Annotated in this window: 216 protein-coding genes, 3 tRNA genes and 1 pseudogene (2 of these 220 running past the window's edge); 90 read left to right on the top strand and 130 right to left on the bottom strand. The window is 63.4% G+C overall.

What is annotated here, in order from left to right:
* The 8 genes from BGK68_RS15120 to BGK68_RS15085 form a co-directional block, all read right to left on the bottom strand.
* Positions 1-28, bottom strand: the start of a protein-coding gene (locus BGK68_RS15120) for an NADH-quinone oxidoreductase subunit C (protein ID WP_039876418.1). The gene continues 569 nt to the left of window position 1, outside the view; the window shows 28 of its 597 coding nt (coding positions 1-28); the start codon lies at positions 26-28; its stop codon lies off the left edge, out of view.
* A gap of 9 nt (positions 29-37) precedes the next feature.
* Positions 38-514 (bottom strand): NuoB/complex I 20 kDa subunit family protein, encoded by a 477-nt coding sequence (locus tag BGK68_RS15115; protein WP_006712940.1) that lies wholly within the window; start codon positions 512-514, stop codon positions 38-40.
* A 3-nt stretch (positions 515-517) separates the two neighbouring features.
* Positions 518-877: an NADH-quinone oxidoreductase subunit A gene (locus BGK68_RS15110; protein ID WP_006712939.1), complete on the bottom strand. Its 360-nt coding sequence runs from the start codon at positions 875-877 to the stop codon at positions 518-520.
* A 119-nt stretch (positions 878-996) separates the two neighbouring features.
* Positions 997-1,081: transfer RNA gene (locus tag BGK68_RS15105), tRNA-Leu, on the bottom strand.
* Positions 1,082-1,190: 109 nt separating this feature from the next.
* Positions 1,191-1,565: a preprotein translocase subunit SecG gene (secG, locus tag BGK68_RS15100; RefSeq protein WP_075257778.1), complete on the bottom strand. Its 375-nt coding sequence runs from the start codon at positions 1,563-1,565 to the stop codon at positions 1,191-1,193.
* Positions 1,566-1,665: 100 nt separating this feature from the next.
* Entirely contained in the window at positions 1,666-2,415 is a 750-nt protein-coding gene (gene tpiA / locus BGK68_RS15095) for a triose-phosphate isomerase (RefSeq protein ID WP_075257777.1), read from the bottom strand.
* Between the two features lie 111 nt (positions 2,416-2,526).
* Complete coding sequence (locus tag BGK68_RS15090; protein WP_013233773.1) at positions 2,527-3,504, bottom strand: NAD(P)H-quinone oxidoreductase; 978 nt, start codon at positions 3,502-3,504, stop codon at positions 2,527-2,529.
* A gap of 36 nt (positions 3,505-3,540) precedes the next feature.
* Positions 3,541-4,053, bottom strand: a complete 513-nt coding sequence (locus BGK68_RS15085) for a winged helix DNA-binding protein (protein WP_013233772.1) — start codon at positions 4,051-4,053, stop codon at positions 3,541-3,543.
* Between the two features lie 256 nt (positions 4,054-4,309).
* Between BGK68_RS15085 and pxpB the strand changes: the two genes are divergently transcribed.
* The 6 genes from pxpB (at position 4,310) to BGK68_RS15055 (ending at position 9,795) form a co-directional block, all read left to right on the top strand.
* A complete protein-coding gene (pxpB, locus tag BGK68_RS15080) occupies positions 4,310-4,960 on the top strand; it encodes a 5-oxoprolinase subunit PxpB (RefSeq protein ID WP_075257776.1) in 651 nt (216 codons plus the stop codon).
* Positions 4,957-5,991: a 5-oxoprolinase subunit C family protein gene (locus BGK68_RS15075; RefSeq protein ID WP_075257775.1), complete on the top strand. Its 1,035-nt coding sequence runs from the start codon at positions 4,957-4,959 to the stop codon at positions 5,989-5,991. The genes pxpB and BGK68_RS15075 overlap by 4 nt, the downstream gene beginning before the upstream one ends.
* A 9-nt stretch (positions 5,992-6,000) precedes the next feature.
* Positions 6,001-6,741, top strand: a complete 741-nt coding sequence (gene pxpA, locus BGK68_RS15070) for a 5-oxoprolinase subunit PxpA (protein WP_075257774.1) — start codon at positions 6,001-6,003, stop codon at positions 6,739-6,741.
* Between the two features lie 269 nt (positions 6,742-7,010).
* Positions 7,011-7,736: a DUF969 domain-containing protein gene (locus BGK68_RS15065; protein ID WP_013233768.1), complete on the top strand. Its 726-nt coding sequence runs from the start codon at positions 7,011-7,013 to the stop codon at positions 7,734-7,736.
* A complete protein-coding gene (locus BGK68_RS15060) occupies positions 7,733-8,719 on the top strand; it encodes a DUF979 domain-containing protein (RefSeq protein WP_075257773.1) in 987 nt (328 codons plus the stop codon). Before BGK68_RS15065 ends, BGK68_RS15060 begins: the two co-directional genes overlap by 4 nt.
* A gap of 71 nt (positions 8,720-8,790) precedes the next feature.
* Positions 8,791-9,795: a DUF2891 domain-containing protein gene (locus BGK68_RS15055; protein ID WP_075257772.1), complete on the top strand. Its 1,005-nt coding sequence runs from the start codon at positions 8,791-8,793 to the stop codon at positions 9,793-9,795.
* Between the two features lie 84 nt (positions 9,796-9,879).
* On the opposite strand, the gene BGK68_RS15050 is transcribed toward BGK68_RS15055, so the two are convergent.
* The 3 genes from BGK68_RS15050 to rpsO all read right to left on the bottom strand — a co-directional run bounded on the left by BGK68_RS15050 (position 9,880) and on the right by rpsO (position 14,259).
* Entirely contained in the window at positions 9,880-11,172 is a 1,293-nt protein-coding gene (locus BGK68_RS15050) for an NAD(P)/FAD-dependent oxidoreductase (protein ID WP_075257771.1), read from the bottom strand.
* 342 nt (positions 11,173-11,514) lie between these two features.
* Positions 11,515-13,653 (bottom strand): polyribonucleotide nucleotidyltransferase, encoded by a 2,139-nt coding sequence (gene pnp, locus BGK68_RS15045; protein ID WP_075257770.1) that lies wholly within the window; start codon positions 13,651-13,653, stop codon positions 11,515-11,517.
* A gap of 336 nt (positions 13,654-13,989) precedes the next feature.
* On the bottom strand, positions 13,990-14,259 hold the full coding sequence (gene rpsO, locus BGK68_RS15040; protein ID WP_006712917.1) for a 30S ribosomal protein S15: 270 nt from the start codon (positions 14,257-14,259) through the stop codon (positions 13,990-13,992).
* A 209-nt stretch (positions 14,260-14,468) separates the two neighbouring features.
* Here rpsO and BGK68_RS15035 point away from each other — a divergent pair, with 209 nt between their 5' ends.
* The gene (locus tag BGK68_RS15035) at positions 14,469-15,002 is read left to right on the top strand and encodes a hypothetical protein (RefSeq protein ID WP_075257769.1); all 534 of its coding nucleotides are present in this window, start codon (positions 14,469-14,471) and stop codon (positions 15,000-15,002) included.
* Between the two features lie 84 nt (positions 15,003-15,086).
* Here the strand turns inward: BGK68_RS15035 and BGK68_RS15030 are convergent, their stop codons facing one another.
* The 4 genes from BGK68_RS15030 to BGK68_RS15015 form a co-directional block, all read right to left on the bottom strand.
* On the bottom strand, positions 15,087-16,439 hold the full coding sequence (locus BGK68_RS15030; protein ID WP_075257768.1) for a GntP family permease: 1,353 nt from the start codon (positions 16,437-16,439) through the stop codon (positions 15,087-15,089).
* Positions 16,440-16,601: 162 nt separating this feature from the next.
* Positions 16,602-16,985, bottom strand: a complete 384-nt coding sequence (locus BGK68_RS15025; protein WP_006712914.1) for a RidA family protein — start codon at positions 16,983-16,985, stop codon at positions 16,602-16,604.
* A 62-nt stretch (positions 16,986-17,047) separates the two neighbouring features.
* Complete coding sequence (locus tag BGK68_RS15020) at positions 17,048-18,538, bottom strand: N-acyl-D-amino-acid deacylase family protein (RefSeq protein ID WP_075257767.1); 1,491 nt, start codon at positions 18,536-18,538, stop codon at positions 17,048-17,050.
* Position 18,539: 1 nt separating this feature from the next.
* Entirely contained in the window at positions 18,540-19,424 is an 885-nt protein-coding gene (locus BGK68_RS15015) for a MurR/RpiR family transcriptional regulator (RefSeq protein WP_013233760.1), read from the bottom strand.
* A gap of 168 nt (positions 19,425-19,592) precedes the next feature.
* Between BGK68_RS15015 and BGK68_RS15010 the strand changes: the two genes are divergently transcribed.
* Together BGK68_RS15010 and BGK68_RS15005 are read left to right on the top strand one after the other, a co-directional pair.
* Positions 19,593-20,885: an amino acid deaminase gene (locus BGK68_RS15010; RefSeq protein ID WP_075257766.1), complete on the top strand. Its 1,293-nt coding sequence runs from the start codon at positions 19,593-19,595 to the stop codon at positions 20,883-20,885.
* 19 nt (positions 20,886-20,904) lie between these two features.
* Positions 20,905-21,831, top strand: a complete 927-nt coding sequence (locus tag BGK68_RS15005) for a sugar kinase (RefSeq protein WP_075257765.1) — start codon at positions 20,905-20,907, stop codon at positions 21,829-21,831.
* A 2-nt stretch (positions 21,832-21,833) separates the two neighbouring features.
* Here the strand turns inward: BGK68_RS15005 and BGK68_RS15000 are convergent, their stop codons facing one another.
* Complete coding sequence (locus tag BGK68_RS15000) at positions 21,834-23,180, bottom strand: tetratricopeptide repeat protein (protein ID WP_233149317.1); 1,347 nt, start codon at positions 23,178-23,180, stop codon at positions 21,834-21,836.
* Positions 23,181-23,392: 212 nt separating this feature from the next.
* Positions 23,393-24,913: an aminotransferase-like domain-containing protein gene (locus BGK68_RS14995; protein ID WP_075257764.1), complete on the bottom strand. Its 1,521-nt coding sequence runs from the start codon at positions 24,911-24,913 to the stop codon at positions 23,393-23,395.
* Positions 24,914-25,087: 174 nt separating this feature from the next.
* On the opposite strand from BGK68_RS14995, the gene BGK68_RS14990 reads away from it, so the two are divergent.
* The 3 genes from BGK68_RS14990 (at position 25,088) to BGK68_RS14980 (ending at position 27,850) form a co-directional block, all read left to right on the top strand.
* Positions 25,088-25,456: a hypothetical protein gene (locus BGK68_RS14990; protein WP_075257763.1), complete on the top strand. Its 369-nt coding sequence runs from the start codon at positions 25,088-25,090 to the stop codon at positions 25,454-25,456.
* A 169-nt stretch (positions 25,457-25,625) separates the two neighbouring features.
* Positions 25,626-27,134 carry a sensor domain-containing diguanylate cyclase gene (locus tag BGK68_RS14985; protein WP_075257762.1) on the top strand — a complete coding sequence of 503 codons (1,509 nt, stop codon included), beginning with the start codon at positions 25,626-25,628 and terminating at the stop codon, positions 27,132-27,134.
* Positions 27,134-27,850, top strand: a complete 717-nt coding sequence (locus BGK68_RS14980) for an alpha/beta hydrolase family protein (protein WP_083657821.1) — start codon at positions 27,134-27,136, stop codon at positions 27,848-27,850. The genes BGK68_RS14985 and BGK68_RS14980 overlap by 1 nt, the downstream gene beginning before the upstream one ends.
* Before the next feature lie 29 nt (positions 27,851-27,879).
* On the opposite strand, the gene BGK68_RS14975 is transcribed toward BGK68_RS14980, so the two are convergent.
* From BGK68_RS14975 to BGK68_RS14940, 8 genes are all read right to left on the bottom strand, one after another.
* On the bottom strand, positions 27,880-28,371 hold the full coding sequence (locus tag BGK68_RS14975; RefSeq protein WP_233149316.1) for a type 1 periplasmic-binding domain-containing protein: 492 nt from the start codon (positions 28,369-28,371) through the stop codon (positions 27,880-27,882).
* Positions 28,372-28,538: 167 nt separating this feature from the next.
* Positions 28,539-29,399: a CDP-diacylglycerol--serine O-phosphatidyltransferase gene (pssA, locus tag BGK68_RS14970; protein WP_069373667.1), complete on the bottom strand. Its 861-nt coding sequence runs from the start codon at positions 29,397-29,399 to the stop codon at positions 28,539-28,541.
* Positions 29,400-29,482: 83 nt separating this feature from the next.
* Positions 29,483-30,127, bottom strand: coding sequence for a phosphatidylserine decarboxylase (locus tag BGK68_RS14965; protein WP_075257761.1), 645 nt, complete (start codon positions 30,125-30,127; stop codon positions 29,483-29,485).
* Positions 30,128-30,304: 177 nt separating this feature from the next.
* Complete coding sequence (locus tag BGK68_RS14960; RefSeq protein WP_075257760.1) at positions 30,305-30,835, bottom strand: vesicle formation protein; 531 nt, start codon at positions 30,833-30,835, stop codon at positions 30,305-30,307.
* A gap of 121 nt (positions 30,836-30,956) precedes the next feature.
* Positions 30,957-31,751, bottom strand: coding sequence for an SIMPL domain-containing protein (locus BGK68_RS14955; RefSeq protein WP_075257759.1), 795 nt, complete (start codon positions 31,749-31,751; stop codon positions 30,957-30,959).
* 222 nt (positions 31,752-31,973) lie between these two features.
* Positions 31,974-32,990: a ketol-acid reductoisomerase gene (gene ilvC / locus BGK68_RS14950; RefSeq protein WP_034334512.1), complete on the bottom strand. Its 1,017-nt coding sequence runs from the start codon at positions 32,988-32,990 to the stop codon at positions 31,974-31,976.
* A gap of 77 nt (positions 32,991-33,067) precedes the next feature.
* Positions 33,068-33,559: an acetolactate synthase small subunit gene (gene ilvN, locus BGK68_RS14945; RefSeq protein WP_008327594.1), complete on the bottom strand. Its 492-nt coding sequence runs from the start codon at positions 33,557-33,559 to the stop codon at positions 33,068-33,070.
* Position 33,560: 1 nt separating this feature from the next.
* Positions 33,561-35,279, bottom strand: a complete 1,719-nt coding sequence (locus BGK68_RS14940) for an acetolactate synthase 3 catalytic subunit (protein WP_075257758.1) — start codon at positions 35,277-35,279, stop codon at positions 33,561-33,563.
* A 546-nt stretch (positions 35,280-35,825) separates the two neighbouring features.
* Here BGK68_RS14940 and BGK68_RS14935 point away from each other — a divergent pair.
* The 5 genes from BGK68_RS14935 (at position 35,826) to BGK68_RS14915 (ending at position 39,443) form a co-directional block, all read left to right on the top strand.
* Positions 35,826-36,404 carry an RNA polymerase sigma factor gene (locus tag BGK68_RS14935; RefSeq protein WP_013233746.1) on the top strand — a complete coding sequence of 193 codons (579 nt, stop codon included), beginning with the start codon at positions 35,826-35,828 and terminating at the stop codon, positions 36,402-36,404.
* Positions 36,401-36,811, top strand: a complete 411-nt coding sequence (locus BGK68_RS14930; RefSeq protein WP_075257757.1) for a DUF3619 family protein — start codon at positions 36,401-36,403, stop codon at positions 36,809-36,811. Before BGK68_RS14935 ends, BGK68_RS14930 begins: the two co-directional genes overlap by 4 nt.
* 4 nt (positions 36,812-36,815) lie before the next feature.
* On the top strand, positions 36,816-37,670 hold the full coding sequence (locus BGK68_RS14925) for a DUF3106 domain-containing protein (protein ID WP_075257756.1): 855 nt from the start codon (positions 36,816-36,818) through the stop codon (positions 37,668-37,670).
* Between the two features lie 241 nt (positions 37,671-37,911).
* Positions 37,912-38,418: an RDD family protein gene (locus BGK68_RS14920; RefSeq protein WP_075257755.1), complete on the top strand. Its 507-nt coding sequence runs from the start codon at positions 37,912-37,914 to the stop codon at positions 38,416-38,418.
* Positions 38,419-38,513: 95 nt separating this feature from the next.
* Positions 38,514-39,443 carry an alpha/beta fold hydrolase gene (locus BGK68_RS14915; RefSeq protein WP_075257754.1) on the top strand — a complete coding sequence of 310 codons (930 nt, stop codon included), beginning with the start codon at positions 38,514-38,516 and terminating at the stop codon, positions 39,441-39,443.
* Between the two features lie 100 nt (positions 39,444-39,543).
* On the opposite strand, the gene BGK68_RS14910 is transcribed toward BGK68_RS14915, so the two are convergent.
* Positions 39,544-39,891, bottom strand: a complete 348-nt coding sequence (locus BGK68_RS14910) for a hypothetical protein (protein WP_083657820.1) — start codon at positions 39,889-39,891, stop codon at positions 39,544-39,546.
* A gap of 118 nt (positions 39,892-40,009) precedes the next feature.
* Entirely contained in the window at positions 40,010-40,855 is an 846-nt protein-coding gene (locus BGK68_RS14905) for a ferritin-like domain-containing protein (protein ID WP_075257753.1), read from the bottom strand.
* Between the two features lie 136 nt (positions 40,856-40,991).
* Here BGK68_RS14905 and BGK68_RS14900 point away from each other — a divergent pair, with 136 nt between their 5' ends.
* The 4 genes from BGK68_RS14900 to BGK68_RS14885 all read left to right on the top strand — a co-directional run bounded on the left by BGK68_RS14900 (position 40,992) and on the right by BGK68_RS14885 (position 43,089).
* Positions 40,992-41,516, top strand: coding sequence for a gamma carbonic anhydrase family protein (locus BGK68_RS14900; RefSeq protein ID WP_075257752.1), 525 nt, complete (start codon positions 40,992-40,994; stop codon positions 41,514-41,516).
* A 20-nt stretch (positions 41,517-41,536) separates the two neighbouring features.
* Entirely contained in the window at positions 41,537-42,466 is a 930-nt protein-coding gene (gene hslO, locus BGK68_RS14895) for an Hsp33 family molecular chaperone HslO (protein WP_075257751.1), read from the top strand.
* Between the two features lie 104 nt (positions 42,467-42,570).
* Positions 42,571-42,771 (top strand): hypothetical protein, encoded by a 201-nt coding sequence (locus BGK68_RS14890; protein ID WP_075257750.1) that lies wholly within the window; start codon positions 42,571-42,573, stop codon positions 42,769-42,771.
* 9 nt (positions 42,772-42,780) lie between these two features.
* Positions 42,781-43,089: a type II toxin-antitoxin system RelE/ParE family toxin gene (locus tag BGK68_RS14885; RefSeq protein WP_233149315.1), complete on the top strand. Its 309-nt coding sequence runs from the start codon at positions 42,781-42,783 to the stop codon at positions 43,087-43,089.
* Positions 43,090-43,097: 8 nt separating this feature from the next.
* On the opposite strand, the gene BGK68_RS14880 is transcribed toward BGK68_RS14885, so the two are convergent.
* Together BGK68_RS14880 and BGK68_RS14875 are read right to left on the bottom strand one after the other, a co-directional pair.
* Positions 43,098-43,820 (bottom strand): pseudouridine synthase, encoded by a 723-nt coding sequence (locus BGK68_RS14880; RefSeq protein ID WP_075257748.1) that lies wholly within the window; start codon positions 43,818-43,820, stop codon positions 43,098-43,100.
* Position 43,821: 1 nt separating this feature from the next.
* Positions 43,822-44,649 carry an RNA methyltransferase gene (locus BGK68_RS14875; protein ID WP_075257747.1) on the bottom strand — a complete coding sequence of 276 codons (828 nt, stop codon included), beginning with the start codon at positions 44,647-44,649 and terminating at the stop codon, positions 43,822-43,824.
* Between the two features lie 310 nt (positions 44,650-44,959).
* Between BGK68_RS14875 and BGK68_RS14865 the strand changes: the two genes are divergently transcribed.
* The 5 genes from BGK68_RS14865 (at position 44,960) to BGK68_RS14845 (ending at position 49,397) form a co-directional block, all read left to right on the top strand.
* Positions 44,960-45,757, top strand: coding sequence for an inositol monophosphatase family protein (locus BGK68_RS14865; RefSeq protein WP_034334500.1), 798 nt, complete (start codon positions 44,960-44,962; stop codon positions 45,755-45,757).
* 99 nt (positions 45,758-45,856) lie between these two features.
* Positions 45,857-46,396 carry a VOC family protein gene (locus BGK68_RS14860; RefSeq protein ID WP_083657819.1) on the top strand — a complete coding sequence of 180 codons (540 nt, stop codon included), beginning with the start codon at positions 45,857-45,859 and terminating at the stop codon, positions 46,394-46,396.
* A gap of 8 nt (positions 46,397-46,404) precedes the next feature.
* Positions 46,405-47,160, top strand: a complete 756-nt coding sequence (locus BGK68_RS14855) for an alpha/beta fold hydrolase (RefSeq protein ID WP_075257746.1) — start codon at positions 46,405-46,407, stop codon at positions 47,158-47,160.
* Positions 47,161-47,327: 167 nt separating this feature from the next.
* Positions 47,328-48,881, top strand: a complete 1,554-nt coding sequence (locus BGK68_RS14850; RefSeq protein WP_075257745.1) for a DEAD/DEAH box helicase — start codon at positions 47,328-47,330, stop codon at positions 48,879-48,881.
* 30 nt (positions 48,882-48,911) lie between these two features.
* Positions 48,912-49,397 carry a GNAT family N-acetyltransferase gene (locus tag BGK68_RS14845; RefSeq protein WP_075257744.1) on the top strand — a complete coding sequence of 162 codons (486 nt, stop codon included), beginning with the start codon at positions 48,912-48,914 and terminating at the stop codon, positions 49,395-49,397.
* Positions 49,398-49,468: 71 nt separating this feature from the next.
* Here the strand turns inward: BGK68_RS14845 and speB are convergent, their stop codons facing one another.
* Positions 49,469-50,422 (bottom strand): agmatinase, encoded by a 954-nt coding sequence (gene speB / locus BGK68_RS14840; protein WP_075257743.1) that lies wholly within the window; start codon positions 50,420-50,422, stop codon positions 49,469-49,471.
* Between the two features lie 139 nt (positions 50,423-50,561).
* Here speB and BGK68_RS14835 point away from each other — a divergent pair, with 139 nt between their 5' ends.
* Entirely contained in the window at positions 50,562-51,455 is an 894-nt protein-coding gene (locus BGK68_RS14835) for a LysR family transcriptional regulator (protein ID WP_075257742.1), read from the top strand.
* A gap of 63 nt (positions 51,456-51,518) precedes the next feature.
* Here BGK68_RS14835 and BGK68_RS14830 read toward each other — a convergent pair whose 3' ends face one another.
* The 7 genes from BGK68_RS14830 to BGK68_RS14800 all read right to left on the bottom strand — a co-directional run bounded on the left by BGK68_RS14830 (position 51,519) and on the right by BGK68_RS14800 (position 58,049).
* Complete coding sequence (locus tag BGK68_RS14830; RefSeq protein ID WP_075257741.1) at positions 51,519-52,652, bottom strand: ABC transporter ATP-binding protein; 1,134 nt, start codon at positions 52,650-52,652, stop codon at positions 51,519-51,521.
* Entirely contained in the window at positions 52,649-53,299 is a 651-nt protein-coding gene (locus BGK68_RS14825) for an ABC transporter permease (protein ID WP_075257740.1), read from the bottom strand. The genes BGK68_RS14830 and BGK68_RS14825 overlap by 4 nt, the downstream gene beginning before the upstream one ends.
* Positions 53,300-53,309: 10 nt before the next feature.
* Positions 53,310-54,230 (bottom strand): glycine betaine ABC transporter substrate-binding protein, encoded by a 921-nt coding sequence (locus BGK68_RS14820; RefSeq protein ID WP_075257739.1) that lies wholly within the window; start codon positions 54,228-54,230, stop codon positions 53,310-53,312.
* A gap of 77 nt (positions 54,231-54,307) precedes the next feature.
* Positions 54,308-55,021, bottom strand: coding sequence for an ABC transporter permease (locus BGK68_RS14815; RefSeq protein ID WP_075257738.1), 714 nt, complete (start codon positions 55,019-55,021; stop codon positions 54,308-54,310).
* 582 nt (positions 55,022-55,603) lie between these two features.
* Complete coding sequence (locus BGK68_RS14810) at positions 55,604-56,302, bottom strand: DUF4197 domain-containing protein (protein WP_075257737.1); 699 nt, start codon at positions 56,300-56,302, stop codon at positions 55,604-55,606.
* 59 nt (positions 56,303-56,361) lie between these two features.
* Positions 56,362-57,753, bottom strand: a complete 1,392-nt coding sequence (locus BGK68_RS14805; protein WP_407645694.1) for an MFS transporter — start codon at positions 57,751-57,753, stop codon at positions 56,362-56,364.
* Positions 57,754-57,875: 122 nt separating this feature from the next.
* On the bottom strand, positions 57,876-58,049 hold the full coding sequence (locus BGK68_RS14800) for a DUF1289 domain-containing protein (protein WP_075257736.1): 174 nt from the start codon (positions 58,047-58,049) through the stop codon (positions 57,876-57,878).
* Between the two features lie 541 nt (positions 58,050-58,590).
* Between BGK68_RS14800 and BGK68_RS14795 the strand changes: the two genes are divergently transcribed.
* A complete protein-coding gene (locus BGK68_RS14795; RefSeq protein ID WP_324617641.1) occupies positions 58,591-59,265 on the top strand; it encodes a GAF domain-containing protein in 675 nt (224 codons plus the stop codon).
* Positions 59,266-59,289: 24 nt separating this feature from the next.
* Here the strand turns inward: BGK68_RS14795 and BGK68_RS14790 are convergent, their stop codons facing one another.
* The 4 genes from BGK68_RS14790 to BGK68_RS14775 form a co-directional block, all read right to left on the bottom strand.
* The gene (locus BGK68_RS14790; protein WP_075257734.1) at positions 59,290-61,086 is read right to left on the bottom strand and encodes a sensor domain-containing phosphodiesterase; all 1,797 of its coding nucleotides are present in this window, start codon (positions 61,084-61,086) and stop codon (positions 59,290-59,292) included.
* A gap of 4 nt (positions 61,087-61,090) precedes the next feature.
* Positions 61,091-62,659: a methyl-accepting chemotaxis protein gene (locus tag BGK68_RS14785; RefSeq protein WP_075257733.1), complete on the bottom strand. Its 1,569-nt coding sequence runs from the start codon at positions 62,657-62,659 to the stop codon at positions 61,091-61,093.
* Between the two features lie 291 nt (positions 62,660-62,950).
* A complete protein-coding gene (locus BGK68_RS14780) occupies positions 62,951-63,205 on the bottom strand; it encodes an EAL domain-containing protein (protein ID WP_075257732.1) in 255 nt (84 codons plus the stop codon).
* Between the two features lie 166 nt (positions 63,206-63,371).
* Complete coding sequence (locus BGK68_RS14775; RefSeq protein ID WP_075257731.1) at positions 63,372-65,303, bottom strand: methyl-accepting chemotaxis protein; 1,932 nt, start codon at positions 65,301-65,303, stop codon at positions 63,372-63,374.
* Positions 65,304-65,800: 497 nt separating this feature from the next.
* On the opposite strand from BGK68_RS14775, the gene BGK68_RS14770 reads away from it, so the two are divergent.
* The 4 genes from BGK68_RS14770 to BGK68_RS14755 all read left to right on the top strand — a co-directional run bounded on the left by BGK68_RS14770 (position 65,801) and on the right by BGK68_RS14755 (position 68,565).
* Positions 65,801-66,205, top strand: a complete 405-nt coding sequence (locus BGK68_RS14770; protein WP_075257730.1) for a response regulator — start codon at positions 65,801-65,803, stop codon at positions 66,203-66,205.
* Between the two features lie 260 nt (positions 66,206-66,465).
* Positions 66,466-66,828, top strand: a complete 363-nt coding sequence (locus BGK68_RS14765; RefSeq protein ID WP_075257729.1) for a hypothetical protein — start codon at positions 66,466-66,468, stop codon at positions 66,826-66,828.
* A 44-nt stretch (positions 66,829-66,872) separates the two neighbouring features.
* Entirely contained in the window at positions 66,873-67,184 is a 312-nt protein-coding gene (locus tag BGK68_RS14760) for a hypothetical protein (protein ID WP_143433061.1), read from the top strand.
* A gap of 670 nt (positions 67,185-67,854) precedes the next feature.
* On the top strand, positions 67,855-68,565 hold the full coding sequence (locus tag BGK68_RS14755) for a GAF domain-containing protein (protein ID WP_075257727.1): 711 nt from the start codon (positions 67,855-67,857) through the stop codon (positions 68,563-68,565).
* A 31-nt stretch (positions 68,566-68,596) separates the two neighbouring features.
* On the opposite strand, the gene BGK68_RS14750 is transcribed toward BGK68_RS14755, so the two are convergent.
* The 6 genes from BGK68_RS14750 to BGK68_RS14725 form a co-directional block, all read right to left on the bottom strand.
* Positions 68,597-68,851 (bottom strand): hypothetical protein, encoded by a 255-nt coding sequence (locus BGK68_RS14750; RefSeq protein ID WP_041310479.1) that lies wholly within the window; start codon positions 68,849-68,851, stop codon positions 68,597-68,599.
* 102 nt (positions 68,852-68,953) lie between these two features.
* Positions 68,954-69,358 carry a hypothetical protein gene (locus BGK68_RS14745; protein ID WP_075257726.1) on the bottom strand — a complete coding sequence of 135 codons (405 nt, stop codon included), beginning with the start codon at positions 69,356-69,358 and terminating at the stop codon, positions 68,954-68,956.
* Positions 69,359-69,622: 264 nt separating this feature from the next.
* Positions 69,623-70,801, bottom strand: coding sequence for an aminotransferase class I/II-fold pyridoxal phosphate-dependent enzyme (locus BGK68_RS14740; RefSeq protein ID WP_143433060.1), 1,179 nt, complete (start codon positions 70,799-70,801; stop codon positions 69,623-69,625).
* 218 nt (positions 70,802-71,019) lie between these two features.
* Entirely contained in the window at positions 71,020-71,463 is a 444-nt protein-coding gene (locus BGK68_RS14735) for a GAF domain-containing protein (protein ID WP_083657816.1), read from the bottom strand.
* A gap of 685 nt (positions 71,464-72,148) precedes the next feature.
* Entirely contained in the window at positions 72,149-73,477 is a 1,329-nt protein-coding gene (locus BGK68_RS14730) for a hemolysin family protein (protein WP_075257724.1), read from the bottom strand.
* 135 nt (positions 73,478-73,612) lie between these two features.
* Positions 73,613-74,284, bottom strand: coding sequence for a glutathione S-transferase family protein (locus BGK68_RS14725; RefSeq protein WP_075257723.1), 672 nt, complete (start codon positions 74,282-74,284; stop codon positions 73,613-73,615).
* Between the two features lie 58 nt (positions 74,285-74,342).
* Here BGK68_RS14725 and BGK68_RS14720 point away from each other — a divergent pair, with 58 nt between their 5' ends.
* The gene (locus BGK68_RS14720) at positions 74,343-75,785 is read left to right on the top strand and encodes an aminotransferase-like domain-containing protein (protein WP_013233699.1); all 1,443 of its coding nucleotides are present in this window, start codon (positions 74,343-74,345) and stop codon (positions 75,783-75,785) included.
* A 168-nt stretch (positions 75,786-75,953) separates the two neighbouring features.
* Here the strand turns inward: BGK68_RS14720 and BGK68_RS14715 are convergent, their stop codons facing one another.
* From BGK68_RS14715 to BGK68_RS14705, 3 genes are all read right to left on the bottom strand, one after another.
* Positions 75,954-76,238: a helix-turn-helix domain-containing protein gene (locus BGK68_RS14715; protein ID WP_083657815.1), complete on the bottom strand. Its 285-nt coding sequence runs from the start codon at positions 76,236-76,238 to the stop codon at positions 75,954-75,956.
* 12 nt (positions 76,239-76,250) lie between these two features.
* Entirely contained in the window at positions 76,251-78,578 is a 2,328-nt protein-coding gene (locus BGK68_RS14710; protein WP_075257721.1) for an FdhF/YdeP family oxidoreductase, read from the bottom strand.
* Between the two features lie 177 nt (positions 78,579-78,755).
* Positions 78,756-79,244 carry an Lrp/AsnC ligand binding domain-containing protein gene (locus BGK68_RS14705; RefSeq protein ID WP_006464533.1) on the bottom strand — a complete coding sequence of 163 codons (489 nt, stop codon included), beginning with the start codon at positions 79,242-79,244 and terminating at the stop codon, positions 78,756-78,758.
* Positions 79,245-79,425: 181 nt separating this feature from the next.
* Here BGK68_RS14705 and BGK68_RS14700 point away from each other — a divergent pair, with 181 nt between their 5' ends.
* Entirely contained in the window at positions 79,426-80,727 is a 1,302-nt protein-coding gene (locus tag BGK68_RS14700; RefSeq protein ID WP_075257720.1) for a D-amino acid dehydrogenase, read from the top strand.
* Between the two features lie 294 nt (positions 80,728-81,021).
* On the opposite strand, the gene BGK68_RS14695 is transcribed toward BGK68_RS14700, so the two are convergent.
* On the bottom strand, positions 81,022-81,846 hold the full coding sequence (locus tag BGK68_RS14695; RefSeq protein ID WP_075257719.1) for an AraC family transcriptional regulator: 825 nt from the start codon (positions 81,844-81,846) through the stop codon (positions 81,022-81,024).
* A 112-nt stretch (positions 81,847-81,958) separates the two neighbouring features.
* Here BGK68_RS14695 and BGK68_RS14690 point away from each other — a divergent pair, with 112 nt between their 5' ends.
* Complete coding sequence (locus BGK68_RS14690; RefSeq protein WP_075257718.1) at positions 81,959-82,873, top strand: DMT family transporter; 915 nt, start codon at positions 81,959-81,961, stop codon at positions 82,871-82,873.
* On the opposite strand, the gene alkB is transcribed toward BGK68_RS14690, so the two are convergent.
* From alkB to BGK68_RS14670, 4 genes are all read right to left on the bottom strand, one after another.
* On the bottom strand, positions 82,843-83,496 hold the full coding sequence (alkB, locus tag BGK68_RS14685) for a DNA oxidative demethylase AlkB (protein WP_075257717.1): 654 nt from the start codon (positions 83,494-83,496) through the stop codon (positions 82,843-82,845). The two genes, BGK68_RS14690 and alkB, sit on opposite strands and share 31 nt — an antisense overlap.
* Positions 83,493-84,401, bottom strand: a complete 909-nt coding sequence (locus BGK68_RS14680) for an alpha/beta hydrolase (RefSeq protein WP_075257716.1) — start codon at positions 84,399-84,401, stop codon at positions 83,493-83,495. The genes alkB and BGK68_RS14680 overlap by 4 nt, the downstream gene beginning before the upstream one ends.
* Positions 84,402-84,454: 53 nt before the next feature.
* Entirely contained in the window at positions 84,455-85,546 is a 1,092-nt protein-coding gene (gene ada, locus BGK68_RS14675) for a bifunctional DNA-binding transcriptional regulator/O6-methylguanine-DNA methyltransferase Ada (protein ID WP_075257715.1), read from the bottom strand.
* Positions 85,547-85,637: 91 nt separating this feature from the next.
* Positions 85,638-86,156 (bottom strand): Lrp/AsnC family transcriptional regulator, encoded by a 519-nt coding sequence (locus BGK68_RS14670; protein WP_013233690.1) that lies wholly within the window; start codon positions 86,154-86,156, stop codon positions 85,638-85,640.
* A gap of 148 nt (positions 86,157-86,304) precedes the next feature.
* Here BGK68_RS14670 and hppD point away from each other — a divergent pair, with 148 nt between their 5' ends.
* Positions 86,305-87,399 (top strand): 4-hydroxyphenylpyruvate dioxygenase, encoded by a 1,095-nt coding sequence (hppD, locus tag BGK68_RS14665; protein ID WP_075257714.1) that lies wholly within the window; start codon positions 86,305-86,307, stop codon positions 87,397-87,399.
* A 157-nt stretch (positions 87,400-87,556) separates the two neighbouring features.
* A complete protein-coding gene (locus BGK68_RS14660) occupies positions 87,557-87,901 on the top strand; it encodes a FlxA-like family protein (RefSeq protein ID WP_075257713.1) in 345 nt (114 codons plus the stop codon).
* A 182-nt stretch (positions 87,902-88,083) separates the two neighbouring features.
* Here BGK68_RS14660 and BGK68_RS14655 read toward each other — a convergent pair whose 3' ends face one another.
* The 9 genes from BGK68_RS14655 to BGK68_RS14615 form a co-directional block, all read right to left on the bottom strand.
* A complete protein-coding gene (locus BGK68_RS14655; RefSeq protein ID WP_075259839.1) occupies positions 88,084-88,923 on the bottom strand; it encodes an ABC transporter substrate-binding protein in 840 nt (279 codons plus the stop codon).
* A gap of 166 nt (positions 88,924-89,089) precedes the next feature.
* Positions 89,090-90,451, bottom strand: a complete 1,362-nt coding sequence (locus tag BGK68_RS14650; RefSeq protein WP_075257712.1) for a cytochrome c — start codon at positions 90,449-90,451, stop codon at positions 89,090-89,092.
* On the bottom strand, positions 90,444-92,048 hold the full coding sequence (locus BGK68_RS14645; RefSeq protein WP_075257711.1) for a GMC family oxidoreductase: 1,605 nt from the start codon (positions 92,046-92,048) through the stop codon (positions 90,444-90,446). The genes BGK68_RS14650 and BGK68_RS14645 overlap by 8 nt, the downstream gene beginning before the upstream one ends.
* Before the next feature lie 18 nt (positions 92,049-92,066).
* Positions 92,067-92,570 carry a sugar dehydrogenase complex small subunit gene (locus tag BGK68_RS14640; protein WP_075257710.1) on the bottom strand — a complete coding sequence of 168 codons (504 nt, stop codon included), beginning with the start codon at positions 92,568-92,570 and terminating at the stop codon, positions 92,067-92,069.
* A 210-nt stretch (positions 92,571-92,780) separates the two neighbouring features.
* Positions 92,781-93,485, bottom strand: coding sequence for an ABC transporter ATP-binding protein (locus BGK68_RS14635; protein ID WP_075257709.1), 705 nt, complete (start codon positions 93,483-93,485; stop codon positions 92,781-92,783).
* Entirely contained in the window at positions 93,485-94,261 is a 777-nt protein-coding gene (gene livG, locus BGK68_RS14630; RefSeq protein WP_069373627.1) for a high-affinity branched-chain amino acid ABC transporter ATP-binding protein LivG, read from the bottom strand. The genes BGK68_RS14635 and livG overlap by 1 nt, the downstream gene beginning before the upstream one ends.
* Entirely contained in the window at positions 94,258-95,484 is a 1,227-nt protein-coding gene (locus tag BGK68_RS14625) for a high-affinity branched-chain amino acid ABC transporter permease LivM (protein ID WP_075257708.1), read from the bottom strand. Before BGK68_RS14625 ends, livG begins: the two co-directional genes overlap by 4 nt.
* 52 nt (positions 95,485-95,536) lie before the next feature.
* Positions 95,537-96,463 carry a high-affinity branched-chain amino acid ABC transporter permease LivH gene (gene livH, locus BGK68_RS14620; protein WP_013233676.1) on the bottom strand — a complete coding sequence of 309 codons (927 nt, stop codon included), beginning with the start codon at positions 96,461-96,463 and terminating at the stop codon, positions 95,537-95,539.
* A gap of 98 nt (positions 96,464-96,561) precedes the next feature.
* The gene (locus tag BGK68_RS14615) at positions 96,562-97,683 is read right to left on the bottom strand and encodes a branched-chain amino acid ABC transporter substrate-binding protein (RefSeq protein WP_075257707.1); all 1,122 of its coding nucleotides are present in this window, start codon (positions 97,681-97,683) and stop codon (positions 96,562-96,564) included.
* A 431-nt stretch (positions 97,684-98,114) separates the two neighbouring features.
* On the opposite strand from BGK68_RS14615, the gene BGK68_RS14610 reads away from it, so the two are divergent.
* Positions 98,115-98,909, top strand: a complete 795-nt coding sequence (locus BGK68_RS14610) for a phosphodiester glycosidase family protein (protein ID WP_075259838.1) — start codon at positions 98,115-98,117, stop codon at positions 98,907-98,909.
* A gap of 315 nt (positions 98,910-99,224) precedes the next feature.
* On the opposite strand, the gene BGK68_RS14605 is transcribed toward BGK68_RS14610, so the two are convergent.
* On the bottom strand, positions 99,225-99,497 hold the full coding sequence (locus BGK68_RS14605; RefSeq protein ID WP_075257706.1) for a hypothetical protein: 273 nt from the start codon (positions 99,495-99,497) through the stop codon (positions 99,225-99,227).
* Between the two features lie 198 nt (positions 99,498-99,695).
* Between BGK68_RS14605 and BGK68_RS14600 the strand changes: the two genes are divergently transcribed.
* Entirely contained in the window at positions 99,696-100,538 is an 843-nt protein-coding gene (locus BGK68_RS14600; protein ID WP_075257705.1) for a M15 family metallopeptidase, read from the top strand.
* Between the two features lie 139 nt (positions 100,539-100,677).
* Complete coding sequence (locus tag BGK68_RS14595; RefSeq protein ID WP_075257704.1) at positions 100,678-100,860, top strand: hypothetical protein; 183 nt, start codon at positions 100,678-100,680, stop codon at positions 100,858-100,860.
* Between the two features lie 76 nt (positions 100,861-100,936).
* Here the strand turns inward: BGK68_RS14595 and BGK68_RS14590 are convergent, their stop codons facing one another.
* From BGK68_RS14590 to BGK68_RS14530, 13 genes are all read right to left on the bottom strand, one after another.
* Entirely contained in the window at positions 100,937-101,872 is a 936-nt protein-coding gene (locus tag BGK68_RS14590; protein WP_075257703.1) for a CysB family HTH-type transcriptional regulator, read from the bottom strand.
* A complete protein-coding gene (locus BGK68_RS14585) occupies positions 101,869-102,948 on the bottom strand; it encodes a sulfate/molybdate ABC transporter ATP-binding protein (protein WP_075257702.1) in 1,080 nt (359 codons plus the stop codon). The genes BGK68_RS14590 and BGK68_RS14585 overlap by 4 nt, the downstream gene beginning before the upstream one ends.
* A 9-nt stretch (positions 102,949-102,957) precedes the next feature.
* Entirely contained in the window at positions 102,958-103,857 is a 900-nt protein-coding gene (gene cysW / locus BGK68_RS14580) for a sulfate ABC transporter permease subunit CysW (protein ID WP_013233669.1), read from the bottom strand.
* 1 nt (position 103,858) lies between these two features.
* Positions 103,859-104,749, bottom strand: coding sequence for a sulfate ABC transporter permease subunit CysT (gene cysT / locus BGK68_RS14575; protein ID WP_075257701.1), 891 nt, complete (start codon positions 104,747-104,749; stop codon positions 103,859-103,861).
* A 162-nt stretch (positions 104,750-104,911) separates the two neighbouring features.
* A complete protein-coding gene (locus BGK68_RS14570) occupies positions 104,912-105,490 on the bottom strand; it encodes an RBBP9/YdeN family alpha/beta hydrolase (RefSeq protein ID WP_075257700.1) in 579 nt (192 codons plus the stop codon).
* 39 nt (positions 105,491-105,529) lie between these two features.
* Complete coding sequence (locus BGK68_RS14565) at positions 105,530-106,357, bottom strand: EAL domain-containing protein (RefSeq protein WP_075257699.1); 828 nt, start codon at positions 106,355-106,357, stop codon at positions 105,530-105,532.
* A 60-nt stretch (positions 106,358-106,417) separates the two neighbouring features.
* Positions 106,418-106,633, bottom strand: coding sequence for a TOBE domain-containing protein (locus BGK68_RS14560; protein WP_006464491.1), 216 nt, complete (start codon positions 106,631-106,633; stop codon positions 106,418-106,420).
* Between the two features lie 63 nt (positions 106,634-106,696).
* Complete coding sequence (locus tag BGK68_RS14555; protein ID WP_075257698.1) at positions 106,697-107,530, bottom strand: ATP-binding cassette domain-containing protein; 834 nt, start codon at positions 107,528-107,530, stop codon at positions 106,697-106,699.
* Between the two features lie 30 nt (positions 107,531-107,560).
* A complete protein-coding gene (ssuC, locus tag BGK68_RS14550; RefSeq protein ID WP_075257697.1) occupies positions 107,561-108,400 on the bottom strand; it encodes an aliphatic sulfonate ABC transporter permease SsuC in 840 nt (279 codons plus the stop codon).
* A 7-nt stretch (positions 108,401-108,407) separates the two neighbouring features.
* Entirely contained in the window at positions 108,408-109,574 is a 1,167-nt protein-coding gene (gene ssuD / locus BGK68_RS14545) for an FMNH2-dependent alkanesulfonate monooxygenase (protein ID WP_013233663.1), read from the bottom strand.
* 21 nt (positions 109,575-109,595) lie between these two features.
* Entirely contained in the window at positions 109,596-110,579 is a 984-nt protein-coding gene (locus BGK68_RS14540) for a sulfonate ABC transporter substrate-binding protein (RefSeq protein ID WP_075257696.1), read from the bottom strand.
* 109 nt (positions 110,580-110,688) lie between these two features.
* Entirely contained in the window at positions 110,689-111,285 is a 597-nt protein-coding gene (gene ssuE / locus BGK68_RS14535) for an NADPH-dependent FMN reductase (RefSeq protein WP_013233661.1), read from the bottom strand.
* 69 nt (positions 111,286-111,354) lie between these two features.
* Positions 111,355-112,368, bottom strand: coding sequence for a sulfate ABC transporter substrate-binding protein (locus BGK68_RS14530; protein ID WP_075257695.1), 1,014 nt, complete (start codon positions 112,366-112,368; stop codon positions 111,355-111,357).
* Between the two features lie 274 nt (positions 112,369-112,642).
* Here BGK68_RS14530 and BGK68_RS14525 point away from each other — a divergent pair, with 274 nt between their 5' ends.
* The gene (locus BGK68_RS14525) at positions 112,643-113,428 is read left to right on the top strand and encodes an IclR family transcriptional regulator (protein WP_075257694.1); all 786 of its coding nucleotides are present in this window, start codon (positions 112,643-112,645) and stop codon (positions 113,426-113,428) included.
* A gap of 394 nt (positions 113,429-113,822) precedes the next feature.
* Here the strand turns inward: BGK68_RS14525 and pbpG are convergent, their stop codons facing one another.
* The gene (pbpG, locus tag BGK68_RS14520; protein ID WP_075257693.1) at positions 113,823-114,923 is read right to left on the bottom strand and encodes a D-alanyl-D-alanine endopeptidase; all 1,101 of its coding nucleotides are present in this window, start codon (positions 114,921-114,923) and stop codon (positions 113,823-113,825) included.
* A 431-nt stretch (positions 114,924-115,354) separates the two neighbouring features.
* Positions 115,355-116,116, bottom strand: a complete 762-nt coding sequence (locus BGK68_RS14515) for a class I SAM-dependent methyltransferase (RefSeq protein ID WP_075257692.1) — start codon at positions 116,114-116,116, stop codon at positions 115,355-115,357.
* Between the two features lie 131 nt (positions 116,117-116,247).
* Between BGK68_RS14515 and BGK68_RS14510 the strand changes: the two genes are divergently transcribed.
* A complete protein-coding gene (locus BGK68_RS14510) occupies positions 116,248-117,048 on the top strand; it encodes a helix-turn-helix transcriptional regulator (RefSeq protein ID WP_075257691.1) in 801 nt (266 codons plus the stop codon).
* Positions 117,049-117,077: 29 nt separating this feature from the next.
* Here the strand turns inward: BGK68_RS14510 and BGK68_RS14505 are convergent, their stop codons facing one another.
* Both BGK68_RS14505 and BGK68_RS14500 read right to left on the bottom strand, forming a co-directional pair.
* Positions 117,078-117,977, bottom strand: coding sequence for a DMT family transporter (locus BGK68_RS14505; protein ID WP_075257690.1), 900 nt, complete (start codon positions 117,975-117,977; stop codon positions 117,078-117,080).
* Positions 117,974-118,864 carry a histone deacetylase family protein gene (locus BGK68_RS14500; protein WP_233149452.1) on the bottom strand — a complete coding sequence of 297 codons (891 nt, stop codon included), beginning with the start codon at positions 118,862-118,864 and terminating at the stop codon, positions 117,974-117,976. The genes BGK68_RS14505 and BGK68_RS14500 overlap by 4 nt, the downstream gene beginning before the upstream one ends.
* A 438-nt stretch (positions 118,865-119,302) precedes the next feature.
* Here BGK68_RS14500 and BGK68_RS14495 point away from each other — a divergent pair, with 438 nt between their 5' ends.
* Positions 119,303-119,866: a phasin family protein gene (locus BGK68_RS14495; protein ID WP_075257688.1), complete on the top strand. Its 564-nt coding sequence runs from the start codon at positions 119,303-119,305 to the stop codon at positions 119,864-119,866.
* 107 nt (positions 119,867-119,973) lie between these two features.
* Here BGK68_RS14495 and BGK68_RS14490 read toward each other — a convergent pair whose 3' ends face one another.
* The 5 genes from BGK68_RS14490 to BGK68_RS14470 all read right to left on the bottom strand — a co-directional run bounded on the left by BGK68_RS14490 (position 119,974) and on the right by BGK68_RS14470 (position 124,650).
* Positions 119,974-120,780 (bottom strand): competence/damage-inducible protein A, encoded by an 807-nt coding sequence (locus tag BGK68_RS14490; RefSeq protein WP_075257687.1) that lies wholly within the window; start codon positions 120,778-120,780, stop codon positions 119,974-119,976.
* A gap of 110 nt (positions 120,781-120,890) precedes the next feature.
* A complete protein-coding gene (locus BGK68_RS14485; RefSeq protein ID WP_075257686.1) occupies positions 120,891-121,736 on the bottom strand; it encodes an EI24 domain-containing protein in 846 nt (281 codons plus the stop codon).
* The gene (locus BGK68_RS14480) at positions 121,736-122,722 is read right to left on the bottom strand and encodes a sterol desaturase family protein (RefSeq protein ID WP_075257685.1); all 987 of its coding nucleotides are present in this window, start codon (positions 122,720-122,722) and stop codon (positions 121,736-121,738) included. The genes BGK68_RS14485 and BGK68_RS14480 overlap by 1 nt, the downstream gene beginning before the upstream one ends.
* Before the next feature lie 102 nt (positions 122,723-122,824).
* A complete protein-coding gene (locus BGK68_RS14475; protein WP_075257684.1) occupies positions 122,825-123,646 on the bottom strand; it encodes a polysaccharide deacetylase family protein in 822 nt (273 codons plus the stop codon).
* A gap of 20 nt (positions 123,647-123,666) precedes the next feature.
* Entirely contained in the window at positions 123,667-124,650 is a 984-nt protein-coding gene (locus BGK68_RS14470; RefSeq protein ID WP_075257683.1) for a YVTN family beta-propeller repeat protein, read from the bottom strand.
* A 309-nt stretch (positions 124,651-124,959) separates the two neighbouring features.
* On the opposite strand from BGK68_RS14470, the gene BGK68_RS14465 reads away from it, so the two are divergent.
* Together BGK68_RS14465 and BGK68_RS14460 are read left to right on the top strand one after the other, a co-directional pair.
* A complete protein-coding gene (locus tag BGK68_RS14465) occupies positions 124,960-125,316 on the top strand; it encodes an FKBP-type peptidyl-prolyl cis-trans isomerase (protein WP_013233647.1) in 357 nt (118 codons plus the stop codon).
* Between the two features lie 18 nt (positions 125,317-125,334).
* The gene (locus tag BGK68_RS14460; protein ID WP_013233646.1) at positions 125,335-125,592 is read left to right on the top strand and encodes an acyl-CoA-binding protein; all 258 of its coding nucleotides are present in this window, start codon (positions 125,335-125,337) and stop codon (positions 125,590-125,592) included.
* Positions 125,593-125,728: 136 nt separating this feature from the next.
* Here the strand turns inward: BGK68_RS14460 and BGK68_RS14455 are convergent, their stop codons facing one another.
* The 4 genes from BGK68_RS14455 to BGK68_RS14440 all read right to left on the bottom strand — a co-directional run bounded on the left by BGK68_RS14455 (position 125,729) and on the right by BGK68_RS14440 (position 130,935).
* Complete coding sequence (locus tag BGK68_RS14455) at positions 125,729-126,709, bottom strand: 2-hydroxyacid dehydrogenase (protein ID WP_075257682.1); 981 nt, start codon at positions 126,707-126,709, stop codon at positions 125,729-125,731.
* A gap of 82 nt (positions 126,710-126,791) precedes the next feature.
* Entirely contained in the window at positions 126,792-128,201 is a 1,410-nt protein-coding gene (locus BGK68_RS14450) for a sodium:proton antiporter (protein ID WP_407645729.1), read from the bottom strand.
* A gap of 153 nt (positions 128,202-128,354) precedes the next feature.
* Positions 128,355-129,530 carry a nicotinate phosphoribosyltransferase gene (gene pncB, locus BGK68_RS14445; RefSeq protein ID WP_075259837.1) on the bottom strand — a complete coding sequence of 392 codons (1,176 nt, stop codon included), beginning with the start codon at positions 129,528-129,530 and terminating at the stop codon, positions 128,355-128,357.
* Between the two features lie 157 nt (positions 129,531-129,687).
* On the bottom strand, positions 129,688-130,935 hold the full coding sequence (locus tag BGK68_RS14440) for an ABC transporter substrate-binding protein (protein WP_407645691.1): 1,248 nt from the start codon (positions 130,933-130,935) through the stop codon (positions 129,688-129,690).
* Between the two features lie 388 nt (positions 130,936-131,323).
* On the opposite strand from BGK68_RS14440, the gene fdxA reads away from it, so the two are divergent.
* From fdxA to nth, 5 genes are all read left to right on the top strand, one after another.
* Positions 131,324-131,647 (top strand): ferredoxin FdxA, encoded by a 324-nt coding sequence (gene fdxA / locus BGK68_RS14430; RefSeq protein WP_013233640.1) that lies wholly within the window; start codon positions 131,324-131,326, stop codon positions 131,645-131,647.
* Between the two features lie 290 nt (positions 131,648-131,937).
* The gene (locus BGK68_RS14425; protein WP_075257679.1) at positions 131,938-133,011 is read left to right on the top strand and encodes an NAD(P)/FAD-dependent oxidoreductase; all 1,074 of its coding nucleotides are present in this window, start codon (positions 131,938-131,940) and stop codon (positions 133,009-133,011) included.
* A 293-nt stretch (positions 133,012-133,304) separates the two neighbouring features.
* A complete protein-coding gene (locus tag BGK68_RS14420; protein WP_075257678.1) occupies positions 133,305-134,540 on the top strand; it encodes a polyhydroxyalkanoate depolymerase in 1,236 nt (411 codons plus the stop codon).
* 131 nt (positions 134,541-134,671) lie between these two features.
* Positions 134,672-135,394 carry an electron transport complex subunit RsxB gene (gene rsxB, locus BGK68_RS14415; protein ID WP_075257677.1) on the top strand — a complete coding sequence of 241 codons (723 nt, stop codon included), beginning with the start codon at positions 134,672-134,674 and terminating at the stop codon, positions 135,392-135,394.
* Entirely contained in the window at positions 135,391-136,041 is a 651-nt protein-coding gene (gene nth, locus BGK68_RS14410) for an endonuclease III (RefSeq protein ID WP_075257676.1), read from the top strand. Before rsxB ends, nth begins: the two co-directional genes overlap by 4 nt.
* 9 nt (positions 136,042-136,050) lie before the next feature.
* Here the strand turns inward: nth and BGK68_RS14405 are convergent, their stop codons facing one another.
* Positions 136,051-137,235: a branched-chain amino acid ABC transporter substrate-binding protein gene (locus tag BGK68_RS14405; RefSeq protein WP_075257675.1), complete on the bottom strand. Its 1,185-nt coding sequence runs from the start codon at positions 137,233-137,235 to the stop codon at positions 136,051-136,053.
* A 208-nt stretch (positions 137,236-137,443) separates the two neighbouring features.
* On the opposite strand from BGK68_RS14405, the gene BGK68_RS14400 reads away from it, so the two are divergent.
* Positions 137,444-137,875 carry a DUF1841 family protein gene (locus BGK68_RS14400; RefSeq protein WP_013233632.1) on the top strand — a complete coding sequence of 144 codons (432 nt, stop codon included), beginning with the start codon at positions 137,444-137,446 and terminating at the stop codon, positions 137,873-137,875.
* Positions 137,876-137,946: 71 nt separating this feature from the next.
* Here the strand turns inward: BGK68_RS14400 and BGK68_RS14395 are convergent, their stop codons facing one another.
* The 3 genes from BGK68_RS14395 to BGK68_RS14385 all read right to left on the bottom strand — a co-directional run bounded on the left by BGK68_RS14395 (position 137,947) and on the right by BGK68_RS14385 (position 141,249).
* Positions 137,947-138,300, bottom strand: coding sequence for a c-type cytochrome (locus BGK68_RS14395; RefSeq protein WP_075257674.1), 354 nt, complete (start codon positions 138,298-138,300; stop codon positions 137,947-137,949).
* 14 nt (positions 138,301-138,314) lie between these two features.
* On the bottom strand, positions 138,315-138,635 hold the full coding sequence (locus BGK68_RS14390) for a c-type cytochrome (RefSeq protein ID WP_075257673.1): 321 nt from the start codon (positions 138,633-138,635) through the stop codon (positions 138,315-138,317).
* Between the two features lie 376 nt (positions 138,636-139,011).
* Complete coding sequence (locus BGK68_RS14385; RefSeq protein WP_075259835.1) at positions 139,012-141,249, bottom strand: site-specific recombinase; 2,238 nt, start codon at positions 141,247-141,249, stop codon at positions 139,012-139,014.
* A gap of 198 nt (positions 141,250-141,447) precedes the next feature.
* On the opposite strand from BGK68_RS14385, the gene BGK68_RS14380 reads away from it, so the two are divergent.
* Genes BGK68_RS14380 through BGK68_RS14370 form a run of 3 tightly spaced genes read left to right on the top strand, consistent with a single transcriptional unit; the run spans position 141,448 to position 144,117 of the window.
* On the top strand, positions 141,448-142,323 hold the full coding sequence (locus BGK68_RS14380) for an AAA family ATPase (RefSeq protein ID WP_075257672.1): 876 nt from the start codon (positions 141,448-141,450) through the stop codon (positions 142,321-142,323).
* A gap of 26 nt (positions 142,324-142,349) precedes the next feature.
* The gene (locus BGK68_RS14375; protein WP_075257671.1) at positions 142,350-142,937 is read left to right on the top strand and encodes a GNAT family N-acetyltransferase; all 588 of its coding nucleotides are present in this window, start codon (positions 142,350-142,352) and stop codon (positions 142,935-142,937) included.
* 10 nt (positions 142,938-142,947) lie between these two features.
* A complete protein-coding gene (locus tag BGK68_RS14370; RefSeq protein ID WP_075257670.1) occupies positions 142,948-144,117 on the top strand; it encodes a vWA domain-containing protein in 1,170 nt (389 codons plus the stop codon).
* A 154-nt stretch (positions 144,118-144,271) separates the two neighbouring features.
* Here BGK68_RS14370 and BGK68_RS14365 read toward each other — a convergent pair whose 3' ends face one another.
* Positions 144,272-144,472, bottom strand: a complete 201-nt coding sequence (locus BGK68_RS14365; RefSeq protein ID WP_013233623.1) for a heavy-metal-associated domain-containing protein — start codon at positions 144,470-144,472, stop codon at positions 144,272-144,274.
* A 178-nt stretch (positions 144,473-144,650) separates the two neighbouring features.
* On the opposite strand from BGK68_RS14365, the gene BGK68_RS14360 reads away from it, so the two are divergent.
* The 3 genes from BGK68_RS14360 to BGK68_RS14350 all read left to right on the top strand — a co-directional run bounded on the left by BGK68_RS14360 (position 144,651) and on the right by BGK68_RS14350 (position 148,357).
* The gene (locus BGK68_RS14360; RefSeq protein WP_075257669.1) at positions 144,651-146,894 is read left to right on the top strand and encodes a heavy metal translocating P-type ATPase; all 2,244 of its coding nucleotides are present in this window, start codon (positions 144,651-144,653) and stop codon (positions 146,892-146,894) included.
* Positions 146,895-146,898: 4 nt separating this feature from the next.
* Complete coding sequence (gene cueR, locus BGK68_RS14355; protein ID WP_075257668.1) at positions 146,899-147,324, top strand: Cu(I)-responsive transcriptional regulator; 426 nt, start codon at positions 146,899-146,901, stop codon at positions 147,322-147,324.
* Between the two features lie 130 nt (positions 147,325-147,454).
* Positions 147,455-148,357 carry an alpha/beta fold hydrolase gene (locus BGK68_RS14350; protein WP_075257667.1) on the top strand — a complete coding sequence of 301 codons (903 nt, stop codon included), beginning with the start codon at positions 147,455-147,457 and terminating at the stop codon, positions 148,355-148,357.
* 15 nt (positions 148,358-148,372) lie between these two features.
* Here the strand turns inward: BGK68_RS14350 and cadR are convergent, their stop codons facing one another.
* A complete protein-coding gene (gene cadR / locus BGK68_RS14345; RefSeq protein ID WP_069373605.1) occupies positions 148,373-148,825 on the bottom strand; it encodes a Cd(II)/Pb(II)-responsive transcriptional regulator in 453 nt (150 codons plus the stop codon).
* A gap of 81 nt (positions 148,826-148,906) precedes the next feature.
* Here cadR and BGK68_RS14340 point away from each other — a divergent pair, with 81 nt between their 5' ends.
* From BGK68_RS14340 to BGK68_RS14315, 6 genes are all read left to right on the top strand, one after another.
* On the top strand, positions 148,907-151,219 hold the full coding sequence (locus tag BGK68_RS14340) for a heavy metal translocating P-type ATPase (RefSeq protein ID WP_075257666.1): 2,313 nt from the start codon (positions 148,907-148,909) through the stop codon (positions 151,217-151,219).
* A gap of 52 nt (positions 151,220-151,271) precedes the next feature.
* A complete protein-coding gene (locus BGK68_RS14335; RefSeq protein WP_075257665.1) occupies positions 151,272-151,712 on the top strand; it encodes a hypothetical protein in 441 nt (146 codons plus the stop codon).
* A gap of 92 nt (positions 151,713-151,804) precedes the next feature.
* Positions 151,805-153,190 carry a TolC family protein gene (locus BGK68_RS14330; protein ID WP_075257664.1) on the top strand — a complete coding sequence of 462 codons (1,386 nt, stop codon included), beginning with the start codon at positions 151,805-151,807 and terminating at the stop codon, positions 153,188-153,190.
* Positions 153,187-154,575, top strand: coding sequence for a multicopper oxidase family protein (locus BGK68_RS14325; RefSeq protein WP_075257663.1), 1,389 nt, complete (start codon positions 153,187-153,189; stop codon positions 154,573-154,575). The genes BGK68_RS14330 and BGK68_RS14325 overlap by 4 nt, the downstream gene beginning before the upstream one ends.
* Before the next feature lie 41 nt (positions 154,576-154,616).
* Positions 154,617-154,907: a copper-binding protein gene (locus BGK68_RS14320; protein WP_075257662.1), complete on the top strand. Its 291-nt coding sequence runs from the start codon at positions 154,617-154,619 to the stop codon at positions 154,905-154,907.
* 146 nt (positions 154,908-155,053) lie between these two features.
* Positions 155,054-156,691, top strand: a complete 1,638-nt coding sequence (locus BGK68_RS14315; RefSeq protein ID WP_075257661.1) for a fatty acid--CoA ligase — start codon at positions 155,054-155,056, stop codon at positions 156,689-156,691.
* 940 nt (positions 156,692-157,631) lie between these two features.
* Here the strand turns inward: BGK68_RS14315 and purU are convergent.
* Both purU and BGK68_RS14305 read right to left on the bottom strand, forming a co-directional pair.
* Entirely contained in the window at positions 157,632-158,501 is an 870-nt protein-coding gene (purU, locus tag BGK68_RS14310) for a formyltetrahydrofolate deformylase (RefSeq protein WP_075257660.1), read from the bottom strand.
* Between the two features lie 300 nt (positions 158,502-158,801).
* Positions 158,802-159,338 (bottom strand): bactofilin family protein, encoded by a 537-nt coding sequence (locus BGK68_RS14305; RefSeq protein WP_075257659.1) that lies wholly within the window; start codon positions 159,336-159,338, stop codon positions 158,802-158,804.
* 875 nt (positions 159,339-160,213) lie between these two features.
* On the opposite strand from BGK68_RS14305, the gene BGK68_RS14300 reads away from it, so the two are divergent.
* The 4 genes from BGK68_RS14300 (at position 160,214) to BGK68_RS14285 (ending at position 164,989) form a co-directional block, all read left to right on the top strand.
* On the top strand, positions 160,214-160,936 hold the full coding sequence (locus tag BGK68_RS14300) for a Pr6Pr family membrane protein (protein ID WP_075257658.1): 723 nt from the start codon (positions 160,214-160,216) through the stop codon (positions 160,934-160,936).
* Positions 160,937-161,251: 315 nt separating this feature from the next.
* Positions 161,252-162,964, top strand: a complete 1,713-nt coding sequence (locus BGK68_RS14295) for an acid phosphatase (RefSeq protein ID WP_075257657.1) — start codon at positions 161,252-161,254, stop codon at positions 162,962-162,964.
* A gap of 256 nt (positions 162,965-163,220) precedes the next feature.
* Complete coding sequence (locus BGK68_RS14290) at positions 163,221-164,408, top strand: AAA family ATPase (RefSeq protein WP_075257656.1); 1,188 nt, start codon at positions 163,221-163,223, stop codon at positions 164,406-164,408.
* The gene (locus BGK68_RS14285; protein ID WP_075257655.1) at positions 164,405-164,989 is read left to right on the top strand and encodes a DUF4276 family protein; all 585 of its coding nucleotides are present in this window, start codon (positions 164,405-164,407) and stop codon (positions 164,987-164,989) included. The genes BGK68_RS14290 and BGK68_RS14285 overlap by 4 nt, the downstream gene beginning before the upstream one ends.
* A gap of 15 nt (positions 164,990-165,004) precedes the next feature.
* Here the strand turns inward: BGK68_RS14285 and BGK68_RS14280 are convergent, their stop codons facing one another.
* Entirely contained in the window at positions 165,005-166,015 is a 1,011-nt protein-coding gene (locus BGK68_RS14280) for a sulfonate ABC transporter substrate-binding protein (protein WP_075257654.1), read from the bottom strand.
* Between the two features lie 257 nt (positions 166,016-166,272).
* Here BGK68_RS14280 and BGK68_RS14275 point away from each other — a divergent pair, with 257 nt between their 5' ends.
* The gene (locus tag BGK68_RS14275; protein ID WP_075257653.1) at positions 166,273-167,991 is read left to right on the top strand and encodes a chloride channel protein; all 1,719 of its coding nucleotides are present in this window, start codon (positions 166,273-166,275) and stop codon (positions 167,989-167,991) included.
* Positions 167,992-168,011: 20 nt separating this feature from the next.
* On the opposite strand, the gene BGK68_RS14270 is transcribed toward BGK68_RS14275, so the two are convergent.
* Complete coding sequence (locus tag BGK68_RS14270; protein ID WP_075257652.1) at positions 168,012-168,383, bottom strand: hypothetical protein; 372 nt, start codon at positions 168,381-168,383, stop codon at positions 168,012-168,014.
* 547 nt (positions 168,384-168,930) lie between these two features.
* Between BGK68_RS14270 and epsC the strand changes: the two genes are divergently transcribed.
* Positions 168,931-169,866 carry a serine O-acetyltransferase EpsC gene (gene epsC, locus BGK68_RS14265; protein WP_083657813.1) on the top strand — a complete coding sequence of 312 codons (936 nt, stop codon included), beginning with the start codon at positions 168,931-168,933 and terminating at the stop codon, positions 169,864-169,866.
* Positions 169,867-169,878: 12 nt separating this feature from the next.
* Here epsC and BGK68_RS28020 read toward each other — a convergent pair whose 3' ends face one another.
* Complete coding sequence (locus BGK68_RS28020; protein ID WP_197516784.1) at positions 169,879-170,034, bottom strand: hypothetical protein; 156 nt, start codon at positions 170,032-170,034, stop codon at positions 169,879-169,881.
* Positions 170,035-170,163: 129 nt separating this feature from the next.
* Complete coding sequence (locus tag BGK68_RS14260; protein ID WP_075257651.1) at positions 170,164-171,315, bottom strand: MFS transporter; 1,152 nt, start codon at positions 171,313-171,315, stop codon at positions 170,164-170,166.
* Positions 171,316-171,391: 76 nt separating this feature from the next.
* Between BGK68_RS14260 and BGK68_RS14255 the strand changes: the two genes are divergently transcribed.
* Positions 171,392-172,294, top strand: a complete 903-nt coding sequence (locus tag BGK68_RS14255) for a LysR substrate-binding domain-containing protein (RefSeq protein WP_075257650.1) — start codon at positions 171,392-171,394, stop codon at positions 172,292-172,294.
* Positions 172,295-173,313: 1,019 nt separating this feature from the next.
* Entirely contained in the window at positions 173,314-174,441 is a 1,128-nt protein-coding gene (gene ssuD, locus BGK68_RS14250) for an FMNH2-dependent alkanesulfonate monooxygenase (RefSeq protein WP_075257649.1), read from the top strand.
* A gap of 13 nt (positions 174,442-174,454) precedes the next feature.
* On the opposite strand, the gene BGK68_RS14245 is transcribed toward ssuD (BGK68_RS14250), so the two are convergent.
* The 11 genes from BGK68_RS14245 to BGK68_RS14195 form a co-directional block, all read right to left on the bottom strand.
* Complete coding sequence (locus BGK68_RS14245) at positions 174,455-174,832, bottom strand: glycine cleavage system protein H (RefSeq protein WP_075257648.1); 378 nt, start codon at positions 174,830-174,832, stop codon at positions 174,455-174,457.
* 57 nt (positions 174,833-174,889) lie between these two features.
* Positions 174,890-175,495, bottom strand: coding sequence for a peroxidase-related enzyme (locus BGK68_RS14240; protein WP_075257647.1), 606 nt, complete (start codon positions 175,493-175,495; stop codon positions 174,890-174,892).
* A gap of 10 nt (positions 175,496-175,505) precedes the next feature.
* Positions 175,506-176,027, bottom strand: coding sequence for a CMD domain protein (locus BGK68_RS14235; RefSeq protein ID WP_013233584.1), 522 nt, complete (start codon positions 176,025-176,027; stop codon positions 175,506-175,508).
* The gene (locus BGK68_RS14230) at positions 176,024-177,355 is read right to left on the bottom strand and encodes an acyl-CoA thioesterase/BAAT N-terminal domain-containing protein (protein WP_075257646.1); all 1,332 of its coding nucleotides are present in this window, start codon (positions 177,353-177,355) and stop codon (positions 176,024-176,026) included. Before BGK68_RS14230 ends, BGK68_RS14235 begins: the two co-directional genes overlap by 4 nt.
* 4 nt (positions 177,356-177,359) lie before the next feature.
* Entirely contained in the window at positions 177,360-178,946 is a 1,587-nt protein-coding gene (locus tag BGK68_RS14225) for an ABC transporter substrate-binding protein (protein WP_083657812.1), read from the bottom strand.
* A gap of 244 nt (positions 178,947-179,190) precedes the next feature.
* Entirely contained in the window at positions 179,191-180,198 is a 1,008-nt protein-coding gene (locus BGK68_RS14220; protein WP_075257645.1) for an ABC transporter ATP-binding protein, read from the bottom strand.
* Positions 180,191-181,183, bottom strand: coding sequence for an ABC transporter ATP-binding protein (locus BGK68_RS14215; protein WP_075257644.1), 993 nt, complete (start codon positions 181,181-181,183; stop codon positions 180,191-180,193). Before BGK68_RS14215 ends, BGK68_RS14220 begins: the two co-directional genes overlap by 8 nt.
* A complete protein-coding gene (locus tag BGK68_RS14210; protein ID WP_075257643.1) occupies positions 181,180-182,142 on the bottom strand; it encodes an ABC transporter permease in 963 nt (320 codons plus the stop codon). Before BGK68_RS14210 ends, BGK68_RS14215 begins: the two co-directional genes overlap by 4 nt.
* On the bottom strand, positions 182,139-183,113 hold the full coding sequence (locus BGK68_RS14205) for an ABC transporter permease (RefSeq protein ID WP_075257642.1): 975 nt from the start codon (positions 183,111-183,113) through the stop codon (positions 182,139-182,141). The genes BGK68_RS14210 and BGK68_RS14205 overlap by 4 nt, the downstream gene beginning before the upstream one ends.
* Positions 183,110-184,591, bottom strand: a complete 1,482-nt coding sequence (locus BGK68_RS14200) for an NAD(P)-binding domain-containing protein (RefSeq protein ID WP_075257641.1) — start codon at positions 184,589-184,591, stop codon at positions 183,110-183,112. The genes BGK68_RS14205 and BGK68_RS14200 overlap by 4 nt, the downstream gene beginning before the upstream one ends.
* Positions 184,592-184,729: 138 nt before the next feature.
* On the bottom strand, positions 184,730-185,668 hold the full coding sequence (locus BGK68_RS14195) for a LysR family transcriptional regulator (RefSeq protein ID WP_075257640.1): 939 nt from the start codon (positions 185,666-185,668) through the stop codon (positions 184,730-184,732).
* Between the two features lie 280 nt (positions 185,669-185,948).
* Here BGK68_RS14195 and BGK68_RS14190 point away from each other — a divergent pair, with 280 nt between their 5' ends.
* From BGK68_RS14190 to BGK68_RS14175, 4 genes and pseudogenes are all read left to right on the top strand, one after another.
* Positions 185,949-187,166 (top strand): aminotransferase class V-fold PLP-dependent enzyme, encoded by a 1,218-nt coding sequence (locus BGK68_RS14190; protein ID WP_075257639.1) that lies wholly within the window; start codon positions 185,949-185,951, stop codon positions 187,164-187,166.
* Positions 187,167-187,322: 156 nt separating this feature from the next.
* A pseudogene (locus tag BGK68_RS14185) lies at positions 187,323-188,333 on the top strand (methionine ABC transporter ATP-binding protein).
* A complete protein-coding gene (locus BGK68_RS14180) occupies positions 188,330-189,019 on the top strand; it encodes a methionine ABC transporter permease (protein ID WP_075257638.1) in 690 nt (229 codons plus the stop codon). Before BGK68_RS14185 ends, BGK68_RS14180 begins: the two are co-directional and overlap by 4 nt.
* A 101-nt stretch (positions 189,020-189,120) precedes the next feature.
* Entirely contained in the window at positions 189,121-189,912 is a 792-nt protein-coding gene (locus tag BGK68_RS14175; RefSeq protein WP_075257637.1) for a MetQ/NlpA family ABC transporter substrate-binding protein, read from the top strand.
* Positions 189,913-190,105: 193 nt separating this feature from the next.
* On the opposite strand, the gene BGK68_RS14170 is transcribed toward BGK68_RS14175, so the two are convergent.
* The gene (locus tag BGK68_RS14170) at positions 190,106-190,903 is read right to left on the bottom strand and encodes a transporter substrate-binding domain-containing protein (RefSeq protein WP_075257636.1); all 798 of its coding nucleotides are present in this window, start codon (positions 190,901-190,903) and stop codon (positions 190,106-190,108) included.
* A 661-nt stretch (positions 190,904-191,564) separates the two neighbouring features.
* On the opposite strand from BGK68_RS14170, the gene BGK68_RS14165 reads away from it, so the two are divergent.
* On the top strand, positions 191,565-191,783 hold the full coding sequence (locus tag BGK68_RS14165) for a hypothetical protein (protein WP_075257635.1): 219 nt from the start codon (positions 191,565-191,567) through the stop codon (positions 191,781-191,783).
* Between the two features lie 197 nt (positions 191,784-191,980).
* On the opposite strand, the gene BGK68_RS14160 is transcribed toward BGK68_RS14165, so the two are convergent.
* A complete protein-coding gene (locus BGK68_RS14160; RefSeq protein ID WP_075257634.1) occupies positions 191,981-193,552 on the bottom strand; it encodes a methyl-accepting chemotaxis protein in 1,572 nt (523 codons plus the stop codon).
* Between the two features lie 450 nt (positions 193,553-194,002).
* On the opposite strand from BGK68_RS14160, the gene BGK68_RS27510 reads away from it, so the two are divergent.
* The 3 genes from BGK68_RS27510 (at position 194,003) to BGK68_RS14150 (ending at position 195,050) form a co-directional block, all read left to right on the top strand.
* A complete protein-coding gene (locus BGK68_RS27510) occupies positions 194,003-194,236 on the top strand; it encodes a hypothetical protein (RefSeq protein ID WP_143433058.1) in 234 nt (77 codons plus the stop codon).
* A 166-nt stretch (positions 194,237-194,402) separates the two neighbouring features.
* Positions 194,403-194,804, top strand: a complete 402-nt coding sequence (locus tag BGK68_RS14155) for a response regulator (protein WP_075257633.1) — start codon at positions 194,403-194,405, stop codon at positions 194,802-194,804.
* 15 nt (positions 194,805-194,819) lie between these two features.
* Positions 194,820-195,050 (top strand): hypothetical protein, encoded by a 231-nt coding sequence (locus BGK68_RS14150; protein WP_075257632.1) that lies wholly within the window; start codon positions 194,820-194,822, stop codon positions 195,048-195,050.
* 103 nt (positions 195,051-195,153) lie between these two features.
* Here the strand turns inward: BGK68_RS14150 and BGK68_RS14145 are convergent, their stop codons facing one another.
* Positions 195,154-196,797, bottom strand: a complete 1,644-nt coding sequence (locus BGK68_RS14145) for an FAD-dependent oxidoreductase (RefSeq protein ID WP_075257631.1) — start codon at positions 196,795-196,797, stop codon at positions 195,154-195,156.
* A 63-nt stretch (positions 196,798-196,860) separates the two neighbouring features.
* Positions 196,861-197,406 carry a VOC family protein gene (locus BGK68_RS14140; protein ID WP_041311648.1) on the bottom strand — a complete coding sequence of 182 codons (546 nt, stop codon included), beginning with the start codon at positions 197,404-197,406 and terminating at the stop codon, positions 196,861-196,863.
* Positions 197,407-197,582: 176 nt separating this feature from the next.
* Between BGK68_RS14140 and BGK68_RS14135 the strand changes: the two genes are divergently transcribed.
* Positions 197,583-198,017 carry a MarR family winged helix-turn-helix transcriptional regulator gene (locus BGK68_RS14135; protein WP_075257630.1) on the top strand — a complete coding sequence of 145 codons (435 nt, stop codon included), beginning with the start codon at positions 197,583-197,585 and terminating at the stop codon, positions 198,015-198,017.
* Positions 198,018-198,130: 113 nt separating this feature from the next.
* Positions 198,131-198,388, top strand: a complete 258-nt coding sequence (locus BGK68_RS14130) for a hypothetical protein (RefSeq protein WP_075257629.1) — start codon at positions 198,131-198,133, stop codon at positions 198,386-198,388.
* A 469-nt stretch (positions 198,389-198,857) separates the two neighbouring features.
* On the opposite strand, the gene BGK68_RS14125 is transcribed toward BGK68_RS14130, so the two are convergent.
* Both BGK68_RS14125 and acs read right to left on the bottom strand, forming a co-directional pair.
* Positions 198,858-198,948 (bottom strand) — tRNA-Ser (locus tag BGK68_RS14125).
* Between the two features lie 180 nt (positions 198,949-199,128).
* Positions 199,129-201,111, bottom strand: a complete 1,983-nt coding sequence (gene acs / locus BGK68_RS14120) for an acetate--CoA ligase (RefSeq protein ID WP_075257628.1) — start codon at positions 201,109-201,111, stop codon at positions 199,129-199,131.
* Positions 201,112-201,498: 387 nt separating this feature from the next.
* Between acs and BGK68_RS14115 the strand changes: the two genes are divergently transcribed.
* From BGK68_RS14115 to BGK68_RS14100, 4 genes are all read left to right on the top strand, one after another.
* The gene (locus BGK68_RS14115) at positions 201,499-202,140 is read left to right on the top strand and encodes a YqhA family protein (RefSeq protein WP_075257627.1); all 642 of its coding nucleotides are present in this window, start codon (positions 201,499-201,501) and stop codon (positions 202,138-202,140) included.
* A 39-nt stretch (positions 202,141-202,179) separates the two neighbouring features.
* Positions 202,180-203,721 (top strand): fumarate hydratase, encoded by a 1,542-nt coding sequence (locus tag BGK68_RS14110; RefSeq protein WP_075257626.1) that lies wholly within the window; start codon positions 202,180-202,182, stop codon positions 203,719-203,721.
* 36 nt (positions 203,722-203,757) lie between these two features.
* Complete coding sequence (murI, locus tag BGK68_RS14105; RefSeq protein ID WP_075257625.1) at positions 203,758-204,651, top strand: glutamate racemase; 894 nt, start codon at positions 203,758-203,760, stop codon at positions 204,649-204,651.
* A gap of 128 nt (positions 204,652-204,779) precedes the next feature.
* Positions 204,780-204,855, top strand: a tRNA-His gene (locus tag BGK68_RS14100).
* Between the two features lie 160 nt (positions 204,856-205,015).
* Here BGK68_RS14100 and gstA read toward each other — a convergent pair.
* Positions 205,016-205,645 (bottom strand): glutathione transferase GstA, encoded by a 630-nt coding sequence (gene gstA, locus BGK68_RS14095; protein WP_075257624.1) that lies wholly within the window; start codon positions 205,643-205,645, stop codon positions 205,016-205,018.
* Between the two features lie 187 nt (positions 205,646-205,832).
* On the opposite strand from gstA, the gene BGK68_RS14090 reads away from it, so the two are divergent.
* On the top strand, positions 205,833-206,171 hold the full coding sequence (locus BGK68_RS14090) for a winged helix-turn-helix transcriptional regulator (protein WP_075257623.1): 339 nt from the start codon (positions 205,833-205,835) through the stop codon (positions 206,169-206,171).
* Between the two features lie 203 nt (positions 206,172-206,374).
* Here BGK68_RS14090 and BGK68_RS14085 read toward each other — a convergent pair whose 3' ends face one another.
* Positions 206,375-207,040 carry a response regulator transcription factor gene (locus BGK68_RS14085; protein ID WP_075257622.1) on the bottom strand — a complete coding sequence of 222 codons (666 nt, stop codon included), beginning with the start codon at positions 207,038-207,040 and terminating at the stop codon, positions 206,375-206,377.
* A 366-nt stretch (positions 207,041-207,406) separates the two neighbouring features.
* Positions 207,407-208,216, bottom strand: a complete 810-nt coding sequence (locus BGK68_RS14080) for a ferredoxin--NADP reductase (RefSeq protein ID WP_083657811.1) — start codon at positions 208,214-208,216, stop codon at positions 207,407-207,409.
* A 281-nt stretch (positions 208,217-208,497) separates the two neighbouring features.
* Here BGK68_RS14080 and BGK68_RS14075 point away from each other — a divergent pair, with 281 nt between their 5' ends.
* From BGK68_RS14075 to BGK68_RS14060, 4 genes are all read left to right on the top strand, one after another.
* Complete coding sequence (locus BGK68_RS14075) at positions 208,498-210,264, top strand: autotransporter assembly complex protein TamA (RefSeq protein WP_075257621.1); 1,767 nt, start codon at positions 208,498-208,500, stop codon at positions 210,262-210,264.
* A 94-nt stretch (positions 210,265-210,358) separates the two neighbouring features.
* Positions 210,359-214,399, top strand: coding sequence for a translocation/assembly module TamB domain-containing protein (locus BGK68_RS14070; RefSeq protein WP_075257620.1), 4,041 nt, complete (start codon positions 210,359-210,361; stop codon positions 214,397-214,399).
* 134 nt (positions 214,400-214,533) lie between these two features.
* Positions 214,534-216,159: a diguanylate cyclase gene (locus BGK68_RS14065; RefSeq protein WP_143433056.1), complete on the top strand. Its 1,626-nt coding sequence runs from the start codon at positions 214,534-214,536 to the stop codon at positions 216,157-216,159.
* A gap of 3 nt (positions 216,160-216,162) precedes the next feature.
* Entirely contained in the window at positions 216,163-216,519 is a 357-nt protein-coding gene (locus BGK68_RS14060) for a hypothetical protein (protein ID WP_075257618.1), read from the top strand.
* 11 nt (positions 216,520-216,530) lie between these two features.
* On the opposite strand, the gene BGK68_RS14055 is transcribed toward BGK68_RS14060, so the two are convergent.
* The 7 genes from BGK68_RS14055 to BGK68_RS14025 all read right to left on the bottom strand — a co-directional run.
* Entirely contained in the window at positions 216,531-218,006 is a 1,476-nt protein-coding gene (locus BGK68_RS14055) for an ABC transporter ATP-binding protein (protein WP_075257617.1), read from the bottom strand.
* Positions 218,003-218,839 (bottom strand): ABC transporter permease, encoded by an 837-nt coding sequence (locus tag BGK68_RS14050; protein WP_075257616.1) that lies wholly within the window; start codon positions 218,837-218,839, stop codon positions 218,003-218,005. The genes BGK68_RS14055 and BGK68_RS14050 overlap by 4 nt, the downstream gene beginning before the upstream one ends.
* Complete coding sequence (locus tag BGK68_RS14045) at positions 218,836-219,810, bottom strand: ABC transporter permease (RefSeq protein ID WP_075257615.1); 975 nt, start codon at positions 219,808-219,810, stop codon at positions 218,836-218,838. Before BGK68_RS14045 ends, BGK68_RS14050 begins: the two co-directional genes overlap by 4 nt.
* Entirely contained in the window at positions 219,801-221,417 is a 1,617-nt protein-coding gene (locus BGK68_RS14040) for an ABC transporter substrate-binding protein (RefSeq protein ID WP_143433054.1), read from the bottom strand. Before BGK68_RS14040 ends, BGK68_RS14045 begins: the two co-directional genes overlap by 10 nt.
* 2 nt (positions 221,418-221,419) lie before the next feature.
* Positions 221,420-223,537 (bottom strand): TonB-dependent siderophore receptor, encoded by a 2,118-nt coding sequence (locus BGK68_RS14035; protein WP_075257614.1) that lies wholly within the window; start codon positions 223,535-223,537, stop codon positions 221,420-221,422.
* Positions 223,538-223,795: 258 nt separating this feature from the next.
* Positions 223,796-224,782 (bottom strand): magnesium and cobalt transport protein CorA, encoded by a 987-nt coding sequence (locus tag BGK68_RS14030; RefSeq protein WP_075257613.1) that lies wholly within the window; start codon positions 224,780-224,782, stop codon positions 223,796-223,798.
* Between the two features lie 38 nt (positions 224,783-224,820).
* Positions 224,821-224,896 carry the end of a DMT family transporter gene (locus BGK68_RS14025; RefSeq protein ID WP_198937206.1) on the bottom strand. Its footprint extends 821 nt past the window's final position, so the window shows 76 of its 897 coding nt (coding positions 822-897); the start codon falls outside the window, past its right edge — the gene reads right to left on this strand; the stop codon is at positions 224,821-224,823.

Below are 224,896 nucleotides of genomic sequence, written 5' to 3'. Positions count from 1 at the left end.
CTTCGAGAGTTTCCAATTTTGTCGTCATACTGCCCTCTTAGCGCGCGATGGTGTTGGTGCGCTTGATCTTGTTCTGCAGCTGGATCACGCCATACAGCAGCGCTTCCGCCGTCGGCGGGCAACCCGGCACATACACGTCGACCGGCACGATGCGATCGCAGCCACGCACCACCGAATACGAATAGTGGTAATAGCCGCCGCCATTGGCACAGGAGCCCATGGAGATGACCCAGCGCGGTTCCGGCATCTGGTCATAGACCTTGCGCAGCGCCGGCGCCATCTTGTTGCACAGGGTGCCGGCCACGATCATCAGGTCGGACTGGCGCGGCGACGGACGGAACACCGCACCGAAGCGATCCAGGTCGTAACGCGAAGCACCGACGTGCATCATCTCAACTGCGCAGCAGGCCAGACCGAAGGTCATGGGCCACAGGGATCCGGTACGGGTCCAGTTGATTACCTTATCCAGCGAGGTGGTAACAAACCCCTCATTCAATACGCCTTCAATAGACATGGCTTACTCCCAATCCAGGGCACCCTTTTTCCAGATGTACCAAAATCCGACAACAAATTCAGCGATGAAGACCATCATCGTGACGAAACCTTGCCAGCCCAGCTCACGCATGGACACGCCCCAAGGGAAGAAGAAGGCGGTTTCCAGATCAAACAGGATGAACAGGATGGCGATCAGGTAGTAGCGCACATCGAACTTCATGCGCGCATCTTCGAATGCCTCAAAGCCGCATTCGTAAGGAGAAGTTTTTTGAGCGTCCGGCTTGTGCGGACCAAGAAGACGACCGAGGAGCTGGGGAGCGACACCGACACCGATGCCAACAAGAATAAACAGGAGGACTGGGAAGTAATTTTCGAGGTTCACGATTGGCCGCTATGCGTTGGTTTATCGATGGGAATGATTCTCAATATCAATCAGAAACTTCCTCGACAAAAAGCCAGCTCAGGCACGAAGACCTTCGCTGGCTTTTCATTTCATTTCTATGGTGCCGACGACGAGACTCGAACTCGTACAGCTTTCGCCACTACCCCCTCAAGATAGCGTGTCTACCAATTTCACCACGTCGGCCTGAGACTGCTATTGTACCTTCATTTGTTACTCTTGTTCAATGCACAATCAGCTAAAAAGAAAGATTCTTATCGTTTTATTCTTCGATTATTTCAGATTCAGCAAAGGCTTATTTCGGAATCTGATTGGACTGGTCGCCAGGCTTGCCAGCTTCGGCCGGTGCAGCGGGCGCAGCCGGGGCAGCTTGTTGAGCCGGAACGGCAGGCGCCTGCAGATTATCCATCACGCCGCCGCTTTGCGAAACATGGTGGTTGCCGATAAAAGCCAGACCCAGGGTCGCCGCGAAGAAAATGGCGGCAGCCACAGCAGTTGACTTGGACAGGAAGTTGGACGAGCCGGTCGCACCAAAGAGGCTGCCGGACGCGCCAGAACCGAAAGCCGCACCCATGTCGGCGCCCTTACCGTGCTGCAACAGCACCAGACCGATGATTGCCAGCGCCGCCAGCACCTGAACTACCACTACCACCAAAGACAAAGTATTCATTTGAACCAATCCACTCTTGATATTTCGACTGCCCGCCGCGGAGTATCTCCCGCGCGGCTGACAAACCCCTTACTTGAAACCTGAACCGCCTGCCTGAAACTCAGGTCGCTGCGTTGATGATCGCCAGGAAATCCGCCGCCTTCAACGCCGCACCACCGATGAGACCCCCATCGATGTCGCCCATGGCCAGCAACTGCTGGGCATTATCGGGCTTCATGCTGCCGCCGTACAGGATGCGCACCTTGGCAGCAGCTTCCGCGCTCTTGGCACCCAGACGCGCGCGCAACATCGCATGCACTTCCTGCGCCATCTCGGGCGTAGCGGTCTTGCCGGTGCCGATTGCCCAGACCGGCTCATAAGCCACGACGATGCGGGCAGCTTCTTCCACGCTCAGCGCAGCCAGCACAGCATCGAGCTGACCACCCACGACGGCATTGGTCTGGCCGGCTTCACGCTGCTCCAGCGTCTCGCCCACACACACCAGCGGCACCAGAGCGGCCTTGAGCGCAGCCACCGTCTTGGCCGCCACCGCTGCATCAGACTCGCCATGATAGGCGCGACGCTCGGAGTGACCCAGGATGACGTACTGCACCCCGAATTCCTGCAACATGGACGCCGACACCTCGCCGGTATAGGCGCCCGAAGCATGGGCGGACATGTCCTGCGCGCCCAGTCCCACCGGCGAACCGGCCACAGCCGCCTGCACCTGCGCCAGGTAAGGCGCCGGCACGCATACTGCAACATCGCAAGCCTGGGCCGCGAGACCTTCCTTGATGCCGGCCACCAGGGCAGCATTGGCAGCCAGGCTGCCATTCATTTTCCAGTTACCGGCTACAAGTTTGCGACGCATAGGCTATGTTCGTTGAATTCGGTTTCGATTTGGATAACCCCATATTGTAGCCGCTTGCCATCCACACGGTCAAACCAGAGCGACCGGCTAGCGCCCAGCCGCCCTGCCGGCTCACAGCTCCAGCATGATCTTGCCGATGTGGGTGCTGCCTTCCATCATGGCGTGCGCCTGTGCAGCCTGCTCCAGGGGGAAGCGATGATGGATCACCGGCCGGATCTTGCCGGCCTCAATCAGGGGCCAGACATGTTCACGCAGCTTGGCCGCAATGGCGGCCTTGAAGGCCACGGGACGCGGACGCAAGGTCGAGCCCGTAATGGTCAGGCGACGGCGCATCACCTGCCCCATGTCCAGCTGTCCCTTGGCCCCGCCCAGTTGGGCGATGAAGACCAGGCGACCATCGTCGGCCAGGGCCTTGATCTCGCGCGGCAAATAGTCACCGCCCACCATGTCGAGGATCACATCCACGCCACGGCCGCCGGTCAATTCCTTGACCACGGCCTCGAAATCCTCGGTCTTGTAGTTGATGGCGCGCTCAGCCCCCAACTCTTCACAGGCGCGGCACTTCTCGGCGCTGCCGGCGGTGGCGAACACGCGATGACCCAGGGCGCGGGCGATCTGGATGGCCGTCACGCCAATGCCGGACGAACCACCCTGCACCAGCAGGGTTTCTTCACCCGACAGCTGTCCGCGGTCAAACACATTGCTCCACACCGTGAAGTAGTTTTCCGGCAGGGCCGCCGCCTCCAGCGCGCTCAAGCCCTTGGGCACAGGCAGGCACTGGGCCAGCGGCGCGGCGCAGAATTCCGCATAACCGCCACCCTGCACCAGCGCACAGACCAGGTCGCCCAGCTTGAAACCACTGTCGCCCAGGTCGCCCGCCACGATCTCGCCCGCCACTTCCAGGCCCGGCAGGTCGGAGGCGCCTGGCGGGACCGGATAGTTGCCGGTCCGCTGGAACACGTCCGGGCGATTCACGCCCGCCGCATGGACCTTGATGAGTACCTCACCCGCCTTGAGCTCCGGCACGGGCCGTTCACAGGCCTGCAATACCTCGGGGCCGCCGAATTCCTTGATCTCGATTGCGCGCATGTGTCCTATCCTTCATTGAATGGAGTGTGATGGGTCTCAAAGCGAGGCCGCCGCCCGTGCTGCCGTGTCATACAAGCCGGAGGCATTGCGCAGCAACTGCGCAGCCTCGCCGATGGCCTGGTTGGGAATGCCGCTCTCAGCCTGCACCTCGATGAGGCAGCGCTCGCGTACCTCCCGGTACTTCATGCACAGCGCCTGCCCGGCCGGGGTGGTCGAGAACAGCAGTTCCTTGCCCGCCTTCTCGCTCTTGACGTAGCCGGCCTTGACCAACTTCTTCAAGGCATAGGTGACCACGTGGGTGTCCTCGACGTTCAATACGAAACAGATATCGGCCAGTTTTTTCTTGCGGTCACGGTGATTGACGTGATGCAACAGCGACACCTCGATGGCCGTCATGTCCTTGGCGCCAGCAGCGGCCATGCAGCGCACCATCCAGCGGTTGAAGGCATTGCTGGCCATGATGAGCGCATATTCGAGCTCGGACAGCTCGGCGCTGCGTTCTGACACCAGGTGCTGGGACGACACGATCTTGGTCGGTCGCGGGGCCATGACCACATCTTGCGCATCAGGCTGGACGGGGCTGGACGTCTCGTTGTTCTCTTGGCTCATGGGAAGCGGATAAGTCAGGGCGACGGAATGGCAACACTATAACGTAAAGACCAAATAAATAATTTATCGACATATTGTTTATATTTTCTTTGGAATGTAATATCCGCAAAAAAGCAGGGCATCACCAGACGCACCTTGACCCCGTCGGCGGCATCGGCGGGTTCTCAACAAAAATCAACGGCGAGGCAAGAGACACATGCAGCCACAGCTCCACCCCTTGGGCGATCGCGCACTGCTATGCAGTTTGCCGCCCCCCGCCACCCTGCCCCAGCAGCAGCGCATCTGGGCGCTGGCCGAACTGGCCGGCCAATGGGAAGAAGTCAGCGAAGTCGTGCCCGGCATGAACAACCTGACGCTCATCACCAGACGCCCCGTGGCCGACCTGGACATCCTGGCGCAACGCATCCAGACGGCCTGGCCCAAGCTCAGCGGCGAACGCAGCGTCGGGCGCACGGTCGAGATCCCGGTGGTCTACGGCGGTAGCGCCGGCCCCGACCTCGACAATGTGGCGCGCCATACCGGCCTGTCGACAGAGGAAGTGATTACCCGTCACAGCAATGCCGAGTACGTGGTCTACTTCCTGGGCTTCCTGCCCGGCTTCGCCTACATGGGCGGGCTCGACGCCAGCCTGGCGACACCGCGCCACACTACGCCGCGCGTGAGCATCCCGGCCGGATCGGTCGGCATCGGCGGCGAACAGACCGGCATCTATCCCATGGCCTCGCCCGGCGGCTGGCAGCTCATCGGCCGCACCACCCTGCAACTGTTCGCCCCTTCCCAGGAACCGCCCACGCTGCTGCGTCCCGGCGACCGTGTACGCTTTACCGTGGAGCGCGTGGCCTCATGATCGACATCATCCAACCCGGCATGCTGGCCTCGGTGCAGGACATGGGCCGCTATGGCCATCGCCGCCTGGGCATCCATCCCGGCGGCGCGCTCAATACCCTGGCCCTGGCCAGCGCCAACCTGCTGGTCGGCAATCCAGTCGATGCGGCAGGGTTGGAAATCACCATGGGCGTGGCCGAGCTGCGCTTCACCCGCGCCACTCGCATCGCCCTGGGTGGCGACGACATCGGCGCCACGCTCGATGGCAAGCCCATCGCCGCATGCTGGAGCATTCCGGTTGCCGCTGGCAGCATCCTCAAACTGAGCCTGACCGCCGCCGATTCGCCCGAGCAGGCGCCGCGTCACAGCATGCGCACCTACCTGGCCGTGGCTGGCGGCATCGATGTGCCGCTGGTGCTGGGTTCACGCAGTACCGATCTCAAGGCCGGTTTCGGCGGTCATCAGGGACGCGCCCTCAAGCGCGGCGACAAGCTGCCCATCGGCGATGCACAAGCCGCTACCGCCGCCGTCCACGGCCCCGCCTTCGGGGTACGTTCACCACGCTGGAGCGGCCTGGCCCTGCGCGCCGACGAACATAGCCAGCACGTCACCTTGCGCGTGTTGCCCGGTCCCGAATTCGACCAGTTCAGCAAGAGCGCGCGCGACGCGCTCTGGTCCGCTACCTGGCGCGTCACGCCCAACAGCAACCGCATGGGCTATCGCCTCGAAGGTCCGGAACTCAAGCGCAAGCAAGGCCGCGACATGCTGTCGCACGGCGTGGTGCCGGGCGTGATCCAGGTGCCGCCCTCGGGCCAGCCCATCATCCTGATGGGCGACGCGCAGACCACCGGCGGCTATCCCAAGATCGGCGTGATCATCGGCGCTGACCTGTGGAAGCTGGCGCAAGCGCCGCTGAACGCCACGCTACGACTGGAACCCTGCGAGATGGCCGATGCCCTGGCCGCCGCCGAAGAACAGCAACGCTACCTCGACTCCATCCGCGCCACGGTCGCCGCATTGGACTGGTCGCGGGCCACGCTCTACAAGAAATAAGGGAACGCCATGCATATCGATCTCAATGCCGACCTCGGCGAAGGCTGCGACACCGACGAACAACTGCTGACCCTGGTCAGCTCCGCCAACATCGCCTGCGGCTGGCATGCAGGCGACGCCAACACCATGCGCCGCAGCGTGCGCTGGGCGATCCAGAATCACGTGGCCATCGGCGCGCACCCCAGCTTCCCCGACCGCGAAAACTTCGGCCGCAGCGCCATGCAATTGCCGCCCGAAGAAATCTTCAGCGGCATGCTCTATCAGCTCGGCGCGCTCGAGGCCATCGTGCGCGCCGAAGGCGGCCGCATGACGCACGTCAAGCCGCACGGCGCACTCTACAACCAGGCCGCCAAGGATGCCGTCCTGGCCAACGCCATCTGCGCCGCCATCCGCACCTTCAATCCCGAGCTGAGCCTGTATGGCCTGGCCGGCAGCGAACTGATCGCCGCCGCCCGCCACGCCGATCTCAATGCGGTGGAAGAAGTCTTCGCCGATCGCGCCTATGAAGCCGACGGCAGCCTGGTGGCGCGCAGCAAGCCGGGCGCCATGATCGACAACGATGCCGACGCCATCGCCCAGACCCTGATGCTGGTCAAGCAAAAGAAGGTCAAGGCCATCGACGGCAGCATCGTCGAAGTCAATGCACAGACCGTATGCCTGCACGGAGATGGCGCGCATGCACTGGATTTTGCGCGCCAGATTCGGGCGCGCCTGCACGAAGAGCGCATCGCGGTGCGCGCGGCGGCGTGAGACGGTGTGAGATGTCTTACGCAGCGTCGCACCATGCGGGAATGTGCCCAGCACGACAGGATTCAAGGTAGTCACAAGCGGTAGTTCTGTTCCAACCACAAGAAGAAAAGTCGCCAGTACGAGGCCCGCGAGGTCGCAGGAAAAGTCACGTCCCTACATTACAGTGATTGCCGCAAAGCCAGACCGGGCGCGGCTTTGCGCGATGCAGTTGGCACGGACCTTGCACTAGGACGATAGGATCTTTTCCACATTCACATAGGGAGTTTTTCATGGAGAGTACGACACTGCTGCCCCTGATCGGGATACCGATCGTCGTGGCCGGTTTTGCCTTGCGTTTCAATCCGCTGCTGGTGGTCACGGTCGCGGGCCTCACCACCGGCCTGTCGGTGGGCATGGATTTCGGCATGCTGCTGGAAACCTTCGGCGAGAAGTTCGTCAACAGCCGTTCGCTGGCGACCTTCCTGCTGATCCTGCCCATCATCGGCCTGTTGGAACATTACGGTCTGAAGGAGCGTGCCCAGGCCTGGATCTCCAGCATCGCCAGCGCCACCTCGGCGCGTATCCTGATGCTCTACTTCATCCTGCGTGAAGGCACGGCCGCCCTGGGCCTGATCTACCTCGGTGGCCAGGCGCAGACCGTGCGTCCGCTGCTGGCGCCGATGGCTGAGGGGGCTGCAGTGAACGCCTATGGCGAAGACCTGCCGCAACACATCCGCGACAAGATCAAGGCGCATGCTGCGGCCTGCGACAACATCGCGGTCTTCTTCGGCGAGGATATCTTCATCGCCTTTGGCGCGGTGCTGCTGATGGACGCCTTCCTGAAGGAAAACGGCATCACCAATATCGAGCCGCTGCACATCGGCCTGTGGGCCATCCCCACTGCACTGTCGGCGCTGGTGATCCACATGTTCCGTCTGACCCGCCTCGACGCTTCCATCCGCCGCGATGTCGATGCGTGGAAGGCCACCCAATCCGCTGCCAAGGTGTCCGCATGAATACGCTCATCTCGATCAATCGCATCTACTACCTCATCGGCATCATCGTCATGATGCTGACCGTCATGACCCTGCGCGACAAGGGCAACCCCAAGCGCTTCACCACGGCGCTGTTCTGGTTCCTCTTCGGCGCGGTCTTCCTGTTCGGTGACCTGCTGGTGGAAAACCTCGGCAAGTCCGTGGCCCACCGCATCATCGGCGGCACCGTCATCATCATCTCCCTGATCGCCGGCACCGGCATGCTCTCCATGGGCAGCTATGCCACCTCCACCCAGGAGGAGCGCGTGGCTTCGTCCAGGAAACTGGGCAACTGGCTGTTCTTCCCCGCAGTGTTGATCCCGGTGATCACGGTGGCCTGTACCGTACTGCTCAAGGGTGTTTCGGTAGGCGGCGTGACGCTGCTGGACCAGAAGCAGCTCACGCTGGCGGCTCTGTGCGTGGCCTGCGTGTGTGCGCTCATCGCTGGTTGCGTGCTGACCCGTGGCACGCCGCTGCAAGCGGTGCGCCAGTCGCGCCGCCTGGTGGATTCCATCGGCTGGGCCGCCATCCTGCCGCTGATGCTGGCCATGCTGGGTGGCGTCTTCGTGGCGGCCAAGACCGGTACGTCGGTACAGCAGGTGGTGAGCCTGTTCGTCAATCCCGACAACCGTTTCCTGGTGGTGGTGATCTACTGCGTGGGCATGGCGCTGTTCACCATGGTGATGGGTAACGCCTTCGCCGCCTTCCCGGTGATGAGCGCGGGCATCGCCCTGCCCTTCCTGATCCTGGGCCATCACGCTGACCCCGCACCGCTGGTGGCCATCGGCATGTACTCCGGTTATTGCGGCACGCTGATGACGCCGATGGCGGCCAACTACAACATCGTGCCGGCGGCGCTGCTGGAACTGAAGAACAAGTACCAGGTCATCAAGGTGCAGATCCCCACCGCGCTGACGCTGCTGACGGTGAACGTGTTCCTGATGTACTTCCTCGCCTTCCGCTGATCTTGTCGGAAGGCCGGACCTGGCCGCAGACGATGCCGGCCAGGTCGCCCACATTGCCTCAAGGAGTCCCCATGCAACTCACACTGGAACGGGCTGAAGAGTTTGCCCGCATGCCGCTGGCCTATCTGCGCCAGGAATATCCGAATCACATCATGCACGTGCTCAATGACGCCGGGGATGTGCTCTCTCCGCGCGCCATGCATCCGGTGTTCTATGGCTGCTATGACTGGCACTCGGCCGTGCATGGCTTCTGGCTGTTGCTGCGCTGCGTGCGGCGCTATCCTGAGCTGCCTGCACGCCCTGACATCGAAGCCATTTTCGATGAGCACTTTACGCCCGAACTGATGGAGCGCGAGACCGATTATTTCCGCGTCGGTGGCCGGGCCTCATTCGAACGTCCCTATGGCTTCGGCTGGATACTCGCACTGGACCAGGAACTGGCGCAATCCACGCTGCCGCGTGCTGCTAGCTGGCGCGCCGCGATGCAGCCACTGACGCTGGAGATCCGCCGCCGCTTGCTGGAGTACCTGTCCAAGCTAAGCTATCCGATCCGGGTTGGCACGCACTACAACACCGCCTTCGCCCTGGCGCTGTCGCTGGATCAGGCGCGCCATGTCAAGGATGTCGAACTGGAACAGGTCATCCTGGCCAGCGCACAGCGCTACTACGGCAAGGACACCGACTATCCCGCCCACTATGAACCCGGCGGCGACGAGTACATCTCTGGCGCGCTCACCGAGGCACTACTGATGAGCAAGGTCCTGTCGGCGCAAGCCTTCGCCGCCTGGTTCGACCAGTATCTACCGCGTATGGCAGAGATCGAGCAGATCATGCAGCCGGCCCTCGTCTCCGACCCGACCAATCCCAAGATCGCCCACCTGGACGGCCTGAACCTCTCGCGCGCCTGGTGCTTGAAGACCGTGCTGCGCCACCTGCCCGCGGGCCACGCCGCACGCAGCGCCATCGAGGCTGCCATCCAGCGCCACATCGCCGCCTCCATCGACCAGGTCGTCGGCAGCCACTACAGCGGCGGCCACTGGCTGGCCAGCTTCGCCATGCTGGCGCTGGAAGACTGAGCCACACGCGCCCCTGCAAGAAAGAAGAAAGCCCTCGCTTCCGTCACCGGGAACGAGGGCTTTCTGCTGATGGGGCGGGAATGCCTACTCTGCCACTTCCTTGCGCAAGGCCGACTGCTCTGCCTGCGTCGGCATGGTCGCCGAGATCACCCGCGCACTGCGCTTGAAGGTGAAATACGCCCAGGCCCAGTCCGCCATCACCATGATGCGATTGCGGAAGCCGATCAGGAAATACACGTGCACAAACAGCCAGAACAACCAGGCCGGATAGCCCGAGAACTTGAGCTTGCCCACCATGGCGATGGCCGCCTTGCGGCCGATCGTGGCCAGTGAGCCATAGTCCTGGTAGACAAAGGTCTCCGGCGTCTGGCCGGCAATGCGATGCTTGATGTTGCGTGCAGCCACGCGACCCATCTGCTTGGCCGCCGGCGACACGCCCGGCACCGGCTTGCCCTCCGACTGCGCCGCCGCCAGGTCGCCGATGACATAGACATCATCATGCCCGGCGATATTGAGCTCAGGCGACACCGGCACACGACCCGCACGGTCCAACTCCACGCCCAGCGTCTTGCCCAGCGGCGAAGCCGCCACACCGGCCGACCAGATCACGGTGCGGGTGGACAAGGTCTGTTCGCCATCGAAGTTGGTATAACGCACGCAGGTCTCATCGATATGCACCACGCGGCTGCCGGTACGCACGTCCACGCCCAGCTTCTGCAACTGCTCGCGCGCCTTGTCGGAGAGGTCGGGCGGATAGGCGCCCAGGATGCGGTCCGATCCTTCGATGAGCACCACCCGCGCCGAATGCGGATCGATGTTGCGGAATTCGCCGGCCAGGGTGTGGCGGGCGATCTCTACCAGCGTGCCGGCCATTTCCACGCCGGTCGCACCGCCGCCGATGACGGTAAAGGTCAGCCATTCCTGGCGGCGCCGCGCATCGCTCTCGCGCTCGGCGCGCTCGAAGGCCATCAGGATGCGCTTGCGGATCTCGAAGGCGTCTTCCAGGGTCTTCAGGCCCGGTGCCAGGCTGCTCCACTCATCGCGCCCGAAATAGCTGTGGGTGGAACCGGCGGCCACGATGAGGTGGTCGTAGGCAATCGTGCTGCCGTCTTCGAGCTGCACTGTCTTGGCGGCGGTGTCGATGCCCGTCACGGCGGCCATCAAGGTGGTCAGGTTGCGCTGATGCGCCAGGATGGCGCGGATCGGTGCGCTGATGGCCGGAGCCGACAGCCCTGCCGTGGCCACCTGGTAGAGCAGCGGCTGGAACAGGTGGTGGTTGCTGCGATCGATCATGGTGATGCGCACCTCGGCATTGGCCAGTTCGCGCGCGGCGGCCAGGCCGCCGAATCCACAACCGATGATGACTACGTGGGGCATTGCCTTCCTTTCAAAAGTAACCTGTTGTTCTGTCCACGCAAACCCGTCCCTCTGACGTGGCCGGGTTGCGCAGCTGTCCCCTACTCTCTATTCGGATATGCCTGCATGGCAGTATCGCCCGCGCCTCCCCTGATGAGCGCGGCATACCGGGACATTGATGTCCCTCAATGCAGACCGACAGAATCGCATACTTTTGGTTCGAAAGCACTTGGGCAGATTGTCCCCCGCCCTTGATCGCTGACCTCCACAAAAAAATCCCCCGGCCTTGCGGCACGGGGGATTTCCTTGTTACCTGGTCAGACCTGCCGGGGCAAGCTCATCAGCTACCCACGGCAGAAGGTCTTACTGGGCTTCTTGCGGAGCAGCAGCTTCGCCACCCTCTTCAGCCTGGGCAGCCTTCATCGACAGCTTCAGACGGCCACGGTCGTCGGTTTCCAGAACCTTGACGCGCACTTGCTGGCCTTCCTTGAGGTAGTCGGCCACAGCGTTGACGCGCTCGTTGGCGATCTGGCTGATGTGCAGCAGGCCATCCTTGCCCGGCAGGACCTGAACGATGGCGCCGAAGTCCAGCAGCTTCAGCACGGTGCCTTCGTAGACCTTGCCCACTTCCACGGAAGCGGTCAGCTCTTCGATGCGGCGCTTGGCTTCCTGGCCAGCCGAGGCATCCACGGAGGCGATGGTGACCACGCCTTCGTCGCTGATGTCGATCTGGGTGCCGGTTTCTTCGGTCAGCGCGCGAATGACGGCGCCGCCCTTGCCGATCACGTCACGGATCTTTTCCGGATTGATCTTGATGGTGATCAGGCGCGGAGCGAAGTCGGACAGTTCGGCACGGCCAGCCGGCACGGCTTCCTGCATCTTGCCCAGGATGTGGTGGCGGCCTTCCTTGGCCTGCTCCAGCGCGACCTGCATGATTTCCTTGGTAATGCCCTGGATCTTGATGTCCATCTGCAGGGCGGTGATGCCATTGGCAGTACCGGCCACCTTGAAGTCCATGTCGCCCAGGTGATCTTCATCGCCCAGAATGTCGGTCAGCACGGCGAACTTGTTGCCTTCCTTGATCAGGCCCATGGCGATGCCGGCCACGTGGGCCTTCATCGGCACACCGGCGTCCATCAATGCCAGGCAGCCGCCGCACACGGAGGCCATCGAGGAGGAACCGTTGGACTCGGTGATTTCCGAGACCAGGCGCACCGAGTAGCTGAACTCGTCAGCGGCCGGCAGCGCGGCGATCAGCGCGCGCTTGGCCAGACGGCCGTGGCCGATTTCGCGGCGCTTCGGGGTGCCCACGCGACCGGTTTCGCCGGTGGCGAACGGAGGCATGTTGTAGTGGAGCATGAAGCGATCGGAGTATTCGCCCAAGAGGCCGTCGATCTTCTGTTCGTCGCGTGCGGTACCCAGGGTCGCGATGACCAGGGCTTGCGTTTCGCCACGGGTGAACAGGGCCGAACCGTGGGTACGCGGCAGCACGCCGGTACGGATCGAGATCGGACGCACGGTGCGGGTGTCGCGACCGTCGATGCGAGGTTCGCCTTCCAGGATCTGCGAGCGCACGATCTTGGCTTCCAGATCGAACAGAATCGAACCGACTTCGGCAGAATCAGCGGCCACACCGTTGTTGGCAGCGGCTTCAGCGATCAGGGCTTCGTTGACCTGAGCGGTGACGGCCTTGAGCTTTTCGGTACGGGCTTGCTTGTCCTTGGTCTGGTAGGCTTCGCGCAGCGGGCCTTCGGCCAGTTGCGACACGCGTGCGATCAGGGCTTCGTTCTTGGCCGGGGCGGTCCACTGGACTTCCGGCTTGCCGCCTTCGCGCACCAGCGCGTGGATGGCTTCGATGACGGCCTTGGACTGGTCGTGACCGAACACGACGGCGCCCAGCATGACTTCTTCGGACAGTTGGTCGGCTTCCGATTCCACCATCAGCACGGCGGTTTCGGTACCGGCCACCACCAGGTCCAGCTGCGAGGACTTGAGCTGCGAAGTGGTCGGGTTCAGGACGTACTGGCCGTCGATGTAACCCACGCGGGCTGCGCCCACCGGGCCATTGAAGGGGATGCCGGCCAGCGACAGGGCGGCCGAGGCGCCGATCATGGCGGGGATGTCCGGATCGATTTCAGGGTTCACCGACAGCACGTGGATGATCACCTGCACTTCGTTGAGGTAGCCTTCCGGGAACAGCGGGCGGATCGGGCGATCGATCAGGCGCGAGGTCAGGGTTTCCTTTTCGGAAGGCTTGCCTTCACGCTTGAAGAAACCGCCGGGGATGCGGCCGGCTGCATAGGTCTTCTCGATGTAGTCGACCGTCAGCGGGAAGAAGTCCTGGCCGGGCTTGGCTTCCTTGCGGGCCACCACGGTGGCCAGGATGACGGTGTCTTCCACCGACACCACCACGGCGCCAGAAGCCTGGCGAGCGATTTCGCCGGTTTCCAGGGTCACTTGATGCTGACCGTACTGGAAGGTCTTGGTTACTTTATTGAACACGGTATTTCCTTTCTTTTATGGAGCCTGCCCCGACTGTGTCCGCGGTGCACGACTTCCTTTTGCCGACAGATTTTCAGGCGCTGTCGTTCACCTCACCACAGTGGCCGGCGAAACCGGTCACTCACGACGAACGCGGCATTGATCACACAAACAGCCTGCCGCGATGAAACGATGATGCATTCCTGCCCCGAGGGAGGGCGTTTTGCGATGCTACTTGCCCCGGCTTATGCCTGAGCTTGCGGAATCGCAAAAAACAAAATGCCCGCGTCAACGAGTGACGCAGGCATTTCGTGGTGGTCCGGGGCGCAAACCCCGGGACCCAGACGCGGAGTCAAATTACTTGCGCAGACCGAGTTTCTCGATCAGGGCGCGGTAACGGTCAGCGTCCTTGTTCTTCAGGTAGGACAGCAGGCTCTTGCGACGGTTGACCATCTTGATCAGGCCACGACGGGAGTGGTGATCCTTGACGTGGGCCTTGAAGTGGCCGTTCAGGTCGTTGATGCGTGCGGTCAGCAGAGCGACTTGCACTTCCGGAGAACCGGTGTCGTTCGTGCCGCGGGCGTTTTCGGAGATAATGGCAGCCTTGGCTGCTTTTTCGATGGACATTGCGTTTACCTTTCACAAGCGGTGTGCGGAGCGTCGGAACTTGCCTGCCCTGCATACCGTGAACAAAAAATGAGAATCCGGTCAAACCGACCGGACGCGAAATTATATAGCAAAAAGTCATTCTCACCAACATTGACCGACGCCCGCGTGCCGTCAGGCCACGCCGCAGTCCGATGATGATGAAGTGACAATCTGATCAGGAGTCTCGCATGCCCTCTTTCGTCCCCCTCTTCCAACGCGCCCGCCCGCGCCTGGCGGCCGCGCTGCTGGCCCTCTCGGCGCTGTCCACACTGTCGGGCTGCGCCTCGCTGCTGCAGCCGCCGGTGCAGCCGGGCGAACCTGAAGACCAGGTCGTGGCTCGCCTGGGACCGCCGACCAATGTGTATCCCGATGGCAACGTGCGTGTCTTCGAATACGGCGCCGGCGCCTTTGGCCAGTATCAGTACATGGCCCGCATCGGCCCCGACCATCGCCTCATTTCCTATGAGCAAGTCTGGACCATCGAGAATTTCCGCGCCATCCGCCCCAAGCAGGACACCAAGCTCGACGTCCTGCGCCGCGTCGGTCGCCCCACCGAGGTGACGCGCTACGCCCGCATCCCCTTCGAAGCCTGGAACTACGGCTACAAGGAAAGCGGCGTCTGGAATTCGATGATGACGGTCTATTTCACCGACCAGGGCATCGTGGAGAAAGTCGAGAACGGTCCTGATCCGCGCTACGACGATTCGCGCTTCCGCTTCTGACCACCGTCGCAGCAAGTAAAAAAGGGCCGCCCGGAGCAATCCGGACGGCCCTTGGCCTTTCTTGTGTCAACCGCGTTCAGCGCATCAGACCACAGTCGCCAGCGCCAGCGTGAACAGCAGCGCCAGTACCGAGACCAGGGTTTCCATCACGGTCCAGGTCTTGAAGGTCTGCGGCACGGTCATGTTGAAGTATTCCTTGACCAGCCAGAAGCCGCCGTCATTGACGTGCGACAGGATCAACGAACCCGCGCCAGTGGCCAGCACCATCAGCTCCGGACGCACGCCACCAACGGTGGAGACGATGGGTGCGACGATGCCGCAGGCGGTCGTCATGGCCACCGTGGCCGAACCGGTCGCCACGCGGATCAGCGCGGCCACGAACCAGCCCAGGATGAGCGGCGACAGATGGGCGTCTGTGGCGATGCCCACGATGGCCTTGGAGACGCCGCCATCCATCAGGATGCGACCAAAGCCGGCGCCGGCGCCCACCACCAGCGTGATGCTGGCAATCGGGGCCAGGCATTCGTTGGTGAATTTGAGGATCTGGTCGGCACCAAAGCCACGGGCGCGGCCAAAGGTCCAGAAGCTCACCAGGGTGGCGATCAAGAGCGCAATCACCGAATTGCCGATCAGCCGCAGGAAGTCATTGGCGAAGGTCTTGGGTGCGAAGAACAGGTCGGCCCAGCTACCGATCAACATCAGCGCCACCGGCAGCAGGATGGTGAAGAGCGTAATGCCGAAGCCCGGCAGCTCACGATCCTTCTTGCCCTCATCGACGAACTGCGAAATCAGCGGATTGTCCGGATTGGGGATGACCACCTTGGAGATCAGCTTGCCGAAGATGGGGCCGGCGATGATGGCCGTGGGAATACCGACGATGAGCGCATACAGGATGGTGCGACCGATATCGGCGCTATACGCGGTCACCGCCAGCAGCGCTGCCGGGTGCGGCGGAATCAGACCGTGCACCACCGACAGGCCCGCCACCATGGGAATGCCCACCAGCACCATGTTGGTCCCGGTACGCTTGGCGACGTTGAAGGCAATCGGCACCAGCAGCACGAAACCGACTTCGAAGAACACCGGCAGACCGACAATGAAGGCCACCACCATCATGGCCCAATGCACGTTCTTCTCGCCGAAGGCCTTGATCATGGTGTTGGCGATGCGCTCTGCCCCGCCGGACTCGGCCATCATCTTGCCCAGCATGGTGCCCAAACCCACCACCAGCGCGATATGGCCCAGGGCGTTGCCCACACCCGTCTCGAAGGCCTTGACGATGTTACCCATCGGCATGCCCACGGCCAGGCCCAGCACCAGCGACACCACGATCAATACGATGAATGGATTCATCTTGAACTTGGCGATCAGCACGATCAGTGCGATCACCGCTACCAGCGCGTACACCAGTAGCGCACTTCCTTGTACTGCCTCCATCTGCTTCTCCTCTTCCGATGATCAAAGACACCCGCTGGCGCACGACACCCCTGCCAGCAAACAATTAATTCTCTAAATCATTTACGCGTTTGCTCGGGATACTTGGCGATCCCTTGAAAAAATGGCGACGCATCCAACGTCGCCATCGCTTTTCCCGGACCCTCAGCGCTTGAACGCCACGCAGTCGACTTCGACCTTGCAGTCCACCACCATGCTCGAGACCACGCAGGCGCGTGCCGGCGGATTGGCGCCGAAGTATTCCTTGAAGACCTTGTTGAAGGACTGGAAGTCACGCGCATCATCGAGCCACACACCGCAGCGCACCACGTGCTCGGGGCCGTAGCCGGCTTCCTTCAGGATGGCCAGCACGTTCTGGATGGCCTTGTGCGATTGCGCCACGATGCCGCCATCGATCACTTCGCCGTTTTCCATCGCCACTTGGCCCGAGACGTATAGCCAGCCGTCGGCGGCCACTGCACGGGCAAACGGCAGATGCTGACCACCCGTACCGCTGCCACCTTCCACACCAAATCGTTGAATGCTCATTGCTACTCCTTGTTGTTTGTTGAAGCTTCCTGAAAACCTGAAAATCCGGAAAGACGAAAAACTCAGGCTGACGTTTTCTGCACCGTGCGCGCCAGGAAGCGCCCTGCGCGCGCGGCGGTAGCCTTCTTGTCCTGACCGCGATAGGCCAGTTCGCCATTGACCCACACCGCCTCGATGCCATGCGCCGGCTGCATGGGATCGGTAAAGCTGGCTGCATCACGCACGGCCTCGGCGTCGAACAGCACCAGGTCGGCGTGATAGCCCACCCGTACGAAACCGCGCAGATCCAGCCCGAAACGCTGGGCCGACAGGCCCGTCATCTTGTGCACCGCCGTGGCCAGCGAGAACAGCTTCTGCTCGCGGCTGTAGTAACCCAGCACGCGCGGGAAAGCGCCCCACAGGCGCGGATGCGGCAAGGGATCGTTGGGTAGGCCATCGGAGCCCACCACAGTGGCGGGATGCGAGAGGATGCGATTGACGTCGTCGTCGGACATGCAGTGATACACCGCCCCCGCCGGCATCAAGCGAGCCGCGGCCGCGTGCAAGTCGACATCCCATTCGGCGGCGATCTGTTTCAACATCTTGCCGCCCTGCTCAGGATGCGGCTCAGACCAGGTGACCTGGATGTCGTAGTCGTCCGTGACCTGCTTCAAGTCCAGGGTGGAGGAACTGGCCGTATAGGGATAGCAGTCGCAGCCCACGTGCTGATGGCGCGCCGCCATCTCCAGCGCACGCAAGACCTCGCTGCTGCGGCCCCAGTTCTCCACGCCCGCGCACTTCAGGTGCGAGATCACCACCGGAACACGTGCATGCTTGCCGATGCGGAAGGCTTCTTCCATCGCATCGAGGATGTCGGCAAATTCGCTGCGCAGGTGGGTGGCATACAGGCCGCCGAACTCGGCCAGCGGCTCGGCCAGGGCCAGCACTTCCTCGGTGGGCGCATTGATGGCATTGCCATAGGCCAGCCCGGTGGACAGGCCCAGCGCGCCATGCTCCAGCGCCTCGCGCAATTGCGCCCGCATGCCGGCGATTTCGCCCTCGGTGGCGGCGCGATCGAGACGGTCCATGTGATTGTTGCGCAGGGCCGTGTGGCCGACCAAGGCCGCCACGTTGATGGCGGGTCGCGCCGCATTGACGGCCTCGACATAGCTGGCGAAGCTCGGATAGTGGAAGGCCTCGCGCTTGCCCAGCAGGTTCATCGGGTCCGGTGGCTCGCCCTTGAGCGTGACCGGCGCAGCGCTGATGCCGCAGTTGCCGACCACCACCGTGGTCACGCCCTGCGAGAGCTTGGGGAACATCTCGGGGGTGCGGATGACGTTGGTGTCATCGTGCGTATGGACGTCGATGAAGCCCGGCGAGAGCACGCGACCACTGGCATCGATCTCTTGCGCGGCCTGCCAGTCGTCGAGCTTGCCGATGGCGGCGACGCGTCCTTTGTGTACGGCCACATCGGCCGCCACGGGCTCGGCCCCGGAACCATCAATGACCAGGGCATGGCGGATCAGGATATCGCAGCGGCGTTCGCCGTCTGCGGCATGGGTGGTGGATAGCATGTCAGTCTCCCAGCGGCTGGTGCAGGTCGCCGCCGCCCCGGTGCGCGTCGAGCACGTACTTGAGGCGGCGCAGGCGTTCCTGGCTGCTTTCCTTGTGCAGCAGGGCCAGTTCCAGCACCAGCATGTCCAGCGTCGCCATCATGGCGTAGCGCGACGAGGACGGTTTGAAAATCAGGTCGGTTTCCAGCGTCTTGATGGGCAGCAGCACGTCGGCCAGCTTCGCCAGCGGCGAGCCCAGCGCAGTGATGGCGATGAGCTTGACGCCGTATTCGCGCGCCACTTCGCAACTGGCCAGCAGCTCAGGCACGCTGCCAGTGGTGGAGAAGACCAGCAGGACGTCGTCCTTGTCCAGGGTGGCGGCCACCATCTTCTGCAGCACGGCATCGTGGTAGCTGGCCACCGGACGGCCCAGCCGCACCAGGCGATAGCGCGCCTCGTCGGACATCATGGTCGAACCCCCGCCCATGCCGAAGCAGTAGATCATGCGCGCGCCCAGCAGCAGATGCGCGGCCTGCATCAGCATGTCCGCATTGAGCATGGCGCGGTTGAGCTCCAGCACCGCGTGGATGTCGCGGTAGACCACGTCGGCCAATTCCGGCGGCTGTTCCGACGGCACGGTCTTTGCTCCGTCGAAGAAGCGCTGCCCCACCGCCACCGCCTGCGCCAGCAGGAACTTGAATTCACGCACGTCGCGGCAACCCATGGCCTTGGCAAAGCGCGTCACGCTGGCCACTGACACGCCCGCCTTGTCGGCCAGCTCGCCGATGCTGGCGCTGGCGGCGGCGTGCAGATCGCCCAGGATGGCTTCCGCCACCTTCTGTTCGGCCAGGCGCAAGGTGCTGCTGCGCTCGGTGATGCGGGAAATGATGTCCAATGTCTGCGCCATGGGAAGATGAACTCTCTGCAAGGAGGCAAGAAAGGCCAGGCAGGAAAGGCCGAGCTGCGCAGCCCACCAGGAACTGCGAAACAATTTATGTTATTTACTAACACGACGTAAACATAGTAAATTCAAGGCTATTGTTACGTCAATCCTAAATAAACAGGAATCAATGCGATGAATGATACAAACTACCAAGGCGCTTACGAGGCGGGCATCATCGATCCACTCAACAAGGGGCTGGGTCCCTTGCCGCAAGCGCTGCCGCCGGGTCAGGCCGGCACCGTGCGCTGGAACCTGCTCAACGAAGACATCAGTTTGCCGGCGGCGGTTCTGTATGAAGAAAAGATCGCGCACAACCTGAAGTGGATGCAGGAATTCGTCGGCCAATACCAGCTGAAGCTGGCCCCGCACGGCAAGACCACCATGGCGCCCAAGCTGTTTGCGCGCCAGCTCGACACTGGCGCCTGGGGCATCACCCTGGCTACCGCCCACCAGACGCTGGCCGGCTACCACCATGGCGTGCGTCGCGTGATCATGGCCAACCAGCTGGTGGGCAAGCGCAACATGGCCATCATTTCCGAGCTGCTGGCCGATCCCTCCTTCGAGTTCTTCTGCCTGGTCGATTCGGCCGCGCTGGTCGATCAGCTCGGCCGTTTCTTTGCCGAACGCAAGCAGACCCTGAACGTGCTGCTGGAACTGGGTCCGACCGGCGGACGCACCGGCGTGCGCGATGAAGCCCAACAGCAGGCCGTGCTGGAGGCGATCTCGCGCTGGGACAGCATCGCCCTGGCTGGCGTGGAAGTCTATGAAGGCGTGCTCAAGGAAGAGGTCGATATCCGCCGCTTCCTGCAGCGCGCCGTGGCTTGCCTGCAAGACCTGGCCGCGCAAGGCCAGCTGGCGCGCCGGCTGGCGCGCGGACCGGCGGTGCTCACCGGCGCCGGCTCGGCCTGGTACGACGTGGTGGCCGAGGAGTTCGGCCAGGCCGATATCGGCGCGGCGTTGGATGTGGTGCTGCGTCCGGGCTGCTACCTGACCCATGACGTGGGCATCTATCGCGCTGCGCAGGCGCAGATCCAGGTGCGCAATCCGGTGGCGCACAGCATGCGCAGCCAGTTGCAGCCGGCGCTGCAACTGTGGGCCTATGTGCAATCCATTCCCGAGGCCGACAAGGCCATCATTGCCCTGGGCAAGCGCGACGCCGCCTTTGATGCCGGCCTGCCGATGCCGGTCTCACGCTTCCGCCCCGGCCGCGATACCGGCCCGCAGGCCACGCCGGCGCACTGGGAAGTGACCGGCATGATGGACCAGCACGCCTACCTGAAGATCGCCGCGGGTGACGATATCGAGGTGGGCGACATGATCGCCTTCGACATCTCCCATCCCTGCCTGACCTTCGACAAGTGGCGTCACCTGGTGGTGGTCGACGCGCGCTTCGATGTGACCGACATCGTGCAGACCTTCTTCTGAGCTGGGAGGGGCAACGGACATGAGCAAAACCATCCTCGCCTATGGCGAAGCCATGGTGGAATTCAACCAGCGCATCGATGCGCCGCGCCAGTTCCTGCAGGGCTATGGCGGCGACACGTCCAACTTCGCCATCGCAGCGGCCCGCCAGGGGGCGGCCTCGGCCTACCTCAGTGCGGTCGGCGACGACCACTTCGGGCAGGACCTGCTGGCGCTATGGCAGCGTGAAGAGGTAGACGTGCGCCATGTCGCCATCGCTCCCGGCGGCAGCACCGGCATCTACTTCGTCACCCACGATGCCGCCGGCCACCACTTCCACTACCGCCGCGCCGGCTCGGCCGCCAGCACTTTCCAGGCCAAGGCGCTGCCGCTGGAGGCCATCGCCGCCGCTGGCGCGTTGCACCTCTCGGGGATCAGCCTGGCTATCAGCGAATCGGCCTGCGAGGCAGGGCTGGCCGCCATGGCGCACGCCCGCGCCAGCGGCGCGACCACGTCGCTCGATACCAACCTGCGACTGCGCCTGTGGCCGCTGGAACGCGCCCGCGCCCGGATGGAAGAGGCGTTCCGGCTGTGCGACATCTGCCTGCCGAGCTGGGAAGACGTCTCGCTGCTGACGGGGCTGGAAGACCGGGACGCCATCGTCGATCGCTTGCTGTCGTATGGCGTGAAGCTGGTGGCCTTCAAGCTGGGCAAGGAAGGCTGCTATGTCGCCACTTCCGACCAGCGCCGCATGGTCGCGCCCTACCCCGTCGACGCCCTGGACGCCACCGGTGCGGGCGATTGCTTCGGCGGCGCCTTCATGGCCGAGCTGATGGCCGGCCGCGATGCTTTCGCGGCGGCGCGCTATGCCAATGTGGCCGCAGCCTTGTCGACCACCGGCTATGGCGCGGTAGAGCCCATCCCCAGGCGCGCCCAGGTCGAGGCTGTACTGGCGAAGACGAGCGGATGAACTCAGGCGCGGCGGGCCACGAACAGCATGCCCGCCACCGGCTGACGCACTTCTTCGCGCAGGACCTGGTCGCTGTCGTGCAGCAGCGTGAATCCATGCGCCTGCAGCAAGCCGCGCACATAGTCGCGTCCATGACGGTAACGGCCACTGGCGTGCAGGGCGTGGCCTTGGGGGGCGACATCGGCCCCGGTGAGCGCTTCCACCGTGAAGACGAAATGGCCGCCGCTGCGCAAGGCTAGCGCCACCGCCTGCATGACCGGCGCCAGATCGCCGAAGTAGATCATGGTGTCGGCCGCGGTGACCAGGTCGCAAGACTGCGGATGGGTCGCGAGGTAGTGGCCGATCTCGGCCTTTTCCAGGCGTGCATAGTGGCCCGTCGCGGCGGCCTTCTCCAGCATCTTTCCAGCCAGGTCCACGCCCACCAGATGATGCGAATAAGGGGCGACCTGCGCCCCGCACAGTCCGGTGCCGCAGCCGATATCGACGGCAGCGAACTGGTGCGCCGGCGGCGCGATCAGCGCCAGTCCTTCGGCGATGAGGCGCGGGCCGCGATAGCCCAGGCTCTGCAGCAGGTTGGCTTCGAAGGTCTCGGCATAGCGATCGAAGTGCGATTCGATGTAGCGGTCCGAGGCACGCGGCGGCACGTCGGCCTGCGAACAGGCCGCCAGCATGTGGGCGGCGATGGGATTGTCCGGCTCTTCCCGCAGCCAGGCGCGGTAGGCCCCGGCGGCCTCGGGCAGGCGGCCGAGGAAGTAGAAGGAAATGCCCAGCATCTCCCAGGATTTTCCTTCCAGCGGCGGCAGCACGTAAGCTCGGCATTGATAGTGCGACGCCTGCATCTTGTCGCCTGCGGCTTCATGGATGCCGCCCAGGTGCAACAACGAGGGCGCGAAATCAGGATCGATCTGCAAGGCCCGCTCGAAGGCGCTGATGGCGTCCTGCCGCTTGTCCTGCTGCAGCAGCACGGCACCCAGGTTGTTCCAGATCGTGTGGTCGTCCGGCCGCAAGGCCAGCGCATCGGCGTAGGCCTGCTCGGCCAGGGCCGGCTGCTGCAGGGCGAACAGCACATTGCCGCGATCGTTGTGCCAGTCGGCGTTGTCCGGCTCCAGGGCGCTGGCCAGCTCCAGCTTGTCCAGGGCCTCGTCATGCTGTCCGTCCTGGTGCAACCAGATGCCGTAGTAATGCAAGGCCAGCGGATGGATGGGATCCGCTTCCAGCACCGCTTCATAGATGACGCAGGCCTGGTCGAGCCGCCCGGCCATGTGGGCGTCGATGGCCTGGCGCAGCAGGGCCTCGTAATGCGCGCCGGCAGGCGCTGGGTCGTGCGTATGCGGCGACGGCAAGGACATGGCCGGGTCTCCAGGGACAGGTGGGATGTGTCAGGCGGGCGCAATCCGGGCCGCGTCGCCACAAGCGCGCCGCCTCTTTACATATTCTTTACAAGTGTGAAGGAGAAGGAGATTTCAGGCAATGCCTGATTCTCTTGCCACAACGTCTGATCACCCAAGAAAAAGGTCGCCCGCAGGCGACCCCGGCGACCCTTGAACACGGTCCGAGCGCATCAAGCGTCGGCCAGGTGGTGAACCAGTCCCCCCAGGCGGCGCAGCGCCTGGTCCAGTTCGCGGTTGAAGGGATGGCCGCAACAGATGCGCACGAAATGGCCGTAGCGGCTGGAGTTGGAAAAGATCGCGCCCGGCGAGACACCCACGCCCTCGGCCAGCGCGCGCTCGAACAATTGCTGGGAACAGACCTGCACCGGCAGCTCCACCCAGAGTCCGACCCCGCCGTTGGGCAGGTTCAGGCGCGTACCTTCGGGGAAATACGCAGCGATGGACTCAGCCATGCGCTCGCGCTGCTGCTTGAGCATCTGGCGCAGACGGCGCAGGTGGCGGTCATAGGCCGGGCTGGCGATGAAGTCGGCGGCGGTGACCTGGGTCCACTCTTCATTGGCGCGGGTGTGGGTGAACTTGAGCATCTTGACGCGCTCGTGCCAGCGTCCGCCATTCATCCAGCCCAGGCGCATGCCGGGGGCCAGCACCTTGTTGAGCGAGGCGCAGTAGATGACATTGCCGTTGCGGTCGCGACTCTTGAGACTGGAGGGTGTCACGCTGCCATCGGCCAGCTCGGTGTAGGCGTCGTCTTCGATGAGGGGCAGCTTCAACTGGTCGCACAGGCGCACCAGCTGATCCTTGTGGTCCTCGGGCATGATGCAGCCCAGCGGGTTCTGCAGGTTAGGCACCACCACCACCGCCTTGATGTTGCCGTAGGTGCGCACGGCCAGCTCGAGCGCCTCGACCGAGATCCCGGTATGCGGGCTGGTGGGAATTTCCAGCGCCTTCATGCCCAGGTTTTCCAGCGCCTGCAAGAGCCCGAAGTAAGTGGGCGACTCCACGGCGATGGTGTCGCCCGGCCCGGCCACGGCGCGCAGCGCCAGGTTCAGGGCTTCGATGCAGCCATGGGTGACCACCACTTCCTCGGTATCGATGCGCATGCCGGCATTGAGCGCGCGGCGCGCCACGGCCTGGCGGAAGGTGGCGTTGCCATTGTGCGGCATGGCGCTGGTGAGCAGCTCGGGGCGCTCACGCAGGGCGCGCATGGCGGCCTGCTTGAGGGTTTCGACCGCATACAGCTGGGGCGCACAGGTCATTCCCGACAGATCGATGTGCGGTGCGCCCGCCTGGCGCAAGGCGATGTACTTGGAAACGCGTTCATGGATGCCGACGAACTGCCCGGCATCGATGGCCAAGAGGCTCTTGGGCTCCTGCACCGGCCGGATGGCGGAACGGCGCGGCTGCCGCACGAAATAGCCGGAGCGAGGACGCGCCTCCAGCCAGCCGCCCTCTTCCATGTGCCGCAGGGTCTGCAGCGCCGTCGACAGGCTCACCTGATGCTGACGCATCAGGTCGCGCACCGATGGCATGCGGTCACCCGCTACCAGGGTGCCGGCCTGGATGGCGCTCTGGTAGTGATCGGCCAGGCGGCGATACAAGGGCTGGCGGCCAGACTCGGGCGCAGTGGGAAGCAGAGGCGCAGGCGGGCTGGGCGCATCGGGCAGATCGGCAATAAGCAGGCTGGTATCCATAACAGCAATCATGTTCTCCGGCAAACGACCGGAACAGATACAGAGTATTCGAAAAGCTGCGATAACAGATCGGAAAATCACCTCCTGTTACGTTGCAGCATGAATTTTCCTGTGCCTGTTGCCATCCCGCCAGCCTGCCTAGACTGCAAGCGTACCCACTGACGGAGAAAGCACATGCATACCCCCTGGCACCCCCCTCTTCCCGAACTGCAGGCCAGCCCGCGCCACCTGCGCCTGGCGCGCGGCCAGACCCTGCAAGTATGGCTGGCCGCCGGCAGCCAGCTGATCAGCCAGGCCAACGCCATGCGCGTGACCGAATCGGCGCAATGGCAGATGGAGCGACTGGTGAACCGGCGCAGTAGGTTGGCCGATGGCGAGCGGCTGGTGCTGGCCCACGATGGCTGGATCGAAATCCATGCGGCCGAGGGCGGCGAGCTGCTTTGCTTCACTCCGGTGCAGCGGCCCTGGCATCACCCCTTGCTGGCGCTGTGGCGCTGGCTGGCGGCGCAGCGGCCCAAGGTGGCCAAGAGCGTGCGGCGCTGAAGAAGAGCAGGCCCAGGGCGAGATGGAAGTTAACATAAAATCAAGCAAGAGCCTGCATTTCCCGTCTTTGATCAATCATTTTTGGCAAAACGATCAAAACGGGCAGGCAAGTCCTGCCGAGCTTGACGTAAAACCATTACACTTGGTTATCAGCAAAAGACGAAGTGTTATGCAGAACGATCACCCCCTCGCAAGCGCCGGCCCAGCTTCCCGTCCCGGCAACCACGCCCTGTCCGAACAGGAAACCTTCGATCTGACCCCTGTCTCCCTTTGGAAAGAGGATTACAGCGGCCTCAAGCGCCTCTTCGACCAGTGGCGCGCCGAGGGCGTGACGGATCTGCGCAGCTATCTGCGGCAGGATCATGCACGCGCCCATGCCTGCGCGATGCAGATCCGCGTGGTCGATGTCAATCGCCGCACGCTCGAATGGTATGAGGCGCGTGACCTGGAGCATCTGGTGGCCAACCTGGACAAGGTGTTCCGGGACGACATGCTGGAAACCTTCATCGACGAGATGGCGCAGCTGTGGGAGGGCCGCAGCCACTTCTCCAGCTATACCGTGAACTACACGCTGGGCGGCAAGCGACTGGACATCCAGCTGTCGGGCCGCATCATGCCGGGCAGCGAAGAGAGCTGGGAATACGTGCTGCTGGCCATCGAAAACGTCACCGAACGCGAAACTGCGCGCAAGAAACTCTCCCGCAGCGAGAACTATGCCCGGGGCCTGTTCGAGTACTCCCCCATCTCGCTGTGGGTGGAAGACTTCAGCCAGGTCAAGCGCCTCTTCAACGACCTGCACCGCATCGGCATCACCGATTTCCGCACCTTCACCGACGTGCATCCGGAGTTCGTGGAGCGCTGCATGCAAGAGATCCGCGTCATCGATGTGAATCTCCAGACGCTGTCCATGTTCTGCGCCCCCGACAAGGCCACGCTGCTCTCGCGCCTGTCCGATGTGTTCCGCGACGACATGCGCCAGCACTTCAACGAACAGTTGATCGAACTGTGGAACGGCAACCTGCTGCACCAGCGCGAGGTGGTCAACTACGCGCTCAATGGCGAGACGCTGCACGTCCATCTGCAATTCTCGGTCTTCCCCGGCCATGAAGAGCACTGGGACCTGGTGCTGGTGGCGCTGACCGACATCACCGCGCGCAAGAAGGCCGAAGCCTATCTGGAGTTCCTTGGCAAGCACGATGAACTGACCAAGCTGCACAATCGCGCCTACATGGTCGATGAACTCAACCGCCTGGAGCGCAAGGGCCCCTTCCCGGTCAGCGTGATCGTGGCCGACCTCAACGGCCTGAAGGACATCAATGACGAACTCGGCCATGCGGCTGGCGACGCCCTGTTGCGCCGCGTGGGCGAAGTGCTGGACAAGGCAGTGGAGCGCCCTTGCAGCGTGTCGCGCACGGGTGGCGACGAATTCGCCATCCTGCTGCCGGCCACCGACGAGCGCGGCTGCGTACTGCTCATGGAGCAAATCCAGAAGCTGCTGGAGGTCAACAACCAGTATTACTCCGGGGTGCCGCTGAGCCTGTCCATGGGCGCGGCCACGGCGCTGCCGGGCGAGCGCCTGGAACAGGTGGTGCAACGCGCCGACAGCCTGATGTATGAAGCCAAGCGCCAGTATTACGCGACCTCGCCCACGGTGGAACGCCGTCACCTGCCCGATTGATGAGCACCCTGCCCGACGGCTGGATGGCCCAGCCACGCGCGCTCGCGGTGGGCGCCGAAACGCTGGCCGCCGATCTGCTTCACAGCCCGGCCGGTGGCGCGGTGCAGACGCTCGTGCTGCATGGCGCCGGCCAGAGTGACCGCCAGCGCCTGGGGCCTTTGCGCCAGACGCTGGCGCTGCGCGGATGCGCCAGCGCCGCCATCGACTTTTCCGGGCATGGACAAAGCAGCGCCCGCCAGCCGAACTCCCTCGCCAAACGCCTGGCAGAAGCCCAGGCCGCCCTGGATGCCTTGACCGTTGCGCCACGCACCGTAGTGGGCGTGAGCATGAGCGGCGAGATCGCCCTTCGCCTGGCCTGCCGCCCCGAAAACCGGATCGCCCATGTGGTCACGCTGGTGGGTGCGCTCTATGACGGCGCGGCCTTCGAGCTGCCCTTCGGCCCAGCCTTCAGCGCGGCCTTGCGCCGCCCTGGCAGTTGGCGCGACGCCACGGTATTGACCCTGATCCGCCGCTACCCGGGCCGCCTCACCCTCATCCGCGCCAGCGAGGATGCGGTCATTCCCTCTGAAGTCGCCGAACTCATCCGTGAACATGCCGTGGCGGCCAGCGCCTGCCGCATCATCGATCTGCCGGGCGTGGATCATCGGGTCAGCGAACGCAGCCAGCACGACGCCCTCCTGCGCGAGCGGCTGGCCGATCTGATCCTGGAGCAGTAATCGCTGGACCGCGCAGCCCGGATGCAGGCTCAGGCGGTGGTGGAGATGAGACCGCCGACGATACCCTGGTTGACGATATCTTCGACGATGGCGCCGGTCAGGTCGGGATTGGACTTGAGCAGCAGCGAGAGCTGCGAGGACAGGGCCTGGCCGCTGAACTGCCCCGAACCGTCATAGACGCCATCGTTGGAAGACGGGATGACGATGCTGCCGAGGATGCCCTGGTAATACGACTGGGTAGCCTGGTTCTGCGACAGGTCAGGGGAAGTGCCATCAGCCGAACCGGCGCCGACAATGGCATCGAACAATCCGGCCGCGTTGTAGGTCAGCGCCCCATTGCCGGACGAAGCGCCGCCCAGGCTGACCACCACCGAGGCCTGCGCGGACAGCTCCACCGCCTGCGCGACGGCGGCCGGATCGTTGACCGCCTTGACCGCACCGCTGCCCGCGCTGGCACTGTTGCCAGGCAGGCCATAGGGGTCGAGGTTGCCCAGCGGGATTGAGGAGGTGTCAATGGCCATGTTCATGCCGTCCATGCGCAAGATGCAGGAAAAACATTCAGTTCATCAGGGATTCTAGGCAACTCCCGCCGGATCGGCAAGCCACGCCTACCTCTCTACCCCGCCAAAATGACAACACCCGGCGCGCAGGCCGGGTGCGGTATCAGCCAGGCGCCAGCGCGCCAGACTCAGTGCGGCTCCTCGCCATGCTCGTCCTTGGTCTGCACGATACTGACCGGCTTGCCCTTGAGGCGGCGCCAGAGATAGACGCCATAGCCGGACAGGCCATACAGCACGAACAGCCCGAACAGCACCTTGGACGGATCGCTGGAAATGAGCACCAGCGCCACTACCACCAGCAGTGCCGCAATGAAGGGCACCGGCTTGCGGAAGTTGACATCCTTGAAGCTGTAGAACGGCACGTTGGTGACCATGGTGATGCCGGCGTAGAGGGTGATGACCCAGGCGTACCAGCTCAGGTCGGTGCCGGCAAAGCGCAGGTCATCCATCAACCAGACGAAGCCCGCCACCAGGGCGGCCGCGGCCGGGCTGGGCAAGCCCTGGAAGTAGCGCTTGTCGACCACGGCGATATTGGTGTTGAAGCGCGCCAGGCGCAGCGCACCGCCGGCGCAATAGACAAAGGCGGCCAGCCAGCCCAGCTTGCCCATGCCGCGCAGCGACCATTCATACACCACCAGCGCAGGCGCGGCGCCGAAGGAAACCATGTCCGACAGGCTGTCGTACTGCGCGCCGAATTCGCTCTGGGTGTTGGTCATGCGGGCCACGCGGCCGTCCAGGCTGTCCAGCACCATGGCCACGAAGATGGCGATGGAGGCATAGTCGAACTTGAGGTTCATCGCCATCACGATGGCGTAGAAACCGCAGAACAGGGCTGCGGTAGTAAAGGCGTTGGGCAACAGGTAGATGCCGCGCGACCGGCGCCGCACCACCACTTGCCCGCTCTCGTCCAGTTGCGCCGCCTTGGGCTTGCGCAGGGATTTGGGGAAGGGAATGCCGGTCTTGGCCTTGCGTCTTCTGAGTGTTGGCATCGATATCCAGTAATGGTTGTGCAGGAAACCCTGTGCCAGCCTCATCCGTGGCGTACTTTCCGGAGGAGGCTGTCAGGATGTGATCAGAGTTCGGCCAGAATGGTTTCGGTCGCCGAGACCTTTTCGCCCACGGTGACCTTGGGGATGGCCGTCAGCGGCAGGTACACGTCCACGCGCGAACCGAAGCGGATGAAACCGTAGCGCTGGCCGCGCGCCAGCGTATCGCCGGCCTTGACGTAGCACAGGATGCGGCGGGCGATCAGGCCGGCCACCTGCACGCAGGTCACGCTGTGACCGCTGGTGGTGGTGATGGCCAGGGCGTTGCGCTCGTTTTCCAGCGAGGCCTTGTCGAGGTCGGCATTGACGAACTTGCCGGGGAAGTACTGCACCTTCTCGATCTTGCCATCCACCGGAGCACGGTTGGAGTGGACATTGAAGACGTTCATGAAGACGCTGATCTTCAGGGCTTCGCGGTCGGTGTAGGGATCATGGGCGCGGGCCACCACGACGATGCGGCCATCGGCGGGCGACAGCACGGCATTGGCGGCTTGCGGGATCACGCGCGGCGGGTCACGGAAGAACTGCAGCACGAACAGCGCGATGATCCACAGCGGGAAGGACCAGGCGCCGCAGAAATAGGTTGCCAGCGCTGCCACGACCACGGCGATGGTCAGGAAGGGCCAGCCTTCGCGGGCGATAATGGGGTGGGGATAGTGGTTATTGTTCAATGTTGCTCCAATGATCGCGCAGTGCTCGCGGAAAGTTCAAAAGTAAAAGCGTGCCCATTTTAGTCCAGCGCCCGTTAAATGCAATGAAATGCGCCGCCATCCGGCCGGTGGCGGTGCATCCCGGGTCATCGAGAACAATTTTTCGAGCATCGGGCCAGGGCATTGCCCAGCGCCGGCTCAGCGTGGTCGCTGGCGGGAGAAGCTCAGCTTCAGTTCGTTGCGCGCCAGGCCCTGCGGACCGGTCAGCTGCATCTGTCCGATCAGGATCGTCACTTCGGCATCGGCATAGTCCAGGCCAGTGACTTCGGTGATCTGGCGCAAGTCGCCCTGGCGGCGCTCCTGGGGCTCGTCGGCGATGATGCCCGGCGGCTCCTTGGCCAGCGGTGCGCAAGCCTTCACATCGTTGACCAGGCGCTGGTAGGCGCGGCCCATGTCAGCCGGTGTTGGATAGCGCCAGATGCAGGTGTAGACCGAGGAATTGTCAGCGATGGCGCAACTCTGGGCGCCATCCAGCATGAAGTTGGAGAGATAGATCGGACCGCGCTTATCGTCCTTCATGACGGAATCGGGACCGTCTTTCTTCCAACCGTCGAAGCGGGATTGCGACTGCTGGTGGATGGCGCGCAGGTCGGCGCAGATGTCGGCATGCGCCGTGCTGGCCACCAGTGCAGTGAAGAGCGCCAGGAGCAGCTTGGTGAAGGTCCGCATGATGAGATGATCTTCTTGAAACGGAAAGGGAGGCCGATTATAGCCTCCCTCCCCTGCCAACCCGAGCGGGTTGACGATTCTTGATATGAACTGTCCGACGCGAACAGTCCGGTGTGTTCGCTTACTTGAAGCGCACCTTGCCCACCAGGCGCATATTCACGGTGGATTCACCCGGCTCGAAGCTGGGCTCGGCCACCGTCGTGCTTTCCTGGACCATGTCGGCACGCATGGCCTTGGCCATCATCGGGGCGGGGGCCGGCGCAGCGTAGTTGCCGGAACCTTCAAAGTCCACGGTCTCGATCACGGCATCCGACGGAGCTCGATGCATGGCATTGGCGATGAAGCCGATGCGCTCTTCCAGATTGCGGTAGGTGGCATTGACCAAGGTGGCGTCCAGCTTCTTGGCGGCCGCCGGGCTCAGGCCGAATTGCAGGCCGTTCAGGCTCATCAGGGCCTGGGCCGAGGAGACGGTCTTGGGCAGTGCCGCCAGGTTCTCGGTGGTCATCTCCAGATACTGGCCGACGCGCCATCCCACCACCTGGCGTGCCTTGGCCGGCTGGCGGGGCTGTTGCGGCGTGACTTGCGGCGGTTCGGCATAGACCGCGTAAGTGTAATACCCGTAGCTCTTCAGGGCGGATTGCGGGTCCTGGCGCTTGAGCAGCTCGATGCCCTGCTTCATCTTCTGGTTCACACGGGAGGCGGCAGCGGCCTTGTCCTTGTCCTGCTCTTCGACTTGCAAGGTGACGCGTGCTTGGTCGTTGGGCACGCTGATCTCGCCATTGGCTGGCACCACGACCATGGTGCCGGTGGTCGGGACCGGGGCCGGCGTGGTGATGGCCGTCTGTGCCTGCGCCTGGGCGGCGATACAGGCAGTGGCCAGGACGGCGCCCAGCATCAGTTTGCGGGAAGGTGTCATAAGGGATCCTCTTTATTCTTGGTCAGTGACGGGGGTGATCATAGCTTCATATCGGAAGCATCCACCCGGCACTTCGACGACCGGCGTCAGGGATTGGTTCTTGGCCAAGTGCAACAAGGCGTAACACAATGACAATTCAAACGCCCTCGCCTTGTCCGCGGACGAAAAAAAACGCCACGGCGAACCGTGGCGTTTTCCTGGACTGCTGCCGGCGGGGGCAGATCAGTTCTTGGTCTGATCAACCAGCTTGTTAGCCTTGATCCAGGGCATCATGGCGCGCAGCTTCTCGCCCACGATTTCGATCTGGTGTTCGGCGTTGATACGACGACGCGACATCAGGGTCGGTGCACCGGCCTTGTTTTCCAGGATGAAGCTCTTGGCGTATTCGCCGGTCTGGATGTCTTCCAGGACCTTCTTCATGGCAGCCTTGCTCTCGGCGTTGATCACGCGCGGGCCGGTCACGTACTCGCCGTATTCGGCATTGTTGGAGATCGAGTAGTTCATGTTGGCGATGCCGCCTTCATAGATCAGGTCAACGATGAGCTTCAGTTCGTGCAGGCACTCGAAGTAGGCCATTTCCGGCGCGTAGCCAGCTTCGACCAGGGTTTCGAAACCGGCCTTGATCAGTTCCACGGTACCGCCGCAGAGCACGGCTTGTTCGCCGAAGAGGTCGGTTTCGGTTTCTTCGCGGAAGTTGGTTTCGATGATGCCGGCACGGCCGCCGCCGTTGGCGGTCGCGTACGACAGGGCCAGGTCACGGGCGCTGCCGGACTTGTCCTGGTGCACGGCGATCAGGTGCGGCACGCCGCCACCCTGGCTGTAGGTCGAACGCACGGTGTGGCCGGGGGCCTTGGGGGCGATCATGATGATGTCCAGGTCAGCGCGCGGCACGACTTGGCCATAGTGGATGTTGAAGCCGTGGGCGAAGGCGACGGTGGCACCTTGCTTGGCGAACGGTGCGACGTTTTCAGCATAGACCTGGCCGATGTTTTCGTCCGGCAGCAGGATCATGATGACGTCGGCATCCTTGACCGCGTCGTTGACTTCGGCGACCTTCAGGCCAGCCTGTTCAGCCTTGTTCCACGAAGCGCCACCCTTGCGCAGGCCAACAGTCACCTTGACGCCGGAATCCTTCAGGTTCAGGGCGTGAGCGTGGCCTTGCGAACCGTAACCGATGATGGTCACGTTCTTGTTCTTGATCAGGGACAGGTCTGCGTCTTTGTCGTAGAAAACTTTCATGATTTTTTCCTATGTTCCGAGTAACTCGAATTTGAATGTATGTATATGTGTGTGATGCGTACTGCTGGCGCGGTCGATCAGATCTTCAGGATCCGTTCGCCGCGGCCGATGCCGGAGCCGCCGGTACGGACCGTTTCCAGGATCGCGGTGCGATCCAGGGCGTCGATGAAGGCGTCCAGCTTGCTCTTGGCGCCGGTCAGCTCGATCGTGTAGGTCTTCTCGGTGACGTCGATGATGCGGCCGCGGAAGATATCCGCAGTGCGCTTCATCTCTTCCCGTTCCTTGCCCACTGCGCGCACCTTGATCAGCATCAGTTCGCGCTCGATGTGCGCGCCTTCGGTCAGATCGACGACCTTCACCACCTCGATCAGGCGGTTCAGGTGTTTGGTGATCTGTTCGATCACATCATCCGAACCCGAGGTCACAATGGTCATGCGCGACAGGGTCGAATCTTCGGTGGGTGCAACGGTGAGCGTTTCGATGTTGTAGCCGCGTGCGGAGAACAGGCCCACGACACGGGACAATGCGCCGGCTTCGTTTTCCAGCAGCACAGAAATGATATGGCGCATGTTAGAGATCCTCCGAACCCAGCAACATTTCAGTCAAACCCTTGCCCGCCTTGACCATGGGCCAGACGTTCTCGGTTTGATCCGTGATGAAGTTCATGAAGACCAGCCTGTCTTTCATGGCGAAGGCTTCGCGCAGCGCGCCGTCGACATCGCCCGGTTTCTCGATTTTCATGCCGACGTGGCCGTAGGACTCCGCCAGCTTGTTGAAGTCCGGCAGCGAATCCATGTACGACTCGGAATAGCGCGAACCGTAGTCGATCTGCTGCCACTGACGCACCATGCCCAGGAAGCGGTTGTTCAGGAGGATGATCTTGGGGGTCAGGTGATACTGTTTGCAGGTCGCCAGTTCCTGGATGCACATCTGGATCGAAGCTTCGCCGGTGATGCAGGCCACGGTCGCATCAGGGTTGGCCATCTGCACGCCCATGGCGTACGGCAGGCCCACGCCCATGGTGCCCAGGCCGCCGGAATTGATCCAGCGGCGCGGCTTGTCGAAACCATAGTACTGCGCGGCCCACATCTGATGCTGGCCGACGTCGGAGGTGATGAAGGCATCACCCTTGGTCACTTCCCACACCTTCTGCACCACGGATTGCGGCTTGATGAATTCTTCCGAGGTGGCGAACTTGAGACAATCGCGCTTGCGCCATTCATTGATCTGCTTCCACCAGGCATCCAGCGCCGCGCCGTTCTGGCGGGTCTCGGCCGCATCCAGCTGCGAGAGCAGCTCCTGCAGCACGTCCTTGACGTTGCCCACGATGGGGATGTCGACCTTGACGCGCTTGGAAATCGACGAGGGGTCGATATCGATATGGATGATCTTGCGGGCATGCGAGGCGAAGTGCTTCGGATTGCCGATCACGCGGTCATCGAAGCGCGCGCCGATGGCGATCAACACATCGCAGTGCTGCATGGCCATGTTGGCTTCGTAGGTGCCGTGCATGCCGGGCATGCCCACGAACTTGTCGCTGGACGAACGATAGGCGCCCAGGCCCATCAGGGTGTTGGTACAGGGATAGCCCAGGCGATCGACCAGCTTGTTCAACTCAGGCGCGGCGTTGGCCAGGATGATGCCGCCCCCGGTATAGATCATCGGACGCTCGGCCGACAGCAGCAGCTGCAGCGCCTTGCGGATCTGGCCCGAGTGACCCTTGTCGACCGGCTTGTAGGAACGCATTTCCACCGCCTTCGGATACTCGTAGGCGCAGGTATGCATGGTGATGTCCTTCGGGATATCGACCAGGACCGGGCCGGGACGGCCGGTGGTGGCGATGAAGAAGGCTTTCTTGACGGTTTCCGCCAGGTCCTTCACATCCTTCACGAGGAAGTTGTGCTTGACGCAGGGGCGGGTGATACCGACGGTGTCGCACTCCTGGAACGCGTCCTGGCCGATGGCGGTCGACGGCACCTGGCCGGAGATCACCACCATGGGGATCGAATCCATGTAGGCCGTTGCCAGGCCGGTAACGGCATTGGTCACGCCAGGGCCGGAGGTGACGATGGCCACGCCGACCTTCTGCGAGCTGCGCGAATACGCGTCAGCTGCATGCACGGCGGCCTGTTCGTGACGAACCAGGATGTGCTGGAATTTGTCTTGCTTGAAGATTGCGTCGTAGATATAGAGGACGGCGCCACCAGGATAGCCGAAGACGTGTTCAACACCCTCTTCAGCCAGGCAGCGGACGAGTATATCCGCGCCGGTGAGTTGCTCAGCACTCATGCTGCTTCCTTTCAAGGTCCATTGGAAATTGATCGGATGTTCTCTCCTGACGGAACCGTATCGATCGTCTTGCCGGCAGCATCCCTTTATTGTGCGGTCACGCCGTTTCTGCGCCCCAACCGTAGTGGAGTTCGAAACGCCGCTCAACGCGACTCGTTCAGCCTTGGTACAAGATCGACTGCTACTGATTCCTCGCGCTTGTGGCACGGGTTAGAACAAACAAGCTTTAAACCTATAAAGCGTTTCCTCGAACCGGCACGACCTTATGTGAAGCACCGGCAAGGAACAAAAACGCCCCAGATGTGGGAGGCGGGAAACAGGACAGTAATGCGTTGCATCATTTTGGTCAAGCGAAATCAGGCCCGGCGCCATGCTTCACTCGCATTTGGACCAAGGCGTAGGGATAAACTGCACGACAAAGAGGGCCATTTTTGCTAGGATTCGGTCTGCTTTTTGACGTTTTGTTGCATTTTCCGCATCCCTACCGGCCAGACTGAGCGATTTTACCCGTTCTTGGCCAGCGACCCATCCGGCACACCGTATTGCATGGCAACTGACAAAGAACTCTCCGATTTTCTTGAAAGTGTCGAACGCCGCGCCTTCAAACAGGCGGTGTATGCCGTACGCAAGGATGAGGCCGCGTTGGACATCGTCCAGGATGCGATGATCAAGCTGGCCGAGAAATACGGCGACAAACCGGTGGATGAGTTGCCGATGCTGTTCCAGCGCATCCTGCAAAACACCATCCATGATTTCTTCCGCCGTGAAAAGGTGCGCAACACCTGGGTGAGCCTGTTCTCCAGCTTCGGCGGCAACGGCGGCGATGGCGAGGGCGGCGAGGACTTCGACCTGCTCGAAAGCCTCGAATCGGAAGACGGCTCGGAGGCCGCCGAATCCAGCGCCGACAAGGTCGAGCGCCAGCAGACCCTGAACCTCATCGATGCCGAGATACAAAAACTGCCCACACGTCAACGGGAAGCATTCTTGATGCGTTATTGGCAGGACATGGACGTGGCGGAAACAGCCGCCGCCATGGGTTGCTCCGAAGGCAGCGTCAAAACCCATTGCTCCCGCGCAACTCACGCGCTGGCTCAAGCTCTAAGAGCCAAAGGAATCTCATTATGAACAACAAGGAAATGCAATTCGCCTACAAGGTGAAGTTGGCGCTGGACGCCAACCTCGATAACTTGTCCGACGACACCCTGCAAAGCCTGGCCGCCGCCCGCCGGGTGGCGCTGGCGCGCAAGAAGCAGACGCCCATGACCGTACGCGTGGAACAACCGGTGCTGGCCGGCGCCTTGGGCAGCGCCGGCGGCATGCTCTCGCCGAAGTCCTCCTGGCTGGGTCGCCTGGGTGTGGCCGCGCCGCTGCTGGCGGGCATCATCCTCTTCGCCGGTCTCTACCAGCACGAGAACGCCAAGCGCGTCTCCTACCTGGCCGACATCGACGCGGCCGTGCTCTCTGACGAACTGCCGCTGTCGGCCTACCTGGACCACGGCTTCAATGCCTATCTGGCTGAAAAGGAACAATAAGACGATGCGCAAGACCACCGGCACTTCCGTGAAAGCCCCTGCCCGCCTCTCGCGCATCGCGCTGGCGCTCGCAGTGCTGGCCGGTGGCTTGAGCTGCGCGTGGACGGTGGCGCAGAACGCTCCGGCGGAACCGGCTGCCCCGACGGCTGCGGCCGCCGCCCCGGCTGCTGCCCCGGCCCCGGCCACGTCAGCCCCCCCCGCCGCTACCGTCACGCCTCCCGCTGCGGCAACCGCGCATCCGCCCGCCAAGCCCGGCGTCAAGAGCGCTGCGCGCAAATCCGACAACCAGTTGGCCTGGACCAACCTGTCCGCCGCCCAGCGCCAGGCGCTGGAACCGCTGACCACGGAATGGCCGCGCATGAGCGAGCTGCAGAAAGAAAAGTGGCTGGAGATCGGCAAGCGCTACGCCCGCATGAAGCCGGAAGAACAGCAGCGCCTGCATGAGCGCATGCGCGACTGGGTCAAGCTGACCCCGGCCGAGCGTAGCGCCGCCCGCACCAACTACGCCCGCGCCAAGAAGCTGGACGCGGAAGAAAAGCACGAGCAATGGGCCAAGTACCAGCAACTGTCCGAAGAGCAGAAGAAGAAACTCTCCGAAGCCAAGCTGCCCAAGCGCGTGGCCAAGCTGCCCACCTCGCCTTCTGCGGCCGCGCCCACCATCCAGTTGCCCGCTGAAGCACTGGACCGGCCGCTGCCGGTCGTGCCGGCGCCGACGCCAGCCATTGCACCCGTAGCGCCGTCACTGGTGCCGGGCTCGCAAGCTGCACCCCAACCGGCCATGGCGCCGCTGGCCACGACTGCAGCCTTGGCCGTACCCGCAGCAGCACCTGCGGCGGCAACGGTGGCCGAGAGCCAGTAAGCCCCGCACTCTCCTCCGACGCGCAAGCCAATCGCCAGCGCAGTCCGCTCTTGCGCACCAGCCCCTGCAGATTTCCTGCCTTCTCCATCCGCCATTGCCCACCGTATTGCGCTGGCTCAACTGACGCCATAGGCAATCCCCGCTGATTGCTTTACCATCTGCGGGCCCGCTCAGGCGGACGTGGCGCCGCCTGAGCGGGCCACCGCGACTACCTCTACTCTCTGCTCCCTTTGACGCCACCATGCCGGACCTGACCACGCCCTCGCTGCGCCGCCGCCTCAGCAGCATGCTCTACGAATCGATGCTGCTGTTTGGCGTCCTGTTTATCTCGGGCTGGCTGTTCTCGACGCTGCTGCAGCAACGCCATGCCCTGTATCTGCGCCATGGGCTGGAAATGTGGCTCTTCCTGGTACTGGCCTTGTATTTCATCTGGTTCTGGACCCATGGCGGCCAGACCCTGGCCATGAAGACCTGGCGTTTCCGCGTGGTGGACCAGCAAGGTGCGGCACTGGGCCTGTGGCGTGCCGCCTGGCGCTTCCTGCTGGCCTGGCTGTGGGTCTTGCCGGGCCTGGCGCTGGCGGCGGCCGTGCATGGCCAGCAATGGACGCTGGTGCTGATCCCGGCCGGCAATATCGTGCTCTGGGCATTGACCGCAAGGCTGGACAAGGACGGTCAATTCCTCCATGACCGCCTGGCCGGCACCCGCCTGGTCGATGTCACCGCCATGCCCGCCACGGCAAAGTCATGAAGCGGACATGAGCCCGGCGCGGGGCTCTGCTATGCTCTCGGGCGAACGCATGCTGCGGCATGTCCGACCCACTGATCGCCCGGCCCTCATCCCGCATGATTTCACGCATCTCCAGAACCCTGCTCCTGATCCAGTTCGGCATTGCGATCCTGTTCTACTTCCTGCTGCGGCATTTCGACTGGCCCATGCTGCCCGCGGCGCTGGGCGGCATCCTCTTCGTACTGCTGCTGCGCGCGCAGATCACCGCCAACAGCTTCTTCCTGACCTGGCCCTATCGCGGTCGCACCTCCAATCCCGTGGAGATCAGTTGGCTGCAGATTGCCACCCTGTTCGTGCGCGAATTCCGCGCCACCATGCTGTGCTCATCCTGGGCCATGCCCTTCCTGCGCTTCGACCAGTTCACCTACCCCGACACCACCTCGCTGCCGGTCCTGCTGATCCATGGCTACGGCTGCAACAGCGGCTACTGGCGCTGGATGAGCCTGGAACTGCGGGAAGCCCATATCACCCACTACGCGCTCGATATGGAGCCGGTCTTCGGCAGCATCGATGAATACGCACCGCTGGTCCACGCCGCCGTGCAGCGCGTGCTGGCCGAGACCGGGCAGAAGAAGCTCGTCATCGTCGCCCACAGCATGGGCGGACTGGCCGCCCGGGCCTACCTGCGCGACCATGGATGCGATCGGGTGGCCCGCGTGATCACACTGGGCTCGCCTCACCACGGCACGGCCATCGCCAACTTCGGCATCGGCATCAATTGCGGAGAAATGAACTGGCTGGGCCGCTACGAGGAAGGCCGCAGCAGCGAATGGCTGCAGAAGCTGGCCGCCACCGAAGAGGCGGACGCCTTGTCGCACATCGTCTCGATCTATTCGCATCACGACAACATCGTCTCGCCGCAAAGTTCATCCCATCTTGCTGGCGCCTGGAACATCCCGGTCATTGGCATCGGCCACGTGGCGCTGGCGCTGGAACCGGCGATCCAGAAGCTGGTGATCGACCTGATCCACAACGCCCGGGAATAAGGACACCAGGAGGCCCAGGGGCCAGAATGCACAATGCCGTCCGGCGGGCGCGGGACGGCATTGCGGCAGGTAGCCGGTGCAACACGGGGCTGCGCCGGAATTACTTCTTGGAGGCGTCCTGGATCTTCTGGCCAGCCTCTTCCATCTTCTCGCCAGTCTTCTGGGCCAGGTCCTTGGCGCCTTCCTTGGTCTTTTCGTAGGCTTCCTTGGCGTCAGCCTTGGCCTTGTCCAGCGCATTGTCCAGCTTGGAGCCGGATTGCTCGCTCTGGTCCTTGGCCTGTCCAGTCACCTCGTCGAGCTTCTTGCCCGCATCCTGGACGGCGCCGTCGATCTTCTTGCCCAGCACTTCAGCCGGACCCGGTTCTTCCTTCTTCTGGCAAGCCGCCAGCAAGGAAATGGCGGCCACGCTCATCACTACGCCAGCCAACAGTTTGGACATCTTGTTCATGTTGTCATCCTTTCCATAAAAGCGATTCCGGGCATCGGAATTCGTGGTGAAGATAGCACAGCAGTCGGCCTCGCCTCGCCAGCAACAAAATTGGTTACACAAGTTGCAAAGCTGGCCACTAGCGGGAAATGTCGGTGAACATCAGCATTTCCTCGTCGGAAAAACCGGCAGCCCGGCGAGCGTCCAGATTAAAGGGACCGCGCAAAGGCGGAGCCTTGTGGCGCTGGCACAACTGGGCGAAGGTCGCCACCGGATCCAGCTGACGTTGCTCGCACAGCCAATTGAACCAGCGATTGCCGATCAGCACGTGGCCGACCTCGTCGCGCATGATGATGTCCAGGATCTCGGCCGCGGCCAGGTCACCCGCCTGCTCCAGCTTGGCGCGCACCGGCGGGGCCGCATCCAGGCCGCGCGCCTCCAGCGTACGCGGCACCAAGGCGATGCGCGCCAGCACGTCACCCTTGGTCGATTCGGCCATGTCCCAGAGCGCGTTGTGGGCGGTGAAATCGCCGTAGGCATGGCCCAGCGTGGTCAGGTGATCGGCCAGCAAGCTGAAGTGATAGGCTTCCTCGTCGGCCACCTGCAACCAGTCGGCATAGAAATCGCGCGGCATGCCGGCAAAGCGCCAGACCGCATCCAGCGCCAGGTTGATGGCATTGAATTCGATATGCGCCAGCGCATGGATCAGCGCGGCCCTGCCCTCGGGCGTGCCCATGGAACGATGCTTCACCTGCAACGGAGACACCAGTTCCGGCCGCTCTGGCCGACCGGGAATGCCGCTGCCCGGTTCGGTGGCCGCCAGATCCTCCGTTTCCAGCGGCAAACGCCCCTGCTGCCAGGCGGCGCGCAGGGTGCGCACGGCGCTGCACTTGGCGGCGGGGCGCGTTTCTTTCAGGCAAGACAATGCACCGCTACGCAGGCCGGTGAATGAAAAGACTTCATCTGGGGACGAGACGTGATCCAAGGAACTGACTTTCAGGGAAGGTAAAATACGCGGTTGAGGACGCCGGCTTTGTCTCCATATGATGACAAAGCTCCGCAAAGACAAGGCGGCAAGGCATCAGCTACCGACCAGCAGGCAACGAGGAGACAATTTTATTATGGCGATCTACCAATTGGAGCAAGACATCCCCGAGATCCACGACACCGCCTTCGTGGCCGAGTCGTCCACGGTGGTGGGCAAGGTGAAGATGGAAGCGCATTCCAGCGTCTGGTTCAACGTGGCCATCCGTGGCGACAATGAACTCATCACCATTGGTGAAAACAGCAATGTGCAGGAAGGCGCTGTGCTGCATACCGACGTGGGCTATCCGATGGTGATCGGCAGGAACGTCACCGTGGGACACCAGGCCATGCTGCATGGCTGCACCATCGGCGAGGGCGCCCTGATCGGCATCCAGGCGGTCGTACTCAATGGCGCCAAGATCGGCAAGAACTGCCTGGTCGGCGCCGGCGCGCTGGTGACCGAGGGCAAGGAGTTTCCCGACAACTCCCTGATCATCGGCGCCCCCGCCAAGGCAGTTCGCCAGTTGAGTGAAGAAGATATCGCGCGCATGCGGGCCGGCACCGACAGCTATGTCCAGCGCGCGCAACAGTTCAAGGCCAAGCTCAAGCGCATCGCCTGAGCCGCCAAGCAAAGGAAACAATGAAAGACACGCTGCAAAAATTCCTGGTCGACAACGCGCCCGTACGGGGCGAGCTGGTCGAGATTTCCGACACCTGGCGTCAGGTGCAAGCGCGCCGTGACTATCCGGTCGCGGTACGCACGCTGCTGGGCGAGATGCTGGCCGCCTCGGCCCTGCTGTCGGCCAACCTGAAGTTCAACGGCATGATCGTCATGCAGATCCATGGCGACGGTCCGGTCAAGCTGCTGGTGGTCGAATGCGACTCCGAGCTGCAACTGCGCGCCACCGCCAAGCTGGCCGACGGCGCCGAGATCGCTGACGATGCGACGCTGACCGACCTGGTCAATGCCGCTGGCCATGGCCGCTTCGTCATCACCCTCGACCCCAAGGACAAGCTGCCCGGCCAGCAGGCCTACCAGGGCGTGGTCCCGCTGGATGGCGAGAGCGTGGCCACCGTGATCGAGAACTACATGCTGCGTTCCGAGCAGCTCGATACCAAGCTATGGCTGGCGGCAAACGAAAACGTCTCGCGCGGCCTGCTGCTGCAGAAGCTGCCCTCCATTGGCGGCACGGCCGCCCCGACCGCCAAGCCAGAAGGCGAGCTGGAAGACTGGAATCACATGGTCATGCTGGGCGATACCCTGAAGCGCGAAGAACTGCTTTCCACTGATATCTCCACGCTGATGCATCGCCTGTTCTGGGAACAGACCATCCGCGTCTTCGACCCGGTGCATCCGCAATTCCACTGCTCCTGCTCGCGCGAGAAGGTCGGCAACATGTTGAAGATGCTGGGCCAGGAAGAAGTGGCCGAAGCCCTGTCGCAGATGGAAAAGCTGGCCATCGACTGCGATTTCTGCGGGCAGCGCTATGAGTTCGATGCGGTGGACTGCGCGCAGTTGTTCGTGGCCGATGTGGGTGGCGCGAATAAGGCTGGTGACGCGCGACACTGAGACAGGACAAGGGGAGCACGGAAGGATTTCGGGAAAAACGGAAATTAAAACGTTCCAGCAACACCCGGAGGAAATAGGGCAAAACCCAGGTCTATAATCGCCGAATGACTTCCTGCACCCTCCCCCTCGCCGACAAATACCCTCTGGCCCGCGGCGCCAGCCCGTCTGCCATCGGCCCGCAGACTGAAGAAGAGCAAGGCCTTCAGGCGTTGATCGAGGAGGGCTTGCAAGCGGGGCCGTCGATCGACATCGCCATTGACGACCTCGCCAGTCAGCTGCGCGAGCGCATCCGCAACAGAGCATGACCGTTGCGCATGCGGATCGAGCTATCCCCGGTCGCGCAGCGCGACATCCTTGATATCACCGATTACTACGTCGAATTTTCGCCTGCCCTGGCGGAGCGCTTCGCCGAGGAACTTACCATCACCTTGCAAGGGCTCGCCCTGCAACCCGCCATGGGCTCACGGCGCTATGCCCACTTGCTGCCAGATCGCTCGCTGCGGATGTGGCAGCTGGATCACTTCCCCTACCTTCTCTTCTATCGCACGCAGGCGGAAACGCTGAGCCTGCTACGCGTGCTGCACGAACGCCGCGCCCTGTCGGCGAAGGCTCTCAAACACTGAGCCTGGGCTTACTCCGCGTCCGGCACCAGCAAGGCCATCTGCTCTGCATCCAGATAAGTCCACTCCCCCTCTTCCAGTTCCAGCGTCGCCAGTTGCAAGCCACCGATGGCAGTGCGCCGCAAGGCGCTGCAATGATTGCCGGCCGCCGCCAGCATGCGCTTGACCTGGTGATACTTGCCCTGCTCCAGCACGATTTCCAGCAGGTTCTCGCCCAGTTGGCGGCAACGGGTCGCGGCCAGCGGCGCCGGTTCGTCATGCAACTGCACGCCCGCCTTCAGTTGCGCGATCAGGGCCTCGGTCACCGGCTCGGCGGTGGTGGCCGCATACACCTTGGGCACGTGGCGTTTGGGCGAGGATTGCGCATGGATGAAGGCGCCATCGTCGGACATGAGCAGCAAGCCGGTCGTGTCATGATCCAGCCGCCCCACCGGCTGCACGTCGCGCCAGGTGAACTGTTCGGGCAGCAGCGTAAGCACGCCCGGATGATGGCTGGGCTTGCGCGAGCATTCGATGTTTTGCGGCTTGTTGATGGCGATGTAGACGTGCTCGCGGTATTCCCACTCTTCCTCGAAGATGGTCAGCACCAGGCCCTTCGTGTCGGGCGTGGCGCGGTAGTCGTCCACCACTTCACCGTTGATGACGACTTCGCCATCCTCGATCAACTCGCGGCAATATTTGCGCGAACCGAAACCCTGCGATTGCAGGATGCGGTCCAGGGTCAGCTTGGCCATGTCAGCCTTCTCCTTGTTCGTTTTGTTCTCGCCTGCCGGCCTTGGCCTGCTTCGGTTCCAGAATCTGGCGGGCGATGCCGCGCAGGATGTTGACCTCTTCGGTCTCCAGCTGGGCGCGTGAAAACATGCGCTTCAGACGCGGCATCAGTTTCTTGGGATTGCCGGGATTGAGGAAGTCGATGGCCACCAGCGCCTGCTCCAGGTGCGCAAACATGCCTTCGATCTCAGCCACGCTGGCGCTCTGCCCATGGAAACCCACCTCGCCTGGCGCGCGCGCATCTCCGCTGGTCTGCATGGGTCCGCCCTGCACTTCCAGCTCGGTCATGCGGCATTCATAGGCCAGCACCTGCACCGCCTGCGACAGGTTCAGCGAGGAATAGTCGGGATTGGCCGGGATGTTGAGCAAGGCATTGCACTTCTGCACCACCTCATTGGGCAGGCCGAAGCGCTCATTGCCGAACAGCAGCGCGGCGTTCAGCCCGGTATCGTGCGACAGCTGCCCCGCCAGCTCGCGCGGCGAGACCACCGGCGGCGAGAATTCACGCAGGCGGGCGCTGACGGCGGCGGCGAAGTTGCATCCCTGCAACGCTTCTTCCACGCTGCCGACGATGCGTGCATTTTGCAACACATCCAGCGCACCGCTGGCGAAGGCAATGGCTTCATCTTCCTTCACCGCGTCCGGAAAGCGCGGATTGACCAGCACCAGCTCCGAAAAGCCCATGGTCTTGATGGCCCGTGCGGCCGAGCCGATGTTGCCGGGACTGCTGGTATTGACCAGCACGAAACGCAAACGGCTGAAAAGAGATTGTCCTGACACTTGCTTGTTCATTTAAAATAGCGGGATTCGCGCCCCAGGATCGGATATTGGCAAAACGTCAATATTGCTGCAGCAACGTCAACCCAGGTCCACCACGTTGATGAACACTGCAGCCCCCTGGACTGCCTGGCAAACCCGCAAGCATAACAGCCGCGGGCGGCGCAACGCTCATTAATTTCATCGTCGCACTGGTTTGACTGCCGGGTCCGCCTGGCCAGCCTGTTCCGCAAGCTTCACGCGGAAGGCCGGCCCGTCGGGCATGGCGACGATGAGCAACGCAGCCATCGTCATCGATGGCCGCAATTTTAACGGAACCATCGGAATGATCATCCCACCCATGCTCAATACGGCGATCAAGGCAGCCCGCCGCGCCGCTACCATCATCAACCGCGCGTCCTTCGACGTGTCGCTGCTGAAAGTGTCGAAGAAGTCGCACAACGATTTCGTCACCGAGGTGGACAAGGCGGCCGAGGATGCCATCATCGACGTGCTCAAGAACGCCTACCCCGACCACGCCATCCTGGCCGAGGAATCGGGTGCCTCCGACAACCTGCACGATGAAAACGAGAACGTCTGGATCATCGATCCGCTGGACGGCACCACCAACTTCATCCATGGCTTCCCGCAATATTGCGTCTCGATCGCCCTGCAACAGCGCGGCATCATCACGCAGGCCGTGGTCTACGACCCCACCCGCAACGACCTCTTCACCGCCTCCAAGGGCGCAGGCGCCTACCTGAACGAAAAGCGCATCCGCGTGGGCAAGCGCGACAAGATCGCCGACGCCTTGATCGGCACCGGCTTCCCCTTCCGTGACCTGGACGGCCTGAACGAATACGTCAAGATGTTCAAGGTCATGACCGAGCACAGCGCCGGCCTGCGCCGCCCGGGCGCCGCCGCCCTGGACCTGGCCTATGTGGCCGCTGGCCGCCTGGACGGCTTCTTCGAAAAGGGCTTGAAGCCCTGGGACATCGCCGCCGGCTCGCTGCTGGTGACCGAAGCGGGCGGTATCGTGGGCACCTTCAAGGGCGACTCCGACTACCTCTACAAGGGCGACGTCATTGCCGGCAGCCCCAAGATCTTCGCGCAACAGGTCAACCTGCTCTCCGAATTCGCCTGATCCTGCGCTGCTGACGGGCAACGCTCCCGGTCATCCTCCCTGCGGTGGCACTGGCATTGCTGCTATAGTGCCGCTACCGGCGATGACCGAGGAGACGACATGCCCATCCCGCCCAACGCGGCTACGCCGCAGCCCCAGCCTAGTGCCTCGGCGACCGCCTGCGCACTGCCTGCCGGCTACCATAGCGTCACCCCCTACCTGATCGTCCATGCCTCGGCCGAGGCTATCGCTTTCTACCAGCGCGCCTTCGGTGCGGTCGAGATCATGCGGCTGGATGGTCCCCACGGAAAGATCTGGCATGCCGAACTCCAGATCGGCGACGCCCGCATCATGCTGGCTGGCGAACATCCCGAACTCGGCTTTTTCAGCCCCCAGACGCTGGGCGGAGCAGGCGTGAGCCTGTTGATCTACGTGGCCGACGTCGATGCCGTCTTCAACCAGGCGCTGGCCGCCGGCGCAGTCCAGTTGCGGCCGGTGCAACACCAGTTCTATGGCGACCGCTCAGGCACCCTGCGCGACCCTTTCGGCCACGTCTGGTCCATCGCCACCCACATCGAAGACCTCAGCACCGAGGAAATCTGCGCCCGCTCCCGCGAGCTGCTGGCGCGCCGCTGCAAGAAGCAGTCCGACACCCCCTGAGGATAGCCATGCCCTTTGCCATCAGCGACCAGCGCAAGATCCACTACCAGGTCGAGGGCGAGGGCCCGCCGCTACTGCTGCACCATGGTTTCACCAGCAGCCTGGAAGCCTGGCGCTTCTTCGGCTTCACCGACGTGCTGCGGCAGCACTACCGGGTCATCAGCTTCGATGCCCTGGGCCATGGCCAGAGTGACAAGCCGCACGACAGCGCAGCCTACAGCCAGCGCCAGCGCTGCCGCGACGCCCTGGCCGTGCTGGATGCCGCGCAGGTCGAGCGCGCCCACTTCTTCGGCTACTCGCTGGGTGGCTGGGTCGGCTACGGCCTGGTGCGGCAGGCGCCAGAACGCCTGCGCAGCCTCATCCTGGGGGCGGCGCATCCCTATGAAGACCGCAGTTGGGAAGTGTTCCATGGCATCGACGGCACTGATCCGGAAGCCTTCATCGCCGCCTTCGAGGACTTGCTGGATGAAGCCATCTCGCCCCAGGTGAAGATGCTCATCCGTGGCAACGACCTGGTGGCCCTGGCCGCCGCTGCCCAGCAGGCGCGCCCTTCGCAGGAAGAGCTGCTGACCCGGATGGAGATGCCCTGCCTGTTCTTCTGCGGCGACGCCGACGCCCGCCACGCTGCGGTGGAGCGTACCGCCGCCCGGCTGGCGCGCGCCAAATTCGTCAGCCTGCCCGGTGTGACGCACTTTGGCGGCCTCATGCAGAGTGCACTGGTGTTGCCGCCGGTGCTGGACTTCCTGGGCCGCCAGCCCGGATGAGCTTGGCAAAAACGGAAAATAAATCACGTCTGTACCAGGCGGCGCTGTTATACTGCGGCCAGCGCGGCGTATAGCCAGTCAAGTCCGCGCCCTCCTCAAGTTCCAACCCGTTTGCCTGCGACTGGCGCCCGTACGGGACCACAGGCCAAACCCAATTTCAGAGTCTCATGTCATTTTCCGCGCTCGGCTTGTCCGACGAAATCGTTCGTGCCGTTTCCGAACAAGGCTATACCTCCCCTACTCCGATCCAGGCCCAGGCCGTCCCCGCAGTGCTCTCCGGCGGTGACCTGCTGGCCGGCGCCCAGACCGGCACCGGCAAGACCGCAGGCTTCACCCTGCCGCTGCTGCAGCGCCTCTCGGCCATGCCGCGCCAGAAGATCAACGGCCACCTGCCCATCCGTGCGCTGATCCTGGCCCCCACCCGCGAGCTGGCGGCCCAGGTCGAAGAAAGCGTGCGCCAGTACGGCAAGTACCTGCCGCTGACCTCCGCCTGCATCTTCGGCGGCGTTGGCATCAATCCGCAGATCACGCTGTTGAAGCGCGGCGTGGACATCCTGGTGGCCACCCCCGGCCGCCTGCTGGACCACATGCAGCAAGGCACCGTGAACCTGCAGCACATCCAGATCCTGGTGCTGGACGAAGCCGACCGCATGCTGGACATGGGCTTCATCCGCGACATCCGCAAGGTGCTTGCTGCCCTGCCGCCCAAGCGCCAGAACCTGCTGTTCTCGGCCACCTTCGCTGACGAGATCAAGAAGCTGGCCGACAGCCTCCTGAACAACCCGGCCCTGATCGAAGTGGCGCGCCGCAACTCCACCGTGGAAGTGATCGCCCAGAAGATCCACCCGGTCGACCGCGACAAGAAGCACCCCATGCTGGCGCACCTGATCAAGACCCACCAGTGGAAGCAGGTGCTGGTCTTCACCCGCACCAAGCACGGCGCCAACAAGCTGGTCGAACAACTGGCCCGCGACGGCATCACCGCCATGGCCATCCACGGCAACAAGAGCCAGTCGGCCCGCACCAAGGCTCTGGCTGAATTCAAGGACGGCAAGCTGACCGCCCTGATCGCCACCGACATCGCCGCCCGCGGCATCGACATCGACCAACTGCCGCACGTGGTCAACTATGACCTGCCCAATGTGCCGGAAGACTACGTCCACCGCATCGGCCGCACTGGCCGCGCCGGCGCCACCGGTGAAGCTGTGTCGCTGGTCTGCGTGGATGAACGCGACCTGCTGCACGACATCGAGCGCTTCATCAAGCGCGAGATCCCGGTGGAAGTGATCGCCGGCTTCGAACCCGACCCGACCGCCAAGCCGCAACCGATCCAGCTGCGCAGCGGCCAGGGCCGTCACCAGAACGGTGGCGGACGCGGTGGCCAGCGCAGCGCCCCGCGCAAACCTGCTGCCAATGGCAACGGCAATGCCGCGGCTGCAAAGCCGGCCAAGCCTGCCAACGGTGGCAATGGCAGCCAGCCTGCCAAGCCGCGCCCAGCGGCCAATGGCAATGCCGGACGCGGTCAGGGTCATGGCCAGGGCGCACGCAGTGGCAACGCAGGCGGCAACGGCAACAATGGCGGCAACGGTGGCAACAACGCCAACCGCGCCCCCAAGCCGGCCCATGCCAACAGCCAGCCGCGCAACCCCGGTCAGCCCCGCCAGGGCGGTCCGCGCCCGTCGGCGCTGACCCATGGCGGCCACCGCGCAGCGGGCAAGTAAGGCGTTCATCTTCATCAGCAAAGGGGCAACATGGGTGTTTCCGTCATCAAGGCCGATCTCGGCAACGCCGCCCACGCGGCAGCATTGTTCGAGACGCTGAACGCCTACGCTTCCGACGCCATGGGCGGCGGCAAGCAGCTCTCCGACTACGTGCGCGAGAACCTGGCAGCCGAACTGAAGAAACGTCCCACCGCCCATGTCTTCCTGGCCTTCGATGGCGAGACACCGGCCGGCCTGGCCACCTGCATCGAAGGTTTTTCCACCTTCGCCTGCAAGCCCCTGCTGAACGTGCATGACCTGGCCGTGATGCCAGCCTATCGCGGCCAGGGCCTCGCCAAGCAGCTCCTGGCTGCGGTCGAGGAAGAGGCGCGCAAGCTGGGCTGCTGCAAGCTCACGCTGGAGGTATTGGAAGGCAATGCCGTAGCGCGCTCGCTGTATCGCGCCTGCGGCTTCGAAGGCTATGAGTTGAAGGCCGAGACCGGCAAGGCCATGTTTATGCACAAGCCATTGGTCTGAAAAGACTGCCTGCCTGAAAAAAACGCCCGCATCGGTTGATGCGGGCGTTTTTCGTTTTGCAGCCTGCTCCTTCAGGTCCGGTATGTCACGCCCGGCAGGATGCACAACATTTCATAGGCCAGATTGGCCGCCACCAGTGCGGTGGTCCCGGCCTGGTCATAGGGTGGCGAAACCTCGACCACATCGGCCGAAACGATATCGAGTCCCTTGCAGCCACGGATGATCTCCAGCCCCTGCTGCACCGTCAGCCCACCGATTTCCGGGGTGCCGGTGCCGGGCGCAAAGGCGGGGTCCAAGCCGTCGATATCAAAGGTCAGGTAGACCGGGCCATCGCCCATCTGCGCGCGCACCTCCTCCATCAACGGCGCCAGCGAACGATGCCAGCATTCTTCGGCCTGCACCACGCGAAAGCCCTGGGCGCGGCACCAGTCGAAGTCATCGGCGTGATAGCCGGTACCGCGCAGGCCGATCTGCACCACCCGCTTGGGGTCCAGCAAGCCTTCCTCGAAGGCGCGACGGAAGGGTGTACCGTGGGCGATCTTCTCGCCATTCATGGTGTCGTTGACGTCGGCGTGGGCATCCACATGGATCAACCCGACCGGCCCGCGATGACGCGCCATGGCCCGCAGGATGGGTAAGGTCAGCGTGTGGTCGCCGCCCAGGCTGATGGTCTTGCAGCCGGTGGCATAGATACGGTCATAGGCCTCTTCGATCATGCGCACCGAATCCAGCAGGCTGTACGGATTCAAGGCCACGTCGCCCAGGTCAGCCACCTTCAGCGAATCGAAAGGCGCGGCGCGGGTGGCCATGTTGTAGGGGCGCAGCAGCACGGATTCGGTGCGGATCTGGCGCGGCCCGAAGCGCGTACCGGAACGGTTGGAGGTACCGATGTCCAGCGGCACGCCGACAAAGCCCACATCCAGCCCGGCCGGGTCTTCCACATGCGGCAATCGCATCATGGTGGCGATACCGCCGAAACGGGGCATCACATTGCCCCCGAGAGGTTGGTAGAGTGCATGTTCCATCGATATTCATCCTTGCAGTTCGGCTGAGATGGGATCGATTCTAGCGAGGCTTTCAGCGGTGAAATATAGTGATATTGCATCGCTTACATCGATTTTTATCAATGTAAAATCAGCGGAAACGTTCCTCCCCTCTGCCGTCATGCTCACCAACATCTTCGATCTGGACCTGCGCCTGATCCGCGTCTTCCTGGCCGTGGTCGATTCGCACGGGGTCTCGGCTGCCCAGGCCCGGCTCAACGTGGGCCAGTCCACCATCAGCGCACAGTTGAATTCGCTGGAGACCCGTCTGGGGTATCGCCTCTGCGAGCGCGGTCGGGCCGGCTTCAGGCTGACCGCCAAGGGAGAGAAGTTCGCCGACGCGGCGCGGCGCATGATGGATGCACTCGACGAATTCGGCATGCAGGCGCGCAACCTCGACAAGCGCCTGGTCGGCACGCTCTGCATCGGCCTGATGGGCCATACACCGACGCAGCACAACCACCGTCTGGCCGAGGTGATCCGCCGCTTCCGTCAGCGCGACGAGGCCGTGCGACTGGAACTGCTGGTGCGTACGCCCGGTGAGCTGGAAGAAATGCTCCTCAATGGCGCCGTCCAGGTCGCCATCGGTTATTTCTGGCGGCGCGTGACGGCCTTGCACTACACCCCGCTGATGCTGGAGCGCCAGGTGGCCTATTGCGCCCCACCCCATCCGCTCTTCGACCAGCCCGGCGCGATCGAGCCGGAGCAGGCCGCAGACCACGCCTGGGCCTGGCGCGACTATCCGGTGCCGCCCGAACACCTGCCGCTGCAGCAGCGCAACATCATGGCCGTGACCGGCAACATGGAAGCCATGTCCATCCTCATCCTCTCCGGCCAGCACCTGGGCTATCTGCCCGAGGAGATGGGCCGCCAGTACGAGGCGCGCGGCCAGATGCGGGCGCTGAACCGGGCCAAGCTTTCCTATGACGTGGGCATCAGCGTGGTGACCCATCGTAGCCGCGCCAGGGAGCCCATCGTGGCGGCCTTCCTGGACGATCTCAAGCTTGCGCAATAAAAAAGGGCAATGCATACGCATTGCCCTGCTGTGGCTTCACATCGGCTTGCCGATGGTGAATGATCAAGCCGCCATCGCCATCCCGCGCGACTTGCCCGAGCTGAGATAGCTGGCAATGGAATCCTGCGTGACTTCACCCACGTAACTGCCGTCGTTGGCGATGACCGGCATCCAGCTGGTGCTGTGCTTGTACATCTTGGAGAGCACCACGCGCAGGTTCTCATCCGGATCGGCATTCATGGTGAAGGGACGCACCTTGTCCTCGGCCACGCCGGTGCTGCCGCGCACATCACGGCGGGTGAGATAACCCAGCGCACGGTTGTCGGCATCGATGATGGTCAGATAGCGCGAATCCTGGTCATCCATCAGCGCCAGGGCCTGGTCGCAGGAGACATCCGGCTGCGCAGTAGCCGGCGTGGTCGCGGCCTCGCCAGCGCGCACCAGCAGCAGACGCTTCAAGGTGTGATCCTGGCCCACGAAGGCGCTGACGAAATCATCCTTGGGACGGGCCAGCAAGGTATCCGGATTATCGAACTGCACCAGCTTGCCGGCGCGGAAGACGGCCACCTTGTCGCCCAGCTTGATGGCTTCGTCGATGTCGTGGCTGACCATGATGACGGTCTTGTTCAGCTGGCGCTGCATCTGGAAGAACTCGTTCTGGATCGATTCGCGATTGATCGGATCGACCGCGCCGAAGGGTTCGTCCATCAGCAGTACCGGCGCGTCTGCAGCGAGCGCGCGGATGACGCCGATACGCTGCTGCTGGCCGCCGGACAGTTCTCGCGGATAGCGCTTCAAGAACTTCTTCGGGTCCAGCGCCACCATGGCCATGAGCTCGGTGGCGCGCTCCTGGCAGCGCTTCTTGTCCCAGCCCAACAGGCGCGGGACGATGGTGATGTTTTCTTCGATGGTCATGTTGGGGAACAGACCGATCTGCTGGATCACATAGCCGATATGGCGGCGCAGTTCCACTTCATCGATGCCCGAGGTGTCCTGGCCATCCAACAGCACGCGGCCGGAAGTCGGGTTGATGAGGCGATTGATCATCTTCAGGGTGGTGGTCTTGCCGCATCCGGAGGGGCCGAGGAAGACGCAGATCTCGCCTTCGGCCACCTTCAGGCTCACGGCATCCACCGCCTTGACCTGAGTGCCGTCCTTTTGGGTGTAGGTCTTGCTCAGTTGGTCCAGTTCGATCATTTTTGTACTCCTTTCGGTGTCAGGATTTTCTGCAGACGTTGCAGCAGGGTGTCCGCGATGATGGCCAGCACGCTGATCATCACCGCGCCCACCACGAGTTTTTGCATATTGCTCTGGCTGATGGCATGCAGGATCAGCACGCCCAGGCCGCCAGCGCCGATGATGGCCGCAATGGCCATGACGCCGATGTTCATCACCACGGCCGTACGCACGCCGCCCAGGATCACCGGCACGGCCAGCGGCAGGTCCACCATGCGCAGGCGCTGCCAGAAGGTCATGCCGATGCCGATGCCGGCTTCCTTGATGCCGGCTTCGATGTTCTCCAGCGCCAGATAGGTGTTGCGCATGATCGGCAACAGCGAATACAGGAACACGGCGGTAATGGCCGGCAAGGGGCCGATGCCGGCGCCGAACTTCGAGAATAGCGGAATCATCAGGCCGAACAGGGCAATCGAGGGCAGCGTCAGCACGATGGTGGCCAGGCCCATGAGCGGGCCGGCCAGCCAGCGCACGCGCACGACCAAGATGCCCAGCGGCACGCCGATGGCGATGGCCAGGCTCACCGCAATGCCCACCAGTTTCAGGTGCTGCAGCGTCAGTTCAAGGATGTTGGGCCAGTCCGATTGCAGGTATTGGAAGATGTTCATGGTCCCCTCCTCAGATCAGGCCGGCTTGCTTGAGGAAGTCGGCGGCCACCTTGGCGACCGGCTCCTGGTCGATGTCGACGCGCTTGTTCAACTCCGTCATGGTCGCCGTGTCGATCTTGGCGGCCAGTTCGTTGAGTTGTTCGGCCAGCTTGGGATGCTTGTCCAGGATCTCTTGGTGCACCACCGGGGTGGCCTTGTAGGCGGCGAAGTAGCCCTTGTCGTCGTCCAGCAGTTGCAGGTCGAAGCCCTTGATGCGGCCATCCGAAGCGTAGGTCAGGCCGACGAACAATTGTTCATTCTTCAGCGCCGTGTAGACCAGGCCAGGATCCATCTGCTTGACCTCGCTGCGATCGAGCTTGAAGCCATACAGCTGCTGCATCGGCCCCAGGCCGTCAGGACGCGAGGCGAACTCGTAGTCCACGCCCATGAGATGAGGCTGGCCGCCTTGCTTGTCATCTTCGTTGATGCGGTTGGCCAGGTCTTGCAGCGAGTGGATGTTGTACTTGTCGGCCAGTGCGCGTGGCATGGCGAAGGCGTAGGTATTGTTCAGCTCGGACTGGTTCAGCCAGGTCAGGCCGCGCGGTGCGTCCAGTTCCTTGACCTTCTGGTAGATCTGGTCGGGGTCGAGCTTGTCCTCGATGTGGTTGTAGACGATCAGGGCGGTACCGGTGTAGTCCCAAACGATGTCGAGCTGGCCGCTTTCGAGCGCCGAGCGCATCAGGGTGGTGCCCAGGCCGTTCTTCAATTCGGTGTCATAGCCCTTGGCGCGCAGGTACTGGGCGGTCATGTCCGAGAGCAGCAATTGCTCGGTGAAGTTCTTGCCGCCGATGACCAGGTGCTGCGCCTGAGCGCGAGCCGGGGCCGCGCCGAACAGGGCCAGGCCCAGCGCCAGGGCGCACAGGGCATAGGTTGCGATGGTCTTCTTTGTCATACTTTCCTCTCTACCGCTATGCCGTGGATGAAGTCGGCGTGCGGTCGTTCTTGTGATGGAAATGGAATGCGCGGGAATCAGGTACGCAGCCCGCGACGGACCAGGTAGAAACCCGACAGCGCCGTCACCAGTGCGTCCAGCACCAGCGCCAGCAGCGCCGTGGCCGCCGCGCCCAGCAGCAGCTGGCCGTGGTTGTTCAGGTAGATGCCGGGGAAGATCAATCCCCCCAGGCTCTCGCCGCCGATGAGCATCGACAGCGGCGCCGTACCCACATTGATTGCCAGCGCCGTACGTACGCCGCCGACGATGATGGGCAGCGCATTGGGCAATTCCACCCGCAGCAGGACCTGGTGCGGCTTCATGCCGATGCCGCGGGCCGCCTCTTTCATCGCTGCCGGCACGTTCTTCAAGCCCTCGTAGGTATTGCGCACGATGGGCAGCAGCGAGGCCAGCCACAGCGCCAGGATGGTGGGACCATTGCCGATGCCGAAGAAGGCCAGCGCCAGCGCCAGCACGGCGATGGAGGGGATGGTGTTGCCGATGTTGAAGATCTGGATGAATTTCTCTGCACTGCGCTGCGCGCCCGGACGGGACAGCGCAATACCGGCCGGAACACCGGTGGCCAGCGCCAGCAGCATGGAAGTGAAGACCAGTTCCAGATGCTTGCCGGTGTAGTAGACCAGGTCACCGCGATACTTCTGGATGACATCCGGACCGATCCACCAGATCAGGCCTGCAAGGACCAGCGCAAAACCGAACGCGCCGGCGAAGACGTGACGAACACGTGTCATGTTACCCCCTGTTGGTATAGCCGGCACGACATGACGCCGCGACGACGGGTTTCTAGGATCAAGTTTTACGGGGTTCGCTGCCCACCTGGGCGTATCGTTTGGATGCGAACCGAAAGCTGCAAAGGCAGCGATGAAACCGAAGCGATGAAGCCAGCTTCGGCATAGTGCATACCGGACAGGGATGGGAACGGGTCACCGTGGAGAACGGGAGGGCGTTCACGCTGCCAGCCGGAAATTTGGACAACCCGCACAAGCGCGGATCGGACACTGCTGAGAGTCGTTGTTGAACAAGTAATGTCGCGAAGACAAACGATAGTTTAATGCAATCGCTTAATACTGTCCAGCAATGTAGCAATCTAAATCGATAACTTACAGATCTGAAGCACTTTTAAAAGTTCCCAACGGTGCTCAAAGTGTATCTAAAAGCGGTCATTGTGAAAACCGCCAGCGCGGCGCTATCCCTTACCCCATGCGGCTCCGGCCGAGATTTACCGTCGAGCAACAGGCGCAAAAAAAATCGCCGGCCCATGCCAGGACCGACGATTTTTTCAGAAGGCGGAGTGCGCCAGAACGGAGCAGCTGTCAGCGCATGGCACCAAAGACCTTGCCGATGATGGCGCTGCCGCTGCCCACCGGGTCCTTGCGGATCGCCTTTTCCTCTTCGCCGATCATGAGGAAGAGGCCATCCAGGGCGCGCTGGGTCACATAGCCTTCCACCGTGCTCTGCTCGCTGCTGACCAGGCCGGTCTTGCTGGCCTGCCCCATCACGGCGTTATAGCGGGCCGACAGGCCGTTCTTGTCGGTGATCTGCCTGACGATGGGCAGGAACTTCACGGCCAGCTCCGCCGAGGTCTTCTGGCGGAAGAAATCGGTCACCGAGGTGTCGCCCCCTGCCAGGATGTTCTTGGCATCGGTCACCGACATCGATTTGACGGCGTTGACCAGCAGCGGCTTGGCCAGCGGCACGGCGGCCTCGGCGGCGTGGTTCATGTCGGCCACCAGGCCATCGACCTGGCCGCCCATGCCGGTCATGCGCAGGATGGGCATGGCCTGCTCCAGCGCGCCGGGCAGGTGGATCTTGACCTTGTCGTTGTTGAGGAAGCCGTTCTGCCGGCCCAGGTTGGCCACGGCACTGCTGGCGCCCTTCTCCAGCGCGGCCTTCAGGCCGGCGGTAGCGTCCTGGTTGCTGAGGTCGGACAGCGAAAAGGCGAAAGCGCCGCAGGAGGCCAGCAAGAAGCTGGCCGCCACCATGCGGCGCAGGGAAGAAACAGGGAAGGACATAGCGAACTCCATCGTTGCAGGATGCCGGGATGATAACAGCCCGGCCCTGCCCCGCCGCCTCATTTGCCGCGCGAGAGCTCCAGCCCGGCGTTATGCGGCAGCTTGCCGCTGATGGGCACCGACGCCACCGAGAACAGTCCGATGACGAGGAAGGCCGGCCAGAAGTCGGCCTCGACGATGGTGGCGTGGCCCTGCAGGTGATTCGACAGTTGCAGCACGATACCAGCCACGGTTACGCCCAGGCCCAGCGACAGCTGCTGGATGACGCTGGCCAGGCTGGTGACACGGCCGGCGTCGCGATTGTCGATGTCGGCATAGGCGATCGAATTGAGGCAGGTGAACTGCAGCGCCGGGAAGACCCCGCCCATGAGCACAATGGATACGATCAGCAGATAAGGCGTATGGATGCTGAAGATCCCATAGGCCGCCAGCGCGATACCGGCAAAGACCGCGTTGACCATCAGCACCGTGCGAAAGCCATAGCGGCGCAACACCCGCCCAGCCAACAGACGGATGAAGAGCGAACCGAAGGCCGAGGCGCAGGTGATGCTGCCGGCCTGGAACGCAGTCATCCCCAGGCCTTCCTGCAGGGCCAGCGGCAGCAGGAACGGCACCGCGCCGAGGCCAATGCGAAAGAGCGAACCGCCCACCACGCTGGCGTGCAGCGTGGGGATGCGCAAGAGGCGAAAGTCCAGCAGCGGGAACTCGATCTGGGTGGAGTGCCGGTAGTACATCACCAGCGCAATGGCGCCGATGGAGCACATGGCCACCGGCGTGGCGCCATCGACCAGATGGCTGCCAAAGAGCGACAGGCCCAGCATGATCATGGCCGCGCCCACCGAGGTGAGCACAAAACCCTTCACGTCCAGCGGAGCGGGATTGTCTTCCTTGAAGTTCTGGATGAAGCGGCGCGCCAGGTACAGGCCCAGGAAGCAGAACGGGATATTGATCAGGAACACCCAGCGCCAGTGAAAATAGGTAGTGATGAAACCGCCCAGCAGCGGCCCCACCACCGGCCCCAGCAAGGCCGGCAAGGTGAGGTAGCTGACCGCCTTCACCAGTTCGGACTTGTCCACCGAGCGGGCAATGATGACGCGCCCCACCGGCACCATCATCGCCCCGCCTATGCCCTGCAGGAAGCGCGCGGCCACGAAGGTCACCAGCGAACCCGAGACTGCGCAGAGGATGGAGCCAGTCATGAAGACGATCATGGCCGCACTGAAGACCTTGCGCGCGCCGAGCTTGTCGGCCATCCAGCCCGAGATCGGGATGAACACGCCCAGCGCCGCCACATAGGCGGTCATGGCCAGCTTGAGGGTGATCGGATCTTGATGGAGATCGCGTGCCAGCGCGGGCAGCGAAGTGGCCAGCACGGTGGCGTCCATGTTTTCCATGAACAGCGCACAGCCGACGATGAGCGGAATGAGCAGCGAAGGTCGCACGGTAGGCAACAGATGGCGCAATGAAGGAAATGAAGAAAATGAAGAAGGAGGTTCTGCGACCTCCTGGGGCCTCACAGTGTATACCAGTTGGACTTTTCTTGCGGGCAAGCCCCGGACAACCCTGCCCGCCCTCACTTCTTCAGCGCCTTGAGCCGCTTGGCAGCCAGCCGCACCGTTTCCCACTGGTCGCGCCGCTTCATGCCCTTCCATTCCTTGATTTCATCCCGGGTGCGCCCGCAACCGGTGCAGACCTCGTGCTTGAGCTTGCACTCGGAAACGCAGGGACTCTTGACCTCTTTCGGCACGTCACTTCCTTATTGATTTGCATTGGTTGGCAGAGAAAACGCCTTGCCTGTGTGCGCAAGCAACTTCACATCCTGCCTCCCGGCAGCAAATATCTCACCTTGCGATATTCAATTCCCACTATTTGGCACAAAATAATGCAAATTAATGCCAAAATAGAAAAGAGCACATGTAGGACAGCACCCGGGAATGAAGACTACAATGCCACCTTAGCATGAACGGGCGGCAAGATATGGCAAACAATTTCCGATTAGAAATAATTTGACCGCATCGGACGCAGGAGACTCAGCGTTTCGACACTCACAGCTCTAGCGCTATTTCATATTTTTCGCATATCAACATGATCGAAAAATGAAATATATCAAGCAATTTGCTTTATTTGCCCTTGACTACGTCCTAAGATGTTAAATATGAGAAATACAAGACCGACCACACCTACAGCCATACTTTTATAGGATCAATCAAATGGGACGCGCCGCCAGATCTCACGAAAGCGACGCACCGCCCAGCGACCCCGCAATGACTTCCCGGGAGGCCGCCAGAATGCTGGGCGTGTCGATCACGACCGCCCAGATGTGGATGGAAACGGGCATGTTGGCCTCATGGAAGACACCCGGCGGTCACCGGCGGACGCGGCTGAGCTCGGTCATGACCTTGCTTGGCCACAGCGGAGTAAAACAATCCGGACCTGCTGCTGTCCAGGCGGCTCCCGTGGCGCAGACGCCCGAGGCCGCCAGCGCCGACGAAGCCCGGCAGGCGCCCCTGATGGCGCAATCCAGGACGGGCACGCAGGCCGAAGCACGCTTTCATCGGCTGACCTGGCTCGCCAGCGAATTGCTGGAAGTGCCCATTGCCCTGGTCGCCTTCCAGACTGCCGAGCTGCAGATCTTCCATGCCGCCCATGGATTGAACATCGCCGCTACGCCGCGCTCGTGGGCGTTCTGCAACTACGCCGACATGGATGAGGATGTATTCACCGTGGCCGACGCCAGCAAGGATCCGCGCTTTGCCAATAATCCCATGGTCACCTCGGCGCCCTTCATCCGCTTCTATGCGGCGGTGCCGCTGATGTACCAGGGCAAGGCCTTCGGCTCGCTGTGCATCATTGATACCGAAGCCCGCCTGCTGCGCTCCCAGGAAAGACGCGCCTTGCAAGAGCTGGCTGCCCTGGCCACGGACATGATGGCGCTGCAGATCATGGAACTGCAGCAGCACTAGCCCACCTGTCCACGCCCCGTGGGCTCATCCACGCCTCTCCAGCCAGGCCTCCAGTTCCGCCAGCGGCATCGGTCGGGCAATGGCATAGCCTTGCCCGTAATCGCATCCCAGGTGGCGCAAGAGCGTAGCGGTCCGTTCGTTCTCCAGGCCTTCGGCGACGACACTGAAGCCAAGGTTGTGCGCCAGGTGGAGGATGGAAGGCACGATCAATTGGTCCGCCTCATCATCGAGCAGGCGATGGATGAAAGAGCGGTCGATCTTCATGGTGTCGGCCGGAATGTTCTTGAGGTAGGAGAGGTTGCTGAACCCGGCGCCGAAATCGTCGATGGCCACCTTCACGCCCAGCTCGCGCAGGGCCTGCACCCGCTGACGCACCTGCTCGGGATGATTGGCCATGGCATGCTCAGTGAACTCGATCTCGATCAATGCCGGCGGCACCTTGTACTGCTTCAACTGCTGGGCCAGCAGCGTGCACAGTTCATCCGAATCAAAATCCCTTGCCGAAGCATTGAACGCCACTGGCAGCGCGCGTCCGCGCTCCAGCCACCGCGCCACCTGCGACACTACCTGATGGAGCACCCAGGCGGTCACCTGGCGGATCTGACCCGTTTTCTCGGCCAGCGGAATGAACACATCTGGAGCGATATTGCCGTGGATAGGATGATGCCAGCGAATCAGCGCCTCCACACCCACGCAGGCGCCGTCACGCAGCCGCACCTTGGGCTGGAAATGCAGCGCAAGCTCATCGGACGTATTGAGCGCCATCGGCAACGCGGCCAGCAGCCAGAAGGCGTAGCGTTGCTTTTCCGCGTGCACCGATTCGAAGATGCGCGGCGAGACGCCCTCTTCCCGACTGACATCGATGACCGTGAGCAGCGAGCGCACCACATCGCCACCGCTGACGTCCTCCTCCAACGGCAGCACGCCAATGGCGATATCCAGCAGGTGTGGAATGCCCTGGAATTCCAGCGCCGGCGTGAAGCGCTGCTCGATGTCGGCAATACGCCGCCGGCGCTGCGCGGGGGCAGTTTCGTCCAGATAGACAAAGGTAGTGGTGGTCACCCGATAGAGCGGCAGCGTGCCCAGCACCCGCCGCAGCGTGCGACTGACGTCCATCAGGAAACCTTCGGCATAGTCCCACCCCAGGGCCTTGACCATGTCGAAGAGATATTCGCGCGGGCAGATGTCCACGGCCACCGCCGCATCCCCCCCGCCCGTGTTGGCGCGCGCATGTCCGCGCGTACGCAGCACCTCCATGAGGCGGGCGCGGTTGGGCAAGGCGGTCACGTGATCGATGTAACCGCGGTTGCGCAGCTGTTCCAGGCGCTCCATGACGATGGCAGCCAATTGATTGAGCTGCGCGAACTGACTCGCACCGAAATCCGGACGCGGTCGCGAATCGATGATGCACAGGGTGCCCAGCGACAGCCCCTGCGGCGTCACCAGCGGCGCCCCGGCATAGAAGCGAATGAAAGGTGCGCCCGTCACCAGCGCATGGCGGGAAAAACGCGCATCCTGCAGTGCATCGGTCACCACCATGCCATGACGGGTCTGGATGGCATGATTGCAGAAGGAATCCGCGCGTGGCGTCTCGCTCACCTCCAGCCCGACGCGGGATTTGAACCACTGCCTATGCTCATCGACCAGCGCTACCAGGGCAATCTCCACATCGAACATCGAACACGCCAGTTGCGTCACCTGATCACATAACTTGTCCGGCGGCGTATCGAGCGCACAATAGCCGTGCAGTTGTGCCAGCCGGGCGCTTTCTTGACGTGCGGCTGCTTCCAGTTCGGTGTTTTCCTCTTTCTCCAGCAACACGTATCTACCTCAGCGCCAGCGCGTCGGGCGTGACCTTGAACGTCGAGACCAGGCGCGCCAGCGATTGCGCCTGCGCCGTGAGCGCCTCGGCCGCCGCGGCGGACTGTTCGACCAGGGCCGAATTCTGCTGGGTGACTTCGTCCATGTGCGAGATGGCGTCATTGACCTGCTCGATCCCGGTGCTCTGCTCGCGACTGGAGGCGGTGATCTCGGCGATGACCTTGGAGACATTCTGGACGCTGCCCACCAGCTCCCCCATCGTTTCGCCCGCCCCCTTCACCAGGCCGCTGCCACTCTCGACCTTGGCCACGGAGGCGCTGATGAGCTCCTTGATCTCCTTGGCGGCGGCGGCGCTGCGCTGCGCCAGCGTGCGCACCTCCGAGGCCACCACCGCAAAACCACGTCCGCCCTCACCGGCGCGCGCCGCTTCCACGGCCGCATTGAGCGCAAGGATATTGGTCTGGAAAGCGATCCCGTCGATCACGCTGATGATGTCGACGATCTTCACCGAAGAATGATGGATGTCTTCCATCGTCGCCACCACCTCTCCCATCATCTGTCCGCCCTTGAGCGCAATGCTCGATGCCGATCCAGCCAGCTGGTTGGCCTGGATGGCGTTATCGGCACTCTGGCGCACCGCCGAGGTGATCTGTTCCATGGCGCTGGCAGTCTCTTCCAGCGAACTGGCCTGGCGCTCGGTACGGCCAGAAAGATCGGCATTGCCGCTGGAGATTTCGGAACAGGCCCGTTCAATCGAGTCGGTCCCCTGCCGCACCTGGGCGACGATGCGGGACAGACTGTCGCGCATCATCTTGATCGCATACAAAAGACTGCTCTGGTCATGGCTGCGGGTCACCACATCCACGGCCAGGTCCCCATGAGCGATACGCTGGGCGATGCCCATGGCATAGGCGGGCTCGCCGCCCAGCTGGCGCAGCAGGCTGCGGGTAATGAAGAAGGCGATGACCACCGCTATCAGGATGGCCAGCCCCGCCAGCAGGGAAATGAACAGCAGCGCCTGCTTTGCCGCATTCTCGGCAGCATCGCCCGCGGTCGTGCTCGCGGTCGAGATTTGATCAATCAGCTGGTTGATATTGGCCACGATCTTGCGACGCAAGGGGCTGCATTCGTTGACCAGGAAATCGCGATAGGCTTCCATGGCGCCGCTGTCACGATACCGGCGCGGACGCTTGAGCTCCTCAGCCATTTGCCGCAGACCCTCACGGACCTCAGCGAAACCGGCATGATCGGCCAGCCGCGGCTCGAGCAGCTGCAATTGCCGCAGATAGATTTCCTTCTGCGCGTCGACGATGTTCAGCTCATTTTTGGCATCGGCGTCACTCACGAAGACGTAGGCATTGCGCGCCGCGATCCCGGTCTGGTCCAGCGCTTCGCGGGCGAGGTAGAGGGGCTCGAGCTGTTCGTTCTTGAGCTTGTTGGCGTACACAATGGTCTCGCGCAAGGAGTTGATACCCAGAATGGCCGCTGCAACCAGCGCCAGCAGTAGCAGCAGCTGACTTGCAAAGCCTAGACTCAACTTCACCCCTATTTTCATTTCTGACAAGACCTTCATTTACCCTCCATGGATGGATGCGAGCTCAAAAATCACTAAAAATAAAGATTATTAACAATTCGTGATTATTGAATTTTAATATTTTGCATATTTAGAATTTACTCACATAATGGTCTTACCAGCAAAGACTTATTCCCGCCTTGTCTCTTTTGCATCACGGTGTGATGGTTCTCATTTTGATCTGACCCCAGCAGGCCGATCCTGCGCGCACTCAGACCTTGCTTCCCCAATGGAAACGCAAGCCCGGAGGGCCATCAAAAGGAAACGGGAAGCCGCGATGAACGCGCTGCGTCAACGCGCCGCAGCCGTGTCGGCGGGGCTATGGGCGGAGGCGGCGAAATTGAGGAAGTCATCCTCCGGCAAGGGCCGCGAGTACAGATAGCCTTGCACATACTCGCATCCGGCGTCCCTGAGCAACTGGGCCTGCACCATGGTCTCCACTCCCTCGGCAATGACCTTCATGCCCAGCCGATGGGCCATGACGATAATGGCTTCGACGATGGCCTTGTTGCTGTCGGCATCGACCATGTCCTGCACGAACGACATCGGGAGAACGTATGATTTCCTGCACGGGCGCCATCTCCACGGCAAACACTTCGTCGCCCGCGACGAAGGTCACGAACTGGCGCGTGGCAATGCGCTCCTGGGACGACGGTCGGTCCGGATCCGACGTTTCGCGGACGGTGACGATATCGGTTGTCATCGCCGCCCCTTAGGCTACGCTTTGCAGTTCATCCGCCAGCGAGGATATTTCTTCGATGGCAGCAGCAAGTTCGCGCGCGCCCTTGGATTGCTGCTCGGCGGCGCCCGCCGCTTCGCCGGCGGCCTTTTCCGATTCCTGCGCGGCGCTGGCGATCTGGTCCACCCCTTTCTTGGCCTGCCCGATGGCAGTGGAGATTTCACCAGAGGCGGCCAGGATCGTCGCCGCCCCGCGTTCGACCTCAGCGACGTCAGCCTCGATCTGCGCCAGACTGGCCGTCGTGATCTTGGCCTTCTCGGCCTCGATGATGGCGGCCTTGACGATGTCTTCCAGGTCCGCGCTGACCAGGGCGATCTGGTCCTGCACCGCCTTGACCAGATCCTTGATGCGATCGGCGTTTTCTGCGGAGTCGCGCGCCAGGTTGCGGATATCGGTCGAGACCACCACGAAGCCCTTGCCGAATTCACCAGCCCGGGCGGCCTCGACCGAACCATTCACGGCCAGCATGTTGGTCTGGATCGAGACTGTCGTGATTGCTTCGACGATCTTGTCGATGCGGCGCGATACCTGGTCCAGATCGCGGACCTGCTTGATGCTGTCCTGGGTGGCCTTCACCGAGGCGGCGATGCCGTTGATGAGACTACCGACCGCGTCCTTGTTGGCAATGAGCAAGGATTGAATACCCTTGACTTTTTCCCCGCTCACCGTCGCCCGTTGCTGCGCGACTTCCACGCCCTTTTCGATCTGACCGATGGCCGTGGACGATTCCTCGCTGGCCGCTGCGGCCACCTGCGCACCCTTGCTGATTTCCTCCAGCGCGCCCATGATCTGCGCGCTGGCGCGGTTGATCTCTTCCACCGCCGACGACAGCTGCTCAGCACTGGAGGCCACCACCTCCGCACTCTTGCTCACATCGGTGGAATTCTTCAGCTCTTCAGCGACCTCCGCCAGCGCCTGCGCGGCCTGCTCCGCCTCGGCCAAGGCTTGCGCCTGCTCGCTGACTGTCTTGGCCGTTTCTTCGGCCGCAGCAGCCTGCTGCAATGCGGCCGCCGCAATATCCTGCGAGCCCTTCATCGCCTGTTGCGCGGCCGTGTCGGATTGCTTGGCGCCCGCACTGATCTCCACGACGCTGCGAGCGATCTCGCGGAAATCCACGCCGATGCGCTCCAGCTGTGAATTGATGACCTTGCCGTTTTCCACTTCGGCGCCCAGGACCTGGGCCGACTTGTTGATGCCCTCGGCAATGGACTTGACGTCTTGCTGAATCTGGCCGACCAGATCCTGGATCTGCTTGGCGCTGCGTTCGGAGGTTTCCGCCAGGGTCCGCACTTCATCGGCCACCACCGCAAAACCCTTGCCGTGCTTGCCGGCGCGCGCCGCTTCGATGGCTGCATTGAGCGCCAGCAGATTGGTCTGGTCCGCAATACGGGCGACCGCCTTGACGATATCGCCGATGTTGGAGGCCTGCGCCTCCAGTTCACTCACCATGGCCACCGAACCCTGCTGGCGCTGACCGGCCTCGGTCACGTTGGCGATCAGATTGGCGACGTCGCTGGAGGTGCTGGTGATGACCAGCTGACAGGCATTGACCTTGGACTCGCTGACCTCAGCGCTCTGCAACTGAATCCCAATCGATTCGGTGACCAGGTGGAACGCACTGGTGGATTCTTGCGCCGCCCCGGAGGCTTCCTCCGCACCCGCCGAAATCTGGTTGGCCGCACGCCGCAGCTGCTCTGAGGCTGAGGCAGCCTCATTGATGCCCGAAGACAATTCGCCCGTGGCCGCAGCGATACGCTCGGCCGCCTGCTGCTGCTTGGCCAGGGTGCGTGCGCGCTTGCGCTGCGCCTCCGCCTCGCGCACCGAAATGCTGCCTTTTCGATTGGCGTCGTTATCGTGGAAGGAGGCTGCCGACAGACTCGGAATGTTTTTTTTGACCAGGGCCACGAGGATTCCTTTCAATGAAGTGGCAGCCGGGATTGAGGCACACCCTGGCCATGCGGAAACAAGGACATCGCCCTCAGCGCCGACATTTACAGGAACCGCCCACTTCAGCTACCGATGCTTTCGTTATAGGTGATGGGTATGACGCCGGCAGCACACGCCGCCCCCTCTGGCACGACCTGTAATCACGAATAAGTTACGCAACTAATTACATATTGCTTACGCTCACCGATCCATGGCCAGCACCTCCCATTGCGGGCTTACTCCCTAGCCCATTCTGTCAGAATGTGTTGCACATTTTACATATTTTGCATCTTTGACGCAATTGTGAGAGCATATTTTGTATATCTTGCATTTTTATTCGTAAACAAATTTCATATTTCACCTCAAACGCCGACAAAAACAGGGGGAAATCGCCAAGGGCCACGCCCTCGGCGCGGCACTGGAAATCCAATCAGAACGCGAATCAAGAAGCGTTCGTCAGGCTGAAAGGAGCCGTAGTGAGCACGGACCAACACTTTCTGGTGGTTGATGATTTTTCGACGATGCGGCGCATCATCATCGGGCTGCTCAAGGAGCTGGAGTACCTGAAGGTCACCGATGCCGACGATGGCACATCGGCATGGAAGATTCTGGAGTCCGGCGCGCTGCCCATCAGTTTCGTGATCACTGACTGGAACATGCCGGGCATGGACGGGCTGGACCTGCTGAAGAAGATCCGCGAGACACCGCGGCTGCAGCGACTTCCGGTACTCATGGTGAGCGCCGAAGCAAAGAAGGAGAACATCGTGCTGGCAGCAGAAACCGGGGCGGATGGCTACATCGTCAAGCCCTTCAATGCCGCAACGCTGGATGACAAGATCAGCAAGATCCTGCAGCGTCGCAGCAACATGGGGCTGCAGTAAGGCGGCAGCGCCGCTGGCGAGGCCACAATACCTCAGAGCGATCTGCCGCCATGCACAGGACCCATAGCGCTACGCCGCGACTGCGGAGGATATTCATGAAGAGCAAGTGCAAGCGCAGGTGGCGCTGCGCAGAGCGTCGATCCGCAGAACCTCAATCCCGTAACGCACGAGCATGCTGTCCATTTTTGAAGAGGAAGGCCTGAGCACTGGCTCCCTGCCAATGTCGCCTTTCCCGCCCATACCAAGGAGTTAGTCACGCGATGCAGTCCCAAGACCATTTCAATATCCCTTTGGAGAACATCGAGGCGGCGCTCGCCCACCAGTGCGGCAGGCCACATCCGCTGAATGTGAAAGTCCCCACACGCGCGGAAGTGGCCACACTCCCGCTGGACGAGCTGTATCGACTCGTCCGCAAATGGATCCATAAAAGCGCCATCGAGATCGTGCCCAGCCGCAAGCAGATCGGCGAGGTGCTGGAGATCCTGCGCAGCCGTGCGGACATCCATTCGATGCCGGCGCTGGTGACGCTCTGCGAAGAATATGCCGGCCCCGGACACGCGCACAGCGCACCGGCAGAACCGTATCCGGAGGCGGCGGCGCCTGCTCCGGTGACGTCGCCCTGAAGACGTGCCAGTCGTTCCGATCATCCAACCTACTGACCTACACCATGGAAACTGACTTTCATACGCTGTGCCGAGTCGTTGAACAACAGCATCTGATGCTGGCGCAGATGGCCAAGCTGCTGGAGACCGACATCGCCATCCGCGAAGCGCACACCTCCATCCTGCATACGCTCACCGCCATTGCCAGGAATGATCCGGACTTTCGACGGCTGTTGTCGGAGATCCATACTTCACGCCTGAACATGCACATCCAAACGGATGTCGATAACAAATTCATCCAGACCTATATCGAGAACGTCAACACCTTCCTGCCTGATCCGTGGAAATATGCGCCGATGGCCGCTGAGAAAAAATAGCAATAGCCAATAGTCAGTGGCCAACAGGCGCATCCGTTCCAGGCCAACGCGCTACCAGCGATCAGTCGGGCTCAGACCCGTGGCCCCAGGCGGCAGCCTGCCGCCTGCAGGCCGGACGGGCCGCTGTCACCCTGCCCCCCTGGACCCAGGTCCTGGCTGCGGTCGCACCCATCGCGTGGGCAGATGCACGTCATCCAATCCCCCCTCCCACTTCCGGACCACGTCCGGGCCACAAGGGCCAGCGGCAAACAGCAGCATGCGCCCCGGCATGCCGTGCCATCGAGCCACAAAACCTTGAGACTCCATGACGCAAGTCAGCTGACGGTCAAACCACGACACGCCGTCAAACACTGAAATATAGTCGGGGTTACAATTCAAAGATTTTGGATGCAGGCTCAAGACCGAAGAAGCCAACCCCAGCGCAGCCTTGCGCTGGCAATGGGACAGCTGGAAAGCTGAACAATACCCGGCTTCCCTCGACATGGAGGCGTATAGATCAGCGCATGAAAACGTTTCGATCACCCGTCATCCGCAATAACTCCACGCATTGATATCTTCACAATTTTTTTGCAAAAAAACGGAATATGAAATCAAGTGATTTTGTTTTTTATATCTCTCCTCGGCGAGGATGTCACTGATGGGCCGCGCCACACCGCCTGAAGTCAGGGATATGTCGATCGTCGACCCGGTGATGACCTCTCGTGAGGCCGCAAGGATGCTGGGCGTGTCCATTACGACTGCGCAGATCTGGATGGAAAGCGGAATGCTGGCGTCCTGGAAAACGCCGGGCGGCCATCGCCGCACGCGCCGGAGTTCGGTGATGTCGCTCATCGGTCATCACGAAGTACCGGCGATGGGAGACGAGGACGGGCCTGAAGAGCTGGAAGCCCTGGCCTACCCTGCCGGTGCAGAAGAAGGCGACCGGGCCGAATTCGTGGAACGCATCATCGAGCGCTCGCAGCCGGACACCCGCTTCGATCGCCTGACCTGGCTGGCCAGCGAGTTGCTCGATGCACCCATTTCGCTGATCACCTTCCTGACATCGGAACTCCAGATCTTCAAGTCGGCGCACGGCCTGAGCCTCAATGAGACGCCGCGCGCCTGGGCCTTTTGCAACTATACGATCGCGCATGAAGGCGTGTTTGCCGTCAGCGACACGCAGACGGACCTGCGCTTCATGAACAACCCGCTGGTGACATCCGCCCCCTTTTTCCGCTTCTATGCGGGGGTGCGCCTGATGTACGAGGGCAAGGCATTCGGCTCCCTGTGCGTCATCGACACCGAACCGCGTATCCTGCGCTCCCATGAACAGCAAGCGCTGGAAGAACTGGCGATGCTGGCCTCGGATATCCTCAGACTGCACATCCTGGAGTCCAGATAGATATTGCGCCGCGCAGGCCTGCGCGCTTCTCTTATGACTGCTCCAGGTCGCGAATGGCCCAGTTCAGCACAGCGTTATACATCACCGCCGACGCGCCCTCGGAGATGTCCCGCATGAAGGAAAACAATTGCTGCTGGCACGCCACGGCGGGAGCAGAAGCGACGCTGCCAAGATCGCGCTTGGCGTGAGAGAGGGTGAAGTTGAGCGCCTCGATCATGTCCTCGCCGGCATCGGCTTGCAGTGCGAGATCGCGTATCTGTAAGGCGTACTTGCTTGCCAGTTCCATAGAGCTCATTTCATCAAGGGCCAATCCATTCCAGGCTGAGCCGCGCACTGAGCCCCACCTTGCAATCAGGAAAGAAGACGTGCCTGCGCTGCGGGCTGCCCCTTAAGCGGTCAGGCCATCATTGGTTGTGCCTGGCAACCTGAAGTTCCTGATCGCGGCCAGGCAATCGGCTGCCTGGCTCAACAGCAGGAAGGGATGCTCCTGCACCAGGCACTCGAATTGAGGAATCACCTTGGCCATCGCACAGGCCAGCGTGAGGTCATCTTCCTCTTCGCCCCATAAGAGCTTCTTGACGAAGACCTCGGCGCCCACTGAGCGCAGCACTGGCATGGCCAATTCCAATTCGATGCTGCCCGCTTCTTCCAGGCCGTAGCCGTCGTGCAGTATCCGTTCCACCGCCTTGTCCAGGTCCTCCGTATGCCGTTGGTGCAGACGGGAACCGGCACGCTCGAAATAGTCCGTGAGCACAGCCATCTGGTTGGTGAGCTTGTTGACCGATGTGATCATGCCTCTGAGCTCGTCTGCGTCCAGCGCCGCTAACGGGGGCATGTTTAAACTGGGATTGTTCATAGGCTCGGATTTGCTTCTGTCAGTTGGGGTTATAGAAAGATTCACGAATCACGATTAACCGGAAATGCACCATCGGCGGCCAGACAGCCCCGTAGCCAGGCCCTCTACATTGATCATGTTGATCATGTTGATCACGTTGACCATATGGCCCGCATCTGCATGGCCGCCCTTGAGAGATCGCGTACCTCCGCTGATTCCCGCTTATTCACCGAGGATCAGTTCCCGCAAGCGCTCCTCCTGATCAATCACTGCCGCCACCGCCTTCAGCGATTCGCGCAACGCCTGCACCACCGATACAATGCCGCCGGTACGCGCGAGCGACTTGCTGGTGGGCTTGATATGCAAGGCGGCGCTGCCCCCGGGATCGCCGTGGGAATGCGCAGTGAGGATGCCAAAGTCACGCAAGAGGACCATTGCGACCGCCGCACTGGCTTCGCAGGGGACCGCCGCGCTGAAGCCGGGGTCCATATCCCGCTGCATCAGCAGGTAGCGCAACAAGTCTTGCGCGTCCAACATGACGCCGAGCGGGCTATGCCTGACCCAGGCACCGAGTTCATGGCTGAGCGCCTCGGCCAAGCGCTTTCCACAGGCAGCCTCGCTGATGAGCTGCAGCGAGGTGTAGGCCTGCAATGCCCGCAGCACGCCGGCCATGGTCGGCGCACGCGCATCCATGCCCCACTCACGCGAACGCGCCTGCAAGGTCATGATCGAGGCGGCATCGCCGACCATCAATCCGGCGCGCGGACCATGCATGCCCGCCTTGTCGCAACTGGTGATGACCAGGTCCGCCCCCAGCGAGAGCGCGGATACGCCATCGCACAAGGCCGGACGCAGGCGCGCGCCATAGGCGTCATCGACCAGCACCACGGCTCCGACCGCATGGGCAATCTGGATCATGTTGAGCATGCCGTCGTCGCGCAGGATGTCAAGATCGCTCGTGACCGGCGTGATGAGCACCAGGTCCGGCCTGACCCGCTCGATGGACTGCTGCCAGTTCTGTTGCGCCGTGTACTCATGCAAGCGGGCATTGGCCAGGGCCGCGCCGCGACGTACCGAGGCGTGCGAACGGCCCTCTGGCGGCAGCAATGACATCACGGTCCCGTGACCGGCCAGGGCAGTGATGGCGGTGATGATCCCTGCCGAGGTGCGATTGAACAGCGCTGCCCGGGCTTGGTCGTCGCCCCCCAGATGGAGCCTGGCGGCATTCTGGAACTGCCGCTCCATGCGGCTGGGGCCGAGCCACTCCTCGCACCAGGTCCGCATATCTCCCTGACTCAGGGAAAAGTCCCCGGCATGGCCGCCAAATACACCGATGGAAGTCTCGCCGAACAGCCGCAATCTCTCTGCGGCCAGACGCTGACCGTAGTCGAATCTGCGCATCTCCTCCACATGGGAACGGAGGATCCGGCCTCTGGCATATCCGGTTTCTTCGTCCAACAAATTGCCGAAACCATCCTTGACACCCGGGCGCGCGGCCCTGGTGTCAAACGGTACGGCAGCAAGCCGCGATGGCGAGATATCCGGGAGCATGGTCAATGATGTGTACGTGTGATCTTCTGATGCGAGCAATGATGGTCAAGGACAGGCTGGCGTGCTGGCTAATGGGATTGGCGTTCAAACAGAAACAGGCGATAAATATCCTCGGCGATCTGCGCCAACCCCTCGAAAGTCCGTATTTCACGGGCGCGGAAAATGCGCGGCTCGGTATCCATCACGCACAGCGCGCCGAATACGACGCCGTTATTCAAGCGCAAGCGCATGCCGGCAAAGCAGCGCACGAACGGCGCTCCCGTGACCAGACTGTGGTCGCTGAAACGTGGATCCTTGCTCGCATCCGGCACGAGAAAAACACCCTCGTGCAGCAGCGTGTGCTCGACAAAAGCACAGGGCCGAGTGGTTTCCTCGACATGCAGGCCGACCGGGCCGTGCCAAATCACGGTCTCGGAAGCAACAAGTCCAATCAACGACATCGGTACATCGAGCAATTCGCCGGCTAGCCAGTTCAGCCGCCGGAATCGCTCCTCAGATTGCATGTCATTCATTTTTATTTATGTAAGCGCGTTCCCCGATTTGCCACCACTCCCTCAACCAAAGCCGGACCGGTGGATAACCAGTCCCGGCCTCGACGAGGACGCCGTTCAAGCGCATCGTTCGAACGTCGGCGTGCTGCACCCGACGCCCAAGATCCCGCGCTTGACACAGCCTCCCCTCGCAACGCCTTTGTGCGTGACCCGAAGGCGTTGTGATCCTGCGTGGCAAAAACACCGATAAGCTGTTGGAAAAATTATAGACTGATTGCGGCAAAACTTTAATATTTTTTACTTTTAATACTTTTTGGAACCAAAAATACAACTTAAATCCGCTTACTTTTGATTTTTCCAGTGATATTGTGACAAATAATCACAAATATCACCAATAAATACAGAATATACAAACATCAAAAGGATGGTAAGAAAAGAAATCCGTCCAGGGCGCCGTGGCGCCCGTAGGGTCGCTGGCGGCAGGCAGCGAGCTCAGCCAGGGCCTGAAATGAAGGTGCAACAAAAAAGCCCGCATCCTTTCGGATGCGGGCTTTACCCACGACTACCTCTGCTACGTTACTTACTCACTTACTACCTTTACGACGTTGGTCGCCTGCTTTCCCCGCGTACCAGTATCACGAGCAGGCGACTGGTCGAAGTATCATTTAAGCAGCGAGGAGTGAAAATAAGAAAACTCTGAAAAACATCAATCCCGAAGAAGCACCGCTTCCTTCTCGCTCTTGTCCTGCTTGAAACGGGTCACCAGCAGTTGGTTGATACGATTGCCTTCGATATCGACCACCTCGAACTTGAATTCAGCAAAGAGCACGAAATCGGTCTTCTTGGGAATCTTGCGCAGCATGTACATGATGAAGCCCGACAAGGTCTCATAACCGACCGGGTTGGGATATTCATCGATGTCGAGCTCGTTCATGACATCGTTCAAGGGCGTCAAGCCATCCATGAGCCAGGAATTTTCGTCGCGCCGCACGATCTGCTGCTCTTCTTCGGTGATGGCCAGCAGATTGCCCATGAGCACGCCAGTGACATCGGTAATGCTGATGATGCCCACCACCAGCGCATATTCGTTGACCACGATGGCCAGGTCTTCATCCATGGCCTTCATCCGCTCCAGCACTTCCCACAGGTTCAAGCTGTCGGGAATGGACAAGGGAGGATGCACCAGCCCCTTGTCGGCCAGCGAGAACTGTTCCCCCTTGAGCAGGCGCTTCAGGACATCCTTGCTGTCGATATAGCCCAACACGGCATCGATGTGGCCATCGCAGACCAGGAAGCGGGAGTGCGGATGGTCGATGATCTTCTGGCGTATCGTCGCTTCGCTATCGGTGAGCAGGAAGTAGACGATGCTGTCGCGCGGCGTCATGGCCGAGGGTACGTAACGGCTCTCCAGCTCGAACACGTTTTCGATCAGGTGATGCTCCTGCGTGAGCAGCACGCCAGCCTGGGCGCCGGCATCGACCATGGCGTGGATCTCGTTGGGCGTGATCACTTCCTGGCGCACCTGCGGCAGACCGAACAGGGTGAAGATCCATTTCGACAGGCTGTTGAAGAACCACACCAGGGGCTTGAACAGCGTCTCCAGCAGCAGCATGGGCTTGACCAGTGCCACCGCTGCGCGCTCCGGGGCCACCATGGCCAGGCGCTTGGGCATGAGGTCGGCAAAGAGGATGAAGAAGGCCGTCACCACCAGGAAAGACATGGCGAAGCTGGCGTTTTCCAGCCAGGGACCGATATAGAAGCTGCTGATGATCTCACGCATGTGGGGCGTAAGGGCGGGTTCACCCACCACACCGCCGAGGATGGCAACAGCGTTCAGGCCGATCTGGACGACGGTGAAGAAATTGCCCGGTTGCGCCTGCAGGGACAGGACGCGGTCGGCATTGTGCACGCCTTCCTTGGACATCATTTCCAGGCGGATCTTGCGCGAGGCGGCAATGGAAATCTCGGCGCAGGAAAGAAAGGCGCTGACCACGACCAGGAGCAGGATCAGCAGCAGACTGGTGAATATGCTCATGTTGTTCTTATCTCAATGATTTGACGTGACATTCTCTCCTGCAACAGGGAGAAAAGGCAAATCGCGTCAAACCCGGCGCATCCTTGTCCCCTGGCCCGGTGCCCGGTACCAGGCGCGCCGGCTGCCCGGACGTCCTTAGCGCAGCAATTCGTACGGACCGCCCTTTTCCAGCGCCCGCTGGTAGGCGGGACGGGCGTGGATGGCTTCGAGGTACTTGAGCAGGTTGGGATAACGTCCATCCAGGCCGCCACGGGCGCGCAGGGCTTCCACCGGGAAACTCATCTGGATGTCGGCCCCGCTGAACTGCGCCCCGGCAAACCAGCCCTGCTGGCCCAGCTCTTCCTCCATGAAGCGCAACTGGCGCTCCTGCTGCGGCGCCACCACGCGGCTGCGCATGCCTTCGGCCAGCATCCTGGCGATCGGACGGATCAGCGCCGGCACCGCCTTGGGCATCTTGGCGAAGATCAGTTGCATCACCAGCCAGGGCATGGCCGATCCCTCGGCGAAATGCAGCCAGTAGCGGTAACGCAGCCGTTCGGGCGTACCGGCCGCAGGCAGCAGGCCGCTGTCGGCACCGTAGCGTTCCAGCAGGTATTCGATGATGTTGCCGGACTCGGCCACCGTCAGGTCGCCATCGGTGATGACCGGCGACTTGCCCAGCGGATGCACCTTCAACAGCTCCGGCGGCGCCAGCATGGTCTTGGGGTCGCGCTGGTAGAAGCGGATCTGGTAGTCCAGCCCCAGCTCTTCCAGCAGCCACAGCACGCGCTGGGAGCGGGAGTTGTTCAGGTGATGCACGGTGATCATGGCGCGGTCCTTGTAAAATGCGAGGCAACAACTCTAACACCATCAAGAAACCCGCCCCATGGCCGTCACGCCCCTTTACAAACAATTTGCCGACCAGCTCGCGGCCTCCATCCGCGACGGCGTGCTACGCCCGGGCGAGCGTATCGCCTCGGTGCGCATCGCCAGCCAGCAGCACAAGGTCAGCGTCACCACCGTGGTGCGCGCCTACGAACTGCTGGAAAGCCGCGGCATCATCGAGAGCCAGCCGCAGTCCGGCTACTTCGTGCGCGAACAGCCCGAAGCGCCGCCCAAGCCGGCGCTGCGCACCACCTCGCGCGAAGACCATCCGGCCTGGCAGGAATCGACCGAGGTCGATGTGAGCCGGCTGGTGCTGGCCACGCTCAAGACCATCCAGCAGGACGGCACGGTGCCGCTGGGTTCGCCCTATCCCAATCCGGCGCTGTTTCCTTCGCACCGGCTGGCCCAGTATGCGGGGCGCATTGCCCGCCATGCCAGCCAGTCCAGCGTGTTCGACGACCTGCCGCCGGGCCACCCCGAACTGCTGCGCCAGATCGCCCGGCGTTACCTGGAAAACGGCCTGAAGGTCGACCCCGAGGAAATCGTCATCACCGTCGGTGCGACCGAGGCCATCAATCTGTGCCTACAGGCCGTGGCCCGCCCCGGCGACACCATTGCCGTGGAGACCCCGACCTTCTACGCCATGCTGCACGCCATCGAGCGCCTGGGCATGCGGGCGCTGGAGATCCCGACCGATCCGCAACGCGGCATCGACGTGGGCGCGCTGGAAGAACGGATGAAGACGCAGGCCATCGCTGCCTGCATGGTGATGCCCAACTTCCAGAATCCGCTGGGCTTCCAGATGCCGGACAGCGAAAAGGAAAGGCTGGTGCGCCTGGCCGAGCAGCACCAGATGCCGGTCATCGAAAACGCTGTCTACAGCGAGCTGTATTACGGCAATGCCCACCCCTCTTCGCTGAAGAACTACGACCGCGACGGTCTGGTGCTCCACTGCTCATCGTTTTCCAAGAGCCTGACCTCGGCCTACCGCATCGGCTGGGCCATGCCGGGCCGCTACCGGGCGCAGGTGGAAAAGCTCAAGTTCCTCAACACCCTGGCCACGCCCACGGCCCCGCAACGGGCCATTGCCGAATACCTCACCCAGGGCGGCTACGAACGCCACCTGCGGCGGGTACGCCGGGCCTTTGCCCAGCAGCGCGACATGATGCGGCACTTCGTGCTGCGCTTCTTCCCGGCCGGCACGCAAGTGTCCGAGCCGCAGGGCGGTTACGTGTTGTGGGTGGAGTTGCCGCAGGGGGTCGATGCGATGGAGTTGTATCGCCGCAGCCTGGCGCTGGGGATCACGGTGGCGCCGGGACGCATCTTTGCGGCGACCAACCGCTACAGTCATTTCATCCGGCTCAACTATAGCTATGCCTGGTCCAAGGAGACCGAGCAGGCCTTGAAGCTGGTGGGGAAACTGGTGGAAGAACTGGCGGGGTGAATTTGCGTGCGGAGCGCCCCTTCGGCGAGCTCAGGACAGGCTTCGATACGGCGCTGTCGCGCCTACTCAGTCCGAACGGTGTGTGTTGGAGCCGACGCACAGAAAAACCCGTTCGGACTGAGTAGGCGCAGCGCGCCGTATCGAAGACGCGCCCCACGCCGCACTTACTTACTGAGGAGACACCAGCAAACTCACGCTGCCCGTCCCATCCTCATTCATCTCGACCTTCATCACGCCAGCCTCTTCCAGCGCCGCCAGGAAGCGCCGCAAGGTGCTCATACGCAATTGCGTACGCTTGGACAGGCGCGCCAGCGACAGCGCCCCGCCCTCCTTCTCCTCGGCATCGGCCTGCAGGGTTTCGACGATCAGCAGCACCTCGGGCGGCACGCCCATCTGCTGTGCACGCGCCTGCAGGTCAGCATCTTGCTGGGTCGGCATGTCAATCACACTCATGCTGCCCTCCCTTCAGGCCGCCGAACGCTGCACCGCCGAACGCGACAACAGCACCGGAATGGACTTGGAGGTCGGCGTACGCGCCTTGTCGGCAAAGCTTTCCAGCGGCACCAGCGGATTGGTCTCGGGGTAGTAGCTGCCAATGCAACCACGCGGAATCTCATACTCCACCAGCAGGAAGCCCTCGGCGCGACGCTCCACGCCATCGTCCCAGACGCTGGTGATGTCGACCCATTCACCATCCTTCAAACCCAGCATCTGCAGGTCTGCCGGGTTGATGAAGACCACCCGGCGCTGGCCGAACACGCCGCGATAACGGTCATCCATGCCATAGATGGTGGTGTTGTACTGGTCATGCGAGCGGGTGGTCATGAGGGTCAGCAGCTTCTCGCCATGGATCGCGCGGGCGCGATGGATGGGCGTGTCCTTGGGGATCTCATGGACGATGAAGTTGGCCTTGCCGCTGGCGGTCTTCCAGACACGGTCGCGCGAGGCCACACCCAGGTGGAAGCCGCCCGGATTGGCGATGCGCTCGTTGTAGCCCTTGAAGGCGTCATAGACCTGCTCGATGGCATCGCGGATGCGCGAGTAGTCCTCGGCGTACCACAGCCAGTCGATCTTGGGGCCGTTGTTGCGCGACTTCATGGTGGCTTCAGCCAGGTGCGCCACGATGGCCGTTTCCGACATCAGGTGCTCGGAAGCCGGCTTGTTGATGCCGTAGGAGACGTGCACCATGCTCATCGAATCTTCCACCGTCACGCCCTGCGGACCGGACTTCTGCATATCGATCTCGGTGCGGCCCATGGTCGGCAGGATCAACGCATCCTTGCCATGCACCAGGTGGCTGCGATTGAGCTTGGTGGTGATATGCACGGTCAGGTTGCAGGAACGCATGGCCTCGAAGGTGCGCGGCGTATCGGGCGTAGCCATGGCGAAGTTGCCGCCCAGGCCGATGAAGACCTTGGTACGCCCTTCCAGCATGGCCATGACCGAACCCACGGTGTCATTGCCGTGATGGCGCGGGGCCTTGAAGCCGAACACCTGCTCCAGGCGATCCAGGAAGGCCGGGGTCGGTTTTTCATCGATGCCCACGGTGCGGTCGCCCTGCACGTTGGAGTGGCCGCGCACCGGGCACAGGCCCGCGCCCTGGCGGCCGATGTTCCCGCGCAGCATCATCATGTTCGACAGCAGCTGGATGGTGGCGACCGCATGCTTGTGCTGGGTCAGGCCCATGCCCCAGGTGGCAATGACTGCCTTGCCCTTGACGTAGACCTGGGCCAGCTTCTCGATGTCCTCGCGCGAGACGCCGGATTCGGCGATGATGTCGTCCCAACTTTCAGCACGCGCCTGGGCAGCGAATTCCTCGAAGCCGGCCGTGTGTTCCTCGATGAATTTCACGTCGATGACGCGCTCGGCGCCAGCGGCCCGGGCGGCGTCATCCAGTTCGATGGTGCGCTTGATGACGCCCTTGATCAGCGCCAGATCGCCCCCCAGCGTGGGGTGGATGAACATGGAACTGATGCGGGTGCTGCCCATGGTCAGCATCTCGACCTTGCTCTGGGGATCGGCAAAGCGCTCCAGGCCGCGTTCCTTCAAGGGGTTGATGGCCACGATGGTGGCGCCGCGCTTGGAGGCGTGGCGCAACTCGCCCATCATGCGCGGGTGATTGGTGGCCGGGTTCTGGCCGAACAGCAGCAGCGTGTCGCAATGGTCGAAGTCTTCCAGCAGCACCGTGCCCTTGCCGATGCCGACCGTGCCGGGCAGGCCCACGCTGGTGGGCTCGTGGCACATGTTGGAGCAATCGGGGAAATTGTTGGTGCCGTATTGACGCACGAACAACTGGAACAGGAAGGCCGCCTCATTGCTGGCGCGCCCGGAGACATAGAAGTCGGCCATGTCCGGATCAGGCAAGGCATTGAGATGCTTGGCCATCAGCGCGAAGGCGTCGGCCCATTCGATCTTCTTGTACTTGTCGGTGGCGGCGTCGTAGACCATGGGATGGGTCAGGCGGCCATGCTCTTCCAGCTCGAAGTCGGACTGCTGCATCAGCTCGGTGACGGTGTGCTGCGCGAAGAACTCGGGGGTCACGCGCTTCTTGGTCGCCTCGGCGGCCACGGCCTTGACGCCGTTTTCGCAGAATTCGAAAGTGGAGGTATGCTCGCGATCCGGCCATGCGCAACCGGGACAATCAAAGCCATCAGGCTGGTTCTGCGACAACAGGGTGCGCAAGCCGCGGCCATCGGCCACGTGTTCCTTGACCAGGTTCAGCGCGACGTACTTGAGCGCGCCCCAGCCGCCTGCGGGTTGATTGTATTGCTCGATTCTTGGTTTGGAAGGCATGATGTCTCGGATCGGAGTGGAGTCCAGTGTAGGTGAAGTCTAGGACACACCGGCAGGCTCCGGAATGCACAGGAGCATCCGGCCGATTCAAGTACAGTCCTTGTCAACCTGTCAGCGCAAATGCTGGCCTGACCCGCCCTGCTTTATCCGCACCGCTTTTGCGCTCAGTCTTGGCGCTCAGTCATCCAGCGGCAGCGCCAGGGTTTCCTTGATCTCTTCCATCACCACATAGCTCTTGGACTGCGCCGCCCCCGGCAACTGCAAGAGGATATCCCCCAGCAGCTTGCGGTATTCCGCCATGCCCCGGATACGGGCCTTGATGAGGTAGTCGAAGTCGCCCGAGACCAGGTGGCATTCCTGCACCTCGGGGATGCGCAGCACTTCGCGCCGGAACTGCTCGAACATGTTGCCGGACTTGTGGTTCAGCGTGATCTCCACGAACACCAGCAGCGTCGCGCCCAGTGACTCCGGATTGACGCGGGCGTAATAACCGGTGATGACGCCATCGCGCTCCATGCGCCGGACCCGCTCGATACAGGGCGTCACCGACAGGCCGACCTGCTCGCCCAGTTCCTTCATGGAGATGCGGCCATCCTTTTGCAGCACGGCCAGGATGCGGTGATCGAGCTTGTCCAAGGTGCGGACGGACTGTTGCTGAGTTCTCATGAGATTTTCCTGTTTCGGGGCGTTTTACAAGAAAACTTCATAAAACACCGGATAAATACGTGAACAAACACTACATATTCACTCCTATCATAGCTGAATCTTCTGCCGATCAACGATTTCATCTATTTCATCTATTTGAACAGCGCTTGGCAGCGTCAACATTTCAAAACGGGGAGTCAGCATGCGTGTGGTCATTCTTGGAAGCGGTGTGATCGGCGTCACCAGCGCCTGGTATCTGGCCCGCGCCGGCCACGAAGTCACCGTGCTGGACCGCCAGCCCGGCCCCGCGCTAGAAACCTCGTTCGGCAACGCCGGCCAGATCTCCCCGGGCTATGCTTCCCCTTGGGCCGCCCCTGGCATTCCGTTGAAGGCCATCAAGTGGATGTTCCAGGAGCACGCCCCGCTGGCCATCCGCCTCGACGGCAGCTTCAACCAGTTGCGCTGGATGTGGCAGATGCTGCGCAACTGCAACGCCGCCAGCTACGCCGTCAACAAGGAACGCATGGTGCGCCTGGCCGAATACAGCCGCGACTGCCTGCGCGACCTGCGCGCCGACGTCGGCATTGCCTATGAAGGCCGCCAGCAAGGCACCCTGCAACTGTTCCGCAGCCAGGAGCAGCTGGAAGGCGCGGCCAAGGATATCGCCGTGCTCAAGGAAGCCGGCGTTCCCTTCGAACTGCTGAGCCCGGACCAGTTGGGCAATGCCGAACCGGCGCTGGCCAAGGTGCGCGACAAGCTCACCGGCGGCCTGCGTCTGCCCAATGACGAGACCGGCGATTGCCAGCTCTTCACCACCCGCCTGGCGACGATGGCAGAACAGATCGGCGTGAAGTTCCGCTACGGCGTGGACATCGATGCGCTGGCCATGGCTGGCGGCAAGATCGCTGGCGTGGTGTGCGGCAAGGAACTGGTGCAGGCGGACAGCTATGTGGTGGCGCTGGGATCGTACTCGCCGCAACTGCTGGGCGAAGTGCCGGGCCTGCCGGCCATCCCGGTGTATCCGCTCAAGGGCTACTCGATCACCGTCCCCATCACCGACGCCTCGGCGGCCCCGGTCTCGACCATCCTGGACGAAACCTACAAGATCGCCGTGACCCGCTTCGACGACCGCATCCGCGTAGGCGGCATGGCCGAGATCGTAGGCTACGACACCGCCTTGAAGGCCAAGCGCCGCGCCACGCTGGAGATGGTGGTCAACGACCTCTTCCCGGGCGCTGGCAACACCGCCCAGGCCAGCTTCTGGACCGGCCTGCGCCCGATGACCCCGGACGGCACCCCGGTGGTCGGCGCCACGCCAGTCTCCAATCTCTACATCAACACCGGCCACGGCACCCTGGGCTGGACCATGTCCTGCGGCTCGGGGCAATTGCTGGCCGACCTGATCTCGGGTCGTCGTCCGGCCATTGCCCACGAAGACCTGTCGGTGGAGCGCTACCTCTCCGGCGGCGGTCGCGCACAGACCCCACGCCTGGCCGGGGCATGAGGATGGAATAGTGTCTTCTGCATCCCTCGCAGAATGCTTGGCCGGAGTGCAGTTCTCCGGCCTTTTTTATGGCAGCGACCGTCTATTCTGCGTCGGACATCCAGAGCGGTAACCTAGACTTCTTGCCCCAAGACGTCACGAAATACCGTGAGGTCGAAGAGTGCGGACATTGCACCTCCTGTCCACTTGGCAAGATTTTGTCCGGAATTTGCCATTTTTTCGGACAAGACCGAGCTTGCTCAACCTTTCTCTGCTGCCTGCCGGTGCGCGGCAAGCATGCAGCGAGCACACTGATCATCGATCGGGTTGCCCTGGTGCAGCCTGCGCCGCCGGATGGGCCGATGGCATGTGGCCGGTCATCTTGCGAAACATCGTCGAAAAGGCCGCGGGCCGCTCATAGCCCAGGTCATAGGCGATGGCGGTAACGGGCTGGCCCAGCGCCAGGCGCGAGATGGCGTACATGACGCAGGCGCGCAGACGCCACTGCTGGAAGCCCATGCCGGTCTGGGCCAGGAAGCGGCGGCTGAAGGTCCGTTCGCTGATATGCAGCTGGAGCGCCCACTGGGCCGGTCCCGAACGGATCGATGGCGCGGCCAGGAAGCGGTGGCACAGCTCGCCCAGCCGGGGCTCAGGCGGCAATGGGACATGGGCCGGGATTTCCTCGGCGCGGCCGATTTCATCGAGCAGCAGGCGGATCAGGTTTTCTTCCCGGCTGTGGAGGACGTAATGGGGGTCCATGCGGGTGGCTTCGATGAGCAGCTCGCGCAGCAGCGGGCGCACCTCCAGCACCTGGCAGGAAGACGCCACGCGTGGCGCATGGTCAGGCTCGATGAAAGCGCTGCAGGTGGTGACGGCTTGCAGCATGCGGCTCTGGTGCTCGCGCCCGGAAGGAATCCACACCGCATGCTGGGGCGGCACCACCCAGGCGCCATCAGCAGTGATCACCTGCATCAGTCCGCTCAGGCCATACAACAGCTGCGCGCGCCGATGGCTGTGCCAGGGCTGCACTGCACCGTGCCGGTAGTGCGCACCGGCTGCTACCACCGGGCGCGGAATGCCATCCACCTGATCGATGGGCAGGACGGCAGGGCGGGCGGGATGGGCGGCGGGCGTGGTCATCGGCTGCGGTTCAAGAGATGGCGGAAATTCGAATATTATTGTCCCAGCATCGAAAGTCAGTCAAACCCGGCCTGGACTACTGTTCTGTCTTTCCATTGCTCTTCCTACCGCCATGCCCCCTTCCCTTCTTGCCGGCATCCTCGTGGCCCTGATCTGGGGCATCCAGCCCGTCATTTCCCGTTACGGCTTCCAGCACGGCCTGACGCCCCAGGACGCCACCCTGGTGCGCTATCTCACCAGCGGCCTGCTGATGCTGCCCTATGTCTGGCGGCGCGGACTGGCCAATGCCTGCGGCCTGGGCTGGCCGCGCGCGCTGGTGCTGTTCCTGCTCTCGGGCCCCTTGTTCAGCCTGGTGCTGGTGGGCGGAGTGAACTACGCGCCGGCCTCGCACGGCGCGCTGATCCATCCGGCGCTCACGCCGCTGTTCGGGATGGCGATCAGCCGCTTCGTGTTCCGCCGCGATGAGCGCTTTTCGCTGTGGGGGACATTGCTGCTGGTGGGCGGCCTGCTGGTGGTGGGGTTGCATGGCGCGATGGCCGGCGGCTCGCTCACGCCAGAGGGCGCCTGGCGCGGCGACCTGCTGTTCGTGCTGTCAGCCTTCATGTGGGCCTGGTATCTGGTGCTCAACAAGACCTGGGGCCTGCCGCCGCTGGATGCGGTCGCCATGACCCAGGTGCTCTCGCTGGGCTGGGTGCTGGCGGCGCTTCCCTGGCAAGGGGCGGAGACCTTTTCCAAGCCCTGGGCGGCGCTGGCGCTGCAGTCGCTCTATCACGGCGTGCTGGTCAGCATTGTCAGCGTGGCGCTGTTCAACTGGGTGGTGGCGCGTCTGGGCGTGAAGGCGATGATGCTCAATGCGCTCTCGCCGCTGTTTGGCGTGCTGGCTTCGGCCTGGGCGCTGCAGGAGCCGCTGCCGCCGTCCATGCTGGCTGGCGCGGCGGCCATCATGGCGGGCCTGGCGCTGTCGCTGCGCCGGCCCGGCGGGAGCCGCTGCGGCGCTCAGCGCGCGCGACGAAAAGTCAGGTTGTAGCGGCAGGCTCCGGTGAGCGGATGCTCTGCCTGCCGCACCGTATCGACGCCATGGAAAGCCAGCCGCGCCGGTCCGCCCCAGACCACCACGTCACCACTTTCCAGGCGCATGCATTGCGCCTTGTCGCTGCGCTCCATGCCGCCAAACAGGAAGGTGGCCGGCAGACCCAGCGACACCGAGACAATGGGCTGGGTCATGTCGATTTCATTGCGGTCCTGGTGCAGCGACATCTTGGCGCCGGGTTCATAGCGGTTGACCAGGCAGGCGTCCGGCACGAACGCCGCAAAGCCGGCCGCCTCTGCGGCGCGTCCGGCCAAGGCCAGGAAAGACGCTGGCATGAGCGGCCAGTCGCGCTCGCTCAAGGGGTCCAGCGACTGGTAGCGATAGCCGCGCCGGTCCGTCACCCAGCCGTACTGCCCGCAATTGCTCATGGCCACCGACATGCGAAAACCGCCCGGCGTCTGCATGTGCCGCAGGGGCGACTGCGCCAGCACGGTCGCGATGTCCTGCATCAGTTGCGCGGCCTCGCTGGCATCGACAAAGGCGCGCAGCAAGAGCGCGCCCTCGGTGATGCGTTCCACCGCGGGCGTGCGTTCCAGGCCAGCGAACAGATCGCCAGTCACGACCGCCCCGCCGTGCGCGGCGGCGGCGCATCGATGAAGCGGCTGACCTCGTCCAGCGTGGGGGCGATGAACCGCAGCGGACGCGCCAGGCTGCCCACCAGCGAGGCGTGGGAGGTATTGTCGAAATAGGTCTCCACCACCGGCACCCCGTGCTGGCGCAGCAAGGCGGCCAGGCCACCGGTGTTGCGGGTGGCCGAGACCAGCTTGTCCTGGTGCGAGGCGATCAGCAGTGCTGGCGGCGCGCTGGCCTGGACGTGGCGCACCGGCTGCGAATCGGGGGGCGAGTCGGGGAAGTGGAATACCGGTTTCACGTCCGGGTTTTCGATGGGCAGGAAGTCATAGGGGCCGGCCAGGCCTATCCAGCCGCGCAGTTGCGCCGGCGTCGCGCCAGCGGCGTCCAGCCAGCGCGCATCCAGCGCCATCATGGCGGCGTTGTAGGCGCCAGCGCTATGGCCCATGACGAAGACCCGCTGCGGATCGCCGCCCAGCGCCTGCAGCGAGCGCAAGGTCCAGGCCACGGCCTGGGCGCTGTCCTGGAGGAAATCGGGATAGCTGACTTCGGGATAGAGGCGGTAGTCCGGCAGCACGGCGATGACCCCGCGGGAGGCCAAGGCTTCACCGACGAAGGCATAGTCCTTGCGGCTGCCCTGGTTCCAGCTGCCGCCATAGAAGAACACCACCACCGGCCGCCCCTGCGGCGGTGTGCTGGCCGTGTCGGCGGGGCGATAGACATCCAACTGCTGGCGTGCATTGTCGCTGCCGGCATAGGGCACGCCTTCGGTCTTGAGGTAGGTCGAGGCGGGCGTAACGGCATTGATGGCCGTCAGCGGCGAACAGGCGATGAGGCTGCCCAGCAGCGCGGTAGCGCCAGCCAGGATGAGTGCGGCCTTGCCAGGAACAGGCATGCGCGGCTCCGGTAATGAGGGAACAGCTATTGTAGCCGCGCCTGCGCGCCGCTTCAGGCGCCCTCCCGGTTTGCTGCTTCGCGCGCCAGCAGCGCGGCCTTGCGCTGTATGCCCCAGCGGTAGCCGGAGGGCGAGCCATCCAGGCGCACGATGCGGTGACAGGGGATGAGCACGGCGATCTCGTTGTTGGCGCAGGCATTGGCCACGGCCCGCACGGCCGCCGGTTGCCCCAGGCGCGCGGCCAGTTCGGAATAGGTCAAGGTCACGCCTGACGGAATGCTGCGCAAGGCTTGCCAGACCCGCTGCTGGAACGCCGTACCCCGCACGTCCAGCGGCAGCGCCGCGCCTTGCCGGGGGTCTTCCAGCGCCGCCAGCACCTGCGCCAGCATGCGTTCGAAGTCGGCGTCGCCGGGCGCCAGGTCGGCCTGCGGAAAACGGTCCTGCAACTGACGTACCAGCACATCGGCGTCCTCGCCCAGCGTGACGGCGCAGATGCCCTGCCCCGTCGCGGCCACCAGCAAGGCCCCCAGCCAGCACTGCGCCACTGCGAAGCGGATGCGCTCGCCGCTGCCGCCGCGCCGGTAGGCGCTCGGTTTCATGCCTAATTGGGCGTCGCTGTGGGCATAGAAGCGCCCGCTGGAATTGAAACCGGCCTCGTAGAGCGCCTCGGTCACGCTGCTGCCCTGGCCAAGCTGGGCGCGCAGGCGCTGGCCGCGATGGGCATCGGCATAGGCCTTGGGGGTGACGCCGGTATGGGCCTTGAAGATCCGATGGAAGTGATAGCGGCTCAGGCCCACCGCCTCGGCCAGGGCGGCGGTGTCCGGTGCGGTCTCGGCGGCTTCGATCAGGCGGCAGGCCTGCGCCACGGCCTCGGCCTGGCGCTGCACCAGCGGCGGCAGGTCGGGCCGACAGCGCTGGCAGGGCCGAAATCCGGCCGCCTCGGCCGCAGCGCAGCTGGCGTGGAAGGCGACGTTCTTGCGCAAGGGCGTGCGCGCCCCGCAGGAAGGCCTGCAATAGACGCCGGTGGTCTTCACCGAATACCAGAACTGGCCGTCAGCAGACTGGTCGCGCTGCTGTACGGCGCGCCAGCGGGCAATATCGATGGACTCGGTGGGTTCGTTGGTAAGCTCAGGCAGTGTCGGCATGATGCGCTCAAGGCGATGGCAATGTCCGGATTCTAGGCCGCACAGCAAGCGGACACACTCCGCCGCTTGCTTTCGAATCCGCTGCGCCCGCCTACTGCGAGAAGCGGATGCGCTGGCGCGACTTGACCGGCTGCATCACGTGTTCCAGCGGCAGTTCATGCGACTGCTTGACCTTCTTGAGGGTGATGTTGGATTTGACATTGGTCACGCCCGGCAGGCGCAGCAGGCGCGTCATCATGAATTCGGAAAACGCCGCCAGGTCGGGGGCGACGATGCGCAGGATATAATCGCCCTCTCCCGTGACCGAAAAGCACTCGGTCACCTCGGGCATGGTCTCCACGGCCTTCTCGAAGAGCTCGCCGCGGGTCTCGCCTTGGCGATCCAGCGTCACGGTGGTGAAGGCCGTCACACCCAGGCCGACCACGGCCGGGTCCAGCACGGCGGTGTAGCGTTCGATGACGTGGGCTTCTTCCAGGCGCTGCACGCGACGGCTGATCTGCGAGGTCGACAAGTGGACCTTCTGGCCCAGGGCGCTATTGGTGATATGGCCGTCGCGCTGCAGCTCGGTCAGCAGCGCGAGGTCATAGCGGTCCACATTGATGATGCTCATTTATCTCTCCAATTTACCTATTTAAGAATTATTTGTGCATATTACCTAGTTTATCGCGCAAAAAAACAATCACATATTGCGCTTTTTACGCAATAAACTCCTCGCATAGGCCGCATTTGCCGGCCGCACCTGATACGAGGAGACACAGATGGGCCACACCGAGACCAATTTCGCCCCCGCCGCCAGCGGCGACCTGTTCGACAATCCCATGGGCACCGACGGTTTCGAATTCGTCGAATACACTGCCGCCGACCCTGCCGCCATCGCCGGTGTGCTGGAACTGATGGGCTTTACCGCCGTGGCGCGGCACCGCTCCAAGAACGTCACCCTGTACCGTCAAGGCCAGGTCAACTTCATCCTCAACGGCGAACCCGGCAGCAATGCCGCCGCCTTCGCCCAGGTGCATGGCGCCTCGGTGAACGCCATGGCCTTCCGGGTCAAGGATGCCGCCCAGGTCTACAAGCGTGCGCTGGAACTGGGCGCGGAAGGCGTCGAGGCCAAGCTGGGGCCGATGGAACTGAATATTCCCGCCATTCGCGGCATCGGTGGTTCGCTGCTGTACCTGGTGGACCGCTATGGCGAGAATGGCTCCATCTATGACGTGGACTTCCAGTTCTTCCCCGGCGTGGAGCGCAATCCCAAGGGCGTGGGCCTCACCTATATCGATCACCTGACCCACAACGTCATGCGCGGCGCGATGGATACCTGGTCTTCCTTCTACACCCGCCTGTTCAATTTCCGCGAGATCAAGTATTTCGACATCGAAGGCAAGGTCACCGGCCTGCGCTCGCGCGCCATGACCAGCCCGTGCGGCAAGATCCGCATTCCCATCAACGAGAGCGCCGACGACAAATCGCAGATCGAGGAATTCATCAAGCAGTACAACGGTGAAGGCATCCAGCACATCGCCCTGGGCACCGACGACATCTACCAGACCGTGCGCGCCCTGCGCGAGCGTGGGGTGCCGCTGCAGGACACCATCTCCACCTATTACGACCTGGTCGAACGCCGCATCCCCGGCCATGGTGAAGACCTGGACGCCCTGCGTGAACTGAAGATCCTGATCGATGGCGCGCCCACGGCCGGCCAGGGCCTGCTGCTGCAGATCTTTACCCAGAACCTGATCGGCCCGGTGTTCTACGAGATCATCCAGCGCAAGGGTAATGACGGCTTCGGCGAGGGCAATTTCAAGGCGCTCTTCGAATCCATCGAACTGGACCAGATGCGCCGTGGCGTGATCTGAATCTCCTGACCACGCTACCCACCCGGCCAGGAAAGGCGGAGCCCGCATCAAGGCGGCTCCGCCTTTTTCATTTTGCGGCTCAAGCTTTGCCCCAGGCTGCCGTAAAACATGCAGGCAATCCCATCTCACTAGCGCCTCGTCAGGGGCTGGAGTCCGCATGTACGTCGATCAGACAAGGCAAGACGCTGTCCCGCAAGCCGCAGGCACCGACACACTGGATCACGATCCGGCCGAACTGATCGCGCAACTGAGCCATCGCATCCTGATCCTGCAACAGCAGGCGCAGTCGCTGGCGCGCTTCCCCGCCAACAAGGATGGCAAGCAGCAGCGTCAGTTGCTGCAGCAGCAGATCCGCAATCTCTACCAGCAATTGTTCGTGCTGGAACAACAGCAGGCGCAGCAACGCAGGCGCAGCGACAACTATCTCAGCATGGCGTTATCGATGGCCGCCCACGCCGCGCACCATCACGCTCATGGCGTGGCGCTGGCGCCGTCGGCTTGAGCCAGTTCAATGGCTGAGATCAGGAAGCGGAGGATCGCGGTAGGCCTTATCGATCAAGATGTTCGCTTTCTTCAGGGCATCCTCTGCGGTCTGCCGCTGCCCGCGAATGCATTTATTTTTGCAAAGCAAGCGGACAATATTCCCTACCTTGATCACGGAATGATCGCCCCCCGCCAGAGCACCTAGCGAAACGCCGAAATCGGCGTCAGCTTCTTGTCGCGCGGAATATTGAACTTGGTCTTGGGACCAAACCACTTGGTCCACAGGGCGTCGATTTCCCCGTCCTTTTCCAGCGCGGCCAGCGCCGCATTGACGGCGTCACGCAGCCGGTGTTCGCCCTTCTTCACGCCCAGCGCGGTCGGCTCCCAGGACAGCGCCCCCTCGACGAACTTGAAGCGCCCGGCCGATTCGTTGACGAAACGGATGCCCGAAGGCATGGAAATGGCCAGACCGTCCGCCCGGCCCTGGGCCAGCGCCAGGAAAGCCTGCGGCGTATCGGCAAAGGTCTGCAGCATGGCCTTGGGCAGTACACGGCGCACTGCCTGTTCCGGAGTTGAGCTGCGATTGGCGCTGATGCGCTTGTCGGCCAGGTCCGAGATCAGGTTCAGGCCGGAGTCGGATTGCACGATCAGCTTGATCGGATTCTGGTAATGCGAGGCAGTGAAGTCGATCTGGCGGGCACGCTCGCGCGTATAGCCTAGGGCCGCCGAGACCAGATCGACCTGCCCCCCGATGAGGGCCGGCAAGCGCCCTTCCACCGTCACGCTCTTCTGCTCCATCTGCACGCCCAGCCTGCGCGCCACGGCGGCGCACATGTCCACGTCGAAACCGACCACCTGGCGACTCTGCGGATCAGGAAAACCGAGCGGCTCGTTATTGGCCAGCGTCGCGCAGACCAGCGTACCGCGGGCCTGGATATCGGCCAGGCGATCGGCCTGGGCCAGGCCAGGGAAAAGCGCGGCACAGGCCACCAGGAGGCTGCCCTTGCCCATGCGTTTGATGTGCTGCGAAATCTTTTTCATGCGCTTTTTCATGCTTTTCCTCGTCGAGTGGCGAGGATAGCCTGAAACAATCCTTACTGTCACGAATGGCCAGGGTGAACAACAAATCAGCATCCAGGAAAAAGCCGCCCGGTTTGCACCGGACGGCTTCTCGGAAATACGCTCTCTGTAACGGCCAGGCAGCTCGTCAGGCCACCCTGCGCGCGCGACGCCGACGCCACAAGACCAGCATCAGCAGCGCCACCAGCAAGCCCGCCAGCGCCATCCCGGTGCGGGCCAGCCACAACAGCGGCGACGCCTCGCCACCGCCACGCAATGCGGAGACCCGCTTTGCCGTGACACTGGCCTTGCTGCCGCCGATGTCCTGCAACAGGTAGTTGGTGACCGCAGCCACCTGCTCATCGTTGAGCGTATGGGCAAAGCCGATCATGCCCTGTCCATGCTCGGGCAACACCCCTTCCAGGATGGCCATGACCACATTGTCACCATTGGGCTGGTGCAACACCGGGTGCCCCTGCAGCGGCGGCAGGCCATTCAGGCCCTGGCCGGCGGTGTTGTGGCAGGACGCGCAATTGTTCATGTAGACGCGCGCGCCCAGGCTCAGCGCGGCCAGCGCCTGCGGCGTGTCATCCCCCTGCACCGGCGTGAGGCCGACGGGCGGCTTGGCGACGACTGGTGCTGCGGTGGCGGCTGTCGGCGGCAACAGGTAGCTGGCCATCGCGTCCAGGTCTTCACGGCGCAGGCGCGAGAAACTCATCTCGATGGCTTCCAGCATCGGGCCGGCCGCCGTCGCACCGTTGGCGGCGTGGCCGCTGGCCAGGTAGTCGGCCAGCATCTCGCGCGTCCATGCCGGCTTGGCCTGCAAGGCGGCGGGCGTGATGTCCGGCGCATACCAGGTACCCAGCGAGCCGCCTTGCAGGCGGCGCTCCAGTTGCTCGGCCATCAGGAAGTTGCGCGGCGTGTGGCAGGTACTGCAATGGGCCAGGCCCTGCACCAGGTACGCACCGCGATTCCACTGCGCCGACTGCGAGGGATCGGGCTCAAACGGTTTCTTGTCCAGGAACAGCCAGTTCCACGCCTTCATCGACAGACGGATGTTGAACGGGAACGGCAAGTCCGTCGCCGGCGCCGCCTGGTCCACGGCGGCTACGCCCTGCATGAAATAGGTGTAGAGCGCCGTGACATCCTCGTCATTCAAGCGCGCATAGGCCGTATAGGGCATGGCCGGATAGAGCTGGCTGCCATCGGCGCGTACGCCCTGGCGCAGGGCGGCGGCGAACTGGTCGCGGGTGTAGCTGCCGATGCCTGCGGTCTTGGAGGGCGTGATGTTGGTGCTGTAGATCGTCCCCAAGGGACTGCTGATCGGATGGCCGCCGCTGAAAGGCGCACGCCCTTTCTGGCTGTGGCAGGCGGCGCAGTCACCGGCAATGGCCAGGTACTCGCCGCGCTTGATCAGTTGTCCCTCATCGGCCGCATGAGCCAGATGGGACATGCCCCCCACACCCAGCAGGGCAACAATGGCCAGCAGGCGCTTGAACGGCTTACGCATGACGGCTCTCCTCGATGATCTTGTCGGCCGTGCGCAAGGCCAGCGCCATGGCAGTCAGGGTGACGTTGCAGGTGCCCACGGTGGGCATGACGCCGGTGCCGACCATGAAGAGGTTCTCGTGGTCATGCGCGCGCCCCCAGGCGTCGGTGACGCTGGTGGCCGGGTCCAGGCCCATGGAAAGCGTGCCGGTGATGTGCTGGCGATTGGAGAACGCCCCGCTCTTGCTGTGCTTGATGTTGGTCGCGCCCAGCTTGGCGGCGATGGCGTCGTAGCAGGCGCGGGTCTTTTCGGTTCCCTTGACGACGTAGTCGTCCACGTTCCAGTATAGGGCCGGCACGGGCAGGCCGAGTTCATCCTTCTTCTCGCCCAGGGTGACGCGGTTGTTACGGTCCGGCAGTTGTTCCAGCGCGTTCTTGATGCTCAGGCGACGCGCCGCGCGGAACAGGATCTGCTCTTCCAGGCGCTTGCCGAAATAGCCCTCGGCCACCACTTCCTTGGTCACGGACGCGACCTGGGAGGCATTGGAGATATCGATGCGGAACGGCGCATGTTCGGCGCGGAAGTCGCCGTCGCGGAACTGACCGATCGAACAGGGGCTGACCGGGCCACGACCGGGCCAGATTTCTTCATCCACATCGAAGGTCACGCCGATGGCCGGGTGGTCGCACAGATTGCGGCCGACGTTGTCGCGCGCATTGGCAATGCCCTGCGGGAACCTGTCGCTGGTCGACATGAGCAGCAGCTTGGGGGTTTCGATGGCGTTGGCCGCCAGCACGAAGGTCTGCGCCGTGATGCGATGGCTGACCTTGTTCCAGTCATAGTAGTGAGCGGCGGCGATGCGGCCCTTCTCATCATGCTCGAGGCGATAGACCACCGCCTCGGTGATGACCTTCACGCCGCTGTCTTCGGCCTGCTGGGCCGCCAGTCCACCGTGGTATTGCGCATCGATGGGACACAGCGGCATGCAGTTGTTGTTGCCGCAGCAGGCCGGGCGGCCATCATAGTTGCGGCTGTTGCGACCGGTGCTGTCGTCCAGCACCGTGAACTCCGGCGCCAGGCGAGCCGTGACGCGTTGCTGCAGCCAGGAGGCCGGCACCCGCTCCATGGGGAAGGGATGCTTGCGCGGCGAACCACTCTCGGGCGAACCGCCGACGCCGGCGATGACCTCGGCCTGGTAGTAGTAATCCTCCAGGTCGTCATAGCTGATGGGCCAGTCACGGCCCACGCCATAGAGGCTGTGCTGGCGGAAGTCGTTGGGCACGTAGCGCCACAATTGCGCCGCCCAGTGCCAGCTGGTGCCGCCGAACATGCGGATGTACTGGGCATTGAAGGCGTGCGGCCCCTTCTGCTGCAGGTAGCCGTTGGGCTCGGGGGTATAGCGCGGATGCGGCGCCAGCGGCGAATACGGATACGGCGCCATGAAGTCGGACTTGAAGGCCGAACTGCGGAAGCGCTCTACCAGTTGATCACGGCCCATGCGGGGACCGGATTCCAGCAACAGCACCGACTTCCCGGTCTTGGCCAGGCGCGTGGCCAGCAAGGCGCCGGTCACGCCGGCGCCGATCACCACCACATCGGCGGAATTGAGATTACTCATGGATGTCGCTCTCGCAAATCAGGGCTGGCGCGACCAGCTGCCACAGGGGCCATAGGAAAAACTGGGCGGCACCAGCTTGCCGCTCACCAGGGTGTTGGAGAGCGTATTGAGGTAGGTGACATACTGGGCCTGCTTGCCCTTGCCCACCACGCCCTCGTACCAGGCGCCCAGGATCACCCGGGCCAGCTTTTCGCTGTCGCCATGCTCGGCGGGAAAGGACAGGCGCTCGGCCTGCAGCAGCGCCGGCTGGGCTTGCAGCAGCCCTTTGAGGGCTGGCAGGCGACTGGCCAGGTCTTTCTCGGTCTTGCCCAGGGCCAGCAGCAAGGCCGCGCCCAGCCTGGGGCTCAGATCCTTGCGTTCAGTCAGTTGTCGGGAAACCTGAATGAAATCATCCAGCGGGGCCGTCGTCGCATTGTTTTGCGCGGTGACCAGTCTTGGCAGGGCCCCGAACAGGCCGGCGGCGCCGGCGCCCGTCATCAGGCCCACCACTTTGAGTACCCGGCGGCGTGAGGTGTGCGTCATTATGTCTTCCTCGAAAAATGGCCCGCAGGCACGCAGAACGTGCCGCGCCGTCGCGCCGGGACCAGGATGGGCGGCCATTCTACGCACTTTCTTGCTGCTCTGCAGCAGAGCCTGCTCCGCCGCGTTTGTGCTATCTGAAAACACCACGGCCCGGTCATTTTCATGACCGGGCCGTGGTGCAGGACTTGCGTACGGAAGACTCAGCCGCGCTCAGCCGTGGCCGAGGTAAGCCTTGCGCACGTCGCTGTTGGCCAGCAGGTTGGCTCCCGTATCGGACATGACCACATGCCCGTTTTCCAGCACATAGCCGCGGTCGGCCACACCCAGCGCCTTGTTGGCGTTCTGCTCGACCAGGAACACCGTCACGCCGCTCTCGCGGATGGTGCGGATGATCTCGAAGATCTGGGCAATCACCAGCGGGGCCAGGCCCAATGTGGGCTCATCCAGCAGCAACAGACGCGGCTTGCTCATCAAGGCGCGACCGATGGCCAGCATCTGCTGCTCGCCGCCGGACATGGTGCCGGCGCGCTGGGCCGCCCGCTCCTTCAGGCGCGGGAACAGGCCGAAGACATACTCGATGCCCTGCTCGATGGCCTCATTGCTGGCAAAGAAGGCGCCCATCTTGAGGTTTTCCAGCACGGTCAGGCTGGGAAAGACGCGCCGGCCTTCCGGCGAAATCGCCAGACCGCGGCGCATGATCTCGTGGGTCTGCAACTGGGTAATATCCTGGCCCTCGAAGATCACCCGACCGCTGGAGGCGCGCGGACGACCGCACAGCGTCATCAGCAGCGTGGTCTTGCCCGCGCCATTGGCGCCGATGAGCGTGACGATCTCGCCCTTCTCCACATTCAGCGATACGCCGTGCAGGGCCTCGATGGCGCCATAGTGGGTATGCACCTTGTCAAACTGCAGCATCATTCTTCTCCCAGGTAAGCCTTGATCACACGCTCGTCACTGCGCACCTGTTCCGGTGTACCGGTGACGATGGGCTTGCCATGCTCCATGACCAGGATGCGGTCGGAGATGCCCATGATGAGGCTCATGTCGTGTTCGATCAGCAGCACGGCCACGCCGTGTTCGCGGCGCAGGCGGTCGATCAGTTGCGACAGCTCCTGCTTTTCCTGCGGATTCAGGCCGGCCGCCGGTTCATCCAGCAGCAGCAGGCGCGGCTTGGTGATCATGCAGCGGGCGATTTCCACACGCCGTTGCAGGCCATACGACAAGGTGCCAGCCTCGCGGTTGGCCAGCGCCGTCAGGCCCAGCTGGTCCAGCCAGTAGGCGGCGCGCTGCAGCGCTTCTTGCTCGGACTTGCGATAGGCCGGCGTCTTCAACAGCCCCGACAGCAGGTTGGTGTTGACTTGCTGATGTTGCGCCACCAGCAGGTTTTCCACCACGGTCATGGACTTGAACAGGCGGATGTTCTGGAAGGTGCGCACCAGGCCCTGCTGCGCCACCTGGTGGCTGGGCTGGCGGGCAATGGAGGCGCCATCGAGCGTGATCTCGCCCGAGGTCGGCCGGTAGAAGCCGCTGATGCAGTTGAAGACGGTGGTCTTGCCGGCGCCGTTGGGGCCGATGATGGCGAAGACTTCGCGCTCCTGCACTGCCAGGGAGACGCCATCCACGGCCAAGAGGCCGCCAAAGCGCATCGACAGGTTCGACACTTCCAACATGGTTTTCACGGATGCATTCATTGCGGCAGCTCCACGTGCGGACGGGTTGCGGGGAGCAGTCCTTGCGGACGCCACATCATCATCAGCACCATCACCAGACCGAAGATGAGCATGCGGTACTCGGCAAAGCTGCGCGCCAGTTCCGGCAGCACGGTCAGGAGGATGGCGGCCAGGATCACGCCCAGCTGCGAGCCCATGCCGCCCAGCACGACGATGGCCAGGATCAGGGCGGACTCGATGAAGGTAAAGGATTCCGGCGTCACCAGACCCTGGCGGGCGGCGAAGAAGGAACCGGCCAGGCCGGCAAAGGCGGCGCCCAGCGTAAAGGCGGAGAGCTTGACCTTGGTCGGGTTGATGCCCAGCGAGCGGCAGGCGATCTCGTCTTCGCGCAGCGCTTCCCAGGCACGCCCCATGGGCATACGCAGCAGGCGGCTGGTGACGAAGTAGGTGAACAGCACCATCAGCAAGGCCAGGAAGTACAGGAAGATCACCATGTGACCGCCCTGGTAGGACAGGCCGAACAGCTGATGGAAGGTGGTGCCGCCCTCGGTCACGGGATTGCGCGCCATCACCAGGCCGAACACGGTCGGCTTGGGAATGCCGGACACGCCATCGGGACCGCCGGTGATGCTGGTCATGTTGTTGAGCAGCAGGCGGATGATTTCACCGAAGCCCAGCGTGACGATGGCCAGGTAGTCGCCGCGCAGGCGCAGCACCGGGAAGCCCAGCAGGAAGCCGAACAGCGCCGAGGCCGCCGCCGCCAGCGGCACGCATTCCCAGAACGTCAGGCCGAAGTACTGGTTGCACAGCGCATAGGTATAGGCGCCCACGGCGTAGAAGCCCACATAGCCCAGGTCCAGCAGGCCGGCAAAGCCCACCACGATGTTCAGCCCCAGGCCCAGCACCACGTAGATCAGCGCCAGGGTCATCACGTCCACGTAGCCGCGCGAACCGAAGAAGGGCCACACCAGCGCGGCCATCAGCAGGATCATCACGGCTGCGCGCTGCTGGCGCGGCTGCATGCGCGGCAGCGCCGGCAGCTTGATCCCGGCGGTCGAACGCGACAGCGTCGGCTTGACCAGCTGGAACAGGAACACGGCCAGCACCGCCACCAGCACCGGGGTCCAGTGGGTATTGAGCACCACCCGGTAACCTTCCAGCTGCAACTGCATGCCCAGCAGCGGGATGGTCAATACGGCGGTCACCAGGGCCGCCGTCACGGCATTCTTGAAAGTCTCAGGCATCACGCCTCCTTGAATAAATCGTTGTCCGTCTTGCGTCGCAGTGCCGCCACGCTCAGACCTTTTCCACGTCCGGCTTGCCCAGCAAGCCCGTGGGACGGAACAGCAGGATCAGCACCAGGAGGCCAAAGGACACCACGTCCTTGTACTCCGAGGGCAGGTAGCCTGCGGCGAAGGTCTCGGCCAGGCCCAGCAGCACACCACCCAGCATGGCGCCGGGAATGCTGCCGATCCCGCCCAGCACCGCCGCCGTGAAGGCCTTGATGCCGGCGATGAAGCCGATATAGGGATTGAGCTTGCCGATGGTCAGGGCGATGAGCACGCCGCCGACGGCTGCCAGCATCGCGCCCAGGACGAAGGTGAAGGAAATCACCTTGTTGGTATCGATGCCCAAGAGGTTGGCCATGCCCATGTCTTCGGCGCAGGCGCGGCAGGCGCGGCCCATGCGCGAGCGTGCGATGAACAGCGTCAAGGCCACCATCAGCACCAGCGTCACGCCGACGATGACCATGCGCGAGTAGGGAATGGTGACGGTGAAGTCGCTGCCCATCTGGAATTCCAGCGCGCCCGAGATCAGCACCGGCACCGACATGTCGCGTGCGCCCTGGCCGATCTGCACATAGTTCTGCAGGAAGATGGACATGCCGATGGCCGAGATCAGCGGCACCAGGCGTGGACCGCCGCGCAGCGGGCGATAGGCTACGCGCTCGACGGTCCAGCCGTACAGGCCCGTGACCAGCACCGAAACGATCAGCGCGCCGCCCAGGAGCAGCGGCAAGGGATAGCCGGACTGCACGCCGATGGCCGTCAGGGTCACCAGGCCTACGTAGGAGGCGATCATGTAGATCTCGCCGTGGGCGAAGTTGATCATGCCGATGATGCCGTAGACCATGGTGTAGCCGATGGCGATCAGGGCATAGATCGCGCCCAGCGAGAGCCCGTTGACGAGCTGCTGGGTCAGTTGAGGGAGCAATTCATTCATGAGGGGGTACCAGATGTGGAAATGCCCCATCCGGACTGCAATGGGGCATTTCGTGGTTGACGTCAGGTCAGACGGTCATGCCAACGATTCGGTGCGAATCACTTGGCCTCGGTCTTGGTGGCGTCCTTGTGCCAGGTGAAGACGACGAACTTGAACGACTTCAGGTCGCCCTTCTTGTCGTATTCGACGTTGCCGATCGGGGTCTTGAAGCTGTTGGCGTGGATGTAGGCGGCAACCTTTTCCGGATCGGTGGACTTGGCGCCAGCGATGGCGTCGGCGATGATCTTCACGCCCGAGTAGGCCGGCATCTGGAACGGACCATTGGGATCGCGCTTGGCGGCAGCGAAGGCCTTGACCAGCGCAGCATTGGCCGGATCGGCGGCGAAGTCGGCCGGCAGGGTCACCAGCATGCCTTCGGAGGCCGGGCCGGCGATGGCGGTGATGTCCTTGTTGCCCACGCCTTCCGGACCCATGAACACGGCCTTGATGCCTTGCTCACGCGCCTGGCGCATGATCAGGCCCATTTCCGGGTGGTAGCCGCCGAAGTAGACGAAGTCCACGCCCTGCGACTTCAACTTGGTGACGATGGCCGAGTAGTCGCTGTCGCCGGCATTGATGCCTTCGAACACCACCACCGGCACCTTGGCTGCATCCAGCGCCGCCTTCACCGAGCTGGCCACGCCCTGGCCGTAGGACTGCTTGTCGTGCAGCACGGCAACCTTCTTGGGCTTGAGCTTCTCGATGACGTAGCGGGCAGCGGCCGGACCTTGCTGGTCATCACGGCCGATGGTGCGGAAGATGAACTTGTGCGGCTTGGCTTCGGTCAGTTGCGGAGCGGTGGCCGAGGGGGTGATCATCACCACGCCTTCGTTCTCATAGATGTCGGAGGCTGGGATGGTCGAGCCGGAGCAGACGTGACCGATCACGTACTTGATGCCTTGGCTCACGATCTTGTTGGCCACGGCCACGGCTTGCTTGGGTTCGCAGGCGTCGTCCATCATCACGGCTTCGAACTTGTTGCCGTTGGCGCCGCCAGCGGCGTTGATCTGTTCGATGGCGGTCAGGGCGCCGGCCTTGACCATGTCGCCGTACTGGGCGACAGCGCCGGTCATCGGGCCAGCGATCGCGATCTTGACGGTCTCGGCATGCGCCACGCCAGCAAAGGCGGCGAAGGTGGCGGCGGCCAGGGCGATCTTGGTCAGACGGCTTGCGAATTTCATCGTGTTTTCCTCCAGGCTGTATTCGATTCAAGGAGCGCCGCAACCCGACGGAGGGCCGGCGCGCGTTGGGTCCCGGTTCTCTGGCCCCGATTTTTTTCGGGCCCGGCCGGGACATGGGGGCAGAGTGTAACACCACCGTCATAGAGGACAACTTTTTTTTGAGAATTCCACCTCCCACGTCATTTTTACGCTGTCAAATTCGATTTCCCGCACATTTCATGCCGGTTTTCTCGATTTTTGAAAAATCACCCTGACTTTGCACTGCAACATGTCGGGTTTCAGCGAAATCCCCGCAAAGCCTCTACCGGCCTGGCTTTGCGCCGGATCAGCCAGTTCCGGTGGCAAGCCTGGCCTGGCCCCATTTACAATAGCCGCCTGTCATCGTCCTGCCTCAAGGGGCGATGGCGCTCCTGCAACACGAGACCTGCTTCATGCCTTTGTTCCCACTGACCGCTCTCCGCTCCCTCCTGCCCGCCGCCCTGGCCGCGGTCGCCATGGCGCTGTGCCTGGCCGCCCCGCTGCCGGCCCGCGCCGCCGAGGTCAAACAGTACCAGTATCATCAGGTCTTCATCAGCACCTGCCGCGCCGATCCGCGCACCGACACCATCCGCATGTTCTGGAAGGATGCCAACGGCGTGCCGCTGGCCAATTTCCTGCGGCTGGACGCCCACCTGCGCAGCCAGGGCCAGGACATGATCTGCGCCACCAATGCCGGCATCTACGACAAGCAGTTGCAGCCGCTGGGGCTGTACGTGGAAAACGGCGTGCAACTGCGCAAGCTCAACACCCGCCAGAACGCCTACGGCAATTTCTACCTGCAACCCAATGGCGTGTTCGTGCTGGGGGATCGCCAGGCCTACATCGTGGCGACCTCGGACTATGCCGCCGAGGGCAGCCTGTGGAACACGGTGGCGCGCTATGCTACCCAGTCCGGTCCGCTGATGCTGGTGGAGGGCAAGATCAATACCCGCTTCGATCCGGAGTCGGTCAACATGGTGGTGCGCAACGCGGTCTGCCTGGATCGTACCGGCGTGGTCACGCTGGCCATTGCGCGCAACCCCATCAGTTTCTTCGACTTTGCCACCTTCCTGCGCGACGAGCTCAAGTGCAGTGATGCGCTCTATCTGGACGGCAGCATCTCGCGCATGTATCCCACTCTGGAAGCCAACATGGGGCCGGCCTTTGGCGCCATGATCGCCGTAGTCAAGGCACACGGCGGCAAGTAGGAACGGCCGCGCGCGAGCGATGGACGAAAAAAAGCCCGCAGCAAAGAACTGCGGGCAAGTTCCCTATCAAGAGGGAGGTTGAAGGAACAGTTCAACCACCTGTAGGAGTAAAGCCCCGCAAAAAAAGTTCGTAAAGTTTTTGCATGCTTTTCCCCCTGCGTTTTCACGCTCGCCAGGCTAGAGCTTGTCGCCATTCGGCGACGCCGCACCACCAAAAGAAAACGCCGCGACAGGGAGCTGTCGCGGCGCATGCAGTGCTGTTCCCACTGCGGGTGATAGGGTCGGCTGTTGCCGTTCTTGTGGGTGACGGGTAGCTTATTTCTTCTCGCCGCCGGCGGTGTCACCGCTGGCCGGAGCCGGAGTGGTCGGCGTCGGAGTGGCCGGGGTGGCGGTCGAACCCGAATCAGCCGGGGCCGGAGTAGCCGGTGCGGCAGGGGTTGCCGGTGCTGCCGGCGTGGTCGCCGAGTCAGCCGGAGCGCTGGCCGGCGGGTTGGCCGCAGGCGTGGCGGGCGCCTCGTCGCGCTTGTTGCAGCCGGCGAGGACGGCGGTGAATACGGCGGCAGCCAAGAGGGTGTGGCGAATCTGCATGTTTTGCCTCCAAAGGTTGTTGATCGGATTTGCCGAAAATCATGGGGTTGCCGAAATTCGACACTGCTCAAGTCGGATTATTCCCGCTTTGCTGATCCCGCACTGTCAGAAAATGGCGCATCTTGATGTCAGCCATCGCAGGCAATCTGACACAAAAGACAAGGATTTCAGCCGCAAAAACCCGTATCATCGCCAGCTATGATGACCCTCCCCGCCCTTTCCTCTCTCTTTCCCCGCCTGCTGTGCGGCCTGCTGGCCAGCCTGGCCCTGGCGCAGGCGGCCCATGCCGACATCACCCCTGTTTCAGCAGCGCAATGCGCGCGCATGAAGAGCAGCAAGGTCATCACTGCCGGCAATCCGGTTCCCTGCCAGCGGCTGGCCACGGTGAGCTTCGACTACAACGACAGCGAGGGCGCAGTCCGGCGCGGCGCGGTGGTGGTGCTGGACGCCATCGCCCCGGAGGTGGAGGCGCTGTTCGGTGAGTTGCTGCTGCGCTCCTTCCCGCTGGCTGGCGCCCAGCCGATGGAAGCCTTCGAGGGCGACGACCAGCGCTCCATGGCCGCCAACAACACCTCGGCCTTCAACGGTCGGCCCATGACCGGGGGCGGCGGCTGGTCCAAGCACGCCTATGGCGCGGCCATCGACATCAACCCGCTGCAGAACCCCTACGTCAGCCAGGCCGGCAGTCCCACCCAGGAAGTCCTGCCGCCAGCCGGGGCCGCCCACCTTGAACGCAGTCCGGTCAGCAGCGGCATGGCCGAGGAAGTGATCAGCGTGTTCCATGACCACGGTTTCCTGGTCTGGGGCGGCCACTGGAAGCAACCCATCGACTATCAACACTTCGAGATCGGCAGCCGCGCCTTCATCCAGCGTCTGGCCAGCCTGCCGCGCGCGCAGGCGCGCGCCGAGTTCGGGCGCTATGTCACGGCCTACCGGCAATGCGCCCACAGTGGAGCGAGCACAACCGGCGGTGATGAGGACGAGGACAGCCCCGAAGACACTACCCTGCGCGACCAATGCGCCGCCAGACTGAAGAAGTAGCCGGCAGCCAACACTGGTAAAGATAGGCAAGTCTGGGTTAATGGTAGGGGCAGCGACAAGGCCGCCACCTATACTCCCCTGGCAGTCACGAGTCTGGGCCACCGGCCCGGGGGGCCCACACTTTACCGAGGAGATGGTCATGTCCATCAACAACGTCACTTCCACCTATCACAGCAACGCCTACACCAACCTGCCCACGCCGGCCAAGAAGCCCGCGGTCAGCTTCACCGACGTGCTCAACTCCGCCGGCCAGCCCGCCGTGGGCAGCAATGGCGTAGTCAACTATGGTGTGCCGGCGAGCCTGAACACCACCAGCGCCTGAGCGATCCGGCGCAAAGGCAAGAAAGCCCGGTCACGTTGTTGCGTGGCCGGGCTTTTTCATGCTCGCTTTCCTGCGTTTATTGCGGCGCATTGGCCTCATTGAGCGCATTGACGATATCGGCGCGCTTGAGTTCAGGCGCGAACTGCTGGATGAAATCGAAGGCATAGCCACGCAGGTAAGCGCCGCGCCGCACCGCCAACCGGGCGATGTTGGCCTTGAACAGATGCGCGGCATTGATGGCCACCATTTCCTGGTGCTTGCCCTGGTCCACCGCCATTGAGGCCACCACGCCCACGCCCATGCCCAGCGAGACATATTGCTGGATCACGTCGGAATCCATGGCGGTGAGCACGATGTCGGGTTCGATACCGGCCTGGCGGAAGGCTTCATCGATATGGCCACGGCCGGTAAAGCCGACGTCATAGGTGATCAGCGGCCAGGTGCCCAGGTCTTCCAGCGTGACCTGCTCCAGCCCCAAGAGCGGATGCCCTTGCGGCACCACGATGACGTGGTTCCAGGTATAGCAGGGGAAGGACACCAGCTCCTTGAACTGCGACAGGCCTTCGGTGGCGATGCCGATATCGGCCTTGCCCGAAATGACCCATTCGGCGATGTGTTCCGGCGCGCTCTGCTGCAGGGCGATACGCACCTGCGGGAAGGCGTCGCGGAAGGCCTGCACCACGCGCGGCAGTACGTAGCGCGCCTGGGTGTGGGTGGTGGCAATGGAGAGCGTGCCGCTCTGCTCGCCGGCGTATTCCTTGCTGGCGCGGCGCAGGTTCTCGGCTTCCAGCAAGAGCCGCTCGACGATGCCCAGGATGCCCTTGCCCGGCTCGGTCAGGCCGGTCAGGCGCTTGCCGTTGCGCTCGAAGATCTCCACGCCCAGCTCTTCTTCCAGTTCGCGGATCTGGCGGCTCACGCCGGGTTGCGAGGTGAACAGCACATTGGCCACTTCGGTCAGGTTGAAGCCGCAGCGGGCGGCTTCGCGGATGGAACGCAGCTGCTGGAAATTCATCGTCCCTGCCCTCCTTCCTGTTGCGCAAAGACCTGCAGGCGGCGCGGACGCACCACCAGGGTTTCGCCATTCTTCAGACCCAATTGCGCAAAACGTTCGTTGGGGATGACCGCCTCGATCAGCTCGGCATTGTCATCGCGCTCCAGTTCCAGCTGCGCCAGCGGACCGATGGCGTGGGCGCGGCGCAATTGCACCACGATGCCCTCAGCGCCCGGTGAGTAGCGCTCCACATCCAGATCATGCGGACGCACGAAACCAACGCCGGCGGCATCGCGGATATCGTCGTGGCCGGGCGCCTCGAAGCGCGCGCCACCGGCATCGAGCACCCCTTCATGCAGACGACCATGGAACAAGTTCACATTGCCCAGGAAGCCGTAGACGAAAGGCGAAGCCGGATGGTTGTAGACCGCCTCGGGCGTGCCGATCTGTTCGACCTGCCCCTTGTTCATCAGCACTACTTGGTCGGCCACTTCCAGCGCTTCTTCCTGATCATGGGTAACGAAGATGCTGGTGACATGCAGCTCATCATGCAGGCGCCGCAGCCAGCGGCGCAGTTCCTTGCGCACCTTGGCGTCGAGGGCGCCGAAGGGTTCGTCCAGCAGCAGCACGCGCGGCTCCACCGCCAACGCGCGGGCCAGCGCGATACGCTGGCGCTGGCCGCCCGAGAGTTGCGGCGGATAGCGGTCGGCCAGCCAGTCCAGCTGCACCAGCTCCAGCAGGCGCTTGACCTTCTCGCGGATCACCGCTTCCGAAGGACGCTGGCTGCGCGGCTTCACGCGCAGGCCAAAGGCGATGTTCTCGAACACGGTCATGTGCTTGAACAAGGCATAGTGCTGGAACACGAAACCGACCTGGCGCTCGCGCACATGGCGCGCCGAGGCGTCTTCGCCATCGAGCAGCACCTGGCCGGAGTCGGGTGACTCCAGACCGGCGATGATGCGCAACAGTGTCGTCTTGCCACAGCCGGACGGCCCCAGCAAGGCCGTCAGTTCGCCCGCAGGGAAATTCAGGGACACGTCGTTGAGCGCGGTGAAGCTGCCAAAGCGCTTCTGGATATGATGGACTTCGATGCTCATGATGACTCCTTAGACTTGCTCGCTGGCGCTGTGCTGCTGATGCAGCCGCCACTCGATGACACTCTTGATGGCCAGTGTGACCAGGGCCAGGAAGGCCAGCAGCGAGGCCACGGCAAAGGCGCCGGTGATGTTGAATTCGTTGTAGAGGATCTCGACCTGCAAGGGGATGGTGTTGGTCTCGCCGCGAATGTGGCCGGAGACCACCGACACCGCCCCGAACTCGCCCATGGCGCGGGCATTGCACAGGATCACGCCATACAGCAGGCCCCACTTGATATTGGGCAGCGTGACGTGCCAGAAGGTGCGCCAGCCGGACGCGCCCAGCACCAGCGCAGCCTCTTCTTCTTCGCTGCCCTGCGACTGCATCAGCGGGATCAGCTCGCGCGCCACGAAGGGGAAGGTCACGAAGATGGTGGCCAGCACGATGCCCGGCACGGCGAAGAGGATCTTGATGTCATGCTCGCGCAGCCAGGGGCCGAGATACCCTTGCAGCCCGAACAGCAGCACATAGATCAGCCCGGAGATCACCGGCGAGACCGAGAACGGCAGGTCGATCAGGGTCAGCAGCAGGTTCTTGCCGCGGAACTCGAACTTGGCGATGGCCCAGGCGGCGGCCACGCCGAAGACCAGGTTCAGCGGCACGGCGATGGCGGCGGTGATGAGGGTCAGCTTGATGGCCGACCAGGCATCGGCCTCGGTGATGGAGGCCACATAGACATCCCAGCCCTTGCGCAGCGCTTCATAGAACACCGCCACCAGCGGCACGAACAGGAACAGCGTCAGGAACGCCAGCGCGATGCCAATCAGCAGCGCTCGCACCCAGAAGGGTTCGGCCGTGGCCGCCGGGGTCAGCGGCGGCTCGCCACGGGCGATCGCCTGGTGGGCCGCGGAAATGGGTGCAGCACTCATCTCAGATCCTTTCCGACTGGCCGCGCTTGCGGGTCCAGGCTTGCAACAGGTTGATGGTCAACAGCAGCACGAAGGACACCAGCAGCATCACCATCGCAATGGCCGTGGCGCCGGCATAGTCGTATTGCTCCAGCTTGGTCACGATGAACAGCGGCGTGATCTCGGACACCATCGGCATGTTGCCGGCGATGAAGACCACCGAGCCGTATTCGCCGGAAGCACGTGCAAACGCCAGCGCAAACCCGGTCAGCAGCGCCGGCAGGACTGTGGGGAAGATCACCCGGGTGAAGGTCTGCCAGCGGCTCGCGCCCAGGCTGGCAGCGGCTTCTTCGAGCTCGCGCTCGGCCTCTTCCAGCACCGGCTGCACGGTGCGCACCACGAAAGGCAGGCCGATGAAGGTCAGCGCCACCAGCACGCCCAGCGGCGTGAAAGCGACCTTGATGCCCAGCGGAGCGAGCAGCTTGCCCAGCCAGCCATTTTGTGAATAGAGGGTGGTCAGGGCGATGCCGGCCACGGCCGTAGGCAGGGCAAACGGCAGATCCACCAGCGCGTCGATGATGCGCTTGCCGGGAAAGCGATAGCGCACCAGCACCCAGGCCACGATGCCACCGAAGATCACGTTCAGGAAAGCGCCGATGAGCGATGCCCCGAAGCTCAAGCGATAGGACGCCATCACCCGGGGCGAGGTGACGGCCTCGATGAAGCCCTCCCAGGTCAACGTGAAGGTCTTCAGGAACAGCGCCGACAAGGGGATCAGGACGATCAGCGCCAGATAGAAGAGAGTGAAGCCCAGCGATAGCCGGAAACCCGGCAGGACGCGCCGGCCAGTCCCGCTGGAAGCGGCTGCCGGCGCGGCTCGGGGGGCGGCAAGGGAAACAGGGGATGCGGACATTGTCGTTCTCTTTTTATTACAAATGCGACTATAGGTGAGCGATATTCGCACCCGTTAGTTATAAAGAGAACGAAGTTTTTTGCATGCCCTTAGAAGAAAAGCGCATAAAGAGCAGGCTAAATACCGCTCTTCATACGCTTGAGGAAGGAAGCGCAATGAAATTCAGATGATCTGTTCCAGCAGTTCCAACAGCCATTGCTGGCCCTGGGTCCAGTCGCCCAGACCGGACTCGGCATTGATATGGCCATGCGCGCCCACCGAGCGGAAATCCGCGCCCCAGGCCTCGGCCCAGTGGCGGGCGCGCTCGGCGCTCATCCAGGGATCGTTGTCGCTGCCGATCACCCTGGCCGCAAAGGGCAGCTTGTGCCTGACTGCGGCGCTGACGCCGAACTTGACCGGATCAGCCGGGGCCACCAGCAAGGCGGCCACGATGGGATGGGCCGAGCCACCCTCGGCTTGCAGGGCGGCGGCGCGATGGACGGTAGCCAGGCAGCCAAAGCTGTGGGCCACGATCACCGTGGGCCGGCCGTCCTGCGCCAGCACCTCGCCCAGGCGCTGCGACCAACGCGGCAGGTCCGGGCTTTCCCAGTCATCCTGCTGGACCCGCTCGAAACCTGGATACAGGCGCTGCCAGCGCGACTGCCAATGCTCGGCGCCGCTATCGGACAGGCCGGGCGCCACCAATATCCGGAAGTCGGCAAGCCGCGCCGGGGCCGAAGACGTTTGGGAAGACAGACTCATACGCGCCTCGCTGCTGGAGATGGAACCACGGAGTATGCCTCAGGCCGCGTCCCTGAGCGCCAGGAGAGCCTCCGGGAGATGCGCCGCCGGCACGTCCCACAGGTAACCCTGGGCATGGATAGGCTGGGCCAGCGCCTGCCCGTACTGCTGCAGCCGCCCGAAGACCTCCTGGCTCTCGACGCGCTTAAAGAAGATGCGCACGCCCTGCTCCGCCGCCCGCAACAACAGCAAGGCCACGCTGTCAGGGTCGGCCAGTTCGCGTGCATCGACCTTGATCAGATCGGGCCTGACCTTGTCCAGCAAGCCCAGCGCCTCCAGCGGACTATTGGCCGACACGCCCAGGCGGAAACCGTTGCGGCGGTAATTGTCCAGCACGTAGTTGAGCAGCCAGCGCTGGTTGGGTGTGACCACCGGCAGTTGCAGCACGATGCGCTCATGCGGCAGTTCCAGCGCGGCCAGGATGCGGCGATAGGCCACGCCGTGATTGTTGTTGACCGCCGCCAGCAGCCGCGCATGCACCGACAGATGCAGCTCGGGCGCGTCCTCGCCGACCTGGCGGAAGTAGTTGATGGCGTGCAGCATGCGGCACAGGCGGTCCAGTTCGACCGATTCGTCGTCACTGGCGGCCTGGTCGAGCAGCTTCCACAAATGCAGGCCGTCGTCGACGGCCGAATGGCTGCGGGCGAAGGCTTCGCAGGCGATCACCTGGCCGTCGTCGAAGCTGCGCACCGGCTGGAAGGCCGATGTCAGCGAAGTATTGAAGAAACGCCCTGCGGCGCGCCCCTGCTCATCCAGCCAGACCGGGGAGGCCGTGGTGGCGCCCTTGGAAAGGCGTGCCAGATAAGCGTTCAGTGCCTGATATGCCATCGGGCCTGCTCCTGAAAAAATACCGCCCGGGCAGGCTGGCCGCCCGGAACGGCCACGCGATCACAGCTTGGCGATCGATACTTCGGTGGCCTTGACCAGCGCCACCACTTCACTGCCAATGGTCAGGCCCAGATCCTTGACCGAACGGGTGGTGATGACCGAGGTCACGATGCCAGCCGGGGTCTCCACATCGACCTCGGACACCACCGAACCTTCGATGATGGCCTTGACCTTGCCCTTGAACTGGTTGCGTACGTTGATTGCTTGAATGGTCATGCTCTGCTCCTTGATGAAACGGTGTGGCACTTGCCGCGCCGTAGGGGTTGAAATCAATGTTGTTCAGATGGCCCACTGCACCTGCTGCACGCCACGCGGCGCAAAGGCAGGTTCGAGTTCCTCGATGGCGGATTCGCTACCCGGATGCCGCAGCACCCGCGCCAGGATCGCTTCTTCCAGCGCCGCAAACTGCGCCTGACCGCGCGAGCGTGGGCGGGCCAGGTCGATGCGCTGATCCAGGGCCACGCGGCCGTCTTCGATGAGCAGCACGCGGTCAGCCAGGGCGATGGCTTCCTGCACATCGTGGGTGACCAGCAAGGCGGTGAAGCTGCGTTCGCGCCAGAGCGATTCGATCAGCGTCTGCATCTCGATGCGGGTGAGCGCATCAAGCGCGCCCAAGGGTTCGTCCAGCAGCAGCAACTGCGGGTCATGCACCAGCGCACGCGCCAGCGCCACGCGCTGCCGCTGGCCACCCGAGAGCACGGCAGGCCACTCACCGGCGCGCTGGTCCAGGCCGACCTGGCGCAGCGCATGCAAGGCTTGCGGCGCCGCCTGCCGGGGCAGGCCCAGGGCCACATTGGCCTGCACCCGCTTCCACGGCAGCAGACGCGCGTCCTGGAACATGATGCGCACCTCGGGCTGGCCGCTGCCGCCATGTTCATAGATCAGCTCTCCGCCGCTGGCCGCATCCAGCTGCGCCACCAGGCGCAACAGCGTGCTCTTGCCGCAACCGCTGCGACCGACGATGGCGACAAACTCGCCCGGTGCGATATCGAGGTCGATCTCGTGCAAGACCGTGCGCCCGCTGAAGGCCTTGGACAAGGCGCGCAGCCTGATGCCCACGCCCCGCCCGGCAGCGCGGCGGACTTGCTGGTTTTCCTGTGCGTCGTTACGCATGCTCTTCTCCTGACTCGGTCTCATGCAGCTTCATTGATAGCCCGGATGCCAGCGCAACCAGAACCGCTCCAGCCAGCGCGCCGCCGTGTCGGCCAGCTTGCCCAGCAAGGCGTACAGCAGGATGCCCACCAGCACCACATCGGTCTGCAGGAATTCGCGGGCATTCATGGTCATGTAACCGATGCCGGCCTGGGCCGAAATGGTCTCGGCCACGATCAGCAGCACCCAGACCAGCCCCAGCGCAAAGCGCAGGCCCACCAGGATGGCCGGCAAGGCGCCCGGCAGGATCACGTCACGGTACAGCGGCCAGCCCGACAGGCCGTAGCTCTTGGCCATCTCGATCAAGCCCTGGTCCACCGACCGGATGCCGTGGAAGGTGTTGAGGTAGACCGGGAAGAACACCCCCACCGACACCAGGAACAGCTTGGCCGTCTCATCGATGCCGAACCACAGGATCACCAGCGGGATCAGCGCCAGCGCGGGAATGTTGCGCACCATCTGCAAGGTCGTGTCCAGCAGCAGCTCGGCCGAACGCAGGCTGCCCGAGAGCAGGCCCAGGATCAGGCCCAGACCGGCACCGACCGCAAAGCCGGAGGCCGCCCGGCCACTGGAGACGGCCAGGTGACGCCACAGTTCGCCCGAGGCGGACAGTTCCCAGGCCGCCTTGAGCACGGCCAGCGGTTCCGGCAGGATGCGGCTGGACAGCCAGCCCGCCTGTGCCGCCACTTCCCACCACACCAGCAGCAGCAGCGGCAAGAGCCAGCCGATCCAGGCATGACTTTGCCGACGCGGCTTGCTGGCGGCCTTGGGCTTGGCCTGTTCCTGCGGCCCGACGGCCCTGCCTGCGACCGGATTGGATGCGCTCGTCATGTCCGCCTCAACTGGCTGACACGCGCACCGGCGCGGCCTTGGGCAATTCGGTATTGCCAACGATCTCGCCGAAGGGGCCGGGCAACTGTTGGCCACTGCCGCCTTCGCGCTGCCCGCGCGGCAACAGGGGGAACACCAGTTCGGCAAACCGGTAGGACTCTTCCAGGTGCGGATAGCCCGAGAGGATGAAGGTATCGATGCCCAGCGCCGCATATTCCTGGAGCCGCTCGGCCACCGTCGGACCATCGCCCACCAGCGCCGTGCCCGCGCCGCCCCGCACCAGGCCGACGCCTGCCCACAGGTTGGGGCTCACTTCCAGCTTGTCGCGGCGGCCGCCGTGCAGGGCCGCCATGCGGCGCTGCCCTTCCGAATCCATGCGGGCAAAGTTGGCCTGGGCCTTGGCGATGGTCTCGTCATCGAGCCGACTGATCAGTTCATCGGCAGCGCGCCAGGCGGCTTCATTGGTCTCGCGCACGATCACGTGCAGGCGGATGCCGAAGCGCAGCGTACGGCCTGCCTTGGCGGCGCGTTCGCGCACGCGGGCGATCTTCTCGGCCACGGCGGCGGGCGGCTCGCCCCAGGTCAGGTAGACATCGACCTGCTCGGCCGCCAGGTCGATCGCCTCGTCGGAAGAACCACCGAAATACAGCGGCGGATACGGCTGCTGCACCGGCGGATAGAGCGCCTTGGCGCCCTTGACGCTGAGATGCTTGCCCTGGAAATGGGTCGGTTCACCGCTGCGGGTCTTGGTCAGCACGTCGCGCCAGATCTTGAGGAATTCGTCGGAAATCTCATAGCGCTCGGCATGGCTGCCGAAGACGCCATCGCTCTCCTGCTCCACCGGATCACCGCCGGTGACCACGTTGATGAGCAGGCGCCCCCCGGAGAGGCGATCGAAGGTGGCAGCCATGCGCGCGGCCAGCGTGGGCGCCATCAGGCCGGGACGCACGGCCACCAGGAATTTCAGGCGGCGGGTGGCATCGATGAGGCTGGCGGCGGCTACCCAGGCGTCTTCGCAAGAGCGGCCCGTGGGCAGCAGCACACCGTCGTAGCCCAGGGTATCGGCGGCCACGGCGACCTGTTTCATGTAGTCATGGCTGACTGCGCGAGCGCCTTCGGACGTGCCGAGGTAGCGGCTGTCGCCATGGGTGGGGATAAACCAGAAAACGTTCATGCTAGGACTCCTGTGGCGGCCTTATTTGAGGACGGCGTCGCTGACCTTGAGCGGCTTGGGGATGAGCTTGAGTTCATGGAAGGCATCAGCGATCTTCTGCTGCTCGGCCAGCACCTGGGCATCGACGGGCTTGTAGACATGGGCGTAGCGCTTCAGGCCGGTCTCGATGATGTCGGCGTCCAGGCCCTGGATGGGCGCGAGCTGGGCGGCGGCCTGCGCGGTGTGGGTGCGTACCCATTCGCCTTCGCGGCTGATCTCTTCCAGCAGGATCTTCTCGACCTGCGGATTCTTGGCCGCAAAGGGCCGTGCGCTCAGGAAGAACTGGTGGTGATTGACCACGCCCACGCCAGTGGCCAGGCGACGCGCGCCGACCTGTTTCTCGGCAGCGGCCTGGAACGGGTCCCAGATCGCCCAGGCATCCACGGCGCCGCGCTCGAAGGCGGCGCGTGCGTCAGCCGGGGCCAGGTAGACCGGTTGGATATCGCTGTATTGCAGACCGGCCTTCTTCAACAGCGCCACCACCAGCCAGTGCACGTCGGAACCCTTGTTGAAGGCGATCTTCTTGCCCTTCAGTTCGGCCACGCTCTTGATGGGCGAATTCTTTTGCACCAGCAGGCCTTCGGCATCGGGCGTGGGGATTTCATAGGCGGTATAGACGAAGTCCGCACCGGCGGCCTGGGCAAACACCGGCGGCGCTTCACCGACATAGCCGAAATCGACCGAGCCCACGTTCAAGGCCTCCAGCAACTGCGGACCCGCGGCGAACTCGGCCCACTTCACTTCCACGCCCAGCGGCTGCAGGCGTTTTTCCAGCGTGCCATGGGCTTTCAGGAGCACCAGGGTATTGGCGGCCTTCTGGTAGCCGATGCGCAGCAGCTTGGTTTCCTGCGCCTGGACGGGCGACGCACCCAGGGCAATGGTCAGCGCGCCCAGAGCGATAGCCGAGAGACGCTGGATGGCGCGGCGACGTGGTTGACGGACAGTCTTGTTCTTGTTGGCGGACATGTTTTTCTCCAGATTCCAAAAATTCGGGCATGCAACAGGCCATCCGCTGTACCAGCCGGTGCTCTTGTCGGTGCGGATCGCCATGCCGGAATCACTCCGGCGCTGTGCTTCAGTAGGAAACGCTGTATTGCAGCTGCGAGAAGGGAATCTCGCGGAATTGCTCGGGCGCGGCCTTGTGCAGGGCCAGCAGGCTGGCCGAGAGCTGCGCCACACCTTCATCGACACGGGCTTCGATGGGTGCGTCCAGCACCAGGCCCTTTTCTTCACTCCAGGTCACTTGCGCCTCGGTGGCATAGATGCTGGGCAGCACATGCTTGGGATTGAGCGAAGAGAGCACCGGGCGCAACGCATAGTCCAGCGCCAGCATGTGCGACTGGCTGCCGCCGGTGGCCAGCGGCAGCACCAGCTTGTCGGTCAGGCCGAATTGCGGCAGCAGGTCCAGGAAGGCCTTGAGGATGCCGCTGTAGGCTGCCTTGTAGACCGGCGTGGCCACGACCACGGCCGAGGCTTCCGCAACGGTGGCCAGCGCGGCCTTGACCTCGGCATCGTTCCAGTCGGCGCGCAGGATGGCCTGGCCCGGCAGGTCACGCACCTCCAGGCGGGCGTAGCGATGTCCGAGCTGGGCCAGCTTGTCGCCGACGTGGTGCAGCAGACGGGTGGAACGGGAAGGCGCAGAGGGGCTGCCGGCCAATAACAGGATAGTCATGTCGTGTGCTTGTACTGGGAGGGAGGGAGGGAGGGGAACCGGCGCACCGGTTCCTGCCCGGGTTTCAGGTCACTTCTTGTTGGGCGCGTAGAGCTGGTCGAAGGTGCCGCCATCGGCGAAGTGGGTCTTCTGGGCCTTCTGCCAGCCGCCGAAATCCTTGTCGATGGTCACCAGGTTCAGCTTCGGAAATTGCGAGGCGTACTTGGCGGCGATCTTGGGATCGATGGGGCGGTAGTAGTTCTTGGCGATGATTTCCTGGCCCTGCTCCGAATAGAGGAACTTCAGGTATTCCTCGGCCACCTTGCGGGTGCCGCGACGGTCGACCACCTTGTCGACCACGGCCACCGGCGGTTCGGTCAGGATGGAGACGGAGGGCGCGACGATGTCGAACTTGTCCGGGCCCCATTCCTTCAAGGAGATCAGGGCTTCGTTTTCCCAGGCCAGCAGCACATCACCGATGCCCCGTTCGACGAAGGTGATGGTGGCGCCGCGCGCCCCCGAATCCAGCACCGGCACATTCTTGAACAGCTTGGAAATATAGTCGCGGGCGGCGTCGTCGCTACCCCCCTTCTGCTTGGCATAGGCCCAGGCCGCCAGGTAGTTCCAGCGGGCACCGCCCGAGGTCTTGGGATTGGGGGTGATGACGGAGACGCCAGGCTTGATCAGGTCGCCCCAGTCCTTGATGCCCTTGGGATTGCCCTTGCGCACCAGGAAGACGATGGTGGAGGTATAGGGCGAGCTGTTGTGCGGCAGGCGCTTTTGCCAGTCGGCCGGCAAGAGCTTGGCCTTTTCCGAGATTTCATCGATGTCGTAGGCCAGGGCCAGGGTCACCACGTCGGCATCGATGCCGTCGATGACCGAACGAGCCTGCTTGCCGGAACCGCCATGGGAAGCCTTGATGGTGACGTTGTCGCCCGACTTTTCCTTCCAGTACTTGGCAAAGGCCTTGTTGTAGTCGGCGTAGAGTTCGCGCGTCGGGTCGTAAGAGACGTTGAGCAGCGAGACGTCTGCCGCGTGCGCCACATGGGCGGCCTGGGCCAGCACCAGGGCGACAGCGACCGACTTGATGATGTTCTTCAGCATATCCGTTCCCGAATGTTCTGTTGTTTTGGAGCACACAGGTTAATGAGCCTGCCCTGCAAAAAGAACGAATAGTTTCGTCTCTCGATATGCGAAAAACGGATATGCAAGCACATGGCCTCAGAATAAAGCAGACAGTCTTTATAACCAAAGGCTTGGTTGGAGCGATGCGGGCCGGCCTTCTGGCCTTCCTGCAGACCAGGAAAAGCACGAACGGACTTTTTGTTCTTTTCACATTGTGGTATAAACCCGATATTGCAACGCACCAGGCGGCGTCATGAAAAAAGAAGCAGGCGAGACAGAACAACACATCTCCATCCAGGTCATCGAGCGCATGGTGTCCCTGCTCGACGCCCTGGCGGCCTACCCTGATCCGGTCAGCCTGAAGGAATTGTCCGCCGCCACCGACCTGCATCCTTCCACCGCCCACCGTATCCTCAATGACCTGGTGGTCAAGCGTTTCGTCGACCGCGTCGAGCCCGGCACCTACCGCCTGGGCATGCGCCTGCTGGAGCTGGGCAACATCGTCAAGAGCCGGCTGTCGGTGCGGGAAGCGGCGCTGGACTTCATGCGCGCCCTGCACCGCAAGACCCACCAGACCATCAACCTGTCGGTGCGGCAGGCGGATGAAATCGTTTATATTGACCGTTCCTTTTCTGAACGTTCTGGCATGCAGGTGGTGCGCGCCATCGGTGGCCGGGCGCCCCTGCACCTGACTTCCACCGGCAAGCTCTTCCTCTCGGTGGACGACCCCAAGAACGTGCGCGCCTACGCCACCCGTACGGGGCTGGCGGGCCACAACAAGAATTCCATCACTGATCTCACCAAGCTGGAACGCGAACTGTCGATGGTGCGCGCGCTGGGCTACGCACGCGACAACGAAGAACTGGAGCTGGGTGTGCGCTGCATGGCCGCCGGCATCTGCGACGACAGCGGCAAGCTGGTCGCGGGTCTGTCGATCTCGGCCCCGGCCGACCGGCTGCAGGATGAATGGGTGGAAGACCTGGTCAGCACGGCCAGCCAGATTTCCTCGGCGCTGGGGTATCGTCAGGACCGAAATTGAAAAACGCTTCACCCCGCGCATTCCGTTCGTCCTGAGTAGCCGCGCAGCGGCGTATCGAAGGCACGGCGGTCGTCGTGCATCGGTCAGCGCGCCTTCGATACGGGCCTCGCGGCCCTACTCAGGTCGAACGGTTTTCTGAAATACAAGCAGTTTCTCTACGACGCATCCGCCCGCCACTGCCCCACCCAATCATCCCCATCCCGTTCGTCCTGAGTAGCCGCGCAGCGGCGTATCGAAGGCGCGGCGGTCGTCGCACATCGGTCAGTGCACCCGCGATACGGGCCTTGCGGCCCTACTCAGGTCGAACGGTTTTCTGAAGCGCAAACAAAAATGCCGTTCATCACTGAACGGCATTTTTCATTCAAGCCTCTGCAGGCAAGGCCATCCGCCTCCATCAACCCTCGTCGGCGCGCACCATCTTCATGCGGGTCAGGTTGCTGGGCTGGTCATCCACCAGCCACTTGCGCATGCGGGCGGCGTCACCCACGTGCGAGAGGCGGCCCTTGGAATCGAGGAAGACCATGACGATGGGACGGCCCTCGATACGGGTATACATCACCAGGCAATGCCCCGCCTCGTTGATGAAACCGGTCTTCTGCAGGCCGATATCCCATTCCTTGTTGGAGGTCAGGCGGTTGGAGCTGTTGTACTGCAGGGCGTGGCCGCTGGGCTCGACCATGTACTTGGGATCGGTAGAGTACTGGCGGATGACGGGGTAGTTGTAGGCCGCCACCACCAGCTTGGCCAAGTCACGGGCGCTGGCCACGTTCTGGCTGGACAGGCCGGTCGAATCGACATAGCGGGTATCGGTCATGCCCAGCGAGCGCGCCTTGGCGTTCATGGCCGCCACGAAGGCCGGCAGGCCGCCCGGGTAGTTGCGACCCAGCGCGGAGGCGGCGCGGTTTTCCGAACTCATCAGGGCGATGTGCAGCATGTCGTCGCGGCTCAGGGTCGCACCCACGCGCAGGCGCGAGCTGCTGTGCTTTTCGCGGTCCACGTCGTCATCGGTGACGGTGAGCACTTCTTCCATGTTCTGGCGCGCTTCTACCACTACCAGCGCGGTCATGAGCTTGGTCACCGAGGCGATCGGCAGGGCCACGCCGGAATTCTTTTCAAACAGGACTTGCGAATTGGCCTGGTCGATCACCAGCGCCACGTTGGAACGCAGGGCCAATGGGTCGGGGGTCAGGTTCAGGCCGGCCATGTCGCCAGCCGTCATCACCGGTGGCACCACTGGCACCGAAGGAGCAGCCGAGACGCGTTGGTAGCTGACCTGACGCTTGCCCCTGACCACAGTCACCTTGCGCACCAGCTTTTCGCGGTTGTTCAGCGATCCCTTGGCGACGGTGCGGCTGACCGGCTGGGCGGCACGCTTGGCGACAGCCTTCTTGACCGGCTTCTTGGCGGTGTTGTTGACAGTCTGCGCGGCGGCGGGCGCCAAACCAGCGTGGATGAAAAGTAGCGATGTCAATACGGCCAGCGCTGATTTGAACATAGGTGGATCTCCCCCCAATTTACCCTGATAGTCCACAAAAGAAACGTTGGCAGTGTAGCAAAAAGCAGAATTTTCGCAAGAGAATTAAGTAGTTAGCGCAATCACTTAATCGGCTTTCTACATTCCAGAGAGGTGCTTGCGTCCCCCGCTCACCTCGGATTTTCCTACGTATGCTTTAAGTTTTTTCTCGATATTTTTAGATTTTTCTCGAGAGAATTCACCAAAACCAACTTCGACGTGAAACAGTCTACCGTAATGCCCGGCCCGTACAAGGCCTTAACAGAAGGCAATATAGGGCGCAGATGTGCGCTTTTACGGTGGATTGAATGAAGGGATAACGAGGAGGCCGGCTGGACCGTTGACGCCGGATGGCCTCAGAGTGTGCCAGCAAAAGGAAAAAGCCCGCCCCCAATGGGCGGGCGAGCGCCGGCTCAGAGCTTGCAGGCGTCCAGCATGGCCACATCGATAGAGAACGACCCTGCCGCGTCCAGCGCGAAATACTGCCGCACTTCTTCCGGAGCCGCCTGCCACAGGGCCTTGATGGCCACGATGTTCTCCTGCGGGGTGCGCATGCGGGCCACCCAGCTGTCGAACTCCAGGCGCAGCTTCCAGCTCTTGTCACTGGAGACGCCAAAGCCCGCCCGGGCCAGCAGCTTGCGCCAGGAACGCAGGCTGATGTTGCGCACGTGCGACGTGTCGCGCAACAACTCGATGGACTGCACATAGGTATCGGCCAGCACGTCGGCGGGGGCGGCGGTGTCGATGACGATGAAGCGCCCGCCCATCTTGAGCACCCGGAATACCTCGGCCAGCGCCTGCGGCAGGTTGCGCCAGTGATGCGCGGAGAAGCGGGTGCAGACCAGGTCGAAGCTGGCGTCGGGGAAGTCGAGCCGGTCGGCGCTGCCCTGGCGCACCGCCAGGTTGGCCAGGCCGCGTTCGGCCGCTGCGGTGGCAACCACCTCCAGCATGGCCGGCGAGAGGTCATAGGCGATCACCTTCTCCACCACCGGCGCGACCGCGAAGCTGGCATGGCCGCCGCCACATCCCAGGTCAAGTACGCGTGCGGCGGGAATGGCGGCGGCGATGGCGGCCAGTTCCTGCAGATCGGCGCCCTGCGCATGGACGGTGCTGCTGAGATAGGCGGCGGCGGTGCTGCCGAACTGTTCGGTGACGACTTGCTGATGGCTGCGCATGGCGGGGCTCCTGATACGTGGTGACGGGGTGAAGGGGTGATGCAGTGGATGAGCGGCCAGTCTAGCGCTTCTCTATGCTGTTACAAGTTGGGTAGTTATACTATTACTCCGACCACTACCCTGCCCCACCGATGGAACCCGATCTCGCCCGCCGCGCCCTTGGCGAATTCATCAAGACCCAACGCCAGCAGATGGCCCCCGCCGATGCAGGCCTGCCGGCCATGGCGCTGGCCGGCCGCCGCCGCACGCCCGGTCTGCGGCGCGAAGAAGTGGCGCAGTTGTGCGGCATCAGCGTGACCTGGTACACCTGGATCGAACAGGGGCGCACCGAGTCGGTCTCGCCGCAGGCACTGGCGCGTATTGCCGATGCCTTGCGGCTGCCGCGCGCCAAGCGCACCTACCTGTTTGAACTGGCGGGAAAGAAAGATCCGGCCGCCCCGGACCAGCATGAAGAAAGCAGCATCGCGCCCGAAATCCTGGACGTCGTCAGCCAGTTCCGCGCGCCCGCCTATCTGCTGGACCGGACCTGGAACACCGTGGCCTGGAACCCGGCGGCACGCAAGCTCTTCGGCGGCTGGCTCGAGGACAGGAGCACGCGCCCCAACCTGCTGCGCTTCATGTTTGCCAGCGAACAGGCCCGTAGTCTTACGGTGGACTGGGAGCAGCGGGCGCACCGGCTGGTGGCGGAATTCCGCGCTGATTGCGCGGCCCTGCTGGACGATCCGGCGGTGCTGAGGCTGGTCGATGAGCTGTCGGCCTGCAACGCCCTGTTCCAGCGCGCCTGGCGCTTGCAGGATGTGGTGGCGCGCGAGGGCGGCGAGCGTCGCTTCCGCACGCCCCAGGGAACGGAGCTGCGGTATCTGCAGGTCAACTTCCGCGTGGCCAATCGGCCCGATCTGAAACTGGTGACCCTGATGCCGGCGGCGGACTGAATTATTTGCGTACGCTTATTTGCGCACAACTATTTGCGCACGACGAAGGCCACGCCGATCACCCCCACCAGCATGCCCAGCGCGCCGATGAGGCTGAACGCTTCCCCGAACATCAGCCAGGCCATCACGGCGGTGGTGGGCGGGGTCAGGTAGAGCAGGCTGGTGACGCTGGTGGCGGCACTGCGCCGGATCAGCGCAAAGAGCAGGAAGATCGCCCCGATGGACAAGGCCAGCACCGACCACAACAGCGCGCCGATGAACTGCGGGGTCCAGGACACATTGCTCAGGCGCCAGTCGAGTCCTTCCACGACCACCGCCAAGGGCAGCACGACCACGATGGAAGCCATGAACTGGATCGCGGTGCCTGTGCGCAGGTCGAAGTGCGCGCAATAGCGTTTCTGGTACAAGGTGCCCGCCGTGATGCACAGCAAGGCAAACACGCACAGGGCGATGCTGGCCGTGGACAGGCCAATGAGCGAGATCTTGTTGGCCACCACCAGCCCCACCCCGCACAGCCCCAGCGCCAGTCCCAGCCACTGCCGTCCCCGCACGGACTCGCCCAGCAAGGGCGCGGCGAAGGCGGTCAGGATGGGTTGCAGCCCGACGATCAGGGCCGACAAGCCGGCCGGCATGCCAATCTTGATGGCGCACCACACGCCGGCCAGGTAACCGGCCTGCAGCAACACGCCAGCCACGGCCACATGACGGATGCGGCCATGCGGCCAGGGTGCGCGGAACAATAGCACCAGCGGCAGCAGCACCAGCAGTACGCCAGTGAAACGCAAGAGCAGGAAAGTCAGCGGCGGCGCATAAGGCAGGCCGAATTTGGCGACGATGAAGCCGGTACTCCAGATCAGCACGAACAGCAACGGCACCAGGCTCATCAGGAGCTGGCGGGGCCGGCTTGCGCCGGCGGGGGAAGGCATCATTTCTTGTTTTCCATCATCGGGGCTGGGCCCGGCTCAGCTTGTCGGCTGCTCCAGCGCGCGGCGTGGAGGCTGGCCAGTCTTATCGTTTGTAGGTGTACGGCCACGGTCTGTTCGATCTCCCGTCCGTAACCGCCCGCCATCGTAACCGCAACCGGGATTTCGTGCTCGCGGGCATAGGAAAACACGGCCTGGTCGCGCGCGGCCAGTCCCGCCAGGGTCAGTTTCATCTTGCCGAGCCTATCGCCCTCATGAGGGTCAGCCCCTGCAAGGTAGATCAGCAACTGCGGGGCAAAACGCTGCTGCAGCGTCGCCAGCGCCTGCTGCAAGGCGCCCAGGTAGTCGTCATCGCCCACGCCATCGGGCAGCGCCACGTCCAGGTCGCTCTGCTCCTTCTCGAAGGGATAGTTGTTCTGTCCATGCAGCGACAGGGTGAACACCGACTCATCACGCGCCAGGATCGCTGCCGTGCCATTGCCCTGGTGGACATCCAGATCGACGATGGCCACGCGGGCGGCGCGGCGTTCGGCCTGCATCAGGCGCGCGGCGATGGCCGCGTCATTGAAGACGCAAAACCCCGCGCCGTGGTCGCCGTAGGCGTGATGCGTGCCGCCGGCCAGGTTGACGGCGACGCCCTCGCTGAAGGCGGCGCGGCAGGCGGCGATGGTCGCCCCCGAGGAGCGGCGCGAGCGCTCCACCATTTCGGGCGACCAGGGAAAACCGATCTCGCGCTGCTCGGCAGCCGTCAGCTCGCCCCGGCTGGCGCGGGCGATGTAGTCCGGATGATGCGCCAGGGCGAGCTCACCGTCCGAGGCCGGCATGGCTTCATGGAATTCCAGGTCCGGCAAGGCGCGCGCCGCCCCTTCGCGGATCATGCGGTACTTGACCATGGGGAAACGGTGGCCGGATGGCAGGGGTAATACAAAATGATCGCTGTAGTAGGCTTTCACACAACACTCTCGTTTTTCTCGGCAGGGCTTGCCGCACTGCAACAAAACTGCCTTGATGCGGCGCGCAAACGATTGCGCGCACGGGATTGATAACCTGATTCCAGTTCCTTGAGGCAGAGTTCATCTTTCTTGGAATGCCTCTCAAAAAATCACCTAAGTCCTTGATTAGACGTGGATCAACTTTGCATCGCTTTTCGCCATTCCCATGCGATGAAAGCTTTGACTTTATGCACGATTAAACTAGAATTCGCTTGTGCAATGCATCATATTTCAAGAAGAAATGACATCGGAATCCACCTGTTCGTCGAGATCGGTCCGTAAGTTTTCACCGTCACGCTGCCTTGTTCATCAACCAACTAAAGAGAAGGATGTTTCAACATGACGACCTACACCGAGCAATTTTCCGCCGCAGCCAAAGCCAACGCAGAAGCGCAAATCGCCCTGTTCAGCCAGCTGGCCAGCAAGACCTTTGAAGGTGTGGAAAAACTGGTGGACCTGAACCTGAAGGCAGCCCGCTCCACTCTGGAAGAAAGCCAGGCCGCCGCCCAGAAGCTGTTCGCGGCCAAGGACCCGCAGGAATTCTTTGCGCTCACCAGCGCCCACGCCCAGCCGACGCTGGAAAAGTCGGTCGCCTATGGCCGTCACCTCAGCGGCATCTTCTCCAGCACCCAGGCTGAGCTGACCAAGGCTGCCGAAGCCCAGATCGCCGAAGTGAACCGCAAGGTCGTGGCGATGATCGACGAAGTCGCCAAGAATGCACCGGCCGGTTCCGAGCAGGCTGTGTCCGTGCTCAAGTCGGCCATCGGCAACATGAGCGCCGGCTACGAGCAGTTCACCAAGAACGCCAAGCAAGCCGCTGAAGTTCTCGAAGCCAATGTCACCAACGCCGTGGAACAGATGTCCCAGGCTGGCGCCAAAGCCACCCGCAGCACCCGCAAGTAATTCGGCGCTGCGCCGCCGCCCTTGCCTGTGCAGGGCGGTGACAAGAATGGAATGCCCCGGCTGGACCGGGGCATTTTTTTGTCTTGCACCCGCGCGGCCGGGCCGTCTCAGGCGCTGATCTGGTACTCGGCGCGCAGGCTGCGCAGGCCTTCCTGCATCTTCTCGAAGGCGGGCTCGACCTGGGCCGGGTCCCCCTTGACGCCGAGGTCGATGTGGCGGCGGGTCTTTTCATCGCCCACATGCGGCAGGCTGAAGACCTTCACCAGCGGGAACTGCGCTTCGATCGCTTCCATCAGCGGCGTCAGGGTCGACTCCATGGCTTCGAACACCAGCATGGAGCGCTCGGCCCAGGCCTGGCGGTGGAACTGGTCGGCATAGTGGGTATCGAGAACCCATTCGAACATCGGCCAGGCCATCACCGGGAAGCCCGGTGCAAAATAGTGCGCCCCCTGCCCGCCCGGGTTCTTCAGCCAGAAGCCGGGAATCTTGTTGTAGGGATTGGGGATGATGGAAGCACCCTGGGGAAACTCGCCCATCTTCAGGCGGTGCTGATTCTCGGGGGCGTCGAAATCGGGCGTGGATCCCGCCTCACGGGCCATGTCGGCGATACGCTCCTGGATCTTTTCCTTGGCCTCGGGGTGCAGCGCCAGCGACACGCCCAGCGCAGCGGCGGCGCACTGGCGGGTATGGTCGTCGGGCGTGGCGCCGATGCCGCCGGTGCAGAACACGACATCATTGCTGGCAAGCGTGCGCTTGAGGGTGGCGGTGATGCGCTCGCGGTCGTCGCCCACGTATTCTGCCCAGGACAACTGCAGGCCGCGCTGCGAGAGCAGCTCCAATACCTTGGGGAAATGCTTGTCGACACGGCGGCCCGAGAGGATCTCGTCGCCGATGATGATGAGTCCGAATGCCATGAGTCTGTCTGCCCGAAAGTTGATGAAACACGCCGACGATTATGCCCGATTCAGGCGGGGTGCGGATCGGACCACCCAGCCGGCGCCGCTGCAGTCAGATCAAACTGGCGTCAACGTGGCGTCACGTCGGTGAGCTCGCCTTGCGGCGGCCCGTCCGGCGCCTGGCCGCGACGATGGCGCAGCAGGGCTTCCAGGCAATAGAACTGGAACCACAGGCCGGTGAAGACGAACACCACCACATACAGCCAGATCGCCAAGGCCGCCAGCGCCGGCAGCAGGATCACCGACAACACCCCGCCCAGCCACAGCAGCGTGGGCGCAGCGCCCAGCGCACCAGCGACGGTGCCCACCGCCAGCAGCGGCCAGCGATGCAGATGCAGCACGGCGCGCCGCTCCTCGGCGCTGGCGTAGTCGGCCAGGGTGTCGTAGGCCATGACGCGATAGGTCAGCCAGCCCCACAGCAGGGAATGGATGACCAGGGCCAGCGGCGGGATCAGGAATACCCAGATGGTGGAAATCCACAGCACCGTGAAGACCGCAAAGCACCACAGCGACGTCCACAGGCTGCCGGCGACGCTGCCACCATGCCGCTTGTCCAGCATGGGGTAGTGGCGCGCACCGATGTGGCGGGCAATGGCGGGAATGGTGAACAGGCCCACGAAGACCAGGGCCGTGATGATCATCAGCGGCAGCAGGGTCCACATGGCCAAGAGCGGCACCAGCACCGTCTTGAGCGCGCCCATGCCGAACCAGGCCAGCATGCCGCCGATCTCGCCGAACATGCCGTGCGAGACGAAATAGTCCTGCAGCCAGTCGATCACAGGTTGCAGTCCCAGCCACAGGCACAGCGCCCACAAGGCCAGCGACACCACGAAGGGCAGCACCGTCAGCCACAGCATGCGGATGTGCAGTTGCGCCAGCAGGGCGCGCCCGAAGGAGGCGATGAACAGACGCATCAGCGCGCCTTCCTGCGGCTAAATTCAACGATGCGCTTGAGACCCAGCCATTGCTGCATCCAGAAGCCGCGCCCGTAGTCACGCCCCTTGCCGGCCGGCGGCGGCAGCTGGTCGCGCACGCCGGTCATGGCAAAGCCCTGGCTGAAGTGGGCGGTACGGAAGAGCACGTCCCAGATCGGGAACAGCACGGCAAAATTGTGCCCGCCCAGCGAGTTGCGGCCCCGGCTTTCATGGCCCAGGCCGACGGCGTGGTGGGTGCGATGGAAGCGCGGCGACACCAGCAGGTATTCGCCGATGCGGCCGAAGTGGATACGCACGTTGGCATGCTGCAGACTCTGCAGCATGCGCGAGAGCGACACCAGCAGGATGTACTGCGAGGGTTCCACGCCGATGAAGACGGCGATCAGGCCGAAGATGATGTCATGGAACAGGTTGTCCAGCATGTGGTTGCGGTCATCGCTCCACAGGTTCATGTTCTGCTGGCTATGGTGCAGGCTGTGCAGCGCCCACATCCAGCGCACATTGTGCTGCGCCCAGTGATAGACGTATTCACACAGGTCCAGCACCACCATGTAGAGCAAGAAGCTCACCAGCGCCTGATCGGTCACGCCCGGCCAGATCTGGTCGAGGTTGAAGCTGCCCCAGCCCTCCAGGTGCAGCGCCTCGGACAGGTAGGACAACGCAGGGTCGAGCAGCAGGAAGGCGAGGATGGGGATCACGCCCAGCCGCTGCAGCACGGTGTAGATGAAATCGTTCCAGCGCGCGCGTGGATCGGTGATGGGATGCACCGGGATGGCCGACTCCAGCGGACGCAGGATGAGAAAGAGGATCACCAGCTCGCACAGGCCCACCAGGACGAATTCGGTGCCGGTGAAGGCTTCTTCGACGAATTCCCCCATGCCGATGAAGAACACCAGCGGTTGCACGAGAGTCTGGAATAGCCAGCCCTGGACGGCGGCAAAAAGATCGGAAATGGTCTGGATCATGGATAGCTCAGAGACGATGGTGCGGTGGTGCAGTGGTACGGTGCTGCAATGATACGCTGGCGCCCCCCTGGCGGCCTGCGCCGCTTGGACCAGGGGCGCTCCTCAGCGTTCCTTGCCGGCGGTGAACAGGTGACGGTAGGCCGGATGATCACGCAGGGTGGCAAAGCAGAAGCCCTTGTGCTCCAGCCCGGTGATCAAAGGTTCCAGCACGGCCGGCGCCCACGGGTCCTGGCGCGACCAGATGCCCATATGGGCCAGGAAGATATCGCCATCCTTGAGGCCATCGAGCGCCTTTTTCAGCAGCATCTCGTTGGGGAATTTGTCGCTGGGCAGTTCGTCGCCCGAGAATCCCGCCGGCGCCCAGGCCACATGGGCATAGCCGCAGGCCTGGCCGGCCTTGAGCAGATTGGGTGTCAGGCGTCCGCCCGGCGCGCGCCACAGCGGATCGAGCTTGCGCCCGGTCAGCTCCTGGAAGCGCTGGTCGACCCGCTTCATCTCTTCGCAATACTGGGCCGGTGTCCATTGCAGCTTCTTGCCGGCCTGCGCGCCGAACTGCGGACGCACTTCGATCTTGCCCGCGGGCAGGTCGCGGATCACGTAGACATGGTCGAAGGTATGGGTGCCAAAGGCATGCCCTTCGGCAGCCAGCCGCTTCCACAGCGGCGCCCAGCCCGGATCGAGGGAGTAGTCGCCGTGGATGGTCTTTTCGTTGGCGAGGAAGAAGGTGGCCTTGATGTGGTGGCGCTGCAGGGTCTGCTCGATCAGTTCGGCCTGGGACTGGCTGCCGGTATCGAAAGTCAGATAGATCCTGCCCTTGCAGGCCGACTCTTGCGGCGCGGCCGGTTGCGCAAGGACCTGGCCTGCCGCCAGCAGGGCGAACAGGCACAGGCTGCGCAGGGACTTTCTTGGGAGAGGCTGCGTCATCGCTACTTCATGAAGAGGGATCAGAGATCGGGCGCGCGGTTATGGAGATAGATGCCGTGCGGCGAGCGGCCCACCGGGATCACCTTGGTCACCGAACGGCTGGCCAGGTCGATCACCGCTACCTTCTTGACCCAGCGCAGCGTGGCCCACATGGTCTTGCCGTCGGAAGTCACTTCCATGCAGTCCGGACCACCCGGCACCTTGATGGTGCCGACGTTTTCCAGCGTGGTCATGTCAACGACGCTGATGGTGTTGGCGACCCGGTTGGAGACATAGACGAAGCGCTTGTCGCCTTGTCCACGGAAATTGTGCGCGCCAATGCCAGTCTTGATCTTCTTGACGACCTTCTGGGTGCGCCAGTCGATCACCTCGACATAGTCCGACCCCATGATGCCGACCATCAGGTACTTGTTGTCCGGGGTCATGATGATCCCGGCCGGCAGCTTGCCCACCGGCATAGTCCACTTGACCTGCTGGGTGGCCAGGTCGATGGCGCTGATCTGGTCGCTGCCCTGCTGGGTGATGAAGGCGGTGGTGCTGGCGTTGTCGAAGGCGATATGGCTGGGCGTCTTGGGCAGCGGGATGCGCTTGGACAGCTTCAGGTCCTGGCCGTCATAGCTGTAGACATCGACGCGGTCCAGGCGCAGGCCGGTGGCGACGAACCACTTCTGGTCAGGGGTGAAGCCGATCTGGTAGGGATCGATGATGTCGCGGATCTTGCGTTGCACCGCGCCGGTCTTGGGGTCCAGGAACAGCAGCTGGTTGCCGGTGGCGCTGGCCACGATCAGCGATTTGTTGTCGGGAGTGGCCATCAGGTGGTGCGGTTCCTTGCCCACCGAGAAGGTCGAGAGTTCCTTTTCGCCGGTCTCGTCCAGCAAGGAGACCGAGGCATCGCCCGAATTGAGGACCACGACCACGTTGGCGTGTGCCGAGACGGCCAGGACGGCCGAGACGCATGCTGCGCGAAGGGTGAGGGAAAAATATTGGCGGATTCTACGCAACATGACGAACTTTACACAAAAATGCCTGATCTCATCGTGCACGAGGCACGTCCTCGGCGGTTAACGCGGCCCGTGTACTTCCCGCTGACAGCCCACTGACGCAATATGAAAAATTTCTAGTTTTTTGGTTTACACTGCCAGCCGTTCCGGTCGCAAGCCGCCACCGCAGGCCTGACAGCCCGGCTCAGTCCCCGTCACGCCTGCGTTTGCGGACAATGCCCGGGAGCAACATCCTGCGCTGTCAGGCATGGTCAGCACACACCAGGGCAGCACCGGCCGCACCCACGCAATCCCCTCACCGAAAGGAACATGATGTCCACGATCACGACAGCTTCCGGGCTGCAATATGAAGAAATCAACATTGGCGCAGGCGACGAAGCCAAGGCCGGCAGCCATGTCACGGTGCATTACACCGGCTGGCTGCAGAACGATGACGGCAGCGCCGGCAGCAAGTTCGACTCCAGCAAGGACCGCAATGACCCGTTCGCCTTCCCGCTGGGCGCAGGCCACGTGATCAAGGGCTGGGACGAAGGTGTGCAGGGCATGAAGGTTGGCGGCACCCGCAAGCTGATCATCCCGGCCAGCCTCGGCTATGGCGCACGCGGCGCCGGCGGCGTGATCCCGCCCAACGCCACGCTGATCTTCGAAGTCGAACTGCTGGCCGTCTGAGCCCTGGGGAGGAGAGACATGAGCACCCTGCAAGAACAATTCGAAGCGGCCGTGGCCGAATCCAAGAGCCTGCCCGAGCGTCCCGACAACATGACCCTGCTGAAGATGTACGGTCTCTACAAGCAAGGCAGCAACGGCGACGTGCAAGGCGAACGTCCCGGCATGACCGACTTCGTGGCCCGCGCCAAGTATGACGCCTGGGCTGCCTTGAAGGGCAAGCCGCAAGCCGAAGCGCAACAGGAATACATCGACATCTTCAATGAACTGAAGGGTTGATGCACTCGGCGTAGGCAGCCATCCTGCCGCCTTCGAGACGAGCATAGAGAAACAAGAAACGGGCGCACCTGCCACGCGGGTGCGCCCGTTTTCGCGTTTTCGCGTTTTCGTTTTCTTTGCCAGCGAGGCGGACGAATCAGCCCTTGACGACGTCCGGATTGAGCAGGTTCGGCGGACGCTGCCCTGACAGGGCCGCAATCAGGTTATCGGCTGCACAGTTGGCCATGGCCAGGCGAGTCGGCGTGGAAGCGCTGGCGATGTGGGGCGTGAGCACGACATTGCTGAGATCAAGGAATTCCGGCTTGAAGGCCGGCTCATTCTCGAACACATCCACTCCGGCGGCAGCGATGCGGCCTTCGCGCAGCGCGGCAATCAACGCCGCATCATCGACGATGCCGCCGCGGGCGATGTTGGTGAGGGTGGCGGTCGGCTTCATCAGCGCCAGTTCAGCTGCGGCGATGGTGTGGTGGGTGTCTTTCGAGTAAGGCAGCACCAGGATCACGTGGTCAGCCTGGCGCAGCAGCTCTTCCTTGCTGACGTAGCGGGCGTGGTTGGCGCGCGCTTCCAGCTCCGGCGCCAGGCGCGAGCGGTTGTGGTAGAGCACCTGCATATCGAAACCCAGCGAGCGGCGGGCAATGGCCTGGCCGATGCGGCCCATGCCGATGACGCCCAGCGTGGCGCCATGGATGTCGGAGCCGACGAAGCTGTCATAGCTCCACTTCTTCCACTGGCCGGCGCGCAGGAAGTGTTCCGACTCGGTGATGCGACGCGCGGCAGCCATCATCAGCGCCCAGCCGAAGTCGGCGGTGGTTTCGTTGAGCACGTCGGGGGTATTGGTCGCCATCACGCCGGCCTGGGTGGCGGCGGCCACGTCGATGTTGTTGTAACCCACGGCCATGTTGCAGACCGCCTTCAACTGCGGGTTGGCGGCAAACAGCGCCGCCGTCACCGGCTCGCTGGGGGTGGTGAAGAGGCCATCCTTGCCTTGCGCCTTGGCCTGCAGTTCAGCGGCGCTGTAGATGCGGTCGTCCTGGTTGGATTCGACCTCGAAATGCTGCTCCAGGCGCGCCAGGACTTCGGGGAAGACGGCGCGGGCGACGAAGATCTTGGGTTTCATGCGGGTCTCGTTATCTAGGTTTCGTTGTCGGAAAGGTGCGGCACAACATCACTCGGAATCAATCTGAATCAATCTGGATCAGTCAGAAGAACAGGAAACTCATGACAATGAACAGCGGCGCCAGGATCCCCGCCGACCAGGCCATGTAGCCGAAGAAGCTGGGCATGCGGATGCCGCGCTCCTCGGCGATGGCCTTGACCATCATGTTGGGGGCATTGCCGATATAGCTGTTGGCCCCCATGAAGACGGCGCCGGCAGAGATGGCCGCCAGGGTCGAGGCCAGCGGCCCCATCAGCTCACGCGCATCGCCGGAGGCGGTATTGAAGAACACCAGATAGGTGGGCGCATTGTCCAGGAAGGAGGACAGCAAACCCGTCATCCAGAAATACATCACATCGTCGGGCTTGCCATCGGGGCCGGTCACGGCGCGCACCACGGCAGCAAAAGCGCCCTGCTCGCCTGCGCGCAGCATGGCAATCACCGGAGCAATGGTCAGGAAGATGGCAGCGAAGAGCTTGCCCACTTCCAGCATCGGGCCCCATCCGAATTCATTGCCGGAGCGCGCCGATTTCGGCGTCAGCCACAGCGAGATCAGGATCACCCCCACCAAAGCGCCGTCACGCAGCAGGTTCTGCCACTCCAGCGGCGCGCCCATCAGCTCGGTAGCCACACCCGGCTTCCACAACCCGCTCATGAGCACCAGCCCGACCACGGCGCCCAGCAGCAGTAAATTGACGCGCCCTTCCAGTTGCAATGGCGAGTCCGGTGTGGGATCGAGGGGACGGCGCTCTTCGCGGTTGAGGTAGAAGTGGCGGTCCAGCCCATAGAAGATGAGCAGCAGCGCACCGCACAGGAAGGCCATCGGCCCCAGCAGGTGACGCGCGGTCCAGAAGAAATCGACGCCCTTGAGGAAGCCCAGGAACAGCGGCGGATCGCCCAGCGGCGTGAGCGAACCGCCCGCATTGGCGACCAGGAAGATGAAGAACACCACCACATGCACCGTATGCTTGCGGTCGTCATTGGCGCGGATCAGTGGGCGGATCAGCAGCATGGCCGCGCCGGTGGTGCCCATGATGCTGGCCAAGAGCGTACCCAGCGCCAGCAAGCCGGTATTGAGGGCGGGCGTGCCATGCAGGTTGCCGCGCACGCAGATGCCGCCGGCCACGGTGAAGAGCGCGGTCAGCAGGATGATGAAGGGCAGGTATTCCGCCACCAGCGCATGCACGCTGATGGCCAGCGCCGCATGCGCGCCATGCAGGGCCGCGAACGGCAGCAGGAAGGCCAGCGCCCAGGCGGCGGCGATCTTGCCGAAATGATGATGCCAGAGGGCCGGCATCACCAGTGGCAGCACGGCGATGGACAAGAGCACACCGGCAAAGGGGATGGCCCAGGCCAGCGAGAGGCCTGCGCCGTCGAGTTCGGCGCTCCACCCCGGCAACGGCAGGAGCAAGGCGCAGAGGGCAAACAGGGAGGGGGCAGTGATTCGGGTCAGCAAATGTCGTCCTGAGGAAATGCAGATGAAGAAACTCCCCGCGACCACCTGCCGGCGCAGGCCATCACGAGGAATCACACTATAGCAGCCGACATGCCGCCCGGACGCAAAAACGGCCGAGTGGAAAAACTTTCAGGTATCGTTCAAATCCGGTCAAGCCTTGATCTGGAACACCTGGCGCAGATAATTCACATAGGCCGGGTCATCACACATGTTCTTGGACGGCGTGTCCGACAGCTTGGCCACTGGCTGGCCATTGCAGCGGACCATCTTCATGACCACCTGCAGCGGCGTGTAGCCGAGGTCATTGGTGAGGTTGGTGCCCACGCCGAAGGCCACCTTGGCGCGGTCCTTGAAGCGCAGGTACAAGGCGCGCACCTTGTCGAAGTCCAGGCTGTCGGAGAACACCAGCACCTTGCTGGAGGGATCGACGCGATTGTCGCGGTAATGCTGGATGAGACGCTCGCCCCATTCGAACGGGTCGCCCGAATCGTGGCGTGCGCCATCGAAGAGCTTGCAGAAATACATGTCGTAGTCGCGCAGGAAAGCGTCCATCCCATAGACGTCCGAGAGCGTGATGCCCAGGTCGCCCCGGTACTCGCGCGCCCACATCTCGAAGGCAAAGGTCTGCGAGTCGCGCAGGCGCGGCCCCAGCGCCTGGCAGGCCTGCAGGTATTCATGCGCCATGGTGCCCAGCGGGGTCAGGTCGTGCTGCATGGCGTACATCACGTTGGAGGTGCCGGCGAAGTGATCGCCCATGTGCTGCTTCATCTCGTCGATGACTTCGGCATGCCAGCTGCGCGAGAAGCGGCGGCGGGTGCCGTAGTCGGCGATCTTGCAGCCGGCCAGCTCAGGATCGTCGGTGATGACCGACATCTTCTTGCGCAGCCGCGCCCTGCCCTCTTGCAGATCCGGTGAACGCTGGGTGGCGCGGAAATACACTTCATTGACGATGGCCAGCACCGGCACTTCGAACATGATGGTGTGCAGCCACGGTCCCTTGACGCTGATCTCGATCTCGCCATTGCCGGACGGGTCGGGCTGGACCGTGATGTACTTTTCGTTGAGATGGAACAGGTCGAGGAAGTCGACGAAATCGCTCTTGATGAAACGCAGGCTGCGCAGGTAGTTCAGTTCGTCTTCCTTGAACCGCAACCGGCACAGGGCGGCGATCTCGGCGCGGATCTCATCGACGTAGGGCCGCAGGTCGACGTTCTCGTTGCGGCATTTGAAGCGGTATTCGACTTGCGCGCCAGGGAAATGGTGTAACACCACCTGCATCATCGTGAACTTGTACAGGTCGGTGTCGAGTAAGGAAGTGATGATCATGAAATCCGGATGCGGCTGGCCGCATGCTGCCATGTTGATAGTCCACCTGCACCGCGCGATGCCGGGACGACACCGCCGGGCGTCGCGCCCGCTATCTTAACCGAGATCGGTCAGTCCAAAGCCCCGGTTGCTGCGGGGGCTTTGCGGCCTGGCCGGGTCATTTCGAGGCCGAGGCCGGACGGCGGCTGCGCACATAGGCCGGCGGCGGCAGGTAGGCCGCGCCATCCAGATAGCGCCAGTCGCGCATGCTGCTGCGTCCATCCTTCTGCGAGACCAGGCCGACAAAGGCGCCCAGCGAGGCCTGCTGGTCCAGCGCGCGGAAACTGACCGGCCCCAGCGGCGAGACGAACTGCAGGCCGCGCATGGCCTCCACCAGTACCTCGCCATCGCCGCCGTCGCTCTTCTTCAGACCAGCGGCAATGGCCATCATGGTGGTATAGCCGAACACGGCCGACAATTGCGGGCGTTCGCTGAAGCGCTTCAGGTAAGCCTCGAGGAAGCGCTGGTGCTCGGGCAGGCTGACCTGGTCCCAGGGATAGCCGATGGCCAGCCAGTCACGGATGGCTTCGCTCTGGCTCGGGTCCAGGCTTTGCGCGCCGGCCGAGGCCATCGAGACCACCCGCACGCCCTCGAACAATTGCTGGCGATTGCCGGCCTGGACGAACTTCTGCAGGTCTTCGCCGAAGGTGGCGTTGAAGATGCCATCCGGACGCGACTGGCGGATCGCCCGGGCGACGTCGTCCGCCTTGATCTTGCCCAGGGCCGGCCACTGGTCGCTGACGAATTCCACATCCGGACGCGCCTGCTTCAACAACAGCTTGAAGCTGGCCACGGCGCTCTGACCATATTCATAGTTGGGCGCCACCACCGCCCAGCGCCGCCCCGGCATGCGGGCGGCCTGCTCGGCCAGCATGGCGGCCTGCATATAGGTCGAGGGGCGCACGCGGAAGGTGTAGCGGTTGCCCTTGTCGAGGGTGATGGCGTCGGACAGCGCATCGCCCACCACCAGCACGGTACGGCCGCGGGCCGCCTCGCGCGAGACGGCCAGGGCCACGTCGGAGAGCATGGAGCCGGTCAGCACTTCCACATGGTCCTGGCTGATCAGTGCGCGGGCATTGCGGGCGGCCTGGTCGGCATCGCCGTCGTCCTCGCGCACGACCAGTTGCAAGGGCCGACCACCGACGCCGCCGGCTGCATTGATCTGTTCCAGGGCCAGCGCCAGGCCATTGCGGTAGGCTTGCCCGGCGGTGGAGAGCCGGTGACGGCTGTTGATCTCGCCGATGCGGATGGCCTCGGCGGCATGGCTCGGGCCCCAGGGCAGCGCCAGCGCGGCGGCCAGGCCCAGCAGGAGCGGCCAGCGGAAAAGAGGGGAACGAAGGGATTGCTTGCGATGGGCAGCGTTCACGCCGGACATCCTTATCATCTTGTCGCTCTGACCAGACCGTCGCTTGCACGAAGCGGCGTGCCGGCGGGATCGCCGGCCCTCCGGATGCCCCTGGCGGCGGCTGACCTGATCGCGAGCTTGTTTATTTACTTATACGTAATCTGTATAAGCCTCATTTGTGGGAAAAATCGAATTACCTTAAAATACAAGGCTTTGCGGCGGGTTGCACAGCGGCATTCCGACGGCGCCCACAAGGCGGAGGACTGCCCCAAAATGCAGGCGCTCGGCTCGTCGACTGAACGTCGAGGGTGGGTTGACCAGCCGCAACAAGATTTTAACCGTGCCATATTGCCATCAATTGCGGCGCAGTTAGCCATCGGTTTGAAGAAATTTTACAGATAGGACAGTTATGACCCACGTTGTCACCGATTCCTGCGTCCGTTGCCGCTATACGGATTGCGTGGATGTTTGCCCGGTGGATTGCTTCCGCGAAGGCCCCAATTTCCTCGCGATTGACCCCGACGAATGCATCGACTGCGCCGTGTGCGTGGCCGAATGCCCGGTCAACGCGATCTACGCGGAAGAAGACGTGCCGGCCGACCAGCAGCAGTACATCGCCCTGAACGCCGAACTGTCCCGCAGTTGGCCCTCCATCACCAAGACCAAGGCGCCGCTGCCAGAAGCCGAGGAATGGAAGGACAAGACCGACAAGCTGCAATACCTGCAGCGCTGATCGCTGCGGTCGATCAAACCGGCCGGGCCTGAACCCGGCCAGAATTGCGGTTGCGCATCCAGCCTGGCAGCACCATCGCCCAAGCCAGATGCGCAGCCGTTTGTATTTGACCGGCAGCAAAGACCCTGCCGGCCACATGGGCTGCGCCCCCTGTCAGGCGCTGGCTCGCTGCATCATCACTGGCCTATCCCACCGCCATACGGCCCCGCCGTTAGCCCCTCGCGCTGCGCGCAAGTGTGAAAAGCCGCTCTACTGATCTGATCTACTGAAACAGGAATATCAAGAAAATCATGGAAAACAATGTCCAGACTGCGGCAGCAAACGGTGTCATCGATGCCGACGCCGTCATCATCGGCGCCGGCCCGGTCGGCCTGTTCCAGGTGTTCGAACTTGGCCTTTTGGAAATCAAGGCGCACGTGATCGATTCCCTGCCGGTCGTCGGCGGCCAGTGCGTGGAGCTGTACCCGGACAAGCCCATCTATGACATCCCGGCCGTGCCGGTCTGCACCGGTCAGGAACTGACCGACAACCTGTTGAAGCAGATCGAACCCTTCTCGCCCACCTTCCACCTGGGCCAGGAAGTGACCCTGGTGAACAAGCGCGAAGACGGCCGTTTCGACGTCGAAACCTCCACCGGCACCAGGTTCATCACCAAGACCATCTTCATCGCCGCCGGCGTGGGCTCGTTCCAGCCGCGTACCCTGAAGGTCGAAGGCATCGAGCAGTTCGAAGGCTCGCAGGTGTTCTACCGCGTCAAGGACCCGGCCCTGTTCGAAGGCAAGAACATCGTCATCTGCGGCGGTGGCGACTCCGCCCTGGACTGGGCGCTGAACTTCGTGGGCAAGGCCGAATCGGTGATCCTGCTGCATCGTCGTGAAGAATTCCGCGCAGCGCCCGCCTCGGTGGCCAAAATGAAGGAACTGTGCGAACAGTACGAGATGCAGCTGGTCATCGGCCAGGTCACCGGCACCGAGATCAAGGACGGCAAGCTGGCCGAAGTCAAGGTCACCGGCGCTGACGGCGTCACCCGCCGCCTGCCGCTGGACATGCTGCTGGTCTTCTTCGGCCTGTCGCCCAAGCTGGGCCCGATCGCCGAGTGGGGCCTGGAAATCGAACGCAAGCAACTGAAGGTGATGGATACCGAGAAGTTCGAGACCAATGTCCCCGGCATCTTCGCCGTGGGCGACATCAACACCTATCCGGGCAAGAAGAAGCTGATCCTGTCGGGCTTCCACGAGGCCGCCCTGGCTGCCTTCGGCGCTGCCCCGTATATCTTCCCGGAAAAGAAGATCCACATGCAGTACACCACCACCTCGCCCAAGCTGCACAAGATCCTGGGCGTGGAAAGCCCGGTCTTCGACTGAGCTGGGTGATCGACCCGCCGACCCGCGCGGTCGCGTCATACAGAAGAGCCCCTGTCCTGCGCAGGGGCTTTTTTATGGCCAGCCGCGATGGTGGTATGACCAGCTAGCGGGGCCATAGGCAAAGCATGCTATCCTATTGCGTCGCAACAAGGATAGTGTTGACAGAATGAAAACAAAACAATTCTGTCAGCCAACGATCATCGCCAAACGTTTGTGGCACATGCTTGCTGCGCACCTGGCCCGGCGTGTCGTCCGGGAGGGAAAGCCAGCCGGTGCTTGTATAAAGGTCAGCTATGCTTTATCAACTGCATGAACTCAATCGCGCGTTTCTGAACCCGATGATGCAATGGGCGGAGACCTCAGCCAAGCTTTTCTCGGACCCGGTTTCGCCGCTTGCCCACACCCCCTTCTCCCAGCGTATCGCAGCCGGCTATGAGCTGTTGTACCGCCTGTCCAAGGAATACGAAAAGCCGCAGTTCAACATCGACGCCGTGCCGGTCGATGGCAAGAGCGTTGGCATCGTCGAGGAAGTGGTGGAAGAAAAGCCCTTCTGCCGCCTGATCCATTTCCGCAAGGACCTCAGCGCGCGCCAGGCTACGGCCCTCAAGCAGCCTACCGTGCTGGTGGTCGCGCCGCTGTCGGGCCACCACTCCACCCTGCTGCGCGAGACCGTGCGCGCCCTGCTGCAGGAACACGATGTCTACATCACCGACTGGACCGATGCGCGCATGGTGCCGGTCGAGCAGGGATCGTTCCATCTGCATGACTACGTCTATTACGTGCAAGACTTCATCCGCACACTGGGTCCGGATGTGCACGTGATCTCGGTCTGCCAGCCCACCGTGCCGGTGCTGGCGGCCATCTCGCTCATGGCCAGCGCCAACGACCCCATGCTGCCCAAGAGCATGACCATGATGGGCGGCCCCATCGACGCCCGCAAGTCGCCCACGGCGGTCAATGACCTGGCCACCGAGAAGCCCTATTCCTGGTTCGAGAACACGGTGATCTACAGCGTGCCGGCCAACTACCCCGGCTTTGGCCGCAAGGTCTATCCGGGCTTCCTGCAGCACGCCGGCTTCGTGGCCATGAACCCGCGCCGCCATGCCCAGAGCCACTGGGATTTCTACATGCACCTGCGCGACGGCGACGACGCCTCGGCCGAAGAACACCGCAAGTTCTACGATGAATACAATGCCGTGCTGGACATGCCGGCCGAGTTCTATCTCGAAACCATCAAGGTGGTCTTCCAGGACTTCGACCTGGCCCGCGGCGCCTGGGAAATCGAAGGCCAACTGGTTCGCCCGCAAGACATCAAGTCGGTCGCCCTGTTCACCATCGAAGGCGAGCTCGATGACATCTCCGGCTCCGGACAGACCCAGGCCGCGCAGGAGCTGTGCAGCAGCATTCCCAAGGCGCGCAAGCAGCACTTCACCGTGCCCAAGGCCGGCCACTACGGCATCTTCTCGGGCCGCCGCTGGCGCGAGATCGTCTGTCCCAAGATCGGCGAATTCATCCGCGCCAACGCCTAAGCGCATGATGTTCCCGGCCAGACGGCGCCCCGTTCCGACGGCGGCGCCGTTTTGCTTTGCGCAGCCGGCATGACTTGGCGGCGGTTTGGCCGGATAATAGTGCCCTTATTCTGCTGAACTGCCTGACCGACGTGCCGCCATCCGCCATCACCTCGTCCGCCTCGCTGGCCGACCGACTCGAAGACCTGCTGCCGCAAACCCAATGCACCAGGTGCGGCTATCCGGCCTGCCGCCCCTATGCCGAGGCCATCGCCGAGGGCCGCGCCTCGTACAACCAATGTCCGCCCGGCGGCCAGGAGGGCGTAGCGCGGCTGGCGCAGCTGCTGGGACGGCCAGTGATCCCGCTGAACCCGGAGCATGGCAGCGAACAGCCGCGCCGCCTGGCCGTGATCGATGAAGCGGTCTGCATCGGCTGCACCCTATGCATCCAGGCCTGCCCGGTCGATGCCATCGTGGGTGCGGCCAAGCAGATGCATACCGTGATCGACGCGCTGTGTACCGGCTGCGATCTGTGCGTGGCGCCCTGCCCGGTCGATTGCATCAGCATGGTCGAGGTGACGCCGGGCCGCACCGGCTGGCAGGCCTGGGGCCAGGAGCAGGCTGACGCCGCCCGCGCGCGCCATGCATGGCGTATTCAGCGCCTGCGTCGCGACAAGGAAGAAAACGACGCCCGCCTGGCCGCCAAGGCCGCCGCCAAGTTGAAGGAAGTCGAAGCGGCCGCCGCCGGCACGCCCGAGGAACAGGCCGAACTGGCCCGCAAGAAAGCCATCATCCAGGCCGCCATGGAACGCGCGCGCCTGAAGAAACTACAGGCCGAACAGGTCAGCCATCCGACCGACAGCGAGCAAGCATGAATCCAACCAAACGCCGCGAGATCTTCGAGCGCCTGCGCCAGGCCAATCCCACCCCCACCACCGAGCTGGAATACGCCACGCCCTTCGAGCTGCTCATTGCCGTACTGCTCTCGGCCCAGGCCACCGATGTCTCGGTCAACAAGGCCACGCGCAAGCTCTACCCGGTGGCCAACACGCCCGAGGCGATCTACCGCATGGGCGTGGACCAGCTCATGCCCTACATCCAGACCATTGGCCTGTACCGCACCAAGGCCAAGAATGTCATCGAGACCTGCCGCATCCTGATCGAAGAACACGGCGGCGAAGTGCCGGAGTCGCGCGAGGCGCTCGAAGCGCTGCCGGGCGTGGGGCGCAAGACGGCCAATGTGGTCTTGAATACCGCCTTCGGCCATCCCACCATTGCGGTCGATACGCATATCTTCCGCGTGTCCAACCGCACGGGGCTGGCGCCGGGCAAGGATGTGGACGAGGTCGAGCGCAAGCTCATCAAGTTCGTCGCGCCCGAATTCCGCCAGGATGCCCATCACTGGCTGATCCTGCATGGCCGCTATACCTGCATCGCGCGCAAGCCGCAATGCTGGAACTGCATCATCGCCGACCTCTGCGAATTCAAGCAGAAGACCCCGCTGCCGACCAAGGGCGTCTGAGCCCCCGCCTCACTGGCGCGGCAGGCCGTTGAAGCGCGCCACCGGTTGCCAGCGCTGGTCCTTGACCTCGTACATGGTAAAGCTGGGCTGCAACAGGTCACCCTCTTCGTTGAAAGCCACCGGCCCGCTGACGCCTTCGAAACGCAAGCGATGCATGGCCTCGGCAATGCGTTCGGGATCGATGCTGCCCGACTGGCGGATGCCTTGGATGATGGCCTGCGCGGCTTCGTAGGCAAATATCGCGTACAGATCCATATCGGAATCGAAGTTCTCGCTGTAGCGCTGGCGGAAACTCTTCCAGCCCGGCATCTTGTCCTGCGGCGGCCCGGGCTCAAGCACCAGCGCGCCATTGGCGTCGGGACCGGCGTGCATGAGGAAGGGCAGACCCAGCGTGCCGGGTGACACCATCAGGCGCGCATGCAGCTTGAGCCTGCGGATAGCCTTGGCCAGCACCCCGGCCTGCCAGTCCAGTCCGCCGAAGAAGATCAGGTCTGGCTGCAGCTTGCGAGCCTCCAGCAGGGGCGCGTTGAAGTCCGAGGTCTTGTCGCTGACCGAGTAGCGCCCCACCACCTGGGCGCCGCGCTCGCTGGCCGTGCGTGCGAACTGCTCAGCCAGCCCTTGGCCAAAGGGCGTGCGGTCGTCGATGGTGACCACCGTCCTGGCCTCCAGCTTATGGACGGCGTACTCACCTGCCAAACGGCCCAGGCTCTCGTTGTTGGGAATGGTGCGAAAGATGCGCGGATAGGACATGGCCGTGAGTCGCCGGCTCATCGCCGAGGGCGTGACCTGGATCACGCCAGCGCGATGGTAGACGGGCGCGGCCGCCAGGCTGGTGCCGCTGGTCCAGTGGCCGACCACCGCGATGACCTGCTGCTGCACCAAAGAGCGCGCCACGAACTCGGCCGTGGCTGGATCGGCGCGGTCATCCTGGGCGATGAGCCTGAGCTGCCAGGACTTGCCGCCGATGCGCAGGCCGCGTCGGTTGGCCTCGGCCAGCGCCAGTTGCACGCCATTCTGCATGCTCTTGCCGACGCCCCCGGAAGGTCCGCTCAAGGGACCGGCAAAGCCGATGGCCAGCGTCGGTGTCTCTTGCTTGTCCGGCGACGGCGCGCGCGGCTGGGCTGTCGCCCCGATGGGCGCACCGAGTGTGGCCAGCGCCAGCAGCGCAGCCAACAGCCTTGCAACACATTGCATGCACTATCCCTTCTCTAAACCGGGCCTCTTCCCCCCTACCGGTGGAACCGGTGCGGCCGGTGCTGGCTGGATGGATTATTCGGATGCTTGTTGTACGGCAAGAATATTACTTCAGGAATGCTCTCACGTGGCGGTAGGCTTCAGGATGCCTGAAGCCGCAGACGTTGCAGCGTACAATACCGCTTTGTCACCGATCACCTGCACCGCCATGTTCACGCCGTCCCAGCACGATGTCCGTCGTTTTTTCTGCGAAGCCTACCGCAAGCACCAGGGCAATGAGATCCTGACCCCGCTGGAAGCCATCGCCCGCGACTGGATCATGCAGCACCCCGAATACCACGAGGGACTGCGCGACGTGGAAGAAGCCCTGGCGGCGGACTATTCGGTCGAACGCGGCCAGACCAATCCCTTCCTGCACCTGTCGATGCACCTGTCGATCACGGAGCAGATCTCGATCGACCAGCCACCGGGCATCCGCGCCGCCTTCCAGCTGCTGGCGCAGCGCCGCGGCTCCGAGCACGAAGCGCATCACGAGATCATGGAAGCGCTGGGCGAGATGATCTGGAATGCCCAACGCAGCGGCCTGCCGCCGGATGGGGCGGCCTATATCGAGAATATCAAGCGCAGGGCGCAGGGATAAATCTGGCGCGCATGCAAAAAAGCCACGCCGCAGACAACTGCCGACGTGGCCTCAGTGCTTGGGTGGTGCGCCTACTTACGTACCACCAGACTGCCCGGCAAGCTATGCAGATAAGCGGCGATATCGATGATATCGCGATCACTGAGCGGCTTGGCCTGGGCCCCCATGACGGCGTTGTTGCGGCCGTTCATGGCCGTGTCGCCGCGCCGGTAGGCGGTCAGGGCGTGCTTGAGATAATCGGCATGCTGGCCGGCCAGCTTGGGATAGGCCGGTTGGGTGGGCGAGTTGTAGTCCTTGCCATGGCAGGAAGCGCAGTTGTACTTTTCGGTCAGCGCGCGGCCATTGGCTACGTCAGCAGCACTGGCGGCCTGCGCGCACAGCGTGGCTGCAGCCAGCAGGCACAGGGTGATCAGGTTCTTCTTCATCTCGTGGCTCCCCCTTACTTCTGCTGCGAATAGTAGGCGGCCAGGTCGGCGATGTCCTGGTCCGACAGGCTGGCGGCCACTCCCATCATGGAGGGATGCTTGCGCTCTCCCTTCTGGTAGGCGTGCAGGGCGCTTTCGATGTAGGCAGCGGACTGGCCACCCAGCATCGGCACCTGATAGACCTCGGGATAGCTGGCCTTGTAGCCAGGGATGCCATGGCAACCGATGCACATGGAGACTTTGTTTTCAGCAGCCTTGGCATTGCCGACGATGTCCGCCGCAGACGCGCTGCCGACTACGCCGACGAGGGCAAGAAACACGAGGTGTTTTTTCATGTGAGCAGGGTAAAGATGATTGGACTTGCCATCCGCCCCACCCATATGGCGGCGTGGCGGACACCCGACGAAACGCATCTTTTGCTACCAGCGGCAAACTTTATCGTGCTTGTTAGATTGCCTGGTCCTGCAGGTTTGGCTGTTCTGCTATGGCTCAACCGGTGTTTCGGCTCAAGCTGGTCTCTCCACTCCCCCTGCCTTGCGCAAAAAACGGTTTGATTCTAACCAATAAAACCGCGAGCGTCATCCCTGTGAAAAAACCGCATCCATGACCCGCAACAGCCCACCCGGCGCGGACTTCGACCTGCTGACACAGTTGTGTGCAATGCAATATCCGGCCCGATGGAAGAACCAGCCAGGCCGGTTCAGGCCACATTCAGGCTACATGACGACGCACAGAAGACTGCACATCGTCATCACGCTCAAGTGAAGCCAGGCGCGGCATCTGATCGTCCGGACCGGGATCGTCGCCGCCATCGTCATCGTCCGGCTCATCCTCGTCGGACTCATCCCGCACTGCCGCATGCGCGCGCTCGGGCAAGATGAAGAACAAGGGACGCACGACGAAACGGCGCAACACTGCCCGCATGGCGACATTGCGCGCGCGCCGTGGCAGATCGCGCGAACGCAGGGCCAGCGCCAGCGCGCAGGCGAACGCGACGGCCACCGACAGCAAGCCGGTGACGGCCACCCCGCCCGCGGCCAGCCAGAACGCCGGCGTCATCAGCGCCTGCCAGCCCAGGCTGAAGATGGCGGCCGTCAGCGTGCCGGCCGCCAGGGTGACATGACGGATATCCAACGGCAGGCTGAAGAAGGCCGCGACCACCGGCGCCATGCCCAGCAGCAGCGCCAGCGCGAAGCTGCCGGCAATGGTGGCGACATTGCGTTCCAGCCAGGCCGCGCAACGCTGGGCGCGCAAGGCGCCCAGGCCATGCACGAGGCGGCGATGGTTGGAGACCACCTCGCGCACCCGGCGCAGTGCGAACCAGTTGTCGGCAAAGCCCGCCGCCAGGCTGGCCAGCCACAGCAGCACGCCGGTCAAGGCGGCATACAAGGGCGTGGGACCGACCAGCGACAGCGACGCCACGCTCTGGCGCGCCGCCTCCAGCGACATGGGCTGGCGACCCAGGGCAAACCAGCCCAGCGCGCACAGCGCCGCCGTCACCGGCACGACCGCCAGCAAATTGCCAAAGATGCCCGCCGATTGCGAGCGCAGCAATCGCCCCGATTCAGCGATCAGGTCGCGCATGCCCTCGGCATCCAGGTCGCCCATGCGCGAGGCCAGCGCCGGCGCGGTCACGGCAGGCTGGCGAGTGGCCAGCACGCCGCCCAGCGCGGCGATGATCAGGAAGCTGGCGGCATAATTGAGCGAAGCCAGCGCGCCATCCACGAAATGCACCACGCCCAGCATCGACAGGCTTTGCTTGAGCAGCGCGGTGCCGGCAATGACCGCCCCGCCCAGCAGACCCGCGCGCATGACGCGGCGATAGCCCGCCGCATCGCGGGCAATGGCCTGCTCGCGGTGATCGGCATTGCGTTCCACCATCTTGCGCGCCAACAGCGCAAAGCTGCGCCGCATCAGGCCGCGCACCGAATCACGGTGATGATGGGCCGAAATCAGGTCGCACAGCAGCAGTTGCACCCGCCCCGCCCCCGGCTTGACCGCCATCCCGGGTACGGCCGGGCTGATCGCCGGACCCGGCATGCCCGAACGCACGTCGATCAGGCGCCCGATGCGCTGCAGATGCGCGCGCATGCGCTCGACCCGGTAGACCAGGCTGACCGAGACGCCATATTCATCCAGGTGGGCATAGATGCGGTCGGTCTGCGCATGGCACACCGCCACCAGCATGCGCACGCTGCGCAAGGCGCCCATGTCGCCGGGCTGGGCGCGTAGCCAGGCTTCCATTTCGCGGCGCAGCGCCAGGAAGGGTGTGGCGCGCATGGGCATCTTGGGTTCCAGGCGCTGGCGGAAGGCCGGGCTGATGCCATCGGCCACCACCGTCGTGGTCAGGTAGGTGATGGCTTCTTCGATCTGCTGCCAGTACATGTGCGAGATGCCATCGTCAGCCATGAGCTTCCACAGGCGCTGCAGCAGATCATTGTCCAGCTCCAGCAGCCAGACGGCGTCGTCCGGGTCGGGGAACAGGGCGGTGAAGAGCGACGACAGGTCGGTGGGTGAGAGGTGCCGGGGCAGGATCAGGCGCGCCAGGCGTTCGGACAGTTCGCCGAAGAAGCCGGGTTCGTGGGGCAGTCCGGTGGTCGAGAAGAGTTCGGGGCCGGTGGCTTCGCGCAGCGTTTTTTGCAGCGCATTCTGTACCGCCCGGCGCACCTCGCGGTGCTGGTCCAGCCAGTCCAGCAGGATGGCAAGCCGCTCACGGCGCACCTGGTGCCAGGCCCGGCGATCGAGGAAGGATACCGCCGGGCGATGACGCAGCCATTCGACCACGTCGATCATCCAGTTGGCCCGCTCATGCCAGCTGGAGGCCGGATCGGCGCGGCGCATCAGCACCTCCAGCTGACGCCCGACATCCTGGCGATCCATGTAGCGCGCCTGCATGCCGTGACGCATTCGTCTCCACACCACCAGCATCTTGAAGAAAAGGAATTTCATGAGCAGTGAGCGCCGGGGCGCTGTCAGTTCTGTCAGTTGTTGCATGCGGAGAACCGTATATAGGAACGGTTTCGCCAATTTCAAGCGGAATCAGGGGGCCAGGGTTTTCCCTTATACTCGAGGAAACCTGCGGTCCTGCTGCTGCAACGCCGCATCCCAACGACGCCCCGACCACAGCAACTGACAAGGACAGCATCCATGCCAGATCATTCCACCGTTCCTGCGACCCCGATCAAATTCACCGGCAGCGAGCACTACGTCGCCACCGATGACCTCAAGCTGGCGGTCAACGCCGCCCTCACCTTGCAACGCCCGCTGCTGATCAAGGGCGAACCCGGCACCGGCAAGACCATGCTGGCCGAGGAAGTGGCCGCGGCCCTGGGTCGTCCCTTGCTGCAGTGGCATATCAAGTCCACCACCAAGGCCCAGCAGGGCTTGTACGAATACGATGCGGTCTCGCGCCTGCGCGATTCACAGCTGGGCGAAGAACGCGTCAAGGACATCCACAACTACATCGTCAAGGGCGTGCTGTGGCAGGCCTTCACCGCTGACGAGCCGGTGGTGCTGCTGATCGACGAGATCGACAAGGCCGACATCGAATTCCCCAATGACCTGCTGCGCGAACTCGACCGCATGGAGTTCTACGTCTACGAGACGCGCGAACTGGTGCGCGCCCGGCATCGTCCGCTGGTGGTCATCACTTCCAACAACGAGAAGGAACTGCCGGACGCCTTCCTGCGCCGCTGCTTCTTCCACTACATCAAGTTCCCGGACAAGGAGACCATGCAGAGCATCGTCGATGTGCATTTCCCGCACATCAAGCGCGATCTGCTGGCACGGGCGCTGGAGGCCTTCTACCAGGTGCGCGATGTGCCCGGTATCAAGAAGAAGCCCTCCACCTCGGAACTGATCGACTGGCTCAAGCTGCTCATGGCCGAAGACATCCCGCCCGAAGCCCTGCACAGCCAGGACAACAAGGCCGTGGTGCCGCCGCTGCATGGCGCACTGCTCAAGAACGAGCAGGATGTGCATCTGTTCGAGCGCCTGGTCTTCATGTCGCGCAACCATCGCTGAATCCCCTCCTACCTGCCGGAGCTGCCATGCAATTCCTCTCGCCGATCACCCTCAAGGGCCAGTTCGCCACCATCGAGCCACTGCATGCCGAGCATCACGACGCGCTCATCGCCGCCGTGTCGGACGGCAAGCTATGGAAGCTCTGGTACACCGCCATCCCCAAGCCGGAGAGCATGCGCGCCGAGATCGAACGCCGCCTGCACCTGCAGCAACAGGGCAGCATGCTGCCCTTCGTGATCCGCCGCAACGACACCGGCGCGCTGTGCGGCATGACCACCTACATGAATGCCGACTCGGTGCACCGGCGCGTGGAGATCGGCTCCACCTGGTACGCCGCCAGCGCCCAGCGCACCGGCATCAATACCGAGTGCAAGCTGATGATGCTGACCCACGCCTTCGAAGACATGCACTGCATCGCCGTGGAATTCCGCACCCACTGGATGAACCAGCAATCGCGCGCCGCCATTGCCCGGCTGGGCGCCAAGCAGGACGGCGTGCTGCGCAATCACATGCGCATGCCGGATGGCTCCTATCGTGACACGGTGGTATTTTCCATCATCGAATCGGAATGGCCGACGGTGCGCCGCCATCTGCAGTTCAAGCTGGGCCGCTGAAGTCGCACCCATGCTGATCGATTTCTTCTACATCGTGAAACAGGCTGGCGTACCGGCCTCGATCAAGGAATTCCTGACCCTGCTGGAGGCGATGGACAAGCAGCTCATCTCGCCCTCGCTGGACGAGTTCTACTTCCTCTCACGGCTGACGCTGGTCAAGGACGAGGCCCACTTCGACAAGTTCGACCGCGCCTTTGGCGCCTACTTCAAGGGCATAGAAACGATCTTCGAGAAGCGCCCGGAGATTCCGCTGGAATGGCTGGTCAAGCAGTTGCAGCGCGATCTGACGCCCGAGCAGAAGGCCGCCATCGAGAAGTTCGGCTATGACAAGCTGATGGACCGCTTAAAGCAATTGCTGGAAGAACAGAAGGAACGCCACGAAGGCGGCAGCAAGTGGATCGGCACCGGCGGCGTCTCGCCGTTTGGCCATGGCGGCTACAACCCCGAGGGCATCCGCATCGGCGGCAAGGGCGGCCAGCGCAGCGCCGTGAAGGTCTGGGAAGAACGCCAATACCAGGATTACGATGGCGAGCGTGAGCTCGGTACGCGCAACATCAAGGTAGCGCTGCGCCGCCTGCGCCGCTTTGCGCGGGAAGGACTGGACGAGGAGCTGGCGCTGGACGATACCATCCGCGCCACCGCCAGCAATGCCGGCTACCTGGACATTCGCATGCAGCCCGAACGCAAGAACAAGATCAAGGTGCTGATGCTCTTTGATGTGGGCGGCTCCATGGATGACCATATCGCTCGCACCGAAGAACTGTTCTCGGCGGCGCGTACCGAATTCAAGAACATGGAATTCTTCTACTTCCACAACTGCGTCTATGACTACCTGTGGAAGAACAACCGCCGCCGCCACGCCGAACGCTTCCCGACCTGGGACGTGCTGCGCAAGTACACGCCCGACACCAAGCTCATCTTCGTGGGCGACGCCACCATGAGTCCCTACGAGATCGTGCAGCCGGGCGGCGCGGTGGAATACAACAACGCCGAGGCCGGGGCCGAATGGCTGCAGCGCTTTACCAGCACCTTCCCGCATTTCGTCTGGCTCAATCCCGAACCGGAAGGGCTGTGGCAATACCGCCAATCGATCGCCCTAATCCGCCAGCTGATGAATGACCGCATGTTCCCGCTGACCATGGATGGACTGGAAGGGGCGATGCGCTTGCTGAGCAAGTAAGCTGCGTTTCGAGCCCCCTACCTACCGTTCGGACTGAGTAGCCGCTTGCGGCGTATCGAAGACACGCCTGCGGTCAATCACCGGAGCGCCTTCGATACGCCGCGTTGCGGCTACTCAGTCCGAACGGGATGCGGGGGCCACGGGGTGAAGTGGCTCAGGCGGCAACAGGGGTATAACCCGCTTCCTCGATAGCCTCGGCAAACTGCTGCGCCGGCAGGCTGCTGTCGATGACCACACGCTTGTCGGCCACGGTGATATCGACCTTGGCATTGGCGTCCACCTCCTTGACGGCCTTGGTGATGACACCGGCACAGTGGTTGCAGGTCATGTCGTTGACGGTGAAGGTGGTGCTCATGGCGTTTCCTTTCATAAATAGAACGAAGATGACAATGGCAGAAGCTTAAACCTTCCCGCCATGGCAAGGTCAAGCGCGACTGCATGCCAAGGTGCGTCATGCGACAATCGGACTTGACCTTACCCTCATGGGAAGGATGATGATGCAGGCATCGACTTCATCTTCCCGGACAATTCGCATGAATGATTCCACTGCCACCCGCACCGACATCAGCCTCGACATCGAAGGCATGAGCTGCGCCTCCTGCGTGATGCGCGTCGAGAAAGTGCTCAAGAAGATCCCCGGCGTCACCGAGGTCAGCGTCAACCTGGCCACCGAACGCGCCAGCATCGCCACTGCCGGCGCCGTCGCGCCGGAGCAGCTCATCGCCGCCATCGAAAAGGCCGGCTACCACGCCCGCGCGCACCTGCCCGAGGAGACCGCCCCCGCCGCCAAAGCGGCCCTGCCCTCCTGGTGGCCGGTAGCGCTGTCTGCCGCGCTATCGCTGCCGCTGGTGCTGCCCATGCTGCTGGCGCCGCTGGGCGTGCAATGGAGCCTGCCGCCGCTGTGGCAATGGCTCTTGGCCACGCCCGTGCAATTCTGGCTGGGCTGGCGCTTCTACCACGCCGGCTGGGGTGCGCTGCGCGCGCGCTCGGGCAACATGGACCTGCTGGTGGCGCTGGGCACCAGCGCGGCCTATGGCCTGTCGCTGTGGCAATGGCTGACCTTGCCCGCCATGCCCACCATGCCCGGCCATGAGATGGCCATGCCCCACCTCTACTTCGAGAGCTCGGCCGTGGTGATCACGCTGGTGCTGCTGGGCAAATGGCTGGAAGGCCGCGCCAAGCGCCAGACCGCCGACGCCATCGCCGCGCTCAACGCCTTGCGTCCGGACAACGCCCGTGTGCGCCGCAATGGGCAGGACTTCGAGGTGCCGCTGGCCCAGGTACGCGTCGGTGATCTGGTGGTGCTGCGCCCCGGCGAGCGGGTGCCGGTCGATGGCGTGGTGCGCGAGGGCCGCAGCCATCTGGACGAAGCCATGCTGACCGGCGAGAGCCGCCCGCAAGCCAAGCAAGCCGGCGACCCGCTGACGGCAGGCTCCATCAATGCCGAGGGCGTGCTGGTATTCGAGACCACGGCCATCGGCGCCGAGACGGTGCTGGCGCGCATCGTGCGCATGGTGGAACAGGCACAGGCGGCCAAGGCCCCCATCCAGCGCCTGGTGGACCAGGTCAGCGCCGTGTTCGTGCCGGCGGTGCTGCTGCTGTCGTTGCTGACGCTGCTGGGCTGGGGTCTGCTGCAGGGTGACTGGGAACAGGCGCTGCTCAATGCCGTGGCGGTAATGGTGATCGCCTGCCCCTGCGCACTGGGCCTGGCCACGCCCACGGCCATCATGGCCGGCACCGGCGTAGCAGCGCGCCACGGTATCCTGATCAAGGACGCCGAAGCGCTGGAGATCGCCCACCGGGTCAATGTGGTGGCCTTCGACAAGACCGGCACGCTCACCCTCGGCCATCCGCGCCTGCTCGAGCTGGAAGCGGCCCAATCCATGAACACAGACGAACTGCTGGCGCTGGCGGCGGCGCTGCAAGCCCACAGCGAACATCCGCTCGGACGCGCCGTGCGGGAAGCCGCTGCGCAGTCGGCACAGGCAAGCCGGCAGGCCGAACAGGTGCGCAGCGTGGCCGGCCTGGGCATCGAAGGCGTCGTCGAAGGGCGTCAGCTACTGCTGGGCAGCAGCCGCTGGATGCAGCAATTGCAGGCACACGCTCCGGCCCTGCAAGCGCGCGCCGAGCAGTTGCAAGCCCAGGGTCGCACCCTCTCTTGGCTGGCCCAGCGCGATGACAGCGGAATCGCGGTGCTGGGACTACTGGCCTTCGGCGACCAGATCAAACCCGGCGCGCAGGCCGCCATCGCCACGCTGCACCGCATGGGCGTGCGTAGCGCCATGCTCAGCGGCGACAACCTCGGCGCGGCGCAACAGGTGGCCAGCGAACTGGGCATCCAGGAAGTGCGCGCCGACGTGCTGCCGGCCGACAAGGCCGAGGCCGTCACGGCGCTGCGCAAAGGCGGCGCGCAGGTGGTGGCGATGGTGGGCGATGGCGTCAACGACGCGCCCGCGCTGGCGGCAGCCGATGTCGGCATGGCCATGTCCACCGGCACCGACGTGGCCATGCAGGCCGCCGGGGTGACGCTGATGCACGGCGATCCCGGGCTGGTGGCCGACGCCATCGACATCTCGCGGCGCACCTACGCCAAGATCCGCCAGAACCTGTTCTGGGCCTTCATCTACAACCTGGTCGGCATCCCCCTGGCCGCACTGGGCCTGCTCAACCCCATGCTGGCGGGCGCGGCGATGGCGTTTTCCAGCGTCAGCGTCGTCAGCAACGCCCTGCTGCTGCGCCGCTGGCAGCCCCATGCGCCAGTCAGCGCCAAGGAGTGAATCCATGAATATCGGAGAAGCGGCCAGCGCCTCGGGCGTCTCGGCCAAGATGATCCGCCACTATGAAGAGACCGGGCTCATTCCCCGCGCCAGCCGCACCGATGCGGGCTATCGCGTCTATGGTCAGCGCGATGTGCACTTGCTGCGCTTCATCCGGCAGGCCCGCCAGCTGGGCTTTTCCATGGCCCAGGTGGGCGACCTGATCGGTCTGTGGCTGGACCAGTCGCGCCCCAGCCGCAAGGTCAAGCAACTGGCGCAGACCCACATCGCCGAACTGGACCAGCGCATCAGTGAATTGCAGGGCATGAAGGCCACGCTGGAACAGCTGGTGCAGGATTGCCATGGCGACAACCGGCCCGACTGCCCCATCCTCGAGGCGCTGGGAGGAAACGCAGACTGTTGCGCCGTCCACGGCAGGCACGGCGACTGAAGGCAGCAGGCGAAGTCCCGCCGTGCCAGACAGAGATGCAGGGAATACGGCAGAATGCCAATTGCGGCGATGCCAGCGCCAGCTCGCCCGTTGAACTTGCCTGTGCGCCATCCGAAGGAGAACGCCTGCCATGCCCCAGACCAATCATCTGAGCTTCATCGAGACCGACAAGCTGCGCATAGGATTCGAAGTCAGCGGCCCGCCTGAAGCGCCGCCGGTGGTATTGCTGCATGGCTGGCCAGATGATGTGCGCACCTGGGACGCCTTCCTGCGCCCGCTGCGGGCGGCGGGTTACCGGGTGATCCGCCCCTACCTGCGCGGCTATGGGCCGACCCGCTTCCTCTCGGACAGCACACCGCGCAGCGGGCAGTTGGCAGCACTGGCCAGCGATCTGATGGCCTTTGCCGATGCATTGGGGCTGCAGCGATACGCGCTCATCGGCCACGACTGGGGCGCGCGCGCCGCCTATATCGCGGCCTCGCAGACACCCGAGCGTATCAGCCACTGCATCACCCTGTCGGTCGGCTGGGGCACCAATACGCCGGAGCAGAAGCTGAGCCTGCAGCAATCACGCAACTACTGGTATCACTGGTTCTTCGCCACGCCACGCGGCGCGGCCGAGCTGGAACAGGACCGGCGCACCCTGGCCCGCTTCATGTGGAATACCTGGTCACCGTCATGGAAGTTTGCCGAGAGCGAATTCAACAATACCGCCGCCTCCTTCGACAATCCCGACTGGGTCGACATCTGCCTGCACTCCTACCGCCATCGCTGGGGCTTTGCCGAGGGCGATCCGGCCTATGCGGCGCTGGAAGAACAATTGACGCAGACGCCGCGCATCATGGTGCCCACGCTGCTGCTGCATGGCGCCGAGGATGGCGCCAACCATCCCGCCACCTCCGAAGGCAAGGAAAAGCTCTTCAGCAACGCCTACCGGCGCGTGGTGATCCCGGGCGCCGGCCATTTCCCGCAACGGGAAAAACCGGACGAGGTGATCGCCGAAGTGATGGCCTGGCTGGATCAGGCCAACTGAGCCGCGTGTCTGTACTCAGTGGCAGCCGCCGCCGTGGCTGCCCAGGTTGGCCGGCTTGAGGTCATCAGGCAGGCTGGCCAGGCCTTGCAGGATGCCGCAGTCGCGCGCCGGCTGCGCCACTTCGCACTGGGCGCGCAACTGGTGCAACTGCGCCTGCAGCGCCTGCAATTGCGCAATGCGTTCGGCCACATGGCCGATGTGCTTGTCCAGCAAGGCATTGACGCCCCCGCAATCCTGTTCGGGGGCATCGCGCAGGCGCAGCAACTCCCTCACCTCATCCAGGGTCATGTCCAGCGAACGGCAGTGACGGATGAACTGCAGGCGTTCGACGTGGCGCTCGCCATAGAGCCGGTAGTTCGCCTGGGAACGGGTGGGCTCGGGCAAGAGCGCTTCCTTCTCGTAATAGCGGACAGTTTCCACCGGGCAATCCGCCTTGGCGGCCAGTTCGCCGATCTTGAGCGTATCCATGATGATCCTCGCTTGACCTTGTAGTTACTTCAGGGTTTTTAATATACCCCTGAACCCAATTGGCTGCACAAGGAGCACCGGATGGCTGAACATTCGCACAAGCACGATCACTCGCATGACCATGGGCACGAGCATGCCCATCATCACGCCCCCGAAGCGTCCAGTTGCTGCGCCGGCCATGCCTGCACCAGCGAGCAGGGAAGGTCCGCGCCCATCCCCGCTGCACGCCTGGAGGGAGCGACCGAAGAGGCCGTCTTCTTCATCCAGAAGATGGACTGCCCGACCGAAGAAAAACTGATCCGCGAACGCCTCTCGCAAATGTCCGGTGTGGGTACGCTGGAATTCAACCTGATCCAGCGCGAGCTGACGGTGCAACACCAGTTGCCCTCCATCGCCCCGCTGGTGGCGACCCTCAAGGCGCTGGACATGCTGCCCGCCGTCAAATCCGACTCGCTCGACGCCGAGGCCGGCCGCGACGCACCCGACCAGGCCGCTGCCTACCGCATCCCGGCCCGGCGCTGGGCCTTGCTGGGCCTGGCCGGCGTAGCCGCGCTGGGCGCCGAAGTGCTGGCCTGGACCAGCGGTGACGAGCGCTCGCTGCCGGTGATCGGGCTGGCGCTCGCGGCCATCCTGCTGGGTGGGCTGGGCACGCTCAAGAAGGGCTGGATCGCGCTGCGCAACTTCTCGCTGAACATGAACTTCCTGATGTCGCTGGCCGTCATCGGTGCGGCCGTCATCGGCCAGTGGCCGGAGGCGGCGGTGGTGATCGTGCTGTTCACCCTGGCCGAGATGATCGAAGCGCTGTCGCTGGACCGCGCCCGCAATGCCATTGCCGGCTTGATGGCGATGACGCCCGACATGGCCACGCGGCGCGGTGAGGACGGTGTCTGGTCAACTGTACCGGCCCGTACCGTGACAGTGGATGACACTGTACGGGTCGCCCCTGGGGAACGTGTACCGCTGGATGGCCTGGTGCTGTCAGGCAGCACCAGCATCAACCAGGCGCCCATTACCGGGGAAAGCATACCGGTACAGAAGCAGGCCGGTGACCCCGTCTTTGCCGGCACCATCAATGAACAGGGCGCCTTCGAGATGCGCGTGACGGCGGTGCAAGGCGACTCGACGCTGGCGCGCATCGTCAAGAGCGTGCAGCAGGCGCAGGGCCAGCGCGCGCCGACCCAGCGCTTCGTGGACAACTTCGCCCGCTACTACATCCCTGCCGTAGTCGTCATGGCCGTGCTGGTGGCGCTGCTGCCGCCGCTGCTGGCGGGTGCGCCCTTCCAGCCCTGGCTGTACAAGGCGCTTGTGCTGCTGGTGATCGCCTGTCCCTGCGCGTTGGTCATCTCCACCCCCGTGACCATCGTCAGCGGCCTGGCCTCGGCGGCACGCCACGGCATCCTGGTCAAGGGCGGCGTCTATCTGGAGCAAGGCCGCCAACTGCGCGCCCTGGCGCTGGACAAGACCGGCACCCTCACCTTCGGCAAGCCGCGCGTGACCGATGTGGTCTCGCTGCAGGCACAGGCGGACCAGCAGGCGCTGCTGCAGCTGGCGGTCTCACTGGCGGCCCGTTCGGACCACCCGGTCTCACGCGCCATCGCCGCCCAGGAAGAGATCGCGACCGTGGAGGTGAGCGAATTCGCCGCCCTGGCCGGACGCGGCGTGCAAGGACGCATCAACGGACAGTTGCTGCACCTGGGCAATCACCGCCTGGTCCATGAACTGGGCCAGTGCAGTCCCGAACTGGAAGCGCGCCTGCAAGCCTTCGAGAAACAAGGCAAGACCACCACCGTACTGTGTCGCGATGGCCAGCCGCAACTGCTGGTGGCGGTGGCCGATACGGTGCGCCCCAGCAGCAGGCAAGCCGTGGCCGAACTGCGGGCGCTGGGCGTGGAGGTCATCATGCTGACCGGCGACAACAGCCACACCGCCCAGGCCATCGCCGCCCAGACCGGCATCAGCGATGCGCGCGGCGACCAACTGCCGGAAGACAAGCTCAAGGTCATCGAAGAACTGAGCCAGCGTCACGGCCTGCGCGGCGTGGGCATGGTGGGCGACGGCATCAACGATGCGCCGGCGCTGGCGCGGGCCGACATCGGCTTCGCCATGGGCGCGGCCGGCACCGACACGGCGCTGGAAACGGCCGACGTGGCCTTGATGGACGACGACCTGCGCAAGATTCCCGATTTCATTCGCCTGAGCCGCAAGGCCCATGCCGTGCTGGTGCAGAACATCAGCATCGCGCTGGGCATCAAGGCGGTGTTCCTGGCCCTGGCGCTGGTGGGCATGAGTTCGCTGTGGATGGCGGTGTTTGCCGACATGGGAGCCAGCCTGATCGTGGTCTTCAACGGCCTGCGCCTGGTGCGCGGCTTGCGCCAGCGCAAGGCGGCCGCTTGAGCACGGATGGGCAGGTTGATTGCCGCCAGCCGGACGGTCTATACTGCCGCCCATGATGCTGCGCGCAAAACTCTTCCTGCTCTGCTTGCTGGCGCTGGCCATTCCCGTCCAGGGTTTCGCCGCAGCGCTGCAGGCCTGCGCGCCGGCGGTGCAGTCGTCGGCGCGGCATCACGCATCGGCCGCACCGGCCGCGCCCGCCGCGCACAGCGCCGGGATGCAGCATGCGCATCATGACCCGCAAGGACATCATGGCGCAGCGGCTCAGACAGTCACTGCCGATAGTGCAGAGACGTCCCACCAGCCAGACCCGCAACATCACACCCAAGCCTCCTGCAGCTTCTGCGCCGCCTGCACCGTCGGCGGCCTGCTGCCGCTGGCCCTGAGCGCGCCGCCCGCGCCCGATCTTCCCTCGCGCGAATTCATCGCACTGCCGGCTTCCGGCTTCGTCGGCTATCTGCCGGAAAACCCCGACCGTCCCCCTGCCCTCGCCTGATATCGCCCTGCGCACGTTCGCGTGCGCCTGAGCCTGCGCGCCCTGGCCACAGTGTGCGCACGGCATGACGATCACCATCAGACGAGGATTCCATGATCCCCCACGTTTCACGTCCCTTGCGGGCCGCTGCCGTGGCCGCCTGCGCCGTGCTGGCTGGCTGCGCGCAGCTGTCGCCCGACGGCGGTTTCAGCCAGGTCGAACAGGCCAGCAGCACGCGGCTGGGCCAGGCCCCGGCCTGGAACCGCAGCCCGCAGCAAACCCAGGCCAGCAGCGAGCGCGTGCGCCAATTGCTGCACGATCCCGCCAACAGCGCGCCACGACTGGCCAGCGCGGATGACGCCGTGCAGATCGCACTCATCAACAATCCGGACCTGCAAGCCGATTTCGCCGGACTCGGCGTGGCCGAGGCCGACCTGGTGCAGGCCGGCCGCCTGCCCAATCCCGGCTTTTCCTTCAAGCGCACCCATGCCGGTGACGATCTCAAGATCGAACGCAGCCTGTCGCTGGGCCTGATGCGCCTGCTCACCCTGCCGGCTGCGTCGCGCATCGAACAGCGACGCTTCGAGCAGGTACGCTTGTCGCTGGCCTCACGCGTGCTGAGCGTGGCCGCGCAGACCCGGCAGGCCTATTACCAGGCGGTGGCGGCGCAGCAGGGCTTGCAGTACCAGGAGCAAGTGGCCGATGCCGCCGAGGCAGCGCATGCCCTGGCGGTGCAAATGGCGCGGCTGGGCAACATCAGCCAGCTTGACAGTGCCCGCGAGCAGTTCTTCTACGGCCAGGCGCAAGCCAGCCTGCAACAGGCCCGCCGCCTGGCTGCGCAGCACAAGGAAAGCCTGGCCCGCCTGCTGGGCCTGGCGCCGGACTTCGCGCTGCCGGCCCAATTGCCCGCCCTGCCCCGGCAGTTGGAGGCCGTGGACGACATCGAGCAGCAAGCCCGGCAACAGCGCCTCGACGTCGAGGCCGCCCGCACCGAACTGCAAGGCCTGCAAGCCTCACTGGGCCTGACCCGCGCCACGCGCCTGGTCAACGTGCTGGACCTGGGGGCGCTGCGCACCACCGAAAGCGGCAAGCCGGTCGAGAACGGTTACGAGATCTCGCTGGAGATCCCGCTGTTCGACTGGGGCCAGGCGCGCGTGGCCAAGGCCGAAGCCATCTACCTGCAAGGCGCCCACAAGCTGGCCGCCGCCGTCCTCGATGCGCGCGCCCAGGCGCGCCTGGCCTGGCGCGAGCGGCAGGATGCCTACACCCTGGCGCGACGCTATCAGGATGAATGGCTGCCCCTGCGCCAGCGCATCGCCGATGAAAACGTGCTGCGCTACAACGGCATGCTCGTCAGCGTCTTCACCCTGCTGGCCGATGCCCGCGAACAAGCCGCCACCGTCAACGCCGCCATCGAAGCCCAGCGCGACTTCTGGATCGCCGACGCCAGCCTGCAACTGGCCCTGGGCGGCCGTCCCACACAAGGAAAGCAACCATGAGCACACCCGACAAGCAACGCCGCAGTTTCCTGCAAGGCGCGGCCCTGGCGGTGACGGCGGGCGCTGTCAGCCGCGCCGGCGCGGCCTCCCTGCCGGAAGCCCCGCTGCAGGCCAGCCCCGCCACCCAGCCACCGCTGCATCCCGCCACTGGCCGTCCATACCAACCGGTGGTCACCCTCAATGGCTGGAGCCTGCCCTGGCGCATGAACAATGGCGTCAAGGAATTCCACCTGGTGGCTGAACCGGTGGTGCGCGAGATTGCGCCTGCCATGAAGGCCAGGCTGTGGGGCTACAACGGCCAGAGCCCCGGCCCCACCATCGAAGTCGTGGAAGGCGACCGGGTGCGCATCTTCGTCACCAACAAGCTGCCCGAAGCCACCTCGGTGCACTGGCATGGGCAGCGCCTGCCCAATGGCATGGATGGCGTATCGGGCCTGACGCAACCAGCCATCCCGCCGGGCAAGACCTACGTCTACGAATTCACTGCCAAACGCGCCGGTACCTTCATGTATCACCCGCATGCGGACGAGATGGTGCAGATGGCCATGGGCATGATGGGCTTCTGGGTCACGCATCCGAAAGACCCCGGCTTCATGCGGGTGGACCGCGACTTCGTCTTCCTGATGAATGCCTACGACATCGCACCCGGGGCATCGGTCCCCAAGGTCAGCACCATGCTGGACTTCAACCTGTGGACCTGGAACAGCCGCGCCTTCCCCGGCATCGATCCGTTGGTGGTGCGGCAGAACGACCGCGTGCGCATCCGCGTGGGCAATCTCACCATGACCAATCATCCGCTGCACCTGCACGGTCACGAATTCAGCGTCACCGGCACCGATGGCGGCTGGGTGCCGCCCGCAGCGCGCTGGCCGGAAGTGACCACCGACATTGCCGTAGGCCAGATGCGCGCCATCGAATTCGACGCCACCGAAGAAGGCGACTGGGCGCTGCATTGTCACAAGGCCCATCACACCATGAACGCCATGGGCCATGACCTGCCGACCATGATCGGGGTGGACCAATCCAAGGTGCTCGACAAGATCACCCGGCTCATCCCCGACTACATGGCCATGGGCGACAAGGGCGGTTCCATGGGCGAGATGGAAATGCCCCTGCCCGAGAACACCCTGCCGATGATGACCGGGCGCGGCCCGTATGGTCCCATCGAGATGGGCGGCATGTTCAGCACCGTCAAGGTGCGCAAGCAGCTAGCGCGCGACGACTACTGCGATCCCGGCTGGTACCGCGCCCCCACCGGTACGGTCGCCCGCCCCTGGAACGGCCCCGCCCCCAGCGCCGCCCGCGCGCCCGACCGCGACGATGGCAAGCCCACGCTGGAAGTCGTCAAGCCGGGCATGCAGGGTGGCCACCAGGGTCATCACTGAGTCATCTTTACTTACGTTAACTTCATCGAAAAGGAAAATCCATGTTACGCCTCGTACCCCTTCTGGCCGCCCTGTTCCTGAGCATGCCGGTCGCCCATGCGCAAGACAGCGCCCCCAAGGTCGATGGCCAGATCCGCAAGATCGACGCCGCCGCCGGCAAGCTCACCATCCGTCACGGCGAGATTGCCAACCTGCAGATGCCCGCCATGACCATGGTGTTCCGGGCTGCGCCCGAGATCGTCGGCCAGGTGCGTGAAGGCGAGCAGGTCCGCTTCACGGCCGATCGCATCGACGGCGCCCTGACGGTCACCTCGCTGGAAGAGAAGCGCTGATCCTGCCGCATCGGCGGGGCGACGATCTGCCGCAGGTAGGCCAGGCAAATTTCGTCGTCCCGACGACCATCCCCTGGGAGCGTTAGCGTTATCATCGGAGTTCATTCCGACAACAGGCCACCACGCCGCAACAGAGGAGACCCGGCATGCCCCAAGCCATCCACCAGACCCCGTCCGCCTATGGCTATCCGCTGCTGATCAAGCAATTGCTGCACAGCGCCCTGGCCACCGCCCCCGGCCAGGAAATCATTTACGGCCAGCGCCGCCTCACCTATGCCGGCTTCTACGAGCGCGTGCAGCGTCTGGCCAATGCGCTCAAGGAGATGGGTCTGCAGCCGGGCAACACGGTGGCCGTGATGGATTGGGACAGCAACCGTTACCTCGAATGCTTCTTTGCCGTGCCGATGATGGGATGCGTGCTGCAGACGGTCAATGTGCGTCTTTCTCCCGAGCAGATCGCCTATACCCTCAATCATGCGCAGGCCGACGTCTTGCTGGTCAATTCCGACTTCTTGCCGTTGTTGAAGCAGATCCGCGGCGAGTTGACCACGCTCACGCGCTGCGTCTGGCTCACCGACGACGCCACGCCCTGCCCGCGTGGTCCCGGCTTTGCCGGCGAGTATGAAGAACTGCTGAACCAGGCCGCGCCAGCCTGCGACTTCCCCGACTTCGACGAGAACGCCCGCGCCACCACCTTCTACACCACCGGCACCACGGGCCTGCCCAAGGGCGTGTACTTCAGCCACCGCCAGCTGGTGCTGCACACCCTGGCCACCACCGCCGGCCTGGCGCTGGCGCCGCAGCAGGGGCGCTTCCATCGCGACGATGTGTACATGCCGTTGACGCCCATGTTCCACGTCCACGCCTGGGGGTTGCCGTATGTGGCCACCATGGCCGGGGTCAAGCAGGTCTATCCGGGCCGTTATGTCCCGGACACGATCTGCAGGCTGATCCGCGAGGAGAAGGTCACCTTCTCGCATTGCGTGCCGACCATCCTGCAGATGGTGCTGACGTCTGAACAGGCGCGCGAGGTCGACCTGTCGGGCTGGAAGATGATCATCGGCGGCTCGGCGATGACGGGCAGCCTGGCGAAGATGGCGCGTGATCGCGGCATTGATGTCTTCACCGGCTATGGCATGTCGGAGACCTGCCCGGTGCTGACGCTGGCGCAGGTGCCGACCGAGGAGCTGGGCGGCGAGCGCGAAGCGGCGATCCGAGTGAAGACGGGACGGCCCTTGCCGCTGGTGGACTTGCGTACGGTCGATGGCGAGATGCAGGATTGTCCGCACGACGGCAGTACGACCGGTGAGGTGGTGGTGCGGGCGCCCTGGCTCACGCAGGGCTACCTGCATCAGGCCGAGGCTTCTGAAGAACTATGGCGCGGGGGGTGGCTGCATACGCAGGATATCGGGCATCTGGATGCCGAGGGCTATCTGCAGGTGACCGATCGCATCAAGGATGTGATCAAGACGGGTGGAGAATGGGTCTCTTCGTTGCAGATCGAGGACATCATTGCGCGTCATCCTGCGGTGGCGGAAACGGCGGTCATCGGGATACAGGATGGCAAGTGGGGCGAGCGGCCTGTGGCGCTGGTGGTGCTCAAGAAAGACGCTGCTGCGGTCAGCGAGGACGATATCCGGGAACATGTTCGGGCGGCTGCTGAGGCGGGGGCTATTTCGCGTTATGGGGTGCCGGATCGGGTGCGGTTTGTGGCTGAGTTGGCGCGGACCAGTGTGGGTAAGCTCAACAAGCGGATGATGCGGGAGCAGTATCCTTCTTCCTGATTTCTGCTTGCTGGTGGTCTTGGCTGGCTGTTCTTTTGGTGCTGCCCTCCTGGGTAGTCTGCACGGGCTGCTTTCCTGCGCTCTAGCTTAATTATTTTCTTTCTCCGGTCGGGAGAACGCGCCGGGGGCGGCCCGGCAGCCGCTCACTTTTCTTGTCTCGCCAAGAAAAGTAAACAAAAGAAGGCGACCGCTACTGCCCCGCCCTCCTTCGGAGGGTCCCCGCGTCAGCGCACATAAAAACGGGAAAAATAGAGTCGCTTCGCTCCGACTATTTTTCTGATCCGTTTTTATGCGCGCTGACGCGGCGGGTCAGAAGCGGACGGCCTGTCCGGCTCGCCTTCGGCTTCGCCGGGGGCTCGCTGGCGCTTCGGCTTTCTTCGATCACATACTTTCCGTACTTTTCAGTTTCGTCTTTCTCTTTCTCTTTATATCTCTTCCCTGCCTTTGTTTTTCTTCCAAATAATTCCCCCCCGTTCGGACTGAGTAGTCGCGCAGCGACGTATCGAAGGCGCACCGTCCCAAGCCAAAGCCGCAGGCGAGTAGGAGACCCGCGAGGCCGAAGGCGAGCCCGTTCCGGCTTTTCCCCTTAGAGCCAGCCGCCGCAGTGGAGCGAAAAGTGGATCAGAAAAATAGTCGGAGCGAAGCGACTCTATTTTTCCCACTTTTCGCTTCACTGCGGCGGGGACCCTCCGAAGGAGGGCTGGATCTTAGGGGTCGCCTTCTTTTGCTTACTTTTCTTGGCGAGACAAGAAAAGTGAGCGGCTGCCGGGCCGCCCCCGGCGCGTCCTCCCGACCGGAGAAAGAAAGTAATTAAGCTAGAGCGCAGGAAGAAATCCCGTGCAGACTACCCAAAAACGCAAAACGCCGCCTAACCCCAAAAGGCCAGACGGCGTCCACACAACCAAAACCAAAAAAGCAAAAAAGCAAAAACCAGAAAGGATCAGTTAAAGATCACAGTCTTATGCCCATTCAACAGAATGCGATGCTCAGTAAACCACTTAACAGCCCGAGCCAGCACAACACACTCGATATCCCGCCCGATAGCAGTCAAGGTATCAGGCCCCATGGAATGATCCACGCGCTCCACCCCTTGCTCGATGATCGGACCTTCATCCAGATCACCGGTAACGAAGTGCGCAGTAGCCCCGATAAGCTTCACCCCCCGATCATGCGCCTGGTAATAAGGCTTGGCGCCCTTGAAGCTAGGCAGGAAGGAATGGTGGATATTGATCGCCCGCCCACGCAAAGCCTCGCACATCTCCGGCGACAGGATCTGCATGTACCGCGCCAGCACCACCAGATCGATCTGGTTGGCCTCCACGATTTCCATGATGCGCTGCTCCTGCGCCCGCTTGACCTCCACCGGCGCGCCGGTGGCCAGCGGCAGATGATGGAAGGGAATGTTGTAGCTCGCCGCAAGTTGATAGAAATCCGTGTGATTGGACACGATCGCCGGAATCTCCACCGGCAGCAGACCGCTCTTGTAACGGAACAGCAGATCGTTCAGACAATGACCGATCTTGGACACCATCAGCATCACACGCGGCTTCTTGCCCGCATCATGCAACTGCCAGTTCATCTGCAAAGCATCGCCCAGCACACCAAAATCGGCACGCAAGGCAGCGTCACTCACCGACGCATCCTCCGAAGAGAAATGCACCCGCATGAAGAACAGCTTGGACTGCGCATCGCCAAACTGCGCCGAGTCGATGATGTTGCAGCCGTGATCGGCCAGGAAGCCCGAGACGCGATGCACGATGCCGCGCTGGTCCAGGCAGGACAAGGTAAGGATATATTCCGGGTGAGCCATGAGAGTGAACTGAGAAACGCCAGCGTCCCCAGGGACCATGCCGAACAAGGCGCAGCCGCCGACCCGCGCGGGCCGTCAAGAGGACGAAAGGCGCTATTGTCGCATGCCCGGGCGATGCGGACAAATCCGCCTCCCGGACCTGCAACAGCGACCATGCCAGCAAGGCAACAAAGCCGCCAGGATCACGACAGATAACGGCAACTTACCCGCCGTTTCCAACATCACACCCTTGGTTTCAGACAGGAAACACCCTGAGAGCAGCGCACCGCACTGCCCTCAACGCCCACCCTGGTGGAGGATTCAGGCCGTCTTCTGCAGCAGCTCCTTCTGCTCGTGACCGCCACCCACCTGCAGATCGCCCGCCAACTGACCACCCTCTTCGATGACCAGCTTGCCATAGCGGATCTTGCCGGTGACCTTGCCGCTGGCATAGATCACCAGCTTCTGACGCACCGTCAGCTCGCCATCGAACTCGCCGCGGATCTCGGCCAGGTCGATCTCGGCCGAGCCCTTGAAGGCGCCGCGCTCGGCGATCTGCACGACGCGGCAATTGATGGTGGCCTGTACCTTGCCTTCCACCACCAGGGTGTCGCAGTCCTCGATCTCACCCTTGACCTTGATGTTGGGTCCCACGGTGAGCTTGCTGCCACTCTCCTCCGCTGCAGCCTGCACAGGAGCAGGAGTGGAGACCGACGAGGGATACTGGGCTGGTTTGTTCACGCTGGTCACATTGCCACCTGTAGGAGTAGAGGTGCTACCGTTGCTGGAAGCGCTGCTGAAAGGAGAATTGGTCGAAGTGGTTTCGCGTTTGCCGAAGAGGGATTCTGAACGAAGCATGTGATCTCCTGAAATTGAGGGTGCGGGTGCGTATCACTACGCACGAAAAATAAGCGTGCAAAACGGAAAGCACGAAAACGGCGGCGCGCTTGAATCGGAACTGCCGCAGGCAGACCAGCAGGCACATGCATGCGGGTGCGTATGCGTGTACCACTGGCGCTGCCGTGCAGATCCGAAAGACCTTCTGGATGGGTCCGGATGTTCAGCGGCGCGTCGCTACGTCGACAGGTTCAAGACGTCGCACACGAGCGACGCATGGAGACAAAAAAAAGATTGTCTTCGAAGAAACCTGTGCGATTCGGCAGGATGCCTTTTCTAAAGTTCACCACAAATTTGTAACAGGGCAGCACCCTTTGACGGGGGACATAAAGGGGCGCATTTCCTGCACTCAAACCATGCGAAATTATTTATATTTCCAAAGGCCTTGTAACTAAAAAAAATGTAACAGTTACTCTCACACAGTCGTCGCCATATGGCGACACCTGTTTGACGGCAACCCACGTCAGCCAAGGATTTCAGACTCGCTTCCTTTTTCAGCCGAGGCTCTTCATCACCGCAGATGGCATGCGTAAAAGTTAGAATTCTACGGCCATCGACATGGCCCTCCATTCTCATCAAGCGAGGACGCAGGCAAGTCCATTTCACTCTTGCTCAAGCACAAGCTGGAACGTGGACGGACAGATGGAAAATGCGAATGTCAACCCGCGGGCAGAGACGACCGCCAGACCTCGCAGCCTGTGACGCAATGTAAGCAATGAAAATGAATGTCATCGGCCAAGCACATCCGCCCCAACCGACTTATGATGTGTGCTGTCGTCCCTGTCGCCGCGCATGACACTCGCCAACAGGGTCCCGTGACCTCCCCTATCCTCGCCATGAGCCACAACCAGTTCCCCGATCCGGAATCGCTGGATTCCTTTGCCGAACGCCTCTATCCCGAGCGCCACCAGTCCAGCGCTGCGCGCGCCCTGGCGTGTCTGATCGCTTCCATCAGCTGGTTCGCCTTCGTGGCGCAGACCGATATCACCATCGGCCGCCTGCTGGCGCGCGGCGGCGGCGTGCTTGACGGACTGGACCGGCTGACGATGTACCTCACCAACCTGACCATCCTGATGAGCGCCCTGTGCTTTACCTCGCTGGCCCTGTCGCTGAAGACGCCGCTGAGCCGCTTCTTCCGCCAGCCCGCGGTGATCACGGCGGTGGTGACCTACCTGGCCTTCGTCGGCATCGCCTATAACCTCTTGCTGCGACAGCTGTGGACGCCCACCGGCTTCCGGGCGCTGGTCAATGAAAGCCTGCACACGGTGGTGCCGCTGCTGGCCATTGTCTATTGGATTTTTTTCGTGCCGGTGTTCCAGGCCTCGTGGCGCAAGGCGCTGCTGTGGCTGGCCTATCCGCTGGGCTACCTGTTCATCACGCTGTGGCGCGGGGCGCTGTCGGGCTTCTATCCCTACCCCTTCATCGACGTCAACGCGCTGGGCTACCTGCGCGTGGCGGTCAATGCCAGCCTGCTGCTGGTCGGCTTCGTGGGGCTCATGGGCCTGTTCATCGCGGTGAACCGCTCGGGCAAACCGGTCCTGCTGCCCAAGCAGGATTGACCGGCTAGCTCATTACGCGCGACTCATTGCAAGGGCGCCGTCAACGCCATCACCAGAAAGAAAAACGTACTGCTCATGAAGCCTGCGCAGACGAGCAGGATACCTAGCGTTTTGATCAGCATGATGGCCCCCATCGATGTGGATGACCTATCCTAGCCCCGGAGCTGGCGCAGTTTGAGTGTCTCTTGGTGCAGGATTGTTCGTATATGTGGCTTGCCCGACTGATCAAAAAGACACATCCTTGTCATACGGTCGCGCTATGCTGGCTCCCGCTACGCGCCAAACCCCACAACAATATCCGACAGGAATCCATCCATGAGCAAGCACGACGACGATATCGCCGGCAGCCAGCCCGCGTCCTCCGATCCTACCCAGCCTGTGCAGCAACCCAGCCGCCGCCGCTTCCTGGGCGGCATGGCGGCCCTGGGCGCTGGCAGCGCGCTGGCCGGCTGCGCCACCGACGGCCAGGGCAGCGCACCGCCGCCCAGCGGCAATCCGGCCGAGGCCGCTGCGCTGGACCGCGCGCTGCGCGAACAGGTCAAGACCATCGTGGTGATCTACGCCGAGAACCGCAGCTTCAACAACCTCTTCGCCGACTTCCCCGGCCTGGAAAAGCCGCTGTCTGCGCTCAAGCCCTCGGACTACCAGCAGCGTGACCGCGATGGCAGCCTGTTGAAGCAACTGCCCCCGGCCTGGAGCGGCGTGGTGAACCAGGAGCAGACCATCGAAGGCGTGACCTACGAGGCCGGCAAGCAGTACCAGACCAACCTGCCCAATGCCCCTTATGCCCTGAAGGGCCCGCAAGGCGAAGCCCTGCCGCTGGGCCTGGTCACGCGCGACCTGTGGCATGTGTTCTACCAGAACCAGATGCAGATCAACGGCGGCAAGAACGATGGCTTCGTGGCCTGGGCCGATTCCGGTGGCCTCACCATGGGGCACTATGCCGACACCCGCTACAACCTGCGCCTGTGGGATGTGGCGCGCGAGTTCGTGCTGTGCGACAACTTCTTCCAGGGCGCTTTCGGTGGCTCCTTCCTGAACCACCAGTACCTGATCTGCGCCACCGCGCCCTACTATCCCAACGTGATGAACTCGGTCTCGCGCACGCAAGTGGCCAAGACCAAGAACAATGACCCGCTCTCGCCGGAACTGGTGCCTGCCGAAGGCAGCCCGACCAGCGCCCTGCAAGGTCCGCCCAAGTTCGGCCCCAGCGCACTGACCCCGGACGGCTACGCCGTCAACACCATGGCCCCGCCCTACTGGCCGACCTGGAGCCGCGACCGCAACAATCCGGCCTATGCCGAACCCAACCAGCCCAGCGTGCTGGTGCCGCAGACGCACGAACACATCGGCGACAAGCTCAACAAGAAGGGCATCGACTGGGCCTGGTATGCCGGCGCCTGGCAGGCCACGCTGGATGAGTTCAAGGATTCCAAGGGCATCCCCAAGATTCCCAATTTCCAGTATCACCACCAGCCCTTCAACTACTTCAAGAACCTGGGTCCGGAAAACCCCGCCGAGCGCAACAAGCGCCTGCGCGACGGCGGCCTGGGTGATGAAGCCCGCACCAACCGCTTCCTGGCCGATGTCGAGGCCGGCCGCCTGCCGCCGGTGACCTTCTACAAGCCGCAGGGCAACCTCAACCTGCATGCCGGCTATGCCGACATCGCCTCCGGCGACCGTCACATCGCCCACATCATCAAGAGCCTGCAGGCCAGCCCGCAGTGGAAGAACATGGTGGTGGTCATCACCGTCGACGAAAACGGCGGCTGGTGGGATCACGTCGCCCCGCCCAAGGGTGACCGCTGGGGGCCGGGCACACGCGTACCCGCGCTGGTGGTCTCGCCCTTCGCGCGCAAGGGGACCGTGGACCACACGGTCTATGACACGGCGTCCATCCTGCGCCTGATCACCCGCACCTTCGACCTGGAGAAGCTGGACGGACTCAAGCAGCGTGACGAGGCCATGATTGCGCGCGGGCAGCAGCCCATGGGGGATCTCACCAATGCGCTGCAATTGAAAGCGTAAATCGTTTCAGTGGTCCCCTTTCGCCTGCGTTTGCAGGAGATGCCCCGAAGGCAAAACAGCCATCGGGGCATTTTTGCATTTCAGGGAAGCGGGGAAGTGACTCCTAGCTGGTCAGCACTGAAAACATGAGCCCGGCAAAGACCGGGACGGCACAGGCGATGGATTCAGAGCATGATAAAGTACCGGGCTACCGTCTTCGGGCGGTTTTGCATCAGTCGCATCACTGCGCCTTGCAGCCTGCTTACTGGGGAAATTCGTGAAAATTGAGTCGATCAGATTAAAAAACTACAAGACATTCCGTGATGTGCATCTCACGGACATTCCGCCATTCCTGGTCGTGGTCGGAGCAAATGGCGCGGGGAAATCCACGCTTTTTGACGTCTTCGGATTTCTCCACGATTGCCTCAAAGGCAACGTCAGGCAAGCGCTGGATAAACGTGGTCGCTTCAGGGAAGTGCTCAGCCGAGGGGTTCCTGAAAACGAGAGCATCCTCATCGAGATCCAATATCGCATGCCCATTACCAATGTGGAGCGGCTCGTCACTTACTCCCTGGAGATTGCAGAGCAGGATGGCTTACCCTTCGTCAAACGCGAAGTCTTGCGTTACAAGCGTGGTCGCTATGGCAGTCCTTACCGCTTCCTGGACTTCACGAACGGGGCGGGATTCGCCATCACCAACGAAGAGGATTTTCATCAGCCGGACGAATCGCTGGATCGCGAACATCAGACCGTAGCCCCGTACACCTTGGCCATCAAGGGCCTCGGACAGTTCGAACGTTTCAAGGCAGCTAACGCGTTTCGACAGCTGATCGAGTCTTGGCATGTATCGGATTTCCATATCTCCGCAGCGCGAGGCCGCAAGGAAGCTGCCGGAGATTCAGAGCATCTTTCAGAAACGGGCGACAATCTTCCACGGGTGGCCTTGCATCTTCATGAGAGATATCCAGAGAAGTTTCAGGAAATTCTGCAGATCATGGCGCATCGGGTTCCTGGCATCAGCCGCATCGAACCGAGACTGATGGATGATGGTTATCTCACCCTCAGATTCCAGGACGGCTCCTTCAAGACGCCGTTCCTCGATCGATACGTGTCAGATGGGACGATAAAAATGTTCGCCTATCTGGTTTTACTGCATGATCCGCATCCTCATCCTTTGCTGTGCGTCGAAGAGCCGGAAAATCAGCTTTATCCGAAACTGATGACTGAGCTGGCAGAAGAATTCCGTCTCTATTCCACGCGCGGGCAAGTTCTGGTCTCAACGCATTCGCCAGACTTCTTGAACGCCTTGCAGTTGGAAGAAGTCTGCTGGCTGGTGAAGAAGGATGGCGCCAGCGAGATCCGCCGCGCCAAGGATGACGCGCAAATTGCAAGGTACATGAGCGAGGGGGATCAGCTCGGCTACTTGTGGAAACAGGGATTTTTTGAAGGGGCCGATCCGCAATGAGACCGGAGCTCGTCTTTCTGCTGGAAGAAGCGTCAGCCAAAGCGATGCTGGAGACGCTGTTACCCAGGGTGTTGAATCCACATGTTCATCACCGGCTCATCCCCTTCGAAGGGAAGCAAGATTTGGAAAAGCAGCTGGAGCGCAAGCTGCGAGGTTACCTGAACCCTGACGCGCGCTTTCTGGTCATGCGTGACCAGGATAGCCACGCCGACTGCAAGGCGCTGAAGGCTGGCCTTCTTGCACGATGCGAGGCAGCAGGCAAAGGCAAGGTCTCACTGGTGCGCATTGCATGTCGCGAACTGGAGAGCTTCTATCTCGCTGATCTGGCCGCCGTGGAATCCACGCTGAACATCCAGGGTCTGAGCAAGCATCAAGAGACTGCAAAATACCGCGACCCAGACAGGCTTGGCTCCCCGAGCGCAGAGCTCGGAGAACTGACGCGCGGGAGGTACCAGAAAGTGGGTGGATCAAGAATGCTGGGCTCTCGCTTGAATCTTGAGAATGCGCGCTCTCCCAGCTTCGCCAATCTGATCCGTGGAATCAGACGATTGGAACAACAGCTCCTGAGCTTACAAAGATAGCCACTCTCCTCCTGCTCACGCCAGCCAAGGCGGCGCAGCCTCCAGCAAGCTGATCTTGCGGGGAATGAGCCGAAGGTCGAGGAAGGTGTCGGCGATCTGCTGCTGCTCGTCGAGGATGGCGCGGGTGATGGGCAGCGTGCCATAGTGATATCGCCGCACCACCACGTCCAGCACGCTCCTGGGCAAGCCCAGGATGCCGGCCAGCTCGCTGGCGTATTCATCGGGCCGGGCCTTGGCCCATTCGTCGATCTTGCCCAGCTCTTCCAGCGCGGTGCGCAGCAGGTCGGCGTTGTCGCGGGCATAGTCCCGGGTCGAGAAATAGTAGGCGCGGTTCTTGACCACGCCATCGGCATCAGCCAGGATGCGCGCCTTCAGACCCTGCTGGGCGGCGGCCAGGTAGGGTTCCCAGATCGCCCAGGCATCGACCGCGCCACGCTCGAAAGCGGCGCGGGCATCGGCCGGAGCCAGCCACACCGGAGTGACGTCGCCGTATTTCAGCCCATGCTTTTCCAGCAACTTGACCAGGAAGTAATGCACATTGGAGCCCTTGTTCAAGGCGATGCGCTTGCCCTTCAACTGCTGCGGTCGCTGCAGCTCGCTGTCGTCCTTCACCAGCACCGCTTCCACGTACGGCCGCGGCACCGTCGCGCCGACATACACCAGCGGCGTGCCTGCCGCCTGCGCAAAGATGGGCGGCGCTTCACCGACATCGCCAAAGTCGATGGAACCCGCTCCCAAGGCCTCCAGCTGCACCGGACCCGCACTGAACTCCACCCACTTCACCGTGGCCCCCAAGGGAGCCAGGCGCTGCTCCAGCACGCCGTGGGCGCGGATGAGACCGAGCGCGCCCTTCTGATAGCCCACCCGCAACTGACGGGGCGCAGCCGCGTGCGCCAATGAGGGCAAGCTCGCCCCGGCGGCGGCAGCAGCCCCCAGCGTCACCGCGCCGGCGATGAGACGGCGGCGGCGTGGGTTCGTTACGGTGGTCTGGATGGCCTTGTTTCTTTGTGCTTGGTCATGCGGCATGCGGGCTCCGAAATCTCGTTGGTCAGGGAAAAGTCTGAGCGATGAGATTAGCCATGCCGGCCAGTGATGCGAACGAATTGTTCCGCCAGTGCATAGAAGAAAAGCGGATAAGCCATCCGGCATGGCTGCGCACGTACTGAAACCCAGTCACATTCATTTATATCACGTTGTGATATATTTGCGCCTTATCCCTTTACCATGGCGACTTCTTGATCGATCAACATGATCCAAAGAAAGCGCCCACCCGCTTCTCCACGATGAAACACAAACGCGACTACACAGCCGACCGGCGGCTGCCCTACCTGTGCGCGATCGCCCTGCCGATCGGCCTGCTGTCCACCGGCGCGGCCTGGCTGCTGCTCAAGCTCATTGCGCTGTTCACCAATCTGTTCTATTTCCAGCGCCTGTCGCTGGCCGCCAGCACGCCCGCCACCCATACACTGGGCTGGATCGCCGCCCTGCTGCCCATCGCCGGCGGGCTCATCGTGGGCCTGATGGCGCGTTATGGCAGCGACAAGATCCGTGGCCACGGCATTCCTGAAGCGATTGAAGCCATCCTCTTCGGCAAGAGCCGCATGTCGCCCAAGGTCGCGCTGCTCAAGCCCCTGTCATCGGGCATCGTGATCGGCAGCGGCGGCCCCTTCGGCGCGGAAGGCCCGATCATCATGACGGGCGGCGCCATCGGCTCGCTGCTGGCGCAGTTGCTGCACCTGACCGCCGCCGAGCGCAAAACCTTGCTGGTGGCCGGCGCCTGCGCCGGCATGACGGCCATCTTCGGCACGCCCCTGGCGGCGGTGCTGCTGGCCGTCGAGCTGCTGCTGTTCGAACTGAAGCCGCGCAGCCTCTTGCCGGTGGCGCTGGCGTGCGCGGTGGCCGGCTTCGTAAGGCCTTGGCTGGTGGAGGCCGGCCCACTCTTTCCCATGGAGGTCGCAGCGCCCACCCCGGTGGCGCTGCTCTCCTGCCTGGTGGCCGGCCTGGCCAGCGGCGTGCTGGCCGCCGCCCTGACGCTGGCCCTGTATCGCATCGAAGATGGCTTCCACCGCCTGCGGCTGCACTGGATGTGGTGGCCGGCGCTGGGCGGCATTGCGGTGGGCCAGGGCGGCCTGTTGCAACCGCGCGCGCTGGGGGTGGGCTATGACGTCATCGGCGACCTGCTGCACCAGCATATGCTGCTGTCGGCGGCGCTGGCCCTGCTGTTGGTGAAGGCCGTGATCTGGCTGCTGGCGCTGGGCTCGGGCACCTCAGGCGGGGTATTGGCGCCGTTGCTGATGCTGGGCGCGGGCCTGGGGCTGGTGCTCTCGCCCTGGCTGCCGGGCGGGTCCGATGGCCTGTGGCCGCTGGTCTGCATGGCTGGGGTGCTGGGCAGTGTGCTGGGTGCGCCGTTGACGGCGATCGTCTTCGCTTTTGGCCTGACCCACGCCAGCCAGGCCTTGCTGCCCCTCATCGCCACCACCGCCGTGGCCTATGGCGTGAATGTGCTGCTGATGAAACGCTCCATCATGACCGAGAAGATCGCCCGGCGCGGCCTGCACGTCCATCGTGAATATGGCGTCGATCCGCTCGAACGCATGCATGTGGAAGAGCTGATGACCGCCGCTCCGCAGACGCTGGCCGGCGCCCTGCCCGCCGCCGAGGCGCTGGCCTGGTGCCGCGCGCAGGCGCATGTGCATCGCTATTATCCGGTCACCGATGGCGTGCATCTGGTAGGCATGCTGGCGCTGCGTGCGCTGGAACATGCCGATGCCTCCCAGCCCTGCGACACCCTTGCCCAGGGACATGAACACTATCTGCTGCCGCACATGAGCGCTCGCAGCGCAGCGGGGATGATGGCTCGCCTGGGCGTGGCGCGCTTGCCGGTGGTAGCAGGACCGGAGCGACGCAAGCTGGTGGGCGTGCTATCCCTGTCGGACCTGGCCCGCGCCAGCGCCGCGCATGCCGAAGAAGAATCGGTCAGGGAAAAGTTGCTGGGCAGTTAAGCTGAAGTCACGTCGGCGCGTCAGACGCCGCCGCTGAGCTTGCACATCAGGTTATCCCGCGAGACCAGCACCACATTGATGCCCGCCGCGCCATTGTCGAGACGGAATTCACTGTTGCCATTGGACAAGGAAATGATGCGCACCGCCCGCGAGGCCGCCTCGGTCAGGACCGTATCGCCGGTCATGTTCAGGCAGGTCAGCACGCAGCCGGCCCCATTGCTGCAACTGCGGGTGATATCGCTGGCCACCGGGGTGGGCGCGGCACTGCCGGCCGGCACTGGCACTGCCGCCGGTCCCGGCGCGGCCACCTGGGCCGAAGCGAACAGGGGCGAGAGCCCCAGCAGCAGCGCCGCCAGCAGCAGCGAGGATGAAAAGGACCGGGCCTGATGCATGGCGTAACTCCCCTCAGAGGAACGATAAGTCCCCTATTTCAACACAAACGTCGTGCCAACGAAAAGGGGGCGCACCTCCTTGCGAAAGTGCGCCCAAACGTCAGCCCCCCTCAGGGCTCCCGGTAACCGCACTGCCCGAAGTGCGCCATGGGCGCAGACTTTGACGGGCAGCTGGCATGGGAGAACTTTAACTTCCTGCGCTGATGGTCGATATCAGGAGCTTCCTGATGAGGCCGCATTGAGACTCAGGAAATTCCCTAGCTGCCGTGACGGGCTGATTTTGCTGCAGATCAAATGGCGCAGAGAGTGCATATGGATAGACGCAATGATTGTTTGCAACATGGTGCGGGAAGGGTTAAAGTCATTTCCAGAGCAGATTCACTAGGCGGCGCCACTTTTCAGATAGAACTGGGCGCCGCGAATCTCTCTGCCTTGCTCCTCGCCCCCCCCTGCTTTCCAGCCAGTTGCCCGCACCGGGCCACAGCGGCCTGCCCTCTACCCGCAGCACGATCCAACACCATGGCAGCATTTTTGATAGCATGCGCACATGGATACCTCGAACACCCCCGAATTGAGCGCCCTGGTCGACACGGCCGGACTGGGCCTGTCAGCCGTCGTGGCCGGGCTGCGTACCTCGCGCGAAGTGACCAACAAGATCCGCTATCGCGGCGAGATCCGCGAACTGCCCTCGCGCGAGGCCATGCACAAGCTCCTGCAACACCTGCAGGCAGCGCTGTTTCCCACGCATTACGGCCATACAGACCTGTCGGACGAGACCATTGATTATTTCGTCGGCAGCCAGTTGAATACTGGCCTGAGCATCCTGAAGGAGCAAGTGCGGCGCAGCCTCTACTTCAGCAGCGATGTGCAGGAAGATGCGCCGTTGCGGGAACAGGCCGCTCATATCACGCGCGACTTCGCCCACCAGTTGCCGGCCGTGCGCGACGTGCTGGTCAGCGATATCCAGGCGGCTTATCACGGCGACCCGGCGGCCTCGAGCATTTCGGAAATTCTGCTGTGCTATCCCGGCACGACGGCGATCATCTACCATCGCCTGGCGCACGCCCTGCATCAACTGGGCGCGCCCTTGCTGGCGCGCCTGATTGCCGATATCGCGCACTCGGCCACCGGCATCGACATTCATCCGGCTGCCCAGATCGGCCCCAGCTTCTTCATCGACCACGGCACTGGCGTGGTCATCGGCGAGACCACCATCATTGGCCGCAACGTGCGCCTGTACCAGGCGGTGACGCTGGGCGCCAAGCGTTTCCCGCAGGAACCGGATGGCTCGCTGGTCAAGGGCATTCCGCGCCATCCCATCGTGGAAGACGATGTGGTGGTCTATGCCGGCGCGACCCTGCTGGGCCGCATCACCATCGGCCGAGGCTCGGTGATCGGCGGCAATGTCTGGCTGACCCACAGCGTGCCGGCCGGCAGCAATATCTCGCAGGCGGAGATGCTCAGCGACTGCCGCCAGCCCTGAACCTGGCCGGCTTCAGCCGCCCAGGCCCAGCCAGTGTTGCAGCAGGAACAACAAGCCCAGCACCGACAGACCGAGCAGGAAGGCAGCGCCGATGGTCCGGCCTTCCGCAGGAAGCAGCGGCTCGGTCGCAAAGTGGCCGAGCTCCTGGTAGATGTGATGATCGTTCATGAGCGCTCCTGACAACGGCAAGGAAGGGATCAGGGGCATGCTAGTCAAGCCGGGCCTGCCTGTGAACGAAGCAATGAGCAGATCGATATCCACAGCGCGCATAAGGCGCAACGCCTGCTCAACCCTGGCTCAACCCTGGCTCGACGCGGGGACCGCAGGGACCGGCGCCGGCGCCCGCCCGCAAGCGATGGCCGCGAGCGCCAGCGCCGAGGCGGCCAGGCTGTAGAGCCACAAGGAAGACATCACCGGCAACAGCAAACCGGCCAGCATCGGTCCCATCCCCGCCCCGATATCACGCCAGATCGCCCGTCCCGCCAGGGCGTGCACGCGCTGCTCCGGTGCCGTACGGGCAGCCACGATGGGAGCCAGCAGCGGCAGTTGCAGCGCCCGCAGTATCACGATCACCCCCGCGAACAGCCATAGCAGCCCGCCCCCGAAGCCGACCAGGGCCACGCAGGTGGCCAGCGACAGCGTCACCAGCACCTTGACCGCACCGAACCGTTCGGCCAGCCATCCGCCCAGGGGGCTGAGGACGATCTCGCCGGCATAGCGCAAGGCCATCAGCACCCCGGCCACCAGTTCGCCATCGGCGCCGAAAGACTGCTTGCTCATGTAGGCCAGGCCGACGATGAACAGCCCATCCAGCGTCAAGCCCTCCAGGAAAGACCACCAGTCCAGCGCATTGGGCAGCTTCCAGCGGCGCGGCTGTGGCGGTGCGTAGGCGTGCTGCGGCAGGCGCCGCGCCGCCAGCAGGCCCAGCAGCGCCGTCGCGGCCACCAGCGCGAACACCAGGCGCGGCCCGATCTGCGGCGCCAGCAGCGCCGCCGTCGGTAGCCACAGCATGGGCCCGATGGCGATCACGCCACGCGAGCGCCCCGAGCGTCGCGCCGCGCCTTGCGGGTTGGAGGTGGACATGGCCTGGGTGGAAAGATTGAGACCGGCGAAGGCCATGCCCCACAGCAGGCGCAGCGGCAGCAGCGCCCAGAAACCGCTGGCCATCGTATAGCCCAGTGCGCACACGATCGCGGCGCAGACCGCCAGGGTGCAGGTGGGGCGATCACCGCGCTGGGCGTAGAAGCGGGCGACCCAGCGGTAGCCGGCGATGCGCACCAGCCGGTTGGCCGCCAGCAGCACACCGGCCTCGGCCAGGCTGACGTGGAACTGGTCGGCGTACATCGGCAAGAGCAGGTAGAGGACGATATCGCAGGGCAAGGCGGCCGAGAGCGACATGGCGGCGTGGCGCGAGTGGAGGTCGGCCTGGCGGAGGTCTGGCGTGGTCATGGCGCTGATGATGCGCCGCGCGCGCGGGGGCTGACAACCGATATTAATTCCGGGCATGCGTGATAATATCTGACGCATGGCCGACCTCACCCTTCCGCTCAACGCCATCCGCGCGTTTCTGGCCGCGGCCCGTCACCAGAGTTTCACGCTTGCGGCGCACGAGCTCAATGTCACGCATGGCGCCATCAGTCGCCAGATCAAGAATCTCGAAGGCTATCTCGGCATGCCGCTGTTTGAGCGGCGCACGCGGCAGGTGTTGCTGACGGAGCGGGGCCGGCAGTTCTTCGAGGAGGCCAGCCCGGCGCTGGAGATCCTGGCCAATGCCGCGCGGCGGGTGATGCGCGACGCACCGACGCGCACGGTGGTGATCAATGTGCGGCCTTCCTTTGCGGTGCGCTGGCTGATTCCGCATCTTTCCGATTTCGTGGAGCGTTATCCGGGCATTGCGCCGCAGGTGGTGACCAGTACGGCGACGGTGGGCAAGGCGGGTTCTTCGTTTGATATCGCGGTCCGCCGGGGTGAGACCAATTGGCCGGAGACGCTGAAGGTGCAGCGCTTCATGGAGGATGAGCTGGTGCTGGTGGCTTCTCCTGCGCTGTTGCAGGCGGCGCCGCTGGAAGATGTGTCCGGGCTGGCCAGGCATACGGTGCTGCTCTCGCGCAGTCGGCGCAATGACTGGGAGGACTGGCGCAAGCTGGCGGGATTGAGGCGGTCTCGTTCTCAGGCGATGCTGCATTTCGATCATGTGCATTTTGTGTTGCAGGCGGTGGTGGATGGGCTGGGGGTGGCCTTGTCGCCTGTTTCGCTGGCGGACAATGATCTTCGTTCCGGGCGGCTGGTGTGTCCTTTCCCGGACTTGCGCTTGACGTTGGCGCCCTACTATCTCGGGATCAATGCTCAGGCTGGTTCTGAGGCTCAGCTGTTTGCCAGATGGCTGGCTGAGTATCGGGGGGCTTCGTTGATGTTTGCTGGTGGGTGATGCTTGCTCTTGTCTTGTCTTGTCTTGGCGGGCTGTTGCTGTGGTTGTTAGTTTTTGGGTAGTCTGCACGGAATTTCTTCCTGCGCTCTAGCTTAATTCTTATCTTTCTCCGGTCGGGAGAACGCGCCGGGGGCGGCCCGGCAGCCGCTCACTTTTCTTGTCTCGCCAAGAAAAGTAAGCAAAAGAAGGCGACCGCTACTGCCCCGCCCTCCTTCGGAGGGTCCCCGCGTCAGCGCACATAAAAACGGGAAAAATAGAGTCGCTTCGCTCCGACTATTTTTCTGATCCGTTTTTATGCGCGCTGACGCGGCGGGTCAGAAGCGGACGGCTTGTCCGGCTCGCCTTCGGCATCGCCGAGGGCTCGCTGGCGCTTCGGCTCTCTTCGATCACATACTTTCGTACTTTTTAGTTTCGTCTTTCTCTTTCTCTTTCTCTTTATATCTCTTCCCTGCCTTTGTTTTTCTTCTAAATAATTTCCTCCCGTTCGGACTAAGTAGTCGCGCAGCGACGTATCGAAGGCGCACCGTCCCAAGCCAAAGCCGAAGGCGAGTAGGAGAAGTGCGAGGCCGAAGGCGAGCCCGTTCAGGTTTTTCCCCTTAGAGCCAGCCGCCGCAGTGGAGCGAAAAGTGGATCAGAAAAATAGTCGGAGCGAAGCGACTCTATTTTTCCCACTTTTTGCTCCACTGCGGCGGGAACCCTCCGAAGGAGGGCTGGATCTTAGGGGTCGCCTTCTTTTGCTTACTTTTCTTGGCGAGACAAGAAAAGTGAGCGGCTGCCGGGCCGCCCCCGGCGCGTCCTCCCGACCGGAGAAAGATAATAATTAAGCTAGAGCGCAGGAAGAAATCCCGTGCAGACTACCCAAAACCTAACAACCACAACAACAATCCGCCAAGACACCCAAAACCAAAAACCAAAAACCAAAAACCAACTAAGAAAAGAAGAAAACATTCTTAGCCACAATCGAACCAGAGCGCTCTAATAACGCCAACCTCCCGAACATATGCAAAAGGAAACACGGCATGTCATTAGAACTCTTCTGGTTCCTCCCCACCTCAGGCGACACCCGCTACCTGGGCAAATCCGACTTCGGCCGCGCCCCCACACTGGAGTACATGCGCCAGATCGCCGTCACCAGCGAGACCTTGGGTTATGACGGCCTGTTGATCCCCACAGGCGCCTCCTGCCTGGACCCATGGGTAGTGGCCGCCAGCCTGGTCCCGGTCACCCAGCGCATCAAGCTGCTAGTGGCATTGAGAACATCGCTAGGCGGCCCCGGCCCCTCAGCAAGACAAGCCGCCACCCTGGACCAGGCCTTGAACGGCCGCCTGCTGCTCAATGTCGTCCCCGGCGGCGACGCCACCGAACTCGAAGCCGACGGCGTCTTCCTAAAGCACGACGAACGCTACGAAGCCGCCGACGAATACCTCACCATCTGGCGCAAGCTGCTCCAGGGCGAGACCGTCAACTACGAAGGCAAACACTTCCGCATCCGCAACGGCCAACTGTTCCACCCCGCCGTGCAACAGCCCTACCCACCGCTCTACTTCGGCGGTTCCTCCCCCGCCGCCCACGACCTCGCCGCCAAACACGTAGACGCCTACCTCACCTGGGGCGAGCCCCCGGCCGCGGTCAGACAGAAGATCGACGACGTGCGCGAACGCGCCGCCCGACAAGGCCGCACCGTGCGCTTCGGCGTACGCCTGCACGCCATCGTGCGCGAAACCACCGCCGAAGCCTGGACGGCAGCCGAACGCCTCATCAGCAAACTCACCGACGAAGACATCGCCCGCGCCCAGCAGAACTACGCCAGGATGGATTCAGTAGGACAACAGAGAATGGCGGCCCTGCACGGCGGCCGCCGCGACAAGCTGGAAATCTCCCCCAACCTGTGGGCCGGCGTGGGACTGGTGCGCGGCGGGGCCGGCACCTCGCTGGTGGGCGACGCCGCCACGGTGGCCGAACGCCTGCAGGAATATGCGGACCTGGGCGTGGATACCTTCGTGCTGTCCGGCTACCCGCACCTGGAAGAAGCGATCCGCTTCGCCGAACTGGTCTTCCCGCTCCTGGGCAAGAACGCGGTCACCTTGCGTGACCGTGCACAAACCGGCGGCGCCTTCGATATCCGCGCCGCCGCTTCGGCTTCCTGAACGAAGAACCGCGTCAGGAAATCAGCTCGAGATAGCCCGCCGCATCAAGGAAACCGTCCGCCGAAAACGGCGCGGCCGGCTTGAGCTTGAAGATCCATTGCTCATACGGCGCGCCATTGATGGCGTCGGGCGTCTCCACCAGCAGCGCGTTGACGGCGACGACCTCGCCATCGACGGGCGCATGCAGGTCCGACGCCGTCTTGTTGGATTCGACGATGCCCGACTCGGCGCCGCGCGCCAAGACCTTGCCCACCGCCGGCATGTCCACATACACCAGCGGCCCCAACTGCTCCTGGCCGAAATCGGTAATGCCGATGGTCAGCGTGCCATCGTCTTCGAGCTTGACCCACTCATGGGTCTGGGCATAGACCAGATGATCCGGAATGTGCATCCCTGTCTCCTTATGGAAATGATTGCATCAACATGATTGCGTCAGCACGCAAATGCCTTACTTCGCTTCGGCCTTGCTGCCATCGGCAAACACCGGCTCGCCCAGGTTGAGCATGAGGCGATTGGCCCAGGCAAAGATGGCCACCGAATGGATCAGGTCCAGCACTTCCAGCTCGCTCAGGCCGACGTCATAGAGCGCCTTGATCTGCGCGACGCTGACATCACCCGGCGTCTCGGTCAGCTCGGCCGAGAACTTGGCGATGGCCTGCTCGCGCGCATCCACGCCAGCGCCATAAGGCGTATCGAAGACCTGGCGCACCGTATCGTTACGCTTGGCCAGCTGTTCGAAACGCTGTGCATGCACCGAGGCGCAATACACGCAGCCATTGATGCGCGAGACCACCAGCGAACCCAGCTCGCGCTCGGCGCGCGGCAGGCCGCCGGGCGCGTACATGATGGCGTTGAAGGCGGCCGAACGCTGCCGCAGGATGTCGGGCTGGTGCGCCAGGAACAGGTAGTAGTCCGAGGTCTTGGCCTTGGGATGGCTTTCTTCCAGCACCTTGATCTGGTCTGCGCTGGCAGCCTCCAGCTGGATCACGTCCAGCCAGGCATCCCACTCCAGGGTTTCATTGGTAAAGCCGTTGGCCTTGATGATGTCGCTCATGCGGCTCTCCTTACTGGGCAGCGGCAGCACGCATGGCCTTCAGGCCAGCGACCACGCGCAATTGATAGGACACGAAGGCGATCAGCTGCGACAACGCCACCACGGCGGGCGTACTGATGCCGGCAGCGGGCAGCTTTTCGATGGCGGCCTTGTCGCCTTCCACCGGACGCTGCGTGAGCGCGCGCGTGAAGACCAGCATGGCGCGCAGACGGCCTTCGGGCAATTGCTCAGGCTCGCCGGTCTCGGCGGCGGCCAGTTGTGCCGCCTCCACCGAGATGACCAACGCGCGCGCACGATAGTGCGCTACCAGGTCGTCTGCACCGGCCAGGCGGCAGGCATACAGCGCCACCAGCAGGCGTTCGTCCAGGCCGATGCCTTCCAGCGCCGGATCGAACAGGGTGTCGTAGCTGCCTTGCGAGGCCACCGCGACCTTGTCGCGTTGGTGCCGCAGGCTATGCAGCGCACTGCCGACGGACAGGCCGGCGAGTTGGTCGATGACATCGGCGTGGATGTCGTAGACGGGGGTAGTCATGAAGTCTCCTTGGGGGATGAATGCCTGGTCAGCGCATCGCGCAGGAAATGCTGCGCCTGCTGCCAGGAGTCGAGATCAGCGCGGGCGTTCGCCGCCGCTTCGCCGCCACCGGTGCTGATGCGCCCGGATACCGGGTGGGCATAGGCGGTCTGCGTGGTCGGCACGAACGGGAACAGGATGGAGTGGCCGGCATTGGCGTAATTGCGCCAGAGCACCGGCCACGGATGGGCGACCTCCGCGAGCTTGTCGCGCACCATGCCGCAATACAGGCTGGAAGGCCAGGAGCCGTCATCGGTGGCCGACAGCAGCAACACGGGCGCGGCGATTTTTTCGACCGGAATGCGCGCACGCGCCACCGCCTCTTCGTCCTGCAAGGCGGTCAGCATGGCCAGTTCATGACGATGCGGCGCGGGGCCCTCGTCGAAGGGCGCCCAGCTGGCGGTCCGATTGTCCTGCCACTGGTGCGGCAGCGGCTGGCCGCGCAGCAGCCAGGTCGGCCCTTCGCGGCCGATGGCAGGATCGGCTGCGTTCTGGCCGCTGTGCACCAGCGCGCTGGGCACATAGGCCAACACCGCCGAGACCTTCTGCGGGAAGGTTGCGCCCAGCAGCAAGACCAGCTCGCCGCCGCGCGACTGGCCGCTGATGGCGACGAAGTCATGCAAGGGCCTGACTTCGGCACGCAACCAGTCAAGGCCGCGCTCGAAATATTCCAGCGGGGTATTGGAGATGTAATCCGACAGGCCCGGCGCCTTGAAGTAAGCCAGTGCAAAGGCCGCGTAACCGCGCGAGGCATACAGCGCCGCGCGTGGCTCGTTGATGCCGCCGCCCGATCCGTTGAGGATCATCACGGCTGGATGCGGCCCGGGCGTGGCCGGCAGGAAGAGCGTGCCGACCAGGCCCAGCTCGCGCACTTCACGGCGGGTCACGCCCGCGCCCGCCAGACGCTGCACCAGCGTCGTGCTGGCCGGGGTGCAGGGCGGCAGTCCCGGCTGGTCCAGTGCAGAAACGGTCAGCGTGGTTTCCAGCGGCGTCATCACATTGGCGTGGAACTGATCGCGCCGCCCGGCCTGCACCGGCTTCTGCGACCACAGCAAACCCATCGGGTCGATGCCGTAGTAGTCGCCGTCGATGGCCGGGTTCATGCTCACATCCACATTGCCATGGGCGTCCGCGATGTAGCAGGCCGTGCTGCGCCACTGCGTTCCATTGCGCAGCGTGGAAGAGGAAATCCGCACCGGCTCGCCCGGATGCGCACCCCGCACGATGATGCGGCGAGGCACGTCGATCAGGTCGTCGGCCGGGCTGACGTCGATGGAGAAGTTGGGCATGGCCTTACTTCTTGTCCTCGGTCACCATCATGGCGGTGGTGCGGTCGCTGCTGATGGGGGTGACCTTCAGGCCCTTCTTGGCGGCCCAGATGTTCTGGTAGTGGTACAGCGGAATCACGCCCACTTCCTCCGAGACGGTCTTGGCGGCGCCGCGCAGGATGGCTTCGCGCTTGGCCGCATCGAATTCAGCGGTGGAATCGGCCAGGGCCTTGTCCACGGCGGGGCTGCTGTAATGGTTCCAGTTGGAAGCTCCGATACCCTTCTTGGGATCGACCGAACCCAGCACGTTGACCAGCGCGTAACTGGCTTCGCCCGTACCGTTCCCCCAGGCCAGCACCGAGACGGCGAACTCGTTCTTGTTGGCGCGCGAGGAATACGCGGCCCAGGGCAGCACTTCCACCTGGGTCTTGATGCCGATGCGGGTCCAGAACTGGGCCACGGCCTGCATGGTCTCCGGCGCTTGCGGATAGCGGTCGTTGGGCACGTGCAAGGTCAGCTTGAAGCCGTCGGGGAAGCCGGCCTCGGCCAGCAGCTTCTTGGCCTGTGCAGCGTCGAAGGGGATGTTCTTGATCTCCGGGTTGTAGCCGAAGGTGTCAGCCGGCATCCATTGGTTGGCCTCGGTGGCCGCGCCCTGCAGGATGCGGTCGATCAGGGCCTTGCGGTTGATGGCCAGCGACATGGCGCGACGCACGCGCACGTCCAGCAGCGGGTTCTTGTCCAGCTGCTTGCCGTTGTTGTCGGTGATGAAGGGGCTGGGGCCTTGATGGAAACTCGGCTGGATCAGCAGCACGCGCAGACCGTTGTAGGGATAGACCTTGACGTTGGGCGACTGCTTCAGCTTGGCCAGGTCGGACACCGAGACCTTGTCGATCACGTCCACATCGCCGGAGAGCAGCGCAGCAGTGCGCGCCGCACCGTTGTTGATGTAGCGGTAGTTGACCTTTTCCCACAGCGGCTTGCCGTTCCAGTAGTCGTCGTTACGCTGCATCACCACGCGGTCGCCCGGGGTGTAGGAAACGAACTTGTAGGGGCCGGTGCCGATCACCGCTGCGCCGCTGTTGTAGTTCTCGGTGGTGGACTTCTCTCCAATGTGCTTGCTGACGATGTGCACCGAGGCCAGGTTCAGTGGCAGGTCCGGGTTAGGGATATTGGTCTTGATGACCAGGGTCAGCGGGTCCTTGGCGGTCACCGATTCGACGGTGCGCAGGTAGCCGGCGAAGGTCGCTACGCTGCCCGGCACCGCACGGGCGCGCTGGTAGGAGAAGATCACGTCATCGGCGGTAAAGGGCTTGCCGTCCTGCCACTTGACGTTGGGACGCAGCTTGAACTCCCAGGTCTTGGGGTCGATGTTCTTCCAGCTCACGGCCAGGCCCGGCACCAGCTTGTTGTAGTCGTTCTGGACCAGCAGGTCCCAGAAATGCAGATCCACCGAGCGGTCGCCGGCGTGGTTGTTCAACTGCGGGTCCAGCGACGAGAGTGGATCGGCAAAGGCGATATTCAGGTTCTGCGCATGCGCGGCATCGGCGGCGGCAGCCAGGGCTGCGCCGGTCAGGGCGATGGCCAGCAGGCGGGTCAGGAGGGTTTTCTTCATGATCGGGTTCCTCTGTGGTCAAAGTGGAAGCACTGCGGATACATCAACTTGCGGTTTTCTGGCTGGGGTTTCCTGGACGGTTTTTCTGAATTGCCCCGCCCCCTGCTCCCGTTCGGACTGAGTAGCAGCGCAGCTGCGTATCGAAGGCGTGGCTGCCGGGGCATCAGCAGCATCAGCGCCTTCGATACAGCCCCAGGGGGCCTACTCAGTCCGAACGGGAGGGAGAACATTTCAACAAACCTTATCAACGGCCATCGTTGAGATGGCAGGCACTCATATGCCCCGGCGCGATCTCCCGCAGCAAGGGCTGTTCTTCACGGCAACGCTGCGTGGCATGCGGGCAGCGCGGGTTGAAGTGGCAGCCGGTGGGCGGGTTCAGCGGACTGGGGATCTCGCCCTTGATGGCGGTGAATTCCTTCTTGCGCGCCCCCATGCGCGGCACTTCGGCCAGCAGCGCCTGCGTGTAGGGATGGTTGGGCTGGCCGAACAGCGCGGCCACCGGCGCGCTCTCCACCACCCGGCCCAGGTACATGATGACCACGCGGTCCGAGACGTGCTCCACCACGCCCAGGTCATGGCTGATGAAGAGATAGGTCAGACCCAGCTCTTCACGCAGGTCCATGAACAGGTTGAGGATCTGCGCCTGGATGGACACATCCAGCGCCGCCACCGCTTCATCGCAGACCAGCATCTGCGGCTGCACCGCGAGGGCGCGGGCGATGCCGATGCGCTGGCGCTGGCCGCCGGAGAACTGGTGCGGATAACGGTCGCGCAGGGCCGGATCGAGACCGGCGCGCAGCAACTGCTGGCACACGTAGTCATCAAGATTACCCTCGACCTTGCCATTGACCTGCGCCGCTTCACCGACGATCTGATCGATGCGCAAGCGCGGGTTCAGGCTGGCATAGGGATTCTGGAAGATCATCTGTACCTGCAGACGCGCCTCGGCTTCTTCCCTGCTGCTGAGGCTGGCGCGGTCACGGCCGTTGACCAGCACCTGCCCATCGGAGGGATCGAGCAGACCGCAGGCCACCCGGCCCAGGGTGGACTTGCCACAGCCGGATTCGCCCACCAGGCCCACTACCTCGCCAGGCAAGACTTTCAGATCCACCTTATCCAGCGCATGCGTGATGGCGGGCGGACGGCTCCAGCCGCGCGCCTGCAACTGGCGCTGCAGCCAGCCCTGGCGGCGCTCACCGAAGCGGCGGCTGACGGCGCGGGTTTCGATCAGGGGAATGACGGCCTTATCCATGTTGCTCGCTGCTCTGTGTGCTCGGGGTGGGGTGATAGCAGCGCACCCGGTGCGCCGGCAATGGTTCGCTGATCGCGGGGGCCACCAGGCATTGCTGGGAGAGGCGCTCGCAGCGGGCGGCGAAGGCGCAGGTCGGCGGCAGGTGCAAGAGATTGGGCGTCATGCCGGGAATCTGGCGCAAGCGCGCACCGCGCCGGTTGTTGCTGGGCAGGCTGCCGATCAGGCCTTGCGTGTAGGGATGCAGCGGTGCATCCAGCACCACATCCACACTGCCCTGCTCGACGATGCGCCCGGCATACATCACCGCCACTTCATCGGCCAGGCCGGCCACCACTGACAGATCGTGCGTGATCCAGATCAGCGCGGTGCCATGCTGGCGCGCCAGCTTCTGCACTTCCGACAGGATCTGCGCCTGGATGGTCACATCCAGGGCCGTCGTCGGTTCGTCGGCGATGATGAGGTCGGGCTTGTGCAGCATCGCAATGGCAATGGCCACGCGCTGGCGCATGCCGCCCGAGAGTTGATGCGGATAGGCCTGCAACCGTTCTTCCGGACTGGCGATACCCATCATGCCCAGGGTGTCGCGCGCCAGTTCACGGGCCTGCTGACGACTGAGCTTGCTGTGCGCCAGCACGGCGTCGACCATCTGCGCCTCCACCTTCAGGACCGGATTCAAGGTCATCATCGGGTCCTGGAAGATCATGGCGATGCGATTGCCCTGCAGTTCGCGCAGGGACGTCTTGTCCATGCTGACCAGGTCGCGGCCCTGGAACAGGATTTCGCCGCCGACGATGCGGCCCGGCGCATCGACCATGCCGAGGATGGAAAATCCGGTCACGCTCTTGCCCGATCCGGACTCACCGACCAGGCCAAGAATGCGGCCACGGCCGACCGACAGCGACACATCATCGACCGCCGGCAGCACGCCCTCGGGGGTAAAGAAATGCGTGCGCAGATTGCGCACTTCCAGCGTGAGCGCGCTCATTTCTGCCACCGCGGATTGAGGATGTCGCGCAGGCGGTCGCCGACCAGGTTGATGGCCACGATCACCACCACCAGCGTAATGCCGGGATAGAAGCTGATCCAGTATTCGCCCGAGAGCATGTATTGGTATCCATTGGAAATGAGCAGGCCCAGCGAGGGTTCGGTAATGGGCACGCCCAGGCCGAGGAAGGACAAGGTCGCTTCCAGCGTGATGGCGCGCGCCACCTGCAAGGTGCCGATGACGATCAGCGGCGGCAGGCAGTTGGGCAGGATGTGGCGCACCATGATGCGCCAGGACGACAGGTTCAGCCCGCGCGCGGCCTCCACGTATTCCTTGCGTCGCTCCACCAGCGCCTGGCCGCGTGCGGTGCGGGCGTAATAAGCCCACTCCAGCACCACCAGCGTCGCCATCACGTTGAAGATGCCCTTGCCCACATAGGCCAGGATCAGCATCGCCACCAGGATGGAGGGGAAGGACAGCACCAGGTCGGCAAAGCGCATGAGCAGCGTATCGACCTTGCCGCCGGCGTACGCAGCCAGGAGCCCGATGAGCGTGCCGATCACGCCAGCGATCAGGGCCGAGCCCACGCCGATGCCCACGCTGATACGCAGGCCATAGATGATGGCCGAGAACAGGTCGCGTCCCTGACCATCAGTCCCGAGCCAGTAGGTAAACGTACCATCACCATTGAGGGTACCTGGATGCTGGCGCGAATCGAGGAAGTTCAATTGCGCCAGGTCATAGGGATTCTGCGGGGTGATCCAGGGCGCGGCGATGGCGCCGACGATCAGCAAGAGCACGATCACCAGCCCCAGCATGGCCGAGCGCGAAGCCACGAAGTGGCGCATCACGCGCCGCCAGGGCGATTCGCGGCGCGGGGCCTGGAAGGCCGACAGCTCGGCCGCGCAGGCGCGCACCTGTTCTTGCGTCATGCTCACTTCGGTCTGCGGCGCGCTCATGGCTTGGCCTCCACCCGCACGCGCGGGTCCAGTAACTTGTAGAGCACATCCACCACCAGGTTGATGGTGACGAACATGCAGACGATCACCATCAGGTAAGCCACGATCACCGGGCGATCCAGCGCATTGATGCTGTCGAGGATCAGCTTGCCCGCGCCGGGCCAGGCAAAGATGCTTTCTGTGACGACCGCAAAGGCAATCGTGGAGCCGAACTCCAGCCCCACCACCGTCACCAGCGGAATGAGGGTATTGCGCAGCACGTACATCAGCACCACGCGCGCCGGCGAGAGCCCCTTGGCGCGGGCGAACTTGACGAAGTCCATCGGCAGCACCTCGCGCACATTGGCGCGGGTGAGACGTATGACCAGTGAAATCTTGAACAAGGACAGATTGATCGCCGGCAGGATCATGTGACGCCAGCCATCAGCCGTCAGCCACGACCATTGCACGCCGAAGAGTTCAGCGGTCTGGCCCCGTCCGCCCGAGGGCAGCCAGCCCAGCGTCACCGAAAAGGCCATGATCAGCATCAGGCCGATCCAGAAGGTCGGCAGCGAAAAGCCGAAGATGCTGGTGGTCATGACCAGGCGCGAGAACGGATGATCCGGCTTCATGCCCGCGAACAGGCCCAGCGGCACGCCCACCACCAAGGCCAGCAACAGCGCCGCGCAGGCCAGCTCGAGGGTGGCCGGCAGACGCTGGAAGATCAGCAGGATGGCCGGGGTGTTATAGACGAAGCTGTTGCCCAGGTTGCCATGCAGCGCGCCATTGAGGAAGGCCAGGTACTGACGCCAGACCGGCTGGTCCAGCCCCAGTTCCTTGATGATGCGCAGACGGTCGACCTGGTCGACATCCTGGCCGATCAGGATATCGACAGGGTTGCCGATCATGTGCAGGCCGAAGAAGACGATCACCGTCATCAACAGCACCACCATCAGCGCCTGCAACACGCTCCGGGCAATGGCGCCACTCATGCCGGCAGCTCCCAGGGCGACTCGGTCCACTCGTCGCCTTCCAGCTCGGGCTCTTCATAGGCCTGGATATTGCGGTAGTGGTATTCGATATCTTCACGGTACATCAACGCAGCAATACCCTGCGCCAGACGATAGGCGCCATCGCTGATGGCGGGGATGTCGCCAGAGACGGTGCCGTGGCTGGCTGCGGCCGGATAGCAGAAGCAATGCACACGCTCCAGTCCCGGCAGGCTGCCCGGGGTCTTTTGCTGGAATTCGAACACCGGTCCCAGATAGGGCGAGTCGGCCAGCTCCTGGTCTTCTTCGCCGGCGGGCGGGGTGTAGCGGTCGCTCCAGTTGAGGATGTGCGGGGCGATGTCCTTGAATTCGCGGCGCAGGCTCCAGTCGATCTTGAAGCCGGTGGAGAAGAACAGGAAATCCAGCTCCAGCGGGCCGCGATTGGTGTGCAGCAGCAGCGCGCCATCTGGCTGGATCTGCACCGACTCGATCGCCGTGCCCAGCAGGAAGCGCGCATTGGCAAAGCGCGAGACGCGGCGGGTGCTGCCCGAGGGCGGCGGCACCTGCTGCGCATTGACGTAATGGCGGATGCGCCATTTCCATTCATCCGGCAGATGCAGGTGGCCATTGACCAGGCCGGGGCTGCCCGAGCCCTTGCCCTTGTTGATGCGCGGCAGGTCCTTGCGGCGGATCAGCATATCCACGCGGGCCGCGCCCTCTTCCAGCGCGGTCGCCGCGCTGTCCATGGCTGAAGCGCCGCCGCCGATCACGCCCACGCGCTTGCCCTTGAGGCTGGCGTAGTCGAACAGGTCGGAAGAATGCGCCCAGCGCTCACGCGGCAATTGATCGGCCAGCGGCGGCAGGTAAGCGCCGCCCAGCCCATCACGGCCGGTCGCCACCACCACGCGGCGCGCCAGCACGGTGGAGGCGCCCGACGGTGATTGCAATTGCAATGCCACGATGCCATCGGCACGCGGCTGCACGGCCAGCACGCGATGCTCGTTGCGGATATCGAGCTGCATCACGCGGCGGAACCAGCGCAGGTAATCCATCCATTGCAGGCGCGGGATCTTGTCCAGCGCCTCCCACGCATCCAGGCCGAACTGCGCCTCGAACCAGGCGCGGAAGGTCAGCGCCGGGAAGCCCAGCGCCGGGCCGGTCAGGGTCTTGGGCGAGCGCAGGGTTTCCATGCGCGCCGTGGTGGCCCAGGGGCCTTCGAAGTCCTTGGGCGACTGGTCGTAGATCACATTGGCAATGCCCAGGTGCGACAGCGCCACCGAAGCGGCCATGCCGGCCTGGCCGCCACCGATGATGGCCACGTCGAGCACCGGCACGCCGTCGCGCTCGATCTGCGGCGTCCACGACTTGCCGGGCAGGGCCAGCCATTGCAGGTCCTGGCGCAGACGCGCCTCCAGTGCCGCCAGCCCTTGCGGGGGCGCAGCGCAGGTGGCGTCGGTTGGGGTCGGTTCGGTGTCTTGCATATCGCCTCGTCAAAAGCATGAAAAGACGCCACAGGCCACGGCCTGAGATCGTCTGATTTCGGGTTTTATGATGCAACGCCCTTCCCGGTTGACGCTGCTGCCTGCTGCCTGCTGCGGTACTGCTTACTGCGAAATCATTTATAACAATTCATCATGCAGGCTGGCGTCGCGCTTGACGAAGCCCTGCAAGGTGGTGCGCGCGGCCTGTTCGACCGCGTCGATCAGGCGCTCCGTGACGCCCTCGACCGGCTTGCCATAGGGCGTGACCACGCCAAAGTAGAACGGAATCTCCACCGCCAGGCGCTTGACCACCATGCCTTCGATGGGCATGCCATAGGCCGTGGCCGGCTCCACCAGCGCCACGCCCAATCCGGCGCGGGCCGCCATGATGGCGTTGAAGGAAGTATTGGTATCGATGGCCACATCCAGCTGGCTGTCTTCGCCCAGCGCCAGTTCCACGCGCTGGCGCAGGCGATAGCGGTTGGACATGGTGATGACGCGCTGGCCGCGCAAGGCGGCGCGGGTCAGCTTGTCCTTGCCGGCCAGGGGATGATCGGCGCGCACCACGGCCACGCAGGGCGCTTCGCCGATCCAGTGCAGGTCCAGCCCGCGATGGGCCACCGGCAGCGAAGTCAGGCCCAGGCTGACGGTGCGATGCAGGACCGCATGCACGACCTGCTCGGCCGAGGCGCTGCGCAGGTGGACGTGTTCGGGAAAGGCATACCGCCCGTCGGCCGCCAGCAATTGCAGGGCCGCCGGGGCGATGGTCGAGGCCAGCGCGGGCGTGGCCACCAGGTGGACCGGATGGACTTCTTCGCGGGCGATTTCCTGGGCGCGTTCGCGGATGCTGCGCAGGCCCACCAGCGAGCGCTCCACTTCTTCATAGAGCAGGAAGGCCTTGGCCGTGGGTGTCACGCGCGGGCCGTTGCGGTCGAACAGGGCATAGCCCAGCTCGCTCTCGAGGTCGCCGATGGCCTTGCTGACCGCCGGCTGCGAACGGCCCAGGCTGCGCCCGGCGCCGGTCACGCTCCCCAGGGTCATTACCGCTGCAAAGGCTTCCAGCTGGTTCAGGTCCATCGAAATCGGATTCCTTGATCAAAGTGCTTGCATATGTTTTTCGAATTATAGGTTTGTCTGTATTCTATTTCAGTATAATAATTTTGTATAAGCTAATGCGCCGCTAGCGCCAAGGCCGGGAAGCCTTGCCGACGGTGCCTCTGCATCGATTGCCTGAAAGAAACACGTAAACCGTATATACAAATAGCGGCAAATTCGTTTTCCAGATAAGGCAAGCGGCGTAATGTTGGCCTGTGGTACCCGCCCTGCCCCTGGATCACCTCATTCTCCGGATCGCATCATGAACGCCCCTGCCCCCTGTCGCCCGCCGGCTGATCTTCGTTTTCCCATCTACCTGGACTATGGCGCGACCACGCCGGTCGATCCCCAGGTGGCGCGGGTGATGTGCGATTTCCTCACGGACAAGTTCGGCAATGCCGCCAGCAGTTCCCATCCCTTCGGCTGGGAAGCGCGACGCGCCGTGGAACAGGCGCGCGCCCAGGTGGCGGGCCTGGTCGGTGCGCAGCCGGGCGAGATCGTCTGGACCTCCGGCGCGACCGAATCCAACAACCTGGCCCTCAAGGGCACAGCCTATGCGCTGCGCGCACAGGGGCGCGGCAATCACCTCATTACCGTCCCCACCGAGCACAAGGCCGTGCTCGATACCATGCATACGCTGGAAAAGGCGGGCTTTGAAGTTACCTACCTGCAACCCGGACCGGATGGCCTGGTCACCCCACAACAGCTGCGCGCCGCGCTGCGGCCCGATACCCTGCTGGCGTCGGTGATGTACGTGAACAACGAGATCGGCGTCATCCAGCCCATTGCCGAGCTGGGCGAGATCTGCGCGGCCCACGGCGTGGTCTTCCACGTCGATGCGGTGCAGGCGGCGGGCAAGATCGCCATCGACCTGACCCGGCTGAAGGTGGACCTGATGTCCTTCTCGGCGCACAAGGTCTACGGTCCCAAGGGAATCGGCGCGCTCTATGTGCGCCACAATCCTGACCTCAAGCTGCAAGCCCAGATCGACGGCGGCGGCCATGAAAACGGCATGCGCTCGGGCACCCTGGCCACCCACCAGATCGTGGGCATGGGCGAGGCCTTCGCCCTGGCAGGCCGCTTGCTGGAAGAAGAAAGCCGCCGCATCGGCGCGCTGCGCGACCGGCTATGGGCCGGGCTGGCCGACCTGCCCGGCGTGCAGTTGAACGGCTGCGCCCGCCAGCGCGTGCCGCACAATCTCAACGTCAGCTTCCCGCCGACCCGTCACGGCACGCTGGGCAGCCAGTTGCTGGGCATCGCCGTATCGGCCGGTTCGGCCTGCAATTCCGCCGCCGCTGCCCCCTCCTTCGTGCTGCTGGCCATCGGCCGCTCGCCGGACGTGGCGCGCAATGCCGTACGCTTCTCGCTGGGGCGCGGCACCACCGAGGCCGAGATCGACTACGTCGTGGCGACGGTACGGCAGGGGCTGGCCCACGAGGCCTACCTGGCAAGAACCGAAGCCCTGGCCAGCGCGGCCTGAGACGGGCGTATCCTCCCTCCCCCTTCCTTCCTCCCAGCCGGCGAGGATGGGAGGGGGTATCATCATGCTTTTATCTCATAAGCTAGTAACTTCATTTTCGTTTCCCGCCTAATAACTAAAAGTTAGACTTCCGCAGTTCTCTTAACACTGACCATCGTGATTCGCATCGAGCAACTCCACAAGACCTACCGTGCCGGCCAGCGGGACATCATCGCGCTGCGCGACATCAACCTGGATATCGCCCAGGGTGAGGTATTCGGCATCATCGGCCGCTCCGGCGCCGGCAAGAGCACCCTGATCCGCACCCTCAACGTGCTGGAGCGCCCCGACAGCGGGCGCGTCCTCATTGATGGCGAAGACATCACCGGCCTCGGCCACGAAGCCCTGCTCGGCCTGCGCCAGCGGGTGGGTATGGTGTTCCAGCATTTCAACCTGCTCAATGCCAAGACGGTGGCGCAGAACATCGACTGGCCACTCAAGATCACCGGCCGCTACAGCCGCGAAGAACGCGCCGCGCGCGTCGATGAGCTGCTGCAACTGGTGGGGCTGGAAGCGCATCGCGACCAATATCCCTCGCAACTGTCGGGCGGCCAGAAACAGCGCGTGGGCATCGCCCGCGCCCTGGCCAACCACCCGCGTCTCTTGCTCTGCGACGAAGCCACCTCAGCCCTGGACCCGGAAACCACCCAGTCCATCCTGCGCCTGTTACTGGAAATCAACCGCAAGCTGGGCCTGACCATCGTGCTCATCACCCACGAGATGGAAGTCATCCGCAGCATCTGCGACCGCGTGGCGGTGCTGGATGACGGCGCAGTGGCCGAACAGGGTCGGGTGGTCGATATCTTCCTGCGTCCGCAACATCCGGTCACGCGCTCCCTGCTGGCCCAGAGCCACGCCTGGGACGCCGGCGACAGCCTCTACCAGCGCCGTCCCGATGGCAAGCTGGTGCGCCTGACCTATGCCGGCGATATCGCCGCGCAACCCATCCTCTCGCAACTGACTGCGGCCACCTCGGCCCTGGCCACCATCGTGCGCGGCACCGTCTCGCGCATCAAGGACACGCCCTACGGGTAGCTGCTGGTGGAGTTTTCCGGTGATGCCGAAGCGCTGGCACAGGTGCTCGATCGCCTGCAGACATCGGGTATTGAACATGAGGTGCTGGCATGAGCGCATTGACTTCCCTGTTCGGCCAGATCGACCTGTCGGTGATCGACTGGGGCGAGGTGGGCGACGCCACCCTGGAAACCCTGGCCATGACCGGCGGCTCGCTGTTCTTCACGGTGCTGCTGGGACTGCCCCTGGGCATCCTGCTGTTCCTTACCAACCGCCGCCAGCTGCTGGAGCAGCGCGGCCTCTACCTGGTGCTGTCGCTGGTGGTCAATGTGCTGCGCTCGGTGCCGTTCCTGATCCTGCTGATCATGCTGATCCCCTTCACGCTGTGGCTGGTGGGGACTTCGCTGGGTGTGACCGGCGCCATCCCGCCGCTGGTGATCGGCACCGCGCCCTTCTTTGCGCGCCTGACGGAGAGCGTACTGCGCGAGATCGATCGCGGCATCCTCGAAGCCTGTACCGCCATGGGTGCGCGACGCCGCCAGATCATCTTTGGAGCGCTGCTGCCGGAAGCCCTGCCGGGGCTGCTGGCTGCGGTGACCATCACGGCCATCACGCTCATGTCCTATGCCGCCATGTCGGGCGTGATCGGCGGCGGCGGCCTGGGTGACCTGGCCATTCGCTATGGCTACCAGCGCTTCCAGACCGAAGTGATGGTGGTCACGGTCGCCATCCTGGTGGTGCTGGTGCAGTTGTTGCAGTTCTTTGGCGACCGCCTGGTGCTGCGCTTTACCCGCAAGTAAGTTCCGCAAGCAAGTTCCCGGGCTCGGCCCCCATGAAGGACGAGCCTGCTCATGCGTCAACCGACGTCGAATTGATTGTCACTACAAGAATGGAGAAACACATGATCCGCAAACTGATCCCTCACCTCTTCGCTGGCGCCGCCCTGGCCTTCTCCGTGGGCGCGCACGCTGCCGACAAGCTGGTCATCGCCGCCACTCCGGTGCCGCATGCCGAGATCCTGGAACACATCAAGCCGGTCCTGGCCAAGGAAGGCATCGACCTGCAGATCAAGGTCTTCACCGACTACGTGCAGCCGGCCGCGCAGACCAACGAGAAACAGGTGGATGGCAACTTCTTCCTGCATCAACCCTACCTGGACCAGTTCAAGAAGAGCCACAAGAACGATATCGAAGTGCCGGTCGCCAAGGTCCACGTCGAGCCCTTCGCTGCCTACTCGCAGAAGTACAAGAAGATCGCTGACATCCCCAATGGCGCTACCATCGCCATCCCCAACGATCCGTCCAACTCGGGCCGCGCCCTGCTGCTGCTGGCCCGCAACGGCCTCATCAAGCTCAAGGACAACACCAACATCTCCGCGACCCAGAAGGACATCGTCGAGAACCCCAAGAAGCTGAAGTTCCGCGCCCTGGAAGCGGCTACCCTGCCGCGCGTGCTGAACCAGGTCGATGTCGCCCTGATCAACACCAACTATGCGCTGGAAGCCAAGCTGAACCCGGTCAAGGATTCGCTGTTCATCGAAGACGCCAATTCGCCCTACGCCAACCTGCTGGTGGCGCGCGAAGACAACAAGGACAGCCCGGCCATCAAGAAACTGGTCGCTGCCCTGAACTCGCCGGACGTGAAGAAGTTCATCGAAGAGAAGTACCAGGGCGCCATCGTCCCGGCCTTCTGAGTCGTTGGCATGACAGCGCCGGCGCGACGGCGCTGCGAATGTTGAACAGCCACCAAAAGCAACAAAAGCAACAAAAGCCACGGAGCGATCCGTGGCTTTTTTTCATCCATTCTCGATTACGTGATAATCACGCTACCGTTACATCACGTCTACGTGATGTGATTGAGGCACGCTGCCTGTCCTGACCGGAAGCTCACTGGTAAGTGGTGGCGATCTTTTCCGGCAGCGGCACATTGAGCCACTTCTTGACGATGCCATTGAGTTCACCGCTCTTCTTGGAAGCGGTCAGGGCGTCGTTGACCTTGGCCATGAGGGCGGGCTCGCCCTTGTTCATGCCCACATAGCAGGTCGAGACATTGATGATGTACTTCAGCATCGGCTTGTTGGCAGGCGTCTTCTCGGCCAGTGCATAGGCCACGAAATCGCCCGTCCCCACCAGTTGCACCTGCCCCGAGACATAGGCGGCGATGAGGCCATTATTGTCTTCGTAACGCTTGATCACGGTGCTCTTGGGCACGCTGTCGGTGAGCATCAGGTCCTCGAAGGTGCTGCGCGCCACGCCCACGGTCTGGTTGGCCAGGTCGGCGGGGCCGGCCACCTTGATGGCGGCGATGCCGAAGACGCTGTTGTTGTAGGGCGCGTAGCCCTGTGAGAAATCGATGACTTTTTCGCGCTCGGCGTTCTTGCCCAGGGTGGAAATGATGAGGTCGATCTTGTGCGTCTGCAGGAAGGCCATGCGGCTGGAAATGGGGACCGGCACCAGCTCGGTCTTCACGCCCATGCCCTTGGCCACCAGGCGCGCCACGTCGATGTCCAGCCCCTGCAGCTGCAGGTCGGAGGTGACCGAACCATAGGGCGCGAAATCTTGCGGCACGCCGATCTTGACCACGCCGGCTTTCTGGATATCAGCCAGGGTATCGGCCATGGCCGGGTGGACAGCGACAGCCATGAGGCCCAGAGAAGCGGCGATTGCGGTCTTGATGAGATTCATGCGGATTCCTTGAGGTCGAGAAATGGTCGGGTAAGGGAGTGACAAGCTGACATGACAAGCACCTTCTGGCATCGCCGGGATGCCGGGATGCCGAAACACCGGAACACCGAAACACCGGAACGTCAGGACTAACAAAATGCATCAGTCACCCCTGGCTTGCCAGCCGCTCGTCATGCCTGCCGAGACTGCAAGGACTATGCCAGCAGCTCCGCCGCAACAGGAATGCGCGCCATCCCGAGGCGCAGGCCGCTGCCCTGCAAGCACAGCGGCCAGCAGCGCCAGGGAGTACGCTGCGGCTCGACGGCATTTAGTAAAACGCCCTTGCCCAAACGTGGTGAGGATGCAAGAGGATGGCGCTTCTCATAGGGAAATGCTGCAGGACAGCGCAAGCATATATTTTTCCCATACAGTGAAAACCTAACAAATCTCCCTTGCGCCGCGCCTCTCGCTGATGCCCGTTGCCAGCGCCGTTCAACGCCCCTGCAAGGGAATAAATATAAAAAATTTCTGTTGCGATCCTGCCGAATCAGGAGATATTCGTTCTCACCAAATAAGAGCAAGCAAAGAAAATGCGTAAAATAGAAAAAATGTGTTCTAACTTTTTGGAGATAAAAGTTATATTCGCGCAGTCACAATCTACCCACGAATGAGGGAGACTCTAATGCCCAAACGTAGCAAGATCCAGGAAGCCGTCGTCGTCACCCCGCCACGCTTCATCACCGAACCTGATGGCTACATCAATGTGCCGGTGAGCAAAAAGACCCGCGACGCCATCCATCATCTGAAGAAGAGCATGCGCGTGACCAGCCAGGCCGAAGTGATCGAAAAAGCCGTAGCCATCGTGCGCGCCATCGATATCGCCGCCAAAGGCCAGGACTGAGTCTGCTCCCGCTGTTTTCGTCGTTCCCGCTGTTCCCGCACTGATTCTGCTGCTGCGCCATCGCCAACGGATGGCGCAGTGATTCGTCGCGGCGCCAGCGCGCATCCTGCCTTCCCTTCCCCGTATCAGCAACAAGCCCGGCGGCCTGTTTCCAGGCGGCCGGGCTTGCGGACGACTATTACGTTCGGAACAGCGGATCAGGACATGGCGCTGCGGGCCTGGGCCGGCAGGCGGAAGATGCTGACCTTCTCGGCCAGGTCAGCGGCCTGGGTCTGCATGGCGCGCGAAGCCGCTGCGGCCTGTTCGACCAGGGCGGCGTTCTGCTGGGTCACTTCATCCATCTGCGTGATGGCCTGATTGACCTGTTCGATGCCGGCGCGCTGCTCTTCGCCGGCATTGCTGATCTGGCTGATCACGGCATTGACCTGGGCCACGCTCTTGACGATCTCCTGCATGGTCTGGCCGGCCTTCTTGACCAGGTGCGCGCCCGAATCCACCTTCTCCACCGAATCACCGATGAGGACCTTGATCTCCTTGGCCGCTGCCGCCGAGCGCTGCGCCAGGCTGCGTACCTCGGTGGCGACCACCGCGAAGCCACGTCCCTGCTCACCGGCGCGGGCTGCTTCCACGGCCGCATTCAGGGCCAGGATGTTGGTCTGGAAGGCGATGCCATCGATGACGCCGATGATGTCCACGATCTTGCGGGCGGAGGCATCGATATCGTCCATGGTCGCCACCACGTCTCCGACCAGCTCACCGCCCTGGCCGGCGATACCCGAGGCCGATTGCGCCATGTCGGCCGCCTGGCGGGCATTGGCGCTGTTCTGCTGCACGGTCGAGGTCAGCTCTTCCATCGACGAAGCGGTTTCTTCCAGCGAGCTGGCCTGATGTTCGGTGCGGGCCGACAGGTCCTGATTGCCGGCTGCGATTTCCTGTGAGGCCGTGGCGATGGTATCGGCGCCGGTACGCACATTGGTCACGATATCGACCAGGGCGCTGTTCATCTCGCGCAGCGCCGCCAGCAGCTCACCGGTTTCGTCGGGGGAGTTGTCGCGGATGTCCTTGGTGAGATCACCATTGGCCACCTTGCGCGCGGCGTCCACGGCCTCGGCCATGGGCACGGTGATGGAGCGGGTGATCACCAGCGCGGCCAGCAGGCCCAGCAAGATGGCCACACCAGCCGCACCACCCAGGATGGTGGCCGAGGTCACATAGGTAGCGTGGGCCTGTGCGGCGGCCTGCTGCATCTGGGCTTCATACCGCTGCACCAGTTCGGTCAGCCGCGCCAGCAATTCACCCTGGCTCTTGTAGCGGGGACCGAACAGCAGGCGCTGGCCTTCCTCGTTCTGGTTCTTCAAGCCCAAGGCGACGACGTCGTTGGTGAAGTCGAAGTAATTCTTGCTAGCCTCAGCGACGGCGTTGACCATCTGACGGCCCTCGTCGGTCACGGCGCTGCCGCGCAGCTGTTCGAGCAACCTGGCGTATTCGGCCAGATCCTTGTCGATGCCCTGCTTGTTGCTGCCCATCTGGGCTTCGTCGGAAAGGATGATGATGTTACGGGCTGAACGGGCGATATTCATCATCAGGTATTGCATCTTCTGGGCCGCGCTGACCTTGGGGTAGATCTGCCCGCTCAGTTGGGTGGAAGTATTGTCCAGCGAGGACATGCGGGTGATACCGATGACGGTGATAACCACCAGCAACAGCAACAGCACGGCAAAGCCGCAGGCTAGACGCGCGCCGAGACGCAGACGACGAAGAGGATTCATGAGTTTTCCGGAGTGGTTCGTGGAGGGGGGCAACGGTGCCGCGCTTTCGCTGCTTGGCGATGCGCAGTCTGGTATGCCCTCATGATAAGTCGACCACGGTGCGCGCCCTTCCCGAAAAAGAGGGCAAGAGTCCCGCTTGATCGGCGGACCGCAGTGTATCGCGGGGAGACACCGGTCACCCCTGCGCCACGCCGGGCGCGCCCGCCAGCACTGGATGAGCTTTAGCAATAGTAAAGTGCAATCAAGCAAAACTGCCGCCGCACAGACCATGGGCAGCCTGCCGGATTATGCCCATCTCAGTCCTTGCCTATCCGAGGAAAAGCGCCGCGATTGCTGTGCAAGCGTTGGTTTTTGACGGTTCTGATTTCTGGTATAACAACTGTCGCAGTCAGGGCATTTTTGACAGCTTTTCAATAGTCCTTTCCATTCCCCCCACTGTAACGGACCAACATGATCAAGCCCCCCTTTCATCCGCCTGCTGGCGCTGACGGCACAGACCGTCGCGCCTGGCATGGCGCTGCTCTCGATGCCGGCGCGCAGCCACGCCGACCTCGACTTCTTCTCGACAAGGACAATCCGTCCTGCGCCCAGATGGACCTGGCCCTCTCCAGCAAATGGGGCGCCCAGCCGCTGGAATTACACCACAGCAAGAACGCGCACGACAAATGGGCGCTGCATCACTGAGCCCATCCCCTTCTGACATAGCAGGCGCTACGCTGGACAATGGCCGCCTGCGCGCGCCCTGTCGCCGTGTGACCGCGCCTGCCCGGATACCCCGGTTGCAAGCGACGCAGCGAGCTTCGTGCCCGCGTAACAGGGCAGGCGCAACAACGTAATAGGTAAAGCAATCATGGCAGCAACAGAACAGCATTTCCTCGTGGTCGATGATTTTTCGACGATGCGACGCATCGTCAGCGGCCTGCTCAAGGAACTCGAATACAGCAAGATCGTGGAAGCAGACGATGGCTCATCGGCCCTGAAGATCCTCGAATCGGGCGCCTCCAATATCACCTTCGTGCTGACCGACTGGAACATGCCGGTGATGGATGGCCTGGCCCTGCTCAAGAAGATTCGCAGCACGCCTGCGCTGGCGCATCTGCCGGTGCTGATGATCACGGCCGAAGCCAAGAAGGAGAACATCGTCATGGCGGCGCAGGAAGGCGCGGACGGTTATATCGTCAAGCCCTTCAACGCCACCACGCTCAAGGAAAAGATCGAGAAGATCCTGGCCCGCCGCGCGCACATGCAATAAACAGGAAGCGAGAACATGGACATGCCTTCCCACGACAATCCCCCTGAGCTGGCCAGCGGCAACATCCTCAAGCATGTCTCCATGAGCACACGGATTCATGAAACCGTCTATACGCTGGAAAGCCGTGTGCTCAGCCTGCCCGATGGCGGCACCCGTTCCGAATATCGCGTCATGCTGGAACGCAACGTGATCAAGGACTGGACCGAGGGTGACGTAGCCCAGTACTTCGGCATGGATATCTACTGATCCTGCCGGCCTTGCTGATGCGCCGGGCGCGCCGGCCCGGGCCGATAGAACGTCCGCGCTGCCCTGCCCCGCCGGGCGCGCGGACGGCTGGCAGCCGGCAAGCTCAGGCCGCCAGCGCCATCTCCTGGCCGACGCAGCGCGCCAGGGCTGCCGCGATGTCATCCGAATGGAAACGATTCCAGCGCGCAGCCACATGCTGGTCTGGCCGGACCAGATAGACGCATCCCTCACCAGCGGCATAACGCAAGGCAGCCAATCCTTCGCGGTCAATCAGTTCCGCGCCCGAGCCCGGCGCACCCACCGTCACCACCCTGGCGCTCATGCCCGCTGCTTCGATCACTGCCTGCGGCGCACTCGCCCCGAAGAACAGGACGACAAAGCCCGCCCCCAGCGACTCCAGCAGCCACCCTGGCTGCCCCTCCCGCAGGACCGGAGCATCGGCGCAGACGGTGCCGGGTGCCATGCGGCCACCGAAGAGCGCCGCATCGGCGGTATTGAGCGGCGAATGCACATAGGGCGTGGGCGTGGACAGGCGTCCGCTATTGACCAGCGTGCGCGCGAATTCCTCGGTTTCCGCCAGGCCCAGCACGGCGTCGCACAAGGCCTTGCTGGCGCGGCTCTTGGGCGTGATGAAATCGGTGGAACGGGTGGACTGGCGCAGGTTGTCGTCCGCGGCCCAGGCGCGCTCCTCGTGATAGCTGTCGATGAAGCTGAGCGGGGCCTTGCCGTCGATGACCAGCTTGAGCTTCCAGACCAGGTTGTCGATATCCTGCACGCCGGTATTGGCGCCGCGCGCACCGAAGGGCGAGACCTGGTGCGCGGCGTCGCCGGCAAAGAGCACACGTTGGTAGCGCATCTTGTCGATGCGGCGACAAGCGAACTGATACACCGAGACCCACTCCAGCTCGAACTCCACCTCCTTGCCCAGCATGGCCTGGATGCGCGGGATGACCTTCTCGGGCCTTTTCTCTTCTTCTGGATCGGCCTCCCAGCCCAGCTGGAAATCGATGCGCCAGACGTTGTCGCACTGCTTGTGCAGCAGCACGCTCTGGCCGCGATGGAAAGGCGGATCGAACCAGAACCAGCGCTCGGCCGGGAAATCCGCCTTCATGATGACGTCGGCGATGAGGAAGCGGTCCTGGAAGAACTGGCCGCTGAACTCCGCGCCCACCATCTTGCGGGTGTCGCTGTTGGCCCCATCGCAGGCGATCACCCAGTCGGCCTCCATGCGGAAGATGCCATCGGGCGTCTCCACGGCCAGCGCGGCATGGGTATCGTCCTGGTGCAGGCTGATCATCTTGTGCTTCCAGCGCAGGTCGATCAGCGGATGGGCCTGGCAGGCCTCGACCAGGTACTGCTCCAGGTAATACTGCTGCAGGTTGATCATGGCCGGCATCTTGTGCGCATGCTCGGGCAAGAGATCGAAGCGGTAGACCTCACGCTCCTCGAAGAACACCTTGCCCAGCTTCCAGCTCACCCCCTTCTCGACCATGCGTGGCGCCACGCCCAGGCGATCCCAGATTTCCAGCGGACGCTTGGCATAGCAGACCGCCCGCGAGCCGATGCTCACCGTGTCATTGTCATCCAGCACCACCACCGGCAAGCCGCGCGCGGCGCATTCCAGCGCCGCCGTCAGGCCGATGGGACCGGCGCCGATCACCACCACGGGATGGCGAGACGGCCTGGCCTGGCGTTGTTCATCGGACTGCCGGTAGGCAAAACGGGGATAGGTATAGGTGCTGTGCATGCGTGTCTCCTGTTCATTCTTGTAGGGGAAATAGGTGGGCAAAGCTGCCCAAGGATGGCGGCCTCAGTGGGTCGGCGCGGCGAATTCCTGCTCATGCATCCAGGCCGCATGCTTGGGCGCGCGACGCGTGCGCGACCACTCTTCCAGCATGGCCCACTTGACCTCGTCCAGACGCTGCATCTGTTCCGGCGTGCCGCAGTCGGCGGCCAGTTCGATGCGATGTCCGTTGGGATCGAAGAAATAGATGGATTTGAAGATGGTGTGATCGGTGACTCCGACCACCTCGATGCCATCGGCCTGCAGGCGCTGCATCACTTCCTTGAGGGTGGCTTCGCTATCGACCTTGAAGGCCAGGTGCTGGACCCAGGCCGGGGTATTGGCGTCGCGCCCCATGGGCGGCGAATTGGGAATCTCGAAGAAGGCCAGCACATTGCCCTGCCCGGCATCCAGGAAGACGTGCATGTAGGGATCGGCCTGCCGGGTCGAGGGCACCTGGTCTTCGGCGATGGCCAGGATAAAGCCCATGTTGAGGTACTTGCCGTACCACTCGACGGTCTGCCTGGCGTCCTTGCAGCGGTAGGCCACGTGGTGGATGCGTTCGATGTTCATCATTGGTCTCCATGGCCGGATGCGGCCTAATTAGTAACAGTTGTTACTATATGGAGTGAGCCACAGCATGGTCAATGCGTCGATGACGAGATGAAGCGCTCCAAGGTTATCGTTCTTGATGTGCATCAAGCCGGCACTGGATGTCGCGTTTTGGTAACGTCTGTTACCATGTCCGCATGAAACTACAGGACTTCTTTCCCTACCAGCTGGCGCAGCTGGCCGAAGCGGTGAGCCGCTCGGTGGCCACGGTCTATGCCGACCGTTTCGGCCTGAGCCGTGACGAATGGCGCATCCTGGCGGCGCTGGCCGAGCAGGGCCAGATGCAGGGCAGCGATCTGGGGCCGCACGCCTCGCTGGACAAGATGCAGGTCAGCCGTGCCCTGGCGCGCATGGAAGAGGCCGGACTGATCGTGCGCGAGCCCAGCCCGCACGACGCCCGGGCCCGCATCGTCAAGCCCACCGCGCAGGCGCGCAAGCTCTATCGCAAGATCGTGCCGATGGTGGAACAGCGCGAGGCCTTCCTGCTGGAAGCGCTCAGCAAGACCGAGCGAGAGGCATTGATGAGCGCCATGAAGAAAGTGCGCGAGCGGGCGCTGCAGGATCTGCCCTAGCGCGGCAAGGACTGGCCGGGTCTTGTCAGCGCCTGGCCGACGGCAATGCGAGAGACCGTCTGATAACGTCTGCCGCCCGATGCGGCTACCTTGGATGTTTTAAGGAGACCGCCATGAGCCAGGATCAGTCCCACGACCAGCGCCAGCATGCGCATGACATCGATCGCGATCAACCGCTGCGCCCCAAGGAAGGCCCCACCGAAACCCATTATGAAAAGGAAGCGCAGGGCCACGAGGGGACCCTCGGCGGGCAGCCGCCGCTCAATGCGCCGGCCGGGATACAGCGTGTTGGACGGGGTGGAGTTCTGGTGGAAAAGAGCCCGGCTTCTGCGCCAAGCGATCCGAGCTCGGACAAAAGCGGCGTCGAATAGCTCTCCCCTTCCACCACGGCTCCCTACTGCAAACGTGCTACCTCTTATCCATGGGTGGAAGGTTTCGCAGCAACAAGGGCAAGCGCCAGGAGAACCTGATGAAAATGACGCGAGAATATTGCCTTGCATTTTTACTTGCAGGCATCTCGGCCGTAGCAGTGGCTCAACCGTTCGAGCAGCGCGGCCCAACGGGTGATAACCGGGCAGCGACCGGAAACCCTGGGACTCAGGAGCCGCCTACAGGGAACGGCAAGGAGGCTGCAAGGAAAAAGCAGCCGCGTCAGGATGGGCGGAAGGAAGCCCCCGGTAGAATACACAACCCTGACGCTGCAGCGCCGACTGCTGCGCCTGGAACGCCGGCGGAAAATAATGCTCAGCCTGAGTCTGCCAAATAGACCTTTTGGCAAACCTTGTGGCGGGGAATTGCAGAAATAAAAAAGGCTCCCTGTTCGGGAGCCTTTTCTAGTACTGGCGGAGAGGGGGGGATTCGAACCCCCGATAGGCTATGAACCTATACACGCTTTCCAGGCGTGCGACTTAAACCACTCATCCACCTCTCCTGGATTTGGGTTCGCGTTCAGCGAAGCCATGCATTATAGCAAGCTTTTCAACTAAGCCAAGTATTTTCTGCATATTTTTCAAAACAACCATGAAAAAACCGGCAGGGCCGGCGTCCATATTGCAACGCCCTGCCCTGCCGGCTCGCCTGCAAGCGCCTTGCGGCGGCTTGTCCGGGCTTGTTACTGCGCTTCCTTCAACTGATCCAGGATGGCTGGGTTTTCCAGCGTGGAAACGTCCTGCGTGATCGCCTCGCCCTTGGCCAGCACGCGCAGCAGGCGGCGCATGATCTTGCCGGAACGGGTCTTGGGCAGGTTGTCGCCAAAGCGGATTTCCTTGGGCTTGGCGATGGGGCCGATTTCTTTGGCGACCCAGTCACGCAATTCCTTGGCGATCTGCTTGGCTTCGTCACCGGTGGGACGCGGACGCTTGAGCACCACGAAGGCGCAGATCGATTCGCCCGTCGTTTCATCGGGCTTGCCGACCACGGCGGCTTCGGCCACGATGCTGTTGGCCACCAGCGCCGATTCGATTTCCATGGTGCCCATGCGGTGGCCGGAAACGTTCAACACATCATCAATGCGGCCGGTGATGGTGAAGTAGCCGGTTTCCTTGTTGCGCACCGCGCCGTCGCCAGCCAGATAGATCTTGCCGCCCAACTCTTCGGGGAAGTAGCTCTTCTTGAAGCGCTCGGGATCGTTCCAGATGGTGCGGATCATCGACGGCCACGGACGCTTGACCACCAGGATGCCGCCATTGCCGTTGGGGATGTCATTGCCGGTCTCATCCACAATGGCCGCCGTGATGCCCGGCAGCGGCAGCGTGCAGGAGCCCGGCACCTGGGGCGTTGCGCCCGGCAGCGGCGAGATCATGTGGCCACCGGTCTCGGTCTGCCAGAAGGTATCGACGATGGGGCAGTTCTCGTGGCCGACGTTCTTGTAGTACCACATCCAGGCTTCCGGATTGATGGGCTCGCCCACCGAACCGAGGATGCGCAGCGAGGACAGGTCGTATTGCTTGGGATGGACCTTCTCATCCGCATCGGCGGCCTTGATCAGCGAACGGATCGCGGTGGGCGCGGTGTAGAAGATGGTGGCCTTGTGACGCGCCACCATGTCCCAGAAGCGGCCCGCATTCGGATAGGTCGGCACGCCTTCGAAGACGATCTGGGTCGCGCCCACGGCCAGCGGACCATAGGCGATGTAGGTGTGGCCGGTGATCCAGCCGATGTCGGCGGTACACCAGTAGACATCGTCGGGCTTGATGTCGAAGGTCCACTTCATGGTCAGCACCGCCCACAGCAGATAGCCGGCCGAAGCGTGCTGCACGCCCTTGGGCTTGCCGGTGGAACCGGAGGTATAGAGGATGAACAGGGGATGCTCGGCATCGACCCATTCCGGCTCGCAGGTGTCGGGCTGGTTGGCCACGACATCGGAAAGCCACAGGTCACGGCCTTCGACCCAGTTGATCTCGGCGCCGGCGCGCTTGTAGACGACCACATGCCTCAAGGTATCGCAGCCGCCCATGTCCAGGGCTTCGTCGACGATGGATTTCAAGGGCAGCTGCTTGCCGCCGCGCACCTGGTAGTCCGAGGTCAGCACGGCCACGGCGCCGGCGTCGATGACGCGCTCGTGCAGGGACTTGGCGGAGAAGCCGCCGAAGACCACCGAGTGCGTCGCGCCGATGCGGGCGCAGGCTTGCATCGCGGCCACGCCTTCGACCGACATGGGCATGTAGATGACCACGCGGTCGCCCTTCTTGATGCCCAGCGACTTCAGGCCATTGGCGAACTGGCAGACCTTCTGGTGCAGCTCGCGATAGGACACGTGGCTGACCTTGCCGTCGTCGGATTCGAAGATGACGGCGGTCTTGTCGGCATTGCCGTTTTCCAGGTTGACGTCCAGGCAGTTGTACGAGACGTTCACCTGACCATCGGCGAACCACTTGTAGAAGGGCGCGTTGGATTCATCCAGGGTCTGGGTGAAGGGCTTGTGCCACTTCAGGTTGTCCTTGGCCAGTCTGGCCCAGGTGCCTTCGTAGTCCTTCTCGAATTCGGCGTTCAGGGCCTGGTAGGCGTCCATGCCCGAAATGGCGGCGTGCTTGGCCAGCTCCGCCGGGGGTGCGAAAACGCGGTTCTCTTGCTTGAATGTCTCGATGTCTGCCACGGTAGTCTCCAGTAGGTTTGTTTTTGCTTTCCGCAAAACATAGGCCGTTTCACTTACTCAGTCCTTACACAAGCAGCGCCCTTCCAGCACGGGAGGCCGCTTGCATCAGGGCTGGGCGGTTCTTGCCACGAGGGTTTCATTGAAGAAGACCTTCATATCTCCCTTATGTTCGGGATAACATTTATGCATTTTGGCACAGCATCGTGTTTCCCGCAGGCACGGATCTGCTCACATTTGATCTGGCACAGGATGAAGGGAGCTCGCCGGATTGTGGTCAAGGGCGTGTAAAATACGCCCCCAAATCCGAGGCTTGGCGTTGCGCTTTTGCGCGACGGCAGAATCGGATCCCGCTCCCATCCGGCAGAATCAAGCGTACTCCAGAGACCCATGAAAATCCCGTCGCCCCAGGCCCCCAAGCCTCCCCGCAAGATCGGCATCCTGCCCAACCTGATTTTCATGAGCCGCTGGTTGCAGTTGCCGCTGTACCTGGGCCTGATCCTGGCGCAATGCGTCTACGTCTACCACTTCTGGGTGGAACTGGTGGACCTGATCGGCGCGGCCATGGGCAACGCCAGTTCGCTGGACCATATCCTGGACGCTGTGGCCATTCCCGGCGCCATCCGTCCTGAAAAGCTCAATGAACAGACCATCATGCTGGTGGTGCTGGCGCTGATCGACGTGGTGATGATTTCCAACCTGCTGATCATGGTCATCGTGGGCGGCTACGAAACCTTCGTCTCGCGCATGAACCTGGAAGGCCACCCCGACCAGCCCGAATGGCTCTCGCATGTGAATGCCTCGGTGCTCAAGGTCAAGCTGGCCACGGCCATCATCGGCATCTCCTCGATCCATCTGCTCAAGACCTTCATCAACGCCAACCTGTACGACGCCAAGACGCTCATCGCGCAGACCGGCATCCATATCGCCTTCCTGTTCTCGGCCATGGCCATTGCCTATTGCGACCGCCTGATGATCCACCCCGGCGCGCACGGCGACGAACCTTCCGACAAGCCCTCAGAGAAGCATTAAGTACCGATCCCGCCCCATCCAAACCCGAGAGAACCAGCCATGACCATCATCAAGCAAGACGATCTCATCGAATCCGTAGCCGCTGCGTTGCAGTACATCAGCTACTACCACCCGGCCGACTACATTCAACATCTGGCCCGCGCCTACGAGACCGAGCAGAGCCCGGCCGCCAAGGACGCCATCGCCCAGATCCTGACCAACTCGCGCATGTGCGCCGAGGGCAAGCGTCCGATCTGCCAGGACACCGGCATCGTCAACGTCTTCCTGAAGATCGGCATGGGTGTGCGCTTCGAAGGCTTCTCGGGGTCGATCGCCGACGCCGTCAACGAAGGCGTGCGCCGTGGCTACTCGCACCCGGACAACGTGCTGCGCGCCTCCATCGTGGCCGACCCGCAGTTCGAGCGCAAGAACACCAAGGACAACACCCCCGCCGTGATCCACATGGAACTGGTGCCCGGCAACACCGTGGACGTGCAAATCGCGGCCAAGGGCGGCGGCTCCGAGAACAAGACCAAGTTCGTCATGCTGAACCCCTCTGACAACCTGGTGGACTGGGTCCTGAAGACGGTCCCGACCATGGGCGCCGGCTGGTGCCCGCCGGGCATGCTGGGCATCGGTATCGGCGGCACTGCCGAGAAGGCCATGCTGATGGCCAAGGAAGTGCTGATGGAAGACATCGACATGTACGAGCTCTTGAAGCGCGGCCCGCAGAACAAGACTGAAGAACTGCGTATCGAGCTCTATGAGAAGGTCAATGCCCTGGGCATCGGCGCGCAGGGCCTGGGCGGCCTGACCACCGTGCTGGATGTGAAGATCATGATGCACCCGACCCACGCGGCCTCCAAGCCGGTGGCGATGATCCCCAACTGTGCCGCGACCCGTCACGGCCACTTCGTGCTGGATGGTTCCGGCCCGGCCTACATGGAACCGCCGTCGCTGTCGGATTGGCCGGAAGTGCACTGGGTGGCCGACACCGAGAAGTCCAAGCGCGTCAACCTGGACACCTTGACCAAGGAAGAAGTCGCCTCCTGGAAGCCAGGCCAGACCCTGCTCCTGAACGGCAAGATGCTGACCGGCCGCGATGCCGCCCACAAGCGCATCCAGGATATGCTGGCCAAGGGCGAGAAGCTGCCGGTGGACTTCACCAACCGCGTGATCTACTACGTCGGCCCGGTCGATCCGGTGCGCGACGAAGTGGTCGGCCCGGCTGGCCCGACCACCGCCACCCGCATGGACAAGTTCACCGACATGATGCTGGAACAGACCGGCCTGATCTCCATGATCGGCAAGTCCGAGCGCGGCCCGGCCGCCATTGAGGCGATCAAGAAGCACAAGTCGGCCTACCTGATGGCCGTGGGTGGCTCGGCCTACCTGGTCTCCAAGGCGATCAAGTCGGCCAAGGTGCTGGGTTTTGCCGACCTGGGCATGGAAGCGATCTACGAGTTCGACGTCAAGGACATGCCGGTGACGGTGGCCGTGGACGCCAACGGCATCTCGGTGCACAACACGGGCCCCGCCGAATGGAAGGAAAAGATCGCCCAGAGCGTATCCCTGTCCAAGATCCCCGTCACCACGGCCTGATCCAGGCCGACTCACCGCAGGAGCCTACGCAGCACCATGGACGAAGCCATCAAGCAGCTCCGTACGCCTTCTGCAGTGAGGTCCGATAGCAGCCCCCTCATGCCGACCGCAGCCGATGCCGCGGTCGGCATTTTCGATTCCGGTATCGGCGGCCTGTCGGTGCTGCGGCATATCCATGCCGCCCTGCCACGGGAGCATCTGCTCTATTTCGCCGACTCAGGCTATGCGCCCTATGGCGACAAGACCGAAGCGCAGATCGTCGAACGCTCGCTGGCCATCGCCTCCTTCCTGCTGGAGCAGGGAGTCAAGGCCTTGGTGGTTGCCTGCAATACCGCTACCGCAGCCGCGATCCAGGCCATCCGCACACGCTGGCCGCAACTGCTGGTGGTGGGCATCGAGCCTGGACTGAAACCTGCCGCCCAGTTGACGCGCAGCCGCACCGTCGGTGTGCTGGCCACGCGCAGCACGCTGGCCAGCCAGCGCTTTGCGGTGCTGCAGGCGCAGATGCAAGCGCAATACCAGGTGCGCTACCTGCCCCAGGCCTGCGTGGGCCTGGTGGACCTGATCGAGAAAGGCGAACTGCATTCCCCGGCCACGGTGCAGCTGCTGGAGCGCTACCTGGCCCCGCTGCTGGAACAGGGCGCCGATACGCTGGTGCTGGGCTGTACCCACTACCCCTTCGTGCGGCCCGCCATCGAAAGCGTCTGCAAAAGCCTGGTGGGCGAAGCGCCGGACATCATCGATACCGGCCAGGCGGTCACCCGGCAATTGCAGCGCCTGCTGGAAGCAGGCCAATTGCAGACCCGGGCCGCGACCGGCTCGCTGGCCGGCTTTACGACCGCCAGCCGATCCACGCTGGAAAACGCCTTCCGAGGTTTGCTCAAGCTCGATCCGCCGGTACAGGCGCTGCAGCCGCAAGGCGGTGCTTGAGGGTGCCGGGGAGGTCGTGCCAGAGGGACTTTCTTGTTTGCATCGAAATTTTGTTGCCATTCCCTGCAAGTCTTTGTATAATCTTTTGCTTACTTGATGACGGACTTAAGTCTGTCTGACAGTCGACGGTGGCTGTAGCTCAGTTGGTAGAGTCCAGGATTGTGATTCCTGTCGTCGTGGGTTCGAGTCCCATCAGCCACCCCAAAGATTCAATGAAAAGCCCGGTCCCTTGCGACCGGGCTTTTTGTTTTGTGCGTCCTCCTGGCCCTGCTGCTCTGCTACCGCCCTCGAACGGGACGAGGAAGCAAATCCAATTGGCAGATACGCGCACCGCCAACACGCCACCTCGCCCCGCCCCGAGGATTTACTTCAATTCCTCCGCATCAAGCGCCTTGCGTACGGCGGGCCGCTCACGCATACGGAGATACCAAGCCTTGAGATTGACCAGGCCGTCGAAATGGATGTTGGCCTGATAGGTCGGCACAAGCCATTCGGCCTGCCCCCATTGCGTGAGGGCGTACAGGTAGGCGTCGGCCACCGTGTAGTCGCCCATCAGGTAGTCACGCCCCGCCAGTTGCTCGTCGAGCCAGGCGTAGCGCTGCTCCAGCTTCGGCTTGACCGTCTCCAGGCCGTAGGCACCGGACAATCGTGCATAGAGCAGCGGAATGAAGCCTTTGTGGACTTCCGACGTCAGGAAACTCAACCACTCCTGCAAGCGGTAGCGCTCAAGGGTGCCGTTGGCCGGGGCGAGCCTGGCTTCCGGTTTCAGGTCGGCCAGATACTGGACAATGGCCGGACCTTCGCGCAGCAAGGTGCCATCATCCAATTCCAGCAGCGGCACGTAGCCGAACGGGCTGAGCGCGTGGAAGTCGCGACCGTCTTCGGTCTGGTGGGTCTTGTAGTCCACCTTCACGAGTTCGACGTCCAGCCCCAGCTCGTTGATGACGATGTGCGGCGACAGCGAACAGGCGGCCGGGATGTAATAAAGCTTCATAGACAATCTCCAGATAACGTTGAGGAGGCTTCCCCTTCCGGGTTGAGACGATTGGAACTATTTTAATTGTTGGGTATAAAAAAATAAAGAAGGCACTATAATGTCATCTAGGTACATTTTTATACCGAATTTTGTAGATTTTTGTACGTTTTGTACTCGCTTGATCCTGGCCGTCGCTGGAGATGTCATGAAAGAAAACATGAGCGGTTGCTCCGTCGAAGAGTCGATGCGCTTGCTGGGCGGGCGTTGGCGGCTGTTGCTGGTGTCCTATCTCCTGGAAGGCCCGAAGCGATTCAACGATTTGCGGCGCGATGTGCCGGGTATTTCTCAAAGGATGCTGACCCTGGATCTGCGGGCTCTCGAAAATGCAGGCCTGGTCAAACGCACGGTGTATCCGACCTCGCCCGTCAGAGTGGAATATGAAGTCACTGAGGACGGGAAGCGCCTGGAGCCGGTGGTCAAGGTGATGAAAGAATTTGGCCTGTGGCTCAAAGCGCGTGATGCGGACCAGGTAGCGGGCGATTAGATCAGAGGGACGCGGGCCGGGCGCAAGTCGGTCTGTCATCGGCTTGCCAGCGAAATGCGTCTGGACGTAGAGTCGCGGCGATCTTCTGCATCAGGAACCTGCTTAGCGGCAGAAAAAAAGCCCGGCTCCTGTGGCCGGGGTTTCTTTTTCGCAACTTTCATGCCGGCCAGACGAAGGCCGCCAGGCCATCCCCACCCTTACGCTCAGTTGATCATGCCCGTCGAGAAGGCATACTTGATCAGGTCGGCATCCGAGCTCAGCCCCAGCTTGCGCATGGCATTGTTCTTGTGGGTGCTGATGGTGCTGGGCGTGCGCGAGAGGCGCACGCAGATCTCGCCCAGCGACTGACCTTCCACGAACAGGCGCACCACTTCCAGCTCGCTCTGGGTCAGCTCGCGGGTGGCGGCGAAACCGTCGCCCTGCGCCCAGCTCATCTCCAGTTCGCCGCGCAGCGAAACGGGAAAGTACAGCTGCTTGCTGCTCTGCGTGGCCAGGCAGGCATTGATGAGCTCGTCGGGCTTCTCGCGCTTGTTGATCACCGCGAACACTCCCATGCGGTAGAGCCTGCGGATCACGGCGCCATTGTTCATCGCGGTATAGACGATGAGCTTGGTGGACGGATGCTCGGCCTTGATCCGCTTGACCAGCGCAAACCCGTCGGACTCGTCGCTTTCCTCGTTGGGCATGGCGAAATCGGTGATGACAATCTCGCACGGTGTACGCTTGAGCGCATTGATCAGGTCTTCGCCGGTATCGACCTCGAGATCGATGCGGATCTCGGGCAAACGAGCCAGCTCATTGCGTAACGCGCCCAGCACGATAGGATGGTCATCTGCGATGGCCACGTGCAGGACTTTCTTCAAATTCATACTACCCCCAAATGGTTCAATTAACGGACAGTTGGCTGCCGTCGGCCGGAGCTGCCCACTCCTCTATCACCTCGGCTCAGCGGCCCTCGACTTGATTGCGTCGATGTCGGCTCCCCCATCTCCGATACCATGACGGCATCGAAAAAAAATCTATCCAGACGTGATAGAGAAATTCAGCGCAAAACTGGAAGAAAACGTCGATATATGGCTCAAGAATCGAATTATTTCGAGATGACCATCGCCGCTTTTCTTGAGCTTGCCTTCTTTCTTCATGGAAGCCGAAAAATATGGCCCTAGTCTTTTCAACAAGTCCGAAATTTACCTTTGTTAAGCGCTATCCTACGCCAACAGTCGCCGGGGAGCACCTCACCAATAGTCTTCGGTGACGAACTGCCCACCCCCGGCGCGGCGCAAAGGACTCATGCCGCGCTCGCGCAGCAGTTCCCGCACTTCGGTGACCATCTCGGGATTGCCGCAGGCCATGACGCGAGCGTCGTCCACGGTCAGCGACAGGCCGGCGGCCTGCTCCAGCTGGCCGCCGCGCAACAGGTCGGTGATGCGTCCGGCCAGTAGGCCCGGCGAGGAAGGCGGGACAGCTTCGCGGGTGACGCAGCGCAAACTGTGCAAACGCGCCGGCCAGCCTTGGGCAGCGGCCTGCTGGCGCAATTGCTCGAACTTGTCGGCATAGGCCAGTTCGGCGCACTGGCGCACCCCATGCACCAGCACCAGATCCTCGAAACGCTGCCAGACTTCCGGCTGCTGCAGGATGGACACGTAAGGCCCCAGGCCGGTGCCGGTGGCCAGCATCCAGAGCTGCCGCCCGTCGCTGAAGCGGTCAGCCGTCATGAAACCATAGCTGAGCTTTTCGACCCACACCGGGTCGCCCGGCTGCAAGGCGTCCAGGCGGCTGGTGAACTGCCCGCCAGGCACGATGATGGCGTAGTACTCCAGCACGTCTTCATGCTCGGCGGACGTGATGGAATAGGCGCGCGAGACGATCTGACCATCGATCTCCAGGCCCAGGCGGGCGAACTGGCCGGCCGCGAACCGATAGCCGGCCGGCCGCGTGGTGCGAAAACTCAACAGCTTATCGGTCCAGCGATGCACCCATAGCAGGCGCTCGCAGGTCGCCTTTTCCGAATACGCATCAATACTCACATTGCTCGCACTGCTCACACTACTCTCCTTGAATCTGCGCCATGAGGCATGACTGAAATGCAATCATCGGTTCGGCAAGCGCGCCCGGCGCATTACAATACGCGCTTGCAACCCAGGCGGCTGGCGCGGTGTTGCCTGCGACGCGCCCGACCGAACCCGCCGGCGGCGCTGCGCGGCCAGGAACTATCGGCGGCGCACAGGGGTCAGGCTTGGTGGCGCGTGCCGCCTAGCCCTCATCCTACCCGAATGCCTAACCCCGGGCCGGCCGCCTGAACCGATCACAATAACGCAATGATTCCATGAAATGGACCCGCAGCCTGGCCATCACCCTCCTCTGGTGCGCCGCAGAACCCGCTATTGCCGCCTACCAGGTGGATATCGAAGCGCCCAAGCCGGTGCAGTCGCTGCTCAAGGACTTCCTTGACTTGTCCCGCTACCAGGACCGCGACGACATCAGCGACGAACAACTCAAGTTCATGATGGACACCGCCGGCGAGCAGGTGCGCGACCTGACCGCCACCGAAGGCTATTTCACGCCCATGACCAAGGTCAGCGAACAGAGCGCCGCCGGCAAGGACGGCGTGCGCCGCATCACGGTCACCGTCGACCCCGGTCCGCGTACCCTGGTCGAATCGGCCGAGATCAACGTCACCGGCAGCGCCGCCAGCCAGGATGCCGCACGCGTGGCGCAGCTGCGCAGCGACTGGTCGCTGAGCCCCGGCGAGCCCTTCCGCCAGCAGGACTGGGACAAGGCCAAGAATGCCGGCCTGGCAACGCTGCAGCAGAAGAAATACGCCGCCGCCCGTATCGCCGACTCCGAGGCCCGCATCGACCCGCAGGCGCAGCAGGCCGACCTGAGCGTGCGCTATGACAGCGGCCCGGCCTTCACCCTGGGCGCGCTGCAGATCACCGGCACCAGGCGCTATCCCGAATCCATCATCCGCAACGTCAATCCGCTGACCGTGGGCGAGCCCTATGATGTGGACCGTCTCCTGGCGCTGCAACGGCAGATCCAGAACACGCCCTACTTCTCCAATGCTATCGTGGCCATCGACGACGACCCCGCCCATGCCGACCAGACCCCGGTGAAGGTGCAGGTCACCGAATTCCCCACCCAGCGCATCCGCACCGGCGTGGGCTATGGCACCGATACCGGGGCCCAGGCCGAAGGGCGCTATTCGCATTACAACGTGTTCAACCGCGCCTATGTCTTCGACAGCCAGTTGCGGCTGGAGCAGAAGCGCCAGTACGGCCTGCTGTCGCTGGCCATGCCGCCGGACAGCAAGGCCTTCGTCAACAGCCTCAACACCTCGTACGACCGCACCACGCTGGAAGGCATCGACCTGCGCACCCAGCAGGTCGGCCTCAAGCGCGCCCGCAACAGCGATAACTACGACACCACCTATTCGCTGACCTATTACCGCGATGAGCTGGTGCAGGAAAACGGCGTCACCCTGCCGGCCAACACCATCGTCACGCCAGGCAAGCACCGCGCGCTGGTGCCGGGCTTTGCCTGGTCGCGCCGCAATGTGGACAATCCCATCTTCCCCCGCCACGGCAACCTCTTGACGCTGGAAGCCGGCCTGGCCCTCAAGGGGGTGCTGACCGACCAGAGCTTCAGCCGCCTGTATGGACGCTTCAAGCAGTTCGTGCCGGTCGGCAAGCGCGATATCGTGGTCTTGCGCGCCGAGCTGGGCGGCGTCTTCACGGCGGGGCGGGCCGGCTCGGTGCCGGCCTCGCTGCTGTTCCGTACCGGCGGCAACGACTCGGTGCGCGGCTACAGCTACCAGAGCATCGGCAATGAGCAGAACGGCACCGTCTACCCCACCAAGTACCTGGCCGTGGGCAGTACCGAATACCAGCGCTGGTTCAGCGAAAACTGGGGCGCTGCCGTGTTCTACGACATGGGCGCGGCGGCGGACAACTGGAGCAACAAGACCTTCTATCATGGCGTGGGCACAGGCGCGCGCTGGCGCAGTCCGGTCGGCACGCTCAACCTGGACCTGGCCTATGGCATCCAGAAACGCCAGATCCGGCCCCACATCTCGCTGGGGATCGCTTTCTAGCGCAAGCGACACCGTGGCCAGCAAGACATAAACGATATAAAAGATATCGACGATACAAACCGACGGTACAAACGATAGACAGCGACCAACACGCATGAGCGACCAGCCAGCAGCCCCACCCCAACCCCAGCCTTCCTCCACGCCCCCTTCGGGCCAAGCGGGCAAACCCGATGCGCCCCGCCGCGGGCGCGCGGGCCGCATCGCCGCCTGGAGCGGCGCGAGCGTGGCCGTGATCGTGCTGGCGGTGGCCGGCGCTGCGCTCTACGCGACCAAGACCGAAAGCGGCGCCCGCCTGCTCTGGAATACCGCCGTCAAGACGCTGGGAGGCAAGCTCTCCGGCCAGTTGCTCGGCGGCACCGTGGCCGATGGCCTGCATCTGCGCGCCGTGCATTACCAGGATGGCCAACGCATCCTCGATATCGACCGGCTCGATGCCAGCTGGCACCTGTCGCTGCTCAAACGCCGTTTCAGCCTTGCCTACCTGCGCGCCGGCACAGTGCAATTGAACCAGCAACCCTCGCCCAGCGAACCCAGCAGCATGCCGGCCTCGCTGTCGCTGCCGCTGGCCCTGGACATTGGTGAGATCAGCCTGGACAAGTTCAGCCTCACCCAAGGCACGTCCACCACTGAGCTCAGCAAGCTGCGCCTGCATGGCAGCTCCGACGGTGTGCAGCATACGCTGGTGCTCGACAGCCTGGTCACGCCCTATGGCCAGGCCACGGCGCTGGTGCACCTGAACGGCAAGCAGCCCTTCGACATCGGCGGTGGACTGGAGCTGGGCGGGGTCTACCAGCATGGCGAATTCAAGGAGCAATACCAGCTGGCGGCGCAGCTTTCAGGCTCGCTGCAGGAGCTGGGCGTGGCCCTCAAGGCCAGCGGCGACAAGCTCAAGGGCGACGCCGATATCATCGCCACCCCCTTCGCCGCGGTGCCGCTCAAACGCGCCCGGGTGGACCTGCAGCATCTCAATCCGCAAGCCTTCCATGCCACCGCCCCCGCCGCCGACCTCAGCGTGCGCGCCGACCTTGCCCCGCCAGCCGGACAGGCAGCCGACGCGCCGCTGAAAGTGGCCGGACGGATAGAGATCAACAACACCCGTCCCGGCAGCCTGGACCAGCAACTGCTGCCGCTGCTCTCGGCCAGCGCCGACCTGCAGCTGGACCTGCAGCAGCAAAACCTGACGCATCTGGAGATCCGCCTGCCCCGCAATGGCCGTATCGAAGGCGCTGGACAATTCCAGCCCGGCAGCCAGGACCCCGCCCAGCCCACACCGATGGCCGGACGCCTGGCGCTGCGCATCAGCGAGCTCGATCTCAGCCAGATCCATCGCCAGATCCGCCCCACGCGCCTGTCAGGCCCAATGGAGGCCACGCTCGGCCCGGATGCCCAGCAACTCCTGCTGACGCTGCAAGACAGCGCCCTGCGGCTGCATCTGGACAGCACCCTGCATGCCGGCACAGTGGAGTTGCGCGAGGCCAGCCTGACGGCCGGCAAGTCACGCCTGGAAGCCACTGGCAGCATGAAGACCGTGGGCGCAATGGACTATGCCTTCAAAGGCCGGCTGGTGGACTTCGACCCCACCGCCGTGCTGCAGACTGTCACTGCGCCAGCAACGGCCAGCGCGCGACGCGGCGGCAAGGCCGTAGCACCGGTACCGGCCCGCATCAACCTCGACTTCAACGCCGCCGGGGCGATCTCGCCGGAATTGCGCCTCAAGCTGGGCTTCACCATCCACGACAGCAGCTATGGCGACCTGCCCATGGCCGGGCGCGGCGACATCGACCTGGCCGGCATGCGGCTGCTGCCCAGCCAGGCCCATCTGCAGGTGGCCGGCAATACGCTGGATCTGAACGGCAGCTTTGGCGCGGCCAATGACAAGCTCAAGTTCAAGATCGATGCCCCCCAACTGGCGCGCCTGGGCTATGGCCTGTCGGGCCTGTTGCGCCTGGACGGCCAGCTTGGCGGCACGCGCCAGCGCCCCAGCCTGCAGGCCAGCTATCAGGCCGAACAATTGGCCTTCGGTCCGCACAAGCTGCACCACCTGGCCGGACAAGCGGAAATCCACAGCAATCTCGCCGCCGGCGTGGCCTCGCCCGAAAACCGCCTGGCGCTGACGCTGGAAGGCGACGGCTACAGCGGGCCGCAGGCCGAACTGGCGCAACTGGCGGTCAAGCTCGATGGCACCTTCGCCAAGCACAGCCTGAGCCTGAAAGCCAACGGCAAGCTGCTCAATCGTCCGCTGGCGCTGACCCTGGCGGCGCATGGCCAGGTCACCGAAAAGACCCGCGGCCAGTATGGCTGGAACGGCAGCATCGACCAGCTCAGCAACGACGGCTTCCCGCGCATCGCCATGCTGCACCCGCTGGCGCTGCAGGCCTCGCCCGAGGCCGTAGAGGCCGGCAGCACCCGCATCGAGATCGACCGCAGCGCGCTCGACCTCAGGCATCTGTCATGGCGACAAGGCCGTATCGCCTCGGCCGGGCAGGTGCGCGCCCTCGACGTCGGTCGCCTGCTGGAACTGGCGCAACAACTGGGCGCCGCCGCCCCGCCGGTGAAGACCGATCTGGTGCTGGACAGCGACTGGGATTTCTCGCTGGCCGAAAGCGCCCGCGGCTATCTCCAGATCGCCCGCCAGTCCGGCGACCTGCGGCTCGTCACCAGCAATGGCGAGGCCACGCTGGGGCTGTCCGAACTGAAGCTGCGCAGCGACTTCCAGGGCGAGCAGATGCGCCTGAGCGGACGCGTGGACGCCAGCCGCATCGGCACCCTGGCGCTGGACGGCCAGATCGGCCTGCAACGGGTCGGCCAGTTGCTGACCCTGGCCGATGCATCTCCGCTGGCGTTGAAGGCGCGCCTGGAGTTGCCTGAACTCAAGCGCATCGGTGACCTGATCGGTCCGCAGGTGAGCCTGAACGGCAAGCTCAGCGCCGACCTGAACGTGGCCGGCACGCTGGCCCAGCCCAAGCTCTCGGGCGCGGTCAATGGCGACGACCTGGCCGTGACGCAGTTCGACCAGGGCATCCAGTTGAAGGATGGCATCGTGCGCATCGTGATGGACAGCAATGTCATCGACCTGCGCCAGATCGAATTCCATGGCGGCCGGGGGACCCTGCGCGCCGGCGGCAAGATCCAGCTGGGCGCCGACAACCCCGACCTCAACGCCACCCTCACGGCCGAGCAGCTGGAACTGTTCGCCAGTCCCGACCGCCGCCTGATGCTCTCGGGCCAGGGCAAGATCAGCAACGTCAACGAACAGTTGCATGTGGATGGCAAGTTCACCGTAGACCACGCCCTGTTCGACCTGCCCAAGAGCAGCGCTCCCAAGCTGGGGGATGACGTGGTCATCATCAGCCGCACCGGCAAGAACCAGGTGGGTGGACAGGCGTCATCGAAGGAGCGACTGGAAGCCGCCACCGAAAAGCCGGCCAGCAAGTTCGCGCCCTTCATCAATATCGCCGTGGACCTGGGCAATGACTTCCGCTTCCGCGGCAGCGGCGCGGACCTGCGCCTGCGCGGCGAGATGGCCGTGCGCAGCGAACCGCTCTCCCCCATGCGCGCCAGCGGCACCATCAACGTGGCCGAAGGCAGCTACGAAGCCTTTGGCACCAAGCTCAACATCGAGCGCGGCATCATCAATTTCCAGGGGCCCATCGCCAATCCCAACATCAACATCCTGGCCATGCGCCGCAACCAGGACGTCGAGGCTGGCGTCTCGGTCACCGGCAACGCCAACCAGCCACGTGTGCAACTGGTCTCCGAACCCAATGTGCCGGATGACGAGAAACTGTCCTGGATGATGTTCGGCCATGGCACCGACAACTCCAGCATCGGGCAGCGCACTGCCAGCAGCCAGGCGCTGGCCTTGGTGGGCAACATGGGCGGCAAGCGCATCGCCAAGGATATCGGGCTGGACCAGTTCAGTATCGGCTCCAGTGAATCGGGGCTGACCAATGATCAGGTGGTCAACCTGGGCAAAGCCATCACCGAGAAGATCACCCTGGGCTACGAACAGAGCCTGCAAGGCGCGGCCAGCGTGGCCAAGGCGACCTGGCAGATCTCGCGGCGCTGGTCGGTGGTGGCCCGCGCGGGGACCATCAATGGCCTCAACATCCTGTTCAACCGCCGTTACGACTGAGCCAGTCCACAGCCCGCCCCGAGAGCTTGCAACAGGGCAATAGCCGCACGCTTCAGGCTTTCCCTGATAGACACCCGGATGACGATTGGGAAAGAATGCGCTCTGGGGACAAGTGCGCTTTCGGGGACATCAACATGGCACAACACGGCAAGACACATACGTCACGGACAGCACTGCTGTTCGTGGTCGTCGTCTGCGCCGTGATCCTGCTGCTGGAAGCCTGGACGGCCTGGCGCGCCCGCGAAGTGGCCCTGGCCGAATCGACCACCGATGCCTCCAACGTGGCGCTGGCGCTGATCCAGCATGCCGAGCAATCCATCAAGGAAGCCGACATCGTCCTGGAAACCGTGCAGGAACACCTGGACCACGAAGACCGCAGCGCCCGCGCCCGCATCCGCACCCACGACTTCATGATCCGCAGCGTGGCCAGCCTGCCGCAACTGGCGCAGCTATCCGTGGTGGACGAACAGGGCCGCACCGTAGCCAGCTCACAGCAACGCATGGTGCAAACGGAATCACCGATGCAGGATGACTATTTCCAGTATCACCAGCACCGCCGCAGCGACCGCCCCTTCCTCGGCCGCCCCATGCGCAGCCATGTTACCGGTCAATGGACCATCACGGTCAGCCGGCGCATCAATCACGTCGATGGCAGCTTTGCCGGCGTCATCGTGGCGGAGATCGACCTGGCGTATTTTCAGCGCTACTACGAACAATTCAACATCGGCCCCCATGGCGTCATCCTGTTCGGCCTGAGCGGGGGCGCCCTGATCTTGCGTCGTCCGCTGCTGCCGGACATGACCGACCGCAGTCCGCCCATGTCACAGGCGCTGCGCCAGCATCTGGAACAGGCCCGGCGCGGCTCCTTCGCGATGCGCTCCGAGCGCGATGGCGTGGAGCGCATCAGTTGCTTCCAGCAAGGCGAGGCCTACCCCATCTTCACCGTCGTCGCGCTGGCCCGGGATGACATCCTGGAAGACTGGAGCCGCCACATCTGGGCGCGCGGCGTGGGCGTCGTGCTGCTGCTGGGCGTGATCTGCTTCGGCGGCAAGCGGCTGGTGGTGCTGGTGGCCGGACGCGAACGCGCCGAAGCGCAGGCCATTGCCGCACGCCAGGAGCTGGAAAGCCTGTACCGCACGCTGGAAGCGCAGTCGCAGAAGGATGGGCTGACCGACGTGTTCAATCGCCGCTACTTCGACGCCGCCCTGGCCGCCGAGCTGGCGCGCCTGAACCGTACCGGCGAATCGCTGAGCCTGATGATGATCGACGTGGACCATTTCAAGCAGTTCAATGACACCTACGGCCACGCCGCCGGCGACATCTGCCTGCGCCAGGTGGCCGCTGCCATCAGCACGGTGGCGCGCCGCCAGGGCGATATCGTGGCGCGCTATGGCGGCGAGGAATTCGCCGTGATCCTGCCCAACTGCCATCCCGGCAGCGCCCAGGGGCTGGCCCACCGGGTAGTGCAGGCTGTACGCGGGCTGAATATTACCCATGAGCGCAGCCCCATGGGCGTGGTGACCATCAGCGTGGGCGTGGCCAGCCTGGCCAGCGGCAAGTCCTTGCAGATCGAACCGCGCGAACTGATCGACAGCGCCGACGGCGCCCTGTATCGCGCCAAGGAAGAGGGGCGCGACCGCGCCGTGCAACACCCCTTTGCCAGCGCGGCAGCGCAGGCGCAGAAAGCCGCAGAGGATGCCGCAAGCAGCCCGCTCCAGGCCGCATCGGGAGCGCCGTCCGATTACTTGAGCCTCAGGTGAGCCATGCGTTGCCTTATCCGATACCAGTTGCGCAATGAAGACGTGCCGGCCCACCACGAATTCACCGCCGAAGCGCCGGATCTGGAACAGGTGATCCTGCACCTGACCGAATTCCTCCATCCGGAAGTGGTCTACGAATTCCTGCCGGTGCAGCCTGGCGGCCATGACACCATCGCCCAGCTGCGCAACCGCATGAGCCATGCGCGCGCCTACCTGGAGCAGTATTGCGGGCTGCAGAGCCTGTCCTACATGATTCTGCCCGACGGGCTCGATTCGACCCAGGGACGCTGGGCCACCCTGCTCATGCAGGGTGAGGACGCTCAAGACGCCGACCTGCCCCTGCCCACCCCCGACGCCTGAAACCCGCGCATTCAGTGCGCGGACTGGGACTGGCCCGCCGGCGACAGCGTCAGGCAACGGTCGGCCACGCAGCGCACGATATCGGCATCGTGCGTCACCAGCAGCACCGCGCTGCCCACCGCCCTGGCCTGCTCCACCAATAATGCAATCACTTCCTGCTGGGTCAGTGGATCCAGCCGCGAGGTCGGTTCGTCGGCAAAGATCAGCGCCGGCTTCATCAACAGCACGCGCGCCAGCGCAATGCGTTGCAACTCGCCGCCCGAGACCTGGCGCGGCAGGCGATCCAGCAGCGCCGGAGCAATGCGCATGCGCTCCAGCAAGGCTTCCAGTTCCTGCCACTGCAGGCCATGCAGGCGCACCAGATCCTGCAGGGAGCGCCGCAGCGGAATGGTCGGCGCGAACGCGGCAGCCGGGTCCTGATAGATCTTCTGGAAGGCCGTGCGCGGCAAGCCCTGCGCACGGATGACCTGGCCGCTATCCGGTTGCAGCAGGCCCAGCACGATGTTGCCCAGACTGGTCTTGCCCGAACCGCTGGGGCCGCTGACGGCCACCACCTCACCGGCATGCAGACGAGCGCTGACGCCTGCGAACAAGGCCTGCTCGCCGAAGGACTTGCTGAGCTCGCGCAGCTCGGCGATGACAGCAGCATCCGCGCGGGGTGCGCGCGCCTCCGGCAGCGGCCAGCACGCCGGATCGGCGGCCAGCAGGCGGCGCGTGTAGGCATGCCGCGGCTGCGCCAGCAGCGCCTCTGCACTGCCCTGCTCGACCATCGCGCCGTCTTGCAGCACCGCCAGTTGCCCACCCAGCGCGCGCGCCAGCCAGACATCATGAGTGATGCACAACAGGCTCACGCCCTCAGCCTGTGCAGCCTGCAACAGGGCCAGCACTTCGCCGCGGCAATCCACGTCCAGTCCCTTGGTAGGTTCGTCGATGATCATCAGCGGCGCCCCGGCCGCATGGGTGGCCAGGAAGGCGACGCGCTGGGCCATGCCGCCCGAGATCATGAAGGGATACTTGTCGGCGGCTGCTTCCAGGCCCAGGCTGGCCAGGGCGCGCCGGGCCGATACAGCGGCCTGGCTGCGCGCACGGTGCAGGCTCTCGTTCTGCTGGTCAGGCGCGCTCTGGCTCACCAGCTCATAGGTCTCGGCGACCTGGCGCGCCACGGTCATGGTCGGGTCCAGTGCCAGCCAGGGCTCCTGCGGCAGCAAGGCAATGCGCCGTCCCCAGCCACGCTGGCGGCTGCGACTATCGGCGGCATCGCTGTGCTGACCCGCCAGGAAAATGGAACCGGTGGCGCGCAGGCTGGCCGGCAGATTGCCCATGATGGCCTGGGCCAGCAGCGACTTGCCCGAACCGCTCTCGCCCAGCAAGCTCAGCACGCCGCCGGCAGGGACGGCAAAGCTGACGCCGCCCACCAGTGGCTGCTGGCCATGCCAGACGGTGAGGTCCTCGACGCGCAGGGCGTCCAGTAGCAGCGGAGCGTTCATGCAGTCTCCCCCTGCGGCGACAGCAGCAACAGACCCAGCAAGCCAAGGAACAGCACCAGCACCGGCGAGGCCACCAGCCACGGCGCCTCGCGGTAATACGGCAACAGTTCGATCATCATCACGCCCAGTTCCGGCGTGGGCGGCTGCAAGCCGACACCGACGAAGCCCAGCGCCGACATCGCCAGCACCGCGCCGGCCAGGCCAAAGCGCACCAGCGTCAACAGGCGCGGCAGCAAGGCTGGCAAGAGATGGCAGCGCACGATATAGAGCGCACCGAAACCCAGCAGGCGTGACGCTTCCACCTGCGGACTGGCCAGCAGGATGCGGCTGGCCGCCCGGACCACGCGGAAATACTCCACCCACAGCGCCAGCGAGATGCCCACATACAAAGGCCAGAATCCCCCCGGCGCAAAGGCGGCCAGCAGCAGCACCAGCAACAGCCCCGGCAAGGCCAGCACGGCATCGGCCAGCGCCGCCAGCACGCGCTCGGTCCAGCCGCCGCACCAGGCCGCCAGCAGGCCGATGAGGCTGCCCGGGATGGCGGCCGAGAGCACGCTCAACAGCGCCAGCGACAAGGACAGCCGCGCCCCATGCGCCAGCCGCGCCAGCATGCTGCGCCCCAGCTGATCGAAGCCCAACGGCTCGGCCAGGCTGGGCGTTTCCAGGTAGCGCGCCAGTTGCTGGCGGGCCGGATCGGTATCGATGACAAGCGGCCCCAGCAAGGCAAAGCCGGCCACCAGCAGCAGCAAGACCAGCCCGCTCCACTGCCCCGCGCTCCAGCGACGTGGGCCAGCCTGCTCCAGCAGCGGCAGGGAAGACGACAAGGTACTCATGCGCGGCCTCGCGGATCAAGAAAGGCGCAGGCCGCATCGACCAGCGCGTTGAACAGAACGAACATCAGGCCCAGCACCAGGGCCGTGCCCTGGATCATCGGCACATCGCGGCCAAAGATCGCATGCACCAGCGCATGGCCGATGCCGGGCCAGGCGAAGATGGTCTCCACCAGCACCACGCCTTCGACCAGCATGACCAGTTGCACGCCCAGGTAGGCGGTGACCGGCGCAGCGACATTGCGCAAGCCATGGCGCGCCAGCGCCTGGGCTGGCGACAAGCCCTTGGTCAGGGCGAAGGCAAAGTACTCCGACTGCCGCACCTGCACCATGGCATCGCGCGCCACCCGGCAGGACACGGCGGCCAGCCCCAGCGCCAGCGTCAACGCCGGCAGCAGGATGCCGCCATGGTCGCCATGGCCGGCGGCGGGCAAGGCGCCCAGTTGCACCGAGAACAGCAAGACCAGGATCAGCCCCAGCAAGAACGATGGCAAGGCCCGCAAGCCCACCGACAGCGCCAGTGTGGCGCGGTCCAGCCAGCGGCCGGGATGCAGTCCCGCCAGCACGCCCAGGGTCGGTCCGACCAGCAGCGACAAGGCCATCGCCAGCAGCGACAGGCGCAGCGTCGGACCGAGCTGGTGGGCGATCTCCGCCAGCACCGGCTGGGAGGTGACTTGGGAGACGCCCAGGTCCAGGTGCAGCAGGCGGCTCCACCACTCCGACAAGGCCATGAACCAGGGCCGGTCCAGCCCCAGTTCATCACGCACGGCCAGGGCCGCCTCGGTGGTGACCATGTCATAGCCGTAGCGGCCCGCAGCGATGCGATAGGCCATGTCGCCCGGCAGCATACGCGTCATGAAGAAGCACAGCGTGCCCACCAGCAGGGCCACCAGGACGGCCTGCAACAGCCGCGGCATCAGGGCCGCCGCCAGCCGCTGGCCGCTGCGGGCGGAAAGAAAACGGTTCAGGTCCATTGCAATGAAGAAATCCGGTAACTGCGTTCAAAGGGATCGATGCTGGCGCCGCGCACGCGCCGGCTCACGGCGCAGGTCTGGCGATACCAGACCACCGGGATCACCGGCAACTGCTCTTGCAGCAGCGCCACGATGCGCGCGCGCTCGGCGTTGCCCTTGGCGGCAGCGTCAGCGGGCGTAGCGGCAAGGCGCGCCAGCAGGGCCGGCACTTCCTGGTTGTCCCAGCCCATCGCGCCCCAGTCGCCGCCTTGCGGGCCAAAGTCCTGCAAGAGGCTGGCCACAGGATCGGGCAGGTTGCCGTAGTTGCGCGCGGCCAGCGCCATCTGCAACTGGCCGCTGCGATGGCCGGCGGGAATGTCGCTGGAGTTGCCGATCACCACCCGCACCGCCATGCCGATCTGGCGCATCTCTTCCTGCAAGGCCGTGGCGATGAGCGGCAGCTCAGGGCGATCCACGAAGGTGGTCAGGTTCAGCGCCATGCGCTGGCCGTCGCGACGCCGCACCCCATCACTGCCAGGCCGCCAGCCGGCCTGGTCCAGCAGGCTGCGCGCCTGCTGCTGGTTGGTGCGCAAGGGCGCCAGTGCAGCGTCATGCCAGCGCGCCAGCGACGGCGGAAAGAGTTGCGTAGCCCCCAGGTCGGGATCGCGCAGCAAGGCGCGGGCGATGCCCTCGCGCTCGATGCACAAAGAGATGGCGCGGCGCACCCGCACATCGGCCAGCACCGGGTGGCCGGCATTGAGCTTGAGGAGGGTGGTACGCGGCAGCATGGCCGAGAGCAGGCTGGCGCGCGGGCTATCCTGCAGGGCGCGGATGCTGGGCGGGTCCAGCGAGAAGGCCAGGTCGGCCTGGCCGCTCTGGACCAGCAACGTACGCGTCTCCGCACGCGAGACGCTGATGTAGCGCGCACGCTGGATCGCCCTGCCCGCACCGCTGCCAGGAACGCTGCCAGAAGCGCGTTCGACCTCGAACTGCTGCGGCAAGGCGATGGAACGGATGCGGAAGGGGCCGCTGCCGATGATGGCCACCACATTGCCCTGCGCGTCGAAACTGGCCGGCGCCAGGATCTGGGTGGTGTAATGGGTCAGCAGATAAGGCAGCGGGCCGAAGGGACGACGCAGCACGACCACCAGGGTCTGCCCCTCCAGGCGGAGGGCGGCGATATCGGCCAGGCGCAGCACGCCCGGACGCGCCTGCGCCCGTTGCAGGCAGGCCAGGATGCTGGCCGGCGTGAGCGCCGAGCCGTCGTGGTAGCGCTGCCCACTGCGCAAGACGAAACGCCATTGCAGACCGTCGGCGCTGACGCTCCAGGCGCTGGCCAGGGAGGGCTGGAGCTGGCCGGCATCGTCCACTTCCAGCAAGGTTTCCAGCACCTCCATGCGGGCGAACATATAGCCCGAACGGGTGGGATCGAGCCCGGTCAGCTCCCACGGTCCGACCACGGTCAGCATGTCCTTGCCGACATGTGCGATATCGCCGTGTGCATGTCCGGGCTCATCGCCATGGGCCAGCGCGGTGCGCCAGGGGCTAGCGGCCAGCGTGGCCGCCAGCGGCGTGAAGAGCAACAGATCGCGCCGTTTGCGCGAAGGTGGTTGACTAGCCAAGACCATCCTCAGAACTTGATATTGAGCGCCAGCGTCGCATTGCGCTCGTCGCCGGGCATGATCCACAGGCTGTTGTAGGAACTGCTGTAGTAACGCTTGTTGAAGAGATTATTAACATCCAGCGAGAGCTTCATCTTCGGCGTGAACTGCCAATAGGCCAATGCCCGGGCCGTGACGTAACTGGGCAGCATGAAACTGCCGGCCTGATCGCCCGTGCGCCGGCCCACATAGTTCAGGCCGCCGCCCACGCCATAGGGCGCACCACGCGCGTCGGCGTCCTCGAACACGGCCAGCAGACTGCCGGAGGTGCGCGGGACATTCACCAGCCGCGAACCCACCGGCAAGGTATTGTCCCGGCTGACGTAGGCGTCGGTGTAGGCCAGGTTGCCAGTCACGCGCCAGTGGTGACCCAGCCTGGCGTTGGCATCGAGCTCCACGCCCTTGCTGCGGACCTCGCCGGCGGCAATCGAAAAGTTGGGATTGGCCGGGTCGGTCGTCAGCACGTTCTGCTTGGTGATATCGAAGACCGCCAGAGTCGCACCGCTGCGCTTGTCCTCGCTCTGGAATTTCAGGCCGGCTTCTGCGGCCCGCGAGGTCTCGGGGCTGAAGGCATTGCCGCTGACGTCGCTGCCGCTGTTGGGACGGAAGGACTTGCTGGCGCTGACGTAGACCGACCAGGATGGCGTGACCAGGTAGGTCAGGCCCAGGCGTGGCGAGTAGGCGTGCTTGTCCTGGCGCGTGACCGTGCCGTTGCGCAGGTTGTTGAGCGTGGACCGGAAAGCATCGGCGCGCATGCCGGCCAGCAGCTTCCAGCGCTCGGACAGACTGAGCTGGTCTTGCAGGTAGAGACCGGTGCTGATCTGCCGCTCGCTGGTGTCGGTATTGGCCGTGGGCGTCGGCTGGGCCTGGCCATAGACGGGGTTGTAGATATTGACCGCGTAGGGGGCAGCGTTGCTGGGATTGATGCGTAGCATGCGCTGATCCAGCGTGAGCCAGTCCACCTCGGTCCCCACCAGCACTTCATGGCCGATGCCAGCGGTGGCGAACTTGCCGCCGATCTCGGCCTGCAGCGAGGTGTCGTGCCAGCTGTAGTCGCGATAGCGGCGCTGGCGCCACAGCGTGGCATTGTCGGCGCGTAAGGACGAAGCCTCGGTGGAATAGCCATCCAGGCTGCCTTCCTTGTGGAAGAGGCCGGTGCGCAGATGCCAGTTCTCGTTGAGGCGCTGCTCCAGCGTCAACAGGTGATTCTGGTTCTGCATCTTGATGTCGCCGTCATTGGGCTCGCCCAGGAAGCGCGACACCGGCAGCACGCCGGCATTGCCATTGACTGCGACAATGCCGCGATCCAGCGGCGCCTTCTGGCGCAGAAACTCGCCTTCGTAGTTCAGTATCGTGCTCTCGGTCAGCAGCCAGGTGAAGGCCGGCGCGAAGAATTCGCGCTCGCTGCGGACGTTGTCGCGCATGCTGCCCTTGTGCTCCATGGCGGCATTGAGGCGGTAGGCCACGGTGCTGCTGAGCGCGCCGGTGGAATCGACGGCGCTGCGATAGGCGTCGTTGCTGCCGATGGACAGGTCCAGCGCATTGGCGGACTTGAATTGCGGCTTCTTGGTCACGACATTGATGGTCCCGCCCGGCTCGCTGTTGCCATACAGGGCCGCAGCCGGCCCCTTGAGGAAATCTACGCTCTCCACATTGGCCATATCACGCGGCGGTGCGTAGCCGCGATTGGAGGCGAAGCCGTTCCAGAGGATGTTCATGCCGCCGTTTTCACTGCCGGAAAAACCACGGATGGAATAGTTGTCCCACAGGCCGCCGAAGTTGTTCTGCCTGGCCACGCCGCTCACGTAGAGCAGCACATCATCGAGCCGGGTCGCGGCCAGATCATCGATCAACTGGCGCGAGACCACCTGCACCGACTGCGGCAATTCCTGCAAGGGCGTCTCGGTGCGGGTGGCACTGCTGGTGCTGTTCTGGCGATACTGCTGGCGCTCGCCCTGCCCGGTCACCACGATCTCGCCCAGTCCACCCTCCTCCTTGGCGGCGGCATCGGCAGCCCAGCTCACGGACGGCGTCTGGCCCAGCGCCAACGCGCCCAGCACGGCCGCGCGCAATGCGGTCATCTTCATCTTTTTCCCTTGTCGTTATGGAGTGCTGCGGCAGTGGGACGGACCTGTGCCGCAAGACATGGCGGTCGGCGCGACCGGCCAAGCCCGGCATTCTATGCAACAAAGTTGCATTTTACAAGCGAAATGACTCGCATTTAGAACAGACTGCGCGGCATGACGAAAGGCGCCAAGCCCGGCGCCGTGCGGGTCAGCGAGCGGTGTAGCCGGCGCAAGCCACCGGGTGCGGCAATTTGCCGCACCCCGCTGCACCGACCGGTCTCAGAGCCAACCGGCCTTGCGCAGCCGCCGCCACAGCAGCGTGCAGGCGCTGACGATACCGCCCAACACCAGCGGGAAGCTCCATTCCCACGACAGCCCCGGCATATGCGCGAAGTTCATCCCGTAGAGACTGAAGATCATGGTCGGGATGGCCAGGATCGCACCCCAGCCGGCCAGTGTCTGCACGATCTCGTTCTGGTGGATGGTGACCTGGGCCAGGTTGATCTGCACGGCCGATTCCACCATTTCCCGCAGACGGTCGCCGGTATCGATGAAGCGCACCACGTGGTCGTAGATGTCGCGGAAGTAGGCCTTGCCGTCCTTGGTGATGAGGCCCTCGTGGAAGCGCAGCAATTGCGTGCAGACATCCAGCAGCGGCGAGGCCGCCGAGCGCAGGCGGATCAGCTGGCGCTTCAACTGGTACAGCTCCTGCAGGTAGGCCTTGCCGCTGATGGCGCCGGGATTGAAGAGCTGTTCTTCGTACTGGCTGAACTTGGCTTCGAGGTCGTCCATGATGGGACGGTAGTTGTCCACCACGAAGTCCATGATGGAATAGAGCACGAAGCTGGGGCCGCGCACCAGGCGCTCGGGCAGCATCTCGCAGTGTTCGCGCACCTTGGCATAGCTGCGCGAGGCGCCATGGCGCACTGTGACCACGAAGCGCGGACCGGTGAGGATGTGGGTCTCGCCGAACTGCACTTCGCCACCGGTCAGCTGGGCCGTGTGCAGGACCACGAAGAGGGTGTCGCCATATTCCTCGATCTTGGGGCGCTGATGGGCGGCGTAGGCGTCTTCCACGGCCAGCTCGTGCAGGCAGAATTCTTCCTTGATCTTGTTCATCAGCTCGACGTTGGGCTCCAAGAGGCCCAGCCAGACGAAGGTACCCTCTTCTTCCAGCACGTCGCTGATCTCGTCGAGGCTGATCTCGCGCAGCTTCTTGCCCTTCTTGTAGACCGTGCAATTGACGATCATCTGGGGATCGATCATGTCTCTTTCCTGTCTTCCTGTTTGTTGTTCTGGCCTGATCAGCCCGGCAGTCGCCGCCAGCGCAGCCGCTGCCGGAACACCTGCGCCATGATGACGCCGCCCAGCGTGATGACG

Source organism: Herbaspirillum camelliae (assembly GCF_001929405.1).
GTDB classification, from domain to species: Bacteria; Pseudomonadota; Gammaproteobacteria; order Burkholderiales; family Burkholderiaceae_D; genus Herbaspirillum; species Herbaspirillum seropedicae.
The sequence above is the reverse complement of the archived record's forward strand: the minus strand, read 5'-3'. Positions and strand labels throughout refer to the sequence as shown.

What these genes read in the sequence shown, in the direction of transcription:
- BGK68_RS15115 (WP_006712940.1), bottom strand. Translation starts at nt 514, where the DNA reads ATGTCTATTGAAGGCGTATTGAATGAGGGGTTTGTTACCACCTCGCTG.
- secG (WP_075257778.1), bottom strand. Translation starts at nt 1,565, where the DNA reads ATGAATACTTTGTCTTTGGTGGTAGTGGTAGTTCAGGTGCTGGCGGCG.
- tpiA (WP_075257777.1), bottom strand. Translation starts at nt 2,415, where the DNA reads ATGCGTCGCAAACTTGTAGCCGGTAACTGGAAAATGAATGGCAGCCTG.
- BGK68_RS15090 (WP_013233773.1), bottom strand. Translation starts at nt 3,504, where the DNA reads ATGCGCGCAATCGAGATCAAGGAATTCGGCGGCCCCGAGGTATTGCAG.
- BGK68_RS15085 (WP_013233772.1), bottom strand. Translation starts at nt 4,053, where the DNA reads ATGGCCCCGCGACCGACCAAGATCGTGTCGTCCCAGCACCTGGTGTCA.
- pxpB (WP_075257776.1), top strand. Translation starts at nt 4,310, where the DNA reads ATGCAGCCACAGCTCCACCCCTTGGGCGATCGCGCACTGCTATGCAGT.
- BGK68_RS15075 (WP_075257775.1), top strand. Translation starts at nt 4,957, where the DNA reads ATGATCGACATCATCCAACCCGGCATGCTGGCCTCGGTGCAGGACATG.
- pxpA (WP_075257774.1), top strand. Translation starts at nt 6,001, where the DNA reads ATGCATATCGATCTCAATGCCGACCTCGGCGAAGGCTGCGACACCGAC.
- BGK68_RS15065 (WP_013233768.1), top strand. Translation starts at nt 7,011, where the DNA reads ATGGAGAGTACGACACTGCTGCCCCTGATCGGGATACCGATCGTCGTG.
- BGK68_RS15060 (WP_075257773.1), top strand. Translation starts at nt 7,733, where the DNA reads ATGAATACGCTCATCTCGATCAATCGCATCTACTACCTCATCGGCATC.
- BGK68_RS15055 (WP_075257772.1), top strand. Translation starts at nt 8,791, where the DNA reads ATGCAACTCACACTGGAACGGGCTGAAGAGTTTGCCCGCATGCCGCTG.
- BGK68_RS15050 (WP_075257771.1), bottom strand. Translation starts at nt 11,172, where the DNA reads ATGCCCCACGTAGTCATCATCGGTTGTGGATTCGGCGGCCTGGCCGCC.
- rpsO (WP_006712917.1), bottom strand. Translation starts at nt 14,259, where the DNA reads ATGTCCATCGAAAAAGCAGCCAAGGCTGCCATTATCTCCGAAAACGCC.
- BGK68_RS15035 (WP_075257769.1), top strand. Translation starts at nt 14,469, where the DNA reads ATGCCCTCTTTCGTCCCCCTCTTCCAACGCGCCCGCCCGCGCCTGGCG.
- BGK68_RS15030 (WP_075257768.1), bottom strand. Translation starts at nt 16,439, where the DNA reads ATGGAGGCAGTACAAGGAAGTGCGCTACTGGTGTACGCGCTGGTAGCG.
- BGK68_RS15025 (WP_006712914.1), bottom strand. Translation starts at nt 16,985, where the DNA reads ATGAGCATTCAACGATTTGGTGTGGAAGGTGGCAGCGGTACGGGTGGT.
- BGK68_RS15020 (WP_075257767.1), bottom strand. Translation starts at nt 18,538, where the DNA reads ATGCTATCCACCACCCATGCCGCAGACGGCGAACGCCGCTGCGATATC.
- BGK68_RS15015 (WP_013233760.1), bottom strand. Translation starts at nt 19,424, where the DNA reads ATGGCGCAGACATTGGACATCATTTCCCGCATCACCGAGCGCAGCAGC.
- BGK68_RS15010 (WP_075257766.1), top strand. Translation starts at nt 19,593, where the DNA reads ATGAATGATACAAACTACCAAGGCGCTTACGAGGCGGGCATCATCGAT.
- BGK68_RS15005 (WP_075257765.1), top strand. Translation starts at nt 20,905, where the DNA reads ATGAGCAAAACCATCCTCGCCTATGGCGAAGCCATGGTGGAATTCAAC.
- BGK68_RS15000 (WP_233149317.1), bottom strand. Translation starts at nt 23,180, where the DNA reads ATGTCCTTGCCGTCGCCGCATACGCACGACCCAGCGCCTGCCGGCGCG.
- BGK68_RS14995 (WP_075257764.1), bottom strand. Translation starts at nt 24,913, where the DNA reads ATGGATACCAGCCTGCTTATTGCCGATCTGCCCGATGCGCCCAGCCCG.
- BGK68_RS14990 (WP_075257763.1), top strand. Translation starts at nt 25,088, where the DNA reads ATGCATACCCCCTGGCACCCCCCTCTTCCCGAACTGCAGGCCAGCCCG.
- BGK68_RS14985 (WP_075257762.1), top strand. Translation starts at nt 25,626, where the DNA reads ATGCAGAACGATCACCCCCTCGCAAGCGCCGGCCCAGCTTCCCGTCCC.
- BGK68_RS14980 (WP_083657821.1), top strand. Translation starts at nt 27,134, where the DNA reads ATGAGCACCCTGCCCGACGGCTGGATGGCCCAGCCACGCGCGCTCGCG.
- BGK68_RS14975 (WP_233149316.1), bottom strand. Translation starts at nt 28,371, where the DNA reads ATGGCCATTGACACCTCCTCAATCCCGCTGGGCAACCTCGACCCCTAT.
- pssA (WP_069373667.1), bottom strand. Translation starts at nt 29,399, where the DNA reads ATGCCAACACTCAGAAGACGCAAGGCCAAGACCGGCATTCCCTTCCCC.
- BGK68_RS14960 (WP_075257760.1), bottom strand. Translation starts at nt 30,835, where the DNA reads ATGCGGACCTTCACCAAGCTGCTCCTGGCGCTCTTCACTGCACTGGTG.
- BGK68_RS14955 (WP_075257759.1), bottom strand. Translation starts at nt 31,751, where the DNA reads ATGACACCTTCCCGCAAACTGATGCTGGGCGCCGTCCTGGCCACTGCC.
- ilvC (WP_034334512.1), bottom strand. Translation starts at nt 32,990, where the DNA reads ATGAAAGTTTTCTACGACAAAGACGCAGACCTGTCCCTGATCAAGAAC.
- ilvN (WP_008327594.1), bottom strand. Translation starts at nt 33,559, where the DNA reads ATGCGCCATATCATTTCTGTGCTGCTGGAAAACGAAGCCGGCGCATTG.
- BGK68_RS14940 (WP_075257758.1), bottom strand. Translation starts at nt 35,279, where the DNA reads ATGAGTGCTGAGCAACTCACCGGCGCGGATATACTCGTCCGCTGCCTG.
- BGK68_RS14935 (WP_013233746.1), top strand. Translation starts at nt 35,826, where the DNA reads ATGGCAACTGACAAAGAACTCTCCGATTTTCTTGAAAGTGTCGAACGC.
- BGK68_RS14930 (WP_075257757.1), top strand. Translation starts at nt 36,401, where the DNA reads ATGAACAACAAGGAAATGCAATTCGCCTACAAGGTGAAGTTGGCGCTG.
- BGK68_RS14925 (WP_075257756.1), top strand. Translation starts at nt 36,816, where the DNA reads ATGCGCAAGACCACCGGCACTTCCGTGAAAGCCCCTGCCCGCCTCTCG.
- BGK68_RS14920 (WP_075257755.1), top strand. Translation starts at nt 37,912, where the DNA reads ATGCCGGACCTGACCACGCCCTCGCTGCGCCGCCGCCTCAGCAGCATG.
- BGK68_RS14915 (WP_075257754.1), top strand. Translation starts at nt 38,514, where the DNA reads ATGATTTCACGCATCTCCAGAACCCTGCTCCTGATCCAGTTCGGCATT.
- BGK68_RS14910 (WP_083657820.1), bottom strand. Translation starts at nt 39,891, where the DNA reads ATGAACAAGATGTCCAAACTGTTGGCTGGCGTAGTGATGAGCGTGGCC.
- BGK68_RS14900 (WP_075257752.1), top strand. Translation starts at nt 40,992, where the DNA reads ATGGCGATCTACCAATTGGAGCAAGACATCCCCGAGATCCACGACACC.
- hslO (WP_075257751.1), top strand. Translation starts at nt 41,537, where the DNA reads ATGAAAGACACGCTGCAAAAATTCCTGGTCGACAACGCGCCCGTACGG.
- BGK68_RS14890 (WP_075257750.1), top strand. Translation starts at nt 42,571, where the DNA reads ATGACTTCCTGCACCCTCCCCCTCGCCGACAAATACCCTCTGGCCCGC.
- BGK68_RS14885 (WP_233149315.1), top strand. Translation starts at nt 42,781, where the DNA reads ATGCGGATCGAGCTATCCCCGGTCGCGCAGCGCGACATCCTTGATATC.
- BGK68_RS14880 (WP_075257748.1), bottom strand. Translation starts at nt 43,820, where the DNA reads ATGGCCAAGCTGACCCTGGACCGCATCCTGCAATCGCAGGGTTTCGGT.
- BGK68_RS14875 (WP_075257747.1), bottom strand. Translation starts at nt 44,649, where the DNA reads ATGAACAAGCAAGTGTCAGGACAATCTCTTTTCAGCCGTTTGCGTTTC.
- BGK68_RS14865 (WP_034334500.1), top strand. Translation starts at nt 44,960, where the DNA reads ATGATCATCCCACCCATGCTCAATACGGCGATCAAGGCAGCCCGCCGC.
- BGK68_RS14860 (WP_083657819.1), top strand. Translation starts at nt 45,857, where the DNA reads ATGCCCATCCCGCCCAACGCGGCTACGCCGCAGCCCCAGCCTAGTGCC.
- BGK68_RS14855 (WP_075257746.1), top strand. Translation starts at nt 46,405, where the DNA reads ATGCCCTTTGCCATCAGCGACCAGCGCAAGATCCACTACCAGGTCGAG.
- BGK68_RS14850 (WP_075257745.1), top strand. Translation starts at nt 47,328, where the DNA reads ATGTCATTTTCCGCGCTCGGCTTGTCCGACGAAATCGTTCGTGCCGTT.
- BGK68_RS14845 (WP_075257744.1), top strand. Translation starts at nt 48,912, where the DNA reads ATGGGTGTTTCCGTCATCAAGGCCGATCTCGGCAACGCCGCCCACGCG.
- speB (WP_075257743.1), bottom strand. Translation starts at nt 50,422, where the DNA reads ATGGAACATGCACTCTACCAACCTCTCGGGGGCAATGTGATGCCCCGT.
- BGK68_RS14835 (WP_075257742.1), top strand. Translation starts at nt 50,562, where the DNA reads ATGCTCACCAACATCTTCGATCTGGACCTGCGCCTGATCCGCGTCTTC.
- BGK68_RS14830 (WP_075257741.1), bottom strand. Translation starts at nt 52,652, where the DNA reads ATGATCGAACTGGACCAACTGAGCAAGACCTACACCCAAAAGGACGGC.
- BGK68_RS14825 (WP_075257740.1), bottom strand. Translation starts at nt 53,299, where the DNA reads ATGAACATCTTCCAATACCTGCAATCGGACTGGCCCAACATCCTTGAA.
- BGK68_RS14820 (WP_075257739.1), bottom strand. Translation starts at nt 54,230, where the DNA reads ATGACAAAGAAGACCATCGCAACCTATGCCCTGTGCGCCCTGGCGCTG.
- BGK68_RS14815 (WP_075257738.1), bottom strand. Translation starts at nt 55,021, where the DNA reads ATGACACGTGTTCGTCACGTCTTCGCCGGCGCGTTCGGTTTTGCGCTG.
- BGK68_RS14810 (WP_075257737.1), bottom strand. Translation starts at nt 56,302, where the DNA reads ATGTCCTTCCCTGTTTCTTCCCTGCGCCGCATGGTGGCGGCCAGCTTC.
- BGK68_RS14795 (WP_324617641.1), top strand. Translation starts at nt 58,591, where the DNA reads ATGCTGGGCGTGTCGATCACGACCGCCCAGATGTGGATGGAAACGGGC.
- BGK68_RS14785 (WP_075257733.1), bottom strand. Translation starts at nt 62,659, where the DNA reads ATGAAGGTCTTGTCAGAAATGAAAATAGGGGTGAAGTTGAGTCTAGGC.
- BGK68_RS14780 (WP_075257732.1), bottom strand. Translation starts at nt 63,205, where the DNA reads ATGTCGTTCGTGCAGGACATGGTCGATGCCGACAGCAACAAGGCCATC.
- BGK68_RS14765 (WP_075257729.1), top strand. Translation starts at nt 66,466, where the DNA reads ATGCAGTCCCAAGACCATTTCAATATCCCTTTGGAGAACATCGAGGCG.
- BGK68_RS14760 (WP_143433061.1), top strand. Translation starts at nt 66,873, where the DNA reads ATGGAAACTGACTTTCATACGCTGTGCCGAGTCGTTGAACAACAGCAT.
- BGK68_RS14755 (WP_075257727.1), top strand. Translation starts at nt 67,855, where the DNA reads ATGTCGATCGTCGACCCGGTGATGACCTCTCGTGAGGCCGCAAGGATG.
- BGK68_RS14750 (WP_041310479.1), bottom strand. Translation starts at nt 68,851, where the DNA reads ATGGAACTGGCAAGCAAGTACGCCTTACAGATACGCGATCTCGCACTG.
- BGK68_RS14745 (WP_075257726.1), bottom strand. Translation starts at nt 69,358, where the DNA reads ATGATCACATCGGTCAACAAGCTCACCAACCAGATGGCTGTGCTCACG.
- BGK68_RS14740 (WP_143433060.1), bottom strand. Translation starts at nt 70,801, where the DNA reads ATGCGCAGATTCGACTACGGTCAGCGTCTGGCCGCAGAGAGATTGCGG.
- BGK68_RS14735 (WP_083657816.1), bottom strand. Translation starts at nt 71,463, where the DNA reads ATGAATGACATGCAATCTGAGGAGCGATTCCGGCGGCTGAACTGGCTA.
- BGK68_RS14730 (WP_075257724.1), bottom strand. Translation starts at nt 73,477, where the DNA reads ATGAGCATATTCACCAGTCTGCTGCTGATCCTGCTCCTGGTCGTGGTC.
- BGK68_RS14725 (WP_075257723.1), bottom strand. Translation starts at nt 74,284, where the DNA reads ATGATCACCGTGCATCACCTGAACAACTCCCGCTCCCAGCGCGTGCTG.
- BGK68_RS14720 (WP_013233699.1), top strand. Translation starts at nt 74,343, where the DNA reads ATGGCCGTCACGCCCCTTTACAAACAATTTGCCGACCAGCTCGCGGCC.
- BGK68_RS14715 (WP_083657815.1), bottom strand. Translation starts at nt 76,238, where the DNA reads ATGAGTGTGATTGACATGCCGACCCAGCAAGATGCTGACCTGCAGGCG.
- BGK68_RS14710 (WP_075257721.1), bottom strand. Translation starts at nt 78,578, where the DNA reads ATGCCTTCCAAACCAAGAATCGAGCAATACAATCAACCCGCAGGCGGC.
- BGK68_RS14705 (WP_006464533.1), bottom strand. Translation starts at nt 79,244, where the DNA reads ATGAGAACTCAGCAACAGTCCGTCCGCACCTTGGACAAGCTCGATCAC.
- BGK68_RS14700 (WP_075257720.1), top strand. Translation starts at nt 79,426, where the DNA reads ATGCGTGTGGTCATTCTTGGAAGCGGTGTGATCGGCGTCACCAGCGCC.
- BGK68_RS14695 (WP_075257719.1), bottom strand. Translation starts at nt 81,846, where the DNA reads ATGACCACGCCCGCCGCCCATCCCGCCCGCCCTGCCGTCCTGCCCATC.
- BGK68_RS14690 (WP_075257718.1), top strand. Translation starts at nt 81,959, where the DNA reads ATGCCCCCTTCCCTTCTTGCCGGCATCCTCGTGGCCCTGATCTGGGGC.
- BGK68_RS14680 (WP_075257716.1), bottom strand. Translation starts at nt 84,401, where the DNA reads ATGCCTGTTCCTGGCAAGGCCGCACTCATCCTGGCTGGCGCTACCGCG.
- ada (WP_075257715.1), bottom strand. Translation starts at nt 85,546, where the DNA reads ATGCCGACACTGCCTGAGCTTACCAACGAACCCACCGAGTCCATCGAT.
- BGK68_RS14670 (WP_013233690.1), bottom strand. Translation starts at nt 86,156, where the DNA reads ATGAGCATCATCAATGTGGACCGCTATGACCTCGCGCTGCTGACCGAG.
- hppD (WP_075257714.1), top strand. Translation starts at nt 86,305, where the DNA reads ATGGGCCACACCGAGACCAATTTCGCCCCCGCCGCCAGCGGCGACCTG.
- BGK68_RS14660 (WP_075257713.1), top strand. Translation starts at nt 87,557, where the DNA reads ATGTACGTCGATCAGACAAGGCAAGACGCTGTCCCGCAAGCCGCAGGC.
- BGK68_RS14655 (WP_075259839.1), bottom strand. Translation starts at nt 88,923, where the DNA reads ATGAAAAAGATTTCGCAGCACATCAAACGCATGGGCAAGGGCAGCCTC.
- BGK68_RS14650 (WP_075257712.1), bottom strand. Translation starts at nt 90,451, where the DNA reads ATGCGTAAGCCGTTCAAGCGCCTGCTGGCCATTGTTGCCCTGCTGGGT.
- BGK68_RS14645 (WP_075257711.1), bottom strand. Translation starts at nt 92,048, where the DNA reads ATGAGTAATCTCAATTCCGCCGATGTGGTGGTGATCGGCGCCGGCGTG.
- BGK68_RS14640 (WP_075257710.1), bottom strand. Translation starts at nt 92,570, where the DNA reads ATGACGCACACCTCACGCCGCCGGGTACTCAAAGTGGTGGGCCTGATG.
- BGK68_RS14635 (WP_075257709.1), bottom strand. Translation starts at nt 93,485, where the DNA reads ATGCTGCAGTTTGACAAGGTGCATACCCACTATGGCGCCATCGAGGCC.
- livG (WP_069373627.1), bottom strand. Translation starts at nt 94,261, where the DNA reads ATGAATGCATCCGTGAAAACCATGTTGGAAGTGTCGAACCTGTCGATG.
- BGK68_RS14625 (WP_075257708.1), bottom strand. Translation starts at nt 95,484, where the DNA reads ATGCCTGAGACTTTCAAGAATGCCGTGACGGCGGCCCTGGTGACCGCC.
- livH (WP_013233676.1), bottom strand. Translation starts at nt 96,463, where the DNA reads ATGAATGAATTGCTCCCTCAACTGACCCAGCAGCTCGTCAACGGGCTC.
- BGK68_RS14615 (WP_075257707.1), bottom strand. Translation starts at nt 97,683, where the DNA reads ATGAAATTCGCAAGCCGTCTGACCAAGATCGCCCTGGCCGCCGCCACC.
- BGK68_RS14610 (WP_075259838.1), top strand. Translation starts at nt 98,115, where the DNA reads ATGCCTTTGTTCCCACTGACCGCTCTCCGCTCCCTCCTGCCCGCCGCC.
- BGK68_RS14605 (WP_075257706.1), bottom strand. Translation starts at nt 99,497, where the DNA reads ATGCAGATTCGCCACACCCTCTTGGCTGCCGCCGTATTCACCGCCGTC.
- BGK68_RS14600 (WP_075257705.1), top strand. Translation starts at nt 99,696, where the DNA reads ATGATGACCCTCCCCGCCCTTTCCTCTCTCTTTCCCCGCCTGCTGTGC.
- BGK68_RS14595 (WP_075257704.1), top strand. Translation starts at nt 100,678, where the DNA reads ATGTCCATCAACAACGTCACTTCCACCTATCACAGCAACGCCTACACC.
- BGK68_RS14590 (WP_075257703.1), bottom strand. Translation starts at nt 101,872, where the DNA reads ATGAATTTCCAGCAGCTGCGTTCCATCCGCGAAGCCGCCCGCTGCGGC.
- BGK68_RS14585 (WP_075257702.1), bottom strand. Translation starts at nt 102,948, where the DNA reads ATGAGCATCGAAGTCCATCATATCCAGAAGCGCTTTGGCAGCTTCACC.
- cysW (WP_013233669.1), bottom strand. Translation starts at nt 103,857, where the DNA reads ATGAGTGCTGCACCCATTTCCGCGGCCCACCAGGCGATCGCCCGTGGC.
- cysT (WP_075257701.1), bottom strand. Translation starts at nt 104,749, where the DNA reads ATGTCCGCATCCCCTGTTTCCCTTGCCGCCCCCCGAGCCGCGCCGGCA.
- BGK68_RS14570 (WP_075257700.1), bottom strand. Translation starts at nt 105,490, where the DNA reads ATGAGTCTGTCTTCCCAAACGTCTTCGGCCCCGGCGCGGCTTGCCGAC.
- BGK68_RS14565 (WP_075257699.1), bottom strand. Translation starts at nt 106,357, where the DNA reads ATGGCATATCAGGCACTGAACGCTTATCTGGCACGCCTTTCCAAGGGC.
- BGK68_RS14560 (WP_006464491.1), bottom strand. Translation starts at nt 106,633, where the DNA reads ATGACCATTCAAGCAATCAACGTACGCAACCAGTTCAAGGGCAAGGTC.
- BGK68_RS14555 (WP_075257698.1), bottom strand. Translation starts at nt 107,530, where the DNA reads ATGCGTAACGACGCACAGGAAAACCAGCAAGTCCGCCGCGCTGCCGGG.
- ssuC (WP_075257697.1), bottom strand. Translation starts at nt 108,400, where the DNA reads ATGACGAGCGCATCCAATCCGGTCGCAGGCAGGGCCGTCGGGCCGCAG.
- ssuD (WP_013233663.1), bottom strand. Translation starts at nt 109,574, where the DNA reads ATGAACGTTTTCTGGTTTATCCCCACCCATGGCGACAGCCGCTACCTC.
- BGK68_RS14540 (WP_075257696.1), bottom strand. Translation starts at nt 110,579, where the DNA reads ATGTCCGCCAACAAGAACAAGACTGTCCGTCAACCACGTCGCCGCGCC.
- ssuE (WP_013233661.1), bottom strand. Translation starts at nt 111,285, where the DNA reads ATGACTATCCTGTTATTGGCCGGCAGCCCCTCTGCGCCTTCCCGTTCC.
- BGK68_RS14530 (WP_075257695.1), bottom strand. Translation starts at nt 112,368, where the DNA reads ATGCTGAAGAACATCATCAAGTCGGTCGCTGTCGCCCTGGTGCTGGCC.
- BGK68_RS14525 (WP_075257694.1), top strand. Translation starts at nt 112,643, where the DNA reads ATGAAAAAAGAAGCAGGCGAGACAGAACAACACATCTCCATCCAGGTC.
- pbpG (WP_075257693.1), bottom strand. Translation starts at nt 114,923, where the DNA reads ATGTTCAAATCAGCGCTGGCCGTATTGACATCGCTACTTTTCATCCAC.
- BGK68_RS14515 (WP_075257692.1), bottom strand. Translation starts at nt 116,116, where the DNA reads ATGCGCAGCCATCAGCAAGTCGTCACCGAACAGTTCGGCAGCACCGCC.
- BGK68_RS14510 (WP_075257691.1), top strand. Translation starts at nt 116,248, where the DNA reads ATGGAACCCGATCTCGCCCGCCGCGCCCTTGGCGAATTCATCAAGACC.
- BGK68_RS14505 (WP_075257690.1), bottom strand. Translation starts at nt 117,977, where the DNA reads ATGATGCCTTCCCCCGCCGGCGCAAGCCGGCCCCGCCAGCTCCTGATG.
- BGK68_RS14500 (WP_233149452.1), bottom strand. Translation starts at nt 118,864, where the DNA reads ATGGTCAAGTACCGCATGATCCGCGAAGGGGCGGCGCGCGCCTTGCCG.
- BGK68_RS14495 (WP_075257688.1), top strand. Translation starts at nt 119,303, where the DNA reads ATGACGACCTACACCGAGCAATTTTCCGCCGCAGCCAAAGCCAACGCA.
- BGK68_RS14490 (WP_075257687.1), bottom strand. Translation starts at nt 120,780, where the DNA reads ATGGCATTCGGACTCATCATCATCGGCGACGAGATCCTCTCGGGCCGC.
- BGK68_RS14485 (WP_075257686.1), bottom strand. Translation starts at nt 121,736, where the DNA reads ATGCGTCTGTTCATCGCCTCCTTCGGGCGCGCCCTGCTGGCGCAACTG.
- BGK68_RS14480 (WP_075257685.1), bottom strand. Translation starts at nt 122,722, where the DNA reads ATGATCCAGACCATTTCCGATCTTTTTGCCGCCGTCCAGGGCTGGCTA.
- BGK68_RS14475 (WP_075257684.1), bottom strand. Translation starts at nt 123,646, where the DNA reads ATGACGCAGCCTCTCCCAAGAAAGTCCCTGCGCAGCCTGTGCCTGTTC.
- BGK68_RS14470 (WP_075257683.1), bottom strand. Translation starts at nt 124,650, where the DNA reads ATGTTGCGTAGAATCCGCCAATATTTTTCCCTCACCCTTCGCGCAGCA.
- BGK68_RS14465 (WP_013233647.1), top strand. Translation starts at nt 124,960, where the DNA reads ATGTCCACGATCACGACAGCTTCCGGGCTGCAATATGAAGAAATCAAC.
- BGK68_RS14460 (WP_013233646.1), top strand. Translation starts at nt 125,335, where the DNA reads ATGAGCACCCTGCAAGAACAATTCGAAGCGGCCGTGGCCGAATCCAAG.
- BGK68_RS14455 (WP_075257682.1), bottom strand. Translation starts at nt 126,709, where the DNA reads ATGAAACCCAAGATCTTCGTCGCCCGCGCCGTCTTCCCCGAAGTCCTG.
- pncB (WP_075259837.1), bottom strand. Translation starts at nt 129,530, where the DNA reads ATGATCATCACTTCCTTACTCGACACCGACCTGTACAAGTTCACGATG.
- fdxA (WP_013233640.1), top strand. Translation starts at nt 131,324, where the DNA reads ATGACCCACGTTGTCACCGATTCCTGCGTCCGTTGCCGCTATACGGAT.
- BGK68_RS14425 (WP_075257679.1), top strand. Translation starts at nt 131,938, where the DNA reads ATGGAAAACAATGTCCAGACTGCGGCAGCAAACGGTGTCATCGATGCC.
- BGK68_RS14420 (WP_075257678.1), top strand. Translation starts at nt 133,305, where the DNA reads ATGCTTTATCAACTGCATGAACTCAATCGCGCGTTTCTGAACCCGATG.
- nth (WP_075257676.1), top strand. Translation starts at nt 135,391, where the DNA reads ATGAATCCAACCAAACGCCGCGAGATCTTCGAGCGCCTGCGCCAGGCC.
- BGK68_RS14405 (WP_075257675.1), bottom strand. Translation starts at nt 137,235, where the DNA reads ATGCAATGTGTTGCAAGGCTGTTGGCTGCGCTGCTGGCGCTGGCCACA.
- BGK68_RS14400 (WP_013233632.1), top strand. Translation starts at nt 137,444, where the DNA reads ATGTTCACGCCGTCCCAGCACGATGTCCGTCGTTTTTTCTGCGAAGCC.
- BGK68_RS14395 (WP_075257674.1), bottom strand. Translation starts at nt 138,300, where the DNA reads ATGAAGAAGAACCTGATCACCCTGTGCCTGCTGGCTGCAGCCACGCTG.
- BGK68_RS14390 (WP_075257673.1), bottom strand. Translation starts at nt 138,635, where the DNA reads ATGAAAAAACACCTCGTGTTTCTTGCCCTCGTCGGCGTAGTCGGCAGC.
- BGK68_RS14385 (WP_075259835.1), bottom strand. Translation starts at nt 141,249, where the DNA reads ATGAAATTCCTTTTCTTCAAGATGCTGGTGGTGTGGAGACGAATGCGT.
- BGK68_RS14380 (WP_075257672.1), top strand. Translation starts at nt 141,448, where the DNA reads ATGCCAGATCATTCCACCGTTCCTGCGACCCCGATCAAATTCACCGGC.
- BGK68_RS14375 (WP_075257671.1), top strand. Translation starts at nt 142,350, where the DNA reads ATGCAATTCCTCTCGCCGATCACCCTCAAGGGCCAGTTCGCCACCATC.
- BGK68_RS14370 (WP_075257670.1), top strand. Translation starts at nt 142,948, where the DNA reads ATGCTGATCGATTTCTTCTACATCGTGAAACAGGCTGGCGTACCGGCC.
- BGK68_RS14365 (WP_013233623.1), bottom strand. Translation starts at nt 144,472, where the DNA reads ATGAGCACCACCTTCACCGTCAACGACATGACCTGCAACCACTGTGCC.
- BGK68_RS14360 (WP_075257669.1), top strand. Translation starts at nt 144,651, where the DNA reads ATGAATGATTCCACTGCCACCCGCACCGACATCAGCCTCGACATCGAA.
- cueR (WP_075257668.1), top strand. Translation starts at nt 146,899, where the DNA reads ATGAATATCGGAGAAGCGGCCAGCGCCTCGGGCGTCTCGGCCAAGATG.
- BGK68_RS14350 (WP_075257667.1), top strand. Translation starts at nt 147,455, where the DNA reads ATGCCCCAGACCAATCATCTGAGCTTCATCGAGACCGACAAGCTGCGC.
- cadR (WP_069373605.1), bottom strand. Translation starts at nt 148,825, where the DNA reads ATGGATACGCTCAAGATCGGCGAACTGGCCGCCAAGGCGGATTGCCCG.
- BGK68_RS14340 (WP_075257666.1), top strand. Translation starts at nt 148,907, where the DNA reads ATGGCTGAACATTCGCACAAGCACGATCACTCGCATGACCATGGGCAC.
- BGK68_RS14335 (WP_075257665.1), top strand. Translation starts at nt 151,272, where the DNA reads ATGATGCTGCGCGCAAAACTCTTCCTGCTCTGCTTGCTGGCGCTGGCC.
- BGK68_RS14330 (WP_075257664.1), top strand. Translation starts at nt 151,805, where the DNA reads ATGATCCCCCACGTTTCACGTCCCTTGCGGGCCGCTGCCGTGGCCGCC.
- BGK68_RS14325 (WP_075257663.1), top strand. Translation starts at nt 153,187, where the DNA reads ATGAGCACACCCGACAAGCAACGCCGCAGTTTCCTGCAAGGCGCGGCC.
- BGK68_RS14320 (WP_075257662.1), top strand. Translation starts at nt 154,617, where the DNA reads ATGTTACGCCTCGTACCCCTTCTGGCCGCCCTGTTCCTGAGCATGCCG.
- BGK68_RS14315 (WP_075257661.1), top strand. Translation starts at nt 155,054, where the DNA reads ATGCCCCAAGCCATCCACCAGACCCCGTCCGCCTATGGCTATCCGCTG.
- purU (WP_075257660.1), bottom strand. Translation starts at nt 158,501, where the DNA reads ATGGCTCACCCGGAATATATCCTTACCTTGTCCTGCCTGGACCAGCGC.
- BGK68_RS14305 (WP_075257659.1), bottom strand. Translation starts at nt 159,338, where the DNA reads ATGCTTCGTTCAGAATCCCTCTTCGGCAAACGCGAAACCACTTCGACC.
- BGK68_RS14300 (WP_075257658.1), top strand. Translation starts at nt 160,214, where the DNA reads ATGAGCCACAACCAGTTCCCCGATCCGGAATCGCTGGATTCCTTTGCC.
- BGK68_RS14295 (WP_075257657.1), top strand. Translation starts at nt 161,252, where the DNA reads ATGAGCAAGCACGACGACGATATCGCCGGCAGCCAGCCCGCGTCCTCC.
- BGK68_RS14285 (WP_075257655.1), top strand. Translation starts at nt 164,405, where the DNA reads ATGAGACCGGAGCTCGTCTTTCTGCTGGAAGAAGCGTCAGCCAAAGCG.
- BGK68_RS14280 (WP_075257654.1), bottom strand. Translation starts at nt 166,015, where the DNA reads ATGCCGCATGACCAAGCACAAAGAAACAAGGCCATCCAGACCACCGTA.
- BGK68_RS14275 (WP_075257653.1), top strand. Translation starts at nt 166,273, where the DNA reads ATGAAACACAAACGCGACTACACAGCCGACCGGCGGCTGCCCTACCTG.
- BGK68_RS14270 (WP_075257652.1), bottom strand. Translation starts at nt 168,383, where the DNA reads ATGCATCAGGCCCGGTCCTTTTCATCCTCGCTGCTGCTGGCGGCGCTG.
- epsC (WP_083657813.1), top strand. Translation starts at nt 168,931, where the DNA reads ATGGATACCTCGAACACCCCCGAATTGAGCGCCCTGGTCGACACGGCC.
- BGK68_RS28020 (WP_197516784.1), bottom strand. Translation starts at nt 170,034, where the DNA reads ATGAACGATCATCACATCTACCAGGAGCTCGGCCACTTTGCGACCGAG.
- BGK68_RS14260 (WP_075257651.1), bottom strand. Translation starts at nt 171,315, where the DNA reads ATGACCACGCCAGACCTCCGCCAGGCCGACCTCCACTCGCGCCACGCC.
- BGK68_RS14255 (WP_075257650.1), top strand. Translation starts at nt 171,392, where the DNA reads ATGGCCGACCTCACCCTTCCGCTCAACGCCATCCGCGCGTTTCTGGCC.
- ssuD (WP_075257649.1), top strand. Translation starts at nt 173,314, where the DNA reads ATGTCATTAGAACTCTTCTGGTTCCTCCCCACCTCAGGCGACACCCGC.
- BGK68_RS14245 (WP_075257648.1), bottom strand. Translation starts at nt 174,832, where the DNA reads ATGCACATTCCGGATCATCTGGTCTATGCCCAGACCCATGAGTGGGTC.
- BGK68_RS14240 (WP_075257647.1), bottom strand. Translation starts at nt 175,495, where the DNA reads ATGAGCGACATCATCAAGGCCAACGGCTTTACCAATGAAACCCTGGAG.
- BGK68_RS14235 (WP_013233584.1), bottom strand. Translation starts at nt 176,027, where the DNA reads ATGACTACCCCCGTCTACGACATCCACGCCGATGTCATCGACCAACTC.
- BGK68_RS14230 (WP_075257646.1), bottom strand. Translation starts at nt 177,355, where the DNA reads ATGCCCAACTTCTCCATCGACGTCAGCCCGGCCGACGACCTGATCGAC.
- BGK68_RS14225 (WP_083657812.1), bottom strand. Translation starts at nt 178,946, where the DNA reads ATGAAGAAAACCCTCCTGACCCGCCTGCTGGCCATCGCCCTGACCGGC.
- BGK68_RS14220 (WP_075257645.1), bottom strand. Translation starts at nt 180,198, where the DNA reads ATGGATAAGGCCGTCATTCCCCTGATCGAAACCCGCGCCGTCAGCCGC.
- BGK68_RS14215 (WP_075257644.1), bottom strand. Translation starts at nt 181,183, where the DNA reads ATGAGCGCGCTCACGCTGGAAGTGCGCAATCTGCGCACGCATTTCTTT.
- BGK68_RS14210 (WP_075257643.1), bottom strand. Translation starts at nt 182,142, where the DNA reads ATGAGCGCGCCGCAGACCGAAGTGAGCATGACGCAAGAACAGGTGCGC.
- BGK68_RS14205 (WP_075257642.1), bottom strand. Translation starts at nt 183,113, where the DNA reads ATGAGTGGCGCCATTGCCCGGAGCGTGTTGCAGGCGCTGATGGTGGTG.
- BGK68_RS14200 (WP_075257641.1), bottom strand. Translation starts at nt 184,591, where the DNA reads ATGCAAGACACCGAACCGACCCCAACCGACGCCACCTGCGCTGCGCCC.
- BGK68_RS14195 (WP_075257640.1), bottom strand. Translation starts at nt 185,668, where the DNA reads ATGGACCTGAACCAGCTGGAAGCCTTTGCAGCGGTAATGACCCTGGGG.
- BGK68_RS14190 (WP_075257639.1), top strand. Translation starts at nt 185,949, where the DNA reads ATGAACGCCCCTGCCCCCTGTCGCCCGCCGGCTGATCTTCGTTTTCCC.
- BGK68_RS14180 (WP_075257638.1), top strand. Translation starts at nt 188,330, where the DNA reads ATGAGCGCATTGACTTCCCTGTTCGGCCAGATCGACCTGTCGGTGATC.
- BGK68_RS14175 (WP_075257637.1), top strand. Translation starts at nt 189,121, where the DNA reads ATGATCCGCAAACTGATCCCTCACCTCTTCGCTGGCGCCGCCCTGGCC.
- BGK68_RS14170 (WP_075257636.1), bottom strand. Translation starts at nt 190,903, where the DNA reads ATGAATCTCATCAAGACCGCAATCGCCGCTTCTCTGGGCCTCATGGCT.
- BGK68_RS14165 (WP_075257635.1), top strand. Translation starts at nt 191,565, where the DNA reads ATGCCCAAACGTAGCAAGATCCAGGAAGCCGTCGTCGTCACCCCGCCA.
- BGK68_RS14160 (WP_075257634.1), bottom strand. Translation starts at nt 193,552, where the DNA reads ATGAATCCTCTTCGTCGTCTGCGTCTCGGCGCGCGTCTAGCCTGCGGC.
- BGK68_RS27510 (WP_143433058.1), top strand. Translation starts at nt 194,003, where the DNA reads ATGATCAAGCCCCCCTTTCATCCGCCTGCTGGCGCTGACGGCACAGAC.
- BGK68_RS14155 (WP_075257633.1), top strand. Translation starts at nt 194,403, where the DNA reads ATGGCAGCAACAGAACAGCATTTCCTCGTGGTCGATGATTTTTCGACG.
- BGK68_RS14150 (WP_075257632.1), top strand. Translation starts at nt 194,820, where the DNA reads ATGGACATGCCTTCCCACGACAATCCCCCTGAGCTGGCCAGCGGCAAC.
- BGK68_RS14145 (WP_075257631.1), bottom strand. Translation starts at nt 196,797, where the DNA reads ATGCACAGCACCTATACCTATCCCCGTTTTGCCTACCGGCAGTCCGAT.
- BGK68_RS14140 (WP_041311648.1), bottom strand. Translation starts at nt 197,406, where the DNA reads ATGAACATCGAACGCATCCACCACGTGGCCTACCGCTGCAAGGACGCC.
- BGK68_RS14135 (WP_075257630.1), top strand. Translation starts at nt 197,583, where the DNA reads ATGAAACTACAGGACTTCTTTCCCTACCAGCTGGCGCAGCTGGCCGAA.
- BGK68_RS14130 (WP_075257629.1), top strand. Translation starts at nt 198,131, where the DNA reads ATGAGCCAGGATCAGTCCCACGACCAGCGCCAGCATGCGCATGACATC.
- BGK68_RS14115 (WP_075257627.1), top strand. Translation starts at nt 201,499, where the DNA reads ATGAAAATCCCGTCGCCCCAGGCCCCCAAGCCTCCCCGCAAGATCGGC.
- BGK68_RS14110 (WP_075257626.1), top strand. Translation starts at nt 202,180, where the DNA reads ATGACCATCATCAAGCAAGACGATCTCATCGAATCCGTAGCCGCTGCG.
- murI (WP_075257625.1), top strand. Translation starts at nt 203,758, where the DNA reads ATGGACGAAGCCATCAAGCAGCTCCGTACGCCTTCTGCAGTGAGGTCC.
- gstA (WP_075257624.1), bottom strand. Translation starts at nt 205,645, where the DNA reads ATGAAGCTTTATTACATCCCGGCCGCCTGTTCGCTGTCGCCGCACATC.
- BGK68_RS14090 (WP_075257623.1), top strand. Translation starts at nt 205,833, where the DNA reads ATGAAAGAAAACATGAGCGGTTGCTCCGTCGAAGAGTCGATGCGCTTG.
- BGK68_RS14085 (WP_075257622.1), bottom strand. Translation starts at nt 207,040, where the DNA reads ATGAATTTGAAGAAAGTCCTGCACGTGGCCATCGCAGATGACCATCCT.
- BGK68_RS14075 (WP_075257621.1), top strand. Translation starts at nt 208,498, where the DNA reads ATGAAATGGACCCGCAGCCTGGCCATCACCCTCCTCTGGTGCGCCGCA.
- BGK68_RS14070 (WP_075257620.1), top strand. Translation starts at nt 210,359, where the DNA reads ATGAGCGACCAGCCAGCAGCCCCACCCCAACCCCAGCCTTCCTCCACG.
- BGK68_RS14065 (WP_143433056.1), top strand. Translation starts at nt 214,534, where the DNA reads ATGGCACAACACGGCAAGACACATACGTCACGGACAGCACTGCTGTTC.
- BGK68_RS14060 (WP_075257618.1), top strand. Translation starts at nt 216,163, where the DNA reads ATGCGTTGCCTTATCCGATACCAGTTGCGCAATGAAGACGTGCCGGCC.
- BGK68_RS14055 (WP_075257617.1), bottom strand. Translation starts at nt 218,006, where the DNA reads ATGAACGCTCCGCTGCTACTGGACGCCCTGCGCGTCGAGGACCTCACC.
- BGK68_RS14050 (WP_075257616.1), bottom strand. Translation starts at nt 218,839, where the DNA reads ATGAGTACCTTGTCGTCTTCCCTGCCGCTGCTGGAGCAGGCTGGCCCA.
- BGK68_RS14045 (WP_075257615.1), bottom strand. Translation starts at nt 219,810, where the DNA reads ATGGACCTGAACCGTTTTCTTTCCGCCCGCAGCGGCCAGCGGCTGGCG.
- BGK68_RS14040 (WP_143433054.1), bottom strand. Translation starts at nt 221,417, where the DNA reads ATGGTCTTGGCTAGTCAACCACCTTCGCGCAAACGGCGCGATCTGTTG.
- BGK68_RS14035 (WP_075257614.1), bottom strand. Translation starts at nt 223,537, where the DNA reads ATGAAGATGACCGCATTGCGCGCGGCCGTGCTGGGCGCGTTGGCGCTG.
- BGK68_RS14030 (WP_075257613.1), bottom strand. Translation starts at nt 224,782, where the DNA reads ATGATCGATCCCCAGATGATCGTCAATTGCACGGTCTACAAGAAGGGC.